The following is a 230,686-nucleotide window of genomic DNA, read 5'->3' as shown; positions in this document are numbered from 1 at the left end:
ACAAAAGGCTGAAGCCGGAAATGTTCGCGACCATTCGGGTGTATTCCGAGCCGGAGCTGAACGTCTTGGTCGTGGCGGAAGCCGCCGTCCAGCGAGATCGGGAAAGAAAATTCGTGTTTGTGCAGCGTGAGCCGAGCGTCTTCGAGGTCCGCGAGGTGAAGCTGGGCGATTCCAACGGCCGTGAGGTCAAGGTGCTGGATGGGCTCCGAGAAGGGGAATCGGTCGTGACGAAGGGCGCATTCGTTCTCAAGTCCGAGCTGCTCGGGGAGCAGGTCTAGCCGGATGCTCGCCTCCATTCTGGAGTTCTCTCTCCGCCAACGGGTTCTTGTCGTGGCGCTGACCTGCCTGTTGGGCGCCGGAGGGTTCTATGCCTTCCGGACGATCGCGATCGATGCCTTTCCCGATGTGACCACTGTGTTGGTGCAAGTGGTCACCAAGGTTCCGGGACTGTCACCCGCCGAAATCGAACGATTCGTGACGTTTCCCATGGAGTTGCAATTGACCGGGGCGCCGGGACTCACCGATATTCGATCGCTCTCCAAGGTGGGCCTATCCATGATTACCGTGACCTTTCGAGACGACATCGATATTTATCTGGCTCGCCAAGTCGTCCTCGAACGCATCCTCGAGGTTCAGGAACTGCTCCCACCGGGGGCCGTCTCACAGCTGGTTCCGAACACGACAGGCCTGGGGGAAGTCTATCAATTTTATCTGGAAGGACCTCAGGACAATCAGCCAGGGTTCGTGATCACGGAAGCGGATCTGATGGAACGGCGCACGCTTGAAGACTGGGTGATCAGGCCCCTGCTCAAGGGGCTACCGGACGTTGTGGACGTCAATTCGATGGGCGGTTTCGTCAAGCAATATCAGGTGCTCGTCGAACCGGGAATGCTCAGGAAATATGGTCTTGCGCTGCACGAAGTGTTTGGTGCCGTCGCCAAGAACAACGCCAATGCAGGAGGAAACATTCTTGAGAAGGACGACGAGAAGTATGTGGTCCGCGGAGTGGGTCTTATTAAGACGCTGGAGGATATTGAGAATATCGTCGTCAAGGAAGCACATGGAACACCGGTCTATGTCCGCGACGTGGCGGAAGTTCGGATCGGTCACGCCGTCCGGCATGGCGCCGTCGTCGTCAACGGTGATCGTGAAGCGGTCGCCGGCATTGTGTTGATGCTCCGAGGCGGCAATGCCAGGGACGTGGTGCAGTCCATCAAGGACAAAGTGGAAGAAATCCAGCAAAAAGGCATTTTGCCCGGAGGCCTGCGCATCGTGCCGTTTTATGACCGCATCGAACTGATCACCGCGGCACTGAACACGGTTTATAAGGCACTCATGGAAGGCATCGTCCTGGTGGTGGCGATCTTATTCTTGTTCCTCGGCAACGTGCGCAGCGCGCTCATCGTGACCGCCACGTTGATCGTGACACCGCTGGTCACCTTTATCATTATGGACCGCGTGGGGCTGACGGCCAATCTCATGTCGCTCGGCGGGCTGGTCATCGCGGTCGGGATGATGGTGGACGGCTCCGTGGTCGTCGTCGAGAACGTGTATCGCCATCTATCCGAACATCGCGAGGCTCAGGGAGACCGAAGCGGCCTCATCATCCGGGCAGTGACCGAAGTGGGGCAGCCCGTCATTTTCGGGATTCTGATCATCATTCTTGTCTTCCTGCCGATTCTCACGTTGCAGGGCATGGAAGGGAAAATGTTCCAGCCCTTGGCCTATACGATCATGATTGCGCTGATCGTGTCGTTGGCCTTCTCGCTGACGTTGTCTCCGGTGCTCTGCGCAATGGCACTGAACAAGGGGAGCGAAGAGGATCCCTGGTTGTTGCGGTCGATCAAACGCGCGTACCTTCCCATGCTGAATTGGGCCATGGCCCATCGCCGCACGGTCTTGACGAGCGCGTTGGTGCTCCTCGGAGCCAGCTTGTCCCTGTTCCCGTTCCTGGGGGGAGAGTTCATCCCGATCCTCAACGAAGCGGCCATCGCTCCCCAAATGATCCGGTATCCGAGTATTGCATTGGAACAATCCATCGAGATCGAAAAGCAAATGCAGCGGGCCGTGCTCGAGCTGCCCGAAGTTCGGATGGTGGTCTCCAAGATCGGGCGCACTGAGTTGGGGAACGATCCCCAGGAACCGAACGCCAGCGATCCGGTGATCAGCCTGGTCCCGATAGATCAATGGACGACCGCCAAAACCAAGCAGGCACTCGATGACGCAGTCCGCAAACGCATCGAGAAGGTACCTGGCGCGAACTTCCTCATCAGCCAGCCGATTCAGCAGCGGGTTGACGAGCTGGTGTCAGGAGTCCGATCTGAGGCGACAGTGAAAATTCTCGGTGACGACCTGAAGACGCTGAGAACTCTTGCGGAACAAGTTCAGGCGATCATGAGCAGCATACGAGGCGTCGGCGATATTCGTGTCGAGCAATTGTTCGGCCAGACCTATCTGACGATCGATATCAATCGCAGCAAGATCGCCCGGTACGGTATCAATGTCATGGATATTCAGGAAATCATCACGACGGCGATCGGCCAAGAAGCGGCCACTCGTGTCTATGAGGGGCAAAAGCGCTTTGACTTGACGTTCCGGTACCCTGAAAAATACCGGGACAGCGTCGAGACGATCAGCGATATTCTCCTGACGACGGCCACCGGGGCTCTGATTCCGCTCGGCGATCTCGCCGCGGTCGAACTACGCGAAGGACCCTCCCTGATCAGCCGGGAAGGGTTGCACCGACGGATCTACGTGGGGTTCAACACGGTCGGGCGCGACATCGAGAGTATCGTTGCGGAAGCCCAAGCCAGGATCGACAAGGAGATCAAACTTCCGTCCAGCTACCAGATCACCTGGGGCGGCTCTTTCGAGAACATGCAGCGAGCCATGGCGAGGCTCAGAGTCATTGTGCCGATCACCATTGGTTTGATTTTTTTGTTGTTATTCGCCTCGTTCAATTCGCTGCGCCATGCGGCGCTGATCATCTTGAATCTGCCGTTCGCGCTGATCGGAGGCATCGTCGCCCTCTGGCTGACAGGGGAATATCTCAGCGTGCCGGCGTCCGTCGGCTTCATCAATCTCTTCGGCGTGGCTGTGTTGAACGGGATTGTGCTCGTTTCCTATATGAACAAACTCCGAGAGGACGGCCACAGTTTGGATGATGCCGTCACCTCGGGCGCTCTACTCCGGCTACGTCCCGTCTTGATGACGGCGTTGGTTGCACTTTTGGGGTTGGTCCCACTTGCTTTTGCCAACGGGATCGGCTCGGAGGTGCAGCGGCCATTGGCGGTCGTCGTCATTGGCGGCCTTGTAAGTTCGACGCTGTTGACCTTGATCATGTTGCCGGTCCTCTATCGGTGGCTGGAAGGCCGCTCGAATCACCCGATGCATCCGGGGGAGTCACAAACCAGATCGACATTTGATGGACACCAAACAACGGGCGAAGCTTCTCATGGTAACGGTGAACCACGCTTGTCTCGCCACCCTGGCGAGATACCTTCGACGTGATGAGTGAACCGTCTAAGAAGGATTGCTTTGATATGGGCAAGGTATTCATCAAGATGGTCATGGGGCTGGCGGTGATCGTAGCGGGAAGTCAGCTCGCGATCGCTGCGCCGAAGGAAGCAGATTCATCGAGTGCCGACCAGACCAAGGGGAAAAGAATTTTTGCCCAGCATTGCGCAGGATGTCATGGGACAGCAGGAAAAGGGGACGGCTACTTGCTGTTGGGCCCTGATCCCGCCAATCTTACAAGGCCGGCGACGAAGACAAAGTCGGATGTGGCCCTGCTTCAAACCATCCACGAGGGAAAGCCTAACATGCCTTCATGGAAAGCTCGCTTGTCGGAAAACGAGAGTCGCGCCGTACTGGCCTATATCCGGACCTTGGCAAAGTAGAGAGATCCGGCCGAATCCGCTCCCAAACCACCTGTCAGCCCCTGTCAAAACCAAGCACACACAGCTCTCATGGCCATTCCTTGCCGGTGGTTGAGCCGGGCGGACGTTACCGGTACTGCTGACATCATCAGGGCAACTGTAGCAGCTGGACTGGAATGTGGTGCCGAGGGACAGAATCCAGAGCATGGGTGTTGTCCTGGTACGTCCAGTACCATGTATGCTTATTTTGTACGGGTTTAGATGGCCTGAGGAATGGCCGGTATTACCACGTGCTGGTCGGTTCGTTAGCTGTGCGTTAGCTACCTTGACGAAAGAAACGTGAACCTCTAGAACACCTGAGGCCCTAAGCAGCGCCTGATCCGCGCTGTGACGCGCCGGCTCCTGCCCGGCGTGGGCCTCTCTTCCACAGCAGGAACCCCTGACAGGAGGGGACCTTGCTTAAGAAGCTGCGCCAGAAGAAATTTCTTTCAGATGCCTACATCCGGTGTAAGTGTATAGAGGGAGATCCACCCTCCATAGCTGAACTCCGCTCGCGACAGACCATCGCGGAATTCCTTCGACGTAAAAAATGGGAACCACCGCCGATGCAGAACGCCAGCGATGATGTGAAAAAAGCCGTGCGACAACAGAGTAAGAAAGAGCTATGGGAAGAGTCTCAAGGAGTGTGTTTTCTCCTTAGGAATGAGCGAGATGGCGCCGATCTGAGAAACAAGAGAAGGCTTATCCGTCTGTACATTCACATCGATGATAGGATGACCAGGAACAAGTATATTGCCAACTGGCCTATTGTCAGCGAGTATGTGCGTCAGCTCAAGCAATCGCAGGGATTCTGGAATGATGGTGCTGGTAGATTCTTTGAAATGCTCGAAGCGAAACGAGTCGCTTCTCGTGGGAAGATAGGGTATGCCAAACTTGCCGAATTGATCAATAGACGAATTGAAAGACAGATTCGCGCAAAGCAACGAAATGAGGTGGTAGCGGCATTGAACGTCTATACCAAGAAAACGGACAAAGAAAATATGGAAGAAGCCATTAGGCGAGGATATGACACAAGCGTCCATCATGAAGACGCACGCGACCTGCTAGGCTACTTCGACTTTTCTGAAGATAAGATAAAGGAAATCACATGCGGAGCGGAAAAGGCCATCACGGAAGGTAAAGCGCCGGACTTCGCAGTCGGAAGACATTCTTATACTGGACCAATTACTACCGCTCAGGTTAGAACAAAGCTCCTCACCTACCGTCGATTACTATCTAGGTAGTTCGCCCCTGTCGAGAAAAGCACCGTTCTGCACATAGCCCAACATATTCTTACTCACGTATAAACTCTCCAGCACTTAACGGTTGTTTTTAATATCTAACAACCCAAGGAAGGAGAGTTATGAAAAGGCATTCGTCCAAACCGCGCAGTTTTAAGTTTGATCATCTTCCGGACTGGATGACGGTCGTAGAAGCTCGCACGTTTCTGCGCCTGAGTCGATCGACAATGTACGACCGGCTCCGGAGCGGAGAGATTCCTGCTCGCAAATTCGGCCGGCAATTCAGAATTCCTAAGGAGTCGCTTCGTCCGACCGGCGTCGATGCGCTATAGAGATGCCCAGTCCAAAGCGGTGGAGTCCGATCTCACAGCTCATCAATAGCGACCCTGAGGTTTGGGAATTTACCGACAAATTTTCAGACCGGGCCTTGAGGACTCTTATCGAGGTCATGATCGTTCTCGATCGTGGGGACAACTTTTTGAAAACCTCCAGCCAATGGCTGGCGGGACTCTCCAGGACCACCCGCCAAAAGTCAGCCAGCATCCAGCGGCAGGTTGACTGGATGGTAGCCAAAGGTTGGCTAGTGGTCAGTGAGACGCTTCCGGATGGTTCGCCAGCCGCTTACAGCGCACGGAACTACTGGAAATATCATAAAAGACAGGAACCAAAAGGGGCTAAACAAGAATCCGATGCGGGATCGGTATCCGGTCCCTCCCTTCCCTATCCTAACCATCCCTTACCTTCCTCTTCGGAGGGGAGGGCTGTGAATCCTGTGAATAGCGGTGAAAGATACGATGGAAGGAAAGCTGTCAGTAGGGAAGAAAATAGCGGCTTCGAGAGTACGGGATCGGTGATTGAAGAATTCAGGAAACGTGGAGGTCTCCAGTGAAGTCGATCGAGGAGGCCGGACGCAGATTTCAGACCGAATTGCTCCATCACTTTCACTGCGATCGATCGGATCTAACCACAGCCCACAGCACGACCCGCGATGATTCAACCCACGCGAAGTCGACCAATCCCGCTGGAGAAGATTTTCTTGATGAACTGCTCAGGCGCTTTCACAACGATCGCTCGTATCTTGTCTTCGACCAACCCGGCGAGGCAGCGGCGTGAAAGCAGTAGGTGTCAGTCTCAAAGAGGCAGCTCGCGCCATTGGAATTAATGTGTCCACGTTGCGACGAGACATTATTGCCGGATGCCCCACTGTGGAACTTGGGGAAGTCGGGCGCGGGCGAGGCAGCCGTGTCGATCTCGAAGAAGTCCGTCGGTGGCGGGCTAGAAAGCGCGGGGATGCGCTGGCCGTGCTGGAGTTTTCGCTAATACAAGTATTTAAATCTGGACTCTCGGAGAAGATCAAGCTCGAACCGGGCAAACTTGCCTACATCCTGCTCAAGACCTACGAGCAAGCACACGAACATGTGAACAACGAACCTCTCATCGACCTTCCAATGGAAATGATGCAGCTGTGCGCGATTATTTTAGACTGGCTCGAAAGTGGAAACTTTCTTAACCAGGAGAAATGAGATGAATGTCTTGGAGAGAACAACGGTCGAGCGGGTTCAGAATTTACTGGAAACAGTGGTGCCACGAATCGGCCTCACGAAAAAAGAAACTCGGCGATGGTCGATGTTTAAGGCCATTTCGGCATTGCGGCCGGGCGCGATGAATAGTGCGTTAGTTCGCGAGCAGGCGGCGTTTGAGATCGAGGCTTCGAATGCTGTCGCCAAGCAGCTCGGTCGCGAGCTGACCACTTCCATTTTCGTCCCTGCTGAAGTTTTGGAGATGCCTTTGGACCTGGCGGCTGCGCGGCGTTCCTTGTCCACGGAGGTGCCAGGCAAAGGCGGGTATCTCGTCAACGTCGAAAATATGGGCTTCATCGACATCCTCCGCAACCGCTCCGTCGCCTTGGCGATGGGCGCGCGGACCATCTCTGGCCTCGTAGGCAATGGTGTGGCGATCAGGCAGACGGGGAAACCTACGGTCACGTGGCAGAGCGGCGAGGGGACAAGCGTGACGGCTGGAGATCAGAATTTGGGCCAGCTCAGTATGACGCCGAAAACGGTCATTGCTGTTACGGATGTCTCTGAGCAACTTCTTCGGCAAGCCTCGCCATCTGCGGAGCAGTTCGTCATGGCCGATTTGGCAGCCGACGTGGCCATCGACGGAGTGGACAATGCTGTGATCCATGGCCTCGGCGGGGCGCAGCCCTTGGGAATCAAAAATGTTCCGGGCATCGCGAGCGGGCAGGATGCCGCCTCGGCCACCTACGCCAAGATCCTGGCGTTTGTGTCCACCGCTGGTGGAGCGAATGCGATTAAGAGTAACCCTGGATTTGTCACCAATACGGCCGGGGCGTCAGTGCTCATGCAGCGGCAGCGGTTCTCCGGTACCGACACGCCACTCTGGACCGGCAACATGATGGATGGGCAGTGCGTCGGGTTAAGATCGATGTCCAGTGAGCAGATTGCTTCCGGTAACTTGATTTTTGGATCGTGGGGAGAAGTCGTGATTGCGGATTGGGGTGTGCTCGAGCTCGCCATGGATCACAGTGGTACTCGGTTCAACCAGGCGCAAGTCGGCATCAGGGCGATGTGGATGGTCGATGTGCTGGTCCGCTATCCGCAAGCCTTTGTCGTGAGCACGAATTTATCATGATGGGCTGGGATGACTCACGCTTTTCGGTTCGTGACTGGGGTGGGACGACCACACACACGCCTCAACCTGTGGTGGTCGTTTCCGCCAAAGAGCTGACGCCGAAGAGGAAGAAATTCCACGTGAAGGAGTGGCGACCATGAAGCGCACAAGACATTGTTCCGAATGCGGGCGATCCATCCATCTCACATTCTCAAAAGCCGGAGGCAACCAGGCGCGACTCCGTAGGCATGGCGCGGAGCGGCCAGCCCATCATGATTTGTGTGATAGGTGCTATCGCTCGCTCAGGTCACGTGTGGTTGCTGCGCGCATGCTACCCATGCCGAATTGGGCGAAACGCCAGCGCTCCACGCTCTTTCGCATGGATATCACAAACACTGAAAGAGGGATGTAATGCCACAAGAGTTAAGAGGTCTATTCACAGTTTTGTGCCCAAAATGCAGGCAGCTCGCGCCAACGTTTGTAAACGGTCGGTTCGAGTGGCATTGCTCACATCGAAAAGCGACGGTGCGCGAGACAGAAGGCAAGCGCATTTATTCCTTGGGCGAAGACAGTGCAGCGCTGGCAGAGATTAGAGGTTAAGGGGGTCCTTCTCTTCAATAAAAAACATTGCGGGTCGCATCTACGCAGAAACAAGCTAGTCGCTGCTTCTGAATATAGCCTTAGTTAACTTAGCTAGTAAAGCTATGGAGCAACGATCGAAACGAGGCGAATGATATCCATCGCGCTTTGATTCGGAACGCTCCTGGGCCAATTGTGGAAAGGAATCTATTTCTAATGTTGCCAGGGAAGCAATCTAGGCCCGGACATCTCACACGATATGCGAAGCACGCCGGCATTTCGGTTGCTTCTGCCTCGCAGGCCCTCCGAAGAGTCGGCATTGAGTACATGGAACCGTTTGATTTTGCCGATGCGGACCGTCGGCGCGAAGCGGCACGCCATGCCGACCGAGTGCCATTTTCCAAGCCCATTTATGGACAATCTGGAGACGACAACGATCCCGATACTCCTCCGAGTGGTGACAATCCGAACGATCCCAAGATTCAATCGTTTTCCGAAGCGCAAACAAAGGAACGGGTTTTTCGAGCTAAACTTAGCGAGCTTGAATTTTTGACGCGCACCGGGCAACTGGTAGGAAAGGAACAGGTGAAGACCGATGCATTCCGCCTGGGCAGGATGATACGTGACGCCATGCTGAACCTTCCGTACCGCCTTGCCGGCGTCATCGCGGCGGAAACTGATCCGGAGAAAATTCACGACTTATTGACGAAAGAAATTCGGCAAGCGTTGGAGGCCTTGGCCGCCAATCCATTAATGAAAGAGTCTGCATGACGGTCTGTGTCGACGATGATCTATTCGAACTCTGTGCGGACAGGGAATGCTACCCGCTGGCGCTGTGCTCAGGCCTGCAACCTGATCCTGAGGAGACCATCGACGAATGGGCCGACGCCAACGTACAACTCCCGAGCACCGTGGCCGAGCCGGGCCGCTGGCGGACCAGCCGCACACCGTTCCTCCGGGAGATCATGCGCTGCCTCTCGCCGTCGCACCCCTGCGACACCGTCGTCTTCATGAAATGCGTACAAATCGGCGGCACGCAGATCGGCGTGAACTGGATGGGCTTCATCATCGAGCGCGCCATCGGCGCTATGCTCGTCTTCGAACCGACCAAAGACCTCGCCAAGAAAATATCAAAAGAAAAAGTGGACCCCATGCTAGAGCTCACGCCCTGCCTCAAGGACAAGGTGAAAGAGGCCCGCTCGCGCGACAGCGGGAACTATACGTTTTCAAAACAGTTCATGGGCGGCTTTCTGAACTTCATCGGTTGCAACAGCGCCATCGGCATGCGGTTCACCAGCGCGCGCCATATCTTGATCGACGAGGTCGACGGCTGCCCGCTTGATGTCAACGGGGAAGGCCATCCGGTCGATCTCGCCGACAATCGCAGGGCCACCTTTTCGCGGTCGAAAAAATACGAAGTCTCGACGCCACTGGAGGCGGCAACCAGCCGGATCGAACCGGATTATTGTAAGGGCAGCCGCGGGCGCTACTACGTGCCCTGTCCTTCGTGCGGACACCGACAGCATTTGCAGTGGGGGCAGCTGGCCTATACCTTCGACGGTGTCCCGCAACCGGACCGGGCCGCCTACCGGTGCGCGTCCTGTCTAGATTTAATCGACGAACACCACAAAACCTGGATGCTGGAGCAAGGCGAATGGGTGCATGAGGATCCCGCCAACCCCGTCCAGTCGTTTCACATTAATGCGCTCTATCAGCCCTACGGCTGGAAACTGTCGTGGTCGAAGCTCGCCATTATGTGGATCGACGCAAATGAAGAAGCCGCGCGCGGAGACACGCGCAAACTCAAGACGTTCATCAACACCATCCTGGCTGAGACGTGGGAGGAGAAAGGCGAAAAGGCCGACGAAGACGCACTCTACAGGCGCCGTGAGACCTATGAAGCCGAGTGTCCTGCCGGCGTGCTCGTGCTGACCGCCGCGATCGATGTCCAGGACAATCGCCTCGAAGTCGAAATCGACGGATGGGGGATCGATGAGGAATGTTGGAGCATCGCCAAGCGGGTGTTTCCCGGCAGTCCAGCGCAACCCATGGTGTGGAAGGATGTCACGGATTGGCTTCAGCGCAAATGGACGCACGCCTGTGGCATCGCGCTGCGCGTCGAGTGCGTCGTGGTCGACACCGGGGGCCATCACACCAAACAGGCCTACTGGTACGTGCGACGGTATCGCGGCCGGTGCTATGCCATCAAGGGAAGCAATCAGCAGGGATCACCGCTCGTGCCTCCACGGCCGACGAGGCCTCGCGGTGCGACCGTGCACCTGTATCACGTGGGCACCGTGGCAGCAAAAGACACCCTGTTTGCTCGCCTCTCCCTGATCGAACCGGGCCCAGGCTACATCCATTTCCCCATGCGTCCGGAATACGACGAGGAACATTTCAAGCAACTGGGCGCCGAAGAAAAACGGAACATCTACGATCGAGGTGTGCAGAAGGGCTACCACTACGTCAAGACGCGGGCTCGAAATGAAGCCCTCGATCTGAAAGTGTACAACCTCGCAGCGATGACGCTTCTCAATCCGAACTTCGAAAAGCTGGCGGCGAAGCAGGCGGCTTACATCCCACAAGTGGAAATTCCAGTCGACGACGAAACAGGCGAAGACATGCAGCCCGTGGCCGTCGTGCAGGAACCAGCACCGGCGAAGCAGGAAGAGACGAGTTTCGTCAAGCACTACAACCAGCCAAAGCGTCGCGGAGTGAACTTTGTCACAGGGTGGAAGTGAAAAATAGGTTGGCTTCTAGCGTCGAAGCAGAGTCAATCGTCCACCGATCACGGTCGATGTTTAGGGATTTGGCCCTTTTTTTCAAGGTCCGCTAGATGGTTTTCAGCCAACTGAAGCAAAAGAGCCTTCACGGTCGTCCGCTGGACGGCGGCGGCAATCTTCATCCGGTCCATGAGGTCTCGGGGTACCTCTCGCAGCATCCATGCCCCCGATTCAGCGTCTTGGGTTTTCCTCTTTCGCATGACGGACCATACCACGGTCAGCTTAGCTAGACAATGCACTTGACTTAGCTAGCTAATCTCATATAGTGTCGTCTGGTGTCATGAAGCATCCATATCAGCGGCTCGCTGTCTCAGAAAGGCGGTCACAGATGGATTCTCACATCAAACAGACGGTTCCTGAGTTATCCATTTCCCTTGTGAAAGATGCACACTCCAGGTTCGCTTCAGCGCCTATTTCATGCTCAGAACAATTCTTTAATGTGTTCCGTGATGGCTTCACCGGACTCGATCGCGAGCATTTTGCGGTCGTGAGTCTCACTGCTAAGAATAAACCTATTGGTTTCCACGTCGTGTCGGTCGGTTCGTTGACACTGAGCGTCGTTCACCCTCGTGAAGTATTCAAGGCGGCCATTCTTCAAAATGCCGCTGCAGTGATCCTTGCGCACAATCATCCGTCTGGTGATCCCACTCCAAGCTCAGAGGATAAGTTTCTCACTGGGCGATTGGTAGAGGCGGGTGACATCCTCGGGATAAGGGTTCTCGACCATATTGTGTTTGGAGATACGACGCATTACTCCTTTGCCGATAACGAAATCTTGAGTCCATGTACGAAGGAATCATTGCATGGCGCGCCGGCCTCTTGCAGAAAAAAAGCTTCTGCAAAAAGGGCCCGTACGATTAGAGGAAGCGTGCGTAGTCGCGGAACAGTGACCAATGGCCAATGGTTCTACGATGTGTGCACCCTTAATTCAGATGGCAGCTGGAATCTACTGGGTAAGAAGCGAGCATCGAAAGTTCTCGCTGCAAAGGATCTAAATTTTTTTCAACGTAGACCAGCGTATCTGAATGCCTTCCTGGCACGTGTGGTGATGACGCGAGTCTGATGATCCCGAGTTCAAACGAGGGAAGAAAAAATGAGAGGTCACCTGGTCAAACGCTATAATGGAAGCTGGAGCATTGTTCTGGACTTGGGCCGCCGAAGAGATCCAGAGACAGGGCTGCTCAAGCGAGTGCAGAAGTGGTTCAGTTGTACTGGCACGAAGAAGGAGGCGGAAAAACATCTGAACGATCTGCTCCATCGGTATCATCGAGGGGACGTCATTGAGCCTTCCAAGATCCTCCTCTGCGATTGGCTAGACCGGTGGCTTGATACCGCCGTGAAACCATCGAATGCTCTTCGGACCTATGAAACGTACCGCAGCATCATTAACAAACATCTGAAGCCACATCTTGGGCACCATGCGATTGGTGCGCTTCGACCGGATCACATTGAGGCGTACTACCAGGGAAGCAAGCTTGCCCAGAAGACCCTAGAAAATCATCAGAACGTGCTCTCTGGCGCGCTGGCTGTCGCCGTTCGTTATAAGCTGATTCGAGACAACGTGGCTCGTTTGGTGATGAATAAGCCGCGCGCGAAGGATGATCCTGAAAAAATCCAGGAGCAATGTTGGGACATCGATGAGGCGCGGGCGTTTCTGGACACGGCTAAGGCTGCAGGGCCGCGACAGGCGGCATTCTATCATCTAGCGCTTGAGACTGGAGCGAGAAAAGGAGAGCTGTGTGGGTTTAAGTGGGCTGATTTGAATTTTGAGACTGGCAAAATCGCGGTGATGAGACAATTGATCAAACGGTGGCCTGTGCCAATCTTTGGCCCTCCAAAAAATAAGAAGCCTCGCACGATCGATCTTTCACAGGAAGCGCTTGTGCTGCTCAGGAAACAGAAGGCGGCTCAGGCTGAGATCAAGCTGCTCGCGGGAAATACCTATCAGGATTATGGGTTGATCTTCGCCTATGATCAACCCCCGTTCGGTATGCCGCTGTCAGCCAATAACCTCGGGCAACGGGAATTCTCCAAACTCGTGAAGGCGGCGAAGGTCCGGCCGATTACGATCCATGGGCTCCGTCATACGGCTGCCACCTTGATGCTGAAAGCAGGGATTCCTATCAAGGTGGTGTCGGAACGGCTCGGCCACAAAAAGGTAAGCATTACGCTCGAGATTTATGCTCATGCGCTGCCTTCTATGCAGCGCGATGCCGCCACGAAACTGGGGGCACTGTTCGGCGCGTAAGCTTTTTATTAGCTACTTCCGGTATGAGCGGTATTCAACTATTTGATTCGCAAAGGAAGAATGGAAAATGGTGCCGAGGGACAGAATCGAACTGTCGACACCAGCCTTTTCAGGGCTGTGCTCTGCCAACTGAGCTACCTCGGCACGGAAGGGACTCGATCTTTCAGCGCTGGATTGATCCCATAATCGTGAGACCAGCCAAGAGCCCGCGCATCTTACCAAGGTCGCGTATCTGACTTCCACATCTTTTGCGCGCACACACGGTTCTTCTATGTGCACGATTTGGTATGAGTTCCCATCCGTTTCGCAAACAGCGCGATGAGACTCAAAGGCGGTTAGACCGGTGTGGATCGGGCATGATGTGCGTGGACCAGAAGTTTCTGTCGATTGGGCACGCCGACCTTATCGAAAATGTTCGTCATGTGGTGTCGGACCGTACTGTCACTAATCGATAATTTGTAGGCGATGTCTTTGTTCGAGAGGCCCTGTCCCACCAAACGGATGATCTCGCGTTCCCGCTCGGTCAAGGCGTCGGGCCAGGCCGGTGGCGGTGGGGCGGGTTCCGCCTGCTTCGTGAAGGAGCGCCCGAGGCCCAGCTTCATCGCGCCCTCCCGTTCCACAGAGGGCTGGGGCTTCACGGCGGCAGACAGCGCTTCAATCACCGCGAGCACGACTTCAGGTGGTTGAACCTTGAGGATGATGCCGTCGACCCCGGCAGCAAACGCCTCGCGCGTGCGGGCCTGGTCCTCCAGTCCGCACAACAACACGATCTTACTGGTCGGGGCGGACTGTCGAATCTGGTGGATGGTGCCAGGGGCGTCGTGCTCGGTCTCCAGATCCAGGATGAACACGTTGGGTCGGCTCTCGGCGCGGAGCAGGTCAGCTGTCCTGCCGGGGTAGCGGTGCACAACCATTTGGGCGGTCGCGCTGGTTTCAAGAATTTTCTGTAAGCCCAACCACACGAGACACTGACTGCTCAGTATCGCGATCGTGAGGGTGGGCATAACCTCGCTGGACATGCTGTCTCCTGGTTCAAGATGGAAGATGGATACTGATGAAACTGTTCTCTATGGAGGGTTGCTTGCTCGTGTCCATGTGGAAAGGATTCCGATTCCTAGACTGCCCGCTGTTCGATAATCTCCCTTCGCACCTGGCTCGCGAATAGGGTATTTTGTCACTTATTGATAGGTCCAGATGATACCCCCTATTAGTAGGGGTGTGCAATTGAACCCGTTGCACGTGTCTAATTTATGGAATTTTCTATCTTATTCTCATTTTTCCTCCAGGTCATATGATTTCCAAACGACGCATCAATGCGGAACCCTCATTGATAGGAGGTGATTGCCAATTCAACACAGCCGATCTCAACGCTATTGGTAATGGAAGTTAGGAGAGTTGCTTCGGAATAAACTAGTTCCAGCTGTCGATGAGACGCGACGGTCCTGAAAGCCAATCGTTCGGACAAAAGTGCTGGCGGCGAGTACACGAAAACTCGACATTTGTCTGATGGCGTAAGGCCAATGTTCCCTGGTACTAGTAGGGCCAATAGGTCCTCCTTCTTGCGGCTGAACAGCCGCATTTTTATGAAAAGAGACTGGGGCTCACGGGGCGAAGCTATGACTACTGCCAGTAAAGAAGAGCGCGCTGCACGGTACACACAGGTAAGGGTACCGGAGATAGAACAAGTAACAGTATCGAAGACCGATCGCCAATGGTATGCCATTCAGACATATTCTCGCCACGAGAAACAGGTGCGGGACCGGCTGCTGGCGGTGGGCATCGAACCCTTGCTTCCATTGGGCAAGCAATGCCGCCAATGGTCCGACCGCAAAGTGTGGACGACGCTTCCACTATTTAGCGGGTATTGCTTTGCCAACTTTGCGATAGCGGGAAGTCTGGCCGTTCTCCAGACACCGGGTGTCGTTCGCATTGTCGGTGCCTTGAAACCCGAACCCATTCCAGCAGAAGAAATTGCCGTTCTGCAGCAAGTGTCGTCGGTCAACCGTATGATGGAACCGTGCGACTATCTGACGGAAGGCGCATGGGTAGAAGTGATACGAGGTCCGCTCGTCGGCCTCCGCGGCCAACTCGTACGACGAGTCAGTCACCAGGGGCTGGTGATCCGTGCCTCCCTCCTGCAACGGGCCGCGCTCATCCACATAGCAACCGACGAGATTGTGTCTGTGCAGTGAACCTTCTCTTTTCCCCTTCACCCATTCTACGGATATGGGATGACGACAGGGGAAATAGCACTCATGCCCAAACTCCGCTTTACTCGAGATCAGATACAACGCATGATCTCGGAACTGGACTCCGGTCACATGGCCGGAGAGATCTCACGTCGGTATGGGATTTCCATAAGCACTCTCTACCGGTGGCGGGCGAAGTTGATCAAGGAACGACAACTGGATAATAAAGAGCGGTTACGCTCACTCGAGGATGAACATCGACAGCTGAAAAAACAGTTTGCGGAGCTCACGCTTGATTATGCGACACTCCGGGCAGCCTTGATCAGAGATGTGAGGGGAGATTGTTAGGAGGCGATTGTCGTCAAAGAATTGAATGGTTATGCCTGTGGGTATCGAGCGAAGCGATGAAATTGGGCGATCAAGTCGTCGTGCCCTCGGAGTCCATGGTGCTCTCGCCATGAACAGGAATGAGATGGGCATGGTCAGAGCGTTCATCGGCGTGCTGATTCTCGCAATAACGATAAGTGCGGTCGGTTGCGCCGGACCATCTGCCGAAGTCATCGCCGAAGCTAACAGCGCAAAGAAGGATTTTGTACTGGGACCTGAGGACGTGCTCGACATCGCAGTGTGGCACAGTGAAGAGCTGACACAGAAAGATGTCGTCGTGCGGCCCGACGGCCATATTTCGATGCCGTTGATCGGAGAAGTCATGGCGAGTGGACGAACAGCCCAGGAGCTAGCCGCACACATTGCTGAACGGCTGAAAGAATATAAGGAGAAGCCGTCCGTGCATGTCAAAGTCAAAGAGGTCAACAGTTACTATGTGTATGTCTTGGGAGACGTTGCGAAGTCGGGTAAGTATCAATTCAAGTCGCGCGCAACGGTCCTGCAAGCGATCGCCATGGCAGGTGGGTTCAATACTTATGCCGCGAAGAACAACATGCAAGTCCGCCGCACGGTGGTTGGGCAAGATGGCCGCTCCAAAGAATTCAAGATTCCTGCTCGGTATGATGATCTGCTGTCTGGAGACGGAGAAATCAAAGATTTTGTGTTGAAGACCGGCGACATGGTCGTAGTGCCTGGTAGAGCATGGTAAAGAGGCATGGGATGGCAAGGCCGTGGGATGAGAATCTGCCTTGTCCTGGTTGCTATGTATGGAATGACGATCCAAATTCCTGATCGGGTGCAGGCGCAATCCTCTACCGAGCCGGATACGCAGATCATCCCGTCGCTTCGGATGGCTGAGCGGTATGACAGCAACGTCTTCTTTGTCGCTGGGTCGAATCTTGAGGACTATGTCACGACGGTTTCGCCGCAGTTGAGAGTGATCCGCAGGAGTCAGTGGGTGAAAGGAGTGGTCAGTGGAGGAGCGACAGGGGAAGTCTATGCCAAGAACCCTGACCTCAGTTACGTGGGGGGCAATGGATCTGTGGATCTGAACCTGGACGGTGCGATGAACCGGCTTGTCCAGGGGCTGGGATTACACGTGACCGACTCCTTCGTCTACACACCTCAACTGGTGGCGTTTGGTCCTCCAACCAGTGGGAGCCAAATTTCAGAAGCGTTTGTACCGGGAATTCAAGCACAGCGAGCGAACTCCTTCCGGAATACCGCCAGGGTGCAGGGTTCCTATTCCCTCACTCCATGGATGAGCGTCACCTCGACCTATACCGACCAACGATTGCGATTTGGAGAGCCAATTGCCGCTCCGGGCGGATCCGCTCAGGCAAGCCTTATCGATACCGATTTTCAATCTGTGGCATCAGGACTGGAGGCCAAACCATCGCCGTCCGACACCGTCTCGCTCGTCCACCAGTATCAACGGGGAACGTTCGGTCCTGGGGGTACCCAAGGCGGATTTTCCTTGCAAGGAGCCACCGCAAACTGGGCCAGATCGATGAGTCCCGCAGTTCAGGGTAGAGTCGCCGGAGGGTTCGTAGCGGTAAGCCCGAACAGCACCGTGCAGCCAGTGGCCGCTGCCTCCCTGGAGTGGAGTGGAGAGTACACGGCCCTTCAGGTGTCCTATTCGCGAAATATCGCACCGAGCTTCCTGGGGGCGGCGACGCCGGTGGTGAGCCAAGTCGTAAGTGCAACGGTGAGGCGTCAGATAACCGATCCCTTGTCTCTGTCGGTGAGCGGGAGTTACGCAGTCAACAACTCCGTGTCGGGTGGTCCGCCCTTACACTTTCAATCTTATGTAGTTTCACCCAGCCTCAATTACGTGATTAGTAAGACCTTCACCACCACCCTGTCCTATACCCGCAGTCAATTCCAGCAGGTCTCGGCGTCCGGAAGCTTCCCGTTTGATCGGAATATCGTCCAACTCAGCTTGGTGGCGGAGTGGAAATGAGTGTGAACAAAACCACGGGATCTGCTGTGCACGAGTCAATGGGAGAGCCGTTGTCGGTGCAGATACGGGAGTATTGGGGCACCATCCTCCGTCGGAAATGGCTCGTGCTCGGCTCTATCGTGGCCGGGATCGCCATCGCGGCAATGCTCTGCGTAGTTCTGCCAAGAAGCTATCGCTCCAACACCCTGATCCTGATTGAAAATCAGAAGATCCCGGAGGATTATGTCAAGGGCATCGGAGGAGCCAACGTCGAACAGCGCCTCACGATGATTCAACAACAGGTGATGAGCCGAACCATCCTGAGTCAGATTTTAGACGAGTACAATCTCTATGAGAGACAGGTCGAGCGTGAAGGCATCGAGTCGGCCATTGAGACATTCCGCAAAATGATCAAAGTGGAGACCGTAGGCACCCTCGGTTCATCAGGCAAGAGCGTCGAGGCGGTCACCCTTTCCTTTGCCCATGAAGATCCGAGGACGGCTATGAAGGTGACGGCAAAACTCGCGTCGTTGTTTATTGAAGAAAATGTCAATGTGCGGGAGCAGCTCGTGACCGGGGTATCCGTGTTTCTCGAGCAAGAATTGTTCGAGGCGAAGAAAGCTCTGGAGGCACAAGAAGAGGCCATCAGCAAGTATAAGTCAAAACACATGGGCCAGTTGCCGGAGCAAATGGAGACGAATCTACGAACGCTGGATCGGCTGCAAATGGAACTGACCTCGACGGATGACCTGCTGCACGGTCAAACCGATCGACTGAGCAGGGTCGAAACGTTGATCAAGGAGTACGAGGTCAGTGGGGGCACCGGTGCGAATTCCGACAATCCCAAGACGGTGAATACGGCGATGGATCCGCTGGCGGTTCGATTGCAGGAATTGGAGCGGCGGCTGATCTCGCTCCGGGCCGAGTGGAAGGAGACCTATCCCGACATCGCCGATACGAAGCAGGAGATTGAAGACGTCAAGGCTCAGCTGGCAGAGAAATACAGCGCGCAGACGACCGACAAGGACGGCGAGAGCGCAAGGACCTATAATCCTTCAAAAACCTTTGATCCTTATTTGAGAGAGCTATTGAAGCAGCAAAATGATTTGCGCGCTGATCTGTCAGCGATCAGGGATCGTAGAACCAGGCTCGTGGAACAAATCAAGGATACGGATCGGCGTGTCGAACTGATACCGTCTCGCGAGCAGGAGTTGATGATCTTGGTGCGCGACTATGAAAACAGGAAAAAGAACTACCAAGCTCTGCTGGACAAACGATTGAATGCCCGCGTAGCGGAAAATCTTGAAAAGCGTCAGCAAGGGGAACAGTTCCGTGTGCTGGACGAAGCGAATCTGCCGCAGAAGCCCGAGAAACCAAATCGGTTAGTGATCATGATTTTAGGTCTGGTAGGAGGATGCGGACTCGGCGTCGGTCTTGCGATCGGCCTGGATCTGTTAAATCCGACCTTTCGACGTCGAGAAGAGGTGGAAATTCTGCCCGGCATCCACGTGTTGGCGACTGTGCCCCAGTTCTTTACCTTGAGCCTTCAAATCAGCGCGCTGTCGAAAGTTGGCCCTCGGGTGACCGGCGACGATAATCCCGCCGTGCCGGCGGTAAAAATAGCGGAGAATGGCATGCATTGGGCTTCATCCGGAAATAGGAATGAGATCACCTCAGCAATCATGGATCTGGTCGCCAAGTGGCAACCTCGTTCGATTGCCGCCGAACAATATCGGATGGCTGCCACGAAACTGGTCCTTTCCACCGAAGGACGCCAGTCTACGGTTGTCGAAATCACCAGCGCGTTGATGGGCGAAGGCAAGACGACCACGGTGGTAAATCTAGGCTACACCATTGCGCGAGACTTCAAAAAAAAGACCCTGCTCATCGATTGCGACTTTCAACGGCCGGCCCTCCATCACTATGCCGGCGTGCCCATGCGAGCAGGGTTGATCGAGTGCTTGGAAGCTCAGGCTTCACTCGAAGACTGTGTGTCGGCGATCGACGACTATCCATGCTTTATCCTGGCGGCCGGCGGAGCGGGTGGCGAATGTAATGAGCTTGAAAGGATTCAACAGCTGAGAGGGATGCTGCCGGAGCTTCGCGCGAAATTTCAGTATCTCATCATCAATACGCCGCCTGTCTTGTCCAGTGCGACCATGGGTATCTTGGCAAGTTTGGCTGATGAGCTTGTGTTGGTCATCCGCGCCGGACATTCGCCCAAACACCTGGTGCAAAAGGCCTTCACGATGCTGGGTCTGACCGAGCAACGGCAAGTGATTCTCAACGGACTCGATGCCCGGAGTATGCCGAACCATTTGTACGGTTATACGATGCCCTACGATCAGGACCGTCCAATCGAAAGCGTGAGGCGGTAATCGTTCTGACGGCTCACGTCGACAGTTACCGCCCGCGATAATTCTCACTTCCTAATTCCGACATCAGCTGCGCCCACTCGTAATACGTAGGGCCTTATGGCGGCTGAACTCATTCTTTTTGGAGGATTCGATGGAACACACGACGGAGCGAGCACCTGGACAGACGGACCTTGGCACCCAGCTTGACAGTGAATTGGCTAGCCATCTTCCGCTTCGCGCCGTGGAATCGGAGATGAGCGCGCCACCGATCAACGGATATCTCTGCATCGCGCCCGATGTCAAGGTTGGGAGCAATGTGAAATTCTCCAAGTTCGTTAATCTCTATGGGTGTGAGGTGGGCGACGACACCAAAATCGGGGCGTTTGTTGAGATTCAGAAGAAGGCCAAGGTCGGCAAACGATGTAAAATCTCAAGCCATACCTTCATCTGCGAGGGCGTGACGATCGAAGACGAAGTCTTTATCGGACATAACGTCACGTTTGTGAATGACACCTTTCCTCGAGCGACCACCGAAGCGGGTTCTCTACAGACTGAGGCGGATTGGAGAGTCGAAACCACATTGGTGAGGCGGGGCGCATCCATCGGGTCCGGCGCGACGATTCTTGCCAATGTGGTGATCGGGGAACAGGCGCTGATCGGGGCCGGTGCGGTCGTGACAAAGGATGTGCCGGCGCATGCCGTCGTCGCGGGAAATCCAGGCAAGGTGGTGCGATATTTCGAACCAAGGGAGCAACAATGACTAACGAAAACATCCCGTTTCTGGATCTGGTCACGGTTCATCGGGAGTTGCAAGATGAATTGGTCGACGTGTTGAAGGCCACTCTGAAGAGCGCTGGATTTATCGGCGGGCCGATGGTGCAGGGATTTGAAGAAGACTTTGCCCGGTTCTGCGAGGCCCGATTCTGTGTCGGTGTCGGCAGCGGCACAGACGCCCTTCGGTTTGCCTTGATTGCCGCCGGTGTGAGGTCCGGCGACATTGTTATCACGGTTCCCAATACGTTTATCGCCACGACCGAGGCGATTTCCCAGGCGGGCGCTCAACCGGATTTCGTCGACATCGATCCACAAACCTATGCGATGGATCCTTGCAAATTGCGTGAGTACCTGGAGCACAAGTGCAGGTGGAATACGAAGACACAACAAATCTTTCACAATGCGACTGGTAAGCCGGTAACGGCCGTCGTTCCCGTCCATCTCTACGGCCAGATGGCGGATATGGATGCCATCCTTGACCTGGCTACTCAATATAATCTCAAGGTGATAGAAGACGCCTGTCAGGCACAGGGGGCAGAGTATTTCTCACAGAAGGACAATCGCTGGCGCAAAGCCGGCTCGATGGGACAGGCGGCCGCGTTCAGCTTTTATCCCGGCAAGAATCTCGGCGCCTGCGGCGAAGCGGGAGCGATTACCACCAATGACGAACAGCTGGCCCATACGTGCCGACTCTTGCGCGACCATGGGCAATCAAAGAAATATTTCCACGATATTGAAGGTTACAACGGTCGCCTTGACGCTATCCAGGCGGGATTCCTGCGCGTGAAACTCCAGCATTTGGCGAAATGGAATGAACAGCGCCGACAGGTGGCGGAGCGTTACAACAAATTATTCGCCGGGGCAGAAGGCATCGTGACGTTGCCGCATCAGCCGAGCTGGGCGCGATCGGTCTACCACCTCTATGTTGTGCAGGTCGAGGACCGTGCTCGGCTTCAGCAGCAGCTAAGCGAGGTGGGCATCGGAACGGGGATTCACTATCCGGTGGCGCTGCACCTGACGAAAGCCTATGAAGAGCTCGGTCTCCGGCTCGGGGACTTTCCGATCGCCGAGAAGTCAGCGGCACATATTTTGTCGCTACCGATGTTCCCTGGACTCACCCCGGACCAGCAGGAGAGAGTGGCGACGGAGGTTCTGAAGTCTCTTTCCGTCAACTCCATCAGTGAATTGAGCTGAGATAGACCAAGCTTCCTGATGATTTGTCGTTCGAAGGATACCTGATTCGAATAGACCTTGTCGTGATAGCTTCGAGGAGCAACCATGCAAATCAAAGGCAATAGGTTTTTGATCACGGGCGGCGCGGGATTGATGGGGTCTCATATCACCGATCGGCTCCTGGCAAAAGGAGCTTCTGAGATCATCTTGCTCGATAATTTCGTCCGGGGAAGCATACACAATATCGAATCTGCGCTGAAGGATCGACGGGTCAGGCTGGTGAAGGGGGACATTCGTGACCTCGATCTGTTGAGAGAACTCGCGACCGGAGTTGACGGAGTCTTTCATATGGCCGCATTGAGGATTACCGCCTGTGCCGACAACCCGCGGGAGGCGATGGAGGTGATGCTGGTCGGCACCCACAATGTGCTCCAAACTGTGGCGGAGCAGAAAGTCGGCAGGCTTGTCTATGCCTCCTCGGCCTCCGTGTATGGATTGGCTGATGTGTTCCCCACCAGCGAAAATCATCATGCTTTCAACAACCGCACGCTGTATGGGACCGCCAAAATGGCTGGTGAAGGAATGGCGCGTTCGTTCGCAGATATGTACGGCCTGCAGTATGTCGCACTACGCTACTTCAACGTGTATGGACCCCGTATGGACATTCACGGCAAGTATACAGAGGTCCTCATTCGATGGCTCGACAAGATTGCTGTCGGTGAGTCTCCCGTGATTTACGGAGACGGCCTTCAAACCATGGATCTCGTGTATATCGATGACGTGACCGACGCCAATATCACCGCAATGGAATCCGAGATCACCGACGAAGTGTTCAACGTCGCGAGTGGGACCGAGACAAGCCTCCTGGGACTCCTTACTGCGGTCCTCAACGTCACGGGGTCTGTCCTGAAGCCGGAGTTTCTCCCCGCGCGTGCGGTCAATCCGGTTCCCCGTCGGCTGGCCGACACCAAGAAAGCAGAAGACCTTCTCGGCTTCAAGGCAAAGGTCAGCGTGGAAGAAGGGGTGAGGCGCCTGATCGCCTGGCGGACAGAGGCCTTAGCAGCCAAGGATAGGGCATAGAAGGTCTCTGTGGGAATGCGAGGAAACTGTAACGTAGAGGCAAGAAACAGATGATTCCAATCGCTAAACCATTCCTTGGAGAGGAAGAAGCTGCTGCGGTAAGAGAGGTTATTCTCTCGGGATGGCTGACCCAGGGGCCAAAGGTAAGGCAATTTGAGGAAGCCTTCGCGTCCTACGTAGGCACGCCGTACGCTTGCGCCGTTTCGAGTTGTACGACCGCCCTGCATCTTGCACTTCTTGCCGTCGGCGTAAAGCCGGGAGATGTGGTGATGACGGTCAGCCACTCCTTTATCGCCACAGCCAATGCAATTCGGTATTGCGGCGCTGAGCCGGTCTTTGTCGACATCGACCCGCGGACCTATAACATGTCTGCGAAATGCCTGGAGCAGTGCTTTCGGGAGGAAAGCGATGTCGTCAACGGAAAACTCTACTATCGCGATGTCGCACGACTCGCCGTCGGCGAGTCGCCTCTATGCCACCTCCTTGCCAAGACATCGGGTGTGCAAAAAGGCGAGATGGGGCGAGTCGCAGCTGTCCTGCCTGTTCATCAAATGGGAATGCCCTGTGATTTACGCGCCATTCTTGCTCTTGCCAAAGAGTTCAACCTTCCCGTGATTGAAGATGCGGCATGTGCGATAGGCAGTGAAATCAACATGGCAGGCGATTGGGAAAGAATCGGGAAGCCCCATGGCGACATCGCCTGTTTCTCATTTCACCCCCGGAAAATCGTCGCTACCGGCGACGGAGGAATGATCACGACTGCCGACAGCGAATATGACAAAAAGTTTCGTCTCTTGCGCCAGCATGCCATGACGGTGCCGGATACCGTAAGACATAGTGCCAGCAAGATCATTTTTGAAGACTATGTCACGACGGGATTTAATTACCGAATGACCGACGTTCAGGCCGCCATAGGGATCGAACAACTCAAGAGGTTGCCCGGATTCCTGGAACAGCGAAAACAGCTTGCCGCCTTGTATCGTGAAAAATTGAAAGATATCTCTTGGCTGGAGCCGCCTCATGAACCCTCCTATTGTAGGAGCAATTGGCAGAGCTATCCAGTCAAGGTATTGGACCACTCACCGGTGCGTCGCGATGAGTTGATGCAGTGCTTGCTCGATGTGGGCATCTCGTCACGCCGCGGGATCATGAATGCCCATCAAGAACCCGCCTACACCTCGAAGTTCTCGCTTCCATACTCGGAGCAGGCGAGAGATTCGGTGCTTCTTCTGCCGCTCTACGCCGGCATGACTCAGACAGAAGTAGAATCCGTTATGAAGGGAATCAAAGATGTCTAAGAAGCTTCTTCTCTTTCCCTTCGGCGGCAACGCAAAGGAAGCCCTCATATCTGTCTTTGCGATCAACAGCATTCGACCAGAATGGGACATTGTGGGCTTTCTCGACGATGATCACTCCGTCCACGGAAGAGACTATTGCGGGATAAAGGTATTGGGTGGCAGGGAATTGCTGAATGCGTATGAGGGTGCGTACGTTCTCGCAGTCCCTGGTAGTCCAAGAGGATACTTGAGGCGTAGGACCATCATCGACGGCCTGTTCCTCGACAAGTCTCGCTTTGCAACCATCCTTCATCCCTCGGTGGTGCGAGCCCCTGACGCGACAATCGGATACAACACGCTGCTGATGGCCCATGTGGTCGTCAGTTGCGGGAGTCGGATTGGCAATCACTGCATCGTTCTCCCGAATACGGTCCTCGCGCATGATAGCGGCATCAGCGATTATGGTTGCATCGGCTCCAATGTATCGATTTCGGGTTCGGTCTGCATTGGCTCCGAGTGCTATATCGGGTCCGGTGTCAAGATACGCGAGAATATTCGGATTGGAGAACGATCACTTGTCGGATTGGGTTCGAACGTGATTTCGGATATTGAAAGAGAGACCGTTGCGGTTGGTAATCCCGCAAGAGCGATTATGAGCTGTTTTTCCAACGATTCGTAGGAATGATTTTGACGCGAGGTATACCTGCCAGGCAGCTTCGGACGATAAGAAGAGTTAAAGCAAAATGGAGAAAAACTTTATCATGAAACAACAGCTTAGCCGAGTAGCTGGGTGGCTGCTAACGATTTCTTCCATCACATTGCTTCTGTCGGTATTTTCTGTCAGAGAGGCATCGAGCTCATGCACGTCACCCCTGAATGCAATCGAAGCAGAGAATTGCCTGACTGGCACGCCAAGCAGCACGTGGGATCTCGACTCCGATATCGGTGACACGACCATTCAGGGGTTCGCGACAGAAATTAGTGTGAATGTAGGAGGCACCGTCCACTTCAAAATCGATGCGAACACCTCCAACTACCAGCTCGACATTTACCGGATGGGCTACTATGGCGGGATGGGGGCTCGAAAAGTTACCACAGTCTTCCCCTCTGCCTTCCCTCAGCAACCACCCTGCATTTATGCTGCATCCACGGGATTGACCGACTGCGGCAACTGGACGGAAACAGCATTATGGGCCGTACCGGCAAATGCAACATCGGGTATTTATTTTGCCAAAGTCATCCGCACTGATACAGGCGGTGCCAGCCACATTTTCTTCATCGTTCGTAACGACGCCAGTCATTCCGATATCCTGTTTAAGACCGCAGACGCCACATGGCAGGCGTACAACACCTATTCGCAGAACTTCTACGGCTGCAATGGGAATTTCGCATCTGATTGCCGAGCCTTCAAGATCAGCTACAACCGCCCCTTTTACACCAGAGCGTTCGAGCCCGAGACCTGGGTCTTCAACGCCGAGTATCCGATGGTGCGTTGGCTGGAAGCGAATGGGTACGACGTCACCTACTTTACCGACGTGGACACAGACCGCAGCGGCTCGTTGATCCTGAATCACAAGTTGTTTCTTGCAAACGGCCACGACGAATACACGTCCGGGAACCAGCGGGCTAAGATGGAGGCTGCACGCGCCGCCGGGGTCCATTTGGCTTTCTTCAGCGGGAATACGGTCTACTGGAAGACGCGATGGGAGAGCAGCATCGATGGTGCCAGCGTCCCCTACCGCACGCTCGTCTGCTACAAGGAAACCTGGGCCAACGCCGTCATCGATCCGAATGATCCACCGACCTGGACCGGCACCTGGCGCGACCCGCGCTTCAGCCCTCCGGCCGATGGCGGACGGCCGGAGAATGCGCTGGTAGGCGCCCTGACCAAAGTCGCTGGCGCCTATACTGGTACCATGACGGTCCCTCAGTCCGACGGCCGGATGCGCTTCTGGCGCAATACGAACATCGCGACGCTGAATCCTGGGCAGACCGCCACCTTAGCTCCCGGGTCCCTTGGAGCAGAGTTGGATGCCGATGAGGACAATGGTTTTCGCCCAGCCGGCCTGTTCCACCTCACCACCAGTGCTGTCGACTCGTCGAACATCCTGTTGGACTACGGGAACACTGTTGGGTCGGGCAGCATGGTTCACCACCTGACATTGTATCGCCACCCGAGCGGATCACTGGTATTCAGCGCGGGCACCTACCGCTGGGCCTGGGGACTGGACAATAACCACGATGTCGACACCTTGGGCCAGACGACTGACATTCGTATGCAGCAGGCCACCGTCAACCTCTTCGCTGATATGGGTGTGCAGCCAGCGACCAGGCAGCCAGGGCTTATAGCTGCTACCGCTTCTACCGATCAGGCTGCTCCAAACTCGAGCATCACTGCTCCATCGGCTGGTTCCTCCGTCACAGTCGACACTATCGTAACCATTACCGGTACGGCTGTGGACAGCGGGGGTGGAGTCGTGGGCGGAGTCGAGATCTCGACGGACGGAGGAACCACATGGCATCCGGCCACAGGCCGTGAGAGCTGGAGTTATAGCTGGCGGCCGTCGACTGTGAGTTCCACAATCATCAAGAGTCGAGCCGTTGACGACAGTGCTAATCTGGAGACCCCTTCGGCGGGCATTGGCGTGACGGTCGTTGGGGCCGCTCCACCATGCCCGACATGTGGATTCTGGTCTGACTCGACGGTCCCTGCCGTGGTGGACGGGGGACCAGACAGCCCGGTGGAACTGGGGCTGCAGTTCCGCCCTACCGTGAACGGGACTATTACCGGCGTCCAATTCTACAAGGCGAGCACCAATACGGGTACCCACGTCGCCAACCTCTGGACGAGCACCGGAACGTTGCTTGCGACAGCCACCTTCACGGCAGAAACCGCTTCCGGCTGGCAGCAGGTGCTCTTCTCGAGTCCAGTGAGTGTCACCGCCAACACAGTCTACACGGTGTCGTACCACGCTTCCAACGGCCACTACAGCTTCGATCAGAACTACTTCCCGACGACGGCCGCGGACAATTCTTCGCTCCAGGCCATCGCCGGCACCTACGCGTATGGGGCTACCAGCACCGCACCGACCCAGACCTATAACGGTACAAACTATTGGGTGGATCCGCTGTTCAATGCTGGCCCAGCGCCGACTCTTTCGTCCATTGCGGTAACACCGACCAATCCCACGATTTCAACGGGGGCCACTCAGTCATTCACCGCCACCGGGACCTACTCCAATGGCAGCACGCAGAACTTGACCAGCCAAGTCGCGTGGGCGTCCTTGAGCACGAGTGTGGCCACGATTAGTAGCGCCGGCCTCGCCACCGCCGTCAATGCCGGTAGCACTACCATCTCGGCTACACTGGGGACTGTCACCGGCAGCACGACCCTTACTGTGCAGGCAACCCCGCTGACGATTACCACGAGCTCCCTGCCCGCTGGCAATCTAAATGTGGCCTACACGACCACGCTAGCAGCCAGCGGCGGAGTCACTCCATATACCTGGTCAATCGACAGCGGGGCACTGCCGACGGGCCTGGCGCTCACCGGCGGCACAGGAGTCATCTCCGGAACGCCCACGGCGACCGGCACATTCAACTTCACGGTACGGGTGACAGCTGCGAATGGGCAATCGGTCACCAAGCCCTTGAGCATCGTTGTGAGTAATGTTGTCACGCTCTGGCCCGGCACGACGGTCCCTGGCGTGGTGGACGGAGGACCCGACAGCTCGGTGGAGCTGGGGGTGAAATTCCGCTCTGACGTGAACGGGAGCATTACCGGCATCCGTTTCTACAAGGCGAGCACCAATACGGGCACCCACGTCGCCAACCTCTGGACGAGCGCCGGCACCAAGCTGGCGACAGCCACGTTCACGGGGGAGACCGCTTCCGGCTGGCAGCAGGTGCTCTTCTCGAGCCCGGTCACTATCACGGCCAACACAGTTTATGTGGCGTCCTACCATGCGAACAATGGCCATTACAGTGAGAACGTGAACTACTTCGCGACAACCGGTGTGGACAGCCCGCCGCTCCATGCTCTGGCCAACGGCGTCTCCGGCGCCAACGGGGTCTATAGGTATGGATCCACAAGCACCTTTCCGAACCAAACATTTAACAGTACAAACTACTGGGTGGATGTCGTGTTCAGTCCTGGCCCAGCGCCGACACTTTCGTCCATTGCGGTAACACCGACCAATCCCACGATTTCAACGGGGGCCACTCAGTCATTCACCGCCACCGGGACCTACTCCAATGGCAGCACGCAGAACTTGACCAGCCAAGTCGCGTGGGCGTCCTTGAGCACGAGTGTGGCCACGATTAGTAGCGCCGGCCTCGCCACCGCCGTCAATGCCGGTAGCACTACCATCTCGGCTACACTGGGGACTGTCACCGGCAGCACGACCCTTACTGTGCAGGCAACCCCGCTGACGATTACCACGAGCTCCCTGCCCGCTGGCAATCTAAATGTGGCCTACACGACCACGCTAGCAGCCAGCGGCGGAGTCACTCCATATACCTGGTCAATCGACAGCGGGGCACTGCCGACGGGCCTGGCGCTCACCGGCGGCACAGGAGTCATCTCCGGAACGCCCACGGCGACCGGCACATTCAACTTCACGGTACGGGTGACAGCTGCGAATGGGCAATCGGTCACCAAGCCCTTGAGCATCGTTGTGAGCAATGTTGTCACGCTCTGGCCCGGCACGATGGTCCCTGGCGTGGTGGACGGAGGACCCGACAGCCCGGTGGAGCTAGGGGTGAAATTCCGCTCTGATGTGAACGGGAGCATTACCGGCATCCGTTTCTACAAGGCGAGCACCAATACGGGCACCCACGTCGCTCACCTCTGGACGAGCAGCGGAACCTTGCTGGCGACAGCCACCTTCACAGGAGAGACGGCCTCCGGCTGGCAGCAGGTACTCTTCTCAAGCCCGGTGTCCATTACCGCCAACACGGTTTATGTGGCGTCCTACCATGCGAACAATGGCCATTACAGTGAGAACGTGAACTACTTCGCGACAACCGGTGTGGACAGCCCGCCGCTCCATGCCCTGGCCAACGGCGTCTCCGGCGGGAACGGGGTCTATGCATATGGATCCTCCAGCCTCTTTCCCACTCAAACGTATGCTACGGCCAACTACTGGGTGGATGTCGTGTTTCAACCATGACCCAGCTCCGGCAATAATCAGGTTATGTCTCCTTCACCACATTGTTTGACAGAAACGACGAAGGTGGCCACGGTCGAGAAAGATAGTTACGGCCAGATTCTAAAGAGTTCGGCAGTGATCGGCGGTGCATCCGCCATCAACATCGCCATCGGAATTATTCGTACCAAGGCGATGGCGGTGCTTCTGGGACCGGATGGTTTCGGATTGATGGGCGTGTATGGATCGATTGCCAATCTTGCGCAGAGCATTGCTGGCATGGGGATCAACAGCAGTGGCGTGCGCCAGATCGCCGAGGCGGTCGGTTCAGGTGAAACAGAGCGGATCGCACGAACCGCTGTTGTGCTGAGACGAACCTCCGTCTTCCTGGGAATATTGGGCGCTGTTGTGCTGGTTGTGTGTTCCAGGCAGATATCTGCCGTAACTTTTGGCGACGACCAACACGCCGTCGCCGTGGCGCTATTGTCTCTCGTTGTGTACTTCAGCTTAGTATCCGGCGCTCAAGGGGCGTTGATCCAGGGTATGCGGTACATCGCTGACCTCGCCAGGATGGGGATTTTGGGTTCCTTTTTCGGCCTGTTGATCAGCATACCTCTGGTGTATTTCCTGCGCGAGAAGGGGGTGGTGCCATCCCTTATCGGCATTGCCGCGGTGACGCTCATTACCTCTTGGTGGTACAGCCGGAAGGTACAGATCGGGTTCCCTGCGATGAGGAGATCACAGGTCAGGCATGAAGCAGCCGCATTATTAAAACTAGGCTTCGCTTTCATGGCAAGCGGAGTTTTTACGCTGGGGGCGGCATACGCCGTCCGCACGATGGTACTCCGCATGGTAGGACTTGAGGCGGCCGGATACTATCACGCTGCATGGACATTAGGTGGCCTCTATGTGGGCTTCATTTTGCAGGCCATGGGAGCGGACTTTTATCCTCGCTTGACCGGCGTGGCTGGGGATAATGCCGAGTGCAACCGGTTGGTGAACGAACAGACGCAGATCAGCCTCCTGCTGGCGGGGCCCGGCGTGATCGCCACGCTTACTTTTGCATCCGTGGTGATCGCTGTGTTCTACAGCACAGAGTTTGGTGCGGCTGTGGAAGTCCTGCGTTGGATATGTCTTGGCACCACCCTCCAGGTGATCACGTGGCCGATGGGGTTTGTTATTGTGGCAAAAGGAGCGAAAAGAATCTTTTTCTTGGTCGAGCTGGCTTGGACTGTCGTTAACATCGGTTTTTCGTGGATCTGCGTGAGCACATTTGGTTTGAACGGAGCAGGCATCGCATTCTTTACATCGTATGTCTTTCACTGGCTTCTGATCTATCCAGTCGTCCGGCGACTCAGCGGGTTTCGCTGGTCAGCTGCGAACAGTAAAATCGGTCTGCTCTTCCTCTCCTTAATCGCGACAGTGTTTTGCGGTTTTTACGTTCTGCCAACACTATTAGCTATCGGCGTGGGGACATCGGCCATGATTTTGTATAGTGTCTACTCTATCCGAGCTCTCGTCAATCTCATTTCTTTGGATCGGATTCCCTCTCCCATACTGAGGCTGTTCGTATGGTTCCGTCTTGCAACTTAGATTTTGCTTAATGTGGATGGCATGATTATTCTCGGCGCAGCTGAGTTTGCAAACTCGTAACGACAACGGACTAAAAGTCGAGTATCCATAGCAAAGAGGAAATGAATGGGCAAAAATGTGAACATAAAAATTGCCCTGGTCTGTACAACCGGTGGGCATTTTGAGCAGATGACCAATCTGTCAGATTTTTATAACCGGTATGATCATTTCTGGATCACCAACAGAAATAAACAAACGGAGGGTCCCCTAAGTCAAGAATCGGCATATTATATAGAAATGGCACACTTTAAAAAGCCTTGGACCTATTTACGCCAGGTCGTACCGGTGTTGAAAATATTTGCTAAAGAAAAGCCGACCCATGTGATCTCGACCGGATCGGGCCGAACCGCGTTCATTCCATTCTTGCTCTCGCGCCTATTAGGGAAAAAGATCATTTGTATTGAAACCTATTCCAGAGTGAATGCGCGTTCCATGTTTGCGACACTTTTGCTCACAACAGGGAGTAAGATCTACACACAATGGGAAGATCGTCGAAACAAAAATGCGATCTATATTGGACCAGTACTGAAGCGCCAAGAGAAAATTACTAAACCCCAAAACTCCAACTACGTATTTGTCGCTGTAGGGACCAGGGAAGAACCCTTTCCGAGATTGCTGCAAGGGGTTGAAGAGTTGGTGAAAAATGGACTCATCAAAGATAGGGTCATCATTCAAGCGGGGCATACGAAATATGAATCAAGTTATGCCGAGGTGTTTGACTTTTGTTCTCCCGGAAAGATTTCCGAGCTCATTTTAAATGCAAAATATGTCATCAACCAGGCGAGTGCGGGTATCGGCACCTTGTGTCTCAGATATCAGACGAGGTTTATCGTGATGCCGAGGGAATACCGATATCGCGAGCTTCCAACTCCGCGCGATATGAATGAAGATTTGCATCATGAGCTTGAAAGGTTGGGTTATACCAAAGTAGTAAAAAATGCTTATGAGCTGGAAAAGGCTGTTCAGCACATAGAAGATTTGAAAGTGGGATTCAGTTTCGACAATAGCCGGGCCATTTCGGCGCTGCATAAGGTTGTGCAGGAAGCATAAGAGGCGCTCTTCGCTATCACTCCGCAATCCTTTTGGACTGAACTCTCGGACTGATCCAGCTACTCGGACACATATGCATGCAGCACGTCCGCCCGGTAGCTGCGATTGAATCACTCGTCCGAAGTCTCCTGCTCCCCATACTTCGCCTTCCACGTGTGGCAGCTCGCGGAACTGATGTCGTACTGCCAAAGCTTTCCGTTCGACTGTCTCTGATGGGGGAAGCTTCCGAGGACAGAAGGCAAATGAAACTCAATACGGGAAAAGTCAGAGTACTGTACAGTTTTCCACATAAGCTGGGGGCCGACAGGATCTGTTATACAGCCTGGCAACAGGTGAATGGTCTTGCCGCAGCAGGAGCTGATCTGTTGGTTTTTCCTGGAGCCCTCAGCAGAGGGGTACCCGCCAATGTCAGAGTTCAACCGACCCTTGCCCGGGGAAGGTTTCGAATTCCCTACAAACTTCTAGGATCTATGCGAGCGTTTGCACTTCACGACTACATTGTGTCACGCAGAATTGAGAAGCTCGCAGGCCAGATCGATATCATCCATGCCTGGCCGCTAGGCTCGTTGCGAACGATAAAAACCGCTTCGAGATTAGGCATCCCGACCGTTCTGGAAAGACCAAATGCACACACCCGATTTGCCTATGAGGTAGTCCAAAAAGAATGTAATCGCTTGGGAGTAAGCTTACCGCCAAACCATGAGCACGCCTATAAGGCCGATGTCCTTGCCAAGGAGGAAATGGAGTATGAATTGACCGATTGTCTCTTGTGTCCGTCTGAGTTTGTAGTGCGAACCTTTCTTGATCAAGGATTTAAACACAAAAAACTCGTCCGGCACATATATGGATATGATGAGAAGTGTTTCTATCCTAACAGCAAGCCGAGGGAACGGGACCGGGGATTGACCATGATTTCTGTAGGAGTATGCGCAGTGAGAAAGGGCCTACACTATGCTCTAGAAGCGTGGTTGAACTCCCCAGCGTCTCAAAACGGCTCGTTCTTAATTGCAGGAGAGTTTGTTCCTGCCTACCGTGACAAATTAGCACCGATGCTGGCTCATCCCAGTGTTCAGGTTCTCGGACACCGGACTGATGTGCCAGAGCTAATGCGAAGCAGCGACATTCTCGTCCTACCAAGCATAGAAGAAGGGTTTGGTTTGGTGTGCACTGAAGCTATGGGAAGTGGATGTGTCCCTTTAGTTTCCGATGCCTGTACAGACATTTGTAAGCATATGGAAAATGCATTGGTGCATCATGTCGGGGATGTTAAGGCCCTTACAGAGCACATTACGATGCTCCATCACGATCGTGCGCTGTTGGACAAGCTTCGCGCCCGAGGATTGAGTATTGGGCCGTCAGTCACGTGGAGTGCCGCCGGCGTAAATCTCCTTCAGGTATATCGTGACGTTATAAGAACAAAGGTAACCTGAGTGCCGTAACCGAAAGGTTCAGGCATTTTGGCACATGTCGGAGGGTCATTCAGGAATGGAGAATAAGATTATCCAGGACAGTAACTCAAGTTACTACAACATGGTCAAAATTGAGTTTCTCCCTCTTATTACGGAAAAGCCAAATTCGATTCTCGATGTAGGTTGCGGCACGGGGCAGTTCGGCAGAAAACTGCGCGAGATGAATAAGGCTTCCGAACTGGTCGGCATAGAACTTTATGCACCTGCAGCGGTGCAGGCGGAAAAGTATTATGACAAAATGTATCACGATGACGTCGAATCACTAGACCTCCCTTACTCAGAATATTTTGACTATGTGATATGTGGGGATATCTTGGAACATCTTAGCGATCCATGGAATACGGTGTCTAGAATTGCAAAAATGTTAAAGAAGGATGGTGCCCTGATCTGTTCGATCCCTAATATACGATATTGGAAAATTATAGCGGATCTAACACTATATGGCCGATGGGATTATACCGATAGTGGGATACTTGATTCGACACACCTGAGGTTTTTTACAAAAAGCACCTTCTTTGAAATGCTGCATAAAGCAAACTATAAAGTTGAGTGGGAAGCGATGGTTGTTCATGGCAGGAAGAAAGTCGTGGATCTGATTACCTTTGGCATGTTTTCCGAGTTTTTGACTACTCAAATCATGGTCATGGCCAAGAAAGGGTAAAGTTTGAGAATCACGCTAGTTCTCCCATTCGCAGGGCTGCAAGGTGGGATACGAGTAATTGCCATTTACGCCGAACGTTTGAAACGCCGCGGGCACGAGGTGGTCCTCATCTCGACGCCGCTACATATCGCATTGCGGAGCAAGATCAAATCATTTCTGCTTGAGCGGGCCTGGCCGACAACACACCAAGTAGTTTCACATATTGATGGAATCGGAGTGGAGCATCGAATACTGGATCGGATTAGGCCAGTGGTGGATGCGGATGTACCGGACGCCGATGTTGTAGTGGCAACTTATTATAGAACTGCCGAGGGAGTACAGCGGTTATCTCCTGCCAAAGGAGCGAAGGCACTATTCCTTCAGGGTTACGAAACGGAAAATATTAAACCTAGCCTGGAATCTGACACATGGCATATGCCGATGCACAAGATCGTGGTGTCCAGGTGGCTGGTCGACCTGGCGCGAGAAGAATTTGGAGATAACATAGTTTCATATGTGCCCAATGGTGTCGATTTGAATCAGTTCCATGCCGCTTCTAGATGGAAAATGCCGGTTCCCACCGTAGGAGTATTGCATCATAATTCCCCCGTGAAGGGGGTTGGTATCAGCATCAAGGTGCTCCAGCTGGTTGCGAGGGAAATACCTTCGCTTCGTGTCGTCTCATTCGGGGCAGAACATCCGAGTTTGCGGCTGCGCCTTCCGCGTTTTGCGGAATTCCATTATCGGCCGCCGCAGGAGAGGCTCAGGGAACTCTATGCGCAATGTGATGTATGGTTGAGCGCGAGTATTCTGGAGGGATTTTGCTTGCCCCTGCTCGAGGCGATGGCATGCCGGTGTCCGGTGGTATCTACGCGCGCTGGAGGGCCGATCGATTTGATTGAGGAGGGTCTAAACGGTTACTTAGTAGATGTAAACGATGTACATGCTCTCGCAGATCGGGTGTTGCGCGTGTTGAGATTGCAGCCAGAGGAATGGCGAAAAATGTCGGATGCAGCCTACAACACTGCAAGAAGTTTCACTTGGGATGATGCAACGGACAGGTTCGAACAAGCATTGGAACTCGCCATAGAGCGTGATATGCGCGGTGAGTTCAAGAGCGCGTTAAGCTGTTCCACAGCATCCTTGTAAATGTAACATACCAGGAGACGGCGGTGAAGACGATATTGCAACGAGGCAGAGAGGCAATCGATATCATTAGAAAGGATGGATGTAGTGCTTTTTTTGAAAGGTTGGAGATGTTTGTTGACTATCGAATGCACAAGATATCGAAAGCGATGCAGCAAATACAATGTCGGTACAAACAACAGGAAGAATGGCCGACTGAGAAGCCACTGATATCCGTTATTATCCCCTGCTACAACTACGGAATATTCATCAAAGGAGCGATTGAGTCCGTTCTCGCCCAAACGTTCCAACGCTTTGAAATACTTGTGATCAATGATGGATCAACGGATGATTTGACGACGGATATATTACAAAACCTTCGTTATGAAAAGACGACGATTATTCATCAGGCAAATCAAGGACTGGCACAGACCAGGAATAATGGGGCAGCCTTGGCTGCCGGAAAATATATCTGTTACCTAGATCCTGATGATTTTTTTGATTCCACCTATTTAGAAAAGACTTTGCCTCTTCTTGAAACCGATGAAAGTTTAGGAAGTTGCTATAGTTGGGTGCGGTGTTTTGGCGATTTTGAATCTATATGGGAAACGGATGACCTAGATCCATTTCTCCTAAGACAGCGCTGTATAGCGCCTTCACAAAGTGTCATTAGAACGGAAGCCTGGAGAAAAGTAAAAGAACGGAATGGATCGGGATTCTTAAGCAGATATAATGGGTATTTTGAAGATTGGGTATTCTGGATCGATATGGTTCAGTGCGGTTATCGAGGGCAAGTGATAAGAGAGCCACTCATTCGTTACCGTGTTCATAAGACCTCACTCGGAGCAACACACAAGCCAGGAAGGAAGAAGATGTTACCGGTTCTTCATGACGATCGAAGAGAATTCTTCTTCGATCGATCATACCAAAAACAATTGGAACAGGTTCTCAATAAAAGGATATATATTGAGAACAATCGCATTAACCTCTCTTCCTCAAGCTTTTCTAGGTCAGGGAACATCCTTTCGTGACTGGGCCTTCCTGGTACCTTGGGCCCCTCCAGTGATGCTTGAGTGGTAGGCCGAATATTGTTCCGCCCCGTGATGACGTCTCGTTCTCTTCAGCGCCGTGCTCCCTAGTTCGCCAGCCTTTGCTGGCCTTTGTGAAACGAATACTAATTCGTACACCTATCTAATTTCCGCGACTCTCAATCGCCGTATCTCTTTCCTTCAGCGGTAGTAACGGTTCAGTAATGCCGACCTTCTGACACGGTTCAAGTATCGCTAGCCCGTGGCTGTTCTGCAGCTCGATCTCCGAAGGTGTTGAGTGAGCAGGTCGAGCGTATACCGTTTTTTTCAGGATGGTATGGAACTCCAACAATTGAGGTTGAGGCAAAGTCGACCTTTCACAGCTTGCCAAATTCGCGTAGGCCGTTCTTAAAGTGCAATTAAATTGCCATGATAACTCCAACCGTTAGTTTCATTGTCCCGTGTTACAAGTTGGCGCATCTCTTACCCGAATGTATCAACACGATCCTTTCTCAAAGTTATGGCGATTTCGAGGTGCTTATCATGGACGATTGTTCCCCTGATAATACGACGGAAGTCGCTCAATCGTTCCATGATAGACGGGTAAAGCACGTGCGTAATAATCAGAACTTGGGACACCTTCGCAATTACAACAAGGGAATCAATTTGGCCCGAGGAAAATACGTGTGGCTCATTTCTGCAGATGATTACCTACGAGCATCCTATGTTTTAGAAAGATACGTTGATCTTTTGGATAGAAACCCGAGGATTGGATATACGTTCTGTGCTGGATTCGGTGTGCAAAATGGAATGGAGTCTCAAGTGATCGGTCGCTATCCCGTCCGCGAGGACCGAGACCATGTTATCCCCGGCCATGTGATGCTCAAAAAGCTTCTTCGATCAAACTTCGTGCTCGCCGCTTCGGGGTTGGTCCGTCGCGAGTGCTACGATAAGCTGAGTGTTTTTCCGTTGAATATGCCGTGGGCCGGTGATTGGTATTTATGGTGTCTCTTCGCACTGTATTATGACGTTGGCTATTTCGCGGAGCCCATGGTCTGTTATCGCGACCATTCACTGAGCATGACGACCAAGCTAACGCACGAAAGTCTTGAAGCCTGCGCCGTCGAGGATGTTGCGATTCCTTGGATCATGAGAAAGAAAGCTCAGGAATCCGGATACGCATACTTAGCAAAGGAGATTCTTCCTGCCATCGCTCACACCTATGCTCGAGTCATCGCGTCAGAACGGTATCGCGAATCGGCTGTTATGACCTTTCAGAAATTCGAGGATGTCCTTTGCCGAAATATCACGGATGAAACAGAACGCAACTTGGTTCGGGCACTCACTTACGCCGACATTGGCAATGAATTCTACTTTGCAGGATGTGCGGTTTTGGCCAAAGAATCCTATAAAGCAGCGCTCAGAATTGATCCTTTGATGGCATTGGTCCACATTAAATATATTCTTCTTTCTCTCGGGAAAGCGGGAGGCTACCTAAGAAGAATATCATCATCGTTCCGTTGACTTGAAGTGCTGCTAATGACCTCTCCCCAGAAAACGACGGCAAGTCAGAACTAGGATCAGGACTCATTAATTGAGGTTGAAGACGACAGTAGCGGCGATACAGCATCTTCAGATCTGGTGCTGCCGGATGGTGGTATTGATCTGCCACATACGTCAGCGGCCTGGGTCAGCAGTTGTGGCTTCCAGTCCGTGATCTGGGTGGGATGCACACGGAACTGTTCGGCCAATTTCGCCAACGTCTTGTCGCCTTTGACGGCAGCCAACGCCACCTGCACCTTGAAGGTGGCTTTGGTGAAGCTAGACTACCACTTTGCATACTGTCCGAATTTCCGGAGCCCCTTCTGGGGTACGCATTGAGGGAATTATCGCCAATGTGCCTCGACTATAAATATGTAATAATTACCCCTATTCGTGATGAAGAAGCTTTTATAGAAAAGACGATAAAAGCCGTTACCTCTCAGACAATCCTTCCTGTGGAGTGGATCATTGTAAATGATGGGTCTACCGACCTCACCAGACATATAGTCGATAACTATGTTGACCAGTATTCGTGGATTCATGCTGTGCATAGAGAGAATCGAGGGTTTCGCAGTGCTGGAGGAGGAGTCATAGAAGCTTTTTACGCGGGCTATGCCACATTGAAGGAGAAGGAGTGGAATTATATTGTAAAACTTGACGGTGATCTGTCTTTTGATGCCGATTATTTCGAGAAGATCTTCAACTATTTCCAGCAATCTCAGGATCTTGGAGTCGGGGGAGGATCAATTTATAACCTGGTAAATGGTGCGCAAGTTATGGAAAAGCATCCTCTCTTTCATGTTCGAGGGGCAACGAAAATTTATAAGAGAGAATGCTGGGATGCTATTGGAGGCCTGTTAGTTGCCCCTGGGTGGGATACCCTCGATGAGGTCAAAGCAAATATGCTGGGCTGGAAATCGCGAACCTTCCAAGATCTCAAAGTTATCCATTATCGGCATACAGGTGCTGCCGATGGGCAATGGCGATCTTACGTCAAATATGGAAGAGCAAATTACATTACAGGCTATCATCCATTGTTCCTAGTCCTGAAGTGCTTGCGACGAGTTTTACATAAGCCCATTCTTCTAGGTGCCATAGGGATCTTTTATGGCTATGTTTCGGCATACCTCAAGGGATTGCCTCGAGTGGATGACAGGGCATTAATCGCGTACCTCAGACGACAGCAACTCAATAAAATATTAATGCGAGAGACGATTTGGGAATAGTGCTATTACTTGAGATCGGCCACAAGTAGAGCATGAAAACTATAGGAATCTTAACTCGTGTAGAATCTTCGGGGCTTCGGAGAATGCTTGACGCCCTGGGTGAAGTTTTCGGCGTTCGCTTTGAGGAGCGCACGTTTGGGGACTCCACTGGGATTGACGCATGGTTTCTCCCCGAAGCGGATCGAGAGATTTATCGTCACATTACCAATTGCGACTGTCCAAGCTATTCAATTGTGCGAAGTAGCCTACGAGTCCCGTGTGGGGGATCATCCACCATCGAATTCTCCCGGAACCCGATGCTTCCGAGCGTTCTAGCCGGGAGGCGGATCAATGCGAATGAAGCAGTTAGCCTGATGGCTTTGCCTCAATTGGTAGACAACATGGAAGTTCTCGCCTCAAAAGGAAGTGCCCCGATCTGGGTGATGCAGGAAATAGCAGGGCGACAGCATCACTATGTAGCTGCATCGGTTCCCGAGTTGAACGAAGGTGAGGCACTATTTCAGTTCTTCCATGGCAACCAATTCTTGTCCTTGTTGCCCCTTGTGATGTTTTTGCGTAGCTTGACCGAAGATCACCGTTGGGAACAGCCACCCGCACAGGCGTGTTTCATGCTTGACGATCCAAACTTGCACTGGCGAACCTATGGCTTCGTTGATTTCGCCAAAGTTGCGAGACACGCGCAAACGCATGGCTACCACGTAAGCTTCGCAACCATTCCACTGGATACGTGGTTTGTCCACAAGCCCACAGCTTTGTTATTTCGGAAGTACCGCGATCAATTATCATTGCTGATCCATGGGAATAACCATATCGCACAGGAATTGGCCAGGCCCTACATGGATGAAGGGATGAGAAGGAATTTACAGCAAGCGCTCAGCCGAATTGACAAATTTGAGCGCCGTTATGGCGTGGAAGTTTCAAGAGTGATGGCTCCTCCACACGGAGCATGCAGTGAGAGAGCTCTTGACCAAATGGCACATTTGGGATTCGAAGCTGCCTGCATTTCAACCGGTTCACTGTACCACTATAACGAAAAATCCCCCTGGCTCCGAACTCTCGGTATGAAGCCTTCCGAGATAGTTGCTGGGCTGGTGGTGTTCCCTAGGTTTCGAATCTCCACGACTTGTCACAATAGCATACTCATAGCTGCCTTACTGAATCATCCAATTATTCCTGTAGGCCATCACCATGATATTGCGGAGGGCCTTCAACTTTTTGCAGATCTGTCGAGATTCATCAATTCACTGGGAACGGTTCATTGGGCCGACATGAAGAGGATCTCCAGATCGCATTATGCCCGAAGGCTGGAAGGAAATATTCTTCGGATAAAGATGTTCACGAGACGTATTGATGTTTGCATTCCCGAAGGGATAAATCAGATATTGGTGGAACGTCCGTCGTGGCAACAGGCCGAATCTATGCCTCTTGTATGGAGAGGCATGAATGATGGTTCAGAATGGAGGCATCAACTTCCGGATGAACCCATTCCTGTGCTATCTGGGGGACAAATCGAAATTGCATCCGGTCCGACGGCATCCCCTCTGTTTAACGCAAAAAAAGGTAAACACTTTCATTTCTGGCCTGTGATGCGAAGACAACTTACAGAGGCAAGAGACAGGCTGGCACCTGTGATAAGGCGAGTACGACTTTTCAATGAGGCCGAACGGAACTAAACCGTAAGATTTTAATGACAGATACGATTTGAGATAGTATGGACCTCTCAATAATTATCATAAACTGGAATTCAGCGGAGCATGTCAGGAAATGCCTCTATTCGTTGACTAAATATGCCCATGGGCTAGATCTTGAAATCATCGTTATTGACAATGGTTCGTTTGATTCTTGCCAGCGAATAATTCTCAATGAATTCCCCAAGGTGCGTTTCTTCCAAAGCGGAGATAACCTTGGTTTTGCAAAAGCCAACAATTTGGGATTCGAAAAATCAACAGGCGAGTATCTGCTCTTTCTGAATCCTGATACTGAAATCATTGATGATGCTATCCGAGGTATGGCATCTCTTATTAAGGGTCTACCGAGTGCTGGAGTCTTGGGATGCAGATTGCTCAATTCTGATGGATCGACTCAAACAAGCTGCGTCCAACCATTTCCTACCATATTAAATCAGGTGTTCGACTCTGAAATGGTCAACCGATGGTTTCCCGTTCTTACTACACGACGAATAAGATACTCGGATAAGGATCCAGCAAGAGTGCAGGTCATTTCGGGAGCATGTATGATGATCAAGAGGAAAGTGTTTGAAGAGGTGGGAAGATTCAGCCCCGAGTATTTCATGTACACCGAGGATCTAGACCTATGCTTTAAAGTGCGTGAGGCCGGATATTCAAATTATTACACTGGTGCCTTTTCAGTTATTCATCACGGTGGGGGGAGTTCAAGTCAGCGAAAGGAAAATTCGTACGCAAATATCCAGATGCGGGAGTCCATATTCAAATTCCTGAAGAAAACGAGAGGTCAACGTTATGCCGACGTATACAAAAAGGCGATGTTGGTAAGTGGTGTCATGAGATTTGGTTTGTTATCGTTGGCGTATGTTGTCTCCCTGTTGACAGGGACGAAATCAGAATGCAGATCCTCGCTTATTAAATGGAAGTGCATAATTCGTTGGACGCTCGGAATTGAAAAATGGGCGAATTGAGCTAGCCCTAGCTTTATGGACTCTGGGTTAAGAGCCACTGCTCCGTCACTCGAACTCCAGGAGGTAGAGATACGCCAGACTTCGATCCAGTCGCTGGAGATTGTAGACTCCCTCGAAACGCAAAGGTCGGCTCTCACTTCTCGCAGGGGCTGACTTGTGTGGCGATGGACAAATTCATACTTCAAGTTGCTGAAGAAGCGCGCCGCGGCGGCATTGTCATAGCAGTTACCCCTCCGGCCCATCTCGCACCTCCTCGGGACTATTGAGGGCCATTTGAGGTGTCCGTCAACCTGGGACCAGTGCACGGTAACCCTTTGTATGCAAAGGTCCGTTTAAGGAACTCCTGGCCATGTGTGGTATTTGTGGGAAAATGCTTCTCATAGAGGAATCGTCAGTGGATTCGTCGCTTATCGAAAGAATGAGTTCGGCCATGATTTATCGAGGCCCCGACGATTGGGGAGTATATACTTCTCGAAAAATAGGTCTTGGTCACAGGCGACTTTCTATCATTGATCTTCAGACGGGCAAGCAACCGCTGTCCAATGAGGATGACACTGTTTGGGTGGTCTTCAATGGAGAGATTTATAACTTTCGCGAGCTCAGGAATGACTTAGTAAGACGGGGGCATACTTTCAAGACCCATACTGATACAGAAGTGATCGTCCACCTTTATGAAGACTATGGCGAAGCGTTTGTGTCAAAACTCCGTGGTATGTTTGCGATCGCTCTATGGGACGAAACGAGTGAGACGTTAATTCTTGCGAGAGACAGGGTAGGGATAAAACCGCTTTATTATTTCATGAATGATGATTGCCTTTTATTCGGATCAGAAATTAAATCCCTTCTCGCGGACAATGTGGTCCCTAGAGAAATCGATCTCAAGGGACTAAGGCTGCTATTGGCGTATCACTACATTCCTGGTGAGGGCACTCTCCTGAAAGGGATAAAGAAGCTCCTTCCGGGTCATTATCTTACTGCGAGAGATGGTAAATGCGTTGATAAAGCATATTGGGACCTTTCATTCTCATCGCCCCAAAGTAACATCACGATGAATGAGGCTGAGGAAAGACTCGTCGAAATCATACAGCAATCCGTGCGTGATCATATGATCAGTGATGTGCCGGTCGGATTTCTCCTCAGTGGTGGTGTTGATTCTACCGCATTGCTTAGCTTTGCTGTAGAAGAGACTGACAGAAAAGTAAGTACGTTTACTCTCGGATTTGAAGGAGAAAGCTTTGCCGATGAAAGATATTATGCGCGAATTGCCGCGAATAGGTTTGGCACGGAGCATTATGACCTTTCTATAACGGCGAATGATTTCAGAGAATTCCTTCCAGGCTACGTTAGACATATGGAAGAGCCGATCTGCGAGCCCCCCGGCATCGCCTTATATTATGTTTCAAAATTGGCTAAGGACCACGTTAAGGTGCTGATTTCAGGGGAGGGTGGGGATGAGGCGTTTGCAGGATATCAGAATTATCGCAACCTTGTGTGGCTGGAAAAGATAAAAAAAGTAGCAGGTTTTTTAAGACACGGCTGCGGACAGATCGCTTCGTACCTAACACAAAGTGAAGCTTTGGAAAGGTTCGATAAGTATAGTCGGCTCATGACAATGGAATTTGAAGAATACTATTATGGCAGAACTTCAAACCCATTCTCATTATTCAACAAGAACGCAAATAACCTCTATGGTCCCCAGTTGAGAGATTCGAATGCCGGTGACGGCGAATTCGATAAATATCGAAAAGCGTTATTCCCCAACATCAAAAATCTGCATCTCTTGAACCAAATGCTCTACATCGATACAAAAACCTGGTTGCCGGACGACTTGCTCGTCAAAGCGGACAAGATGACGATGGCAAACTCAATTGAGTTGCGTGTTCCCCTCCTGGATCATATTGTTCTGGAATATGCTGCATCGCTGCCGCCTGAATTCAAACTTAAAGGATCTACCACAAAATATATCCTCAAAAAGGCCTTTGAAGGACGGATACCGCACGAGATCCTCCATCGCAAGAAGACGGGATTTCCGGTGCCGTATGAGCATTGGTTGGCAAATGACCTTAAAGAATACGTCCATGATCTCCTCTGCGACGAAAGGACCCTAAACAGAGGATATTTTCAGCGCAAGGCAATTGGTAGGCTGCTTGAACCGAACAGCGGAAGACAGACAAACTCGAAGGAAATATTTCTATTGGTGGTGCTTGAACTATGGCATCGATGCTTCATCGACCAATCCTAGCTAATCGTGTGCTTGTGTAGTCGAGACCTTATAGTTCCAGGACATATTTCAGGTTGTGGCGAAGTTGTGACGTGTGCACACTAAACATCATTGTTCGGCGTGTCGTTCTCACTCTCTCAAAATCGCCGTTATGCCCTACGGATTCCTAAATCACCTGCTGCTGACAAGTAGTATGGCCGACCCTATATTCATATACCGTCTCCGTCCCTGTCTGGACAAGGACCGCACTCGCACCGATGATGAGGTACCAAAAGAGAATCATTTGATCAAAATAAGACACTGAAAAGAAAGATACAACATGACCCAGTACGGTACAGCCCATGGACCAGATAAAAAATCGCTCCGGAAAGGAAAATTGCGTTTCATCATGAACCGCCGAACCGGTGGCCTTAAAACATTTGACGATTAGCCAGATAAATAAAACCAACGCGAGAAGGCCGCCGTTCACCCCTTGAGCGACATAGTGGTTCACGATGTCCACCATATCAGGATTGCCTGTAATACCGCTCGGCAACCAGTGTCTTGTGTAAGCTGTCCCACTGAGCCACCACTCGTCAAAATGAACGACGGCTGCATTAATCAAGGCCGAGCGATACCATCCTCCTCCTCCGAGTAGATCACTGATACGCGCTATCACGAACCATACCGGATCCTTCATATAGATATGCAATGCCACGAAGAAAATCGCGATTCCCCACCGGATGGCTCTCACATGAGCCCTGAAGTGCCAACAGGTCAATCCGACGATGCATGCAAGAAAAGCCAGGAAAGGTCCACTCGATGATGAGGCAAAAATGATGACTGTAGCTGCCACAATCGCTCCTGTTGCAAGTGCACGATTGCGGGTACTGCAAACCATCAACCCCACAAAAAGAGGTAAGGCGGTCGCACCAAAAGTTCCTGCGAGGATGGAATGTTTGAACGGGCCCTGACAGCGGATACGTCCATTACGAATCTCTGAGAGTATGGGCACTCCGCCCAAGTATGAAAAATAGTTTGTCCCGGTTATATGCTCTATTATGAAAAGGAAGGCGAGGGGGATAATCATGATTCCGAGCATCTTTACGTTATGCATAACGTCATCTAAGTCGCGTAGTAAAGCTCGTACGATCAGGTAAATCCCGAGTCCATCGTAAACAGTACCAAGGCAACCGGTCAGATTTATAGTTTCGCTATTAAAAATGACAGAAATAAAACTGCTGGCCGTAAGCCAAGCGATGAAAACCTTATCGATCGGATTCAGTTTTATATCGAATATTTCCTTCCTGACAACGATCCTAAGCATACCGAAAGATATTAGGATCCTGATGATGTTGAAATGGAGCCCCGAGATGAGCAGGGCCTGCGCCAGTGACATATAGCAACCAGCTATTAGCATGGGAACAAATGCGTGTCGTCGCGGCAATGCAAACCAGAGAAAACCCATGCTCAACGTGATAAAAAGGCTGATGCCGGTTATGGTGCTTTCTTGTTCCATGTCACTAAAGAAGTCTACTCCATGCGTTCCTAGACCTTAGCGCTTTTCTTTATGTAATAATATTTTGGCAGTCAGAATAGACACTTCTTGATTGTGTAAGCCGATTAATCAGATATCCGAATCCTTCATGCCGAAAAGTGACAAGCATGGTCTATAAAAATTCTATTGTAAAGGACACGCTTCAGTCCTTTCCACCGTTCCTAAGGACGGTTATGAGGTTTCTTATCATTCGTCCACTAAGAGCATGTATTCGCTTCGGGCCGTGGTCTCTGGGGAAAGTGTTTCTCTACAACTCGGTTGCTGATCATCTGTGGTGGCTTGAAGGCAAGGTGTCTGGGACCACAGTATTTGGGAGCACGCTGGAAGTTGATGCGAGCGACATCATCGGGAAGCACATTTACTATCTCGGTGTCTGGGAGCCGATCTTGACGCGTTGGATTGAGCGTCGTTTGCGTCCCGGTGACTTATTTATAGATGTAGGAGCCAATATCGGCTATTTCAGCCTCCTGGCATCAAAACTGGTGGGAGTTTCAGGGAAAGTGGTGGCGATTGAGGCTCTGCCTCAGACCTACCGAAATCTCGAGCGCAATCTTAAGCGGAACGGCGTGTACAATGTGTGTACGGTAAATATGGCCGCCTGGGATAAATCAGAGAAACTAAAGATTTTTTCTCGTCAAGGCAGACCCTCCGGCGCTACAACCCTCATGTTTGAATGGGCTAACCAGTGGCAATTGAGGGAGCAACTGGAAATCGAAGCCAGGCCATTGGCAGTCATTTTGACACCGGAAGAAATCAAAACGGCCCGGTTGATAAAAATAGATGTCGAGGGTGCCGAATCGCGCATCATTTCTGAAATGACATCATGGCTTGCACAGACGGATGAGAAATTGGAAATCGTCATAGAGATATCGAGGAGCATGATGGCGGGCCAAGGGAAGACCCTCGAAGACATCCTGTCCGTTTTCGCAGTGTTTGGCTTTCAAGGCTATCGAATCCGGAACGATTATTTGGCATCCACTTGTATTCTACGAAACATGCAGAGTCCGCCTCAACGGATAACCCAATGGCCTGATGAGCCGGTGGATCAAATCGACCTAATCTTATCGCGGGTGGATGCCGATTCGTTATGATCGATGCTGAGTGAAATGGGAAATTCCCATCTCAATTCGCAGTAGGCAGTTGTCCCATTAAAGTGCCAGTTGGCCGATCTTGGCGTAAAGAGTCTTAAGGCCTGGCGTGTCCGACGCCGACGTCGTCCTGCCAATATGGCACGCGACTTGCCGAAGTTATTGTTGCGTCCCGTCGGTGATCGGGGCGGGATGAATATGAGATTGCGCACCCGCTCTATGTGCTCACTGCACCTTCAAGTTAGTGGGCGCGACAGGCGCCTGTGTGCCGGAGGTGGAGCCAACAAAATAGTTGGCTCCCATGTCCTGTCCGTCATTGCCTGCTTTCGATCCGAGAGAGCTTCCAGCTAATTGATAACCCGCCCATGTCGTGGGCGGGTTGCCGCCAACGAAGGTCGGAGTACCAGAGACGATGTTGGTTCCAGTTGGGGCAATACTGCTTTGTGCATCCACAAGGTTGTAGCGCACGATGCAGTTCGCGCCACAGCCTGGCTGATCCCCCGAGGCAATCAGGTCACTATTCACGAGGACATTGTTTTGTATGATCCATCCAGAATTGGGGGAATTCCCCGCTTTGGACCCGTAGGCCACAATCGTGTTACGGAATGTATTGTGAGCAAGCGTCATGCCCACGACGCCCCCGAGCTGGATATTCTGAGCCACTGTAGCTGGCGGGCCAAACACGTTGTTGGTGATTGTTTCGGAGGATCCTCCGTCGTAGAAGCCGATATTGATGGTGTTGCCAGTGAAGTAGTTGCCGTTGATGCTTGTCGAGCCTTGCCCGTATCCCTGTATGGCATCGACGTGCGCAGAACAACTACCTTGCACCATTCCGGTGAAGACATTTCCAGGGCCTATCATTACGCTCTTCGCACCAATCTGAATACCATCGGAGCACCCGCCAGGGCCAAAGGTATTGTTCGTGACGGTCACGCCGGATGGCGTGGGCCCTGGTGCGCCTGCTCCCCAGGTTATCGTGAGCCGCCCTTCATACCCCGTCGAGTTGTACGCTCCGAACGTATTGTGGTCGATGAGAATGTTATTGTTGTTGAAGTTGGTGGTCACAATCACAAGCTGACTCGTGCCAAATGCACTATTTTTGATCGTGATGTTTTTCGTGGAGCTGTTCGAAATCGTGGCACCGCCACTGCTAAAGTTAATACTGTCAAACGTCACGCCATTGGCCCCATTCTGCGCTGTTAACCCCATCGAGGCGCCCTGGGCTGTGACAGATTGAACAATCACGGGTGGACTTTTGGTAAACGATCCCAGCATCACCGTCCCATAGTTCCCGGAATTCAAGCAGATCGTTGACCCTGCGGCTGCCGATGAAATGGCCGATGCGAGGGCTGCACCAGGGCTGAGGGTTTGAGTACATGCCGCATTGGCCAGTTCAGACGTTCCCAAAAGAATTGCACAGACAATGAATATCTTAATACAGTAGCGTTTCATAGTTTTACCCCTGTCGTTGTGCTAAACAGATCCTATGTTTGAGAAGCCATGTTGCATAGCTGGATGGTAGATAACCCAGTGAAGATTTCTCTGACTGGCTTAGCACCATAACATCTTCCCTTGCAGATACGCAAAACAGATGCCTGTTTTCAATGGAGCATTTAAGATTGCTACCTGCGTTATTAACCTAATGAAAGATAATGTGGTTTCTTAACGGTAGGCAATATATAGCGCTGGTTGAAGGTGATACCATGATCGTTCAATCGTGTAGGGAGACACCTACAATAAAGGGACAGGGAATGGTTCAACGGGTCATAAGTCACCACAATTGAGACACGCCATATTAGCTCAAGGGCGTTGTTTTGACGACATTCGTTGGTATCGTTGTGAAGCTTGGAAGCTGACCTGGTGATGGCTGGTCATATGTCGGGTGGTTCTAGTCGTCAGCATTCCTCATGTACGAATCGACGGCGGCTCAGAACGTCTTCTGTAGCTGTCTATGAAAGGGGCTCCTCATAAGCGGAATAAGCGGACTGATCAAGAAGCATAGGCATATGAATGGTTTGGGCTCCACGTTTCAGAGGGACAAAGCGAGGGGGCGTGCGGTTCGCCATAGTGGACCTGTGGGAAGAAAACGAAGTAAGACCACATCGCGTATGACGAACATATACTATTTTCTGAAGCCGGCTATCCCCTGGGCCATTAGAATACGAGTACGTCGCCTGATTGCGAATCGTTTAGGGAGGCAGTTCAGTGATTCCTGGCCTATTTTGCCGTCTGCAGCTCGGCCGCCGGAGGGCTGGCCCGGGTGGCCGAACGGGAAGAAGTTTGCATTTGTGATCACGCATGATGTCGAAGGTGCGCGGGGATTAGCACGGTGCCGGAAGCTGGCAGAGCTCGACCAGGCCTTGGGCATCCGCGCGTCTTTCAATTTCGTTCCAGAGGGCGAGTACCGTGTGCCGGACTCGCTTCGAGCGGACCTTGAACGGGAGGGCTTTGAAATCGGTGTCCATGATCTGTCTCACGATGGGTCGCTGTATCGCTCGTCGCGGCACTTTGAAAAGCAAGCTCAGAGAATCAATCACTATCTTAAAGTGTGGGGAGCATCAGGTTTCCGGTCTGGCTACATGTTCCATAACCTCGATTGGCTTCACGCGCTCGATCTGCTCTACGATACCTCGACATTTGATACCGATCCATTCGAGCCGCAACCGGATGGAGTCGGGACGATTTTCCCGTTCTGGGTTCAGCGCAACGGCTCGAAGGGCTACGTCGAACTCCCTTATACGCTTCCGCAGGATTCCACGTTGTTCGTGCTCTTGAAGGAAACGACGATCGACCTGTGGACGAAGAAGCTTGATTGGGTGGCTTCGCATGGTGGGATGGTTTTGGCGGTCGTCCATCCGGACTACATTTCTTTTAATGGAAAACCGAGCTCCTCGGAATATCAGGTCGATCTGTATGAACGTCTTCTCAAGTACGTTATCACCCGCTATGGCGATGCCTGTTGGTATGCCCTTCCACGAGAGGTGGCAGCATTTGCCGCGCAGATTAAGCCGCGACTAGTTCACGGTACGCTCACTTTCGATCGCAGGCCCGACGACGAGAGCGTCACATAATTTCTCTGCTGAGTGTCCCCTACCAGGCATTGCCGACCATGCGACCGATGCATCGACGCTCCCTCTCGTTCATTGTCTTATGAGCTGATCTTCGCACTATTGTGATCGCTAGGAAACTAGTCGCCCAAGGGCCTTACTCTAGGGAGGGATCATCCCTTCCGTTTCACAACCTGCTCATGCATTTAGCAATTCGGTGGCGGGATATACGCTCTTACTTGCTTGGCCTGACCAAGAGCAAGAAATCTACTTCTTCCGCAAACGTCTATTCTGAAACGGCATATCGCGACCTCGTCCAGCGAGAATCCAAGCGTTCTGAGCGATCGGGCCATCTGTGCCGGATCTTGCTCGTCTACCGCACCAACGCACAAGGACGAGTCGTGCCTTTCGGATCCGAGCTTGCCGAGAAGACTCTCTCGGTATTGTCCAGCAGTTGCCGTGACACCGATTACATCGGGTGGTATCGACAAGGCCGGATCGTGGGGGTCTTGATGACGGCTCTACGACCGGATTCTTCCAGAGATGGGTACGACAATCTGAGGACCCGTTTGATAGACCGTTTACACGGTGTCCCGAATTTCACGGATGACCACTCTCTTCAGATACGTGTGCTGGAGCAGAGTGATCTCGCAGTATTCAATGCAGCCGACCATTCTGCTCCGTCTCCTCGTTCCACAGACTAGTCCTATAACCTCTTTCAAGGAGTGAATCATGCTAAGACTCGGTGTGATCGGGTATGGCTATTGGGGGCCCAACGTAGTGAGGAATTTTCTCGCACATCACGACTGCAAAGTCGTCACGATCTGCGACAAGTCGCCCGCGGCATTGACTCGTGTGATGGCGGCGTATCCCGGCATCGGTGTGACGACTGAGCCGGAAGCGGTTCTTTTCGCCACGGACATTGATGCTGTGGCGATCATCACGCCGGTGTCGTACCACTACGAACTCGCCAAGAAAGCGCTTGAGAACGGAAAGCATGTGTTCGTGGAGAAACCCTTTACCGCAACCTCTGCCGAAGCCGAGGAGCTGATCGAGCTCGCGGAGCGCCGGGGGCTCCAGATCATGGTGGACCATACCTTCCTCTTTACCGGAGCCGTCCGCAAGATCAAGCAACTCATCGATGACGGCACGTTGGGCCGCCTCTACTACTATGATTCGACACGCGTGAATCTAGGGCTCTTTCAGCACGACGTGAACGTGCTCTGGGATCTCGCGCCGCATGACTTGGCTATTATGGATTATCTGATCGGGGTCGAGCCCGAGTTGGTTGTGGCGACCGGCGGAGCCCACGTGAACAATCTCGAAAATATCGCCTACCTCACCGTGTATTTCCCCGACAATGTCCTGGCGCACATCAACGTCAATTGGCTCTCACCCGTGAAAGTGCGCACGACGCTGGTCGGTGGACAAAAGCGTATGCTGGTCTGGAACGACCTCGATCTGGCGGAAAAACTCCGCATCTACGACAAGGGCGCGGACGTGAAGAATGAATCGGGAATGCATGCGGCATTGGTCAGCTACAGGACCGGCGATATGTATGCACCGAAAATAGAAGAGACCGAGGCGTTGAAGGTGGAAACACGCTATTTCTTGGACTGCGTCACAAACGGGACGAAACCGATCAACGATGGGCTGGCGGGCCTCCGAGTCGTGCGCATACTTGAGGCGGCCGAACAGTCGCTCAACCAACACAAGGATATTGTATTGGCCTAGGCTTCGTGGCCAGGACAGAGAGGAAAGATGATGGGGACCGCCACATACGCGGACATCGACATGATGAGACAACTTTCGATGCTGCTCGACGAGCAGCTCTTCAAACAGGCGGTGACGCAGGAACGAAAGCGGGCAGACCGTTCCGGCTCATCCATGGCCATGTTGTTAGTCAGCCTTCCGAACAGGTCAGGCGAGCAGGGGATGACTGATGGGGCTGTCGTGGCGACTGCCTTGTCGGCGGTCGCATCGGAACTCGATATCCTGGGGTGGTTTGAACCGCCGTGTGTCATGGGTCTCATCGTGCCCGAGATCGATCCCGCCGATCTGACCGCAACCTGCGATCGGCTCGAAAGGGCAGTCCGGAGCGCGATCGCGATTCATGGCGATGAAGAGATTGCGCAACATCTCTCGATAAGAATGCGTGTATATCCAGAGCAGAGTGCCTCAAACGAGAGGCCGGCGTCCTCAATTGATCCACTGCTGTATCCGGAACTCTCGGTGAATAGGCCGGTCCTTCAAAATTTTCAGATCTTCAAGCGAAGCATGGATGTTGTGCTCAGCGCCTTGTTGTTGGTTCTGCTTTTGCCGGCGTTTGCCCTCATTGCCGTCCTTGTCAAGCTTTCCTCGCCCGGGCCGGTCCTGTTCAGGCAGATGCGGGTCGGGTATATGATGAAACCCTTTGCAATGGGCAAGTTCCGTACGATGTATGCGACGGCAGATCACCATGTTCACCATGACTATGTGAGCTGGTTCATCACAGCCAGCGACCAGGCGCAGTCGCAAGAGAAGCCGGCTGTCTTCAAACTCACGAACGATGACAGGATCACTCCCATCGGCCGGTTTCTCCGGAGAACGAGTCTCGATGAGCTGCCCCAATTGTGGAATGTGCTGGTCGGCGACATGTCTTTGGTAGGGCCACGGCCGCCGCTCCCGTATGAATTGGAACAATACAAACCGTGGCACCGAGGTCGCGTGTTGGAGGCCAAGCCTGGCATGACCGGTCTTTGGCAAGTGGTCGGTCGAAGTCGGACCACCTTCGACGAGATGGTACGTCTCGACTTACGGTACGCCAGGACTATGTCCCTGAGGTCCGACATCAAGATCCTACTGGCGACACCAGCCGCGATGATTACCGGAAAGGGGGCATGCTGAGGGGCGGATATCTCCGTGTGGATTAGGTAGGGGTGCAAGGAATCGCATGCAAACGCTCGTGAGGGGGCCGCATTCGGACAAAAGCGGAACCGGTTTGGATGAAGCGGCTTCGTCGGTAGGCCGCACCGGTCTTGGGCTGGTGAACCACGCCCTGCCGTGGCGACCTGGTCGGCGGAACGTCCTTGTTCTTCTATTGTTCGTCGGTGTGTGTGCGTGGTTTTGGGCGCCGCTCGTGAAGCTCGTCGCTCTTGCCTTGGGAAATGAGCATTTTTCCCACGTGTTGTTGATCCCGGCGCTGACTTGCTATCTGCTGTTCTTGAGCCGAACCGTCATACTGACTTCCCACGCATGGAGTCCGATGGTCGGCGCGTTGGTCATGACCGGTGCTGCGGTCTGCTACCGGCTTGCCGATGGACAAGAGGAGACACCGGATCGATTAGCTGTGCTGATTTTAGCCTTTGTCGTGATGTGCTGGGGCCTGTTTCTCTTCAGTTTTGGGGCTGAGTGCTTTCGAACGAACTTGTTTTCGCTGGTGATGCTCCTCTTCATGGTTCCGTTCCCAACTGTTCTTCTGGATGCGGTTATCGGCTTCTTGCAGCATGGCTCGGCGGAAGCAACCGATGTCCTGTTCTCTATACTCGGCGTTCCTGTCTTTCGAGAGGGGTTTGTGTTCAGCCTGTCGGACTTCACGATTTATATAGCAGAAGAATGCAGCGGCATCCGATCTGCTCTCGCGTTATTCATTACCAGTCTCGCGGCTGGCCATCTGATTCTCCGATCGACTTGGGGGAAAATGGGACTTGTGTCGATCGTTATTCCGTTGACGATCGTGAAGAACGCCGTGCGGATCGTCGGATTGTCACTGCTCGCGAATTATGTCGACCCCAGCTTCATTACGGACAGCGCTCTCCACCGGAATGGCGGCATTCCCTTCTTTGTCCTTTCGCTCGCGGTGCTCTTTTCCGTTGTCTGGCTGCTACGCAAGATAGAACAGCGGTTCGGGTATGCCTCATGATGGGTCTTGTGCTCAAGCCTGATCAGCATACCGAGGCCACATGCTTTGGGCCAGCTTCGATCGCGCGAGAGGATGCGATGGGCTTGGCACAGGATGGTGTTTGGACGATAAACCCTCTTCGAGATGATCGGTGGTCCGAATTTGTCGATAGACATCCGAACTCGTCCGTCTTCCATACGATCGGCTGGCTGAGTGCGTTGCGCACTACCTATGGGTATGAGCCGGTCGCTTTTACGACCTCTGCGCCATCTGAGAAGCTGACGAACGCTCTCCTGTTTTGCATCGTGCGAAGTCTGGTGACGCGCGACCGGCTGGTTTCGCTGCCCTTCACGGACCACTGCGAACCGCTTGTCGAAAACAGCGAGCAACTCGGAGCGCTCTGTACTCATCTCGCAACAGTCCGAGGAACAAATCGATGGAAGTATACAGAAATGCGAACCAGCGGCGCCTTCCTCGGCGTCGAGGAGGGCCTTAGAGAATGTCAAGTCTATCGATGGCATCGACTCGACCTTCGGCCCAGCCTTGATGCGTTATATGAGGGATTCCATAAAAATTGTATTAGACGGAGAATCCGTCACGCGGAACGCCAAGCACTGAGGTATGAGGAGGGCCGAAGCGAACCCCTGGTGCGGTCATTCTATGATCTCATCGTGCTGTCGAGATTGCGTAAGCATCTTCCGCCGCAGCCGTTCGAATGGTTCCTGAATCTCGTTGCCTGTATGGGAAAAGATGTTTGTATTCGTGTTGCGTTCAAGGGAAACCAACCCGTCGCAGGAATCTTGACCATGAATCATCGCAAGAAGATGTATTACAAGTACGGCGGCTCCGATGCCCGGTATAACAATCTGGGGGCGACCCCGATGCTTTTCTGGCAGGCCATCCAAGCAGCGAAAGCGGCAGGGATGGAAGAGCTCGATTTGGGTCGGTCGGAACTCGATCACCGAGGACTGATCAGGTTCAAGGAACGTTGGGGAGCACACAGTAGGCGGCTCACTCTGTGGCGCGGTCCTGCCGGTGAGGTGTCTCCCCACTTGGAACGTCTGAAGGTGCATCTAGGGAAAACCATTTGTGCCTGCATTCCTAACAGAATGCTGGTTTCGGTGGGTCGGCTTATGTATCGGCATGTCGGCTGACCGACGTGGCCCAGCGTGGAATTAGAGGATGTGATCTCTTCGAGGGCAGTGAACAAGCTCTCGACAGATTGTGGAGCAGAGCGCTAAGCCATGACAACCTATCCTATCTTACTCCTTGTCGGCGATGATGCCGATCTTCGCAACAAAATCAAATGGGCGCTCGCGCCGGATTACGAGATCCTTGAGGCATCGGATCGCGCGGTTGCACTATCACAGATTCGCCAGGCCATGCCGTCGCTGGTAATGCTGGATTGGGGGCTGCCCCCCCAGGCAGACGAGGTCTCCGAACGGTTGGTAATTCTGCAGGAGACCCTTCGACTGAATCCTGGGGCGAAGGTGATCGTTGTCATAGGCAACAGCGATCGAGCGAAAGCCTTTGTCGCTATGGAAAGTGGCGCGTATGACATTCTTGAGAAGCCGGTACAGCTCGATGTATTGAAGGTGGTGTTGCAGCGGGCGACGTACCTCTTTAACTTGGAGCGGGAGAGTCGAGCCATTCAGGACAGGACCGTCGGCATTGGAATTGACGGTCTTGTGGGGAACAGCAAGCCTATGCAAGACGTGTTCGGCATGATTCGCCGCGTCGGACCGTCCGACGTGCCGGTCCTCATCACCGGCGAGAGCGGGACGGGGAAAGAACTCGTGGCTCGTGCGATTCACCGACTGAGCGGGCGGAAAGAGGCGCCCTTTATCACCATCAACTGCGCAGCGATCCCAGAGACACTATTGGAGAGCGAGCTGTTCGGGTATGAGAAGGGAGCATTTACCGGGGCCGTCCAGCAACGAAAAGGCCGAATCGAATCCGCGCAAGCCGGCACACTTTTCCTGGATGAAATCGGAGATGTTCCGCTCAGCCTGCAGGTCAAGTTGTTGCGGTTTTTGCAAGATCATGAGGTCCATCGGTTGGGAGGAAAGGATGGGGTCTCCGTCAATGTCAGGATTCTTGCTGCGACGAATGTTGATCTGCAAGAAGCTATCAACAGTGGTCGATTCAGGGAAGATTTGTTTTATCGGCTTTGTGTGGTGGCTCTTTCCGTACCTAGCCTGAAGGCACGGGGGTCTGATATTACTCTCCTCGCGAAAACGTTCTTGATGAAGTTTGCGGAAGAACAACAAAAAGTGCTGAGAGGGTTTACACCACAAGCTATCGAAACGTTGCTGGCGCACAATTGGCCTGGCAATGTCCGAGAATTGGAAAATAGGGTCAAACGGGCGGTTGTGATGGCGGAAGGGAAATACGTCAGCCCCGAGAATTTGGAATTGAAAAATCTCCCCCTCATTGACAGTGGTTCCACGACACTCCGAGGCGCCCGTGACCTTCGGGAAAAGGAGCTGGTGCAGTTGGTACTGGAAAAAGCCAATGGCAATCTATCCAAAGCAGCTGTTGACTTGGGGATCAGCCGTCCCACCCTCTACCAGTTGCTCTCTCGGTATGGGTTAAGAGCATCAAAATTTGCCGATAAATTAGAAGAAAGAGGTGCATAAAGTAACCCCTGGTGTGCAAATTTATTTTACAACGTATGTATTTCATGAACCATTGAAAACATTGAAATAAATTTTCATTTCTACGTTGTTGAGAAAAGTAATGTAATGTTTTTTTACAACCTGTGCTTTGTGAATGAAGAAGCCTACAGACAGCCGCAATACTTTCAGTCGCTTATGATGAACATTCAGCTAGCACAAGTTATGCGTAAGCTAAGGCTACAGTGCGAGGATATCGGTGTGTAACTGGGAGGATGGCAATGATGAAGAAAGAGGGTAGGTCGATTCACTCTATTCTCTTGGGAGCCGTCCTAATTATTCTCGGCTTCTCAGGGAATCTTGCGATGGCCCAAACGACCAGTAGCATCAGCATTACAAGTCAAAGCATTAGCGTTACTACTGACAGCACCAACCTTGCTCGACGTAGACCTATACCTGGACCTACACCCATACCTAGCCCTTGCCTAAGGTGCAAGGCCGTTCCTGAACCAGCATCCTTGATCCTGCTGGGCGCTGGGTTAGCTGGGCTTGGAATTTGGAAGCGGACTTCACGGAAAAACTAACCAGACTTTGTCCATAAAGCAAACGGAGTAGAAGGGTCATCTCCCGGTCGGGAGATGACCCTTTGTTTTTAGGGCTGATGTTGATATAGCTAGGTGGGTCATTGGATGGTTTTGCTGGCCTGGGTAGAGAGGGGGCTCTCGCCAGCACTGTTATAGGCCGAGACGGCGAAATAGTACATGCGGCCCACGGTCAAACTGTTCACAGTGTAGGATGTGACGGCGCCTACGTTAATGGATTGGAGTTGGTTGGATATCGTGCCGAACCAGACTTTATAGCCGCTGACCGGTGTGCTGGTGACCGCATTCCATGTGAGGGTCGCCGAGGACGTGGTTGATGGCGGTGGCGTGGTGGACGTGAGAGAGGGGGATAGATACAACGTCACCGGGACTGTCTTCGTGTACCAGGTGCCCACCTTGATCGTGATGGTGGCGTTATAGGTGCCCGCCATTTTGAGCCCACTTGTATTGACACCCACCGTGAGCGTCGCTTTTGTTGTCATGGATGTTGGTGCATTCAACACCGTCAGCCAGGTCGCATTGTCTGAGGTCGTGAGCGTAACTGTACTAGTGCGGGTCCGGGAGACGGATATCGTCTGGTTGGCTGGGTTTGTTCCGTTTTGCACCGCATTATAGGTCAGCGATGTCGGGCTAACAGTCGTTTGCGCCAAGCCCTCAGGAGCGAGGCTCAGGCAGAGGAACGCCGTGATTCCAAGCATCTGCCAGAACCGAGGTGTGGACGTAGGCGTACGATGAGACCGAGCCGTTTGGGTGATGTGTGTCGGTAAGAAGTGTCGCATCAGTGTCATGGCCTTTCTTCGATGATGGACGTTTCACTATGGATGTTCGTCTGTCACAGCCCCTGGACAAGTCGCAGGTCACCTCAGTTGAGATGGCTTGATGGACCACCAACCCTCTGCAGCGGAATGAGGCATCACAGGATTCTGTGTGTGATGGGCTGTGAAAAAGTTCAGTTCCTCGCACGGTTCAATTCTCTTGTCGCAGGAGAAGGGCTCCTGGATCACGTAGTCTCCTTCAGGCAAAAGATGTGTACTCTTAAGATTCAACCGGAGGCGTTACCATCGTGATCTCGTTCGAGCAAATGCTCTCAGAGTCGTTGACCGCGCGGATCGCAAAAAAATATGGTGTGTTGGGTTCAAGCCCGGTGATCGTGACGGGTGGACCCTCGACGGGTTGGCTTTCCCCGCGAGAACATGAAGTTGGTTCTTCTGGGCTTGACTCTTCCGAGCTAGATTCTTCTGAGCTTGGTTCTTCTGAACTTGACTCCTTTGACCGTAGTTCTTCTGGTGAACGTTTTCCATAGTAAATGTAGTAACCAGTCGCTTCGAAGTCAGAGGGGCGATCCCAAGTCACATGCGCGGTCACTCCGGTTGGAGTCGGAGTCATGGTAATCATCGGGTCGTCTTCACCGCCAGAATCTGCCGCTGCGGAATGAGGAGCTTGATCCGAGTCCGATCCTGCCGTAGCGTCCGTTGGCGTAGAAAGGCTAGAAACCATCGGTCCTCCCCCTCCATCATCTGCACAACCAGCCAGTGGCATGAGTAGGAAACTAACAAGTATCAGATGGGCCATCGAGATGTTCGGTCTCCGAGAGACAAAGCGAACCGAATCCTCAATCGTCAACATAGGTACACTCCTCTAAATGAATTGGTATAGAGCTATGATCGTATTAAACTCGTACCTAGTGGTGATCACTACAATACAGAGAGCACCACCATAGTGGTCGTTTCTCTAGGCGAAGAGTGGTACAGCAAAAGCGATGCCAAGAGGAATATAACTGACGGCTTTGATTTTTGAGTGGCTTGAGTGGTTCGTCGAGAATTGAAAGTGTAGACTGTGAAGGGCTTAACCTTCAGAAAGCTCAGGATAAGAAAATGCTCGATGGTTCCTCTTAGTTCTCCTCGCCCTGCACCACGATGACGATCAACAAGATGGTGTAGGTTGCTACTGTAGAGCAGGGTCCCACTCAGCCATGAAGGAGGTATGTCCTCGCTCCCTGGAGATCATTCTGGTGATCAATCGATGCTCTTACTCACCTCGTTAGACTGGGCGCTCTCGCCAGCACTGTTATATGCTGTGACGGCGAAATAGTACGTCCGGCCCACGGTCAAACTATTCACGGTCGAGGAGGTGACGGTGCCCACGTCAATAGTTCGTGTATAGAGGCGGGGGGACTCCCCAACGTAGACTTTGTAGCCGCTGATTGGGGTGCCGGTGACCGCGTCCCACGTGAGGGTGGCCGAGGACGTGGTTGATGGTGGTGGCTGAGTTGCGGGCGATACAATCAACGTCACAGGGGCTGTCATAGTGTACCAGGTGCCCCTCTTGATGGTGATGGTGGCTTGGTAGGTCCCTGCTGCGAGACCATTCGTATTGACAGCGACCGTGAGCGTCGCACTTCTGGTCATGGATGTTGTAGCCGGGGATACCGAAAGCCAGGTTGCGTTGTCTGAGGCCGTGAGCGTCGCTTGTGTAGAACTAGTCCTGGAGACGGATATCGTCTGGTTCGGTGGGTTGGTCGCACCCTGCACAGCATAATAGGTCAACGATGTCGGGCTAATAGTCGTAGCCGCTAAACCCTCAGAGGTGAACCAAAGACAGAAGAACGTCGTGACCCCTAGAACCTGCCAGAACCAAGTTGCGGCCAAAGGGTTTTCGTTACCGCGAAGCCGCCGTGCCGTGTGGTGGGTATGTTCTATAATGAAGTGCCTCATCAGTGTCCTAGCCTTTCCTCGGTGAGAGATGTTGCACTAAGGAGTCTCCCGCTTAAGATTGAGTCGAAGGCGTCACTGCCGTGATCTCGTTCGAGCAGGTACTCTCCGACTCATTGAACGCACGGATCGCGAAAAAATATGGTGTGTTGGGTTCAAGCCCGGTGATCGTGGCAGGTGGAGCCTCGACGGTTTGGCTTTCCCCGTGAGCGCATGAATTTGGCTCCTCTGAACTTAACTCTTCTGAACCTGATTCTTCTGATCGTGGTTCTTCGGATGAGCGTTTCCCATAGTGGATGGAGTAACCAGTTGCTTTGAAGTCAGAGGGACGATCCCAAGTCACATGCGCGGTCACTCCCGTTGGTGTCGGAGTCATCGTAATCGTGGGATCTTCTTCTCCATCAAAATCTGCCGCCTCGGGATTAGTGGCTTGGTCCGAGTCCAATCCTGCTGCATCGTCGGTTGGCTTAGAAAGGCTCGAAATTATCGGTCCTCCCGCTCCATCATTTGTGCAACCAGCCAGTGGCATAAGTAGGGGAATGACAAGTATCAGCTGAGCCATCGAGAAGCTCAGTTTCCGAATGACAACGCTGGCCAACGTCTTCACCGGCGACATAGAGACACTCCTCTAGGTGAATTGGTGATGATCTATGGTGTATTAAATTTGTGCCTGATGGCGATCACTGTACAAAACAGAGAGCGAAACCAAACTATTAGTGTTCCTATACAAATAGTGACGCAGCAAGAGCGATGCCAAGAGGAAATGGTCGATAGGTTTGATTTTTAGGTGCTTTGAGTGGTTGGTCGAGAACTGAAAGTGTACAGTGTGAAGGGTTGAACCTTCGAAAAGATCAAGAATGAACAAGAAGATGCTCGATGGCTCCTCCTGGTTCTTCTCGTCCTTCTTCTGATCCGTCTACTTTTCAGCGAATCGTACAGTCATGAGGCCATCCTGATGCAGGTCGGGATGGTCTCACGTTTTTTGAACGGTGCGCACGGAACAAGCCATTTCGTACTCACGCTCGATCTGATGGCGTAAAAACATTGGGTAGACCGGTGGCCTCCTCTCACACACTTTCCCCTCACTGCCCAGTTGAGAGGGCAGAAAAATCTATTCAGCAAACGCGGTCTCAGCTATGATTTCTACTGTCTAGTTAAATTTCTATCTTTGGGCATTACGACGGAGGTCTCACGTGCCGACTGTTCGTCTTGTGACAGAAGAGGAAACCTCATCCGCCGTTGTCACGAGCACACCAATCGCTCCGGGCAGAGTCTGGAGATATATTGCCGTCGGTGCAGTGCTGCTTGGGATCATCGGTACATGGCTGGTCTGGTTCTCGGCGTTTATTCAGCGGAATCTTCAAGAAGAAAATTTTCGAGCAGCTTGCCGACGTGCCATGCCGGAGACGACTGACCGATGCTTCGATACGGTGGTCATTCAGAGGGGAGAGATACTGCGTTGAGGGAAGCACGGCAGGTACATGCTACGGTACGTTCATCGATTGCTCTTCTGTTGGTGCTTACATCGTCCGTTCCAAGCTGGGGGCAAGACTCTGAACCTCAAGTACGGCCGCGCGTGGAATTATCAGTGGGATCATGGTTGTTCACGACGGGCGAGACTCAATGGAGCCATAATGCATCTGGGCTGGACCCACGACTTGGCAATCCTACCTCTGAACTCACGTATAAGGACAACGATACCCAGCTTGTCGGGCTTGGAGCGAACGTGCATGTGACTCGACGATTGTCTTTACAGGGAGAGTTCGCCTTTTCCGTGGACATGGATCGAGGCTCATTGATCGATGATGATTATCTGGCAGGACAACGATTGTTCTCGCGCACGAGCAGCGACATAACTGGAAAGGGAACCTGGTATGTCCAGGCCAATGCGGGGTATCGCGCAGTCGAATTTCCTGAGGGCCGCGGACATTTCGATGTGCTGGCAGGGTTCCAGTATTGGAGCACGACGTACGAGGCAACCGGGTTTAGCCGAATTGTCTGCGATTCGTCGGTCATTAGTTGCAATCCTCCTACGTCCAGCTTTCCTGTGGTCAAGAATACGACCCATTGGATTACGCCGCTACATGTTGGGGGGCAACTCGAATATCAAGTCATGCGGAGAGTCAGCGCAAATTTAAGGTTTACATTTTCGCCGGTCAGCGTCGTCTTCAACGAGGATATCCATTATCAACGCAGCGATTTGCAACAGGACCCGAGTTTTTCCATGTGGGGCCTCGGATTAGGTGCGAGTGCCGAACCCTCAATAGGCATCAGGCTGACCCGTCATCTTTCGCTTACAGGTGGGTACCGCGTCATGTGGAACAGGACCTATTATGGCAGATGGGAAGGTTATCCCATCGGGAGCGCTCCGGTGACCGCTCCTCTCACCGAGCTTCAAACTCTCCGCCACGGTGTCATTGTTGGACTGACCGGTTCTTTTTAGGCCCTTGAAAAAGTGGGAACCTATCGCCTCGGACGTCCGGTCGGTAGGGTTTCTGCTTCATACTCAAGAAAGAGGTGCTTGGTCTCTGGATGAAGGTGGTTTGGGTGACCGTAGGGGATTCCCAATGTCCTAAACAGCGGCGTCAATTTCCCGTTTGGATGCAGATAACCGGCTCTGAGGGGCACGGTGCGTTTGCTGTGACGCACGAGCCGGCAGACAGTGGATCGGATTGAGGTCAGCCAATCGGCGATGTCCTGCGGATTGCCGATCGAGGCGGAGAGCAACAGTAACCTGGCCTGTGAAGGACAGAAGATAATGGTTTCTTCCCACACGACTCCTCGCTCAGCGTCCGCGAGATATTGGGACTCGTCCAAAATGACAAGCCCCAGCGTGTCCAACCGCACATCGATTTCTCCACCGGCAGCATCATAGAGCAGGTTTCGCAGGATTTCCGTCGTCATGATGAGCAAGGGCGCCTGCCCGTTTTCCTGGCGATCTCCGGTAAGAATGCCGACTGTATCAGGACCGAAGATCCGAGAAAACTCCGTATACTTTGTGTTGGACAAAGCTTTGAGCGGCGACGTGTAAATGACCGTGCGATTGTCCTCCATGGCTCGGCGGGCAGCTTCAACGGCCACATACGTCTTTCCGCTGCCGGTGGGGACGCTGATGACGACGTCGGTCTCATTCAGAGCGGACAAAGCCTCGTTCTGCCATGGGTCCGGAACAAATGGTTGCGGAGAAGGAACGCCGAGGCCTTCCAGCCAGGCCGATAGTGAGATGGCGGTTTCAGCGGAGTCCGGCTCTGTTCCACGTGGCGATGCTTTCTTGGGAGCGATCGCTGAAGGATGATGGATGCGGGGCGATCCGAACTCTAGTTGAGAGTGCCGTTCGCCGATCAAGGTCTGCAGATCGGATTCGAGGCCGGCACGATTCTGGCTTGAATGCTGAAGAAGCAGCTCGATCAGTCGCCGCTTGCCGGCACGAAAGTGCCGATGGACACGGCCCCGGGCAAGGCGATGCAAGAGTGCCACGGGTTGTTGTGCAAGCAGTTGTTCAAGCTCGTCGGTAGTCATGAGTTGAAGTGCTGAGGACTGAGTGCTGAGGACTGAGTCGCAGGCCACCTCAGTCGTGAAGCCTTGGCCCTCAGTCCCACATTGCTCACGGCAATTCCTCCAACACTCCGCGTCGGATCAACGTGATCGCTTGCGAAGCGGATTCAGCGAGACCAGGATGCGTAGATTTTAAGGCCTGCACCTGCGACAGAAACTCCAAGGTTCTAGCCAGTAATCGGTAGATATCGCCTTCCGCCATCGTGGTCAGTCGACAGAGTCCGATCCATGTGAGGGCGGGATCGCTGACCCAGCGCTCAACCAACGCCGCCACATCGGCGCGTAGGAGGGGAGGATCTTCGTAGGGAGATAAACTCTCCGCCAATTTTCGAACTTGTCCGAGAAGGGAACTCAGCCCAGGACTGATGCGTGGAAATGCCCCGGGACGATCATCATCGTGTGCCAAACTGGCCAAGATGCCGGCGAGGAGGGACGGGTCTGCTCCGGTAAAGGCTTCGGCGCGGATCAGTTCGGTAATCAGGAGCGAATGATCGATGCGGATCAGCCTTGCCCATTCTCCGTCGATCGTTAATTGTGTCGCCGGGGTGAGATACCCGAATTTCTGCAGCACTTCTACGCGCTCTTGAAAGCGGTGCCACAAACTGGTCCGCAGCGCTTGTATGGATTTCGTATGGCGCTGTTGTTCCTGACGAAGTCGCGATGCCGTCGAGAAGTCCTTCTGGCAGGCCGGTCGCGAAGGACAAGTTGGGCAGGGGAAGTCACCCAACGATTGGACGATGGCATCAGGCAGTGGTTCGATGCCGAGAGATACGAGTATCGGAAGCACGGGCACCTGCGACGGCAGTTCTTCTAATTGATGGCTGAGTCGATCGAACGTGTCAGTAGAACACCAGGGATAGGTCGGCGTCTCCGCGCAGTCGTACGTGCGATCGTAGACTTCTTTCACGCCGGTGACAGGACATTCGGTGACGGCGCTGTCCGGTCGTAGAAGGGTGAGCATGGAATTCTTTTGGCCCTTACTCCGATATTGCCGGAGCACAATCCCGCGGCCTCTGCCGAGCCCTACGACACGCCCCGGCGTCAGGAACGGCAGCCGGGCCGAAATCTCCGGCGATTCCGATCGGTGCGTCTGATGTCGCGTGTGACGGTGTCTTCGCGCATGGTCGAAGGTGTGCCATTGGGTGATCCAGTCCGTACAGACGCGAGGACCGAACGGTTCCATCTGCACATGGAGTGCGTCTAGTTTTTGCTCGAGGAGTTCAGCGCGCTGATTCAGCTGGAATTGAGCGAAACTCTTGGCCAAGATTCCTTGAATCTGCTCATGCGGATGAGCCTTCAAGAGGTTCAAGACCATCGGGTAGCTGATTGTAAACTGGCTGTTGATGGCTTCCGGCTGTCCGGTCAACCCTTTGGTCAGAACCGCCAGATCGATATAAGGAGAAGGAGTCACGATCGCAAACCCCACGTGATCTTTTCCGCGGCGGCCGGCACGTCCGGCGATTTGCTGGACTTCGCCGATGGTCAGGTCGGTGAAGTCACGGGACTTGCGGATGCTCGATTGGGTAATCACGACCGTGCGGGCTGGAAAATCGACGCCCGCCGCTAAGGTTGTCGTTGCAAATACCGCATCGAGATGACCTTGTCGCATCAGCTCCTCGATCGCGATTTTCCAAGAAGGTAGATGTCCGGCATGATGGGCGGCAATCCCGATCCGTCGCACGATAGGAATCAACGGGTGCTCGGCAATGCTGGGGTGCTGAACCGTGATCCGTTCAAGTGCGGCGGCGATCGCTGCTTGTCGTGCCGGAGGGAGTACGAGATCGGCATGGTCAAAGGTCTCCATGGCCTCGTCGCAGGCCCGGCGTGAGGTGAGAAACACGATGGCCGGCGTGAGATGTTTGTGACGGAGCGCAGTGATGAGATCAACCGGATGGATCGACGGCGGCATGCAGTTTCATTCCCTTTGAGATCACGACGAGCCCCGAGTCGGTGACCGTGAACCGTTGCACATCGGCCTCTGGGTTGTAGCCGATTTCAGTATGAGGAGGGATCGTCACATCCTTATCGATGATGGCGCGCCTGATGCGGCTATGTTCCCCGATCGTCACGTTTTCCATGAGAATGGATTCCCGGACGTCGGCATGATCCTGGACGCGCACGTTCGGGGAAAGCACGGAGTTCTGCACGCGAGCTCCCGAGACGATGCAGCCGCCGCAGACGATCGAGTCGAGAGCGACGCCCATCCGGCCTCCTTGATAGTCCTGCGCGAAGACGAACTTAGCCGGGGGGAACTGGCCTTGGTAGGTGCGAATCGGCCACTCGGAGTCGTAGAAGTTGAATTGTGGGTCAACGGCCACCAGGTCCATATTCGCTTCCCAATAGGCATCGAGCGTCCCGATGTCGCGCCAATACTGGACAGCCTTTCTATTCGCGTCTTGAAATTTGAACGCATAGACACGCCCTTGCTTGATCATCCGCGGGATGATGTTTTTTCCGAAGTCATGAGCACTGTCTTCTCGTGCATCGGCGATCAGATGTTCCCGGATCGCCTTTGTACGGAATAAGTAGATGCCCATCGACCCGAAGGCATGGGCGGGGTCATTGGGTAGTGAAATGGGATGCGCCGGTTTTTCATCGAAGCGAGTAATCCGGTAGTCTTCGTCCACCGCGATGACTCCGAAGCGAGTGGCTTCCTGGACGGGAATGTCGATGGCGCCGACGACCGCATCCGCGCCTTTGGCGATGAGCCAGTGGTACATCTCCGCATAGTTCATCTTGTACACGTGATCGCCGGCGAGGATCAGCAGGAACTCCGACTGTTCGTCGTCGATCAAGAACAGGTTCTGATACACGGCGTCGGCGGTGCCACGATACCAATCTTCGTTGATGCGCTGTTGAGGAGGGACGGAGGCGATATATTCGCCGAGTTCAGCGTTGAGAACATTCCAGCCGCTCCGGATGTGGCGATCGAGGGAGTGCGACTTATATTGGATGAGCACGACGATCCTACGGAGTCCTGAGTTCAGGCAATTGCTCAGGGTAAAATCGATGATACGATACTTCCCGCCGAAGGGAACTGCCGGTTTCGCGCGTTGGTCCGTCAGCGGAAAGAGTCGCTCGCCTTTGCCGCCGGCCAAGACCATGGTGAAAATGTTCTTCACGCGCCGAATTGTAGCAGGACCCGTAGGAAATAGAAAGGAAGCGGAATCGTTGACTTCCCGTTTCATGCGGATAATACTAGGGTCGGATTTGGTCCTGGTCGGCGGGTTGAAAAGAGTCTGAGGTAAAGGAGTCAGCATGAAGCGAGATGTCGTTGTCACCGGGCTACTTCGGAGCACCAACAGGCGAGCGACGAAGCTTCCGGTGAAGCTCTCCGCCAGTCCCTTGAACGACGTGACAGGGCGTCTGGAGAGGTTGGAAGGGCAGATGCAAAAACTGTCCGAACTCGTTCGGGATCATGCTGAGGATATGGACCGGCTGGTCAGGATCGTCGCAGAAAACAGCGACATTATCCGTCGACAGTTGCTCCGTAAACATCACGAGAAAGTTCGGGTGAGGAAACATTTGCGGGAGGTAGACGCTTCCAGAGAACGTTGATTGAAGAACTACGCCCTGCCGGCTACTTCGCTGCTCTACATTCTCAACCTCGTGCAAATCAGGATTTCTGAGAACCTCTTTCCTTGCCCTATCCACGAGCGCATCGAGTATAATTTGCTGCCCTTTTTACGGACGGAGAAGGTACGTCTTTGCATAGACACCGCATTATGCGGTGTAATGGCGTGCTGGGAGAATGCTTCAACGACTGTGTAGTACTTTTTTCTGCCTCGCGATGGCGAGCAGCGGTATCGTTACCGGGGAATCCCTCTCAGCGGCGCAGTCGACGAGTGTCGGTCCAGGTCCGGCTGCACGAGTCTTCCCAGCGTCGGCACCGGCTCTACGATTGAGCCTCGAAGAGGCGATCGGGCTCTTTTTACGTCAGAACCTCGATCTGCTGATCGCGAAATACGGGATTGAGTTCAGCAAGGGACAGCAGATTACCGCCCGATTGTTCCCGAACCCGGTTGCCTCTATGGGGCTGGTCAGTTCCCCGGTTCAGGGACGCACACTGGGTAGCAGCGGACAGATAACTTCGCAAATTCAACAGCTGTTCGAATTGGCGGGCAAACGGGGTTATCGGATCGAAAGCGCCGACTTCGGACTCCACTCTGCCGAGGCCGCTTTCGAAGACGCAGTTCGGCAACTCAGCTTCGCCCTCAAGGACGCCTATTATCGCGTTCAATTAGCGCGGAGACGGCTGGTTTTGGCGGAAGAAAATAGGGACCGGTTTTCGCGTATTCTCGATGTCAATACGATTCGCTTCAAGAAGGGATATATTGCCGAGGTCGACTTGATCCGTATCCGGCTCCAGTTTATCGATTTTCACTCGCAAGTGATTCAGGCCATTCAAGAAGCGCAGTCGGCCCGATCGGACCTTCGGCAATTGTTACGAGTATCCCCGGCGAGTGAGATGGAACTCACAACCGAGCTGAACTACAAACGGTTGGATCCCGACATCGCCAAGCTCCGTGCCGCGGCTATCGACACGCGACCCGATGTTCGTACAAAGCGAATGACGCTCTCACAGCGCGCGGCCGAACTGAAGCTCGCCAAAGCGTACCGGATTCCCGATGTCACCATCGGGGCGGGTTATGGCACCCAAGGCTCGCAAGGACCTGACAACCCTAATCAGATGGCCTTCAGTCTTGGTGTGCCGCTGCCGTTGTTCAATCGCAATCAAGGCGGTATCATGCAGGCGGAAGTCGCGATGCAGGTTGCGGGGGCGGACCTCGACAAGACGCTGAACCAAGTCGAGAATCAAGTGGATGTCGCCTATCGCAACTTAATCGAAAGTCGTCGATTGGTCGAAGCGTTCCTGGAAGGGGTGCTTGATGATGCGCGGTCGGCGATTGCGATCGTGGAGCGAGCCTATGAACGGGGTGGAGTCACTCTGCTTGATTTGCTCGATGCGGCGAGGACGTCGAGGACGATCCAGCAAAACTATATTGAGGCCTTGTTCAATTACCAACGGAATGTGATTCAACTGGAGAGTGCCGTCGGACAGGACATTGCATCCTGAGGTAGCCGACAAGGATCGGGTTGAGGGCTCAGATTCACAGATGAACGTCTTTCAGAGGTATTCCTGCAAGTGTTTCCCCAATCTTTCCTTGGTCCTCACCTTGACCTTGATCCACTTCTTGCTCTCCACATGCGGTCAAAGCGACCAGCCTCCAAGGCTCGATGCGGCGACACACCAGCCTATCAAGAACGAGACTCTGTCGCATGTCGAGACGATGATCGTCGAACTTGGTCCATCTCGGCAAGGCTTAACCCTCTCGGGTAAGATCGCCTATGGCGAGGACCGGTACTCGCGGATTTCCTCCCCTTTACAGGGGCGTGTTGTGGAAGTGCGAGCCCGTCTGGGGGGGAGGGTAAAAGCCGGGGATATTTTACTCATCGTGGATAGTCCGGATATCGCCCAGGCATATTCGGAATATGTAAAGGAAGTCTCTGATCTGCAATATGCCACGAGAGCGTATGAATTAGCCAAGGATCTCTATGAGGACAAGGCGCTTTCGCTGAAAGATTTGAAACTGGCCGAAAATGAATTGGTCAAGGCTCGAGCGGAGTTTCGCCGTGCGAAAGAACGATTGCTTTCGCTGAGGGTTGCGCCGCAAGAGTTGAGTAAGCCGCTGGATCAGCAACGGATCACGTCACGATTCGAGATGAAGAGTCCGTTGACCGGGGTCGTCGTCGAACGTACCGTCACGCCTGGTCAGTCGGTGACCGGAGATGCCGACCATGTGCTGTTCACTATCGCCGATCTCGACGTGCTAGAGGTTGTGGCCGATGTCTACGAGCGGGACCTCGCGCTTGTACGGGAAGGCCAGTCGGCTGTCGTGAAAGTTGAAGCGTACCCTGACGCTGATTTTCCGGCCAAAGTCATAGCGGTGGGAGACGTGGTCGATCCTGTGAGCAGAACGATCAAGGTTCGGGCTCTCGTCAAAAATGAGGCGCACGAACTGAAACCGGAAATGTTTGCTCGGCTGCAACTCGACGTCAGCGGTACCGGACCATTTCTCACCGTGCCGCGTGAAGCGGTACTGGAAATCGACGGCAAGCAGTTTGTCTATGTCGTTGAAGCAGAAAACCGGTACGTAAAGCGGGAAGTGAAGACCGCGAATATCTCGCCGAATCAGACTCGCGTCCTCGAAGGGCTGACGCAGGGAGAGCGGATCGTGACCAAGGGCGCCGTCTTGATAAAAGGGGAACAGGTCAAGGGCACATAATCACCCAGTTTGTCCTACCTCCACAGCTTCGCCGAGTACGATGAATTCATGATCGTTAGAATCGTCGAGATCTCACTGGTACAGCGGTTCTTGGTCTGCACGTTCGGGTTTCTGCTCGTATTCGGTGGTCTCTACGCATTTCATCTCCTCGACATTGTGGCCTATCCTGATCCTTCCCCTCCAATGGTGGAGTTGATCACCCAACTTCCTGGATATTCAGCCGAGGAGGTTGAGCGGCAAATTACCATTCCCATCGAAGTCGCCTTGAACGGGACCCCCGGATTAATCGATATCCGGTCGCTCTCGATTTTCGGTCTCAGCGATGTCAAGGTGTACTTCGACTTCGACACCGACCTCTTTCAAGACCGCCAGGAAGTGTTGAATCGGCTTAACTCCGTTCAACTGCCTCAAGGTGTGCAACCCGTGCTGTCTCCCTGGTGGACCATTGCCGAGATCTATCGGTATGAGTTGATGGGCCGGGACACGAGTGTGACCGATCTCAAGACTATTCAGGACTGGCAGGTCAGGCGGGCGTTCAAACGTGTGCCGGGTGTCATCGACGTGACGACGTTCGGCGGCATCACGAAAGAATATCATGTCGATATTGATCCGGGGAAACTGATCAGCTACGGCGTCAATCTTTCGCAAGTCATGGCCGCTTTGGCGAACAGCAACGCCAATGTCGGGGGCAACTATTTGACGATCGGTGCGCAGAGCTACAACATTAGAGGGCTGGGCCTCATCAATGATCTCGATGACATTGAAAACGTGATGGTGGCTGAAAAAGATGGAACTCCGATCTTCGTCAAGACCTTGGGAACGGTGACCGTAGGGCATCGCGTGCGACTTGGAAAAGTAGGGATCGATGATCGAGATGACGTGGTGGAAGGCGTCGTGCTCCAGCAGCGTGGCTACAAGGCCTTAACGGTCCTCGATAAAGTACGGGCCAAGGTTGAGGAGTTGAATGGGTTGAAACTGCCCTCCGGGGTCAAGATCAAGACGTTCTACGATCGAACAGTTTTGATCAACACGACCGTGAAGACGGTTACCGACATTCTTATCAGCGGTATGGCGCTCGTGTTTATACTCCTGATCGTATTTCTCGGCGACCTCCGTGCGGCGTTTATCGTCGCGCTGACCATCCCGCTCTCGCTGCTGTTTACCTTCACGATGATGGTGTTCGTCGGACAGTCAGCTAACCTGATATCATTGGGCGCGATCGACTTCGGGATCATCGTGGATGCAACGTTGGTGATGGTCGAAAGCATCTTCTTCCAGTTGGCGCATCGGGAGGCACAGGGGCTCACGATTCACCACCATATCATCCGGGCCGCTCGCCAGGTCGGAAGGCCTATTGTCTTTTCCACGGCGATCATCGTGGTGGCTTTCGTGCCGCTCTTTACGATGACCGGAGTGCCTGGAAAGATCTTCGCACCCATGTCCATTACGTATGGGTTTGCTCTGTGTGGCGCACTCTTGATCGCGTTTACACTCGCGCCCGTGCTCTGTTCATTCCTCCTGCGGTCGTCGATCAGAGAAACCGATACGGTCGTGGTCGGCGCCCTACGCAAGGCCAATGCCAGGATTGTCGTATGGGCGTTGGAGCATAGGATCATGGTGGTCGGGTTTGCGACAGGCCTGGTGATGCTCGCGTTTCTTGCGTTGCAATCGTTGGGTGGTGAATTCATGCCGGCTCTGGAGGAAGGGAATCTGTGGGTTCGAGCCACGATGCCGGTGGATATTTCTTTCGATCAGGCCGATCGATTGACGAACGACATCCGTCGCATGTTCAAGGACTCGCCCGAGGTGGAAACGGTCGTTTCACAGCTGGGACGGCCGGATGATGGGACGGACCCTACCAGTTTTTTTAATGGGGAATTCTTGGCGAATCTTAAACCCGAATCGGAATGGCGTCGAGGATTGAGCAAAGATGATCTGATTGAAGAAATCGAGCATCGGCTGAAAACCATACCCGGTGTTATTTTCAATTTCTCTCAGGTCATCGAAGATAACGTGGAAGAGGCGATGTCCGGAGTGAAGGGCGAGAACTCGATCAAATTATTCGGGTCCGATCTCAAAATCATGGATGCGAGCGCCGTCGAGATCGAATCGGTGATGAAAACGGTTTTCGGCGTGAAGGACTTGGGCATCTTCCGGCTGATCGGTCAACCGAATGTGCTGATTCAAGTCGATCGCGAAGCGAGCGCTCGTTATGGGTTGCGGGTCTCCGATGTGAATGCGGTCGTTCAGGCCGCCGTCGGTGGTCAAGCGGTAACCCAAGTGTATGAAGGAGAGAAGCTGTTCGATCTGGTCGTCAGGTTTCTTCCGGAGTATCGTCGGGATATCGATTCCATCGGCAATATTCTGGTGAGCACGCCGGATGGGGCACGCATTCCGCTCAAACAGGTGGCGGCCATCACCATGCAGACCGGAGCCTTCATCATCTACCGCGAAAACAACCACCGGTATATCCCGATCAAGTTCAGTGTGCGGGACCGCGATCTTCAGAGTACGATTGAAGAAGCTCAGGAGAAGTTGGCGCAGCACGTCACCCTATCAGAGGGCTACCACATGGAATGGGCCGGGCAGTACGATCAACTCAAGGAGGAGCAGAAACGGCTGACCACAATCGTTCCCGTGAGCCTCGTCATCATGCTGTTCCTGCTCTATACGACATTTGACTCAGTAAAAAATGCGTTGCTGGTGTTGGCGGCTGTTCCCTTCGCGTTGGTGGGTGGTGTTCTGTCGTTGGTGATCACGCATACCCATTTCAGTATTTCGGCCGCGGTGGGGATGATTTCGACGTTGGGAGTCGCGATATTGGGCGGTGTGTTGTTGATCTCACGCATTGAAGAGTTCAGAAGGACCGGGCTCGACTTGCGGCAGGCCGTGTTACGCGGTGTCGATGTACAGATGCGCCCGATTCTGATGGCCACCTTGGGCGCGGCGATCGGACTCCTACCCGCCTCCCTCGCGACCGGGATCGGTGCTCAGGCGCAACAGCCGTTGGCCCGTGTGGTGGTCGGTGGGATGCTGACGGCGGCATTCTTAATTCTCGTGGTATTGCCGGTTCTCTACGAGATCTTGCACAAACGGGATGTGCGTGAAGAAATTGAATAGAGCCGTCAAGAATTTCCTAGCAGGATGAAAGGAGGCGCCCACATCGTGAACCATTCTTCTTCACTCAGGATCTGGGTTATCCTGGCGATCGCACTGGCTGGTGGAACGGCACCGCATTCCGGATGGGCCGGTCCGTCCCCGGTATGGCCGGTCCAAGTGCCGTATGAGACACCGCCCACGAATCAGGATATTCCTGATGTCTCAATTCCTCCAAATAAGAATCCGCTGAGCCCCGAAGAGCTCAAGCGGGCTGAAGCCTTGCTGCCGTTGCTTGAGGGCAAGCAGGAATTCTGGGCGATGGGAGAGTTCGTGCATCTGGGAGAGCCGGCTGTTCCGGTTCTCGTCAAGGCCTTGACCATGCCGAGCCCACGCATTCGGTACAATGCGATCGAAACGTTACTGATGATGAAAGGAGTTGCGGGGGTTCCCGCACTCGTCTCTACAGCCAAGGAACCGAGCGAAATTTCCCGTGTGCGAGAACACGCCTTACGAGTCGCCATTCGTCTGGATCCGTCGAAGGCACCCGAGGCGATCGAAGTGATGGCAAAAGATCCAAATCCGTCCGTCAGAAAGGCAGCGGCATTCGAGGCGCGGTATGTCCGGCAGAAGGCCGTCATCCCCATCTTGATTCCCATGGTGAGCGACGACGAACGGTTCGTGGCGCTGTCGGCACTGCAATCGCTCTGGATCTTGACCCGCCACGAAACCGAATTCCACGATTGGGATACCTCGACCAAGCAGGATCGGGCGGTGTGGTCGAACGAATGGGTTGAGTGGTGGGACGCCAACAAAGACGTTTTTGAGATTCCGGAGCCGCGGCGTCCGAAACGGAGCTTGTAGCGACAAGCCGGGGAGGTTGCGGGCCGGAAGACTCCTATGTTACGAATATCACGTAATGAAACTGAAGACAGGAACGATGCTGAAAATCGCCAAGCTGGGGAATCCTATTCTTCGCAAGATCGCCGCTCCGGTCGATCCGAGGGAGATCAAGTCCTCCGACCTGCAACGGTTGATCGACGACATGTTTGAAACGATGTACGATGAGCCGGGCATCGGATTGGCCGCGCCCCAGGTTTCGCGCTCGATTCAATTGGTCGTGATGGGGTGCCAGGGCGAGGGCGGATTCCCTGAGACCGTTCTCATCAATCCATCGATCGTCTACTACGGGCCTGAACAAGTGGAAACTTGGGAAGGATGTCTGAGTGTCGACGGCTTGCGAGGGAAAGTCACGAGGCCTTCCCTGGTGCGGGTCAAAGGCCTGGATCGAAAGGGCAAACCTCTGGATTTCGAGGCGACAGAATTGTACGCGGTCTGTATTCAGCACGAACTCGACCATTTGATCGGCAAAGTCTTTCTTGATCGCATGACCGATCTGTCCACCCTCACTCAGCTGCACGAGTTCTCGCAGTATTGGAAAAAAGAACCTACGAAGGTCATCTGACACCTGCCCGGCAGAGCCGACCGTGAAAGCGCTTCTTCGCGTCTTACAATACCTTCGTCCCCATCGCGCCCTTGCGATTGCGACACTTGTCTGTGCCGCTGGTGCGACGGCGATGGAGCTGGTGCCTCCCTGGGTCATCAAAATCATCATCGACGATGTGATTCAGGCGAAGCAGGCGTCATTGCTGTCATGGGTGATCGGTCTTCTGGTGGGCGCCTATGTGCTCAAAAACCTGTTTGCCTCCCTCAGAATCCGGCTGAATAATCAACTGGAGCAGACGGTCGTCCACGATCTTCGCCGGCATGTCTTCTCCGCCCTCCAACGATTGTCCATCACCTATTTTGAGGATCGATCGACTGGGGAGATCATGTCCCGGGTGACCAACGACACGGAGCATGTCGAGCGGATCTTTATCGATGGGCTGGAAGGTATGTTGACGGCGTCGCTCACGCTGATCGGGATCACGGGGCTTTTATTCATGCTCAACTGGAAACTGGCAGCGCTCTCGCTTTTGCCGATCCCATTGCTTGCCTTGTCCGCGAGTTGGTTTACCTCAAAAGTACACGGATATTATCGAGAGACCAGGCAGAGCGCAGCTGAGCTGAATGGCTACTTACAGGATGCCTTGTCCGGTATTAGAGAGACGATGGGATTCGGCCGCCAGGGACATGAACAAGCCAGGTTCGACCGGCTGAGTCAAGCCTATAGCGACAAGAACCTTCAAGCGATGGTGTTGTGGTCGGTGTATTCGCCGGGAATGATTCTGGTGGCCGCCTTTGGAACCATCTTGATCCTCTGGTACGGTGCAGGGGAGGTCATGGAAGGCCGTCTCACGCTCGGCGAGTTGGTGTTGTTTCTGTCCTACTTGGCAATGTTCTACGTGCCTATTAACCAGATTCATTCGGTCAATCATATGTTGCAACATGCGTTGGCGGCGAGTGAGCGGGTCTTTGAGGTGCTGGATACGGTTCCGGAAGTCGCCGATCGTCCTCGTGCAGTCGCTCCGGTCCATCGTGCCCATGGAGCAGTTCATTTCGACCAGGTGCGGTTCCATTATCGAGCCGATGTTCCAGTGCTGAAAGGATTCTCTGCGACTGTACCGGCAGGAGAACGTGTGGCACTGGTCGGGATGAGTGGGGCGGGGAAGAGTACACTGCTGAAGCTGTTGATGCGATTTTATGACGTCACGGACGGGGCAATCCTTATCGATGGAAAGGATATCCGCGATCTGCCGATTGCGTACCTACGGCAGCAAATCGGGTTTGTACAGCAGGAGCCGTTCTTGTTCAACGGAACGGTGAAGGACAATCTGCTGTACGGCGATTTGAATGCGGACCGAGATCGGGTGGAAGCGGCGGCCCGTGCCGCGCGGGCACATGAGTTTATCGCGGCGCTTCCGGAGGGATACGATACATGGATCGGTGAGCGGGGTGTCAAGCTGTCGGTCGGACAAAAGCAGCGAGTGTCAATCGCACGAACGTTGTTGAAAGACCCTCCCATCGTCATTTTTGATGAAGCCACGTCGAACATCGACACCGAGACCGAGGTGAAGATCCGCGAAGCATTGGCCGAACTCACAATGGGTAGAACCACATTCATCATCGCCCATCGGTTATCAACGCTCCATGATGTGGACCGGATCTTGGTCCTCGATAAAGGTCGTTTAGTGGAGAAAGGCCGACATGACGAACTGCTCAGTCGGGGAGGAGTGTACGCAGGTCTGTACGAAGCTCAGTTCCAGGTGTAATGGAAGAGACATTCGTTGATTTCAACTTCAGCACGCGTCGCCTTGGGTAGTTGCGGGTTCGAAGCAGAGCTCGGTATACTCTTTGAAGCGACAATGGGAGTATGGTTAGTCAATGGTCTTGCTGTATGAGAGCGATCCCATGGATGACGAACATGCGCGAGGTCGTTTCTACCACGTCTGCCGGGGACGAATCGATCGTACGCCCTTGAATGTCCCGGAACCAGATCGTCCTTATGAGTGCCGACAGTGCGGAATTGATCTCGAAGCCGACGATTTCTTCGTGGCCCTTCAAAAAGGATCGGTGTAGGACCAATGACCAGGAGCGCGGGGAGAAAAACGGTAGGGGTTTCGCGAGGCCTGATGATGCTGTGCGATACCTGTTATGCTCAAGTCGTCAACGAAAAACTTCCAGACGCGAAGAACTTCGTGGCCGACTTCGAAGCCCTGCTGGATAGGATCTGTCCCGGCTGCACCGACATCAATCGACCCCTCATCGACGACATGGCCGGCAGCGGCGAGTGAGAGTGCTTCGATATCAACCATTTCCTCATCGATGGACATGATGAGGGGTTTGGAATAGCTGATCCTCGCCTGGGTCTACCCGATTGAAAACAACGCGTTATTTCCGAGCAACCAGGACCAGGCCTGATAGAAAGCTCATTAAGGACGAATGGATCGAGTTTGTTGTCCGTTCTCCGGAAAAGGAGTACACACAAACGGATGGTCGAATCAGGCGATGGGCCAGAATCGAAGAAATGGACAACCGATATTTACGAGTCATCTTGCTGCGCGATGGGGAGACCGTTCACAATGCATTTTTTGATAGAAGGTATGCGCCATGAAAATCAGTTATTTTCAAGATACCGACACATTGTATATTGAATTCCGCGCCGGTGACATCGCCGAATCTAAAGATCTGGACGAAAATACCATTCTTGATGTGGATACGAAAGGCAATGTCTGCGCAATTACTTTTGAGCATGCAAGCCAGCGCACGGACGTCAGTCATGTATTAGTCGAAGGCATTGCGGCATAGTTTGCTTTGAGCGGGTCATCATCCAGTTGCACTGACATTAATCGGCTCCTCATCGACGACATGGCCGGTAGCGGCGAGTGAAGTGGCTGTAAAGCCCTCAGTCGTGGTCCTACAAATAGCAGCTTGATTCCAGATACATTTCGATCCCGATGAATGAAAGAGGATATTGTTTGCGGTAGATTCCAACCGTATGACAAGAAACATCGATACTGGACACTTTGGGGATAGGCATTCAGAAAGTACACGATGACTTACGAAATGGACAGATAAGAGATCCGAATGGACCGTACCCTTATCAACCTCCTTTCAATCCTTGTTGGGGGTGCTGGTCTCTTTACGGTGCTCACAGGGTTTAATGTTCCGGAACTCAATATGAGCTTTTGGGGTGAGAACCCTTATGCCGTCAAACGGGATGCAATAGATAACACGATGAAATGGATGTTCACGTTAGTAGCTAGTCTTGGATTGGTATTGCAAATTTGGGCGGAAATCTGGGGAGAGAATTTGCCAGATCGTCTGTATGATTCAAGCTACTACACTGTCTTCAGTGTGATAGGCCTTGTAGTTGTCGGCTCGCTGGTGTGGCTTCTTACCGGCGTCGGGATCAAATTGCAAGATGGCAATGGCAGCCTACTGTTGTCGAGTTGCAACGCGAGCTCTTTGAACGTGCCAAGTTTGTTGTTCTGCATGATGGTTGGACACTTGAGCAGTGGGAGAAACGAGCAACACTTGCTTTGGCCGAGGATTCTGAGGGTTACAAAGCGAAAAACGAGCAGGCAGCTAACCAACACCTAGGTCAGATTGAGAAGCTTCTGGAGGTTGAGTCGAGCGGGGATCTTAAAGAACGAGTCGCGAGATTGGAGCGCATGTTTGAAAAGTAGAACGTTTTATCTCCCATGAGAGTAATTGCCCTATTTGCACTCTTCCCCATTGAAGTACATACAGGTCGATTCGCCTGATTTGACCTTCCAGGTTTTGATCAGCGGACGTTGATCCTCACCCCGCATCTCAACGACGAAATCCACAAGGCCGGAAATGGGAAGTTTTTCCATGTGTGGCTTCGCGGCTTCCGGTACTTCGATGTAGAACACGCGTCCGCTCGTGGAAATTAGAATTTGATCGTTCTCTTTGTCGACGTAAATGACGGGGCTGTAAAAGCTACGGTCTTCGGCAAAGACCGCAGCCGCCATTGAGACGGTCACGTACAGCACGATGGAAAAACCATAACTGAACAATCGTCGTTGAACGCCCACCGCACCGCTCCTCATGCAAGCTGCAAGGGCAGATTAGTATATTCTGACGACGATGTGAACCGTAAAATTTAGCCTAGCGGATGAGCACGTCGGCGGGAGTGACGCGACCGGATTTGATCCAATAGGTCTTTACGTCCGGTTCCGGATTCATGAGCGAGACCAGGAGATAGGCGGGGAGGGGCAGGTTGATCTTGGGCCAAATCTCCTCGTAGTCGGTGGCAATTTTTATGTCGGTGACCGACGGACGGGCTGGATCGTGGGGGTGCGAGTGGTAGACGACTTGGAGTTCGAGTCCTTGGGTGCGCATGTCTTTCTTCGCGGTGGAGAAGTCCTGCATGTCCATCACGAAGGCGATTTCTGCCCGTTCAGCGGGGGAGAGCCGTTCAAGATGTGCAGCTTTGGCCGAATCGAATGACGACAGGTTTTGTGCGCCTTCCATCGCGACAATGTTCTTAATGCGATAGAGACGGCTGACCACCCCATTGGTTCCAGCCAGGAGCCCACAACATTCGTACGGAGTGAGTTCCTTGGCATGGACGATGATGTTGTCGAGAATCTGTCGGGAAATAATGAGGTCGGCCACGATCAGTCGATCCTCATGTAGCTGAAACGATCTTGAGTCAGTGGTGGAGGGGATTGGAGGAATATTGGTTGATGCGTGTGCAGGATGGTCAAAACGGCTGTCCAGCAAGGCCGCAGCGAGCGAAGGGCCGAGGCGTACAGTTCGAGGTACGTTGAGGGCCTGAGCGATGCGAGAACGAAGCTGGCGGTCGTTTTCAACATCCTGTTAAATTGTGCAAGTGACGGTATAGTCCAGACTCAGATCTTTGATCTTGGGATTTGGTCCGCACAGCGGACAGGCCGGATCTTTCGGGCGACCAACTTTTCTGAACTTCATCTCGAGCGCATCGTAGATCAGCAACTTATCGGCGATCGTCTCGCCGATGCCGAGAATTTCTTTGATCGCTTCCGACGCCTGGAGGATTCCCATTGTGCCGGCTAAGACGCCAAGCACACCGGCTTCCTGGCAATTAGGAACCAACCCGGCCGGTGGAGGCTCAGGATACAGACATCGGTAGCAAGGATAGCCTTGGTGTGGCTTGATCGTCGTCAGTTGCCCCTCGAACCGAAACATGCTGGCGGAGATCAATGTTTTCTTGGCAAAGAAACAGGCGTCGTTCACCAGAAATCTTGTCGTGAAGTTGTCTGATCCGTCCAGCACGATGTCATATTGCGAGACGAGGGGGAGGATATTTTCTGCATCGACCAACTGGTGATAGGGCTTGATCGTAATTTCAGGGTTAATGGCCGACAAGGTCTTCCGGCCGGACTCAACCTTTGGTTGCCCAAGCGTCGCGGTCGAGTGCATGATCTGCCGTTGCAAATTCGAGAGGTCAACGACATCCCCATCGACCAGGCCGATTGTCCCAATACCGGCGGCAGCGAGGTACAGCCCAGCCGGAGAGCCTAGTCCACCTGCGCCAATCAGCAGGACCTTGGCCTTGTTCAGTTTTAGCTGGCCTTTTCCTCCGACATCCTGAAGGATGATGTGCCGGCTGTACCGTTCGATTTGTTGTTCGGTCAGTTCCATGTGAAACCGTCGCTCGTCAAACGATAGGTGATTTGCTACTCGACCACGTTCAATTCAATCGGATCGACGACACAGCCTTTGGCTCGCAGCCCAGCGACGGCTCGTTCAATCTCCACCGTGTCACCGGAAAGCTCCACATCCGCCCAGCCTGTGGTGTCACGAACATCAGCTCGTCTGACATCTGTCACGACGTTATACTCGCGCCCGATCTGATAAATAATCGGCTCTCTTATCTTGTCTTCAGGAAAACGAATATGGAAACGCAGATGTGACATGGCTATCCTCCCGCGATTGCCGGGACGATGGAAACCTCATCGCCATCTTTGAGGGAGGTGTCTTTCCCTTTAAGAAAACGAATGTCTTCTTCGTTGACATAAATGTTCACGAAGCGACGGAGCTCTCCCGTTTCATCGCACAGACGATCTTTGATGCCGGGATGTGTGCTATTCAACACCTCGATCATCTCCGTTACGCTGCCGGCTTTGGTCTCGACCTCGCCCTGGCCTTTGGTCAGGGGGCGAAGTGGAGTCGGAATACGAACCTTAATCATGCGTCACCACCATTCTTTCCCATTTTAAACGTCTTTTCGAAGTCCACCAGGCTAGGCTGAATGCGTACTGGGCGACCGACGGAATCGATCACCGCTTCCTGTGTCTTCAATCCATTGCCGGTGACATAGGCCACCGTCACCTCATCTTTTTTGATCACGCCTTGCTTGACGAGCTTCTTGAGTACACCAATCGTGACACCTCCGGCTGTTTCCGCGAAGATGCCTTCGGTTTGGGCCAGCAGCTGAATGCCTTCCACGACTTCCTCATCCGTCACCATGTCCATGGACCCATGACTCTCGGCGGTGGCTTTGAGTGCATAGTAGCCATCGGCCGGATTCCCGATCGCAAGAGATTTAGCGATCGTCTGTGGTTTCACCGGCTTGAAGAAATCCCGTCCCGCCTTGAACGCGGTAGAAATTGGTGAGCAGCCTTCTGCTTGGGCGCCGTTAATCTTTGTGCGAACGTTGTCGATGAGGCCCAAGGCCTTCATCTCATGCAGACCTTTCCAAATCTTGGTCAGGAGTGAGCCGGAGGCCATTGGAATGACGACTTGATCCGGTGTTTTCCATCCCAGTTGTTCCACCGTCTCAAAGGCGAGGGTCTTGGAGCCTTCGGCATAGTAGGGACGAATGTTGATGTTCACGAATGCCCAGCCATGTTCCCCCGCGATCTCGCTGCAGAGGCGGTTGACGTCGTCATAGTTTCCTTCTATCTCGACGACGTGCGGCTTATAAATCAAATTACCGAGCACCTTCGCGGCCTCAAGGTCGCCGGGGATGAACACGTAACAGTGCAGATTGGCGGATGCGGCATGGGCAGCGACCGAGTTCGCCAGGTTGCCGGTCGACGCGCAGGCTACTGTTTCAAAGCCGAGCTCGCGCGCTCGTGTGAGGGCCACGGCCACGACACGGTCCTTAAACGACAGAGTCGGATGATTGACCGTGTCGTTCTTGATGTAAAGCTCATCGAGCCCAAGATACGCGCCAAGGTTCTTCGCCCGTACGAGCGGGGTGAACCCGGCATGCGGCCCCACGAAGTTCGTTCCTTCGACCGGCAGCAGGTCGAGGTAACGCCACATGCTGCGCGGGCCGTCTTCGATTTTCTTGCGGGAAATGGTCTTCTTGATCTCGTCGTAGTTGTACTTCACCTCAAGGGGACCGAAGCACATTTCGCAGACGTGGATCGCCTTCGTCGGGTATTCCTTGCCGCACTCGCGGCAGACCAGCGCTTTCATTTTGTTCATCGTCGCACCACCTTATCAAACCCTATGCTGATGGACGCATGGCGCATCCGGCATAGGGGTCCCCATCGTCGAACAGCTCGGTAATCGTCGGATGGTCCCCGCAGAGCGCACAATTCGGGTTCCGGCGGACCTTGATTTCTCGGAATTGAGTTTTGCGCGCATCGAAGTCGAGCAGACGGTCCGTCAGCGGCCGCCCGATCCCGAGGACAAGCTTTAATGCCTCCGTCGCCTGAATCGTTCCGACAATCCCCGCCAGGACCCCGATAACTCCGGCCTCCTGGCAAGAAGCAACGAAACCAGCCGGCGGAGGCGCCTTGAACACACAACGATAGCAAGCCGATTTCTTCGGGATGATGGTCGTGACACGTCCGTCGAATCGCAGAATGCCGCCATGGACCAGCGGTTTCCCCGCGAAGAAACAGGCGTCGTTGATCAGAAACTTCGCCGTGAAATTATCGACTCCGTCGATCACGACATCGTAATCGCCGAAGATCTTGAGCGCGTTTCCGGCCGTGAGCCGTTCTTCGTACATCGACACGGAGACGTCGGGGTTCAACGCCTGGATCTTTTCCTTGCCCGAAAGGACCTTGGGGCGACCCACGTCGGGAGTATGGTGAAGAATTTGACGTTGGAGGTTAGTCAGATCCACCACATCACTGTCGATCAACCCAATGGTGCCGACTCCTGCTGCAGACAAATATAGTGCGGCAGGGGAGCCGAGACCACCGGCACCGACGAGCAGGATCCTGGACTTGGCGATTTTCTTCTGCCCCTTGCCGCCGACCTCAGGCAACAGGATATGTCGGCTGTACCGGTTGATCTGTTCTTCAGTAAAATCCATGTCAGTCAGGGATGCTGAAAATGACCTCCAGCTCTATTCTCGGCCTCGCTGGCGACCATTTTGATCGTCCCTCCTAATACTGGTGATCATCAGATATTGAAATACTTCTCAATGCTGATGTAGCGCTCGCCTGTGTCGCACAGGATCGTGACGACATTCTTGCCGGGTCCCAGTTCATCGGCGATCCTTTGGGCAGCGAACACATTGGCGCCGGCGGAGATTCCCACCAGCAGGCCTTCCTTCTTCGAGAGCTGTTTCGCGGTCTGATAGGCCTCGTCGTCCGTCACGGTGATCACGCGGTCGAGAATTTTTTGATTGAGAACCTTGGGAATAAAGCCAGCACCGATCCCTTGAATCTTATGCGGTCCTGGATCGCCGCCGGACAAGACTGGTGAGGTCGCCGGTTCGACGGCGATCACCTTGATCTGCGGGTTCTTTTCCTTGAAGACTTCACCGCATCCCGTGATGGTCCCACCGGTTCCGACGGCGGCCACAAAGGCATCGATCTTCCCTTCGAGGGCATCCCAGATCTCCGGTCCCGTCGTCATCCGGTGCGTGGCGGGGTTAGCAGTATTCGAGAATTGATCCGGCATAAAATACGACGGATTTTGGGCCAAGATACTTTCCGCCTCCTTAATGGAGCCTTTCATGCCCTCCCAGGCTGGCGTCAACACGAGCTGTGCTCCATATGAGGACAGCAGGCTGGCCCGTTCCATACTCATGCTTTCCGGCATGACGAGGACCAGCTTGTATCCGCGCACTGCCGCGACCAAGGCCAGTCCGATACCCGTGTTACCGCTGGTCGGCTCGATGATGGTTCCTCCAGGCTTGAGCTTGCCCTGGCGTTCAGCCTCGTTGATCATATTGAGGCAGATCCGATCCTTGACGCTGCCGCCGGGGTTGAAAAACTCGACTTTCCCGTAAATGGTTGCCGAGCCTGGTTTTGAAAGCCGGTTCAACCGAACAAGCGGAGTCTTGCCGATCAGCTCGGTGATATCGTTGTGCCGCGCCGTACTCACCGCCCCCCTCCCATATAGAAGAGGAACTCCACATGGTCTCCTTCATTGAGATGGGTCGTGGCAAGATGGTCCCGATCCAGCACCTTGTCGTTGACCTCGACGGCGACCATCTGCGGCTCGATGGCTTTTGTCTTCAGCAAATCGAGGACGGTTCCGCTCTGGATCTCCTCAGGCTTTCCATTGATCTTGACCTGCACAGCTTCTCCCAAGTTGGCTTAGAGATTAAAGAATTTTGAAACTAGCAAAGGCATGCTCTGCTTGTCAAGGCGATCGTGTGGGCTGTTAGAGTCATGGGCTGAAGATTGGATTCATTCCGCCCGGCATGCAGGGGCGGATCCTGTCACAGAGGATCGGACGTCTACTGAGTGCTTGGCGTAATGGAAAGTCGACGTAGTCGGTACCGGGTTTCTTCTACGGTGACAATCGCACCGGTGGTCAAGGCCTCACGGCATTCAGTGAGCACCTGCAGCAAGCGAGGGATGACAGAAGCAGGCGTTTGGTTTTGGAGTCGGAGAAGGATCACACTGGGCAACGCATAGGCGCCCAGCGCCAGAAGGTCGGCAAAGTCGAGATCGGACGTAATGACCAGACGCTCTTCGCGTCGGGCCTTCTCGAGAATGAGCGGGTCAGATAAACGCTGAAGGCCCTCTTCACTCAAATGTCGAACATCGTGACCATGCTGGCGGAGGGCATGTGCCGTGCTCAATGCAGGGCCCATATCAGCCAAACCCTTACAAGGGAGTTTCCGTGAGCGGATGCAGTTCCTCGTTGGTTAGGGCTGCGGCGTATTGCAGGGCTTGACGGATATCATCCGCCTCAAGGAGGGGGTATTCTTTCAAAATCTCTTCGGCGGACATGCCGTTGGCCACAAGATTTACGAGTAACGAGACGCTCACTCGCATTCCGCGAATACAGGCTCGTCCGCCGAGTATCTGAGGGTCGAAGGTGATCCGGTCGTATGCGGTCATGAGGCACTCCTTGTCAGGAAGTGTAGCCGACGCAAGAAAGGAAATCCAGCTGCGGATTTTGTGACGCCCACGCGTTGACCGAGCAAGGCCCGGCAGGGGGCGCTGTATGGGTTACGCTGGTGGGCCGGAGAGGGGTTGACCACGATTGCGCGGCGGATGGGGGTGAGCTACAGCGCGGTGAGCCGGCTGGTCACGACAGTGGCGCAACGGCTCAGCCCGTGGGGAAAACAACGGGGCTGCCCCGAATGGCACTTACTTAAAGGCTACGTGGCTGATGTGACGTACAAAAAGGCTGCGTTCAGTGATACGGTGGGGTTGCCAAACCATCATCGATCTATCACCCGAAGAGCGAGCCTCAATGCGTCCGAAGCATAGCCTGTGCACCCAGCAACAACGACGGATTCGCCATCATGTCCACAACAGCGATGCATATACGTTCTTCAACCTGCTGACACGCCCAGAGTTGTTAGACGAGGTCGAGTCACTGGTACCGCCGCATCGGAAACGGTTGTTCCCCCCAACCGAGACGCTGTCGATGTTTCTCGCACAGGCACTCAGTGCGGATCGCTCGTGCCAGAAGGTGGTGAACGACACAGCTGTCAAACGCTTGGCCAGAGGTCTGCCGCTGTGCCGTACGCATACTGGGGCGTATGGTCGTGCGCGACAACGCGTACCGATGGAGATGCTCGCTACCTTGGTGCGACACACGGGGCGACAGGCCACCGCGCAGGCTCCTGAGCCATGGCGTTGGCGGGGTCGTCCGGGACGGCTGGTGGACGGCACGACCGTGGTGATGCCGGACACGCCAGCCAATCAGACCGCCTATCCACAACCGCGTAGTCAGAAGCCCGGCTTGGGGGTTCCCTTGTGCCGCATGGTGGGCATTCTGTGTTTCGGGAGTGGGGCGATGCTCAATGCGGCTATCGGCCGATATCAGGGGAAGGGCGGCGATGAACAGACCCTCCTCCGTTCGATACTCGATACGTTGGAGCGTGGGGACCTGCTCGTGGGCGATGCATTTTACGCCACGTATGTTCTACTGTGCACTTTGCGCGAGCTGGGCATTGATGCGGTATTTGAGCAATAGGGGGCCCGCCAGCGCCGGACCGACTTTCGGTGCGGTCAGCGGTTGGGCCCACGCGACCATCTGATCGTGCTACACAAGCCGACCAAGAAACCTGACTGGATGACTCAGGCTGACGACGATCAGGCGCCCGCTACTCTGATGGCACGGGAACTGCGCACCGGCGGCAAGACGCTGGTGACGACGCGGCTTTGCCCCAAGGACACGCACAAGTCTGCCTTGAAGGCCTTGTTTCGAAGCCGATGGCATGTCGAACTGGATCTGCGCAACATCAAAAGCACCTTGGGCATGGAGAAGTTAAGCTGTCAGACCCCGACTATGGCTCTCAAGGAGATGTGGGTCTCTCTATTGGCATACCATCTCATTCGGCTGATGATGGCTGAGGCGGCGCGGCGCACCGACTGGCTGCCGCGCCAGCTCAGTTTCAAACACACCCTGCAACTCTGGAGCGCCTGGGATCATCATGGCTATGACATCGACTGCGATGAGACGTGGTATGGCCTGGTGGTCTTGATCGCTCAACAGCGAGTAGGCGACCGGCCCGGCCGCATCGAACCCAGGGCCATCACGCAACGGCCAAAACCCTCCCCACTGCTCATCAAGCCCCGTGCGATCGCCAGAAAGGACGCCCGAAAATATGGCCACCCCAAGAAGCTTAAGTAAGTGCCATTCCACTCTGACCCCTATTCCTGCTATTCCTGCTAGACTGAGCATGTCATGGCATTTTCAGTTTACGTAGAAACGTTCGTGATTAGCTACTCATGTGGCCAGACCGAGCCGGGATATTGTTACTGCGGCTCGGCAAACCATCACTCAGGAGTGGGGGAATGAGGCGAGAGGGCGCTATGAGATCTACATTTCCGTTCTGGTAGTGGAGGAAGCCAAGCTCCTCGCCGGCTCCTCAACTTGAGCGTTAGGCAGATCTTGGAGACGGTTGGGATCCGACTGAAAGCTACCGTCGAGGAAAATGAAGAGGTGACGATGAAGAACGAATTCACGGCGATCATCGAACGCGAAGGAGAATGGTACATCGCCTACTGCCCAGAAATCCCAGGGGCAAATGGACAGGGCCGGACCAAGGCGGAAGTCCGGAAAAGCCTAGCGGAGGCCATTTCCCTGATCCTTGAGGATAGGCGCAAAGATGGCCTGCGCGGTGCGCCACGGGACGCGGTGCGTGAGAAGGTCACGGTCAGGTGAAACGGGGTGATCTGCTTCGCCATCTCAGGCGATACGGCTGCCAGCTCAAGCGGGAAGGGCGAGCGCATTCGCTATGGATAAACCCAGCGACTGGCGCAGTTGAGGCTGTGCCGCGGCACACCGAGATTCCCAACAAGCTGACTCAGAAAATCTGTCGGGGTTTGTCTATACCTGAGATCGGCGGTGAGCAGTAGCCTGCCTAACACTCGGCTGAACCTGGCGGTAGGAACTGTTCGAAACGTACGCCACAGGTTAGCTGACCGTCAGCAATCCTCCTCTGTTCACAGAGCCCGACGCATGGAGTGGAGGAAGTATTGAGCTTTTGGTGCCGCTTGGGCAGTCGACGCAAGAGGAGCAGCTCCACGCGTTTGCCGGTCCGCAGGGCGATGAGTTCATGATCGAAGAGCGGCTGATCGATTCAGGAGAGCCAGTTGGCCGGAGTCTCGACGGGAGTCGGGACGCAAGAAAAGTAGCCTTGACTTTGATCCGGCCCGCCGCCACTATGCCGCCTGCATGTGGAAAAAGAACTTTCTCTTTCGCGCTGCTGAATCGTCACCGTTGACTGAGTCCGAGAACGAGCTGTTCCATGATACGGAACCGGCGCTGGATAGTGCAGGTCTAGTCCTGGACAAGTTTCTCTCAGTTTGGGTGCAAGGCGAAGGAACGGAAGAAAAGCCGTCGACTTTTACGAACCTCTATGTCCGAACGGCAATGCTGGACGTGGGGAAGCACGTGAGTCTGCTCCAGCCGCTTCAAGGTCGCTCACATCAGATTAAGCAACTGCTCACAAAGGAGCAGAAACAGTTTCTCCGACAATGGCTTCAGGTGCATGCCCCACAGGCCTGGGAATCGTCTGAGGACCACTTTCGCGACCTCTTCGAACTGGAATGATCCGGCCTTCACCGTTTCAATTATCCACGCAGCGCGACCGACGGATCGTCACCTGGCTACTTGCCGCAGTTCTGCTTGGGCGAAGCTTGGAGGTCTCAGCTGCATCGGTAGAAGTCTGGTATGGCCCGGAGGATAGACCGCTCGAACATCTCGTACGGATGTATGATCGTGCCCAACGATACATTTTTGTGGCCGTATATGGCTTAACGTCGCCGCTCACGGTGAAAGCGCTGGTCGAGGCGAAACGGCGTGGTGTGGATGTTCGCATCGTGACGGATCGCGAACGCCTTGAGGATGTGAAGCAGCAGACGGCCCTGTCGACGTTGCGCGAAGCCGGGATTCCGATCAAGATCAACCGGCATGATGCTCTAATGCATTTGAAACAGGCGGTGATCGACGACGAGATCAATACCAACGGGTCCATGAATCAGACGACCAGTGGAAACCGTTACAATGATGAGCGGCTGGATATCATCAGGGACCATGCGATTGCCGCCAAAGCGCGTGAAAAATTTCTTTCGCTCTGGAACGATCACGAGCGATTCCAGGAGTGGAAAAGGTAGGAATGTTGAGGGTAAGGTGGCAACGCACCGCCATGGCTGAGGCAGCCTGAGGAACAATGGTCGAAGAAACCGACATTGCGGTCGTTGGAGCCGGTGGAGGAGGGGCTGTGCTGGCACTTGCACTGGCTCAGAAGGGGATCAAAACAATCCTCTTCGAGCAGGCACCAGGACCACCACAGGGATTGCGCGGCGAGATCTTGCAACCGAACGGGCAACAGGTCCTCGATCGCCTGGGTCTCCTGGGTCGATTGCCGATTGAATCCACGCGGACGGTGCACAAGTTTCATTTTTGCCGTGTCGGTGGCGAGCGGCTGTGCACGGTTGACTATAGCGAACTGCCTCCACCCTACAATCGAGCCGTGGTCACACTGCCGAATGTGGCGCACCATGCCATTCTGAGCGCGATCGAGCGCGAATCCTCGGTCTCATTGCGGTATCGATCGACCTTCACGGGTTTGCTTCGTGAGAATGGGCGAGTCATTGGGTTGACCGCGAAGCAAGGTGAAGACAGCGTGACCGTGAAGGCGAAGGTGGTTGTTGGGGCCGATGGAGCATTTTCAAAAGTTCGAGAGGCATTGCAGATCCCGGCCGATCTTCATCTCTACCCGCAGGGCTATTTGATTGCCATGTTGGAGGCGGCGCTTCCCATGGACGAAGCGAAGTATTTTGTCGGTCAGCGAACGATCCTCGGGATGTTTCCCGCTGCCGGAAACAAAGTCTATGTTTTTTACATGATCAAGGCCGGTTCATATGACCGTGTGAAGGAGAGAGGCATCGCAGCGCTACAAGAATCTTGGATCGCGATCGATCCGACCGATGCGGCCATCTTCCGTACATTGACCGATTGGAAGCAAACCGCCTTCATGCCGACCGGGCGTGTTCGCACCCCAATGTGGGTAGCTGACGGGGCGGTGCTGATCGGGGATGCGGCGCATGCGATGAATCCTCATGCGTCGCAGGGCCGCATGCAGGCGATGGTGGATGCGATGACGTTGGCCGATCTCTTACCTGAATGTCTGGCGACGAACGACTTCTCCGCTGCAAAGCTCAAGAGATACGAAGATTCGCGCCGGCCTCACGTCACAATGCTGCAAAAGTTGGCTGATGAGCAGGTGCTGTTCTGGAACACGGCGAATCCGATCATCGCCTTCCTCCGCGACCGCGTCTTCCGTACGTTGGACGGCAATGCACGGCTCCGGTATCGTGTCTTAACGACGACAGCCGGACTCCGCGAGGAGCCTCCGTTTGGCTTGATGGATCGACTGATGGCGGCCGGATTGTTACCGGATTCTTCAGCCAGCGATCAGGCAGTGAGAGGCATTCAGTAACCCCATGCAGTCGGTAGACTGGACGATAGATGGATTACCTGAGGAGACACAAAAAATATTAAAGTCGTACGTGAAGGATATCACAAAAGTCTATGGAAATGAGCTGGAGGGAGTCATTCTGTATGGCAGTGCTGTGCGGGGAGAATTTTTGCCGGGCCGCTCCAATCTCAATCTGCTGTTGGTGATGTCTTCCTATGACCTTGCGGCACTGAAACAGTACGACAGCATTCACAACCGCTGGAGTAAGGAGCAGGTGGTGGTACCCCTGTTCCTGACGACGGCCGATCTCCAATCCGCTTCGTTCGCCTTTCCTCTGGAATACCAAGACATCCTCGAATGTCACCGGCTGCTGTGGGGGCAAGATCCCTTCGTCGGCCTCAAGATCGATGCCCGGTACTTGGCTGCAGAAGTTCTACAAACGTTGCGAGGGAATCTGCTCCGGCTTCGCCAGCGACTCGTGGAAGGACGAAGTACAGAAGAGGCCATGACCATCCTCTTGTCGCTCTCCATCACCGCGCTTCTGCCGGCGCTTCGCGGTCTGCAACGATTGTTGGATCGCCCCGTGCTGGCTCATGGGGACCAACTTCTGAACGATCTCGAATCTCATCTGGAGATCGACCTTGCCGGGCCTCGCGATGCGCTTTTGCTCAAACGTGGGCGCATCTCTCCGGGGCAGAAGGAGATCCCAAGACTCATGGACCGATATCTTGAAAGCCTGACGAAGCTCGTGACTGCCGCCGAACTGCGGATCACCCGATGATGACTCGAGGAGAGAGGCCCACCATCGGAATTGCCTTCTTCAGCCTGATACTCATACTGTGGACTGCCGACACACAAGCAGCGCTCTATGAGAGGCCCAAAGAACGTATACCGCTTCCCAGTCCGATTGGGTATGTCAGCGATCATGCACAAGTGGTGGAGCAGCAGTGGAAGGACCGTATCCGTTCCGTCTGCATCGACCTGGAGAAGAAAAGTGGCGTAGAGATGGTGATTGTGACGGTACCCAGCATCAAGCCATATCCGTCGGCCAAGCACTATGCAGACGCGTTGTATGAAAAATGGCAAATCGGTTCGACGCAACAGGAACATGGGTTGATGGTCCTCGTAGCAGTGCAGGAACGGCAGGCGGCGATGGCTTTGGGGCGCAAAATGTTTCCGGTCATCACACCGACCGTCAGGAGCGAGGTCAGTCGCGACTATCTTCAGCCTGCGATCGAACGAGGGCATTTCGGGGAAGGGTTGTATCGAACGGCGGTCGCCTTGGCGACACCGGCGCAAGAGGTGAGGCTTGATACCCCCTCACGGCCTCGAATCAAGGGACTCGGAATTTGGATTACACTTGGCACGACCATCGCCGTCGTGTTGTTTTTTTGGTGGATCAGCCGTCCCGATCTGCGACACCCCTATCGACGCATCCAGAAAGGTGAATACTGGGGAACCGGCCAAGGCGGGTTCGGCGGCAACTGGGGCGGCTTCGGCGGCGGAACAAGCGGGGAGGGGTATCGATGAAGATAGAAAACACGCCGGCGCCAGTTGTCCTCGCTACGCTCGTTGTCTTTCTGTCTGGTTGCTCAACCACGGCCAACGAGACCAAGAGCGCGGCGGCCCCCTCTCAAGATCTTACCGATACAGTGATCGAGCGCTACATCCGTGCCCATCCGGAAGTGATCGAACAATCACTGCAGGGATTGCTGGCCAAACGTGAAGCGGAACTGAAGGAGCATCACAAAGCTGCCCTTGCGACGAAGCAAAATGAACTGCTGCACGATCCGGCATCACCGGTCAGCGGCAATCCGAATGGCGAGATCACCTTGGTGGAGTTCTATGACTACCGCTGCGGGTTCTGCAAGAAGGCGGCTTCGGCGGTCACGGAACTCCAGAAAGTTGATTCCCGGGTGCGAGTGGTCTACAAGGACTTTCCCATTCTGGGCGAACCGTCGGAGCTTGCGGCCAAGGCAGCGCTCGCGTCTCAATCTCAAGGCAAGCACCAAGCCTTCCATGAGGCGCTGCTCGCCTCCCGCGCCGATATGAGTAAGGAATCAATCTTGAAGATCGCCGTCGCCGTCGGCCTCGACGCGAAACGCCTGGAAGCTGACATGGCCAATCCGAAGTGGCAGACCGTCATTGACAAGAATCGAGCACTGGCCCGCGAACTCGGCATCACTGGGACACCAGGCTTCATCGTGGGAAAAGAACTGGTTCCTGGGGCGTTGGATTTGAATGGACTGAAGGAGTTAATTGCCAGGGCCGGACAGGGAAAATGACAAATACCGGCCGGCTGAAATCGACACACAGCTCAGAGTGCACTATGCGACGGTGAGTGCAGAAAATGAAAGCGAGCGCCGGATACGCAAAAATCGTTGCATGGTCCGAAGTAGATCAATGTTACGTAGGGAGCGCCCCTGGCTTGGTGCCTGGTGGATGCCATGGCAAGGACAAGAAGACGGTGTTCGACGAGTTATGTCAGATCGTCGAAGAAGCAATCGCTCTCTAGGTGTGATCTCTCCAACGCTTCAGCCAACAGGCCTCCCTCACGTTTATCTTCCGAGAGAAGAACCATCGGGAGTGCTGGGTCCTGAAATGCCGGTATCCATGTTGCTCAGATCCTTCACCTGCGGATCTCCTCCATCTCCAATGCTTGGCAATACGCTGGGGCTTCCTGTATAGCCATTGGCACTGTCCAGCGACTGATCTGGATAACGACCGAGAGGCGTGCTCTGATCCTGCGTCTTCCGGTTGATAGTGTCTTGTAGTCTGTCTTCTCCACTCGGCGCAGGTGATGAAAAACGAGGAACGGATGTCAATCCCTGCTCCTGGAACTGGGCTTCGCTTGAAGCCGTGAACGGCGCGACTAAGCAGACACCCATCAACAGCAAACAAGGACATAGATATTTAAATTTCATCGGATAACTCCTTGCGATTCACTCGAACCGCATTAGAATTTAATTAAAGTGCATCCCTATTCTGTACCTTCCTCGACCTCAAGCTGACTGACGACATCTTTCACCCCCGCTTAGTAAGTATGAACCATGGTGCTCCGGACGGCGAGGTCCTGTCAATAGGTGTGTTAATGGAATCAGGCGGCAACCTCCTGTTGGATGACCTCGGGTATCTGCTTCTTTCCGTCGAGAAATGGGGCCCCGGCATAGACCAGGGGCAATAACTCTGGTGCGTTCAGGCGTCGAAAGGTCTGCTCGGCGACCTGCAGCAGTTTCCAGATCAGGGCCGTGGCGGACTCCACACGTTTGAACCGCTTGCCCGCCGTGGTCCGGAGTCGGACCGCCGCGAACGGCGACTCCACCCCATTGGTGGTGCGCAGATGGCGCCAGTGCTCCTTCGGGAACTGATAAAAGGTGACGAGCCGCTCCCAATCGTGGTGTAACCGGTCGACGGCCTTCGGCGCCAACATCCGCTAACGATGACTGAACTGGTCCAGAGCCGTTCGCACTCGACCTGGGGCTCGGCATACGGCATGGTCTTCACCCAGGTGCGTGCGTCTGTCTGATGTGTTGTGGGGATGGCATCCAGCACATTGACGATCCGATGGTTCCAGCACCGCTGTTCGGCGGCAGTGGGCTGCTGCTCAGCCAGCGCGGCCCAGATCCCCAGATGACCATCGGCGCTGGTGCAGCGCCCGGGCCTGAGCCCCCGTGTCCGCAGATCCCGCAACACGGCGCACCGACTTCGCTCGGCCCAGCCGCAGCGTGACCTCTTCCACTAACAGCCGCTGGACAAACTGCTGAATGTGGTCACGCACAAATATCTCCAGGTGGTCCCACCACTCACGGCTTGACCAGGCCTCAACTGCTGTGATCTGCTTCTGCATGGCGGTGTCTCCTTTCATGGCCGGGATTCCCCCGGCGGGGTTTGGTCACCCGAAAGGTTGCCACCGCCCTCTTCCTATTTCCACATCTGTTGTTTATACCTCTCTTTCGAGACATTGAGAAACATCATGTGCCACACATACATGCCGATTACCAAGGGAAGGTGGCAGTCTATTCGATTCCTGACGGAACACTTTTGGTCGGCGATCTGCCTCCGAATAAGCACAAGCTGGTCGTCGCATGGATCGAGATTCATCAAGAAGATTTACTTGCTGACTGGGACTTGGCTGTCAATGGTAAGAAACTCTTTCCGATCAAAGGATTTGACCAATGAGAATTACGGAACTGCAGGCAAAACCAAACTGGGTACTCTCCATTGTGGCAGATGACGGTCACGTTGGCCGGTTTGATGTGATCCCTTATCTTCGGTATGAGGCGTTCGAGGCGCTTAGAGACCAGAACGAATTTGTCAAGGTGGCTAATGGCGGGTACTTTGTCGAATGGGATGGTGGTGCTGATTTGTCAGCGGACACGATTGAGCCACGGTGGCAGGTTGTTGGGAACGTGGCCCAACAGAGAACTGCCTAACAACTCCCCAGCGGGCTCCATTAATATTCCTTCGCTAAGCTTCAACGATATCACTGTCGGCCTCGATGCCAAACGCATGGAAACCGATATGGCCGATCCCAAGTGGCAGACCGTCATTGACAAGAATCGGGCCCTCGCCCGCGAGCTTGGTATCTCTGGCACGCCCGGCTTCATCGTGGGCAACGAACTGGTGCCTGGGGCGTTGGATTTGAATGTACTCAAGGAGTTAATTGCGCGGGCGGGACAGGGAAAATGACGGGTCGTTGGACAGTGCCGATTGCGGCGCAGTTGGCCTGAGAGCTCAGTACGGCCCCCGACACTGATCACGCCTTCGCTCGCGCCCTGCGTGCCTTCGTTCCCACCGTCAGACCGTCGCCCCAGAGTACCGGGGTCTCCCCCTAACTCACCTCTCCTGGGAACTCCTGGTTAAATACAGCCACAGATCGTCCATGAGCAGAGATTTGGCGGGGTCGGAAGCACGAAAGCAAAAAGAATAGGATGGGAAACAGCGTTGCAAAGACGATGATGTGCTCCATCAGCCTCATGAAGCCGGAGGGTTCCGGATGAGCGACGAGAGTGGTTCGGAACCATGCATTGTGACGAGGAACCTCGCGACAGGTGACGCTGTCACTGAAGCCTGCGCTCGATCAAGCGAGCCTCTGCCTCCAAATGTTTGCTCTCCAACTGGTGTCGCTGTTGACGAAGGTTCTCCATTGCCTTCACATACCGGCTGCGGTGCTGTTGCCACTGAGCGAGGACCTGAGTCTTCTCCTCCCGGTTCATCTGGACCTGTTGAAGGGTATCGCGCGTCAAGACAAGATGGTTGCGCTGCAGTATCCATTGCTGCTGCTGAAGTTGCCAGCCGGACAGGTCCAATGCCCGCAGTTCCTGCAAGGCTGGATCGGTCCCTGCCGGCGACTGCTGAACATCGTTCATGCGCTTCGACACCATATTGATGTTGACGTTCAATTGCGTGATGCCATTGCTCAAGAGGTCGAGGACCGGATCATCGGGAGGGGCAAGCTCACCCTGTATCTGACCGGTGTCGGCACAAGCAGCGACACTGATGGCAAGCACACTTCCGGCAAGTACTCTTAGACCACGTCTGTTCATTTATCCTCCCTTACGAACGACCCATCGCATCCGTCTGCCGGCCAACATGATGTCCTAACGATTCATGTCGAACGTCCAGCTGGTTGCTGCTCCTCACTGTCTCTTCTTCCTCAATGGAGGAGAGGGCCTGTGACCCCGGTTCGTTGGATGTGATGCCGCTCTGCGGGCCGGATCCATCGGTATATCGGATTGCCGTTCCCGTGAGGATTCGCACGGTTTCATGATACTCATACGGAACTGCCATGCTGCCGAATGGAACCCCACCCCAAGGACCCCAGCCTCCGTAAAGACCGCCATACATGCCATATCCCCAGGGGCCTCCGTAGTATGGGCTATTGTAGCCCCACGGGCCATAGATGGGTTGATAGGTCTCCCTGCGTATCGTCCGAGTTTGTGGTTGTGTAAACACCACGGCATCGGCGCCGAGGGTAGCGGCTCGATTCAGGATCTTGTGTTGCATGCTCCCGAAACTGAGCCAGGTGTCGTCGATCCGTAACTCCGCGAGGTCGCGATGCGGCCTCGTCGGGGTCTGTCTCAATACGGCGACCTCCTCCGCAGATCCCTTGGGGGGAAAGGTGTCGTTGGTGAGCAGGATGGTATCCACGCTTGCGCATGCAGAGAAGCATAGACAGAGACCGATGATGACAGGACCGGTGGCGATGTATCGTTCCATGCGAAACTTCGCGTCAGCCTTCAGCTGTCCACCTTCAACGACGACACGGTTGGTTGCGGCAACGCGGCGCAGCTCGCCGGTTCCCCTCCGTCCGATAGAATATAAAGCAACATCCTGCTCCCTCATCCGATCACTCACCATCGGCCTAGATAACGTAATTGGATCGTGTGAAAGCTTCTCTCATTTGAACAAACAAATGCAATCCCGATCCGAAGAGAGGAGGCAAAAGGCCGTGCCTCTTCCTACCGAGACTCTGTTCCAAGGAAGGCATCAACACCTGTAGGTCTCGCCGTCCAGTGCGCATGGGAATTCAACCTGACGCTGGTTGCTTTCCTCGCCGCGAACGGTGTGTAATCTGTGGCGGGGGAAGAGCTTCTGTGGTTCGGTACGTCAGTCAATGGGTTCAACGTAAGGGGGCAGACCTTGCCCTATGCATAATCGTTAGGTAACTTAGCTCCCATGGCCAGGCCACTCCGTATCGAATTTGCTGGGGCCTTCTATCACGTGATCGCCAGGGGCACTGCACGGCAGGACATCTTCCTGGAGGATGAGGACCGACATCGATTCCTCAGGGTGCTGGAGCCTGTCGTCGCCCGCTCTCATCTCATGCTGCACACCTACTGCCTGATGGATGATTCTTCCATCAGCCGCATCGTGAATGTCCCAGCCTCGATAGATGCACATACCAAGAGCTGACCCTGGAAATCTGTTTGACAAGAATCGGGCCCTCGCGAGGGAACTCGGCATCTCGGGGACACCAGGCTTCATCGTGAGCGACGAATTGGTTCCGGATTTGAAGGGGCTGAAGGAGTTAATGTCCCGGGCGGGACAGGGAAAATGACAAATACCGGCTGGCTGAAATTGACACACATCTCAGAGTACACTATGCAACTGTGAATAGCTGGCTCAATCAGTGGGCGGGAGCCCGGATATACAGTGACGAGACCATGGATCGCATATGAGATGGCTTAGTTATCTCGGAGCGGAAAACTAGGTGCCCCCGAAAATTAGGGAGCTGATAGCTGAGCTGGCGAAGGCAGGATTCAGAGATCGGGGAGGTAAAGGAAGTCATCGAAACTTTGTTCATCCACGAGTGACGAAACCGGTTACCTTATCGGGAAAGGCTGGCGACGATGCCAAGCAGTACCAGCTCCGCGCTGTCCGGTCAGCCATAGAGGAGACCAAAAAATGAAAGAGAGTGCCAGGTACGCAAAAATCGTGGAATGGTCTGAAGAAGATCAGTGTTACGTAGGGAGCGCCCCTGGTCTGGTGCTTGGCGGATGTCATGGCAAGGATGAGAAGGCGGTGTTCGACGAGTTGTGTCAGATCGTCGAAGAAGCGATCGTTTTGTATCGGAAAGACGGCAAACCGCTGCCTCCCGCCACCTCAGGGCGGGACTTTGCCAACAAGATGCAATGTGTCGCCTAGCGCTCGCGTGAATTGATGTTAAACGAGTAGAACAGTTGCATTGGCGTGTCCGTCACCTTCAGGTGGCAGCCGTCATTGCCAAGAATTCTGCCCTCGCCCATGAACTCGGCATCTCGGGAACTCCCGGCTTCATCGTCGGCAACGAGCTGGTGGCTGGATGGTTGGATTTGAATGGGCTCAAGGAATTCATTGCCCAGCGGGACAGGGGAAATGACGGATTGTTGGAATTCATAGGTGCCAGCGGGAGACATGAAGATGTGTGATACAGGTTGGAAACCTGCGATCAACTGTCTATGAAGGCATCTACACATTGTTAGGCATCTCAGTTCATGCTACGCATTCATCACATTGCCCTCTCTCCGGAACAACTGAATTTGATCCCGCAATCAGAACGGCGGCTGCTTGCATTGGTAGCCCATGCCGCCAATGAGCTTAGCGTCCTATCGAAACTTTTTCACTTTATGGCAGGTGCTAGTCCTAATGTCGCAATGCTCATGCAAGCGGAAAATATGCAGGCATTGGTCATGGGGCGGCTTCTTACTGGGAAGATCTACGAGTGCTGGAAGCTTTTGACATCCGCCTTTTTCGGGAAAGCGTTGTCGAAGGATTATGAACAGAAATTCGATGCCGAAGGGTCGGCATCGCTCTCCTGGCTGAAGAAGTACTTTGGCCGCGACAACGTCATTGCGACAGTTAGGAACAAGCATGCCTTCCATTACTCGCTCGATCAAGTTGACGGCGGCTTTGCCACTCTTGCAGAAGGGGACGCGCTTGATATCTACCTCGCGAAATCTGTGACCAATACCTTGTACGCTTTTGGTGACACGATTGCCGGGCGTGCAATGCTAGAGAGTATCAAGCCAGGTGCCCATCAAGAAGGGTACGAAGCGCTTCTTCAGGAAACGTTGCTAGCTGTCAATCATATGCAAACAGTAATAGGCACCATAATGGCCCTCTGTTTCGAAAAACACTTCGGCGGAAGCCTATATGACTTGGGCGCCAAGACAATCGAAATTGAAGGTGCACCTGATTCGCAAACTGTCAAGATTCCATATTTTATAGAGATTCATGATGAAAATGACTTTTAACACACGAGTCAAATGGGCTGCTGCGTGATCACTTCTGGACTTATTAACACCGCTCTGTTCTACAATCCTTATCATCGAATAGCCTAATTGACTTATTCTTTGTCGGCTTTCTAGACTCCGACGGTCTTCCACAGAGATCATGGACCAAGAATCACTCGCACAGATCCAGCAACTCATCGCTACCGCGACCGACACCCTTCGAGGAGACATCGCGGACTCCAAACGACACGCTGGTGTGCTGGCGGAAGGGCTTCGTCAGGAAGTTCAGCTCATTGCCGAAGGATTTCAGATGCATCTCGACCGGCGTCATACTGAGGATCGATCCTTCCTTGAAGCGCAATTCCGAGAAACAGGCGCGCTCATCCTGCTCTCATATAACCGAATGATATGAGGCTTCGGGACTGTTCCTTGGTAGGACCTCGGTGAGTCAGTAGCCTGCCGCCATTGTTTGATCATCCCGATCTAATCTATCAGTATTGCACCACGGCTTAGTGGTGCGTATGATCGCACGGTTTAATTCTTGAGGAGGTTCTATGGCGAAGATCACCGAGATCGCTCCGGACCTATTCCGCATTACCACGTTCGTTGCTCCGTTCAATATTCAGTTCAGTCAGTTCTTGATGCGCGACGATCAGCCGCTGCTGTTCCATACCGGCCCGCGGGCACTCTTTCCCGAGGTCAAAGCCGCTGTGGCCTCGCTGATCGATCCACAGGCTTTGCGCTGGATCGGGTTCAGCCATTTTGAGTCCGACGAATGCGCGACGGTGCCGGAGTGGCAACAACTGGCTCCGCATTCGGATGCAGTGTGCAGTGTGGTGGGCAAGATGGTCAGCGTCGATGATTGCCTGGCGCTTCGTCCCGCCAAAGGTATGGCTGATGGTGAGGTAATCGAGACCGGAAGGTACCGCTTCCGCTTTCTATCGACGCCGCATGTGCCCCATTGCTGGGAAGCGGGACTGCTGTTCGAAGAGACGGAACGGACACTCCTGTGTTCGGATCTCTTTCACCAAAACGGGGACGTCGAACCGATGACGGAGTCAGACGTGATCGACCGTTGTCGAAAGACGCTGGTGGACTATCAGCAAGGCCCCTTGGCGAACTATGTGCCATATTGTTCCTGGACGGAGGCGACGCTGCATCGACTGGCGGCACTGCAGCCGAGGCGTCTGGCCACGATGCATGGATCGGTCTATGTCGGCGATGGAAGTAAAGCGCTCCACGACTTGGCTACTGTTTGGCGCGAGGTCCTCGGCTCACCGTCATGATCCAAAACGACCTCCGTCCTTGAACCATTCACAGGAAGGCTGGAGCGGTTCACAGGTCCATCGGATAGAGCAATCTTCCTCACATATCCAAGACTCGGTGTCTTAGGGTTGGCTGATTGCGCGACCTACCATGTCCTTGGTTCTCCTGCTTCTACTCCTTGTGGTGAGCGGTGCCGGCATCGCGATCTGGTTTGGAATTGATACCAGACGTGCATACGCACGAATTACAGGCAACAGTGCGCTCTTTCCCTCGCCGTTGGGAGATGTTGAGTTCAAGCGAGGAGGGACGGGTGTTCCGGTTCTGGTTGTCCATGGAAGTGGAGGAGGCTACGACCAAGGTGAGCTCATTGCAAAGGCAATCCTAGACGAACGTTTCGACTGGATCGCGCCCTCTCGTTTTGGCTATCTCTGCTCGACTTTCCGTCAAGGCGCGACGTTTGATGACCAGGCGGAGGCCTATGCCCATCTTCTTGACCGTCTAGGCCTCTCAAAGGTGGCCGTCGTTGCCTTGTCACACGGCGGCCCATCTGCCCTTCTATTTGCAGCACGCTATCCAGAACGCGTATCCTCGCTGACGCTTGTGTCGTGCGGGGTAGCCACTCCATTAGATGCAAATCAGGCTGAGGCGAACCAAAAGGGCGACGCACTGACGACGATCTTCAAGTTCGAGATTTTCTACTGGGTTGTCAGGAAGTTTCTGCGTAAGTGGCTGATGCGGTTGATGGGTGTTAGCGACAGGGTGATCGAGAACCTCACTGCAGAGCAGCGAACCTTGGTCAATCAGGTGATCGACTACATGGCGCCGGTATTCCATCGGTACGCTGGTGTCGCTCTTGACAACAAGGCCGCGATGCCAAATGAGCGGGTGGCGGCCATTCGAACCCCGACACTCATTGTTCATGCGACGGACGATAGCCTTCAGCTTTTTCACAACGCGGAGTATGCGGCGGCCCACATTTCTGGGTCCCGCTTGATTGCTTTCAATCGGGGTGGGCACCTGCTGCTGGCGGTCGAGCAGTCAGCTATTCAGACAGAAGTCAGGCAGTTCATCTTGGCTCACGCTGACAGATCTGATAGGGATCCCATATAGAATGACGGCCACTTCAGCGGCGCTTGACCGGAGCCTACGAACAGGTTGAGAATGTGCCTCAAGTCGAAGATTCGTAACTGAAGCCGGTCCAGCTTAACGTGGTTAGGCTCTGACATCAAACACAGGGAACATGAAGATCACCGTAATCGGAGCTTCGGCCGGTGTGGGACTCCAAGCCACACAGCTCGCGCTTGAAAAGGGGCACGAGGTTATCAGCCTATCGCGCCGCAGCGTTCCCCTTCCAGGTCACGCTAAGCTCAAAAGGGTGCAGGGTAGTGCGACAAACCCAAGTGATGTGCGGGCCGCAGTGGATGGAGCAGACGCCATTCTTGTGACCCTCGGTGTCAAAAGTCCCTTTGCCACCACACTGTTTTCCGACTCTGCGCGCCTCCTGCTACAGGTGCAACAGGAGACCGGTTCCTCCTCAACGCTCATCGTGCTAACGGGTTTCGGTACAGGCGACAGCTGGAGCTACAATCCATTCCCCATGAAGCTCATGTTCACGCTGCTTCTCAAGAAAGTTTATGCAGACAAAAGTGAACAGGAACGTGTGATAGCCAGTGGGTATCCACGCTGGGAAATCGTGCGCCCAGGCCGGTTAACCAACGGCACCATGACGGGCCATTATCGCGTACTGGACAATCTTGTGGAAGGAATGAGGGTGGGTGCCATTTCCCGTTCTGATGTGGCGCATTTCATGGTGGCACAGGCGGAGCAGCCGACATACCTCGGCAAGTCTGTTGCGATCACCTACTGACAACGATGTGCCGGCTCTCGTTTCGGAACGACCCGCCCTTCCTCCAAGTCTTGCAAATCCGACCAAGCGGTGATGTCGGTTCGTGATGGATCGATGGCGTCACTGTACTTCTCGAATCGTTCCATGCTTTCGGGAGAGATCAGGCCTCGTAGCAAGAGTGTTCGTTTCCAGACCTCCGGCTTCCCTGGCCAAGCGAATTGGCCCTCTGGTTGGAAATAAGTTGAGTATGACACTGCTCGGGCAGCAGGCGTAGAAAGATCAGTGCTTGTCCTGATCAGAAAATAGTACCAATCTGGAGTGCCGATCGTCTCAGAGGCACTTGACGGAGTCCCTGGACTGGCTAAAAATACGCCATAATTCGATAATTCGCAGCCTGCGCGGGTTTTGTCGGAACATTGTTCGGCTTCACCGCCCAAGACGCGTTTATCCATAACTACGGATGGTGCATGAAGCACAAGAAAAGACAGGCTCTCTTTGTCGTAGTTTTAGTCCTTATAGTCGTTGGATTTCTTGAGGCAATTTTGGGGCTATTTGCGTTCGTGTCTCCAAGGGTTAATAGGGTCCTTACATCACCTCAGATTCCCCCCTTTGTTCCTGATGCTCGTCTCGATCGTCGACCTAATCCCGCCTATCCAGGACACGACCGTCAGGGGTTTCGCAACCTGGACATGCCAGCCAAGGCGCATATTGTTGCGCTGGGTGATTCTCAGACATATGGCACGGGTGTGAATCCAGAAGACGCGTGGCCGAAGCAATTGGAATCACTGACAGGAGAAATTGTGTATAGCATGGCCTTCGGTGGTTATGGCCCTACACACAGCCTTGCACTGTGGGATGAGGCTATTGCCTTATCACCAACGATTGTTATCGAGGCTTTTTATTTTGGCAATGATCTCTATGACTCATTCAACTTTGTATACAACAATGGCCAGCTGATTGAGCTCAAAAGTTCTGATCCACAGGTGCAAACGAGTGTACGAGAAGCAGAGCAGTCCGATCCCATTGGACCGCGTGTGTCACGAATGTTCAACATGGGTCATCAACCTGCGGCTCACGATAAGGAAACGACGAAGGCTACGCGCGATGGGTTTTCCCTGCTAGAGGTACTTTCCCAACACTCGAGGCTTTACGGACTTTTCCAGAGAGTTTATGAGAAGACACGTGTGATGAATCAACGCAACACTCATCAAGACAAATGGGCAAAGGCAAAGGCATTTGCAGAAGCAAATCCAGCATACTGCGAGGTGTTTAGCGATGGACCGTTCAAGACCATTTTTACAAGCGCATATCGTCTCGCAGCCCTTGATCTTGGCGATCCCAGAATCGCGGAAGGGCTGCAGATTTCATTGAGGGCCATAGAGAGAATGCAGGAGTTGGCTGCCGCAAGAAGAATCAGGTTCTTTGTTGTGCTGATCCCTACCAAGGAGACAGTATTTCGCCAACTTTGGAAGAATCCCTCGGAGAGTTTTCGCCGCAATATAGAAAATGAGGAGCGTGCTCTGAGCATTACAAAGGACTTTCTTAGACATAACGGCATTGAATATCTGGATGTGTTGCCAGCGTTGCAAGAACAACTCATGACGGGAGTTCAGCCCTATCAGGTTTCGCATGACGGCCACCCAAACGAACATGGACATAGGGCCATCGCCAAACTCCTAGCTCAGCATCTAGAATCCTCAAAGACATCTCAAGCTAAATGAGGCGTTGCAGAGGATGCGAATAAACTGCGCCGCTGAACCTAGTGCTTATCAGTTAGTCTAAGAGGATGGCGGTATGTGTTCACGGTGAGAGTCCGGGATCAGCAACCTTGGTACAGCAATAAGGGGAAGAGTTTCCTATCACTGGTGGATTGAAACGTTCACCCTCGTCTCGGAACGACCCGTCCTTCTTCCAAGTCTTGCAAATCCGACCAAGCGGCGATGTCGGTCCGTGATGGATCGATGGCTGTCAGGTATTTTTTGAACTTGGCCGCGCTTTCAGGAGAACTTGGTTCGCGTGCCAACAGCTTCTGATTCCATTCCTCCACCTCGGCGGGCTGGTGTGGTTTTGCCGTTTGCTCAAGCCACTTCACGACTCCCTCATCGGTCAAGTTGGCCTGAACCGTGGCCGTGAACTGGTCGCTGGTGATGCCCGCAAACGCCATCAGCCGTTCGTCCAGTGGACAGGGATAGATATACTCGCCTTCGGTTCCGGCAAGCACTGCCCGGCATTTGTCGATCATGCGGGCGAGGTGAGCATAGCCCGCCAGCTTGAATCGCATGCTGCGAGGGAAGTCTTTGCGCAAATCCATCGTTAGAGCAACTTGTGGTTCTTGAATGTCAGGCTCTTCACGACGACCTGGCCGCCTTCGTAGGTAATAATCCGCCTGGTCGCAGGAAGGTCCGACGAGCCGACGCGGACATGGGTGTCGGTGAAGCTTTCGACGTTGGTCAGTTTGCCGTCGGTCGGCGAATAGTAATAGACCGTGTACTTGGTCGTGAGATTCTTCTGGTCCTGTGTGATGGCGCTCTCCTCAACGTTGATCGTAAAGGCGAACGGGTTCATGCCGGGATGGGCCATTTTGCGGTTGATCTGTGTGATCCGGTTGTCCTTGATCCGGTAGAAGGAATGAGAACCATGGATGTTCAGTTTCGTGCCGAACGGATGGCCGTCTTCCTCCATCGTCAAGGTGTACTTCCCGTCGGACTCTTCGAAGCTCCGTGGTCCCCGATGGACCGCGATCATGCTCAATTGCTCTTGCGCCCATTTTGAGGTCTCGCCATCGCCGAGCTGAACGGATACTTCGCGGGGGCCCTTGACGATGACGGGGCCGCTGGTTTCTTTCCCATTCACATTTACGGTGAGGTCGGCCGTAAACCCTTTAAAGTCTTTTTGCCACCGTGCGGTCCCTTCGAACGCTCGGCGCAGTAGATCGCGCGCTTGAGGGTCATCGGTGACAGTCGAAGATTCTTGTGTATGCTCCATGATGGATCTCCTCTTATTAAGGAACGTATCGACGTTCTATACTTATACCGGTGCCTGTGGTCGCACTCAATAGTGAAATCCCTTGGACCGGAGGCTGCTTCTGCGAGAGCTTACTCGATAGCTTTCTGATGCATCGCACAGTCGAGCAACATTCGATGTTCCAAAAATCATCATAATTCTGATATACTTCAATGATTTTTTGCTGGGGTGTTGGACCGCATCCGCCCTGGTCAGCCGGTCAGCCTGTGTTGAGGAAGGATGGGCATGGAACGACGAGCCGCTTCGCATACCGAAGAAGAAGAGATGAATCAACGCCGCAAACTTTTGAACGCGGCGAGACGCGGTGACACGAAAGCCATCAGCAAGCTGTTTGAGCTCTATCAAGTACGTGTGCTCAGCGGAGACCAATTGGCCAAGGTCAACCGCACCTCTACCTACATGGTTCCCGTGAAGCAGAGCAGCAAGTCAAAGGCTGCGGAGAAAAGCGAAAAATCGAGCGCTTCGAAGGCAGCGAAGAAAATGGCTGTCAAAAAGGATCCGCCAAGCATCACCAAAAAATCGGCCAAAGGCCCATCCAAACATAAATAAATAGAAAGTGGATTACTGCACGGCCACTCTGAGTCCACCTCCTGCCAGTTTTGCTGCAATATCATCCGCCTGTTCTGTCGATCCGGTGTAGACGATGGCTTCCCCCTCATGATCGATCCGATAGGCCAACTCAAACGCCTTGGTCGAAGTCATCGCGGGAATAAACCGGCAAAATAGCTCGATTACTTGTTGGTAGGTGTGACAGTCGCAGTTGTAGACGACGACACGGGACTCAAACGCGGTTCCCGAACCGATTTGCACCTCTTCTGTGGTTTCGGGAATTGTCTGTGGCGTGGAAGGTGTCGGCATGGAGCGGGGCTTCTAGCAGATCAGGCGAAAAGGGTTCAGCGCTGGGTCGCTGGATGTCATGCAAGGCTTACACTCTATCCATATCAATCACTTCGGTTGCATCCCATAAGTTTTTCGACTCGGCATCAGCCAAATCCTTCTCGCGATCCGCGTCAGTTTCTTCTCCAAACGACTGTTGCGGAGCGGTCGATATGGTATCGGTGTGTCTGTCCTCGGCGGCCGATGCGGTGGTGGTCTGGGGGCGGCGCCGTTTCTTTGACGGATCCATGTTGACCGGCATGAGGTTCCTCCCAAGAACTCTTGTAGTCTTCTCTAATTGTAACCGTCTTGTCAATCGGCGAAATACGCTTGATGGATGGAATCAGGATGAGCGTTACCGCCTTGCTGTCTGTTCGATGTGCCGGTTCTCGTGGCCCACTCAGAAGAGCTGCTCTGCCACCGTATCAGCGTAACGTCGACCCAAGGAAGTCAGTCGTACCAAATCGTGATCGGCATCGAGCAGGCCCTTCGCGATAAGGCCGTCGATCTGATGATCTCGTTCCGCGGCGGTGATGGTATTTCTGGGGACACCACGAAGAAGACGCAAGCCGAACACGAGGGCATCGCGCTGGCGCTCGGATGCCGAGAGCGTGACCTGATCTCGAATAGGTAGACGGGACTCGTTCAGGATTTCCGCCGCATAGGTGGTCAGGTCTGCGACATTCCCAAACCTGGTTCCATCAAGATAGGACTGCGCGCTTGGACCCAATCCAAGATACTCACCACCGGTCCAGTAGAGTGCATTATGGCGACAAACATAGCCGGGTTTGGCATAGTTGGAAATTTCGTAGCGGGAAAATCCAGCGTCTGCAAGGAAGCGTTCCGCCGCTGATTCCATATCGATCTGAAGCATGTCGTCAGGTGGTAGGATAAGATTTCGAGCGATGTCCTGAGCGAGCCTGGTGCCCTCCTCAATAGTCAGCGCATAACAGGAGATATGCGATGGGGTGAGCATGAGGATCGATTCCAAGGTGTGTAACCAATCCTGTAACGACTGGCCCGGCAGCCCGTACATCAGATCGAGGTTGATGTTTCTGAATCCAGCGAGGCGCGCAGCCTGGACGGCGCTCGCCGTATCCTGCACTCGTCCAAATCGACCAATGGAGGCGAAATCCTTGTCCACCATGGACTCCGCTCCAAAGCTGATCCGATTGAATCCGGCATCAGCCAAGACGGTGAGATCTCGTGCGGTGACAGAAGAGGGATGTGCCTCCACTGTGACCTCCGCCGTGCCCTCGGTCGACCAGGTGGCTCGAATCAGCCTCAGAAGCGCGGCCAACTGATCGGCGGGGAGGGAGGTCGGCGTTCCTCCGCCGAAATAGATGCTCTGCAAGGCGCGGCCATCCAGGGACTCTTGCCGACGATGGAGTGAAATTTCTTGGGTGAGGGCCGACTGAAACAGCGCCATCGGATCGGGTTGCGCGATTTCGAGATAGAAGGCGCAAAAGTGACAACGGCGGCGACAAAATGGGACATGAATATACAGACCGAGGTCTTCGTTCGAAGGGCTCATCGTTTCAGCGAGAAGGGAGGAGGTTGTGAGAAATCCTTAGCCATTACGATTTCGATTTCGTCGGCCGGCGAAATGCCTCGGTTGCGGATGTGCGATGCCCATCCGTCATGCCTGCGGAGCGACTCAAAGATGGATTTGAGCAGTTGCGGTTTGATCCGAGCTTCCCACTCGTTCAGCCAATGTCGTTCATCTTCGTCCCCTGTATAGTCGTCCGGAAACGAGGCTTCCAGCGTGAAGCGAATGGTAAACGTTTTGTCTTCCTGGTACATGCAACCCCTGTCGTTGCGATTCACTCGGGGTGATTTTATAATGCTCTCGGCAACCGAAGGAGTCCCCAGCCATGCCTATCTTCGAATATGTGTGCCGTGAATGCAATCACCGTTTTGAGCTGCTGATCCAAGGATCGACGGAGGCGGCTTGTCCGCAGTGCAAGACGACCAAGCTCGATAAACAGTTCTCCGCCTTTGGAGTCGGGGCCACGACCGGCTGGGCGTCCTCAGCCGGTCCTGGCGCGTGCGGCAGTTGCGGTGATCCTCGCGGGCCGGGCGCTTGCTCGATGAATTGAATAGCCGATGGGCACTCAGGATGAACAGGCGGTGCAACGCGCGATCTCGAGCATCGCTCAATCCGATCCGCTGATCAAGCTGCTGCAGCAAGTGCGATTGGGCCGTATGAAGCCGACTGATACGGGCTTGCGCGCTGTGACGGAGTCCTGGCTTGGCACCTACGAGAAGGCCTTGGCCACGGACGGTTTGACTCAATCCCGCCTGCGCCGACTCAATCCCGCCCCTCGGCTAGCGGTCCTTATCGAGACCGAAGTACTCACCGACGATCACTCGGGCGTGACTGCCCTGAGGGCCGTTTACGATGAACTGCTGGCTCGTGCTCCCGCTGGATAGGTTGCTCGCACCCCTCATTTCTCTCTTCTGTCTGTCCGGCGCGATCATCTTGCCGGCCATAATACAGGCGGAGGATGAAGTCGGACTTCGGCCTCTGAGAACGATTCCACCCGCCGAGCTTGGCTCGATTCTTCCCTCTGATACGCATGTCCTGATCGAGCGGAGCGCCATCGAAGCGTTCCTGACGGCGCTGGAAGGGACGCCTCCCGATTGGGCCACCGTCTATGGTCACGGTCATCACGATCCGGGACATGATGAGCGGCTATTCAGCCTGAACCGCGAGCGGGATACTGCACGAGCGGGGAACCCCGTTCTGAACCGGCGTGTGGCCTTCGTCTGGCCTGGAGAATTGTCGCAATTCGATCCCGAAACCAAGAGCTATGCGGTGGCGGTTGGGCCGGAGTTCAATTCAACCCGTTGGGGGATGGTCCGATTCAAGCCCGAGGAGTTCCCAAACAATCTGCGCGTGAGGCCGGACAAGAAACTCGCCGGTCGGATCAGTCGGAGTCTCGCCAAAGGGGAAAAATCACGTCTGTTGGTCGTGATGGCCGGTGTGCTGATTCCCTCCGAGTCGATCATCTATGATTTTTCGCACGAGGAGGAAGGGGTTGGGCTCATCATGCCTGTGGTGAGGGTTGAACAGGTGGAGGTGCTTTTCAAAGGGGCGCAAAGGCCCTGATTCCACTGAAGCGCTGGTCCATTGCGCAGGTATGAGTTGGCGCGGTGCGAGGGGCTAGATTGCTGCCGCTGGTTAATACGCGTCTTTTGCGCAACGAAAGCCGGTGCCGCTCGGACGGCTGTCCATCGTGCCCCAATCGCGATCAGTTGTGCGGAGGCTGGCAGCCGGTTTGAGCCATGACCCGCCACGCATGGCTTTGATCGCACCGCGAATTGGACCCGTGGGATCTGTCAGTGGAGCATGCTTATAGTAATTCGGATCGTACCAATCTTGTACCCATTCTGCGGCATTGCCAGCCATCCCGTAGAGACCGTATGGGCTTATTCCTTGCGGAAAGCTGTCGACCGACATCGTCAGGACTTCTCCCAGTATGCCTTTCTCCTTGGCCAGATGAGCGCCCTCTCCTCTGACCCAGAAGGCATCCCAATCCGCTCCGCTATGGAACTCAATTGTCCGTTGCGCCCAGTAACTGGCGCTATTCGCCATGGTAAAGTCCCAGGTGTTCCCCCAGGGGTACCGCCGGCCATCGGTTCCGCGTGCGGCCTTTTCCCATTCCGCTTCGGTCGGGAGGCGTTTTCCGGCCCAACGGCAGTAGGCGTCGGCATCCTCCCAGCTTACATTGACGACGGGATGTTGTTCGATGCCCGGGATGGGTCGATCGTTCGTCCAGAGAGTTGCGGCTTGGCTTGCATTCGCAGGAGCGCGATGTCCCGTTGCTTGCACGAAGGCGGTATAGGCCTGGTTGGTCACCTCAAAACGGTCAAGAAAGTAGCCACTCAGGTAGACACGTCGTTCCGGACGTTCGTCAGGGAAGCCGTCGCTTCCCTCAGGACTCCCCATCGTGAACTCTCCGGGAGGAATCAGAGCCATGCCTGTCGTAATGTCAGCGCCGATAGCCGAAGGGGAATGGCTGATGGCAAGGAGGAGGACACAGGAGAGGAAGGATCGGGCCATTACGGAGCTTTGATACCACAAGCCCTGGCGACCGCATCGCGATAGTTCAGCCACAGCGACAAGCTCCTCTTTACACATGTGAGAACCGATTGCCGAAGCCCGGGCGCGGTGTAATTGACGACCATGTCATAGGCATCGTGCCGATGGCCTGCTTCGACCAGCTGGTGGGCTCGAATCAAGTCCATTCGGCTCGGCGAAACCCCATGATATCGGACCAAGGGATGAAGGCTGATGATGGATTCGATATCTTCCGGGCGTTTCTTCTCAGGAGGAGCGAGAATTTCCTTGCGATCCTTCACGCTGCCTTCAACGAATATGGTCAAGCTTGCAGCGGCCATCACCCAATGACGGTGGCGCGATATGTGCTCAAGCCAGGTGCGATAGGTTCGGGCGGCAGGCAACAGATGGTCACGTTCGAAATCCCGTCGGCGGAAGCCCAACCCTTCCATCATCGTCAAGAAAAGCTCGGGATGAGATTTTCCCAACGAGAGTCCTCCGGTTTCTTCCTCATAGATATTCTCAGCCAACATATGGCGGACTGAAAGCGGAGGGTTGGTTCCGAGGATCCGTGATAAGAAGACGGGAAAGTCTCGTACGTAGACGGCGTACTCGTGCTGAAAGTGGATTTTGAGCTGGGCTTTGCTGAGTCGGCCGGAAGAAAAATGTTCCCAAGCCCAGTGATGCTTATCGTCCATGATCCGCAGGAGCGCTTCAAGAAACGCGGATTTCTTCATGTGAATGGACACGATACCTTGCCTTCTCGGGTGAACCCTCGCTACAATTCGGAATACAGAGGAACAGCCGATGAATCCAATAACGATTCAGAATCCTGACGAAATCCTCAATATGCTGGCCGACGTGACCCTTCGTGGGGCTGGTTTTACGACCGAATCGTTGCTCGATTACGTGTTGGAAGAGGGATTTACCGAGCCGATTTTCCTCAATGCCAGCGGCGAAGATCCCACTGCGTTCTTCAAAGGCCAACCGAATGCATGGGCCATTTACCAGGTCCGTGAGTGGAAGCGCGTGCTCACCATCTCGGGAGGTCCGGGCCAGGAACGGCGTGCGCGAATTACGGAAACTCCGTAACTCGTATTCGAGTGTAAAGCGAGAGACGGCGAAGTGCAACCGATGGGCGATTTTTACGCGTGAACGATTGACCGGTGGATACCTCATGCGGATGATTCATCTCACCAACGCGCAGGACGTCGGCGAACTCGCGATGATCAAAAGCTTGCTCGATGGCAACCGCATCGCCTACGTCGTCCATGGAGAACATGTCAGCAGCCTCTATCCGGGTGTGCCCTACTTTGTCAGCCGCGTCATGGTCGACGTGTCCGATCAGGTTCGTGCCGAAGTGCTTCTGAGCCGACTCAGGCTCTCGATTCGCGAAGCCTCGGCCTAAATTTTCCGTTCAACGACGACGAGAGCCATCATTGCGGCTGAAGTTTGGGGTGAGGTTTATCCGCAGGGAAGTCGCCGGCGCGGCGCTCGCGTGATCCTTCGTACCATCCTCCCATCAGTATCCCTTCCTCGAAATAGAGATAGCGGTGACGGACAACCGCCGAGCTTTCCCAATCTTCGAAAATCCATTCCTCCTGCCGTATGCCGTCCTTGGTGAACGTGGTGTTGATCGTCTGCGGACCTCCCCAAGATTTCAGAACTTGTTCTTTGGTCATCCCCACCATGACACGGTGTTGTTCGATGTGTTTTTGGAAATCCGGATCGTCAAGCTGAACGACCATCGGCCATACCACCATCATGAGGACAAACAGCGCAAGCCCGGCATAAATGATCATTCTCACCGGGCGGCGACGAATGAACGACGGTTCTTCGGGCTGTGATTCTGGCGAAGCCGGCTGAAGGTCGGTGGTCATGATGTCACGCAGAAGCCGCGCATGCTAACAATGGAGTGTGATGGAGTCAAGGAACGGCCTGTTTTCAGTAATCAATTCCATATAACAGGCATCGCGATATACTTCCACCCATGTCCTATTGCGAATGCCGGACGATCGTTTCACTCTGTTTGATCGTTGCTGTCTTGGCCGCCTGGCAATGGGGCGCCGTCGAGGCCCGCGCCACCACTGTGTATTCCTACATCGACGATCAAGGGAACCCGGTCTTTACCGACTCGCCGGAGACGATTCCTGAAAAGTATCGCGCCAAGGTCAAGACACACGAACGTCCCGATTCGGCGAAAAAGTCGCCCTCGGTGGCGGACAGGGTGCGTGATACAGTCAAAGAACAGGTCAAGAGTCTCGGGTTTCAGGTGCCGTCGCTTCAACTCGACATGAAGAATTTCAGCTCGGCACAGTCACCCATTCTGACCTATGCCGTCATTGCGGCGATTGTCCTGCTGTTGATTATGTATTTCAGCAAGGACAGTCCCATGATCCGGTTGTTGGCCATGGGTCTGCTGATTGTCCTTGCGATCGGGACTCCCGTGCTCATGTATACGAGCGATGGTGGTCCGATGGACAACATGAAGAAAAAAGCCACTGCCTCGGGACAAGCTCAACAGGATCGTCTTCAGCAAGTTCCGCAGTGAGGCTCGCTCCGCACACAGAATTCTCTCGATCACTCCGAATATTTTGGAACTGGAATGGTCCTGGCGCGTGGCTTGGCAGGAGCAAGTTGCCGGTCGAGTTGGTCAGAGTAGGGATTGATGACTGGTTCATGGGTGTGCCGTTGTCGGAGGGTCACCAACTGCAGGCTCTGTGCGCTGATTTCCACGCGGTCTATCAATGCCTCGGTCGTCAATTGATCGGGAAGTCCTTGAAGCGAGAATAATTGGTAGCAAAGACTCCAATCGAGCTGTTCTTTTCCCTTCTCTCGCACGATGAAACGGGCATCAGACGAAGGGGAGCCTTTGAACAACAGCACCCACGTGTTTGATCGAAAGGCGGGGCTGGTCGGATCAGTTGAAGGACGAAATTCCGGAATCAAAGCCGGGAGCCGACTGATCGGCATTGCTTGGGAAAATTCGATGTCTACCAGCCGTACAGTCAGTGGTCGGTTGTCACTTTCATCATTCGGGTCGACCGTGTAGCCGAAGGAATAGCGGACATCGATGCCCTCACGCTTGAAGGTGTACACATCTTCGCCGTTTTCAGGCGACACGAGTTTGCTGAAGTACCTCAGCCAATCGTTGATCGGATAATAGGTGAAGACACGCAGCGCAGATTTTCGGTCCCGCACGGCCCCCGGCATGCCGAGCTTCTCATGGAGTTCTTTCTGAGTAAGTCCTAAAAAACCGTCTTCAAAATAGGGTGCAGCGAAGGCGAGAGAAGGTCTTGGGAAAAATAAGACAACGTAGAGCAGAGGGATCAATGCCGTGATTCGCAAGAGGACCGGAACATGTCTCATGTTTCATCGTAGTCAGAGCCCGAATTTTATGTCAAGGAAGGGTCGCACGCTTGCCCGATCTGAAGGCCTTCCAGTATGATCGCCAAATAGTAAATCGTAACTATCCCGGTGATCGATAGGGTGATTATGACGATATCGCATGAGAGTTCCATTGCGGCGCTTTTGCACGAACGCATCCTTATCCTTGACGGTGCCATGGGGACAATGATCCAGCAGCGAAAGCTGGATGAGGCTGCCTTTCGGGGACAGCAGTTCAAGGACTGGTCGAAGGATCTCAAAGGCCATAACGATCTGTTGAATGTCTCACAGCCGGCTATCATCGAAGAGATTCATCGACAGTATCTTGAAGCCGGTGCGGACATCATTGAAACCAATACGTTCAATTCGCAGGCGATTTCGCTCGCCGATTACAAGATGGAGACCCTGGGCTATGAACTGTCCAAGGCCGGGGCAGAATGTGCCAAGCGAGCGGTGGGGGCGGTACAGAAGGCGCAGCCAGGACGGCGATGTTTTGTCGCCGGGGCGATCGGACCGACGACAAAGACCTCGTCGATTTCCACCGATGTCAACAGCCCCGCAGCTCGCGGGACGACCTATGAAGAGCTGGTCAAGGCCTATGGCGAGCAAGTTCAGGGCTTGCTCGACGGCGGCGTCGATCTTCTGCTGGTGGAGACGATCTTCGACACCTTGAATGCGAAGGCCGCATTCTTTGCGATCCAGCAGACGTTCGCGTCCGGCGCGCGCCAAGTTCCGATCATGGCGTCGGTCACGTTTATTCAAGCCGGCAGCAATCGTGGAGTGACAGGCCAGACAGTCGAAGCGTTTTGGAATTCCATCTCCCATGTGCCGCTGCTAAGCGTAGGGATGAACTGTGCGCTCGGTCCGAAAGAAATGCGTCCGCTGATCGAAGAATTGTCGCAGCTCGCACCGATCTACATCAGCGCCCATCCCAATGCCGGCCTGCCGAATCCGTTGTTGCCGACCGGGTTTCCTGAGACGCCGGAATCCTTAGCGCCTCAACTACGCGAATGGGCGGAACGCGGATGGTTGAACATCGTCGGCGGTTGTTGCGGCACGATGCCGGCACATATCAAGCGCATTGCCGAAGCCGTGAGCGGGGTGAAACCGCATGTCCTGTCGATAGTCGAGCCATACACACGCTTGAGCGGTCTTGAAGCCGTGACCATCCGACCCGACTCGAACTTCGTCAATATCGGCGAACGGACGAACGTGACCGGCTCACCGGCCTTTGCGAAGCTGATTCTGGCCGGCGATTATGAGGCGGCATTGTCGGTGGCGCGGCAACAGGTCGAGGGGGGCGCCCAAATTGTCGATGTGAACATGGACGAGGGGATGCTGGACTCCAAGGCTGCGATGGAGAAGTTTCTTCGCCTTGTTGCGTCGGAGCCGGATATCTGCAAAGTGCCTCTCATGGTGGACAGTTCCAAGTGGGAGGTGCTGGAGACCGGCCTCAGAAATATTCAAGGCAAGGCCGTCGTCAACAGCATCAGTCTCAAGGAGGGCGAACAGAAATTCATCGACCAGGCGGCGCTCGTCCGTCGCTACGGCGCCGCGGTTGTTGTCATGGCCTTCGACGAGAAGGGGCAGGCCGACACGCTGGAACGAAAGAAAGAGATCTGTGCCCGCTCATACAAGATCCTCACAGAGCAAGTCGGCTTTCCCCCGCAAGACATCATCTTCGATCCAAACATTTTGACCGTCGCAACGGGGATTGAGGAGCACAACAATTACGCCGTCAATTTCATCGAAGCGACGCGATGGATCAAACAGAATCTGCCGGGTGCGAAGGTCAGCGGGGGTATCAGCAATATTTCTTTTTCGTTCCGAGGGAACAATGTGGTTCGAGAAGCCATGCACGCGGCCTTCTTGTATCACGCCATCAAGGCCGGTCTCGATATGGGCATTGTGAATGCGGGACAGCTGGCTGTTTACGAGGAAGTGCCCAAAGACTTGCTCGAGCTTGTCGAGGATGTATTGCTCAACCGACGGCCGGACGCCACCGAACGTCTGGTGACGTTCGCGGAAACCGTGAAGGCGAAGGGGAAAGCGGTTGTCAAGGACGATGAATGGCGCAAAGGGACGGTTGAAGAACGGTTGTCCCATGCGCTCATCAAGGGCATCACGGACTACATCGATCAGGATACGGAGGAGGCGCGACAAAAATATTCCAAGCCTTTGGAAGTGATCGAGGGACCGTTGATGGCCGGCATGAATGTCGTCGGTGACCTGTTCGGCTCAGGCAAGATGTTCTTGCCGCAGGTCGTTAAGAGTGCCCGCGTGATGAAGAAGGCTGTGGCCTATCTCATGCCCTTCATGGAAGAAGAGAAGAAGCGGTCCGGCAACTTCCAGGCGCAGGGGAAGGTCTTGCTCGCGACCGTCAAAGGTGATGTCCATGACATCGGAAAAAACATCGTCGGAGTCGTGCTTGGCTGCAACAACTATGAAGTCATCGATCTGGGCGTGATGGTACCCTGCGAGAAGATTCTGGCCGCTGCTCGAGAGAACAAACCGGACATCATCGGCTTGAGCGGGCTCATTACTCCTTCATTGGACGAGATGGTCCATGTGGCCAAGGAAATGACGCGCGAGGGTTTCGACCTGCCGCTCTTGATCGGTGGTGCCACCACCAGCAAGGCTCATACGGCCGTCAAGATCGCACCCTCCTACCAGCCGGGCGTGGTCCACGTATTGGACGCCTCACGTGCAGTGGGTGTCGTGGGAAGTCTGGTCAGCCATACGCAGAAGCAAGGCTTCGTCAAGCAAGTGAGGGACGACTATGAGCGCGTGAGACAGTCGCACCAGGATCGCGGTGCGAAGCCGCTCATCTCGATCACTCAAGCGCGCGCCAATCGGTTCAGACCGGATTGGGAGAGGATTGATATTCCCACACCGGCGTCACTAGGCGCTCGGACGATTTCCGATCAATCGTTGGTCGAACTGATTCCTTATATCGACTGGTCACCCTTCTTCCACACGTGGGAATTGAGAGGACGCTATCCGACGATTTTTGATGATCCAACCGTGGGACCGAAAGCGAAGGAACTGTACGACGATGCACGACGTCTCCTCGATGAGATCGTCCAGAAGCGACAGCTCAAAGCCAAGGGGGTCTATGGATTCTTCCCCGCAGCGACTGTCGGTGACGACATTGAACTCTACTTGGAGCTGTCCAGAAAAACCGTACTCACGACGACCCATCATCTTCGTCAGCAATCAGAGAAGCCGGCGGGCCAGCCCAATCTTTCGCTGGCCGATTATGTTGCGCCGAAAGAATCGGGTCGGCAGGATTACATCGGAGCGTTCGCCGTCACAGCCGGTCTTGGATTGGATGAACTGTGCAAACGATTTGATAAAGACCATGACGACTATAATTCGATCATGGCCAAGGCTCTTGCCGATCGGCTGGCTGAAGCTTTCGCCGAGTTTCTCCATAAACGGGTCAGAGAAGAATGGGGATACGGCAAGAATGAACAGCTCACGAATGACGATCTGATCCGGGAACGATACCGTGGAATCCGTCCAGCGCCGGGATATCCGGCCTGTCCGGACCACACAGAGAAAAAACTGCTGTTTGATCTCCTGGAAGTTGAGAAAAATACCGGTATCACATTGACGGAAAGTTTTGCGATGTTGCCGGCTGCGGCCGTGAGTGGATTCTATTTCGCCCATCCGGACGCCAAGTACTTTGCCGTGGGTAAAATCGGGAAAGATCAGGTCGAAGACTATGCCCGCCGAAAGGGAATGGATCTCCGCACCGTCGAACGCTGGCTCTCGCCCAATTTGAATTACGAGCCTCAATGATGTTTGCTTGAGGCCGGTAACCAGCGCACTTTCGCTTCAGTCCCGTCTTCCACTACAATTACCAGTCACGAATCCTCCCTCAGGGTGTCTGATGCAGGCACGTATCCTCATTGTCGATGATGATCAAGATATTCTCAACGCCCTCAAGAAGCGTTTGACCTGGATGGGGCATGAGGTGCTCACGGCCGAGGATGGCGAACGGGCGCTCAGACTGGCGACGGAGGAGGCTCCTGATCTGATGCTGCTCGACATCGAATTGCCGGATCTCAGCGGACTCGATGTCCTCAAACAGCTTGCTGAGAAACGTTCCGGCATTCCACCTCAGATTGTCCCGGAAGTGATCGTCATCACGGCGTTCGGGACGATCGATCGGGCTGTGGAGGCGATGCGGCTTGGGGCGTGCGATTTTCTGACGAAGCCGTTTGAGCCCGATTACCTCTCCATCGTGATTGAGAAGGCCACGGCACAGATGGCTCTCACGCGTCAGATTGGTCTCCTACAAACGGAAGTGGGAGGACGGTATGAGCATGTGATCGGACAGAGCCCACGCATGATTGAACTACTTGAGACAGCGCGGCGAGTAGCCGACTCTTCCGCCACGGTGCTGTTACTGGGTGAAACAGGGGTGGGCAAAGAGGTGATAGCACGCGCGCTGCATCGGTGGAGCCCACGAGCCTCGAAGCCGTTTGTCGTCGTGCACTGCGGGGCTTTACCCGAGAGCTTATTGGAAAACGAGCTATTCGGACACGAGAAAGGCGCCTACACCGGAGCGGTGAGGCGCGAACCGGGCAAAATCGAATCAGCGGAAGGCGGCACCGTGTTTCTCGATGAGATCGGCGACATGCCGGCGGGACTTCAGACCCGTCTGCTTCGCCTGCTGCAGGATCAGGAATTCTACCGTGTCGGCGGCGTTCAACCCATACGCACCAATGTGCGTTTTGTCGCGGCGACGAACAAGGATCTGAAAGAGGCCATTCAGGAGGGACTGTTCCGGCAGGATTTGTTCTATCGCCTGAATGTCATCTCGCTTACGTTGCCTCCTTTGCGGAAACGACCGGAGGATCTGCCGGGATTGGTGGATCATTTTGTTCGGCGACATGGGGCTACCATGGGTCGTCGTCCTTTCGCGGTGAGCGAAGATGCCCTGGAGCTGATTCGCGAGTATCACTGGCCTGGAAACGTGCGTGAGTTGGAAAACGTTCTGGTGCGGGCCATCGCACTCTGCCCCGATGACTGTATTGAACCGGAACATCTCGGGATCAAGGTCAGGCGAAAGCTGCCGGTGGAAGCGGACTTTGCGGAAGACGATAGTCTGAACTACCATGCGGTGATGGAGCAGTACAGCCGGAAAGTTATTGAGGAAGGGTTGCGCCGAGCGGGATGGAATCAAACCAAGGCAGCCGAACTTCTCGGGCTGCAACGCACCTATCTAACGAGGCTCATCAGGCAGAGAGGTGTATCTGCCAAGCCTCCTTCCATATAACTGCGCAGAGAGCTGCTGAGACCTTTTCTTCTAAAGTCATTTCACCCCCCTATGACCGTGCTTCGACAAGCTCAGCACGAACGAGAAGTAAGATGTTTTTAGCGGCATATCCGATCGCCCTGAGCCGGTCGAAGGGTGAACGGAGGGGTTCTCTGCAACCTGCTAGAATGTGATGTTCTCAAATTGACGGTTATGCAACGCTGAGAATTTAGGCAAGTTGATGGTCTGATGGGAGCTCTGCCGAGGCCAATCGTGGCGGTGTGACCGCGTGCAGCGTAAACGAAAAACAGCTGCCTCGGTTCAGTTTTGTCTCAACCCACAGGCGCCCTTGATGCAGCTCGACCAATAACTTGGCGATGCCCAGTCCAAGCCCTGCTCCCTTGGTCCGCTTGCGTATGGTGGGCGCGCGATAGAACGGCTGGAAAATCTTGTCCGCATCTTCCGGGGCGATGCCGGGCCCGACATCGCACACGGAGACCCGGATTTCATCGGCGAATATTCTCGTGACGGTCAGATCGACGATCGTGTCTACCGGTGCGAATTTGACCGCATTGTGGAGGAGATTGAGGAGGATCTGTCGCAATTTGTCGGGGTCGGCACGGACCAGGGGCAGATCGGACGGGAGCGAGATCGCGAAGCTCACGCGGCGTTCGGAACTGAAGGGGCGAAGCTCTTCGACGGTTTTGGAGATCACGTTCCCGAGCGCCACCGGTTCCAAGCGGACAGTGGTTCGGCCCATCTCGATTTGGGAGAGATCCAGCAGGTCATCGATCAAGGTCCGAAGGCGTGAGAGGTTGGCTTCCACGCGCACAAGCGATCGTCGCTGATCGTCGGTGACGGCTCCATCTATCCCATCCCGCAGATTGGCCAGGTCGACTTTCATCGACGTCAAAGGCGTACGCAATTCGTGTGAGGCCGTGGAGACGAAAATCGACTTGCGTCGGTCGAGCTCCCGCAGTTTGACGTTGGCGGCGGCAAGCTCCATTGTGCGGGTTTCAACGCGGTCTTCCAGGGTGTGAGTCAGTTCGCGCAACTCGTGCTCGCGGGATTGCAACGTCGCGGTCATGGTGTTGAAGACCTGTATCAGGGTTCCGATTTCATCGTGTGTGCGTATGGCCAGAGTCGGTACCGGTTCCCCATCGGCAAGTTTGGTCGCTGCGGCGGTGAGCCCTTGCAATGGAATGGTAATTCGGCGCGCCAGCAGGGCGATGATACCTAATACCCCTGCCAGTGTGCTCAGCCTAATGAGCATCGTTTGCCACAACAACCGACGCAGGACATGCTGAAGGTCTGACGTCGAAAGCCCGATCTGCACAAGTGCGGGAGCCACAGACTGAAGAACGGCGGGGCCTTCCGGCATATCCGACTGCTCCTCCAGCGTGAGGTGCAGGGCAGGATCCCATACGGTTGCGCGAGGGTGACGCGGCATCTGGACCAGCAGGTCGTAAAAGATCGGGAGGTCCGAACCTCCCATGAGGCTCAGCAATTCTCCCGGGGTAAATTCGATGGTCGATCGAAGAACCGGTCCGGTGCCGGCGAGCCAAATCCCGGTGACGAGCGGCTCGTTCATAGCGGCGGCGAGCCGGCGGGGCTGGACCAATTTCGTCACCGAAAACTGGTGCTTGCCTGCCGGTTGAGCGAAAAATTGCTGTTGCCACTCGTCTTTTCCCGAGCCGGCTTGGAGCTCACCGCCCCAAGACACGATCGCCACATACGCCACCGGTCTGACGACGAGAATCTCCTGGATGAGTTGATCCAGCCGATGGGTATCGCCGGCAACGATACTGAATCGCCCCATGCCTGCCAGATGTTGCGCGAGCAGCGTTCCACTTTGCACCAAGTTTTCAGCAGCCGATCGCACTTGTTGTTGGATAAACAACCAGCCTAACAAGAGGCCGGCGGCAACCAGAATGGAGGCCGTACTGAGGGTGAGCTTCGCTCCGAGCGTGATCGAGAATGGTAGGGATGTCTGTGCCGGTTCAACCATAGCCGTATCAACCGTTGGGAAAGCCATGCTGTCTAGGGGATCAAATCGGAATGGCCCTCTTGGCCCGATTCTTGGGCCGGTGCTCCCGGCCCTTCGAACAGGTGACCGGCCATACCTATCACCTCTGGGGGCAGAGCGAGGCCGACGTGCTCTGCGGAGTTCAAGTTCAGCGCCAATTGAGAGCTCTTGGGAGTCTGGAGCACACCGACTAACGCGTGTTGTCCGCTAAGACGAGCGAGCGCAATATGAGCCGCCTGCTGTCCCACTGCTTGGCGCTGAACTGCGACCGCGAGGAGCTCCAACCCCTGTTGTTCGGCTGCCCGATGTGCCTGACGGATAAAGTCACCGTTTCGCTCTTCGTCATAGAGAACCCCGACGCGATTGCGATTCGGTATGACGGCGCGAAGCGCCGCGAGTTGTGTCGCTGCAGGCAGCTGGACAGCAATTCCTATCATGTTAGGGGCAGGGAGCCCATGGGCTTCCGGGTTGAGCACCATGCAGAACACCACCGGCTGATCGAAAATCTCCAGCTTGGCGGCCATCGCAGCCTTCAGACCGACGGGGAAGATCAAATCGGGGGGAGAGGCTCGCAAAGACTTGGCGATTTGCCGTCCTTCTGCAAGTTGGCCGTTGAGGTTATATTCCTTGATCGATGTGGTTGCAGGGAGTCCCGCCTTAAACCCGACCACGGGTTGTTCAGAGTATAGGAGACCGGCCGATTTGAGGACGGCAATTTCTGTGGCGCCCGCGGTGCCGGATAGGCTTGTGAACAAGAAGAGAGAGAGAACGAAGAAAGTTGGCCGCATGAAGGGCCTTCCCCTAGGCAACCGCCGGGCTATGTTAGCCGATTTTCCATGACGATTACGAATATTTTCTAGTGCCCTTTCTTTCTCGCACTCTCTATACACAAGCCTCCTGTCCTGATGACGTGAATCGAATTAGATACTGAATCTATTTAGATACATTTTCTTGATGAGGTGTGTTTACCCTCGTTGGAAGTGACCAGCCCATTGACTACTTAGTGCCTCAGAGAGCTTTTCCCATCGCGTCTACGTTCACTTTTTGCAATTCATGCATTGAGGGAAGGCGCTCCCAGTTCAACTGAAGATTCCTGGAATGAAACTGGCATCGTATCGACGCCGATCAATCAACCTCAGGATCGAATCAGGATAGACAAGCCCCCCATTGGTCATCACTTCAAGCAACAAGGTTTCTGAATGACTTTTGCGCTGACCCATCGTGCGGTTCAGCGTCAGCGATAAGCCGGGTCACTGATTTGATGTGGGCGACGCTTGAGAGCTTAAAGTTTATTTGCAATATCATGCGGATCGTTGGTCATAACACTAGGGAGATGTACTATGGCGCAAGATGTATCGGGCAGTTTTGCGAAAAACGTGATGTGTAGCAGTTGGAAAACATGTCTCGCCGGGGTCTTGGGGATCATGCTGTGCCTGTCCGGCAACGAATCGGCGCAGGCCACAACGGGAGTTGGGCCGTATGAGGTTCCGCAGGTGCTCGACGGTAACCCCGATCCCAACATCGTCGAGACATATATTGTGGCAGACGAGGCAACTGTCAATATTGGCAATGGGGTGACGGCGAACGCGATGGCGTTTAAGAGCTGTTCAAACGCTGGCTTAACCAATTGTACTCAGGCCGCCATACCTGGTCCGGAGTTTCGGCTCAAGGTAGGAAACCGGGTCATCGTGCATTTTGTGAATAACCTCAATAAGTCAGGTTTGACGCCAGAGGCGAATGTGTCAGGTATTCACTGGCATGGCATCGAGTTGAACAATCAAAGCGATGGCACGGAAGTGACACAGCATGCAGTGGCTCCAGGGGGTACGTTCGATTACGATTTCATCGTCAGCCGGCCGGGGATCTTCTGGTACCACCCCCATCACCACTCGTCGACTAACCAAGTGGCCAAAGGGCTCTACGGGTCGATCATTATTGAAGATAATAAGGGATATGAGCAAGGCCTCCGGGGTGGGGTCATCCCATCGGCAGATCAAACCAAGACGCTGGTGCTCAGCGACATCACGGTCTGTAAAGCTGCTGGGTACAACCCGGCCACTTATGCTGACGGTCTGCCGCACGTCAGTGGCATAGACTCGACTGGCTTGAACAAGTGGCAGATCAACTACTCAAATCATGATTTGACTCAATCCCCCAGCATTCTCTGCGAGGACTATCCGCTTAATGCAAATGGAGTGTATACACCGTATTTATACGGTGCCGGAGACGTTCCGAACATTCAATCTCCCAGTTTGACTGGTCGTATGAGTGAAGGGTTTACGGTCCTGACCAACGGCGTCAATGTCGGTGGGAGGAGCCTGACGATTGATGAGTCAGGCGTATGGACCGTAGGTGATCTTGATAGCGACGCGAAGACGCTTGACGTCAAGGCCGGTCAGGGACTGCGGCTGCAGATTGTGAATCCCTCGCCGGTCCGGTACATGCGTCTTCGGTTGACGGCTGGCAGCGGTGCTGGGACGACGCAAATCAATCTGGTTCGAATCGGTGGACAAGGGGGGCTGCTCAACAACGCGATTGTGGAGGGGGGCACTGTGAGTGGTTTCGATACGAAATATGGGCAGGGCGAAATTCTGGTTCCGCCCGCAGGTCGTGCGGATGTGGTGGCGGCAATTCCGCCGGACGCCTCGGGCGTGCTCACCCTCTGGCAGCAGGATTATCAGCGAGTGCTCGACACATGGTCGTGGACTCCGACGGTGCCGGTGATGCATCTGAACGTGATTGATTCTTTGAACCCTGCGTACTCCATTTGGGCCGGTAGGGCTCTGCTTGCGGGCACTGGGGGGGCTGTCCTGCCGCTCGATACATTAACGGGTAATCTTGACCTTAAAGGCAGTGAAAACGGGTCAACGAATCCAGATATCCAGCTGACGTTCTGGGCCAACAGCGGTGCGTTTGAGGGGTCTATTGACGGGGTTCCGATGCCGCGTGACTTCACAGGCCTCGGGAAAGATGGTATGCAAAGCTCCGGCAATCCTTTTTATCTGGCATCAGCCCGTCATGCAGCCCTCGCCAATACGATGGAGCTGATGGTGACCAATACGACGGGGGCGCACCATCCGTTTCATTTGCACGGGTTTTCGTTTCAGCCGAAGAGCCTGACATCCTCAATAGGAGGAGGATCCTACAGCTTCCCGTATAATGAGTTTCTGGACATCCTGGATGTGCCTGCGTTTTCTACCCTCACGTTCCGGGTCTCCTTGGTCGACCGGCCGACGATGAACAAGTCTGCAGGGGGAGGGCTGGGTCGGTGGCTGTTCCATTGCCACATCCTTCCTCATGCCACGTTCGGCATGATGTCGGAGCTTCACGTCCACAAGAAGTAGAATTCATGGAAACGAAGGTCCTGTGTGAACAGCAGCTGTTCACACAGGGCAAAACCGTAAAGGAAGGCGTTATGAACATGCGACTGCTCTTATTGGCGATACTCAGTATGCTGGTGGGATGGGGAACGGCCGGCGTGGCCCAAGCAGCACCGACCATCACATTCGAGGCCGGAGACAGACCGGGAAACTTTTTTACCTGTTCGAACACTGCCAACTCGGCATCAATCGGGTGTGTGCCGCGAGTCGCAGCCCTCAACACACTTGAACAGCGATCCCTCGCCGTCATTGCCCCTGGAGAAACGGTGGGGTTTTCCTCGGTGGGCGGAGAAGCCAGCACGATCCATACGGCGTTGAGCTTGCTGTGGCCCACGGGTGCCACACACGATAAGGACATACCATTTTCACCTTCCCACCCATTCAAGACCGCTATCGATTTTCTCCACCCGGTAACGGATGGGAAAAACGAAGTGCAATTGAATACGCCAGGCCTGTATGTCTTCATCTGTGACATCCATGTCTACATGTTTGCGACCGTCATCGTGGATGATCCCGCTACGACATTGGATGACCCGAATAATGTCTTGCAGCAAATAGGCTTGGGGCCCATAGGATTGGATCTCGGTAAAACGATTACGCTGGTGAACGGCATTGAGATTCCGACAGCCAGCGATTTGGCGCTTCGCCTGGTGAAAACCGACTTCATGATCACGAACCCGGGTAATTGGAAGGATTACAATAGCTCCAACTGGCAACCAAAGTATCCTCCTGTCCCGGTGATTGCGTACGCTGCGAGGCCGAATCCGAATAGTCCTCCACCTAAGGTCCCGGTTCCGAATCTCAATACGCTCCTGCAGTCGGCCCCAGTCAATCCAAAGACTCAATTGCATAACCCAACCACACCAGCGGTGGGTGAAATCTGGGTTAACACCCAGTTTGAATTGACGGCGGGGAAGTCGAAGCCGGGGATGGCGACGGCTGTCAACGGAACGGATTGGACGCTCACGAAGAAGATTGCACTCCCAGCGCGCAATATGAACCATCCTCACAACATGTGGACGGATAAAAATCAAGAAGTCATCTATCAGACCCAATGGTTCGACGAGAGATTGGCGGTGTTTGATAGAACGACCGGCGCGTTCATCCGTGAACTGAACGCGGGGCCCGCTCCCTCACATGTGATGACGAGAACTAACAACGATCTCGTGCATGTGGCACAGAACGGTGGCAATAACGTGCGGGAGTTTGACACGCTCGCAAATAAGAATGTCTTCATTACTGACATCCCGATGAGAAACGACATGTTGGTTCCAGACGGAGACATTGTTCACTCCACGCATCCTCATGGGCATTGGATGAGCGCTGACGGAAACAAAATGGTGACGCCCAATGAAAATGTGGGCACCTCAACGGTGTATAATTTTCCAGGCGGGGCAATCGAGAAAACAATTAATACGGGAGCTGTCCCAATTGCCACGGGCATGATGCCGGATTCGAGCAAATATTATGTGGCCAATTTTCTTGATAACACCATATCGGTTATAGATATGGCCACTAACATGGAGATTAAGAAGATTAATTTGATCGAAAAGTACGATCCAGTTGGAGGTTGCCCTGGCGGCCCATTGTACCAAGCGCCAGGGGTACCGGGTCGTGATTGTTCGTTTGTCGGCGCCCTACCGATTCAGACGCCTGTCAGTCCGGAGGGAACCAATATGGTGACGGCCAATACCTTGACCGCCACCATTACGGTGGTCGATACCCGGCATAAACTGCCGAACGGTAGTGTCAATCAAAAGGAAGACACGGTCGTGAAAACGTTGGATTGTGATCCAGGTTGCCATGGTGTGCAATATGGCGCCAAGGCAGGGGGCGGGTACTACGCCTATGTTGCCAATAAGTTCAGCAACGCGATGATCGTCGTGGATCCGGATCCCAATGGGGACGGCGATCCGAGTGATGCTGTGGTAGTCGGGCGCGTGTTGCTAGCTGGATCGGCGTCGGCTGTCCAGGACGATACGGTAATCGGCAATAAGGGCATGGGCGGGCAGGGTGTCCTGGCGGTTCCGGTTGCCTACAACGGCTGGGTGCAGCAATGGGTGCAAAACTGCAACACCAAGGACTGTAAAACCTGGAAAGGCCAGCTGACTGACGCGCAGAAAAATCCAGGGACGGTCCCTAACCAGAAACCTGGTAAAGGGAACCACTAATAAGTAGAAACGGCAATCTCGTATAGTTGCACAATGAAGGCCCGGTGACGATGGCTAGTCGCCATCGTCACCGGGTTTTGTTTTTCACCACTCGACAGTTGCTGAAACAAGAAGCCATACCTTCAGGTTTCGGGTTTTTGGTTTCGCATGCCGTGAAACTTTGAACATGAAACCTGAGACCCCGGATCACAGCGCTTCACGAACGATGATGTTAGGGTCTGATGGCAATTGAGGAAGATAAGGGTCAGATCTTGTTCTGCGCATCACCAAGGCATGAGGCTACTGACATGATGCACATGTTAAGATGTGACCCACGTCAGCGAGAATTCCAGACAAGCTCAACTCAAAAGCGAGCCTTACGACAGGACTTTGATCGGAAGCATCTGTGTTGGCACTTCCGTCAAGGCAAGCAGTCGCTGATCGTTCGTCAATAGTGCTGTGGCGGCAACGATCGCATCGGGAAGCTTCAGGCCATATCGTTTTCGAAGATCCACTGAGTGATTTTTGATTGCCTGGGTCAATTCCCGCACAGCGATATCCGCAAAGAACGCTCGCACTCGCTGTTCTTCTGATGAAACCAGCCCGGCTAGGCCAAGAGCCCCAACTCAGAGATCACCGAAATGGTATGAGGTCAGGCAGGAAGCGGCTCGGCAAGGCGACCACCGAGAAAATAGAGAATGATATTGGTATCGCGAACAAAGCGGATCACGGTCAGGTCCACTCATCTCGTAATGCGACGCTGGTAGACGACAGGATCTTCCGCCAAGTGGATCACGCCCTCATGGCGCTGAAGCTGCGCGCTCCCATCGGCACCGCTTGTCATTCCTAACTGTTGTTCGATGCGCAACCATTCCTCATAGGGAATCAGAACTCCGACTGGACGCCCTTGTTCATCGGTTCCAAAACCCAACCGTAGCTCTGAAAGCTTAATCCCAATCTTGACCTGGCCTCGGAATCACCGCAGACGACCGTAGACGCCTCCGGCAGACCTCATGGAACAGTCCGGGCTTGGCGATTCGTTCTTGTCCTAGGGGGCGAGCGATGGCTAATACCTTCAAAGCGGGCAAAGATCGGCAACTGGAACAAACTTCAGCAACCACTCGAAGCGAGTCCCGTGACGGCTATCTGAATCTGTCCTTGCGGAATTTTTCAAATATCTCCCCCGCCCTGCAGTTGACTATCAAGCGATTCCAGCCTATACAGAAGGCCTCCGTCGCGGACTGAGTGGTGTTCAAGGCGGCCCGTCGATGCTGCCCCTGTGTACGATGGCGGAGGCTCAGGAAGATCCCGGCACATGCTCGAAGGAGCCGGTCGAATCCGAGAAAAGGAGTTGCGCTATGAGGGGGTGGTTGAACGGAGTGGTGGCCATGTTCGTGGCCTGCACCGTAGGGTGTACTTCGATTGATGTCAAGACCGACTTCGATCCGACAGTCGATTTCAGCCGGTTCAAGACATTCGCCTTTACCGGAATGACGGACCTGAATCAAACCGGGGTTCTGGACAACTCTCTGATGCGTCATCGATTGGAAAGGATGATCGACAGGGAACTTCGGCAGAAAGGATTGACGCAGACCAGCCTCGACCAGCACCCGGATTTATTGGTGCATTACCGGGTGGGTGTGAAAGACAAGGAGCAACTGCAAAGCAGGGCTGGCGACGAGAGGTTCAGCTGGGGAGAAAGATATGGCTGGAGTACCAGCTACAGCGGGGTCTCGGCGTATGAGTATCGAGAAGGGACGTTGATTACGGATTTGGTCGAGCCGGCAAACAATACATTGGTGTGGCGAGCCACAATAGTGGCCGAGCTGAAAGATGGCACGAAAAAGAACATCGAACTGACCGAGAAAGCGATTAAAAAGGCGTTCGAAAATTATCCGCCGTCCAAGGCGAAGTAGTTCGGAACACTGATGACTATCGGCTCAATGGCATCACGGGTAAAGACAAGCTCGAACGTAGGATGATCCATTTACACAGGCCTTGACAGTCCTTCCCACCGTTGGATATTCATGTCAGACCTGCTCAGCACCATCGGGCACAGCGGCAACAGTTAAGCCTAGAATATCCCCCTTACGATTCATCGGGTGATGCAAGACGGCTTGCAGAACGTGAGGAAGCGCAGTGGGACGACCCATGCTGAGGCGGAACTGAAAGAATGTCGGAGCAGATTGATGCTGCGCATTCGGGAGGAAGGAAGGGTTTCGATGCGGACAGGTCCGATGTCACGGAGGGACTCGACCCCCGAGCATAAGAGAGGGGGCGCGGCTCAGTCGAGGCTGCCGAGCAACAAGCGGAGCAGCAGTACGAAACCAGCTCGCCGGCTATAAGCGCGCGTGTTCGGTCTGCATGAGAGGACGAGGGTATACGATCAGCCAAGCCGCAAAGTTTGCGGTTGAACCGTAGACCGGTGGATCAGGAATACGGCGGGAGGGGCAAACCATGGAGCATAGGCATCTGCTGGATCACCTGGCAAAGAACTGGGGTTGGATCGCTCTGCGCGGAGCAGCGGCGGTGATCTTCGGCGTTTTGGCCTTTGCCTGGCCGGGCATCACGCTCGTGATCTTGACGCTGTTCTTCGGCGCCTACGCATTTACCGATGGAGTCTTCGCCCTGGTTGCGGCCTATCGGAGACGTGAGGGTCACAAAGCGGTGTGGCCGCTCGTGCTGGTCGGTGTGCTCGGAGTTGCAGCGGGAGTCGGAACCTTTCTCTGGCCGGAGATGACGGCATTGGCGCTGCTCCTGTTCATGGCGGTATGGGCACTGTCCATCGGGATTTTCCAGATTGCCGCTGCGATCCGGCTCCGCAAGGAGATCGACAAGGAATGGTTGCTGGGAGCATCCGGCGCCCTGTCGGTGCTGTTCGGCCTGTTCATGATCGCGAGCCCAGGCGCCGGGGCGCTCGCGGTCGTGTGGATGATTGCCGCTTACTCGATTGCCTTCGGTCTGTTGCTGATCGCGCTTGGCTTCCGGCTGAAGAAGCTGCTAAACCGTGCTGAGCTTCAAGGCCGCGCAGGCTCATGAGCAATCATGACGATCTGGCGAGGTCTACAAGAGGTCTACAAAAGGATCGGGATACATGACAGCGCGGGACGCGATCGCTGACCTCCAGCGACGAATGGAAGCCTCGATCATCGGGCAGCGTGACGTGATCCGGCAGATGCTTGTCGGCTTGCTTGCGAATGGGCATCTGCTGCTTGAGAGCTTGCCGGGTCTGGCCAAGACTCGAGCGGTGAAGAGCCTGGCCAAGAATTTGGATGCAGGCATGCGCCGCATTCAATTCACGCCGGATCTGCTGCCCTCCGACATCACCGGCACCGAAGTGTTGCACCAGGAAGACGGCAAGAATCTGTTCCAATTCCAGCCTGGACCGATCTTCGGGAACATCATTCTGGCCGACGAGATCAATCGGGCGCCGGCCAAGGTCCAGGCGGCATTGCTTGAAGCCATGGAAGAGCGGCAAATCACGGTTGCTGGGACGACACACAAGATGCCCGACTTGTTCATGGTGCTGGCCACACAAAATCCCATCGAGCAAGAAGGCACCTATCCGCTGCCGGAAGCGCAGCTGGACCGGTTCTTGATGAAGGTGCTGATCACCTATCCCGACGCGGACAGCGAGCGGGGAGTCCTGCAATTGGTCCGCAGCGAGGAAATCGGCAAGACAGAGTCGCAGGTCGGTGCGACTGCGTCACAGCCGGCCAAGGCAGACGACAAGCTGCCGCAGGACAGGGTGTTTCAAGCGAGAAAGGAAATCCACGCGATCTACGTAGCGGAAGCGATCGAGCGGTACATCATCGATTTGATCGATGCGACCCGCATGCCGAAGAAGTACGACGACTCGCTTGGCAAGTGGATTCAATACGGCGCCAGCCCCCGTGGCGGCATCAGTTTGGAACATACCGCCCGCACCAATGCCTGGCTCGAAGGCCGCGATTACGTCACGCCCGATGACGTGCGGGCGATGGTGCACGGCGTCTTGCGTCACCGGCTGATTCTCTCCTACGACGCGAACGCAGACGGCATCAGCGCGGACCAGACGATCGACAAATTGGTCGAAGTCGTGGCCGTGCCAGCGTGAGAAAGGTCTCGTGAAGTAGAAGCGTGATCTGGTGAAGTTACACCAGTTAACCTGTCCATACACCGACCCTCGCTCGGTTGTTTCGATAAGGAGGTGTGGAATGTCTTTTTGCCTAAGGTCATGCGCGATTCTTCTCGTCGGATTGGCCGTTCTGGCTGCATCCCCGGCGCAGGCAGACCAGAAAAAGCCGAATATCCTCGTCATCTTCGGCGACGACATCGGACAGAGCAACATCAGCGCCTATACGCATGGGTTAATGGGCTACAAAACGCCTCACATCGACCGGATCGCCAAAGAAGGCATGATGTTCACAGATTACTATGCGGAACAAAGCTGCACCGCGGGGCGCTCGACATTCATAACCGGACAGGTGACGTTACGAACCGGATTGAGCAAGGTCGGGGTCCCAGCCGCTCCTGTCGGGCTTCAGAAGGAAGACGCGACCATTGCTGAGCTGATCAAACCCCATGGATATGCCACAGGACAGTTCGGAAAAAATCACCTGGGTGACAAAGATGAATTCTTACCGACGGCGCACGGATTCGACGAGTTCTTCGGCAATCTGTATCACCTCAATGCCGAAGAAGAGCCGGAACAGCGGACATATCCTCGCGATCCCCGGTTTAGAAAGGCCTTTGGTCCCCGGGGGGTGATCAGATCGTTCGCGGACGGCAAGATCGAAGATACCGGTCCCTTGACCAAAAAACGCATGGAGTCCATCGACGATGAAACCTCCGCGGCGGCCATCGACTTCATCGAACGGCAGCATAAAGCCGGCAAGCCGTTTTTCTGCTGGTTCAACAGTACACGCATGCACTTCCGTACCCATGTACGAGAAGACCGTCGTAGTCCACCTGGGCTCACGGCGCTCACGGAATACGCCGACGGCATGGTCGAACACGACGGGCATATTGGATTGCTGCTCAAGAAGCTGGATCAACTCGGGATCGCGGACAGTACGATCGTGATTTACACGACCGACAATGGACCACATATGAATTCATGGCCCGATGCTGCGATGACGCCGTTCCGGAGCGAGAAGAACACCAACTGGGAAGGCGCGTTCCGAGTCCCGGCCATGATTCGCTGGCCGGGACACATCAAGCCTGGATCGGTTTCCAATGCAATCGTGAGCGGGCTGGATTGGCTGCCGACGTTAATGGCGGTCGTCGGAGAGGTAGATATCAAAGACAAACTGCTCAAGGGTCATAAAGTAGGGAACACAACCTTCAAAGTTCATCTCGACGGCTACAATCTGCTGGGTTACCTCACGGGCAAAGAGGAGACGAGTCCGAGGAAGGAATTCTTCTACTTCAACGATGACGGCGACCTCGTCGCCATGCGCTATGAAAATTGGAAAGTGGTATTCGAAGAACAGCGTGCTCCGGGGACGATGCGGGTATGGGCCGAGCCTTTCACACCTCTGCGCGTCCCGAAACTGTTCGATCTGCATGCGGATCCCTATGAGCGTGCTGATATCACGTCCAACACGTACTACGACTGGTTCCTTTCTCAGCCGTATCTTATTTTTGCCGCGCAGAGCGAGACAGCAAGGTTCTTGGCGACATTCAAGGATTTTCCGCCCCGACAGCGTGCCGCGTCGTTCAGTATCGATCAGATTGTGGAAAAGATGAAACAGAATATGGGGCAGTAATCGATTGGGTAAGTAATAGGGCATCGGCTTGGAGGATGCCGCCAGCACCAACGCCTGGCTTGAGGGCCGCAGCCATGTCACGCCCGAAGACGTGCGGGCGATGGTGCATGGCGTCATCGGCTGATTCTCTCGTACGACGCGAATGCGGACGGTATCAGCACAGACCAGGCGATCGACAAATTAGTCGAAGCTGTCGCGGTACCGGCCTAGCACAAAGTTTGAATCATGGAAGGACGATCTGTTCCCGGCGTCTATGTGTCGCTCCACGAGCTGATGGCGTTCGAGTTCAAGGCCGCCGGTCTGTCGTTGTTGCCTCGACGGCGGAGCGGGAGCGTCCTTGCCGGACGTCATGCATTCAGAGTGCGCGGCCGTGGGCTCAATTTCGAGGAGATCCGCGACTATTTCCCCGGCGACGACATTCGCACGATCGATTGGAAAGTGACCATGCGATTGGGCACGCCGCACGTGCGGGCCTACAGCGAAGAGCGAGATCGACCGGCCCTGTTCATCGTCGATCAACGACTGTCGATGTTCTTTGGGTCGCGGCGCGCATTGAAATCGGTAACAGCGGCTCACCTGACCGCACTGGGCGCCTGGATGGTCTTCCGCGCCGGCGATCGGGTCGGTGGGATCGTCTTTAACGACGACGAAATTCATAGATTCCGTCCACACCGCAGCCGCAGTCGGATAGAAGCGATCTTCGCCGCTGTGGTCGTCATGAATCAATCGCTTCACGCCGACAGTTCCGTGCAGCCGAACCAGGCCCAGCTCGACCGGGCCCTCGAAGAAGCTCTCGCGCTTGCCGGCCACGATCATTTGATCATGATCGCGAGCGACTTTGCGGGCGCGGGCGAGCGGACGCAACAGTTGCTGCGGCAGCTTGCCGCTCACAATGATGTCATTGCGGCGCTGGTTTTCGATCCGCTGGCCCAAACGGGACATCAGGGTGGACGAATCGTGGTGACTGAAGGCCGGCTTCAGATCGAGTTGAACCTTGGCGAGAGAACAGTCCGGGAACCGATCGAAACCTTTTCGACCGGCCGGCTGCGTCAGGTTGCAGAATTGCTTCGTCGCAGCGGCGTGCCGCTCATGATGGTCAACACGGCGGACGATGTCGTCAATCAGGTGCGGCACCTGCTCGGCCACCGTACGCGGCCTTAAAACTGGGAGAACAGCACACAGGATGTTCAAAAAGGTCTTCCAGCAAGGCCGCAGCTAGCGAGGAGGCGAGGCGTACTCTTTTCTGTACGTCGAGCTTCTGAGCGCCGCGAGAACAAAGCTGAAGGCATTTTTCAACATCCTGTTGGGAATTAGCCGATGAGGACGACTGAACAGGCCTTATCTGGTCTTCTGGAAATCTCCCTTCCTCCCCCGGTTCCTTACACACCCCAGACGGTCGGGTGGGTGTTTCTCGGCCTGTTTCTCGTGACGGCGATCTCTTATGGCGCATGGCGGTGGCGTCGATGGTGGGCCAGCAACCGGTATCGCCGGGCCGCCGCCGCCCAATTGCGGACGTTGGAGGCGTTGCTCGCTGATCCAGCCAGGCGAGGCGATGCGCTTGCGGCCATCCCGCCACTCGTGAAACAGACGGCGCTTTCATTTCTACCGCGACCGGAGATCGCCGGTCTCTCAAACAACGAATGGCTCGTCTTTCTGGACCGGACCTACCCACCCGGTGGCTTCGCACGGGGTCCCGGTCGGCTGCTTCCGCGATTGGCTTACGGCGCACCGGCGGATCTGGCCCTGATTCCGATCTCTGAGGTGACGGATCTCCTCTCCCTGGTGCGGCGCTGGATCACCCATCACCATGCTCGCGTTTGATGTCCCATGGGCCTTTGCCGCGCTCCCGCTGCCGTTGCTCGTGTGGCGGTTGTTACCGCCCTATCGTGAAGTCAGTCACGCCGTCCGTATTCCGTTTTTCGAAGAGGCTGCGCAGGCGGCGGGACTCAAGCCGGCGCCCGGCGCAGTCGTCATCCAGTCAAACTGGGCGCAGAAAATTCTTGCTCCGATCGCCTGGGGGCTCATCGTCACAGCTGCGGCTGACCCGCAGTGGATCGAGCCGCCTCTCGAACGAATTGAATCGGCGCGGGATCTGATGTTGGCCATTGATCTCTCCCAATCGATGGAAGCGCGTGACTTTGTCGATGCGGGCGGGCGCCGCGTGGATCGGCTGAGGGCGGTCAAGCAGGTCGTCGACGATTTCATCCGCCGGAGGAAAGGCGATCGGATCGGATTGATCGTGTTCGGCCAGGCGGCATTCCCGCAGGCGCCGCTCACCATGGACCACGAAAGCGTGCGGTTGTTGCTGAACGAAGTCAGGATCGGCATGGCCGGACCCCAGACCAGCATCGGCGACGCGATCGGTGTCGCGATCAAAATGACGGAGCATTCCAAATCGAAAGAACGGCTGCTGGTACTCCTCACAGACGGGAACGACACCGCCAGCAATCTGCCGCCACACAAGGCGGCGGAAATTGCCAAGCAGCGAGGCATCACCATCCACACGATCGGCATCGGCGACCCGCGAGCCCAAGGTGAACAGCGGGTTGATCTCAACGCGCTCAGGAGTATCGCTGCGGCAACAGGCGGTCGTTCATTCCGAGGAGAAGACCGGCATGGTCTGGAGGGGATTTACCGCACCATCGACGACACTACTCCGGAAAAGGTGACCCGTTCCATCTACAGGCCCAAAAGAGCGCTCTTCTACTATCCATTGGGGGCCGCAATCGCATTGCTGCTTGGCTACCATCTGGTGATGATGTTTTTGACATGGGGGCAAATTCCAAATCACAAGCACCAAGTTCCAACGTGGATGAAAATCTCAAATCACAAAAAACAAGTTCGGATATGATGAAAAACCGGTCTACGATCTGGAAGAGAGAACGTTCCAGTTCGCGAAGGCTGTGAGGATATTCGTCAAGACTTTGCCTAGGAACATTTGGATCATTGAAGACAGTAAACAGCTCATAAGGGCATCCGGTTCCGTCGGAGCCAACTACAGAGAAGCGAACGAAGCGCTGAGCCGGAAGGATTTCTTGATGAGAATCCGGATCAGCCGGAAGGAAGCCAAAGAAAGCGCCTATTGGCTGCGACTCATCCGTGATACGAACGAGTTCGAACGAATAGACGAACTGAATGATCTGATTCGCGAGGCTGAAGAACTAACCAGGATATTGTCCTCGATCGCGTTGAAATCGACCTTGTGATTTGGAAGTTGTGATTTGAGATTTGACACTTTCCATTTTCTGCGTCCCTTGTGGCTGCTCTGTATCCCGGCTGCCTTGTGGCTTGTCTGGATCTGGCAGAGGCATACAGACCAGCGCCGACAATGGGCCGGCATCATCGCGCCGCATCTGCTCGATCATCTCATTATTGGAGCTAAGCAGGGGTTTCGGTTGCGCCCGATGCATATGATCACCGTGGCGGTCATCCTTGCAGGCATCGCGGCAGCCGGGCCTGTTTGGGAGAGAGAACCGCCGCCATTCACCGAGGACAAGGCTCCGATGGTCGTGGCAATCGACCTCTCGCGCACGATGGATGCCGTCGATGTCCCGCCGACGAGGCTTGAACGGGCAAAGCAAAAGGTGCGTGATCTTGCCGCACTGCGATCCGGATCACGGACGGGACTGGTCGTCTATGCGGGGACGGCGCATCTCGTGCTGCCTCCGACCGAAGATCCCGCGCTCCTGGAGATTTTCCTTGCCGCACTCGAAACGGATCTGATGCCGGTAGCGGGAAGAAATGCTGTGGCAGCGTTGGCCCTGGCCGACCGTCTCCTGGAAAAGGAATCGGCTGCCGGAACGGTGCTCTTCATCACAGATGCATTCGACGATGCACAGATCCCGTTACTTTCCGAGCATCAACGGAAATCGCGGGATCAAATACTCGCACTCGCTGTGGGGACATCCCAAGGCGGACCCATTCGAAGCCAGAACGGAAGGGTCGCCCTCGATGCTCGTGGAGTGCCGGTGCAGGCGCGTTTCGACCGCGAGACCTTCACACGAATGAGTTCCGAGGCGGACATGCCGGTGATGAGCGTGACATTGGACGAAGCCGATGTCGAATGGGTCCAGCGCAAGGCCCTGCACTATCTGCAAGTCGTCAACGAGCGCACCGCGGAGGTTCGGTGGAAGGAGTTCGGCTACTACGGCACCTTTCCTCTGGTCCTGCTGGCTGCACTCTGGTTCCGGCGAGGATGGACCGTCCGATGGATGGGAGTCATCGCACTGGCAATATTAATGGGAGTGACAGGTCCAGGGTATGCCAATGCACAGGAAGCATCAAGCACCAAATCCGAAGCACCAAATTTGAATGAAATCCCAAATCATGCGAATGAAATCCCAAATCACAAATCACAAATCTCAAACAGAGGTTTGGAATTTGGTGCTTGGATTTTGGAGCTTGTCGAGAGTTGGTTCTTGACTCTCGACCAACAGGGTCGTTGGTACTTCGACCAAGGCGATTACTCCACGGCCGCGGAGCGATTCAACGATCCGATGTGGAAGGGGCTGGCCTACTATCGAAGCGGCGACTATGCGACGGCGCTGACGCAGTTTGCGCGCCTCGATACGCCGGAGGCGTTCTTTCTCATGGGCAATTGTTACGCTCGCATGAAGGAATTTCCGGCCGCCGTGGGAGCCTATGACCATGCACTCAAGGGACGTCCGGCGTTCCGAGAGGCGATCCAGAATCGCACGCTTGTTGCGTCGCTCATTCCCAAGAAGTCACACGATGATCAAGGGGAAGCGGATCCGAATCTCGATCCCGATGACATCAAGTTCGACAAGAAAGGCAAACGTGGCAAGTATGGAGCCGTGCCACAGGTGAAGGTCAAGCCCGAGCAAATGGCGGAGCTGTGGATGCGTAATCTCAAAGTCTCGCCGGCGGATTTTCTACGAGAGAAATTCCGCGTGCAGGCTGAGGAGTTGAAGCGTCCACAAGACAGGCTGTGATGAAAACACTAGCGACACTGTTGTTCTGTTTGGTGGCCGGCCATGCGATGGCTGAGGAGGGAGCCCGCTCAATGGTGCGAGCGCATCTTGAGCCGGCAGGCCTGGTGGTCGTCGGACAACCGGTGAAGCTGGTCGTCGATGTGTTGGTCACCACCTGGTTCACGAGTGCGCCCGAGTTTCCTATCTTCGACCTGCCCGGCGCGCTGGTGATCCGGTCGGATGAACAGGCTCCCCACCTTACGGAGCAGATCAATGGAGTCACGTGGTTCGGGCTGACGCAGACCTATATCGTCACCCCGATGGAGCCGCACGAATTTGCGATCCCGCGCCTTCAGATCGTACTGCATCCAGGAATGGCTCCCGGTCCGGTGAAGGTCTGGTCTCCTGCGCGAAAGTTCACAGCACGGGTTCCGGCAGGAGCGGAAGGGGTCGCGGTCTTCCTCTCGACCAGTCGTCTGGACATGGTCCAGCGGTTCGACCATAAGCCGATCGGATTGCATGTCGGAGATGCGTTTACCCGCACCATCACATCGACAGCGAAAGGAACGCAGGCGATGTTCTTACCGCCGATTCATTTTGCCGAAGTTGAGGGTCTTGCCGTCTATCCGAATGCACCAAAAGTGGAGAATATTTCGCGAGACCGGGAAGGCTTTATCGGCGGTCGTCGAATCGACTCTGCCACCTATGTGGTCCAGAAGCCTGGGCATTACGAGCTGCCGGCTGTCACGGTGCAGTGGTGGGATCTTCGGCTCGGTAAACTTCGCGAACATACCGTCGCATCGGTCGCGTTTGATGCCGCGCCCAATCCCGATTCCCGGCCGGAGATTGCGCTGCCGGCTGAAATAGATGAATCGGCATTGCCTCGATCCCGCGTCGAAGATATGTGGCGTTGGGCGATAGGGGGAGTCGGAGCTCTGGCTGGTACCATTGCCATTTGGTTGCTCTGGCCAAAGTTCCGTCGGTACGGGAACGCACTGGCGTCTCGACGAGCTGAGCAGCGCCGTCGATACGAGGCCTCGGAGGCGGTTGCGTTCGCGTTGCTTGAAGCTGCCGTCGCTCACGGTGATGAGGTGGGGACTGTCCAGTTTTTATATGAGTGGCTTGACCGGTCCAGGCATGGTGAGCCGCCGGCGCGAGCCGAACAGGCCGCCATCCTTGCACAGGATGATCATTACAAGGAGGGAACCGAGGCATTGCTGGCAAGGCGGTTCGGGTCTGCACAGATTTCGACGACGAACTTTTCCAGCGAGAGCTTTGCACGGTCGTTGCGTTGGGTGCGCAAACAAGTCATTAGCGGCGGCAAGGCAACTGCCGAGCGTGCACCGATCCTCGCACCGCTCAACCCCGAGTGAATCACCGACCTTCTCGTTGTGATCGGACAGCCTTAGCCGATCCCTCTCTCTTACGATGGAGCGTGCTATTGTCAGCGTCCAAGCGCCGGGCCGAATCGAAGAGGTGCTCATATCGAGGTGTAGGTAGAAAACTCTTCCGCGCGAAAGGGATACAACATGAGAAACAAACTCGTTTCTAGTGCCATCGTCTGCGCGTTTGGGTTCATCGCGCTCGGCGATTCCGTCCTGGCGCAGGACTTCTCCGCTGAGGACCTCTCGCGTCGCACGGTCGAGAGACGCGCTGTCGAGGCCGTCATCTGGGGCATGCCGGCGGTCAATTTCGATCTGATGTATCAGGCATTCGTGGGTATCAAGGGCGGACCCAATCAAATTGCCTACTGGTCGCGCCCGCTCGACTGGAAAAACCAGACCCTCACGCCCAATCCCGACACGATCTATTTCATGCCGTTCTACGACACGAAGGCCGGCCCCGTGGTGCTGGACGTTCCGCCAGCCGATGACGGCTCAATCACCGGCAGTGTCGATGACGGATGGCAAAACGCGCTGGAGGATGTCGGCCCCGCCGGTGTGGATCAGGGCAAGGGTGGAAAATACTTGATCCTTCCTCCGGACTATAAGGAAAAGATCCCCGACGGCTACATCCCACTTCAGTCCGATACTTACCAAGGTTATGCGATTCTTCGCTCCAACCTCAAAAGCGGCAGCGATGCCGATTCAGCGCCAAGCACCTGGGTGCAGGGCAATTCTATTTGATGACGATCAAGGACAAGGCAGGGCAAAAACTCGACGGTGCCAAGACCTATCGACTCACGATCCCCGCCAATCCTCCGGTACGACTTTATTGGTCCGTCACTGCTTACGACGGTGCCACGCACGCACTCATCCGTGACACGCGCTGGTCCAGCCGCTCATCGAATACACCAGGACTCCAAAAGAACGCCGATGGCTCAGTCGACCTTCATTTCGGCCCGGCTGCGCCCGCTGGCAAGGAATCGAACTGGATTCCCACGAGCGCCGACGGAAAATTTGAAGTCTTGTTCCGCTTCTACGGTCCAGAAAAGCCGCTCTTCGAGAAGACCTGGGTGCTACCCGACATCGAACAGGTGAAGTGAGAATTCATTTGGTGAAAGGGGACGAATCATGACATCGAAGCTTATAAGCTTTGCGCTCGGTCTGTTGCTGAGCTGCTCAATGCCAGTGCACGCGCAGACCAGTGGATCAAACGCAGTGCCGGTCACCGTCGACAATTTCATCCGCGCCGAGTCCGATTTGTATTTTGGCAATATGGTCAAAGACGGGGCATTCGGAAAGTTTCTTCACCGGCGTGAGCCGGCAGCGATCGACAATCAGACCGTCATCCGCTTGAACCGTGATACTCTGTACTCTGCCGCCGTGTTCGACCTGGATGCCAGTCCGGTGACGATCACGTTGCCGGACGCCGGCCAACGCTTCATGTCCATGCAGATCATCAGCCAGGATCACTATGCGCCTGCTGTGCACTACGGCAAAGGTTCCCATACCCTCGACCAAAGGCTGGTGAGCACCCGTTACGTTGTAACAGCCGTCCGCACGTTCGTCGATCCGACGAATCCTAAGGACGTGCAGCAGGCCCACGCGCTGCAGGATGCCATCAAGGTCGACCAGAAGAGTCCTGGCAAGTTCGAGGTGCCGAATTGGGATCAGGCCAGTCAGAAAAAGGTTCGCGACGCGCTTCTGATTCTCGGATCGACGATCCCCGACTTCAAGAGCGCGTTCGGCCCGAAGGGCCAGGTCGACCCGATTCGTCACCTGATCGGCACGGCGCTCGGGTGGGGTGGTAACCCTGACAGGGACGCCACCTATCTCAACGTTACCCCACCGAAAAACGACGGCGCCACGGCATACAAACTCGTCGTGAAGGACGTGCCCGTCGATGGTTTTTGGTCGATCAGTCTCTACAACGCCGAGGGCTATTACCAGAAAAATCTCTATGGCGCGTATGCGTTGAACAACGTCACTGCCAAGAAAAGCGACAACGGCTCGATCGCGATCCAGTTCGGCGGCTGCGACGGCTCGATCGCGAACTGCCTCCCAATCATGTCCGGCTGGAACTACACCGTGCGCCTCTACCGCCCTCGCGCCGAGATCCTGAGCGGTAAGTGGAAATTTCCCGACGCGCAGCCAGCGGGCCAGGTTCCGTGAACCACACGATCAGCTTGATGTACGTATTTCTCGGCGAATCCGGAGTCGGAGCGCTGGAGTGGCGTTAAGGTACAAGACCGGGAGGACACATATGCATTGTACGATACCACGATCACGAAGGGTCGCAGCGCTGGTCATTGTTCAGGCAGTCATTATGACCGCCTGTGCGGGGGGGCATCGGCAGCAAGGAGAAGAAGCTTGCCTACTTTGACAGTCTCGAACAGGAGACCCTGGCGCGCTTGATCAAGGAGCATCCGAAGGTCCAACAAGAGTTGGCGCAATCGGTCGGATACTTAGTGGCGGAACAGAAAGTCGGGAAGGGTCCCTGGATCGGCGCTGGTGGCGGGGCTGGCGTGGTCGTAGAGAAGGAGACCGGCAAACGATCCTACTTGAGAATCCCGGAACTGCAATTCGGCGTCGGGTGGGGCGGGCGAGCACTAAAGACCGTGCTGATCCATCAGGATGTAGACAAACTTCGCGACCTAGCCGATGGCAAGTGGTACGCAGGGGTCGATGCTGAAGCAGCAGCGAAGGCCGGCGATGTAGGCGCCGCCGGTAGTGGGGGCACAAGCGACCTCATGAAGAAGGGCTACACCTCTTACGTATTAACCGATGCCGGTGTTTCCGCCACTGCGACCATAGCCGTGTTACGGGCCCAGCCCTATTCAATCGAGTAAATCCCAGAACCAATGGCCTGGTAGCGACGGGGCAGCGGGCAGGCAGTGAGAAGCAGGTAGAGCGGGTTGTTTCAGGGGCGAGGACGGCGAATGAGGAAAACTTCTATCGGGTCGCGCTCATGTCTCGACCAGACTGTGTTCAGCGTGCTCCAAAACGTCAACGACCTGTTCGTGCGTGACACCGGGAAACCATTCCAGGAAGTGGTCCAGGCTGGCCCTGCCTTCGAGGTTCTAGAACAAGGCACGCACTGGGACGCGGGTCCGCTTGAACAACCAGGCCCCACTGGCCTCATTAATAGGTGATGCACAGATCAAGATCCGACCCCAATTTCTTTCGCGACCCCAATTTCTTCCTATTCAAGAGAGACGACAATACAAGTGAGGAGATACGACTGTCCCACCGGCGCGAAGGGAACTGTCGATTTTGGCACTTCCCTAAATGGTTACGGGATCGATATAGTAGGGGCTGTCTATTAGTGCGAACTCAAGGAGGTCTAAGTTATGCGAGTCAGGCAATTTATCTGGTTAGCCGTGGCGTTGTTGGCGTGGTTGCCCACAGGAGTCGGCGCTGAGCTGGCCAAGAAACCCAACATCCTCGTGATCTGGGGTGATGACATCGGCGTCCACAATATCAGCGCGTACAACCACGGCATTATGGGCTATCGCACACCGAACATCGATCGCATCGCCAGAGAAGGGGCGCTGTTTACCGACGCCTACGGCGAGCAATCCTGCACTGCTGGGCGGGCCGCCTTCATGCTCGGCCAACACCCGTTCCGCACCGGCCTGTTGACGATCGGAATGCCCGGCTCGCCGCACGGCATCCCGGACTGGACGCCGACCATCGCCGACATCATGAAGGAGCAGGGCTACATGACCGCGCAATTCGGCAAGAATCACTTTGGTGATCGGGACAATCACCTGCCCACCGCTCACGGGTTCGACGAATTCTTCGGCAATCTGTACCACCTGAATGCAGAAGAGGAGCCGGAGGGCTACTACTATCCGAAGGATCCTGAGTTTCGAAAGAAGTACGGACCGCGCGGCGTGCTCAAGATCATGGCGGACGGCAAGGTCCAGGACACCGGCCCGCTCACCCGCAAGCGGATGGAGACGGTGGACGAGGAATTCTTTGCCGGAGCCGTGGACTATTTGGAGCGAGCCAAGAAGGCCGACAAGCCGTTCTTCATGTGGTTCAACACCACGCGCATGCATGTCTGGACGCATCTCAAAAAAGCAAGCGACGGCGTCACGGGAGTGGGCCTCTATCCTGACGGCATGGTCGAGCACGACAAGATGGTCGGCGCCCTCCTCAAGAAACTCGACGACCTCGGCCTCTCGGACACTACCATCGTGATGTATTCGACCGATAACGGCGCGGAAACAGTCACATGGCCAGACGGGGGGATTACGCCGTTCCACGGGGAGAAGGGCACAACCTTCGAAGGCGGCCATCGTGTGCCGCTGCTGGTGAAATGGCCGGGCGTAATCAAGCCTGGCACGATCCACAATGATCCGATCGCGCACAACGATTGGATGCCGACCTTTGCCGCGGCGGCAGGCGCGTCGGGCGTCAAGGAGAAGTTGGCGAACGGCACAAAGCTGCACGGCAAGGACTTCAAGGTGCATCTCGACGGCTATGACTTTCTGCCGTTCTTCAAAGGAGAGTCGAAAAAAGCGCCGCGCGAGGAATACTTCTACTTCGGCCAGGGCGGCGAGTTGAACGCAGTGCGCTGGAATGATTGGAAGGTGAATTTTGCAATGGTCGAAGGCAACATCGCCACCGGCACGCGGAAGGTCACCGGCTGGCCGATCATTGTGAACCTTCGCGCCGATCCCTATGAAAGGATGCCCTTCGAGGCGGCCAATTACCTCCGCTGGTACGCGGACAACATTTGGTTGTTCGTGCCGATCCAGCAGAAGATTAAAGCGTTCTTCACGGACTTCGAGCAGTATCCGTACCAGGCCGGTGCCAGTCTCAACGCTGCCGGCATCAATTATCAGACTCTCAAGGCGATGCAGGCTCTGAAACGACTCGAGCAATTGGAGAGCTTGTCGCCGCCGAGCAATTGAGATGAAGCATGGCACGCGCCTCGGCGCTGTCGCGTTGCGTGTGGCTCTGCGCGCGGGGACCGGTCTGCGGTTCATGGAAGCGGTGATCAAACCCGCGAACAACTGAATTCAGGAGCGTCGGTACGGTTTGCGGTGTAGTGGGTTCTCCCAACGTAGCCTTTTGAACCGATGAAAATCATTGTCCTATGAGACAAAGGGCCGTTCCGACCATCGCACTCAATGAAGATATAGGGTCTTTCGGTGTACGAAGATCGATCAAACGCCCTGCCGGTTCGAGCAGACAGGAGTGCCATCAGTGTTCACCAGGAAAGGAGACTGCACAATGAAAACTTGTGTGCCTGGCCAGCATACGGGCTTTTCAATGTCACACATTGCCTAACGGCCACTCTGCTTATGGGTAAGGAGGTTCGCGGTGCGCGAGGGATTGCGACTATGAACCATATTTTTACGGAACGATGCGATGTTGTCATGGAGCCTGATGCCGACGGGATTGCCGGTCGCCTATTCGCAACCGGCGGTCCCCATAGAACCGGCCCCCAAGGAGCAGCTGCCTACCATGACGCCGACCGAAGCCGAACAGGCCAGGGAAGCTGAGCAGTAACAGAGGCCGAACGAGCGCAATCGGCCGAGCGCAAAGCCAGAATTGAGCGCGAGGAGGGGGGTTCGAGCAAAACGTACGTGGCAGGGTTCGGCGGCTATACATTCGGCGGTGGCATCAGTGAAAGGAAGGCACGGGATTCCCCTCCGAACTCCAGCTCAATGATCGTGATCTTGCGGGTTCGGTCGTCTATGGTGGGAAGATCGGGCATTTCTTCAGCGATGGAATGGATTGGCTGGGCGTGGAGATGGAAGCATTCAATACGACTCCCAACGTGAAACAGGACGGTCAGTTGCCCGGGCTCCATCTTCGAGTGACGACTTTGGCCTTCAATGTGATCGGTCGGCTGAAATTCGGCTGTGAAACGAAAACAGTGCGAACGGAGACTCGATCGGAGCGGGAGGGGACGGCCCAAGACATCCGCTATGAAACTCGATCTCAGCGGGAATTTTGCCCGCTGCAACCCTATGGCGAGGTAGGACTCGGCGTCTTCTTTGCCAACCTGTCGAACAATGGCAACAGCGCCTCCGACAACGGCGTGCCTGGCTTGAATGCCTTGGGTGGTCTGCGCTATTACTTCACCGAGCGCATCGCACTGTTTGGTGAATATAAATACAATTTTGCGGTGTTTGATTTCTCGGCCGATGACCTTTTCGGAGGAGCAGTCGGAGTGAGAGGCAATGACCAGGTTAATCATATAGTCGGAGGGCTATCGGTCCACTTCTAACAGGCTGCGGAAAAACTCGAACAGCGAATGTGTTGGAGCGGTGGAACCATGTCAGGTTGTGGTGCACAACAACTGAGGAGGAATATTCAATGCTGAACAAACTCTCAATGCGAGCTGCAGTGGTCCTCGTGACAGTTCTTCTTTCCGGTTGCGCGGAGCTGCAATCAATGGGTGGCTCGGATGCCTTAATGAAACTCGTGACAAGCCAATTGGGCGTGACAGAGAACCAAGCGATGGGAGGGGTCGGTTCTGAGTTGACCCTGGCGAAAGAAAAGCTGCCGAGCGGGGATTTCAATGCGCTTGCCAAGGCTGTCCCGGGATCAGATTCGTATATGAAAGCGGCGAAAGATCTTGGCGCCGTCACCGGATCGGTCGGCGATAAGGCCGGGTTGCAGGCCGCCTTTCAACGGTTGGGGATGGAATCCGGGATGGTGGACAAGTTTGCCGATCTCCTCTCCGACTTTGCCGGGAAGATGGGGGGAGAGCCGGTCAAGAACGCGTTGGCTGCAGTGTTGAAGTAGACGGCTACTGTTGCATCAACCGGATGTCCCGTTCACGACAACTTGAAAGGGGGTCGCGATGAACAACTTCCGATCGACAGACAAGTCAGTGTCATCGACCATCCTGGGTTTGGTGATCTTGCTTGCGGCTTGTGCGACATCCCCGCCCGGCATCGAGCCGCCGAAGATCTCCATCGCGAACATCGCACCCAAGGACATGGCGCTCTTTGAACAACGCTTCGAGGTCCAGCTCCGGATCCAGAATCCGAATGAGAAGGATCTGGGCTTGAACGGTATGCGATTCGAGATCGACCTGAACGAGAAAGAGTTTGCCACCGGCATGACCGGGGAAAAGGTCGCCGTCCCTCGCTTTGGCTCACAAGTGGTCAACGTCGAAGTGATCACCGGCATCAGCAGTTTTCTTCGTCAGGTCCAAGACCTGAACAAGGCGGGTGTCGAAAAGGTACGCTATCGCATCAAAGGCACCGCCTTTGTGGACAGTCCGGGCACGTTCAAACTACCGTTCGATGAGAAGGGTGAAATCGATCTCGGATTTGCTCAGCAGACCGAACAGCAATAGCTTCCTGCGGGGAGGCATAGACGGACGGAAGCACGCTCAAGTCCGCAGCCGACGCTGGGCTGATGATGAGTGCACGGTCTTAGCTCGTGGCCTGCGATTCGGCGCCAAGTCCAAGCCGCAATCCTTGGGACCACCAATGGATGGCAAATGCGAAGAAATGCATGGCGACGTTGGAAAATGCGCCGCTGACCTGTCCCGCCAACGGTCCACGATTCTGAGAAACGGGAAGATCCTCCAGATAGCCGAACTCATCCCGGATTCCGCAGTAGCAATACAAGGTATGTCGAAATACTAAGATCCGGTCAAATGAATTCCTGCCCAACTAACAAATCCGACGTTCCCACACTCAACCGCGGCACAGTTCGCTATTCTTTCCCATGCGGGAAATCGATGGAGAGGTGTTGTAACATTTGTAAGGACGCAAGCGAGGTGAGGAATGATCAAGAAATTGCAGAAACATGGTAACAGCGCGGCGCTCATTATCGAAAAACCGGTAATGCAGGCGCTGGGGATTACAGAGGAAACTCCTCTCCAGGTAACTGTGAATGGGAACGCCCTTGTTGTCACGCCGGCTAACGTTGGCGTTGGTCCTGAACGGATGAAAACGATCATCAAGGGCCTGCGTAAGCGGTACGGACCGATGCTCAAGCGCCTGGCGCATTGATTCGTGGAAGAGACAATCTTCCTGAGCGTGGATGACGTCCTGTTACTCCATGCAGATACCATTGACATTGATGGAGGTTCCCATGGAGTAAGGGACCATGGCTTACTGGATGCGGCTGTTGCGATGCCGCGTCAATAGTTTGGCGGGCCTATCTCCATGAAGACCTTGCTGCAATGGCGGCGGCCTACCTGTTTCATATCGCTCAGAATCATCCTTTCGTGGACGGGAACAAATGGGCGGCTGTTCTCTCTGTGCTTGTCTTTCTCAATGTGAATGGAATTGAGGAACTTCCTGATCCCAAAGCTCTAGAGTTCGTTACTCTTCAGGTTGCTGCCGGTGAGTTAGGTAAAGATGCGTTGACGAAATGGATGCGAGTTCAAATCGGCAAGTCTAAGTAATCTTTGTTGTCATAAGACGGGCTGTTCGCCAACACCGCCAAACCTACGGACTGGTGTACTCAAACAGGATATGATCGCATAGTTCGACACGAATATTTTTGATCGTCTTGAGCAACGCCGCGAGGTGACGGATTGGGATGTGTATCGGTTACAGCGAGCTGTAAAGCACGAGCAAATGGCAGTAATCCTGAGCTTTTTAAATCTTGAAGAAACTTTATTCGTGGTTGAGTCTCATCCTGAAAAAGCTCGTGCACGGGTGAATCTTATTATCGAAATCTGTAGCAATAAGTTGTTCGCTCGTGGTCAAGATGCAATTATGAATGATGATGTTCGATCTTACGCTCTTTGTACACCTACCGTCTCTCCTTTCTGTGCCTTTGAACCCTTCATGGAGTTAGCTATTAACGAACTGATGCAACCAACAGCGGAGGCGTCGGCTGATTTACGTGACATCATAAGTGAGACGCGAACTGCTAAAGAGAGGTTCCAGAGTTGTCTTGAGGCATGTCGAACTGAAGTGCTTCCTCATGCTAAAGCGATTGGCGGAAAAAACTACAAGTTCGACGTTTACTGGTCAAACAACAGGACATGGCTCCTGGAATTGATAGCTGAGATGGCCGGAGTACTATCAGAGGCAAAAAGCCGAGGCCTTGATGGACTTCTGAAGGTAAAGAGTGTGGGACTTGCAGTTGGTGCCAACCTCTCGCTTACGTATGCGCATCAATTTGAGAACCGTGTCCCCAAATCAGGTGATTCTCGAGATATCTTGCATGCAATTATAGGGAGTAGTGCAGATGTTTTTGTAACGGACGATGGAGAACTACGTCGTGTTTTGAATCGAGTGCCAGTGGATGGATTTCGTGCTATTAGCTTAGAAGAGACCTTAGCTATGCTGCCCAAATAGGTTTAAGGTTCAGAAAACCATCTTCCCCAGTTATTTTATGAAGGGCTATCCAGCAAAGTTGCTCGATCTGTGACGCAGGGCGCGCAACCAAATCTTGGATGGGTGTATCCCTGTCCCGCGATCTGCTACGGCTCCACCGTCACATCCACGAACGCCGGCAGACTGTCGGCTCCTTTCTTATCCGTTACCCGCAATTTGAAGCGGTAGATCCGCGGTTCTGAGACAGCCGGCGCGAGGAAGGAAGTTTCTGAGCCGTTGGCGTCCAGCAGCGAAATCTTGCTGCCGCGCACTTGGCTCCAACTATAGTAGAGAGCTTCGCCTTCCGGGTCACGGCTGTTCAGCCCACTGAGTTTCACACGAGAACCGGCCTTGACGGATTTGTTCAGGCCTGCGTCGGCGATCGGCGGTTCGTTCGGCTCGTCGTTCACGTTCACGTCCACATCGAGAGCACCTTGCTTGTCGCGATTACTTACGGTGATGGTGGTCTTCCCGTTGCCGACGATTTGAAGCAAGCCATCCGCCACGACCTTAATAACCTTCTCATTGGAAGATCTGTAACGAGTCCCGCTGGCCGGTGTGCTGATCCGTCGAGTGACGCCGTCGGTGAAGTCGCCGACGACTGGAAGCTCGAAGACCTTGCCCAGTGAATCGACATGGCCGAAGGCGGACGATTGCCCAGCCCGACCCAGTTGAAGCGGTTTGTCGGTCTCGAAATCGATGATGGCCAGGTCAGCAGAAGGAGCGACATTCACGATCACTTCATCGAACACAGACCTTGTGCTCAATCGTCCACGCGAAATTTCCGCCACCGCCAAGAGCCGCATCGGTCCAATACTGTTCTGAGGCACTTTCAGTGGCCCGCCGAAGGCTGGGTTCTGTTCAGCGAGTCCAATCATCGCGACTGGTGCCACAATCGAACCGGTAGCCGTTGAATCATCCTGTTCGACCAGGGTGTCGTCCTGTTCGCCGTACCAATAATAGCGGACCTTCACGACACCGATGTCCTTTCCAAGGTCTACACCTGCTGGAACCGTGCTTCCGCTCGTGAGTATGGCGCCTGCTGTTGGTTCCGTGATCTTGAATGCCAGTGCTGGCAGCGGGAAGCAAAGGCAGAAGGCAAGAATGAAGGCACCGGTGCTGAGGAGACCGGCGGGACGTGTGAGGAACGGCGGCGGACGTATCATGGTCACCTGGTAAGGTGATAAGGAACGTCGGTGATAATCACTCGGTCCTTGAAGAGCAATTTGCCTTTGAGCATCAGGGCCCGTTGGTTGTGCAAGATGCTTTGCCACCACCTGGCCGGAAGAATTTCCGGGATTACGACCGTGACCCAGGTGTTTGGGTCTTTCTCGAGCACTTCTTCGACGTAATCCAGCAACGATCCCAGGACCGAGCGGTAGGGTGAGGAGAGGGCGATCAAATTGACGCCACCGCCCCATTGGGCCCACTGGATTTTGACCTTGGCGCTTTCTTCGGGATCAACGTCCACGAAAACAGCGCGGACTTCGCCGGGCCGGCTTCTCGCAAAGTCCAGGGCCCGAACCACGGCACGATTCAAGCCGCTGATCGGAATGATCACGATATTGCGGCGAGGCAACGGCGGCCGCTCGCCTCGCCGGTCCAACGCGATCTGTTCGCTCACGGCCTTATAGTGCGAGCGAATCCCTTGAAACATCAAGAGAAGGATCGTGACCAGCAGGAATACGATCCAGGCACCCTGCATGAATTTGGTAGTGGCGATGATGAGCGTCGCAATACCGGTGGTCACAGCGCCAAGCCCATTGAAGATCAGTTTGGTCTGCCAATGCGACCCTTTTTTCACGAGCCATCGCTTCACCATACCGGCTTGCGAGAGGGTGAAAGACACAAACACGCCGATGGCATACAAGGGAATCAGCGCGTGAGTGTCTCCTTCGAACAGGACGAGCAGGAGGCAAGCTAAGAATCCAAGAATGATAATGCCGTTGGAAAAGACCAAGCGATCGCCGAACGTCGCCATTTGATGCGGCATGAATCCGTCCCGAGCCAGGATCGACGCCAGATTCGGGAAGCCTGCAAAGGCGCTGTTGGCCGCCAGGACCAACAAGGCCATGGTGCTGATCTGGACGGCGTAATAGATAGGACCGGTGCCGAACGTCAGGCGAGCGAGCTGCGAAACCACAGTTTCATCCGCCTTGACCAGGATGCCGTAGTGATAGGCCATCCAACTGATGCCCGTGAACAGGGATGCGAGGATAGTAGACATCCACACCATGGTAATTGCCGCATTCTTGGATTCGGGCTGGCGAAAGGCTCTCACTCCGTTTGAGATGACTTCCATGCCGGTGACTGTCGAACAGCCTACGGCAAAGGCTCGGAGAATTAAAAACAGGGTCAACGTTTCTGTCTCTCCAGAACTTGTCAGAAGGGGGGGCGACCCGGAGTCGGACAGAGATCGAACTGTTCCCGCGACGACAAGAAGGCCCAGCGCTCCGATGGCAAAATAGGTTGGGATGGCGAAGAATTTGCCTGATTCACGAACCCCACGGAGGTTCATCACGATCATGAACAGAATGGCGACGAGACCCAGGGCTTCTCGGTGAATGAACAGACTTGGGATAGCCGACGTGAGTGCCGCGATGCCTGCCGCCACGCTGACGGCCACCGTCAAGACATAGTCGATCATCAGCGCTGCAGCCGCTACCAGAGCCGGTCGATCGCCGAGGTTCGTCCGCGCGACGACGTAGGCCCCACCCCCCTCCGGATATTCATAAATGATCTGGCGATACGAGATGGTGAGGACCAAGATCAAGAACAGAATGGCGAGACTGATCGGGATCGACCAGGAGACTGCAGCAGCTCCGGCGAGCGCGAGCACGAACAGGATTTCCTCGGTCCCATAGGCGACAGAAGAAATGGCGTTCGATGAGAAGATGGCAAGGGCTATCGTCTTTGAAAGCCGTTCATGCCTTGCTTGGGCGGTCTTGAGAGGATCGCCGACGAGCCAGCGTTTCAGGATCATGAGAGGATTATCGCATAAACCTTCTGGAGGGTGAACGTTCAGATGGCCTGGGCATAGGGCGAAAGCCCCAGTAACTGACTGCCATGAATCGCTCTGCGTCCGGAACGGAATCAACGAGCGAGTTGACGTGTGAGTAGTGATGCGGTATGGTGATCCTGCATTTCACTCGTGGTGGTCCGGCGAGGAGATGTTCAATCTATATCGGACTTCGCGATCGCATCGCGACCAGGTCCGGTTTGGAGCGGCACCCTGCTCGGTTGTTTCTCCCCTCGGTTCTCTGATCCCGTCATCATGCGATCAAACTGAAAGGATAGTGTAGTGGATACGTCTGTTCATGTGAATTTCCATGCTCTCGGTTTGTCCGAAGCGCTGTTGCAAGACTTGGCTGGTGCCGGATTTGCCGCACCGACTCCCATTCAAGAGCAAGCCATCCCGCCGGCGCTTGCGGGGCGAGATGTCATCGGGTGCGCTCAGACCGGGACGGGGAAGACTGCTGCTTTCGTCATTCCAATCATTGAACGGCTCGCACTGCTTCCCAAAGGACAGCCACAGGCCTTGATCTTGGCGCCGACGCGTGAGCTGGCGTTGCAGACCTTAGCCACAATCGAGAAGTTGGGACGGAGTCGACGGATCTCCGCGACCGTTATCGTAGGGGGCGCTGATATGCAGGCCCAGATACGAGGTTTACGGCAGAGCCCGAGTATCTTGGTCGCGACGCCGGGCCGTCTCCTCGATCATATGTGGAACGGCACGATCTTGTTGTCGTCGATTAAGATGTTGGTGTTGGATGAAGCGGATCGGATGTTGGACATGGGCTTTGCCCCGCAAATCAACCAGATACTCGATGCCTTGCCGGAACAACGACAGACGCTGCTGTTTTCGGCTACCTTGCCGGCTGACTTGGCGCGGCTGGTCCAAGCCAGCGTGAACAATCCGGTGCGTGTGATGGTCGCACGGTCCGCCACAACGGCCGAGGGTATCACGCAGGCGGTGCATTACACATCCCACGCCGACAAAGCCGATCTTCTCTTATCATTACTCGGCGCCGAATCGGACACGGCCCTCGTGTTTACCAGGACGAAGCATCGCGCTGATCGGTTGGGACACCTGCTGGGTCGTGCCGGCCATCGAGTGGCTGTACTGCACGGGGACCGGAGCTTGTCGCAGCGGCGCGCGGCACTGGAAGGGTTTAGGCGCGGATCCTTCCGTGTGCTGGTCGCAACGGATATTGCGGCCAGAGGGATCGATGTCGCAAACATCGGCCACGTGATCAATTTCGATCTGCCGAATTGTCCGGAAGATTACGTGCATCGCATCGGTCGCACAGCCCGGATGAAGACGACCGGTCGCGCCACAAGTTTTGTGACGGGAGAAGACTCTCAGCAACTCCGAGAGATCGAGCGCCTTTTGGGGTGTGCAGTTCCGGTTGCTCCTGGAAGCAAGGCACCTTCGCCCACGATTCCTGTCCCAGGCGGAGGTATTCGTCGGAATGGGCATCCCTCGACGGGTCACGTGAAGCGTTCCCAACCTCACTCCTTCCACAACGCGAGAAAGCCCCGTGTCGAATCATCATCGCATCGTGCTGCGACGACAATCCACACATAAAGTTCAAAAATAGTTCGCGGAATCCACCTTGTGAGATACAGTGTCTCTCACAGGGTGGATTTGCATGCCGACGATTCATGCGCCAGACCTGACACATGACAAAGCTCGACGATACCCCCGAGTGCGCATCCCCATGCCCTTTAGCTGTTCCCTTTCTTCTCTGACAACCAGATGGTGGTGTTGGAAACCGGTCAGTGATGTCGGTGTGGTCTATGATTTGTCGCTGCACGGCGTATGCGTGAGCACCGAGGCGGCCATCAAGCCGGGCGACAAGGTTTCCCTCGCGCTTCGACTGACCAAGGGCACTCCTCCAGCGGAGGTGGCGGTCGCCACCGTTTGCTGGACAAACCATCAGTTCTATGGACTTGCGTTCAGAACGCTCTCGGAATCGTCGTTGAGACAGTTGACTGAGTACATGAATGCCTTCGGCATAATAATGAGGGAGTAATTAATCATGGATGATCAGGACTTCAGAGTCGGCAATGGATGGAGTACCCCACAATTGCGCAAACACCCGCGGGTGCGTGTGTCGGCTCCATTTCCCTGTTCGTTGGCCAGGGTCGGTTTGCTGAGGAAGGGGGCGGTTGAACAAAGTTTGGGGATCGTCTATGACGTGTCGGCAAAAGGCGTACGTATGATGACGGAAGCGGTGATCACACCAGGAGACCGAATCGCCATGAGTTTGCGATTGCCCACTCAGGCGGCATCAATGTTCATCGAAGCCGCCACGGTCCGGTGGGGCAAAGAACATACCTACGGGGTAGAGTTTGAGGGGTTGTCTCCCAACGAGAATAAACATCTGCAAGCCTTCATGAACCATCAGTCCAGCTCGGGCCCACCTCTTGCCGTCTGACCTTCCGGCCTTGCCGGGGGTGATTACCTGAGAAGTCCGAACATCGGGAAGGCGCTCAACGGTCATTGCCTTCACGTGTGGAGGCGAACTGTTTGCGGAAGGTGACGACCTTCACGAGATAATCCCTGGTTTCCTGGTACGGCAGGTTATTACGCAATCTGTCATAGACGGCCGGCGGTTCGAGGCCATTGATGTGATTGAGGGCGGCTACCGAGTCGCCCGCAAATGTCTTGAAGACATTCCGAGTTCCTGTGTTATAGGCCGAGATCACGCAATACTCTCGCGAGACCTCATTGTCGATCTGCTCAAGCAGAGCATACGACAGGACATTGAGGTAGGCACTGCCGAGCTCGATGTTATTCTCCGGATCGAACAGGTAATCGCGCGATGGAATCGTATCTTTCCCCTTGGCTCTTCGATAGGCATCCCGGCCTCCGCTGGTTGGAACCAGCTGCATCAAGCCATAAGCCGGAGCGGAACTCACGGCAAAGGGGTTGAAGTTGCTTTCTGTTCGAATGACGGCAAAAATGAGACTGGGGCTGATCTTGAATTGCTCGGCAAACCGCGTGACGGTCGCCCGATACTTGTCCGCTTGTCGGTTCGAGAAATTTGCGACCATCTTGATTTCGGCGATGAGCGCTTGCTTGGTCGCCTTGTTCTGGTCCACGGTTCTTGTCCTGGCGCTCTGGATCGTTGATGCCGCGAACGCTTCCGCTTGCGCCGGGCTGCGGATCGGCTGACCTTGGTGATCCAGCACCAGCCCCAATAAATACGGAGGCCGGTCGCTGGTCAGCGTGACCGGCTTGTCGGAAAAAAGATCGACGGAGCGCGGATCGTCGGGTGTGAGCAAGGTCGTGACGATCGCATTCTTGAGGCTCTCCTTCGGCGCTTTGTCGTCCAAGGTTTCCACCATGATCGACCCGTTGTCGAAGTCGACGATGGAGCGGCTCATATAGTTCTGGGTGTATTTCACGTACTTCTTTTGTTCCGGAACCCTCACTTCCTTCTCGCCCCAGGTTTGGCGGACCTGGCCTGTCAGCGCGGTCATAAGAGTGTTGAAATCTCGTTGGACTGTCCGCAGATCTCTGAGTACGGCCGCGGGGTCGCGCTGATAGGCATCGACACGCTCTTTGAGGAGTTGTTTGGGGTCTTTGCCTCCGGCAATGTCGAGTACGGTCCTGCCGGTTCGGCTGCCGAGCACTCGCTCAGCGTTCGTCAGTACACGGTCCGTGGATTCACATCCCGCGAGGAGGAGCAGTGAGGCCAGGAAAAGCGATGTGATCCGCATTATAGGTGCTCGGTACTGGGCGGCGCATTGAATATGGTTGTGGGGAGGGGGTGAAAGGGGCAGGCTCCAGAAATCATGTTGCACCGCGGTAAGTTGAAAGACTATTTAATGGCGACCGCTTTGACCTCTTTGTATGTCGTGTGGCCTTGTAGGACTTTTTGAATACCGTCTTGCACGAGCGTCGTCATCCCTTCCGCGATGGCGGTTTTCAGCATTTCCTCAGTGCGAGCCTTTTGTTGCACCATTCGCTTCATCTGATCTGTACCCAAGAGGAGTTCATGTAAGGCGACCCGACCCCTAAAGCCGGACCGGTTGCACGTTTCGCATCCCTTCCCACGGGACAGCCTGAAAGTATTATCCTGTTTAATTCCGAGCTTATCCCAGTAGTCCGGCCCATACCCCAGTCGGAGTTCTTCGTACTCCTCTTTGGTTCCGATGTACTGTTCCTTGCAGTCCTTGCAGATCCGGCGAGCCAACCGTTGTGCGAGCACACCCAGCATGGCATCGGCAAAACTGAACGGATCGCAACCCATGTCGAGCAGACGGGTGACCGTTTCGACAGCGCTGTTGGTGTGCAATGTACTCAAGACCAGATGACCGGTGAGTGATGCTTCAATGCCTGTGTCGGCCGTCTCTTTATCCCGCATTTCTCCGACCATGATGACATCGGGGTCGGCTCTGAGAAATGCGCGCATCGCGTTGGCGAATGTCAGACCGATCTTCGGTTGGACCTGTACCTGACGCAGACCGTATTGCGTAATTTCAACCGGATCTTCGGCCGTCCATATTTTGATGTCTGCCGTGTTGATGTTGCCCAGGACTGAGTGCAGCGTCGTCGTTTTACCGGAACCCGTCGGTCCGACACACAGGATGATGCCGTACGGTTTTTCCGAAATCTCCTTGAGCACTTTGAGATTCCGTTCCGAGAACCCCATCTTGTCGAGAGGCAGCGGCTCACTCGCTGCGAGGATACGCATGACCACGTCTTCATTGTATCCGGCTGTGGGAAGGGTCGCGACGCGGAGCTCGATCTCCTTCGTCTCCGAGAGCTTGAATTTGATCTTTCCATCTTGGGGTTTACGGCGCTCGGCAATGTCCAGGCTGGCCATGATCTTGAGTCGGGAGACGATCGCCCGTCGGTAACTCTGCGGGATTTTCATGTACTCGAAACAGTCACCGTCGACACGGAAACGGACCAAGGTTTCACGTTTTTCTCCGTACGGCTCGATGTGAATGTCCGACGCATTCTGACGATAGGCATCGGCAATGATTTGGTTGGCCAGACGGACGATCGCGCTGTCGTTTTCATCCAATCCTCCGGCGGCGGCAGCGGAGTCCTCCATCGCCTCGGCCTGTGCCTCGGTGACAAGTTCGCCGAGAATGTCGGAAACATTTTCGTCGAGCTTCCGTCCTCCGCTGTCGCTCTGTCCGGTGGCCGAACTCAGAAATTGGGCGATATCGCGGCGGAGACTGACGGCGAACCGAATGTTGAGGCCAGGGAACGTCCTCTTGATGTCTTGAACGCGATCCAGGTCACCCGGATCGTCGGTCAGAATCTCGATCGCCATGCGGTCTCGCTTGAGCGGCATCCAATGGTTCTTTTTCAGGTAGTCGACATTGAGATTCTTCAGCAGCTCCACATCGACAACGGTGCGTTCGCTGTATTCGATGTACGGGCACTTATAGAATTGAGCGAGCGATCGGCCGATATCGAGTTTGGGAACCTTGTGTTTTTCGATCAGAATGCTTTCCAGATCGCTCATCCCTTTTCGGGAGTCGGCGATGACCTGGTCGAGTTCGTTCTGGGTGATTCGATTGGTGCTGACCAAGAGGTCGAACTTCGTGGGAGTTTTTTTGGACGTCTTTCGAAGGTTGAAAAATGCGATTCCCAGCGCTTTGGCGATCTCGTCGACGGCTTCTTCGTCTCTTCGGGTAAACCGACCTCCGCTCTTTTTATTGAGAAGTTGGAGGACTCCCATCAGGTATTTATTGTCGGCGACGATCGGGTAGGTTAAGACTTGTTTGGTCTTGAAGCCGGTGCGTTTATCGTAGGACGTGTCGTGGAGCAAAGATGGATGGATCGCATGAAGTTCAGCGATGTTGTAAGCATCAGCGATATTGACGGGGCGAAGGTATTTGGCGCAGAAACCGGCGAGACTCTGCTCGGTAATAGGGATGCGGACCTCTTCAACGCCGTCGATATGAGGAACTTTGGAGAAAATTTCCTTCTTTTCGGAGTCGAACGCAAAAAGCGTCAGATCTTCCGCATCGAACAGACTTAAGATGTCTTTATGCAGGTCGAGGAGAATGTGGTCGAGATTGCTGGCCGCGTGAATCTGGATCGTAATGCGTTTGACGTGCTCCGTGTGTTCGACCTTTTGCTGCAGCTCGTGGACATTCTGAGTCATCGGCTTGGTGTGCATCCGACTGTAGCTTCTCTGAGATCGAAACGTGAATGAATCAGATTGTATGCCGGATCGGCAGGCGCCGCCATGTATAGGTCACCGATCTCCGAATCGAATTTCAGTCTAACGGAATGACCTGGGAAGGCAAGGAAAAGGCCTTTTTATGTCGGCCATTTCCGAAAAATGTGAGGCGATGCTCAGTCGCAAGCCGACGTGTGGGTCAAGCCACGGACGGATCGGCTTCGATGGAAAGTGTTCTGAGTTGGGCGACAAGGTCGCCGGGTGCGATGCGGGACTTGTTTCCTGTCCGTCGAATCTTGATCTCCACGACTCCGTCTGCGAGGCCTTTGTCGCCGACGACGATCTGAAAGGGAGCGCCTATGAGATCGGCATCGTTGAATTTGACGCCGGCGCGATCGGCCCGGTCGTCCCACAATGTTTCGAGGCCCGCCGCCGTCAAGTCGGAATAGAGATGCGCGGCAGCCTCGATAGTCTTTTCTGATTGGCTGACTGTGAGGAGATGTACATGGAATGGCGCGATGGGAAACGGCCAGATGATCCCTTTTTCATCGTGATGTTGCTCGATTGCCGCAGCGGCCGTCCGACCGACGCCGATGCCGTAGCAACCCATGATGGCGAGGCGCTCCTTGCCTTGATCGTCCAGGATGGTGGCGTTCATTTTGTCGCTGTACTTGGTGCCGAGCAGGAACACCTGCCCGACTTCGATCCCTTTGGCGAGCATGAGTACACCAGGTCCTCGAGGAGAAGGGTCGCCGGCTTGGGCATTGCGAAGATCGGCGAATAGTTCGACCGTGAAATCGCGGTCGAGATTGGCGTTTTGATAGTGGGTGTCGGGTTTGTTGGCACCGATGACGAAGTTTTTCATTCCCCGAATGGCGTGATCCGCCAAGATTCGTACGTGCCGCAAGCCGACTGGTCCGGCAAATCCTGGAGGAGCCCCTGTTACATGTTGGACCGTTTCGGGATCGGCCAGCAGAACATCGGTTACTTTGAGCAGCCGCGCTAATTTGACTTCGTTGACTTCGTGGTCTCCTCGAATCAAGATCGCGACAGTCTCCTCCCCTGACCGGTACAAGAGGGTCTTTACCAGTTGTCGCGGTGTAATCTGCAAACAGGCCGTGACTTCCTCAACCGTCCGTCGTTGGGGCGTTGAGATCGGAGTCAGTGGCAGAAGAGACGCTGCATCAACTTCAACAGCAGGAAGGACTTCCGCCCGTTCAAGATTGGCGGCGTAAGAACCCTGGTCGCTGTACGCCACCGTCGCTTCGCCCGTATCAGCCAGAACCATGAACTCATGCGAGACGTCCCCGCCGATGAGACCCGTGTCGGCTTCAACCGCCCGAAACGTGAGTCCGCATCGCGTGAAGATCCGGGTATAGGCATCGTACATCTTCTGATAGCTGACCTTGGCCCCCACCTCATCGACGTCGAAACTGTAGGCATCCTTCATGATGAATTCCCGCCCTCGCATGAGACCAAATCGTGGGCGGATCTCATCTCGAAATTTGGTTTGGATCTGGTAGAAATTCAGCGGGAGTTGGCGATAGGAACGCACTTCCCGCCGGAACAGATCGGTAATGACTTCCTCATGTGTCGGTCCCAAGCAAAAATCGCGTTCATGACGGTCCTTGAAGCGCAACAACTCCTTTCCGTAGTAGTCCCAGCGGGCTGTTTCTTTCCATAATTCGGCAGGGGACGCGATCGGCATCAACAGTTCCTGCGCGTCGGCGCGGTTCATTTCCTCGCGGATGATCTGCTCGATTTTCCGGATCACACGGAGACCGAGTGGAAGATAGGTATAGATCCCGGCTGCCACTTTTCGGATCAGTCCGGCGCGCAGCATCAATCGATGGCTGACGGTCTCCGCTTCACCGGGATCGTCCCGTAGAGTAGGGATGAGTAACTGCGAGGTTTTCATGAAAGGTTTAGCGGGAGAAGATACGTTCCAGATCGTTCCAGAAGGCGAAGATCATCACACCGACCAGTAATACCAATCCCACTTGCTGGGCAAATTCTCGCTGCCGTTCACCGAGCGGTTTGCGGAGAACGCCCTCAATCAAGAAAAAGAGCAAGTGGCCACCATCGAGGATCGGGATCGGCAATAAATTGAGGACACCCAGGTTGATGCTCAGGATTGCGATCAGGAACACGACGCTGGAGGCGCCCTGGGAAGCAGCCTCACCGGAAATATTGGCGATCGTCAGCGGTCCACCGATATTCTTGCTCGAAATATCGCCCACGATCATTTTGTAGAGGCCAATCGTGGTTAGTTCGGTCCATCCCCATGTGGCCTCGAGTCCTTGATACACAGCCTCTGCGGCGTTGTCGGAATGCATCAACGAACGGCCAGGTCCCGAGATGCCGATTTTCCCCACTTCCAGAGTCTGTCCATTCACGGTCACCTTGTCGCTGGTCGGCGTGACTGTCAGTGCGGTACGATTTCCGTCGCGGAGGACCTCGATCTTCAGCGGTTTCTGCGGGTGTTCCCTTACCCGGGTGGTCATCTGCGCCCACGTATAGATGGCTTCGCCTTCTATCGTCACCACTCGATCGCCTGGCTTGAATCCGGCCAGGGAGGCGGGCGATCCATGCATGACCGAGGTGACGAGCGGAGGCGTTTCCTCAACGCCGATCGTATACAGCGGTTCGTCTCCACCGGCCTCATCTCCAGTAACTGGAATAGGAGTCACGGTCAGTGTTTTCAGCAGGTCAGCTCGTCGGATTTCGAGTGAGACAGACTGGCCCTTACTCTTGGAGACGAGATCGAGCAACTCCGTTTTGGTCGAGATGTCTTTGCCGTTGACCTTGACGATGCGGTCGCCGACTTCCATCCCTGCCATCGCTGCGGGAGAATCGGGAACCAAGGCTTCGACGTCGGCGCTCAGATCGCGGAACGTCGGGACAAACAACGGCGCACCAGTGGACAACCAACCGGCGAAGATCAGATAGGCCAGAATAAAATTGAACCCCGGGCCCGCCGCCACGATAAGGACCTTCCCCCACAGGCCTTGGTGCGAAAACGATCGCCGGCGGTCGTCTGGTGTTGTTGCCTCCGCCTCATCCTCCCCGAACAATTTGACATACCCGCCGAGTGGTACAGCAGAGACGAGATACTCGGTTTCGCCGACCTGGCGGCCGAATATCTTCGGACCGAAACCGATGGAAAACTTGAGAACTTTCACTCCGACCCACCGAGCGGCGAGAAAATGACCGAGCTCATGGAAGGCGACCAGCACGCCAAGCACCACAAGGAACCACCAGGCTTTCTGGAGGAGCAGCCACAATGTATCAGGGGACCAGGCAAGTACGGACGTCATCAGGAGCTCCGTGTCATGGTTGTGTTCTTCTACTCTAACATTCGCGGCGTGAAATGCAAACGATCGTCAGCGAGCGAACGCATGCACCAGCGATCCGGCCTTTTCTCGAGCCCATCGATCAGCCTCCAGTGCATCATCAAGGCAGGTAATCTCCTGCTGGGCATGAGCTTCCATCGTACTGCGAATGACCTGAGGGATTTCACTGAAGCGAAGGCCATGGTTGAGGAACGCGTCGACGGCGATTTCGTTCGCGGCATTCATTGCGGCTGGCAGAGTGCCGCCGATTCGAAGCGACTCGTACCCGAGATTGAGGCAAGGAAAGCGATCATGGTCGGGTTTGCAAAAGGTCAATTGCCCGATCTCCGTCAAATCCAGTGAAGGGAGGTCAAGGGCCATTCTCGCGGGATGGCGCATCGCGTAGGAGATAGGGGTTCGCATATCTGGAAGTCCCAGTTGGGCGATCATGGAGCGATCCTTGTATTCTACCAGAGAGTGGATGATGCTTTCTCGATGTACCAACACGTCGATGTTGGACTCGGGAATATTAAAAAGCCAGCGGGCTTCCACAACTTCCAATCCTTTATTCATCAACGTGGCCGAGTCGATGGTGATTTTGGATCCCATCTTCCAGTTGGGATGCTGCAGGGCTCGTTCCGGTGTCACATTCAGGAGCTGCTCCGGGGTCAGTGTCCAGAGCGCTCCGCCGGATGCTGTGAGAATCAATCGCCGGACATCTTCAATCCGATGCCCTTCCAACGATTGAAAGATGGCACTGTGTTCGCTGTCCACCGGGAAAATCCTGACACCATGTTTTCGGGCCTCATCCTGCATCAGTTTACCGGCCATCACCATCGGCTCCTTATTGGCCAGGGCAATGTGTTTTCCGCTCCGGATGGCCGACAAGGTCGGAACGAGTCCAGCCGCTCCCACGATGGCGGAAATCACCAATTCGGCTTCCAGCACCGATGCCACCTGTGTGATGCCATCTTCTCCTGCCATGACCTCCACCGGGAGATCGGCACAGCGGTTTCGGAGCAAAGCGGCAGAGGACTCAGTGGAGAGCGCCACGGCTTTGGGTTTGAATTGGCGGATCTGCGCTTCAAGCTTGTCAATATTATTGGCGGCCGTCAGTCCGACGACCCGAAATTCCTCAGGAAACCGTCGGACGATATCGAGCGTGTTGGTTCCGATCGATCCGGTCGATCCCAGGATGATAATCGACTTCATATCCTCTCCTCTCAGTTCTCTTATAGAGGCGGCGACAGGCCGCGTACGTAGGCGACATAGTAGTAGAAGGTGGGGGCGGTGAACAAGAGACTATCGAGTCGATCCAACATACCGCCATGGCCGGGCAGGATTCCACCGGAATCTTTGACGCCCGTCCGACGTTTGATCATCGATTCGAACAGGTCGCCGAGAAGGCCCGTTCCTGTCAAAAGCACGCCAAGGATCAACGCATCTGACGGTGAGAGTTGTGAGGCAAACCACCCCTGAGCCAATAATGCGGTACCAACGGCTAGTGCGAGCCCTCCGAGGACTCCTTCGAAAGTCTTCTTGGGACTGACTGACGGCAAGAGGGGGTGTTTACCCCACAGGGTTCCAGCGTAGTAGGCGCCGGTGTCAGAAGCCCATGTGACTACCGCCAGAAACAGGACCAGGAATTCGCCGGTCGGCAAGGAACGGGTCGATACCACTGTGCTGAGGGGAAAGCCGAGATACAGCATACCGGAGAGGGTAATCAGGGTACCTTTCCACCTGTGATCAGTGTGATCGGATGAAATGGAAACAGCGATCGACACAGCGAGGACCGAGGCAGCCAGAAGAGGGGTCAAAGCGAGAGACAAGTGATCGCGCGCTACGACCAGGACAAATGCTGCAAGTCCGACTCCGACCGCGAGGCGGTTGACACGAGGTTGAAAACAGATTTGATAGAACTCTACTAACGCAATGGACCCTACGGCGATCAACAACAGTGTCAAGGCCCATGGAGCGAGGTGCACGATGATGATATAGACCGTCGGAATAAGCGCGGCTGCCGTATAGAGACGCCGGAGATCGAACCCTTGGGTGCGTGCTGGTGGGGTGGTCACGGATATCGAGCTGCGAGGGGGGCCTTCGGTAGTGGGTGGATGTCCCACAAGGGTTACGAAGAGACGGTGCTCAGCACTCGGCCAAAGCGGCGCTCCCGTCGTTGATACTCGATCAGCGCGAGCAGGAACTCTCGACGCCGAAAATCCGGCCACAAGGTCGGCGTGAAGCACAACTCTGTGTAGGCCAGCTGCCACAGGAGAAAGTTGCTGATTCTGGTTTCTCCGCTCGTCCGAATCAGTAAATCCGGGTCCTGGAGCGAGTGTGTGTAAAGGTACTGCTGGATCGTGGTTTCATCGATAAGGCCCGGTTGCACAGTTCCCGTCTGGACGTCCTCCAGCAGCGTTTTCACTGCGTCGACGATTTCTGCTCGTCCTCCGTAGCTGAGGGCGACCGTCAGGATCAGCTTATCGAGGTGACCCGTTTCTTTCTCGGTCATGCGAACCCAGTGTTGGGCCGATGGGGGGAGCAGTTCGTGGCGGCCGATGGCACGGAAGCAAACACCTTGCTCAATCAAGCTGGCCCGTTCCGTAGAAAGGTAATGCTCTAAGAGCCCCATGAGCGCGCTGATTTCTTGTGTCGGGCGGTTCCAATTTTCTTGCGAAAACGCGTAGATGGTCAGAGCATGGATGCCGAGTTCCAGGCAGAGGGTGATCATCTCTCTGACGGAATTGATGCCTTCGCGATGGCCTGCGATGCGAGGGAGACCACGGAGTTCCGCCCACCGACCGTTGCCGTCCATGATGACCGCGACATGTTTCGGAAGCAATTCCGGCTCCAACTTGGCGGTCAATTCGCTCTCTGACAGATGGTCGAAACTTGAAGTCGGGTGGTGTGCCATACGAGCCTAGAGCGCTCTCCTCATGTCCAGCGTTAGTTATTAAGGGAGAGAAGTGGGGAAAGTCTACTGTCGGGGGTAAGGAATGTCAAACGATAACTCGGAAACGGCCTCAACAACCCGCTCTGTGACGAGTCGCATTGCGACGGCGGAAATGAATGGGCTATACTCGCCCATCAGCCGACAGGGACGAGGAGGAAACCATAGTATGCTTGAGCCGGTTCAGCTAGCCAAATTCGGTGTCACCGAACTCGAAGCCCAGCATGCGCTCGATCGGCTGAACGTGAGGGACGTTGATTACGCGGATCTCTATTTCGAATCCCGCACGTCGGAGTCGGTTTCGATGGAGGAAGGTATCGTCAAACGCGCTGCGAAGAGCGTGTCTCAAGGGGTCGGGGTCCGCGCGACCGCCGGCGAAAAAACAGGGTTTGCATACTCGGACGAACTCACGAAGAAGGATCTGGAGATTGCGGCCGATACGGCACGCTACATCGCCAATTCCCCCAGGGGAGATTCACCCGTTCCGGTGCCTACCCAGCGTCGACCAACCAGAGACCTGTATCCGATTGAACGGGCGAAGGCCGAGGTGGCGACGGCCGATCGTGTGACGTTATTGAATGAAATCGATGCCGAAGCCAGGCGGTACGATCCCCGCATTAAGAACGTGATGGCTTCTTTCAACACTGAATACAAGGTGGTGGCTGTTGCGACTTCTGATGGGGCGCTGGTCGGCGACATTCAACCGTTGTCCCGTCTGCAAATCACCTGTATTGCCGAGGATCGTGACAATCGACAGGTCGGGAGCTTCGGTGGAGGAGGCCGGGTTGGGTTCGAGTACTACCGTGAGGACAATCGACACTTGAGCTATGCGCGAGAAGCCGCGAGAGAGGCGATCCTTAATTTGTCCGCAGTGGATGCTCCGGCCGGGGTGATGCCCGTTGTGTTGGCCGGCGGATGGCCTGGTATTCTGTTGCATGAAGCGATCGGACATGGATTGGAAGCCGATTTCAACCGGAAAAAAACATCGGCTTTCTCAAATTTGGTTGGAAAACGCGTGGCATCGGACGTCTGTACGATCGTCGATGATGGAACCCTTCCCTTTCGCCGAGGCTCGTTGAATATGGATGATGAGGGAACGCCGACCAGCTGCACCGCACTGATCGAGAAGGGCATCCTCCGCCGCTATATCACCGATAAGCTCAACGCACGCCTCATGGGGATTCCTCTCACCGGCAACGGTCGGCGTGAGAATTATCAAAGCGTGGTGCTTCCTCGAATGACGAATACCTTCATGTTAGCCGGGGAGTCGGATCCTCAGGACATTATCCGATCGGTGAAAAAGGGGCTGTACGCCATCTCGTTCGGTGGCGGGCAGGTTGATATCACCAATGGGAAGTTCGTGTTCTCCGCCAGCGAGGCCTACCTCATCGAGGACGGACGGATCACGACACCAGTGAAGGGAGCCACGTTGATCGGGAATGGACCGGAGATCCTCACCAAGGTGTCCATGGTCGGACACGATCTGAAGCTCGACAATGGCATCGGCACTTGTGGCAAGGACGGCCAATCTGTGCCGGTCGGCGTGGGCTTGCCGACAATCAAGATCGACGAAATTACGGTCGGCGGTACGCAACGGTAGGAGAGCCGAGAGTCATCAGTCATTCGGGCTTTGAAAGGCCCGCGCAGCGACTCGTGACTAACGGCAAATGACCGGAAAAGAGGATACGTGCTTCAAGAGCAACGAGGAATACAGCCCGTCGCAACCGTCAACGGCTATGCTGAGCTGGCTGCCGATGTCCTGGTTCGTGCGAAAGCCTGCGGCGCAACAGAGGCCGATATCGTGGTGGCCGATGGAGAGACCCTTTCGGTCCAAGTACGGGTCGGCGCGGTCGATCGATTGACGAAGGCGAGGGAGAAGCGGTTAGGACTGCGCGTCTTCATCGGAAAGCGATCGGCGACCACATCCACGTCCGACTTCACGCAAGACTCCCTCGAACGGCTTGTTGCAGATACCTGCACCTTGGCCAGGGCGGTGGTTGAGGATGATGTATCAGGGTTGCCGGATGCGGCTCAGATGGCCACAGAGCAGCCGAGCCTCGATCTCTATGATGAGACGGTGGTCAATACGGAAACGCAGATCGATTGGGCCAAGCGCGGAGAAGCGGCGGCCTTTGCTGCCGACCCACGGGTGACGAACTCTGAAGGTGCGGAATTCGATTCGTCGTCCGGACGAGTGGTGCTGGCGAACAGCCACGGATTCGTCGGGTCCTACAAGAGTTCAAATTTTTCGCTGTCCGTCTCTCCGATTGCGACCGAGTCCGGAACCGGGGCCATGCAGCGAGATGCCTGGTACGAGGTCCAGCGCAAGTTTGCGCGGTTGGCATCCGCAGAGTCGATCGGGCAGGAGGCGGCCAGGCGAGCCATTCGCCGACTGGGGGCGCGCAAGGTGGCGACGAAGCGAGTGCCGGTCGTGTTCGATCAAGAAACGGCCGGGAGTCTGCTCGCAAACCTATGCAGCGCTGTGTCCGGCTACGGTCTCTACAAGCGTGCCTCGTTTCTTCTCGACAAAATGGGCCAGGTGGTTGCATCCGATCTGATGACCGTGTACGACGACGGTCGAATGGTCGGAGGTCTCGGATCTCGCCCGTTCGATGGCGAAGGGTTGGCCACGCGCAAGAACACGATCGTGGAGCGTGGCGTGCTGAAAAGCTATTTGCTCGATACCTATTCCGGAAAGAAGCTGAGCCTGCCGTCGACCGGAAATGCGTCGCGGAGTGTCGGCGAAAGTCCTTCAGTCGGCCCGACGAACTTTTATCTCGTTCCCGGAGTGAAGAGTCCTCAAGAGATTATCGGTTCGGTCAAGGAAGGGCTCTATGTCACCGAGCTGATCGGGTTCGGAATCAATATGGTCACCGGCGATTACTCGCGCGGGGCCAGCGGGTTCTGGATTGAAAACGGCGAAGTAACCTATCCTGTCGAAGAAATCACCATTGCGGGGAATCTCAAGCAGATGTTCAAAGATATCGAAGTGGTCGGGAACGACCTCGTGTTCCGTGGACGCATTGCAAGCCCGACGCTTAAAATTTCCGAGATGATGGTGGCAGGCAATTAGACAAGTGCTGAGAGTTGAGTCCTGAGTGTTGAGTTGAAATTCCTCCTATCCTGTCTCAAGGCTCAGCACTCATAACGTAGCAGGGGTGACTGCGCGGAGGGGACTCATGGCTGAATCCATCCGAGAGGCGACCGTTCAGTATCCGAGTGGGAAAGTGGTGACGATGCGGGCGTTCGTGGCGGCTCCACAGACCAAGGATAAGCGGCCTGCCATCATTATCGTCCAGGAATGGTGGGGGCTCACCGACCATATAAAGGATATCGCGAAGCGGTGTGCGACAGAAGGCTACGTTGCAATCGCTCCGGACCTCTATTCGCGACTGGGGCATCCACTCACCACGGACGCTGGGGAAGCTGGCAAGCTGATGAATACGTTGAAACAGGAAGATGGGCTGACCGATTTGAATGCCACCGTGGCCTATCTGAAATCAGTTCCAGAAGTCGATGCGACAAGGATTGGCGTCACTGGCTTCTGTATGGGCGGCTCCTATGCGCTCATGCTGCCCTGCGTCAATCCAGAGATCAAAGCCGCAGTTCCGTTCTACGGCCAGGTACCCAATCCTGATACCCCGATTCAGAAACTTGCCTGTCCGATGCTGTATTTCTATGGTGAGGACGACGGCTGGATTACCAAGTCGGATGTCCAGCGACTGGCCGCGGCGTTGAAGAAGTATGGGAAAGTCGGCGAGATTAAAACCTATCCTGGTGCTCCCCATGCATTTTTCCGAGACACCGATCCATCCGTGTATCGACCGGAGGCAGCGAAGGACGCCTGGGCCAGAGCGAAGGCCTTCTTCAAGCAACATCTCGGCTAGCTGGGTAGGAAGAGAAAGCAGGGCGCGATGCGAGCACGAGGCCGGAGGATTTTTTCGACATCCTGTGGGAGAGGGGACGAGATATGAGATCGACATGGGGCAGCATCCTGTTTGCGATCGCGCTCCTCCCCGGCATCAGCGCTGCAGCCGATTTTCAACTCACCAGCCCAACCGTCAAGCATAAGGGTACAATCGTCAATGAGCATGTCTTTAACGGATTCGGATGTACTGGCGGCAATGTCTCGCCCGAATTGCGCTGGACCAATGCGCCGAAGAATACGAAGAGCTTTGCGGTGACGGTGTATGACCCCGATGCTCCGACCGGCAGCGGCTGGTGGCACTGGATCATCTTCAATATTCCCCCCGATATTACTGCGCTCGTTGCTGATGCGGGAAAGCCTGACGGCCCTGGCGCTCCGCAATTCAGTATACAAGGCACGACAGATTTTGGTCAGCCTGGGTACGGTGGACCCTGTCCTCCTCCTGGACACAAGCCGCATCGCTACATATTTACGGTGTTTGCATTGAAGGTAGACCAATTGCCTCTCAAGCCTGAGGCATCCGGAGCGATGGTCGGGTACTATCTCAACCAGAACGCCCTCGCAAAGGCCTCGTTCACAGGCCTTTACGGCCGCAAATAACAACGAGTCAGAAAAATACCATGCCGCTTGGTACCGAGTTGGGAAAGAAAATGCTGCAGCTGATCACGTCACGCTACGATGATCGGCACTGGCGAAAGCAAATCGAAAAGACTCTCAGTCTGCCCCAGTCCGGCGTCGCTGATCCGATCCAACAACAGATCTTCATGTACCTCAAGCACGGCTTGAAGGCCTACAAGTCCCGCCGAGCCGATCCGGATTCCTGGATCATCGGTGGCTATGCCACGAAGGAAGTCATCAATCGAGCCAAATACCAACCGCAGCTCGTTGGTTCGTCCATTACGAAAGACAATGTGGCCTTCCTGGGGACCGATCCAGGAGAGGACGTGACAGAAGCCTGGTGGGAAGAGATGTTGGTCCAATGGTTCGACGTGCCGGAAGAAGAGAAACCGGCTGAAGATAAAGAAAGCAGCACAGCAACCGACCAGGATTCCTCATCGACGACCAAGACGAAAGCTTAGAACCAGATCTAGAGTGTTCCAGCGGTGATGCGATAGTCTGTGCTAACCAGCTGCGATTTGCCCCAGTGTTTGACCCTTTCTCAGTGTTTCGCTATTCTGCGCCGCCATGGACATTGCTGCCATTCGAGCATTCATTCGAAAGGGCAACTTCTTTGTCACGGACCACGCGCTGACCGAAGGATTCAAAGACAGGATCAGTGTGGCTGACATGCTTCACGTAATCCGGACAGGGGAGATCATTGAGCGGTATCCAGACAGGGGAAGGTGTTTGATCTATGGATGCAACGCGGATGCGCTTCCCGTTCATGTTGTGGTAGACTTCAGCGCGGGACGGTCGGTGGACATCGTCACCACGTATATTCCCCAACGAGACGAATGGATAAAAAGCCAAATTCGAAAAAAACGAAAACGATAAGCGGCAAGGTGTGTCCGGAGTGCGGGAACACCATGCGCCGTGGACGGACCACATTGCACTTTGAGCGCGGCGGGTTCTACGCCGATGTAGAAAATGTCAACGCGATGCTCTGCGGACGTTGCGGAACGAGAAGCATACCAGGCCAGACGGCCCTCAAGATCAGCGATGCAGTCGACCGGCTGTTTCGTGCCGGCAAAGACCTCGACATGACCGGCATTTCATTTCACAAGCTCGCCAGTTGAGAGTTCTCACGAAGTTCCTCCTCGACGCTCCAAACGAAAATCCAGCTGGCGTTGCTCTGTCAACAACGGCTGAAGGAAGTGCTACATGGCGACCGCTAAAGCCCGCAAGAGCGTGATCGTTCGTACGGTCGAAGAACTTGGGCGAGCCTTGGGACTTTCAGTCGCCGACACTGCTGAAATGGAGTTTCGTTCGGAATTGACCGTGGTACTGGCCAAGATCATTCAGGCGGGCAGGCGGGACGACTGACACACGCTGCGATTGCCAAGCGGGCCGGAACATCAAGGACCCGAGTGACCGCCATTGCGAATGGCAATACGCAGGGTGTCTCGACGGATGTGTTGATCCGAGTCCTTGCCGCAACAGGCTACCGTACCGAACTCCGTCTGAAGAAGACTGCGGCGCAATCCACCGCATCTGGGTGGGCGGAGATGCTAGTTCAGTGGTTCGAGATACCGGAGGAAGAAAATCAAGCAAAAACAACGTCAGAAATCTTCACCTCAAGTCTCCTTCATAGCCCAAAGGTCCGGCAAAGCGGCATATGGGATGCGGTTTGAGATGTTACTTATGACTCGCTTCTCTAGTTCTTCTTGCCATGTTTTCTGCGGATATTACACCCTTTTTATGTCATCTTCTAGGGCGTGTCATCAGTGAGCGGCGGGATAATTTTCCGGCTTCACAAACGAGTCTGCGAGAGATTCACTATCCTCATAGGCCAGGGGAGGGCTTATGGATGGCAAGACGCTAGGCGTTACGTGACGACCAGTGGGAGCGGATCAAGGATTTCCTGCCCGGGCGCGAAGGGCATGTTGGCGGGACGACCAAGGAGAACAGGCGGGTCATCGAAGCGGTGATACACCGGTACCGTGCCGGCATGGCGCGGCGAGACCTGCCGGAGCGGGTCGGGGACTTCCGGGTGATCCATACACGCCACACACGCTGGAGCAAACGCGGCGTCTGGCAAAGGATTTTCAAGCATCTGGCGGAAGACGCCGATAACGAGTACACGAGGATCGATTCCACGATCGTCCGTGCGCATCAGCACAGGGCCGGGGTAAAAAGGGGGACAGGAAACGGCATGCATCGGGCGCTCAAAAGGCGGGCTGACCACCAAAATCCATGCCCGTGGCGATGCGTTGGGCAATCCGACAAGTTTTCCTCTGACGCCGGGCCAAGCGCACGATCGGGAAGGAGCGGATGCCCTGCTGCCCGACATTCTTGAAACGAGTCAGACGTTCCTGGCCGACGAGGCGTATGACGCGCAAGAGCGTGTCCTTAATCGGCTGATAGAATCAGGCGTCAAATCCGTGATCCCACCCAAATCAAACCGCACGGAACAGCGCGAATACGAGAAGGATATGTAGAAGGCCAGACATGTGATCGAGAATTTCTTCGCAACACTCAAGCAATAAATACCGCGTGATTGCCACTCGATACGAGAAACGCGCTGCCAACTTCCTCGGCGCTGTCCATCTCGCCACTTCTGTCATATGGCTCAACTGATGACACACCCTAGACGGTGAGCACGACCTCCACCTCGCCGGTTCGGCGGGCCACTCTCAAGGCCACTTCGTTCTCATGACGATCAAGCACGAGGTCGAGACGCGCGGTTCCGACCGACAGGTTCCGAATCTCGACTCGATCGAGGAACGGCGGCAGCACAGGACGGATGAAACTCACGAGGCGGCGATGAAACCGGACGATCCAACAAGACCGGAGCGCGTTTCTGCACGATCCGCACTGTGCGATATAGCGAACCATTGGAATGTCATGGTAGTCGCCCGATAGAGCACGGTTTTATCCGATGGGCGGTAACGCTCCGTTTGTTCTTCATCATCATCTCCGTTGACACTTCTGCCATCCACCTTGCTGTGAGAGCCACTCGGCAACTTTCCTTCTTGGTTCTCGTCACGTTATGCCGCCGTCCTGTTGAGCTATGTCGATTCGGTATGGTTCATGCCTGTCACATTGCTCGATCCGGATCATGATCAAGGAACCGGCAGTCGAACAACTCTAGCAAGCTACGGGGAATCACAAGTTGAAGGAAATTCCAATGAATGATCATGCCATTACTATAATATCTGCCATCACCAGCCTCTTCGTGACTACGGTGTCGCCAGGAAGTGTTGTTAAACACAATCAGTCCTCGACGTGGATCTTGGCAAGCTTGTTCGCTACGAGAAGACTCATCAACTGTACGGCGAGGCGCCTTCATGTTGCATCATTCGCAGGTACGCTGAGGCCAACCGCATCGGGTCTGACTTCTGAGTTGATGCCTTGTGCCACCAGCCTAGCCCGAGAAGGAAGCCGCATCACATGCCGATACACGCTCAATCCGCTTCATAGGATCGTGTTGGGTGTGATGGTGCTGTTCACTCTTGGCATGACGGCTTCTGTCGAGGCAGCCGTTTTCGATCTCAGTACATCGTGGAGAGAGCGAGACTCGCCAACTGGATACACCTATGTGAAGATCTGTATCGTGTCGGGCAGCAGCGCCTTTCGCCAACCGCCCGAGAATATCGCGGTGCACTCAATCCCATCCCTCGAGACAGTGATAGGCAAAGTTCGCGATTCACTACGGACGAGTTGGGAGCAGCACTCCTCGATTCGTTTCGTCGGATGGGAAAACTGCGGCGACCTAAACCCCGCCCTCAAAAGTGAATACGTGGGGCTTTTTATATACTCCGACATAGGTAACCATAGTGCAATCGGGAAAAAGGCCAAAGGGACAACAGGCTTACCCGGAACAAGCAAGGTGGTAGACAAGAACGGAAAGCCGGTGTTAGACGAGAACGGAAAGGAGAAGACAGAGCTTAACGGTCCTGGTGGACCACAATTTGCGCCGTTTGGAAATGTCAACCCCTGTATCGAATATAATTCGAAGATCGCGGCTTACAGGTATAAATTTGATTGCGCTAGAGAATACGGCATCCACGAGTTTGGTCACGCCATCGGCTTTCTGCACGAATGGCAACATCCCCTGACTCCCTCGACTTGTGCCAAGCCAGCGCCAGATAGTGAAGAACCGCTAGTTGCCGCTGCTGCTGTGACAACCGATGCGGCTGCCAGCCAGGGATACCTCGTTCCGAACAAGGACTTTGATTTCGATTCCGTGATGACCTACGGCGACAATTGTGCGCATGTCACCGGCACTCGCTTCGGCAGCCCCGCGCCGGATGAATACGATCGGAGCGCCGTGAGGCTTGCATACCCCCCAGTGCCGTTAAACGACTTTGATGTAGGCGTGATCCCCGATAGCAATAGCGCTTGCCCTGTTGAGAATAGAGTGACGGTCTATTTGGACAACGAAGACGATCCGACACCCACCGGAGGGAATCAACGCGCCGGCTGGAATGGCGTCATCCGCTCCGACCGGAACACCCGTTTGGAATTTTGTCGCGTGGATGGCAGAAAGTTCGGCAGACATCAGCCCCCGAACGTGGGAGCCCCAACGAACACCGATTATGCCGTGTTGAAACTCGGTACAATGTGCCCCGCGGGGTCTCAGGAAATCGTTCGCGAGTTCGATGACGAGAACGATCTCTACAACGAGGACTGGATGGGCGGCGATTTGGGTCAGAACCAACAGTTCAGCGACACCGAATCCCGCACGCTCTTACATTTTTGCTGGTTTCGACGAGACCGATCGGACGGCGCTGTCATGTCAAGCTTTCCCCAGCTTGGTTTCGACTATGGGGTCATCGGGGTAACGTACAATGCGGTGAGATCAGGATGGATCTATATCGATGACGAAAACGATAAGAACCACGACAGTTTCAGAGATGCTTCAGGGTTTTTTCTAAGCGACAGTGACATCAGGGCGCTATCGCCTCTGATGAATGGTGACATCAATACCACGATCCAACTGGCGCTCGTGAAGCAGGAGCGCGCACCTACCGCGGCCGACCAATCCGTCCTAGCCGACGGCATCGCTCAAGGGAATCTCCTGAACGGCGCGAGTGATCCCGATGGAGACGCCGTAAAACTTGACATGGAGTACGAGGATGCGGACCCTATGACCAAGTATCTAAGGCCCGCACACGGTACGCTTGAGGTAAACGAAACTGGCGGATTCGTGTATACACCAGACGACGGATATACTGGAACAGACACATTCGCATTCCGGGTCACCGATGGCTACATGCGATCCACCCTGGCCACCGTCAGCATCTCGATTCCTCCCGCCCCGATCCTCACCATCGCCTTAGATGCGCAGCCCGCCAGTTCGCTAACCTTCAACGCCAGCAACGGAGAAACCTTTACGCTGGTCAATGGCAAGAGCAGGGACGTTACTTTTAAAGCTAAGCAGGATGCCATAGTGACTGCTCCGGTACCCGCCGGTTGGTACCTGGCGAATATTGCGTGTACGGAAAACTCTGGAGCGATCGTGGACCTTGTAGCCGGTCAGGTGCAAATAGGTGTTCATGCAGCGCAACGCCTCTCGTGTACTTACCAGCTGCGCCAATATGGATCCTTTGATGCGTTCGTGTACCGCGACCGCAATGCCAACGGCCGTTACGACAACACGAAGGATAAGCCTTTGGCGGGTTGGTCTGTACAGCTTTTTGACGAATTTAATATTCTGCTGGACGAAAAGGCCACCAATGCCGAGGGTAAGGTTCACTTCACGTTACTGCAGCAGCGCCAGTACAAGGTTTGCGAGGTATTGAAACCGGGTTGGCGCAATAGCGACCCTGGGTCGACAGCCGGACAAAGTTGCAAGATCATGAACGTTGGAGGCGGCGCGCAACCACCAATCCGATTCGGCAATGTCAAACGCTAGCGTAAAAGGCCCGGAACCCGAACCGGTGTCACCGAGATCCAGGTGCCCCGCCTATCGGACGCCGACGGAAATGCTCAGTGCTCGCCATGGTGTTGCGCTTCGGATTTAAATGCACCGGATATGCGCGGAGAAATGGAACTGGACACAGGCGTCGCTGTCTGTGAAGCTTGCTTGCCAGGGCTCGGACAAGCCATCATAACGGGCTGTTATTGAAGCTAGCATGAGGTGACCTTGCCGCAGGTCGATGAGTTCGTTTCTGTCAGTGAGGCCAAGAATAAGCTATTGGACTTGATCCGACGCATGAAGCACAGGCAGGAGGTTGTCGCCATTCCACGCGATGGCGTTCCTCCTGCTGTACTCTTGAGTATGGATCAGTTTGAGGGACTCACGGAGACGACGAAATTCTGAGTGATCAGAAGTCGATGCGCTCGCTACGTCGGTCCTTGAAACAGGCGGAGAAAGGGCAATGGGTGAACCATCGCGCGGGTGTTTGGTGGAGCGAATTGAAACGGGAAGGCTAGCCGTACAAATCTGTCTGTGCCGGCTGGGGAGATTCAATATTCAAGATTGGCGGGGCCAGAAAGAGCTCAAGGAGCTCCTATAAGGAGAACATTTCCTGTAAGACCGCGAGGACGGCTGTGAGAGTGTGCGGAGCGATTCGCCCAACTCGTCTGACGAAGCGATCGCTGTCGACGGTGCGTAGTTGGTCTATGGCGACAAACCCAACCCGATCGCGGAAGCGACAGCGCACACGCCAGGGATAGGCCTGACCTCCTGTGGTCATTGGAGCCACGATAACAGTCCTCAGATGCTGATTCAGCTCATCCGGTGAAATAACGAGGCAGGGTCGTGTTTTTCTGATTTCACTACCGTGGGTGGGATCGAGTTCAATCAGATACACATCGCCACGGGTAGGACGTGTGGGCACTACCGCCATTTCCACTCTTTCTTATCGAATTGAGTCGGCGTCGGCTGGTCGATGAGGCGATCTTCGCCCTGTTCCCGCATGCGACGGGCAGCGTCGGCCCAACCGGCTCGTGGCTGTGACGGCTTTGATATGAGAATTCGGCCGGGTTCGGCCTGGAGCTCTACTTCATCCTCAAGCTGGGCTTCCTGGAGTAATGTTTTCGGGAGACGGATACCCCTGGAATTGCCGATTCTGACGATGTGCGCTTTCATGTAAGCCTCCTGACGGACCTACATTGTAAGCACATTTCCTGTCAGAAGCAAACGCAGTACATCATCGGTTTCGGAGAAGGATGAAACAATTAGCGAATGACGAGATACGAACGACGATTCTTAGCCGAACAAATCTATCCGTGGTGAGGCCGTTGATTTACAAGCAATGGACAGCTTCAGGCATTCGACGTAGCGGAAGTAATCGTCCGCTCCATCAGGTGAGGGTAGTTGGGCCGACTGCGACTTGCGAGGGGTTGCATAGCCTGTCGTTGCGGTCGCCGAAGGCGGTGGTGAGCACTGTTCGAAGTTCCGTTCGGGTGAAATCCAGAACGGAACGAGTTGCACAGCCAAGCGGCGGCAAGGCTATGCGGTCTAAGCCCTCGCAGGAGCACGCGGCCCAATTACCCGAACAGATCCATCTGCGTCGGCTGGGGGGATTCAATATTCAGGACCGGCGCGGTTGGGGTGGGAGCTGCGGTGGTTGGCTCAGCCGGTTTGGAGTGGCGGTCAAGAAATTCTTTCAGTTTCTTGAAATCCTCTTTGAGCGTTTCAAGAAGGTTGCCCTGATGGAGAGCGGCTGCTGGGTGCAGCAGTGGGAAGATGACGAAATTCTTCATGTAGAAGGCTTGTGCCTTTACCTTGGTGATTCCGACTTTGCGTTCCAATAGTGCCTGAGTGGCCCAGTTCCCCAAGGTGCAGACGAGTTTCGGACGGATCAGTTGTATCTGCTGCATCAAGAACGGCTTGCAGGTTTCCACTTCGTCTTGCTCCGGGTCGCGGTTGTTCGGCGGGCGGCACTTGATGACGTTTGCGATGTAGATTTGATCGCGCGAGAGACCTGCCGAATTCAGAAGGTCGTTCAAGAGTTTCCCAGCTGCCCCCACAAATGGCTCGCCCTTCTGATCTTCATTGAAACCTGGCGCTTCCCCGACAAACATGATACTGGCATGAGGATTCCCGACGCCAAACACGACTTGGCTGCGTCCCAACTTGGCCAGTTTGCAGCGCTCGCAGTTGACGAGGGATTGAGCGAGGTCTTGGAGAGGAGTGAGCTCCATGAGTTGTGAGGGCGACGAAATTAGTAGCGGTATCTTAAAAACGGAAAGCCAGGATGTCAATCGAGATAATGTGGTCATAGAACGAGGGAGGCATCTATGAAGCTCACGAGCATGGGAAGTATGCTCCTGCTGATGTTGCCGGCGTTTTCTGCTGCGGCTTCGGTGGAACTGGCGGCGTTTGCGAATAAACCTTTTTGTGAAAGGGTGGCGGCGTTATTCGGAGCACATCTGGACTTTAACACTGAGCTCTCGAAGACGGTGCAGTGGGAACCGGTTGCGTTGAAGGGACAAGGGCCTACAACTCGACGCTGTTCGAGCTTCGACAGGACGAGAATAGATCTCGACAACGACGGGCGAGAGGATCTTGTGGTGAAAGCCACCTTCTGTATGAAAGGTGTCCCAAGCGACAGTATCTACGTGTTTCCCGCCGACAGTACGGTTCTTGAACAGACAAGTTGGCAGGACACCAGTCCGTTATTGGCAACCCCTGATAAGTTTGAGCGAACCGGCGGCACCTATCCGCTGACAGCGCTCAGGATTGATGGAGGCTCGCCGCCTCCAAGCCTCACAACTGCCTTTTCGCTCCAACCCTTTGTGTTCGATGGGGCAGCCTATGTTGGTCTGACGGATACCAGACGGGAGTGGCTGGTGATCGCAAAGTATCAAGGCGGCGAACGGTTTGAAGATCTGTGCTACTTACACACCCCGTAGCGAATAACTACTTAGCCTGTATCCTTTTGTATCGCCCTGTATCTTTTTGGATCGAGTTAGTTTGCCTGCCATTGCTCATCATTGCCGACATTTCCAGAACACTGTATTGAAGTAAGGCAGCCGTTCGGCGGAACGAGACTCACCTCTGATTTCTCCAAAAGCAGCAACTCAAAAGACTCAAAGGGTTGCAAGCACAGCTCAATTCTTGAATGAAAAGCAGACGGAAAAGGAATGAACAATGCATGTCGAATTGCGCTTGCATCGAACTGGTATCAGGAATATATAGCGGGACAGTTGAGAGGGAACTATCCCATATTTTTTGATCTGTATCCGACCCGCAGACAGGAGAGTTCGAAATGCGGGTGTGGTTTCGCATTTTCAGCGGCGGGCAAGTCGTACATAATTTTCATGATGTATTTCATCGAGCAGGGATTGAACTCTACACCCCTGATCAGCCTTCCTCTGGACCAGGACTCGCGATATTCCAAGACATTGACCATGGTTTGAGAGAGTTTCTGCAGGAGGCGAGGCAAGCCGGTATTGCCAGAATCATTGCGATCAGCCTTCCGGCTGCAGATGTATTGGGTCCAGCCGCATGGAGACTGTTACAGGACGGGGTGTGCGATGTCCTGAGTTGGGATCATCCAGATCGCACCGCATGTGCGGTGGCGGCGCGATTGGCGCGTTGGCAAATCATTGACACACTGGTCACCTCACCGGAAGTGCAAAACACGTTGATTGGACAAAGTCGGGCGGCGTTGTCGGTGCTGCGGCAACTCGTGGAAGCGGCATATTTCACTGATTCGACCATCCTCCTGATGGGAGAAAGCGGCACTGGAAAGGAATTGGCGGCCCGCCTCATTCACTCTCTCGACCAGCGCGCGAACAAAGGCGACCTGGTCGTGCTCGATTGCACCACGGTCGTCCCCGAGCTATCAGGCAGCGAATTTTTTGGTCACGAGCGAGGAGCGTTCACCGGGGCGATCACCGCGCGGGACGGGGCCTTTGCATTGGCCAATGGCGGCACCTTGTTTCTTGACGAAGTAGGCGACCTCCCTCTGGGCTTACAAGGGCAGCTGCTTCGTGTGATTCAAGAACGATGCTATAAACGGGTCGGAGGGAATACCTGGCATCGCACGGACTTTCGCCTGATTTGCGCGACGAACCGAGACTTGAGGCAAGACATAGGGCAAGGTCGCTTTCGCAGCGACCTCTATTATCGAATCGCCGGGGACCTGTTCACCATTCCCCCGCTGCGCCACCGGACCGAGGACATACTTCCTCTGGCTCGGCAGTTCATGAGCGCTTGTATTTCTGACAGTGACCCACCCGAATTTGACGAGGCCGTCAGAGAGTATTTCATGCTCCGGGACTATCCGGGCAATGTACGCGACTTGAAGCAATTGGTCGCGAGGATCATGAGACGATATGTGGGATCCGGCCCAATTACGGCCGGCTGCCTTCCAGAAGAGGAACGACCGGAGTGCGGCGCAGATCCGTTGCAATGGTGCAACGAGGATTTCGAACGATGCATCCGTTGCGCCATTGCCAGGGGAATTGGGCTCAAGGACATCGGACGTACCGCTGAAAATGTCGCTGTGCGTATTGCGGTAGCGGACGAACAGGGAAATCTGCAACGAGCCGCGGCGCGCTTACGGGTGACGGATCGCGCACTCCAACTGCGTCAGGCTGCAGCCCGTCCGTCTGAGGGGCAAACACGATCATGAGAGCCGGCCCGGCGATATGCATCGACAACCACCGAGACAGACATCCATGGATCACATGGATCGGCGTTAAACATGACAAGAGCCGAGGGGCGCAGAAGACCGCGTTATCAGCAGCAGGCGATTTGATCGCTGGCCCATGGATCACGCACTTCCCCGGAGTCGGCCGGCAGGGCAGCCGTTCGACGCGTCCTGCCGGGCGATTGCCCGGACGGTTTCACGGCCTGTCGGCGGACTGAGGAGATGAGCTTGAGAAAATTCCCGCTCAAGATGAGACGTTCCGCAGGCTTGGGCAATTCCAACGCATGGATCTTGACGAGCTCCAAGGCGGGATGGAGCCACGGCCCGTCGGAGCCGAACAGGATCTTTCGCGCTCCCGCTCGTTTCACGGCTTGCTCGAGCAAATCAAACCGCCGCACGCCGGCCGTGTCGGCATAGATGTTGGGGTGCCGGACCAGGTGATCGATCAAGGCGAGCTGGGCGCGCCAGTCGTCGGCGAAGCTGCCAAGATGTGGAATGATGAAATTCACATCCGGATACTCCTGGGCCAGAAGCTCGCAGACAGATACTTCTCCCATCACATCGTAGAGCACGGGAAGCCGGAATGCGCGAGCCGCTTCGCAAATTTCGCGCGTGATCCGTCCGTCATGGCGGTGGACTTTGATCCCCACAAATCCGAACCGATGCACCGCCTCATGGACCATTGAATGGATCTGTCCACGATCCCGCTCCGGATGGACGAATGCGAAGCCGTAATAGCAATCGGGACGGCCGACGACCATGCGAGCCACCTCACGATTCGCTTGCCGGTAGTCGGAATGGAAGGCCGCGAATAGTACGGTGTGGTCGATTCCCGCTCGCGCGGCCCTCCGCATATACTTTTCCAGCGGCGCGCGAGTATCCCACGGACCCATTAAACCGTCACCGGTACCGGCATGACAGTGGGCGTCGATGATCATAACCTTAGGTCACCAAGGACGTTAGCGCGCGTTTTGTGGGTCGGTAACCTGCACCTAAGATGGGGCGATATGCTATACCGTGGATGTGTCGTAAACGGTCAAAACATGCGTCGCAGCTGGCACATGAAAACGACCTGCTTGCAATCTCTGACCGCATTATTTCTACCCCACTTGAGGAACAGGCGACGCCGCCCGATCGCAGGAGAGCTCCTGTATCTCCGCATCTTACTGGCCAGCGTGCCTCTGAACCATGTTCCACAAATCCCTATTTCGCGGGGTCAAGAGCACCCCACAGCACTCGGGCGGTTCGGATGAAACAATGATCCCAAACAACCACCGGCCTCCAAGGGACCTGTCCCGTGTCACCCAGACTGGGCCACCACTGTGTCCCTTCAGGCAACAACCGTTGAAATCCAAAATTGTCGGGGAGGGTGCGCCCGATTGGGTCTGTGCATAACAACTCAGTTGGACACCATCGAGAATTACAGGATAACCGGAATAGTTCACCCGATAATGGCCAGGCCGCCACCCGCTGATTGTACCTAGCTTTGATCCTCGCGAATCGAAACGCGGGCGTGGACTCTGACCCCAAAATCCAGCATCGTTCCCTAGTGGATGCTGGATCTCGATCACCGCGAAATCTCGATCGCTGCAGATGTCGTCGACCAAGCAATCGAAGGCGGGATTGCGAAAAATGTTAGCTGCCCGGCTCTGCCCAAAAGGGGACAGACTGCCAGCCCGACCCGGAGTGACGCGGATCCGATCCGGGTCAGGTAAGGCACATGTACGTGGAGCGGATACAAGGTGCGCAGCAGTTAAAACCCGAGTGGGGCCGATGAGTGTGCCCGAACCAAGAATTACCGGGTCCTGGCTTCTGGGTAATGCTTCAATCGAGCAAATATACCGCCAAGGTGGGCTTTCTACCTCGGCTGGATCAGGTCGTCCTCGGAATTGACAATCCAACCCGGGTGGACATAAGTCATCGATGGAAACCGCATCGTCTTCCCACTCCAAGTTTTCCGAGGCTATGTCTGACGATTCGTACCGCTTTCGATCATCAAGCGCTAATCCTTCATCGCATTGGTATTCCTTCAGGATTTGCTCTAGAAGAGTTTTCATCGTTCCCCTCCGTACTTCGTTGGGCCTCAGGCGGCTCAAATGCCGTCGAGTCCGGTCGATCCGGTGTTGCTCAACTATCTCGCCCTCCTCAATCAAGTAATATGAAATTCACTCCGATCCCCTTCTGCCGCGGTCCCGCAAGGCAAAACGCCCGTCCAGACCATGAAAGAGTGGTTCAAATCCAACCCGGAACTGTTCCATCGTCAGCCTTATGATCGTCCGGGACTTGACATCTGCGCAACAGGACTCGTCTTGCGCTTCTTCTCTTTGCCGGGGACAAGATCTTAAACCGATCTCGACTTCACGTTGTGCATCGCAACTGTGGGGGGCAGAGAAACAGATCAGAAATCAGCTTATCTCCGTCTGACATTTTTGAGCGAACCGCCGAAGCCCTACGATTAAGGCTTTTGAAGAATTTCTGCCTTTCGCGAAAACCCAATGCAGGCAGCCACCAATAGGCAATTTCCTGGATGTGACCAGATACAAATGGCGCAGACGACATGATGTTAATCCCATCGGTTATCTTGATATCTTGCTCCCAAGCTCTACGCGTAGGGCTCTTGGTCCGCAGTCCCATGACGATTGTTCGATTGAACGTGCTCCACTTTTCCGCAGCTCTCGCTTGTAAACATCCCGGCTTGTTAACGCAGCCATCCTTGCTCGCAATATTTGTATATGCCTGCGGCAGGCTGTAATCACATGCTTGTACTAATGGTCCTATTGTTTTCTTAATACCGTCATTACCACGATCCCCTACTATGTGCGTTACACCCAAACAGCATGGGCTATCGCCGAACGCAGCGCAAAAGTATTCTTCGGCAATTTGCTGGCTTTGCTTTTGACTTAATTGAAGTTTTGGCAATTTGCCATACCACGGTTCTTCGGCATCAAACAATAAAGATCTGGCTCCTATCTTCTCGCATAGGGGCAACGTTACGGCGGCGCAGCCTTCAATGTATCGCTTCGTAGGTTTAATCCATGTTACCAGATGAATGCCTATACCCGCTTTCTCGAAGAACTCTCGCGTTGCACGAATTTGTCCGTCGTTACGAAAATGCAAATTATATCTGTAGTTTTCCGTTTCATGTTTTCCCCTGATGTAGTTCTCTGGTTTTCCATTTACGAATATTGCGACATCTGTAAAGCCATGATCCGCAACTCGTTGACGCCACTTGTCCCCAGAACTTCCTCGGGGCATTAGCTGGTTTGCTGTGCCGAAAATCCAAACACGACTGATGTTTTTCAAGGGTGGATCTACCACAGAACCTCTAGTGATCAGAGTGATCTCTACCCGCCGGTTCAGTGCCCGGTCATTCTGCGCCTCCTGGCTTCCACTCGTCGCCGAGTAAGACTTTCCCATCCAGCGTTCAGTGTCAGAGCGTCCAACGGGCGGGGCAACTTCTATCCGATTGGCGAGACCGATCCGCTGCAAACGCAGGATCAGCTGTTTGTAGGCATTGCTTGCGCGCTCGCGAGCGCGCCGTTCAAGGTTGCTACGAGATTCCTCGTGCCAGGTCGAGGAGTGGCCGACAATCGTCACCTTGGTGATTGGTTGCGTAAGGGCGAGGCGATTAGGGGAAAAACTCTGCCTTATCTTCTCGGCGATAATGTCCAGGTGTTTCTGGTGTTCTTTCGTCAGTTCCGTCATGAAGGGCGGAAAGCAGTGCAGCACATATGGATTTCCTGGGGTAACACAGGAGATCCCCGGATAGGCCGAGCTTTCTAGCTTGTCATCGAACTCGTCAACCTCTGCATCTAGTTCTGAGTAAGAGTTAAGCTCTTCTTCGTACTCAAACTCAGGATAAGCCTCAAACGGCTCTGTTTCAAAGGTAAGTGGGTTCCTCATATTTCACTCCCTCAGGTTACTTGAGCTTTTAATCCCCTACCTAGAAGCCCGCCTCTTGCCTTTTCCTTTTGTTGGGAGAAATCGAAGAAACTCAGTACGTGGTAACGCTCGCTGGTTTGAAACGCGTCATCGCTTTCCCATTCCGGCGTCACGGACCAGCGAAAAGGCTCCGGTTCGAAGGCTAACGACTGTTTCATGGCGATTTCTCCGAAAATTCGGCCAGAAGCGTTACGACTCCAGCACGGCGATTTGCCGGTCACGGCGGATCCATCGGCCCTGTTGCGCCACACCGGGCATGCCGGAGCGCTCGGATTTCCTGAGACGAAAATGAGGCAGATGTTTCCGAGCCGCATTCACGATTGCTTCGTTCACCACGATTTCCGCATCGGCGTCTGGTGATGACAAAGCGGCCTGTTGGGTCGCCGTGGCCGCCATCCGAACAAAGCGGCGGGCCATTTCAAGTTCCGTATCCTCCGCGCTTACGCCGCTGAATTCGAGCTCGAGCGCCTTACTGACGGCCTTCCCGATAGCGCCGCCAATCGCGGTGCCGACTCCGGGAATCGGAATGAAGGAGCCCGCCACTTTGCCTGCGATCGGAAGTGCAACCTTCGCGACGGCTCGTAGGCCTTTTCCAAGGGCGGGCAGCACTTTTTTACCGATGAAGCGACCCGCTTTCTTGAGACCGCTGCCTATGCGTTTGAAGAACTTGCCGAGAAACAGATCCAGCTCTTCTTCGCTGGACAGGGATAAGAGTTCTGCCGCCAGTTCGATCTCTTCTGCTTCACTGAGGAGACTTTCGAAGCCAACTTCGCCGTAAACTTCTCCGACGCCTGGCAATTCCGCTTCACCCCATTCCAATTCGTTCGTCATTTGGCACTTTGGGCAAGTACAATTCAACTTGTGCATGACTCCCTCCTCGTTTATGTCGAGAAAAAAATCACTCCGACCCCATTTAGATCGCGGAAAAGGACTTGGAACAGGAGTCCAGGGGTTGGGTTCTTCCGTAGGGCCGCATCGCATCAGGCCGTGAAGATCGATTTCTACGCGACGGTTCAGCTTGCGGTCGCTTTCAGTGCGCTCGGGACGCTTGAGCAAATTCGTTTCGCCGGCACTCGACGCCTCTAATAGGACCGCACCGACTTTAGGGCTCCCATACCACGTTCCTACCGGGAGTCCTTGCGACAGTAGTGCCTTTCGCAGATCGGCTTTGACTTGGCTGGCGCGCGCCTGTCCAAGTTCTTGATTCGATTGCAGAGGGCCTTCACTGCTGGCGTGCCCGATGATGCGAATCACGCCATAGGCATGGAAGCCACGGAGCGCAGCGCCGATGCACATCGCTAGATCCTCAATTGCCATATCGTACTTGGTTTGGTAGCTGGGCTCAGCGACCGCCTTACCTTCGGCGAAGTGATGGATGTTAGTGATGTCCGGGCAAGGCAATGACGCCAGACTCCCACAAGGTAACACCAGGCTGCGTGGGGCAACGCTGGCGCTTACCGGCACGCTGCCCAACGATAGCGTGCCCGTGAGCGCCCTCAAACTGGCTTCTGTATGCGACCCCACGATCCCGTCCACTGCCAGTCCCTTGCGCTGCTGGAAGCTCCGGACCGCGCTACGGGTGGCCGGTCCCATGATGCCGTCTACAGCCAGCCGAAGGCCTAGAACCCGGTTCAAGGAAGACTGCACCCAACGGACGAAGTCGGGATCGGTGCGGCTTACCTCGTCCTCCAATTCCGATTCAGTGAGCCAAGGGAAAGACTCCGGCCCAAATGAAAAATCCCATGTCATGATAAGAACCTCTTTTCTCACCACCATATTCGTACCGCGTTCGAGTACCTGATCGGAGGCGGCACGACTGTTATCCGTCATAGGCGCCTATTAATTACGGGCGGAGGAGGAGGGTTAGCAACGCGATAGTTCCCGGCCTCGATGGAATACGGCGTTTCACCCGGCACATCGTACTGTGGACCATGGCTCATGAGCGTCGTGGCATACTTCATTGCCCCATTGATGATGTACGGCAACAGGGTCCTGTCTAGTTCGGCCTTGATCCTCTCACCTGCAAGGGCGGGGTTTGGACCGCCCTGAAGTACGACATTGAACGTGGCCGGGACTCTGATCGGTCGAAACGCAATAACTGGGCCGGCAAAATCAGCGGGCTGCGTTGTCCTGGTCACCTGATCTTGGGCGCGCGCAGTTAGGCGCAACGTACCGGCCAACATGTTGTTAATAAAGTCGCTCGTCATTATCTGGCGTAAGTATTCCGCGTGATAAATGCGTTCATGCTCCCCGAAAGTCATGCCCAAGAAAACTTGGGTGGTAACCTGCCTTGTATCGGGTTGAACAGTATCAAAAATGATGTCCGAATTCGGATCCCAACGCAGCGTGATCTGTGCCTGGTAGTCCGATCGTTCGATGTGGTTTGCGACAACCTCTATTGTAGGAAGGTGCGGAATGGTCGCAGCGGGAAATTCTGCGAACATATCCTCGCGCACGTTGGGGTGTTCGCGTAGGTATTCCGTGACCGCCGACAAACCTGAATACTCTCTGTCCGCCACGAACGGTGCGACTGCCACGTTCACCAACGGAGCGCCAACAAATGGCGGTGTGGCTTGAAACCGGGCAGCCTGTAGAGCGGTAGGCCTCGAGTCCGGCGGTCCGGCCCCGCTTGGGGGGCTGCTTGCACCAGCGAGTATGAGTGCGTGCTCGGTCATGGGGCCGACAATGCCATCGACCTTCAGCCCATATTGCCGTTGTTGGAACATTCTAATGGCGCTTCGGGTCTTTGGACCGACGATGCCGTCCACGACCAGCCGCAGGCCCAGAATCCTGTTCAGGGAGGATTGTACCCAGCAAATGTAATCTGGGCTGCTGCGGCTGACTTCGCTTTCCCATTCCGGCAAAAGGGGCCAGCGAAAAGGCTCTGGTTCGAAGGCTAACGACGACGACCTCATGGCGATTTCTCCGGGATGATTGGGCTAAGAACGTTACGCCCCCAGCACAACAATTTGCCGGCCATGCCGGATCCATCGGCCCTGTTGCATCGTACCGGGCATGCCGGATCGCTCGGATTTCCTGGGATGGAAATAAGGCAAATGTTTCCGAGCCGCGCTCACGATTGCTTCATTCACAACGATTTCCGCGTCGACGTCGGGGGATGACATGGCGGCCTGTTGAGTCGCCGTGGCCGCCATTCGGACAAAGCGGCGCGCCATTTCAAGTTCCGTATCCTCCGCGCTCACGCCGCTGAATTCGAGCTCGAGCGCCTTACTCACGGCCGTCCCTATGGCGCTGCCGATTGCGGTGCCGACTCCTGGAATCGGAATAAAAGAGCCCAACACTTTGCCCGCGATCGGAAGCGCAGCCTTCGCGAGACCCTTCAACCCCTTGCCCAGTGCTGGCAGCACTTTTTTACCGATGAAGCGCCCCACCTTCTTGAGACCTCTGCCTATTCCCCTGAACATCTTCCCCAGAAATTGGTCCACCTCCTCCTCGCTGGAGACAGACAAGAGCTCGGCTGCCAGTTCAATTTCTTCGGCTTTGCTCAAGGGACTTTCGAAACCCAGGTCGCCGTCAACTTCAGCGAGGCCCGGCAAACTCTCGAAAAAGAAGTCCACGGGACCCTCGCAACGACCAGCCTGGACGCGCTCGCGATACTTGTCCCGGCACTTGTTGGCCGCCCTTCTTGCACTGTGCTGCGCCTCGCGATGCCCTGGATTACCTCCGCCATAACACTCTTGGTTAATCGCCGCTCGCGCCGCAGCGCAAGAAACGGCAGTGCGACCACGGTCACGAAGCTCCTTGCAACCGATCACATCGTCACAACTGTGGGGGATGTTTTTGCAAATTTTATTCACACGATCCTGAAGTTTGAGATGACGTTGGGGTGGGCACATGCTCTCTTCGGTACCGGTGCCGGGTTTACGTCTTTCCTCCCATGCTCGCCGTTTAGCAGCCCGCGCCGCTTTTCGTTTTCTTGGGTCTTTTTCGAAATCCCAGTGGGACATGGCCGCATCGAAGCTCCGATAAGCGTTGAACGGCTCTACTTCAAAGCTGAACTCGCGTTGTCCGTCACAAGCGGCCTTCAACGCCTCCTCGGTATCCGGCCCCACGATCCCGCTCGCGCGCAGTCCCTGCCGCCGCTGAAAGCTCCGCACCGCGCTCCTGGTTTCCCTGCCCATGAGACCTGTCACTGGGAGTTGTAACCCCAAGGCTTGGTTCAAGCAGTCCTGCACCCAGCGAATATGCTCCGAGCCGGTAGGAGGCTCTGGCTCGGCGCCATAGGGCTCGCGATAGAGACCCGAATATTCAACGACCGGCCAAAGTACCGAACCTCGACTGTAAGGAGGACACGGTGGACGTAAGCATGGTGGTTTGGGACGTACGGGAGGCGGTCGCAATGGCCTCTTCGGAGAGCGCAACGGGCGTCTCACGGGTCGCGATCGCGGACCGCCACCGCGCATGGGAAAGCGCCGTCCGCCTCTGAATTCCTCTTCTGACTCGAACTCCTCCATGTCCATATCGAGTTCCAGGGGCTGACATCCGCAGCTGGTGTCGCCTTTCAACGGCTCGGCCTCAAAATTGAATGGATTTCTCATCGCTTCCCTCCGGCGATACGAGTGTCGTTTGCCTAAGTTGCGCAACTCGCCTCACGGCATCCGTTGCTTCGTCGATGTCGTGAAAACGGTGCAGCGCCGTGATGAGGAAACTGATCTGCGCCCTGAACCCATCGCGCGCGCGGTGCAGGACTGTTCTGATACCTCGCTGCAGCAACTCCTCGTGCAGCCTCACTGGATCCAGGCCAGGCACCGGCTTCAGGGTCTGTACCGGGAATTGTCCGCCATGCAAGGACAGCCCAGCTTGAGCCAAGCCCTTGCTGAACCGAGAAACTAGCTCCCACAGTCGTAGCCGTAAGCCATCCCCCTGTTCTTCATTGATAGCCAAGGCATGCTCCGCCGCGTGGATCACCGCATTCGACGGGGGGCTGCAATGCGCCCTTGTCTCACTCGCTTGCTCGAAACGTCCGACCATCGTCTCGCTACCAGCCAACACCGCCACCGGCACACCGAAGCCCTTCGCCAATGAACTGCCAACGATGACGTCCGGGCTGCTCACACGGTGCCAAGGCAGCGAGCCTCCGCCGCCCCACCCGTAAGGTGCATCAGGTTCTGGCCCGTGCCCAAGGATGCCTAGGGCCTGAGTATCGTCCAGCACCAAGAGTCCACCATAGGGACGTACATTTTCGAGATAGGCTGTGATCGGAGCGGAGTCGCCGCAGGCCGGGCAGAGACCATCCGCCACCACTATTGGCCGCATTCCCCGCCGCGCGTCTCGCTTCAAGTGGTTATGCAATGCATCAGGGTCGTGATGCCGAAAAGTCCGTACCGGAGTGCCGCGTGCTGCCGCTCGTTCGACACCCCATCTCACAATTGCGTAGGTTCCGGCGTCCATGTAGATCACTATCCTCTTGCTCGCGAGTATCGTAAACAGATCCCAGAACAGATGCAGTGTCGAGGGCATGAGCGTCGCGCGCTTACGGCCGAGTAACTTTGCGAGCTGCTCGGCTACTACACTCGTATTCGGCGGCGAGGCTAGCGCCGCTGGTCGGCCCATCGTGAGTTGAACCCATGGCCGCAGTGACCAGCTGGGGTGGCGCATGCCTAGGTAAAGCGCCGAGGTATAGTCGATCACGGCCGATCCATCTCACGCCCGTGTCTGCATCGCCAGCCGCTTCTTGAGCAAGACCGACGGCAGGGTGGCATTCACCTGTGTGTCCACCGTTTCGGCTGCGAGGTCCACGCCGGTGACGGCCCGGTACGCATGGATGTAACCCTGGACCTGGGGACGGAAGAACCGCGCCCAATTGAACGCCTGAATCGGCTCTTGTATATCACTCCAGGCTCCCCAACGGATCGACAGCAGAAGCTGCTCGCCGAAGATGCCAAGGTTCCGGAAGTGCAGCACGCTCGTATCGCTCCAGCCCTGCAATTTTTTCATGGCATCAACGCGATCCATCCAGGGCTCGGGATAGGCCACCATGATCCGTGCCGGCAGGTATTCCCGGAACTCGGGCCGAGCGAGCAGCCATTCCTGCATCAACATTTCGACGCGTGCAGTCGAGGGCAGATCCCCGAACTGGTTGTGTGCGCCCTGAGACAAGATCAAGTGGGTTTCCTTGAGTGCGTTGAGTACCGGAAATGCGTCCGCCTTCACGGTCGTGTCATCGTCCTGCTTGTAGAAGACCGTGCAGAGACGTAATAGGTGATGGAAAGACTCCAAGAATTTGGATCGGGTGTCTGCAGGCCTGAATTGTTGTACTGCCTGACCTTCCAAGCGTAGTCCGTAGTGATGATCGTACTCGTAATTCCGTCGCGGCACCGTCAGCCGGTGCTGTTCATCTTGAATATAGCCCCAAAACAGATTGTTGAGCGGGCGGAGAGGATCGATCTCTAGGTTGGAGAGGGGGTCCATGGACAGTCCCCGCACGTTCTGAAATCGCCGGGTGATGGCGTTGACCGTTTGTACGAGCATGCCTTCTTCATGCCAGTAGGACCAAATGAGCTCTAGCAGGCAAGGATTGGCAAGCTTCTCTTGCAGGATCCCGAAGCAGTTGTCTGCCGTAGCTTCAGCCCCATCGATTTCCTCGAACTGCGTAGTCTTGATCGGGATGTCGGGCAGTTTCCTTCGGATGATCGCCAAATAGGGCAGTGTCGACGTCCCATCTACAGTCTCAAGGTAGTCGGCCCCGAGTGCTTGCCGGAGACCATTTCCCGGGACCGGGATGTCTCTACGGTCCAGGTAGTCTTCATCGAGATCTCGATCATTTTGAGCGGTAAAGGGCTGTGGATCGCTGAAGACTCCGCAGTTCACCATGACGAAAGCCTCAGTGGCGGCCTTCACGACACGGTAGGCATCGGTATCGGTAAAAGGTAGGGAGCGCTTGCCCCTTAAATCGCGGTATGCCGCCCGCTTATTGTTGAATCGGCCCAGCTCGAACTCCTTCAAGTTTGCTCGATCGTCCTTCCCGCAGAAGATCCAGTCCATGAAGCGCAGATAGTTGTTGAACGACAGCGCCTCCGTGCTATTGCGGATTACGACCCAAAGGGGCAAATCGTCGGTGGGCTCGGTCTCGGTGCGTGACATGGTAGTCGTAGTGTTGGCTGTGACGCTCTGCACATCCGGCAGCACGACTACGTCGGCGTTAATTACCACTTCTGGGTTGTGTTTCAGGACTGCCTTGAATCGGATGGCACCGCTCACGCCCTTGCTGTCATAGACATATTCGCGCACGATTTGATTGTTCGATTCGTATTCCTCGGATGTGGTCAAGAGAGTGCCACGAGTCACGCTCAGCCTCAGCTCCGATCCTTGCGGCAGATCCTGATTGCGAAGGACCCGCACATACATCGCTTTACCTTGTCGAACCTCTCCGCACGGGATCCTTGTACAGTCGTCTTTCGGTACCACGGTCTCAACCGAGAACCCCAGATCCAGCCGGCAATCGACTGCCGTTGCGCATCCGGCCGTGACCGTAACGTCCTGTGTATCCTGTTTCCCGAATGCCTCGCATACAACACGGTAGCTCCCCGACTTGGTGTTGTAAGAAAAACAACCGCCGGCGTCGGTTTTCCCTTCACGCACCAGCTCAGAAGCGCTCGTGTCCACGTGCTGTGCCGGTTGTCCCTTCTTTCTTCCTTCACCCTCCTCGTAACCCTTTCCTTGTTGCGCCGAGCTCCCTGCCGTGTTGCGTAACACCTTCACGGTAGCGTCTCTGATGGGAGCGTGCATGCCGGATTGGTCTGCTAGACAGATTTTGAGAGTTCCGCTTTGTGCACCGTTTTCCGTACCCATGTCATCCTCCTTGGTCATCAAACTACGTAAGCCTGAAATTGTACAGCTGATCGGCGCACCTGCGCCGGTCTTGTTGCGCAGGCGGCTGAAATATCCAGCGTGGCGCGCAACGCCCAGTGGGTGAGCAACTTCGCCAACAAGGCGCTCTCTGATTCCGGAGTAATCATGCCGTCCGCTCGTGCCTGACCGATGACGGCAAACACGAGCGAAGGCGCAGCCCGATACATCGCTGCCGGCGCTTTGCGCCAGAGCTGAAAGAGTGAGGCGAGGCGAGCCGGCTGCCGTTTCAGTACATCCAGCGCCTCGATCAGCGAGCGGCCTCGTAAGGCCGCCGGCCGATGGTGCACCAGCAGCGACACGAAGCCGGGCATGCTCGCTTGGAGTTTTGTGAGCAGCGCTTTGCGTTCTGGATGGAGCCCCTCGATCGGATAGTAGGATTCCCATAGCGTTGCCAGTCGCTCCCATTGAGGATGCGGGTACAGCGCGTTCCCCATCGCACAGCTCAACTTGACGCGGAGCCAGGGTGCAGGGTGCGGATCGTCCAGGCTCAACCGGAACACGAAGGCGCGCGGGAGGCTGACGACGCCCATCAGGCCCATCGTCGATGCCACTCCCACCCTGGCCACCGACCAAAAGTCGGCGAGGATCTCCGAGATCCAACGATCCCAGATCCGCCACACGATGGGGTCTCCACCGCTCCCACGTTGTAGCCCGCCCAATACCGGCCGCAGCGAATTGACCAGATCGAGCAGCACTGCAGCCTGATGCCCCACTTCATGGACCAGGGACGAGGCAATCCCGCTGCCGACCATGCGCTCGCGCGGCACACGAATGATGGCAACGGGATTGTCCCCTCCGCCGGGCATTCGCGTCCGTGCCCGCCGGATGGCTGCTCCCACTCCGCGATCGAGGTAACAGATCACGGGCGGTGCCTTGTAATAGTCACCGGGCAAGGCCAAGGCATCGGCTGAGGCGATATCGAGGCCCGATAACCAGACTCCGGTTTCGTTTTCGCTGCGCTGCGTGAGCACATCACTGAATAGGTCAAACTGCGTGAGCACGATGTTGAACTTGAGGCGGAGAAACGCGAACCGGCGGTGAGCATCGGCCGGCGCGGCTCGGCGGCCCTGGGGCCCGTGTAGCCATCTCAAAAATCCGTGAACGAGGTCATACAGCTCACGGCGCCCTTTCGCCAGATATGTCTCGATCGCGGTGTGCGCGTCGGGTAAGATGTCCGCTGCCGGCAACATCGGTTCGTACAGTGCGAAAGATTTGACCCGGTCCAACCGGGTGAGCAATGCGCGCGCCTCTTGTTCCAACATCCATGATGCGAGCGGACCGATGGCGATCATGGTTCACACTCCGAACAGGATGATACGGTTGCCTCGACGGATCCACCGTCCGCTACGGCCGCGTCCAGAAAGCAATGCGGCCGATGGGATTGCCGCCCCTGCCGCTCCTGTCAAGAACCCAGGAGCAAATTTCCGCGCGGCTGCTGCCGCCGAGGCATTGGCCACCGCCCTTGGATTGGTGGTGGGTGGGGCGGCGGCGGCGTTCTTCACCGCTTCGCCGGCGAAACGCACAAATTGTTTTGCCCCCTCGAACTCACGGTCCTCCGCGCTCAGAGCCTCGAGTTCGAGACCTAACGCCTTGCCAGCCATGGACGCGAGGCCGCTTCCGATTTTGGCGCCAAGCGGTCCTCCCACCCAACCACCGAGGGCCCCCCCGGCAATGGGCAATGCCTTCTTGGCGGCGCCTTTGAGAATCCCTCCGATGGCCTGGCCCACAGGTGACTTTACGACCTTGCGAATTGCGCCTCCGGCCTTTTTGATGAGGTCACCGAGAAATCGGTCAAGTTCGGCCTCGTCTCTGACCTCAAGCAATTCTGCTGCTATCTCCATTAGCTCGGTTTCGTTAAATACTTCTCCCCATTCAGCTGTTTCACCATACTCAAACTGCTCCGATTCAAACTGCTCCGACTCGAACTGCTCCGATTCAAATCCTGTCTCTGGGTTGTATTCCGTTTGTGTACGATCGATATCGTGCATGGCATTCCTCCTCAAGCTTGTTGATGAACAACAATTCACGATGATGCATCACCGGCGGATCCATCACCCGCTTCTATATTCCCCATTTATTCACGGTCCCCGGTTTTCCATCTGCGTGTGATCGAGATCATGCATGGTGTCCTCCTTCGTTGAATGGACCGGCGGTTGTGACGCATGAGAACGTCGAATACGCACGGGTTATCGCAAATGCGGTGCCATCGCGGTGCCATGTATTTCTTACGTATTTGGGTGGTTCCCCGAAGCGCACTTCGTTTGCCGGCATCAGAAGTCAAATCCGGCGAAAGGATATTCGGATGATCAGATCTATATCGAGAACTGTTCGCCAAGGGAGCGGGCCGCTGTAGAATGCGAGCCCACTTCAAAAGGGGAGGTGAACGATGAAGGGATTGTTCATTGGCACGCCGGATTGGGCATCACGCTGCATATCGATCAATTACGTCTGAGGGAGGCGACGAGATAGATAAGAAGAAGCAGCAGCAGACCCGATGAGTTGCCAGTCTCGCCTTCGTGCCATTCCCTAGTCGCGCAGTCAAGCTCCGCGGCCGGCGATGAGCTCTGCGCAGCGACGGGCGCTGACGAGCGCGCTCTCAAGATTGGCGGGCCATCCGGTGTCGGTCCATGCCCCGCTGACGAGCAAGTTCTGAACGGGACTTTGTTGGAGCGGTCTCAATCGCGCAGCGCCCGGTGCAAGTACAATGGCAGCGTTGGTTTCACGAAAGATTGATCGAACGATCACATCCTTCCTGGCCGTTCCTGAGAACAACTCGCACATCTCGGTCTGGGCTGCTTCGATCAACTGATCGTTGTTCAACTCAGCGAGCGAGTTTCCAACGGCAGACAGTCGATATCCGATCTCGTCGGACTCGAGCGATGCGCTAGTGAGCTGATGGAATGGTCGGCCTGAGAAGAGGAGCAGACGAGGCCTTTGCTCCGTAGCCGGGCAGGTCACTTCAATAACTACTTCGCTCAAGCTTTTGAGCTCGGTGATCTGTGCGAAGTAGGCGTAGCGTGTTAGCAGCCGTTCCGGCAGCAACTTCAATAGATTCTGATAGGACAGCGCAATGACGTACCGGTTGGCCCGCAGCCTGCTGTCGTCCTGAAGACGGATTTCGCTCACACCGTTCTGTCCAAACCGAAGAGTAGGCCGATGGGGCAAGGAGACAATGCGTACATTACCTGGTTGGAACGTCTGTTTCATGGGCTCGATGAACCGGTGGTCGACGGAACCGGACAGGTGTGTGAGCCTCGCGTCCGACGCGTCGCGCAGAAACACGGTTGAAAGTAGATGGACGAAAGTCGCGGCGGAGAGACGGGCCAGTTCGTTGCCGGTCAACCATTGAGCGAGCGGAGCCCAGATGCGCTCTCGCGCTTCGGAACTCTGTCCGATTGCCGTCAGCCATTCGTCCCCAGTCCGATTCTCTAAATCTGCCGGGAGGGTTTGGGCTTGTTCCCATATTTGTTCGACATGGGAGAAGAGTCTCCACCGATCCTGCCAGGAAAGGCCGTGAAAGCTGAAGAGACTCATCATCCACTGAAAGGCGCCGGGGAGGCGGGCCGACTGATAGGGGACGATTTGCCCATCGGGAAGCCGAAATTCCAATGGAATCGTTCGGTCGGATTCAGAAGGTTCTTCTCGATCAAGTGTACGAAGGACCAGCCTGGTCTCATGGTGACATCCCAGAACAATCGGAGCTGGTTGGAATACGCTGGTCCGGAATCCATCGAGCCAGTCGGGATGATCGAGCAGGGTGACCTGGTAGCCCTGTTGACTGAGATGGTACGCAGTTGTCAGACCGGCCAGGCCTGCGCCGAGAATGAGAACGGTTTGTGAGGGCGGCGCGGTCACAAGAATCGAGAGCGAAGCCAAATACGTAGGGCGATAACCACACGTTGGGTGGTGGTGAGGCTAATACGCGGTCCGAAGACCTGATAGTTCGACCGTTCGATCCGTTCCAAAATCCGACTGTAAATACCACGCATGATTTCCGCGACCGTCAACGCGCGGCGCTCTTGAGGCGAGAGTCCCATGAGGGCCGCATCGGCTCGCTTATAATAGTGGTGTGCTTGAGACGCCTCATATTCCATCAACGCGCGGAACTCTGGAGAATAGCTTCGATTGAGTATGGCTTTTTCCGAATGATTCCACTTCCGTAAGTCGTCCAGCGGCAGATAGATACGACTTTCGGCGGCATCCGTTCCGACATCACGGAGGATGTTGGTCAGTTGAAAGGCCATGCCGAGTGCCACCGCATAATCCTGTGCGCGCGCCGATGTAACGCCGAATACATGCAAACAGATGAGCCCTACTACGGAGGCGACGCGATAGCAATAGAGCGACAGCTCATCGAACGTGACATAGCGATTGTTGAACAAATCCATCTCGACGCCCTTGATCAGTTCCTCGAAGTACGCCTTTGGAATACCCAAGGCCTTCACATGGTGAGCGAGGCTCACCATGATGGGACTGGTCGGGGTGCCCGAATACACCGCCTCAAGTTCCTCACGCCAACGCTTGAGTTCATCTTTTGGGCTGCTACCGGCGTTCGGTTCGTCGACGGCGCTGTCGACGGCCTTGCAGAAGGCATAGACCGTGTACATGGCGTCGCGTTTGGCTTTGGGAAGGAAGAGGAACGAATAGTAAAAGTTGCTGCCGCTTTGCTTCGTGTAGTCGGTGCAATAAGTTTGAGCATCAGAGACCGTCATGACGGGCAGCTCTCCGTGAGGGTGGTGGCCTCAAGTTTGATCGCTTTGGCTCGGTCGATAGGATGGTCCGAGGTCGGGTGCAGAATGGCCGCGAGCAGCTCCACCCCGTCGACGAGTCGAGGGCCTGGGCGGCTGAAGAAGGATGCCGCATCGACGACGTAGAGATCCGCCCGCTGTTCACAAGCCCGCCGCCATATGTCACCGGTTGGTCCCATGCGCCTGAGCTCATTGACCGTCCGCTCGACGGAGTACCCGCAGGGCATGACAAGGATCACATCCGGGCGAGCGGCTTCGACGGCCTGCCACGTGGTTTCATGCGATGGGACGTCTTGAGACCCAAGGACATTGCGGCCACCGGCCAGCTCAACCATTTCCGGAACCCAATGGCCTGCGACATAGAGAGGATCCAGCCATTCAAGACATACCACTCGAGGGCGCGATGATGTCCTGCCGACCTCTTCGCGCACCTGGCCCACTCGACGCCGGAGTTCCTGGGTGAGTGCCCGTCCTTTCTCGAGTACGCCTGCCGCTTGGGCGATGCGCTCCATATCATCGATCACGCCGTCCAACGTCGTCGGGCTGAGTGTGAGTACCTCGGGTCGATGCTGAAGGGACTTGATCGCGCGTGTCAGTTGGTCCGGTGTGATCGAGCAGACGTGACATAGGTCTTGTGTCAAAATAAGGTCCGGACAGGCCCGGCAAAGCGCGCCCTCGTTGAGTCGGTAAAGCCGCTGTCCTGATGCCACGAGCTCTTTGACCTGTCTGTCGATTTCCCTACCGGAACTTCCGTCCTTTCCAACCATGGGTTCGATCATGACAGGAATGTGTCGAACCGAGGCAGGGAAGTCGCATTCGTGGCTGATGCCGACCAGTTGGTCGGCCAAGTCGAGAGCGGCGACCACTTCCGTCGCCCCGGGGATGAGTGAGCAGATTCTCATCGTTGTCTCAGGCTTATGTCGGCCATAAGCGGGTGCGCAACTCCTCGAGGCGCGTTTCGCTCAAACTATAGCTGATTGCATCGGCCTCGTGAAGGTCTTGTACGGTATGCGTATTGGCTACCGCCAAGACCTTCATTCTCGCTGATCGTGCGGCCCGGATGCCGGGGAGCGAGTCTTCGATGGCCAAACAGGCATCCGGCGTGATCGGAGCGGCGGAGTGTCGACGGTTCAATCCGGCCAGGGCGTGCAGGAACGGCTCCGGATTTGGTTTGCCGCACGTGACATCCTCCGCGCTGGTAATGCGACGAAACGCTTTTCGGATCCCGATCTGTTCCAGCACCAATTCGATCTCAGCACGCAAGGCACCTGAGGCGATGGCAATGGGGTAGGCGGCTGCGGCTGCTTCGACAAATTCTCTGACACCCGGAAAAATCACGAGGTGATCCTTGATCGAGGTCAAATAAGCGGCAGCTTTTTTCGCCATCAACTCCTCGACGAGTGAGGGAGAGACCGGCCGTCGATTGATTCGTAGTGCTTCAAGAATACATCCACGATCGTCGAAGCCAAGATAGTCAGCGTAATAGTCTGCCTCGGTCAGAGTGATCTGGATGTCTGCGAGCGTCCGGCGCAGACATTCAAAATGAAGCGGCTCGGTGTCGGCGATGACTCCGTCGAAGTCGAAGATCACTGCGCGCATGGATTCCTGAAGCTTGTGATGTTTCACCTACACGATGGAGGCGTGAACGGGCGGCATTATAGCACAGGGGGCGACGATATGACCGCCGCTCCCCTGTGCGTGGCGAGAATGGCGCGATCGGATGATTAGGGTTTCAATTGAAGCTGCTTCTCAGTCAACCAACCTTTCGTGCCGAAGTCGCTGCGCACGGAATAGACCCAGCCGTCGGCCTGCAGGTCGCCGTCGAGAATCGTGAGGGCGGTTCCCGGTGGAATGGACGGTCCCGGTCTGGTTCCTTCTGCATCCTGGTGAAGAACGACTTTTTCACTGGGCGCGGCGGGATTCGGCAGTACACTGACCCGCTGGCCTTCGCTGAACAGCGGAGTCGGTGAAGCGGTGACTGGTACAGCGGGTGATGGTGTCGGTTGCGGCGCGGCTTGTGTCGGAGCCGAGGCTGTCGGCATCGGCTGGGTCGATGGAGGAGCAGGAACGGGAGTCGTCATCGGCGCAGCAGCTTGTGGGACCTCGACTGGTGCTGCAGGGGCCGGAGTCGAAGTAGCGGCTTGAGGCTGAGCAGCCGGGACAGGTGGCACCGGCTTCGGTGGCGCCGGTTTTCGGGCGATAGGCGGCGGTGGTTGCGGAGCCGGCGATTCGCCGAGAAGCGGGCCGACATAGTCCATGATCATCTCCGACTCTATCGCGATATAGGCGCCGGCGCCGATCAAGACTAACAGGACTACCCACAGAAGAGGGCGCCCACTCGATTTCCTGGGCGGCTTCATGGGGGAAGGTGATCGAATCGTGGTTGTCTGTTCCAACTCCTCTTCCGTGAATTCAAGATCCGGTTCCGGCTGACGAGCAAAAAATAGATTCCAATTCAGAGGACTGCCGACGAACGACGGACCTCTAGCGATAGCAAACATCGAGCACCTCCCTCCAGCGGACAGCGTCATAGAATCTGAAACGGTACTTATCACCAAGGCGAGGGACTGTCAATTTTGTAGGAGCTTTTGACAGGTTTGTTGGGTGCGGATGGGCACTCGACAAGATTGAACGTGAGAGCAGGACCGGACCCGATGCTTTCGACTGCCGGAGCGAAAAACGGTCGACGCTTTGCGGCCAAGTTCACCGATCAGTAGGAAGGCGAAGATCGCTTGAGCCTCTTGCATGTCTGGCGATGCGGCAGGCACAATGCTGCGGTCAACGATCATGAAGTCCTACCGTGAAGAACTCTGGTTCGAGACGAAGACCAGACGGGCCTACATCAATATCACGCCTCAGGTGGAGGCAGTGGTAAAGAAGAGCGGAGTACGGGAAGGCTTCGTACTGGTGAACGCCATGCACATCACGGCCAGTGTATACATCAATGACGATGAGTCCGGCCTATTGCAGGACTATGACGATTTCTTGGAGCGGCTCGCTCCTCAGGAGGCGGTGTATCGGCATCACGACACAGGCGAAGACAACGGTGATGCTCATCTGAAGCGACAGGTGATGGGGCGAGAGGTCGTCGTCGCCCTCACGGAGGGAAAACTCGACTTTGGTCCTTGGGAGCGTATTTTTTATGGCGAGTTCGACGGACGTCGTCGTAAGCGGGTTCTGGTGAAGATTATCGGAGAATAGAGACGTGCCTCGATCGGTGCGTGGCGAGTCGCGAGTAATCGTCACGGCGCTTGCATGGGGAGGGAAAGTTTGGCAACATGCTTTCTGAATTATCGAGCCGTGACCATTGGTTCGTACAGTAGGGAGCTTCGATGTTAGGCTGGTCTCGCCCCGATCCACTCACACGGGACCTGATTCATCTCATCAATGCGCGTCGCCACGATCATGGCGACACCGATGATGCGATCGATACCTTGCAGGCGTTTCTCGAGCAAGGACGGGAGCACGATCTACTGACCGTCCTGGCGGCGCTCGACGAAGAGATGGCCGAATGGCTATTCGATCGGGTCGCCGAGGCAAGTTGCACCTTGCTGTTGGACGGACAGAACGATGAAAAGCCAGCTTATGCGACGATGGCTGCTCTTGAGCTTCCACTGCAGGCGAACCTCGCCGCCCCACTCAAGTTGAAGATTGATCCGATCGCCACGGCCGATCTCTTGCACAAGTCCCTCCAGCTCCCTGCTGGAACGGTTGTTCGCGTGGAATCGCGCCTCTTGACCGATGCCACCCTGGAAATGTTGAGTCTTCAATTACTCCATGACCACCTTGTGACGGTCGCAGATTCCAGGCATGTCCAATCCGTGGCGGCGCGCTTGCTTCCTCCGGTCGAAAATACCGCGTTCCTTCTGTTTGAGCTGATCGGCGCACCGGATCCAGGTTTGCCCGATGCGTGGGAGGATCGACAGCGTCGTGAGGTCCTCGACGTGCTGAAGAAGCAATGTCCCGAGCTGGCATGTGCGCCGGACACGATTGAGGCTCCGGTGTATGCCGCCTATGCCATGTTCGACGCGCAGAATGCAGTGCGCCTCCATCACCTTGCCGATGAGACCGCCGCTGTGTGGAGGGAACTGGATCCGCTGGTCAGGTCTCGCACCATCGTGCACCTTCACACACAATGTGGAAATGGGGTCTACATGCCTGTGTGGACCGACCTGTTCGATCCGGAGCTTCCGGACGAACACGGCCCTGCCTGGACTTCTCCCGATGTCTGGGTTTTCACCGCCGATCTGCCGATTGAATGGCCGGGTGAGATGTTGACCAATCGGTTATTGGCAGAAGGTTGTACCAGGTTCGAGAACCACATCGTGGAAACCCCGGACAACTAGTTCCATCCACTCCGCCTTGTCTTTTCCGCGTAGCTTTCGAACTATCTGTTCGGTCGGCGGCATGGTCTTGCACGAAACTCCCGTTTCGATGATTTTCCTGCAACTTTATTCTATCCTCACCGCAATGAAGACTCCTCACACTCAGGAACGATCCGGAAAAGCCGTCACGAACTCCATCTCAGTAGTAGGGCTGATCCTAGTCTGGACCATCATCTGGGCACATTTCCCATCGAAGGAAGAGCTCCTCTCGGCGCAATCGGCTTCATCAATTGATGAAACGCAGCGCGTACCTATGCTCGACCTGACGATCCCAGGCATGGTCAGCCCAGCTACCGAAAGCTCGACGGGAACGACAGACTCGTCATCTGTGACCACGTTTGGTGGATTGTCTGTCCCGCATGACAGGCGTGCCAGGGAAATCGCAGAAGTGAAGTGCGAGGCCGAAGTCCAGCGGTACTGCCCCGATTCTCTGGCGGGTGGAGATCGGCGGCGTTGCGCGATGCAACGCCTCAAGCGGTTGGATGCGCCATGTCAAGAGATCGTCCGGCAACGGCTGGTACGCTGGAGGGAAGCTGAGGGATATAAGCTTGCCTGCGTCGAAGATGTGAAGCGGCTCTGTTTGACAGTGCAGCCGGGTGATGGCCGCATTCTGCAATGTTTGCAGGAACACGAACAGGATCTCTCAGAAGGTTGCTACCAAAGCTTGCCCAAAGGGCACCTTCATCTCCGAAACTGAAGATTCGTACATCAGCACGCCGGCCGCGTGGCGTTGCTTGTGTCGCTTTCGAATGTCGACGCAACGCGATTCCTAGACAGCGATCGGGAAGAGTCGGTTGGAAAGCGAAACTCCCGTGGAGAATCCAGAGACGCAGCACATGTAGTTACGCGGCCAATCCTTCGAGGCAGGACCGAAGTTCCATGGCGAACTCGCCGGCGCGGCGATAGCGGTGGACCGGGTCTTTGTGCAACGCTCGATCCAGGACTTCTTTTATGGCAGGAGGGAGATCGGGCCTGATCGCTTTTACGCTGAGATGCGGTGTGTGAGCGATGGCAAACAGCAGTGCCGAGACGTTATCAGCAATAAAGGGTGGGCGACCGGTCAGGAGTTCGAACATGACGACGGCGAGCGAAAAAATATCGGATCGCCCATCCACTTTCTTTCCGGCGATCTGCTCGGGGGACATGTACATGGGAGTTCCCAGCACGATATTCGTCTGAGTTTTCGACGACGTCGCCATCTTGGCGATGCCGAAGTCCATGATCTTAACGACCCGATCGGTGGTCAGCATGATGTTCGCGGGTTTGATGTCGCGATGTACAACGCCCTGCTGGTGAGCATAGTCCATCGCTTCGGCGACGGTCGCCAGTATCGAGATCACTTTTTCGAGCGCCAGAAGATTCGGTTTCCGTGACCATTGCGTGAGCGTGGTGCCCTGGAGTAGTTCCATGGCGATATAGCCGAGGTCGTGTTCTTCCCCTGCGTCGAAGATCGTGACGATATTGGAGTGAGACAATCGTCCGGTCGATTCGGCCTCACGAAAGAACCGAGCCTTCACTTCCTGCAGTTTATCGCGGTCGTCGATCTCGCCGAGTCGCATAGTTTTGATCGCCACGAATCGTTGGATCGTCGGGTCCTTCCCAAGGTACACCACTCCCATCGAGCCTCGTCCTAACTCCTTTAACACCTTGTATCGGCCGAGTATACCGGGTGGACCATTTTCTGTGGTGAGGATCTGCGCTGCGATCTCGGACGGGCTGCTTTCTTGTGCTGGGTCGATTTCGTCGGCACCTTCGACCGGCGCTGCAGGTTCTTGGCGTCGAGTCGATGGCACAGGTCTCACAAAGAAACGGTGAAGGGCATCGAGGTGCAGGAGCCACGTGACGGTGATCCAGAGCCCGATCAGCGTCAATGACGCAGCGTAGACCTTGGTATACCGTGTGGGTCCGACAGGGTCGAGAAGCGAAAGCCCGGCAACCCGGAGACTCTTATCCATCACGATCACAATGAACAGGGTCGTGACCGGAAGGATCAGTCGGCGCAGAAACGAGCAACCTCGTCCGTTGTCCGGCATCTGTCGGAATGCGCGGAGCGACAGCATGCAAAGAGCGACCAGTCCCACTCCTTCAACGATGAGGCGAATGGTTTGGGAACCTGTCAGACCGAACAACATGAGAGGAAACGACTGCGCCGCCGGCAGTTTGCTCAGTACGGGACCGGCAAAGAGCGCAACCAGTGCGACAAGTACATATTGAACGGCCCAGCTCGACGCGTTGACCATGGGTGACGAGATCTGAAGAAGATAAGCAGAGTCTAGCGGATACCGAAGAGGAGTCAATGGATTGGGAGAAATATACGGAGGATACTGCGCTAGAGTCGCCCGGTGGCTTCCTTCATCTTGGGAAGCAGTGAGGGTGGAATATGCAACGTGCCCTTACCGATACCGACTCCGATGTCGGGTTTCGTGAGACCATGAAAGTCGCTTCCACCGGTGACCAGCAGGCCGAGTTGTTGAGCCAGGTTGAGGTATTCTCGAGTCTGCCGCGCAGCATGTGTGCTGTAGTAGACCTCTACACCGTCGAGCCCGTCGGCTTTGAGCTGTCGAACCAGATCAACCAGAGACTGACCTTCAAGCTTGACCCACGTCGGGTGAGCCAGAACGGCAAGTCCGCGAGCCGCTTTGATCCAGCGAATTGCTTCCGCGGGGCTCGGGAGTTCCCGAGGAACGTAGGCCGGCCTACCCTCGGCAAGGAAACGATCAAAGGCTTCTTTGGCGGAAGCGACGACGTGCTTGTCCATTAAGACACGGGCGATATGCGGTCTGCCGATCGAATCGGTGCCGGCGAGTGCACGGACTTCGTCATACGTAATGTCGATCCCGAGGGTCTGTAATCGTTCGATGATCCGAGGGTTTCGGCGATGGCGACCTTCTCGAAGGGCCTTCAAGCGCTCAAGCAAATCAAAGTCCTGCCAATCAAGAAAATACCCAAGAATGTGCAACTCGGAGTTGCCGGCCAACGAGCTGATTTCCACTCCGGGTATGATTTCGATTCCAGACTGTTGTCCAGCCGCAATGGCTTCGGCGATACCCGTCGTGATGTCGTGATCGGTGATCGCCAAGGCCGTCACCCCCGCGTGGTGTGCCATGTTCACCACCTCAGTGGGCGTGCAACTTCCGTCGGAGTGGGTGGTATGCAGATGAAGGTCCAGACGGCTCATATCGATGCTCCTGGAGCCAAGGGTTTCTGTGCTGCAAATTGGGCCGTGTAGCCGGACTCCAACCCGGTCGTTCCTTCGTGGAGCCCTTCGTCGTAATGGAGAATGCGGAGTCCGGGTGTGAGGCTCAGGAGTTCGCACGGCGCAAGGCAAAACTCTTGACGCTTTGGATGTCGGCGCCGGACGTGGTTATCGACGGTGAAGGTTTCATACAGCAAGACACCGCCGGGTTTCAACGCGTCGATGAGATAGGGGAGGAGCGGCCGGTTCAGGTAAAAGAAGATGAGAATGGCATCGTACGCTTCATGCCCGAGATTCGGCTCCTGCGGCGTCGACGGTTCCAAATCAAGCACTCGCGAGCTGATACCGGAGAGCTGTCGTGTTCGGGCGACGGCAGAAAGTTGTGTGAGGGCCTGTTCATCGCGATCGACGGCTTCGACCTGATAGCCCAGCGACGCGAGGAACAGCGTGTGACGGCCGCTGCCGGACGCCACGTCGAGGACCTTCCCCTTGGGAAGCCGATGAAGTTGTTGGATGAGAAACCGGGCCGGTGGAGGATCAGCGCGGACCACCTGCTGCGCGAGTCTTGTGCGCTCGATGCAGATCCCGACGGAGCGGGTTACGAAGGAAATCGGGGGGTGCAACTTCCGCAGCCACAGTTTGATGCGACTGATCGGGAATTCGTCGAACAGTGTTATCAGGAGTCGTTCCGCCAGCGTTTCCAGCAGCTGAGACTCTCGAACGGTTCCAATGTCGATGACACGCTGAACCACTTTCGCATAGTCGATCGTGTGAACAAGATCGTCGGACAACCCTGCCGCCTCCAGGCGACAGTCCAATTCCAAATCGACGGCAAGGGATTGGGGGCGAGCGCGTTCCTCGGACGTCACACCGCAACGGCCCCGGAACTCCAATTGTTCGATCACGATATGTCCACCCATTGAGGCATTGTCGAGGATCGGATTTCAGGCTGTCAAGCGAGGTAGGAAGCTGGGCTGGGGGTGACAGACGCGCCTGTTACAATGCTAGAGGAAGTAACGGCTGGTATCGAATTTGTGTTCCGTATTGTCGATCAGGCGTATGATGCTGTGACGGTACTCGCCCACCTCGTCTTTCTCGGTCAGGTCCAGCTCAGGACCGTGATCGATGGGAGTCCCCTGCACATCGGTGATGACTTTGACGAGCGGCCGCTCGCTCTCGGCCTTGTCGACGGCAGGCTTGAGCACGACGGCGAATTCGTCGGAGTCGAGGACCACCAGGCTTCCGATCGGGATAATTCCCACGCAATTGACGAAGAGTTTGAGCAAGGTCGCGTCGAAACTTCTGCCGGACTTCGCGAGCATCATGTTGAGCACTTTCGAGGGTGACATCGGTTCCCGGCGGTAGACGCGGGAAGACGTCATGGCATCGTAGCAATCGGCGATCGTGAGAATGCGCCCCGTTAAAGAAAGTGTCCATGGTGTTTTTAATTTGGGATAGCCTGAATAGTCCGAGTTCATGTGGTGCTCAAAGGAGGCTGCGGCCATGCGCGATGGAAGGTTGGTGATACCGCGTAACTGGGTGAGACTCAAAACTCCTTCCGTCGGGTGATTGCGCATTCTCGTCCAATCGTCTTCGGTAAACTCACCCGGTTTATTCAGGACTTCAAGGGGAATGGTCGACTTTCCCATGTCGTGAAACAACGCGGCCAAACCGAGATCGGCCAGCTCGACTTTCGAATAGCCGGCTCTGTTTGCGAGCGCGATGGAGAGCAGTGAGACGTTGACGGAGTGGTTATGCGTGTATTGATCGTGACAGCGAAGCGTGGTGAGGCCCAGCATGATCGGCTCGTCCTGCATCATCAAGTCGACGATATTTTGAATGGCACGTTTCGCCTGCTTAAAGTTCAGCGTTTTGCCGTCACGAGATGATTGAGTCAAATTGCCCACCACATCGCCGGCTTTCCCGTACGCGGCTTTCGAGCGTGCTTTATGCCGAACCTTCGAATTCCCCTCGTCAGGAAGATCTGTTTTCAGGTTGAGGAATCGAGGGTCTTTCAGTTCGATGCCGGCTACGGCTAGGGTCGTCAATTCCTGTCGGAAATCTTCGATCGACTTCGTTGCTGGGTCAAGACTGACGAAGAGGTTGGCGAACTCGCGAAGGTCCTTGGAAGACACCGATGAGGAAAAGGTTAACCCGCCGATCCGCCATTTTTTCAAGGCGTCAAGGATGCTTGAGACGACCAGCATTTGTTGCGCCGTCACTTTCAGATGGTTGTCGCCGAGGAAGAGGAAGTCATCCTGCACCCACAAGGTGACCGGTTGGTCGTGGGCAAGGGTTTCGATGAGGGTCAACATCGTTGCGACGGGTTTGTCGAGAGCAGCGTTGGCCCGGCCATGGATCTTCGACGTCTTAATCAGCGTATTCAACTGGGTGATGAGCTGAAATCCCAGCATCACCAACTGTTGATCGAGAATATCTCCGGCTTCTGATCCTTGGCCGATCTTCTGCGAGAGAGATTTTTCGTGTGTCAGGATCGGCTGCGTATTGTCTTCGCCGAGCGGGTATCGCGGAGACTTTGGCTGGCGTTCCTTCACGATCACTCTTCCTAGTGTGGTGCCCCGGTGGACGGGATGCCGCGTTGTAGCCGTTGAGCTTGCGACAATGCCGCGGCGCACGCCTGACGAACAGCGGCGCTTCCCTTTTTGACTCCCAGTGAGAGAGCCTCGATCGCGGCAGGGGTGGCGAGCTTCCCGAGCGTTTCTGCTCCGAGGACCGCCAACTCTTCTTTTTTCCTCCGATTCATCCAGGCCCATTCGGTCATCAGGTCTTGCCAATAGGGAACTGCTTCGTCGCCGCATGTGGCGCGGACAGCCTGAAAGATCGCTCGGCGTTCACTGATGGGGCGATCCATGAACCCTTCTTCCGACAGAAGAGGAGACCAAAGGGAGAAGGGAACGGTGTACTGGCCGGACATGAGCAGCTTGAGCGAGGCAAAGCGGACCCCTTCGTCTTCATCGGTCGAGAGGGAGACGAGTTTCGTGCCATTGCCGTTGGGTCGGAACAAGCCGAGAGCACGGACCACTTCGCGACGAACCTGCGCATCGGGATACCGGATCAATTTTTCGACCGGATCGGCGAACTTGGGGTTATTCCACTTGATGAGGATCGAAAGCAGACTACGAACATACCCAGGCCTTCGATCCGATAGTCCTCGTAACAACGGATCCGGGTGATCCGTCGCCAAGACCGCGAGGGCCTCCGACACAATGGCTTGGTGGACCGGTGATGTGACGTTCGCAAGAAGCGAACAGAGCGAAGGGACGGCATCCGTTTTCATCAGCAGCAGGATGGTGGACAGTCCTTTCACGTCGGCGTTGGGGCTCCGGTTGAGATAGGTCTCGATCATCTTCACCCGTTCAGAACGGCCGAGTCCATTGAGGAGCGAGGCCAACTGTTGCTTGTGTTCCTCGTCCAGATCAGGCCGCACGGCATCCGTTTCGTGGAGGAGGCTTAAGACGTTCTCCAGCACCGTCCATTTGCCTTCGCGAAGAAGGGAGTCCACGACGTGGCCCCACAGATTGAAGAGTTTCGTCAGCAACGCCGGAGACTGTTCTGATGCGAGGATCGCGGTCAGCATGTCCAGGATGTACATGAGACTATCCTGTTTTCGCTCTGCCTCGATTTCTTGCGCCAGGGCGGCAAGCTCTTCTTCCGTGACCTCATAGCCCGCAAGTCCGGACTGGAAACGGTTCTTGGCGTTCCCGGAACCTCCACCCTCGGAATCGGTTCCCGCTCCGCTGCGCTTTTTGCGTTCCCGTTCTCGATCCAGCAATTCTCTGAGCGTCGAATCCGACGAACTCATGGTTCCGTCGAGGCGGATAAAGGCGTCGTTACCTGTTGAAAAGTTTGAGAGTTCCTCCGCCGTCACGAGAGTGATCGTCGACAGACTCCGAGACCAAAGGCGGGTGACGATATCATCGTCGTCTTCATTCGAGTCGACGTCGCTCCATAAGGAGGTGAGGAAAAGCGACAGATCCTCCTGTGTGAGACCTTGGTGTAGGACAAGTTCTCGGATGCCGTCGGCGTAGAGTTTGAAGGCGATGCTCTCGCTTCCTCCATCCTTTTCCGCTTGGTACACGACATAGTCCTTGCACATCAATTCGGACCGTTGAACGAGGAAAGCCAATTTTGAATGAGCCTCGAGGTGGTGGGTCAATTCTTCGAACAGCTGCTGCGTAAATTTCTGGGCAACGGGATTCGTTGAGCCGTACGTTCGGTTCGATTTGGCCGTCTTATCCAGCAGTTTGAGGACACGTTTGACGGAGACAATCTCCGGGTCTTCAGCGGCGCGAGCGGCGACTGCGGCGGCCATCATTTCTTGAGCCGTTTTGAGGTCCGTCGTCATACGTAAGACCTACCGGCAGATCACCACTTCGTCAAGAATATCGAGGTTCTTTGCAATCGTTCTACCCTGGATATGCGTGATTCGCGGCTTGTTTGTCACGGGAGGCATCGGTAGAATCGATGCCGCAACAATATGAGTAGAACTCCACTCGTCATCTGTTTCGGCGATAGCCTGACGGCGGGATTCCAGTCGCCGACCAGAGACTATCCGACCGGACGAGAGACTCCATACGGGCAATTTCTGCAATCTTTTTTAGGCCCTTCGGGGCAAGTTCGCATCTCTGGGGTCTGCGGTGAGTTGACTGGCGAAATGGTCATGCGATACCGGCGCGATGTGCTCGATCATCGGCCGAGCTATGTGCCGATTCTCGGGGGGACCAACGATCTGGGATGGAATGCGCCTCCGTCGGAAATCATGCGCAATCTGGCCACGATGTACGAGCAAACGCTCGCGATAGGAGCTATGCCCATTCCGGTGACGGTTCCTTCGATCAGGGTAGAGAATGGTTCAGGCGGCACGGTAAGCCAAGAGTGGATCTCCGAGCATCTCGACCGCCGAATCCGATTGAACAGGCTTATCCAAGAGTACGCCTACTCCAATGGCTTTGCCTGCGTCGATCTTTTCGCAGCCACCGTGGATCCTGAGAGCGGCCAGTTGGCGGAGACGTACTCGAACGACGGGATTCACCTGACCACCGCTGGGTATCGGCTATTGGCCGAGCGTGTGGCGCACATCCTGAAGCCGCTGCTGGGGCAAGGCAGGCAACCATGAGTTGCAGGCTCCAACCCGTCACTGACCGGGAGTTTGATGAGGTGGTTTCGGTAAGCACCGTCCCTGTGTTGGTGGAATTTTGGAAACCAAGCTGCAGTCATTGCCGGACCTTGATGGCGGAGCTCGAACGCTTGCAAGCCGACCTGGGATCGAACCTCCTTATTCTCACGATGAACGTGGACGAAAATTTTCAGATTCCTTCTGAACTGGAAGTCTCGTCGCTTCCCGCACTAGCGTTATATCGCAACGGTGAATTTGTAAAATTTATCGGAGGGCTCGGAAAAAAGAATGAGATAGTGAAACAGATTGAGAGCGAGTGAAATCCACTGACGACATCGGGCTCAAGAAACCCCTCATGAGCCTGGTGTCGGCCAAAACAATCCGCACTGTTGCTGGTAATCCGGATGGATACGTAATTATGCCCAATCAGATTCGCGCGACTCCGCACAGACCGCCCGCTGCTCCCGAAACGATATAAAGAAGAACATGTATCTGATGAGATACGTACTGTATCTGATAAGATTCGCCTGAATCCACACAGGCCGCATACTGCTTCGCGAAACCATATGAAAAACCAAGAAGGCCAGTTTGTTGGGACAGAGGCATAACAAATGCCTGCACAGGATGTGTAGCTGAAATGGTTACCTGCAGGAGCCGAGAAGACCAACAGCCCGCAATTATGATCAACTTCACAGTAGGAATGCTTTCATACAAGCAACGGGAACGATACAAGGTCGGCTGTACAACGAGGACAGTTCCTGATGGACCCTTTGAACTTAGTCCAGCTCACTGCGTTGATGGAGCGCACGAGTGGGAGTCCGAATGTACAGATCGGGCTCATCGATGGCCCGGTTCTGACTCACCACCCCGATCTCGCCAGTGACCATCTCCGTGAAGTTGCTGGACATAACGGAGGGACTTGCATTCAGGCCAAGAGCACCGCCTGTCTACATGGCACCTTCATCGCCGGCATTCTCTCTGCCAAGCGGAGTTCCTCAGCCCCCGCCATTTGCCCCGGCTGCACCATCCTGGTCCGTCCCATTTTCACCGAGATGACCTCCGGGCGTGAGCACATGCCCACCGCAACGCCCGGGGAACTTGCGGCGGCGGTGATGGAGTGCATCGACGCCGGCGCGCAAGTCATCAACTTGAGCCTGGCCCTTGCGCAACCTTCCACCAAAGGGGAACAGGCGTTGGAAGAGACGCTTAACCACGCTGCTAGACGTGGGGTCCTCGTCGTTGCCGCTGCAGGCAATCAAAGCACGCTCGGCAGCTCTGCGATCACCCGCCATCCCTGGGTCATCCCAGTGGTTGCATGTGACCAAATCGGTAGACCCATAAGCGAGTCGAATCTTGGTAGCTCCATCGGCAAGCATGGGCTCTCTGCTCCTGGCGATGCCGTGACTAGCCTCGGAAGTGAGGGCCAACCCCTCACACTTGGAGGCACAAGTGTGGCGGTGCCCTTTGTCACCGGAGCCATCGCACTCTTGTGGTCGGAATTTCCTGCTGCGAACGCGGCGCAGATCAAGGTGGCCGTCACGCAAGCCCATCAACCGCGCCGAACATCAGTGGTCCCGCCGCTGCTCGACGCCGCTTCGACCTACCACGCTCTATCTATCACGAATGCACGGAGGTGAATCTCATGACAACGACACACGAACGCCATGATTCTCCAAACCAACGTGAAGAGACTCCGCACCGAGTGCGCCTCCCCGGGTTTATCTCCGACGAGGAGATCGGCTTGGGCGATGTGGTCAAGCGGGCCACGTCGTACATCGGGATCAAGCCCTGTGGCGGTTGCCAGCAACGGGCCGCCGCGCTCAACCGCTGGATGGTCTTTACGAAAGGACGGTCACGATAGGAGATTGCAGATATTCGAAATCTCAGGTCAATCACGTTCACACCTATGAGGAAGGAGACAGCCGATGAACGAATCAACTCACACGACGGCTCAGGCGATCGAACAACCGGACCCACCGATCAAAGCTCATGACGTGCGGCCGGCTGCACCAGCCCCTGAAGTCCGTAATAGCAACAGCGCGATCGCACCGCAAGCGGGCTGCGCCACCTGTGGCGGAGCAGCGGGTATGCCCGGGAAGCCCTCGTATGTCTACGCGATCGGCCGGGTCGAAGCCCGCTTCCCGAACCTCGCGGCAGAGAAGGAATTTGCTCAGGCGACGGGACGTACAGACACGGCTGGGAAGACCGATCAACAGACCTTCCATGCCGTCCTGTCCAAGCGCGAACACCGGTATCTGGTGCGTCAACTCTGCTGGGTTCTGACTGTTCAAGGGTTGGAGACCTATCTGTTGGTGCCTCGCGATCCGGCGGATATTGATTTGCTGGTGGAAGCCATCCGGCCGGCTCCGAGTCCCCACGACATCGATGTCGTCATCGGCATGCGTGGTCCCATCGCGCCGCCGGAAATGTGTAACGGACTGATGGTGCCGATCGTCGCCTTCGACCAGATCTATTCCTTCAATCGTGACGCACTCATCAAGGCCATTCCCAAGCCGGAAAAGACAAAGGCCGAAGAGTTCGCCCCGGCCGCTGAGGAACTGTTCAACCGCGTGATCCAACTGACCGACAACGCCGGCGCGACCGACGAGCACCGAGCCTTGAACTATTTGGCCATGCGGTATCACGCCATCTATGCCAAAGCCGCAGAACAGTTTGCGAAGGACTGTTCACTCAGCGGAGTGGAAGTCCGTCCCTCGCCCCTGAGCGGCACGCGCAACATCGTCGATGTGATCTTTGCCTATACCAACCGCAATACCGATTACACGGAGAAGTGTTGTGTCCGCTGCGACGTGACGGAGGAATTTCCGTTCCTGGTGACGAAAATGGGACCGTACTATGACCGATGAACCTGACTGACGGAAAGGAGATGTCAGATGAGCGCCATGAATATGCCGGGGTTTACTGCGGATCAATCAGTTTATAAGACGAATGGATCTTATCGGCTTTCAGCCGGAAACGCTGACGGTATCGTTTCGCCACCGGGTTTTGTACAGCCCATGCAGCTACAGACGCCCAGCCCCGGTGGAGCGTTTCCGCCCAGGTGCTTTGACTGCTTCCCCAATCCAAGCTCTGTGACCGGGTGCTCCCAGTTGTGTATGAGCCGTTTCCCTTTCCGGATATTTTTGCGTAACTGTGTGGGGTGCGAGGCACAAGTCTGCGGAGGCATCGCGGGAATACCTTGTCCTGATGCCAGCCAATATTGCGATTTCGGAATCGGGAACTGCAGGGTCGCGGATGCGCAAGGCACCTGCAAGACCAGGCCGGAGATTTGCCCATTAATATTCAACCCAGTTTGCGGTTGCGACGGCAAAACTTATGGGAATGCATGTGCGGCGGCGGCGGCCGGTGTTTCCATCGATCACCTGGGCAGATGCAGTGGCGGTGATGGCGTGCTTCAGTGAACTGACTCCCACAGCCCTGTACGTTTTTGTAGTTGAGTTATGCCGTAGTCGAGCATGTCTAGTCACACGGGCAATAGGGGTACGGATAATGGTGCTTACCGTACTCAGGGTTGAGCTTCGTTGGCGGCGACTTAACGAGCACGTCTAGCATGACGAGGTTGTCTCATGGCTACCTATGACGCATCGATCAAAAAAGCTCTAGATCCCGAGCAGGATGATCTCATCAAACGCAAGGAACATTGCTCGGCCGATCGCGAAAAACTCGAGACCGTTGGGCGGCTGCTCGGGCATCAGGTTCGGATCAAACGCAACAACCAGGAGTACGGGCTGTACACGGTTTCCCAGGTCCGCCAGGAGAACCAGGATAGGATCGTTCGCATGGGCGAAGGCGGCCGGGAGCGGCTTGGTATTATTGCCGAGTTTAGCGCGACACTCGACCCGCAAGTGCCACGTCCGACCCTGGACGACTCCGAAGCCGAAGCCCAGGGTGAATTTGTCGAGCGGCTCGACGACAATGGCTGGCACAACGGGCTCATTGCCATCGCACCCCACGGCGGGGATATCGAGCCGAACACCGACCTGCAGGCCGAGCATGTCGCATCGCAGCTGGCGGCCAAGGGTGTCAGCTCGTGGCGGTGCAAGGGCTGGCATCCCAACGGCGCTTTTGAACACTGGCACATCACCTCGACCGATATCCACGAGGCGTGCTTTCCGCTTCTCAACTCAGTCATCTCTCGCGGCTTCAGATATGCCGTCGCCTTTCATGGGTTCGAGGACAGAGATCAAGACGATATCCTCGTCGGCGGCCTCGCACCCGATGCCCTGAAGGAGAAGATCAAGGCAGCCATCGAAGACGTCGTCCGTCCGGATTTCACAGTGAGGATCACGCAGCCGAGTGATCAGGTCGGCGGCGACGACAAGCGGAACATCGTGAACAGGCTCACGGCCGGCGGCGCGAATGGCATACAGATCGAGCAGAAGGAGGCTCCGCGGAGAGGAGAAAAAGGACTGGCCATCGCCGAGGCCGTTGCCAAGGTCTACGCCTCCGAGCTCTAACTACGCATGATAACGAGAGAACCATCAGCCAGCCAGGAGGAGACAAGACGCGATGTCACTCTGATCATACCGACCGCAATACCGATTTCACCGAAAAGGTCTTCGTCCGCGTCGATGTGACGGAAGAGTTTCCGTTTCTGGTCACCAAGGTGGGACCGTACTATGACCGGTAGGCTGAAATAGGAGGTGGGTCATGAGCATGCCAGGATTTACAGCTGACGAATCAGTCTATTCGGTGGCCGATCATTACATAAGCCCCACTGTGAGAATAGCGGAGGGCGAAGTAGTACATCCACAACTGGTTTTGGCGCCCTGGACTCCCTGTTCGTGGCTATTCTTTTGTTGCACTGAATTCGGAGATCAGTCGTGCTGCAAAAGGTGGTGCTTGCAATGTGTTCCAGAATGATTACGAATTCTTAATGAGCGAGCGTAGCTCGGATACGTGTAGCCTGGATGAAGCGCCAGCGAAATACGGGAATTCGGCTCTCCCAGATTCCGCAAATCTCCAAGCTCCATGCGGGCTACTTGATAAGACCGCTAATCCTACAAAGGATGGGAGATACGCATTATGAACATGCCGGGATTTACCGCCAGCGTTTCACTCTATCAAACGGGCAGGCACTATCGGGCTATAGCTACAGGGGGGTACAACGGCGGGGAGCAAAGAGTTGTTTCTCAGCTTTCCATTAATCGGTTTGATGGAACGAGTAGTGCCGGGGTTCTTGGTGATATCGGCGGATGGCTTTGTAGATTTTGGTGCAACAGTGCTTACTCAGTGTGTCTGGACGGTTGCGAAGGTACGTGGGACAATCCAAAACCATCCTTGAACTGTGTGATTTGCGATGAGAAACATAGGGCATGTCTGGAAGCGTGCGGTTGAGTAGGGACCGGCACGTATTTGCCCTTTGTGCACGTCGATGTGAGCGTGATCAAGCTGTCGCCGCACTACGACCGTTGATCCGACTTTTGGGGGTGTACCATGAACATGCCAGGATTTAGCGCAGAGGTTTCAGCGTACCGAGCGAGCAACACCTATTGTGGTGCTTCCGGCGCTACGGGGGACATCCCATGGGCTACGGTTCGGCCGCAGCAAGGTGGTTTTGATTGTATAGGCACGTGCAGTGGTCTCGGATGCGCACCATTCTGCTTCGGTAGATTCGGAGTGGATGACCCTAAGCAAGACACTTGTCTCGCGCTTTGTGCCATACCTCTTATTGGTGTGTTCGCCGGCTGCGCATTCGCTTGCGAGCAGCGCCCGTCTCCCCCTTCACGCCCCCCATCCGGGCCTCCTCGACGTTGCGCTGGGGAGGGGGACTCATGTCCACCAGTTGGAACGTTGCAGTGTTGTGCGGGGCTTATCTGTAAAGATGGAAAGTGTGTCCGTAGACCACGGCCCTCAGGGACAGAGGAGCCGTGAAAGCGCAAGTTCCGCTGTGTCAATGAAGAGTGTGTCCATCAGAATCCGGTGGATGTTTGTACGAATGCGACTGTTTTCGCCGCTGCCGTCTAATTGGCTGTTATGCATAAACCTTGCGAGTTTGTGCTCGCACGAAGAAATGCTGACGGAGTGCTAACGATTGAGCGCTGAATGAACGTTAAAGGAGATATATCACATGAGTATGCCAGGATTTACTGCTGAAGCCTCCCTTTCGAGGACACCTTTGCATTATCATGCTGAGGCAACCGATCGTTTCCAAGAACCCTCAGGCGTGATGCCTCAGCAATTCGAGCACCCATCATTTACAATTTCTTGTTCGCCGTGTCTGCTTCGACACGTACCTGGATCATTCGATCCTTGGCGGTGGCTCGAGAGTTTGAGAACTTGCATCTACAAAGAAAATCCTTTTTCACCAGAGGGTGGATCTTACGTCTGTGGACCATGCGTTGAGCGGCGTTGCTCCCCGTTCCTCGCGGTGGATCGATTCCCTCTTTCCCTGAACCTGTTGCCCTAAACACGATGCTCGAATCAATAGTCGATTCGTGAATTCACTGCGAAGCTCGCCGGCCCGCGCTATCGGACAAACTGTGGGGCAGATAATGGGGTCTGGCATGACTATTGAGTTATCGTTTGCCTCGATGAGGCAGCGTGACACCAAATACTATCGGGAGGTTGTCATGAGCGAGGATTATTGGGATCGGCGGCGAAGACATCTGAATGAGGATCATAAATTTCGGAGAGCGCAATCGAAGAGAGACATTGAGATTGATAAGGGGAAAGCCATTATCGATCGACTTAGTGGCGAGATTAGCCGCCGTGAGCGTTCGGAAAAGTTGAAAGCACTTCTTGACAGGATGCATAAAGAAAAGATGTCTGTTTTAAAGGAGATCTCGGCGTGCTCTTCTTTACGCAAGGATAAATGGCGTGAGCATCTTAACAGCATCGATTTAATGCATCTTGGGGCCGATGCCGAGTTGAAGAATTTGTTGGACGAGGTGGAAAGAGAGAGAAGGCTATGGAGCAGCAAACCCTTCGGGCTTCCTGAATGGTGGAAGGGTCTAACCGAAGCAGAAAACCGGCTGCCAACTAGGCCTGAGTCCACTGACAAGAGAAGACCATCATCCACTCTCAATGCAGTCGAACTGGGATGGGAAAGAAAACAGCGAGCGAAGGCACTTGAAATGGAGCTGAAAGAGATCGCTCTCGCAGGGATCGTATCATCGCTTGGTTTGCTGATAAGCACCAGAAAATTATATGAATCGACTCGTTCAAATTTGTAGATTCTGCCAGGTGTGGGAACGGGCCAATAAATGGGTGTGGCATAGCTGTTGAGTTTACCTGGTGCATGACCATTCGTGGTGAAACGTGCCGTGCTTCGCATCCAAATCTTCTTACCGCGAAGGAGATCAACATATGGATAAGTATGGTTCCATGACGGAGTTGTACGCTGATCAAGACAACGTTGAAGGCACTACCTATGGAAAGCGGTGGCGGCGTCACGAGTGGGGTCAACTGGTGGAGGAACAAGTCACTGATAACACTGAAACACAAACGATCGTTATGGCCGTCCATGGGGGCGGGGTTGAGCCGGGCACGAGTGAGATTGCCCTGGCTGTTGCTGGCTATCACCCAGCCACGCTGCTGCCGATTACGGATGGCCAGGAGTTCCACGACTTTTGGCTTTTTGAAGGCTTGCTCCAAAACGGCAATGTCGCTCTCCATGCGACGGCGTCCAATTTAAGAGGTCCCGGTTCTTGGTTAGCAGGAAGGGAACGGACTAAGACTCATTATCTCTGAAAGGAGACCAAAATGAACACGATCAACATGCCTGGTTTCAGTGCCGAACGATCACTGCAGGCTGCGCAGGGGCGCTATCGCAGCGTCCAGTCAGTCGCTGTTCAGTCGGGCGTAGTCATCCCTGCGATTCCGAGGTGCGAAAACTGCGATTTCATTCTCGAGAATTGCGAGGCAAACGGCTGGAAGCCGCGTGCCGTTTGCAATGCCTGCAATTCGGGAAGATGTTATTCCGGCGAAGAGAATCCCGGCGGTCACTGCCGGTACGACCATGCTTCGGGCGGCATCATCTGCGACTTGTGAGGGCATTGCTTTGGCGGTGACGCATATTGCGGTATGGCAGGAGATTTTTGGTTTATAGGCGAATGCCACATGGATATCCGTGCTGGATGAGATGAACCGAAACAGCCGTATCGATCGGGATCATGAACCGTTGAATCTAGAAATAGGAGGTGTGAAATGACCATGCCAGGATTTAGTGCAGAATCATCACTTGGCCCAACTGAGGGACACTACCGGGTGAAAACCGTTCTCGAAACATTCTCCTCAGATGGCAGCGGACCAATTGCGCCACAATTTCGTTTCTCAGCGACATCGGATCCAGATTTGGGCGCATATTTGAGATGTATAGCAAATGGGGGGAGCGAGCTTGTTTGCCGCTTCTTTGGCGGACTTCCTCCCTTCACTATCGGTGGCCGTCTGATCAATCGCTGAGGAATGAGAAAGAGCAAGAGAGCGCTGCTGTAACGAGGGCGGACGGGGGTGCCGTTAGGGGAGAGCTTTTTACAGCACTCGCCAGGTGCGGCCATCGTTTTGGATCAGCCGATCCGCTTCCACCGGTCCCCAGGTCCCGGCTTGGTATTCGGGAAGCCATCGTTGTCCCGACTTGTCCCAGGCTTCGAGAATCTGGGTGATCCAGGCCCAGGAAGCTTCCACGGCATCGCGCCGCATGAAGCGGGACGCATCTCCGGCCATCACGTCGAGCAGGAGGCGCTCATAGGCCTCCGGAGAAGGTCGACCAAACACTTCCCCGTACTTAAAGTCCATTTCAACCGGATGGGTTTGCTCGCGGGTGCCAGGTACCCGTGAGACGATACGGAGTGTGAGCCCTTCTTCCGGTTGGATTTTCAACGCTAAGACGTTTGGAGCTTGAGGCGTCTGTCCGCCGGCATTGAAGAGGATCTGTGGAATTTCTTTGAATTGCACGGCGACTTCGCTGGCGCGCAGGGGCAACGCTTTCCCGGTCCGCAAGTAGAACGGCACCCCGGACCAGCGCCAGTTTTCCACGAAACATTTCACGGCTACATAAGTTTCGGTGGTGGAGTTCGGCTTGACTCCTTTTTCGCGGCGATAGCCCGGAACCGGCTTGCCATGTGCCGTCCCCTCCGTATATTGGGCTCGCACGGTGAACTTGTCCACATCCTTGGCCGTGATGGGCCGCAGGCAGCGAAGCACTTCCATCTTGGCGTTTCGCACCACGTCGGGATCAAGCGAGTACGGGGGTTCCATAGCGACCAAGCAAAGCAATTGAAGCATATGATTCTGGATCATGTCTCGTAGCGCGCCGGCTTCTTCGTAGTACGTGGCCCTGGTCCCCACGCCTTCGGCTTCGCTGACAGTGATCTGGACGTGGTCCACGTACTTGTAGTTCCAGATCGGCTCGAAGATGCTGTTGGCGAAACGTACGACCATGAGATTTTGGACCGTCTCTTTGCCCAAATAATGATCGATGCGGAAAATCTGTGATTCATCGAAGACGCGGCCCGTCACTTCGTTGATGGCTTGGGCAGAGGCGAGGTCACGCCCAACGGGTTTTTCGACGATGATGCGAGTATAGGGTGCACGAGAGTCGAGAGTACCTGCGAGACCTGACTGGGACAAGCCTTCACAGACGGATGTGAAGGAACTGGGGGGGATACTGAGATAGAAAATGCGATTCCCCGGTAGTTGGAATCTCCGCTCGAGATCCTCGGCTCGTTCCTTCAGTCGGGTATAGGTTTGTGCGTCGTCATTTCCTCCTGCCAGGTAAAACAGGTGCTGAGAAAAGGCGTTCCACGTCTCTTCGATTAAAGCCTGCCGGGAATGTTTGATCACGCCGTCTCGGACGGTGGTTCGAAATTCTTCATCGCTCATAGAGGTGCGGCCCAAGCCGAGCACGACGTAGTTCGACGGCAGCAATCCGTCGAGAAGGAGATTGTAAACGGCGGGGATAAGGCGTCTGCGGGCTAGATCTCCCGAGCCGCCGAAAATGACCAGGGTACAGGGCTCGATGGGTGACAGCGGTTCTTGGGCAGGACTGATGTCGATCCGTTGCGTATTCGTTAGAGCCATAGTAAGGAATATTCCTGAAATTCGGTCGTTATCGTCGGACGGCGTGACCACCGAAGGCGTTCCGCAGGGCCGCCAGCATCTTTTCGGCAAACGATTCTTCCTGCCGCGATCGAAACCGCGTGAAGAGCGCCGTGGTGAGGGTGGGAACCGGCACATCTTTCTCGATGGCATCGGCGATCATCCACCGGCCTTCTCCGGAGTCTTGAACATACCCTTTGAGCTTGTCCAGCTTTTGGTCGTCCTTGAGCGCGCCAGCGGCCAGTTCCAACAACCAGGATCGGACGACGCTCCCGTGCATCCACAAATCAGCCACGCGCGCGAGATCCAGCTTGTACTCGCTCTTCGACATCAACTCAAATCCTTCGGCATAGCCTTGCATCATGCTGTACTCAATGCCGTTGTGGACCATCTTCACATAATGCCCGGCACCGACCGCGCCGACGTGGGCCCAACCATTTTCAGGCGCCAGGGTCTTCAACACCGGCTCAAGCTGTTTGACGACTGCGTCTTCTCCGCCGACCATGAGACAATAGCCGACTTTCAGTCCCCAGATCCCTCCGCTGGTTCCCGCGTCGACATAGTGGATACCGTTTCTCTTCAGCTCGGCAGCACGCCGCACATCGTCGTGAAATCTCGTATTTCCACCGTCCACGATGGTGTCGCCGGATTGCAAAAGCGCAGCCACGGCCCGGATGGTTTCTTCGGTAGGGGCTCCGGACGGAACCATGATCCAGACGGCACGCGGAGCGCTGAGCTTACTGACAAGATCGGCAAGAGACGAGGAACCGATGCACCCCTGGCCTTCTGCCTGTGTGATCAAGTCGTTGGATCGATCATAGACCACGACGCGGTGTTGATCGCGCCGAAGGCGGGTCACCATATTCATCCCCATCTTGCCGAGTCCGATAAATCCCAGTTCCATGAGAGAGCTCCTTCGTTTGTCGCTTGTAACAGTCGATGCAGCCTCCATCGATCGATCTACAGGCTGGTACGGCTTCCTTCACCTTGCATGCGAAATACGTTTCTTACGCGGAGCAGCCGGTTGAAGACTCCGGTCAGTCGATACGAGGAGGATTCGGGACATCCTTAAAAATGAGATCGGCAAATTGCCGACCGAAGTTGAGCCGATCGGTGAGGGTGGCAGCCGTCAGAAATTGTCCGGCCAGGTCGGCGAGCGCCGGCTCGCGCGAAAACATGAACCGGTGGACATCCACCGGGGCGACCAACCAAAACCCTCTCAAACGAAAAAACGCCGAGATGCAATCCTCGTAAAACAGCATCAATAGGTAGTGGGCCGTTCCAGGCTTGTCCAGGAAGTCCTGCGTCTTGCCCAACAGGTGATAGCACTCGGCCTTGAGGCGAATTTGTTCATTGATTGAAGCCGGTGGCGGACCTTGGCGAAAGCGCTGGTGCACCTCTTCGATCAAATTCGCACAGATGCCGTCGTGATCGAAAAGAATTCTGCCTTTTCGAAGCAGCGAGGGGAGCCGAAGCGAGTAGGCGAGGTCTTCCTCGACGGAGTGGTGGCCATGGTAGCGAATATCCGCCATGCGATCGCCGACGCGGATGATTTCCTGGCTGTCGGCTTCTCCCTTGACGAGGGCGATCAGATCGATGTCGCTATGAGAAGTCACGGCCCTCCGAGCTCCCGATCCGACGAGTATGATGCCGACCAGATCACCGCCCCTTCGGCCTTTGATATGCCGCAGTGCGATGTCTAAACTGTCCTCAAACCCCGGGGGAGGCGGTGATTCCGGCTGCTCCGGCGGTTCCGGGACTTCGAGCAGCTCGGCATTCAGCTCTTCACGAGTGGGAGTGCTTGTCGTGGTGGAGTCCATACCTGTCTCTGAGGATGTGAATAGTATTCGGAAACCAGATCGCTCGACCAGATTCTATGGATCGAGGAGTGTCGTGTCAACGCCGAACGATCAACGTGTGAGGACCTTGGCAAAGACGGCCGCGGCTTCGTCGATCTGCTTGTCCGTGATCTGCAGATGTGTCACCGCTCGATAGCTCTGTCCTCCGACGGCGTTGATGAGTACGCCCTGCTCTTTGAGCGCGGCCACCAGTTGGGTCGGAGAGCGCTGCTCGTCGAGGATGTCGAAGATGACGATATTCGTTTCGACGTGCTGCGGCGCAATCTGGATTGCAGGAATTTGCTGCAGCAGGCGAGCAAGTTTTTTCGCATGGTCATGGTCGGTCTTGAGTCGAGCGACATGCCGCTCCAAGGCATAAATGCCGGCTGCGGCCAGAATGCCCGCTTGGCGCATCGCGCCTCCGTACATGCGGCGGAAGCGCCGTGCGCGATCGATGAGTCGCTGGTCGTTGGAGATCAGCAATGATCCGACGGGGGCTCCCAGCCCCTTCGAGAGACAGAGGGAGACGGTTTCGAAGTGCTGGGCATACGCCGTCGGAGGCAAGGTGGTGGCGGCCACGGCGTTGAAGAGCCTGGCCCCGTCGAGGTGCATGGGAATTCCATGTCTCACGGCGAGGGCTCGGATTTTTTCGATCGTAGAGAGCGGATAAATCGTGCCGCCTCCGGCATTGTGCGTGTTCTCGATGCAGATCAAGGCCGTCGTGATGCTGTGCGGATCATTCGGCCTGATGGCGGCTTCCACCTGCTCGGCGGTCATGACCCCACGCTCACCAGCCACCCAATGAAGTTGCACGCCGGCCAGCGCCCCGGCTGCTCCCTGTTCATAGCGAACGACATGACTCTTGCTCTCGACGATGATCTCTTGTCCCGGCTGGGTCTGCGACCGGATCGCCAGCTGATTGGCCATGGTGCCGGAGGGGACGAAGAGGGCAAACCGCTTGCCGAGCATGGTAGCCGTCATTTCTTGGAGGCGATTGACGCTCGGGTCTTCGCCATAGACGTCATCGCCGACCTCGGCGCGCGCCATGGCTTTCCGCATGTCGTCTGTGGGTTTGGTCACGGTGTCGCTACGAAGGTCGATCATGTCTGCCGTCTCCTAAAAATTCCGTACGGTCTGTTGATTCTAACAGATCTGCCACTTGCAGGTGAAAACATACCTGCTACACTGCGCAGGGATGGGCGTATCGAGTCAAACGATAGTGTATCAATGGGTGAACTCCTTAGGCGCGAAACGGGACGAGCTTGTTCCGTTAGCCTGGGCGTTCACGTACTTTTTCTGTCTCCTGTGCGGCTACTCCATTCTCCGCCCGGTGCGCGACGAAATGGCCATCGAAGGAGGATTGAAACATCTCCCCTGGATGATGACCGGGACATTCCTCACCATGCTCGCCGCCACGCCGTTGTTCGGGTGGCTCTCGGCGCGATGCTCGCGCCACCGGCTGCTGCTGACCGTCTATGCCTTCTTCATCACGAATCTGTTGGCCTTCTATGCGTTGATGACGAGCCATCTGTATCCGGAGTGGGTGGCTCGTGGGTTTTTTGTCTGGCTGTCGGTGTTCAATCTGTTCATCGTGTCGGTCTTCTGGAGTTTCATGGACGATCTGTTTACACCGGAGCAGGGGGCACGGCTGTTCGGCGTGATTGCGGCCGGGGGAAGCAGTGGCGCGTTGCTCGGCCCGCTCTTCACCACGGGCCTCACGTTAGTCTTCCCGATTCCGGTGCTGATGGTGGCATCGAGCCTGTTTTTAGGCGCCTGCATCGGATGCGTGTACCGATTGGAGCGATGGGGGCGCGAACGGTCCGAACACCATCGGCCTCAGGAGGGTGAACCTCTCCATGGGAGCTTTCTCGCGGGAGTTCGTCTGACCTTCTCCTCGCCCTATCTGCTTGGGATCTGCGGCTATCTGACTCTCCTGACCATGACCGCCACGTTTCTGTATCTCGAGCAGACCCGCTTGGTCTCAGAATACCTCGACCGACCGGAGGCCCGTACTCGGCTCTTTTCCACCTTGGACTTCACGACAAGCCTCCTGACTTGGCTCACGCAGGTATTCATGACCAGAAGACTCATCGGCCGGTTCGGTCTCGTGGCGGCGTTACTGTCCTTGCCGGCGATCAGTTTGGTGGGATTTCTGGGGATCGCCTTGTGGCCGAGCCTGGCGATCTATGTTGTCTTTTCCGTGTTGCGGAGGGTGGGGGAATACGCGCTGTCCAAACCGGCACGGGAGGTTCTGTTCACGGTCGTCAGCCGAGAAGAAAAATACAAGGCTAAGAACTTCATCGATACGGCCATCTCGCGTGGTGGCGACGCGTCGACCGCCTGGCTCGTGACTGCGGTGAAGGCCTTCGGTGCCACGCCCACGCACATTGCCTGGGCCTTGGTTCCGTTGATGGGGCTGTGGGCTTGGCTGGCCACGGTACTGGCCAGACAAGAAAAGCGCCGGTCGGCAGGTCCGTTACCCTAGCGGTGCGTCTCAAACGTTTTTCTCTGGATCCGTTCGCCCTGAGCTCTTCGGCAAGCTCAGAGCAGGCCTGTCGAAGGACGTGCGACTTCAGGCCGTTCCGTTCATGCAGTTCGACCTGGCTCACCGCAGAGTTCGACAAGTCTGTCCTGAGTCAATCGAAGGACTCGCCACGAACGTATTTCAGCGATACCACACCAGGAGTTTCTGGTTCTTGCCTTTGTCTGGCAAAAGCGTAAAATCCGCAAAGCCTGGGATGTGGGCCATACGAATACATTCGTAGGAGTCCTCCTTTACGGTCCGAGCACCGCTCAAACGAGAGCAGCTAAATGCCCACTGGCGACTTCAATGTATTTCTGAGCTATCACTGGCGTGACCATGCCCAGGTGGAAGCGCTGGCACGACGGTTACGCGAGGAGGAGCTCACCGTCTTTCTCGACCGGTGGTATCTGACGCCGGGGCAGTCCTGGCCGAAAGAATTGGAAGTGACCCTGGCGCGCTGTCGAGCGGTGGCCGTCTGTATCGGGCAAGGCGAGATGGGGCCATGGCAGCAGCGGGAGCAGTATCTTGCGCTGGAGCGCCAGGCAGCGGCTGAGCGGAGTGGCCGAACGTTTCCTGTCATCCCGGTCTTACTGCCAGGCGCGGAACCGCCGCTCGGGTTTTTGAGTCAAAACACCTGGGTTGATTTCCGGACTCGTGTCGACGATCCTGTTCTGCTCGCGACGCTGGTCAGCGCGATCCATGGTCAGCCGCCAGGTCCGGACGCGCAGGAGACAGTCCGCGAGACGCTCGCCACCATTTGTCCTTACCGCGGCCTGCTCTACTTTCGAGAAGAAGATGCGCCGTTCTTCTTTGGGCGTGAGGCGGCCATCACCCAGCTCGTTCATGCTGTTCAGCAGCACAATCTCGTGGCGGTGGTTGGAGCGTCGGGTAGTGGAAAGTCGTCGGTCGTGAGGGCCGGCCTTGTGCCGGAACTACGGAAGGCTCGTGATCGTAACTACGAGATCGTGACGATTGTTCCGACCGATCGTCCACTCCGTGCGCTCGCAGCGGTACTCATGCCGTTTCTTGAACCGGACATGAAAGAAACCGATCGGTTGATTGAAACGAACAAATTGGCCGAGGCCCTGCTCAGTCGAACGCTCGCTCTCCGCGATATCGTCGATCGCGTGCTTGCCAAGCAGCCGGGCACGGATCGCCTGCTCCTCATTGCCGATCAGTGGGAGGAACTGTTCACGCTCTGTAAAGGCGATGCAGCCAGACGGTGCTTCATCGACAACATTCTCGATGCCTCGGCGACCACAAAACTGAGTGCGCTGCTCACCCTGCGTGGAGACTTTTTCGGCCGGGCCATTACCGAATACCGGCCATTGTCCGACCGAGTGCAAGGCGCCCAGGTGAATCTTGCGCCAATGCAGCGGGACGAATTGCGCCGGGCCATCGAGGAGCCTGCGAAGAACGTCGGGCTCACGTTTGAAGCGGGACTCGTCGATCTCATGTTGGAGCAAGCCAGCGACGAACCAGGCCATTTGCCGTTGCTCGAATTCGTGCTGCGCCAGCTGTGGGAACACCAGCGTGGTGGAGAACTCCATCATGAGGCCTATCGTGCGATGGGCCAGCTCGAAGGGGCCATCGCGGCGAAGGCTGAATCGATCTTTGGCAGCTTGAGCGTGCAGGATCAGCAACGGGTGCAACAGATCTTCCTCCGCCTCGTTCGGCCAGGAGAAGGCGAGGCGGATACCAGGCGACGCGCGACGTCGAGTGAACTGGGAAAAGAGGTGCAGAGCCTCGTAAAAAAACTGGCTGATGAGCGACTCGTCGTGACATCGCGTCTCGCCGGTAGTGAGGAGGATACTGTCGAGGTATCGCACGAAGCGCTGGTCCGGCATTGGTCCCACCTCAAAGGCTGGGTCGACGCGGACCGCCAGTTCTTGGGCTGGCAGCAGCGGCTGAACGCGATGAGGAAAGAGTGGGAAGCGAGCCAACGGAGCGCGGACCTGCTCCTCCGCGGACTGCCTCTGCGTGAAGCCGTGGACTGGTTGATGAAAAAGTCAGAGTATTTCTCCCCGGATGAGCGCCAGTTCGTCACGGCCAGCATGAATCGGAGGACGAAGGGCCGCCTGGCCCTTGCCTCCATTGCGGGGTTCGTCCTCATGGCGATTGGTATGACAGTCTGGTTCTGGGGATATAGTCGCGACCAGGCCCTGCTCAAAGTGCAGGCGCTGTTTGTCAGCATTCACCTGGCGCCTGACATGCAGCCGGTCGCCGCCGGAAGCTTTCGGCAAGGGGACACCCAAGGCAGAGGTTCGAAGGATGAAAAGCCTGTGCACAAGGTCGAGATGAAGTCATTCGCCATGGGGAAATTTGAGGTCACGTTCGATGAATACGATCACTTTGCCCTCGCGACGGGTCGGCTGTTCCCTGGAGATCAGGGGTGGGGGCGTGGCAAGAGGCCAGTGATCAATGTGTCGTGGGACGAGGCGAAAGCGTACGCTGCATGGTTGTCCAAAGAGACGGGCAAGCGCTACCGACTTCCCTCAGAATCGGAATGGGAATATGCGGCGCGAAGTGAAGGAAAGGATGATCTCTGGGCAGGGACTTCCAGTGAGGCAGAGTTGAAGGAGTACGCTGTGTACGCCGCGAGTTCTGAAAATCGCACCGCCCCCGTCGGCCCTGACCAAGGAAGGAAACCCAATGCGATCGGACTGTACGACATGAGCGGGAATGTGTATGAATGGGTTGAGGACTGCGTGCACGGCGATTATGAAGGGGCACCGACTGATGGTACAGCCTGGTTAGAAACGGACGGTGGGAATTGCCAAGGGCGGGTGGTCCGTGGTGGTTCCTGGGGCGACGAACCGCTGAACCTCCGTGTATCGAACCGGGGCAGGAACACGACCGGCTCCCGGTACAGCGACATTGGCTTCCGTCTTGTTCAGGACATTCCCTAACCCTGTACCCTTTGTTCTTTGGCCCTTTGCATCCGATTCTGTCTGGCGAATATCGGCTTTCAGAAATCATGGAGTTGAGTGATGTCTCCGACGGTACCCCAAGCGGTGCAGTCGTGCCACGAGCTGCTGCTGTGGTTGATTCCGCAGCTTGATAAGTTTCCCCGTTCCCGTCGCTTCACGTTGGGCGAACGCATCGAAATGCGATCGAGTAGGCTACGGAAAGATTCGTCGTTCGCCCTTCGACCAGCTCAGGGCGAACGGATCATGACAGGAATCTCGGGGGTGAAACACTAGTCCCGAACGACCAGCGAGCCGATCACGTAGGAACTGGCTCGTCCCGACGTGGCTCCTCGTATGCGAACCTCCGACACATCCCGCACATGCGCACGGATATTCCAGGTGCTGTCGGCCTTCAGCTCCGGCCAGAACCACCAGGTTCCATCGCGCTTCCGGAACCAGAGTTGAATCGAGGTGTCCGGCAACACCTGGATCGATTCCATGTCGAAATACGTCGGTGCACGATTCTCGGTATGGCTCACCCAGACTTTGATCCATTGATTCTGATCGTGAGAGGAGAGGACGCGGGGAGTCTTCGCCCAATCGACTTCGGTGCATTTAAAGTTCACGAGTTTACCGAACCCTCGACCGAGGCCGTCTCCCGGATCCCGAAGAGTGTAGCACTCGATCCCCCTTTCCAGGTTCAAATGGAAATGCGTGTGGCCGATGGTGTCGACGTTGATATCGCTTCGTGCACAACGTTGGCGGTAGGTCCAGCAGTCGCCATTCTTGGACGGATCGCACAGCTGCAATTGGCCGGACGGGGATCGGCCGGTTTTGAACGCGAGGGTCGAACGGGCCCGGGCATAGATTTGGCCCAGAGCTCCTTCATCATCGAAGTTCACCAGGCACTGGTGCGGGGTAGGCACGTTCGGACGGACTTGCACGACCTTGGACGGCTGGTTCTCACGGTCTCGTTCGGCCGCTTGTTCCGGCGTGGCTTGCGTCGGGGGACTCAGAGGGGTTACCGGTTTCAGCTGAGCACAGGCTCCCAGTGATGCAACCAAGAACACACAGAGAGCCGGCTTGAGACCATGTCCATTGACCTGAACCCATGAGCGCATCGCCACTCCTTTCGGTTGCGCCAACGCGAGCCGGCAGACCACCTTTTACTCAGTAGTCAGCAATTAAGACAACACCGATGCCAATGAAACCCGCATGGAATAAAGGTAATAAGAATCTTGTGTGGTCAAAATATCCGTCTTCTGAGTAATTCGCCATCCTAAGGTCTAATTGTAGCAGGTTGAGTTCGGAGGCTTTGAGGTGATTTACTCATGCAAAAAACGCGTGGTATAGTCCGGCGCTCTAAATTCGTGCCATTGTCTCAGGGAGATGGATTCATTGCAATGAATCGAGGGAACTCGTATGGCGATTGAAGTTCCGGTCAAGTTATACCTCGATAAGCTATTGAAGGAGTGCAGGAACGTAGCGGTCGGGCTTGCTCTGCTTCCAGGTCCCGTGAAGTCGAGGGCGCTGCATGCCGTTGCCGACCGAGTGGCTGCGGACGAAGCTGTCATTCTCGTGGAAAACGCCAAAGATGTCGAGGCGGTGGGAAAGTCCTTTGAGAAGGCGGACACGAAAGATCGGATGAAGGCCGCCGTCTCTCGCGTGCGCATGACGGCGGACCACATCAAGGAGATCGTGGAACGACTTCACGTCATTGCCGATCTGCCGGACCCTGTCGGCGCTGTGACGTCGCGACGGGAACGTCCGGATGGGTTGCAAGTCTCCCGGGTGAGGGTGCCGATCGGAGTGATCGGCGTGATCTCAGAACGGAGCCCGCTCGTCACAGTGGAAGCGATCGCCCTCTGTCTGAAATCGGGCAACCTCTGCGTGTTTCGCGGGGCTCCGGAATGGAAGTTGACGCATCAGGCGATTGATGCACGATTTCGCGAGTCGACAGCGGAAAGCGGCATACCCACTGGAGCCTGGGTGCTCATCGATCGCCAAGAGAAAGAAGTCGCGCTCGATCTGATTCGCTCGGGAAAACACCTCGACGCGATCATCGTACGTGGCGGAGCTGGCTTACGAAAGACGGTTGCGGAGCAAGCCAGGGTGCCGGTTCTCTGCGATGACGGGGGCCTCACGCTCCTTTACGTCGATGAAGACCCCGACATGTCCGTCGCGCAAAACCTGGTGATCAACTCGAAGGTGCAGCAGGCGGGAGCCTCCAACGCGCTTGATACCCTGCTGGTGCAGCAGGTCGTGGGACGGCAATTCTTGCCGCCGTTGATCAACCGCCTGTTGGACCAATTTAAGGTGGAAGTGCATGCCTGCCCTAAGACGGTCGCGCTCATGGGGCAAATGGCGATGACGGGACATACCGCGATCATTCCGGCGACGGATGCGGATTGGCAGACTCAGTTCTCCGGGCCGATCCTGGCAGTCAAAATGGTCGAAGACCTTGATGAAGCGCTGGCCCATATCAGAATGCATGGTCCCTGCCTCACCGCCGGGATCGCCACCACGCGCTACGAATCCGCCATGCGATTCACCAGGGAAGTCGATGCCGGTGCGGTGCTGGTGAACGCATCCACCAGGCTCCATGCCGGCGATAGTTTCGGGATGGGGAGCGCCGTGGGGCTGAGCGTGGGGAAACTGCATGCGAAGGGTCCGATCGGTCTGGAGCAGCTGACCTGTGAGAAGTACGTGGCGTTCGGGGCAGGGCAGCTTCGGCTCCCGCATCCGGTGCCGGAGACGTACTTTGATGCCATCATGTTGAAGAGGCCGTAGGCGCCCGCTGAAAACGCTCGCCAGCTTCGTTCTCAGTCGTTCGAACCACTCAACGTACCCTCACCACGTACGCCTCGTGGTTCTCTCTCCTTGCGGCCTTGCTGGCAACCGTTTTGAGCGAGCGCATTGAAATGGCCTCAGATTCCCTACAGCAAGCGCTTCGCGAGCATCTCGCATGGTGGGGGCTCAGACACTTCTCGTCGGACCGCGAATATTTCGCATGGCAGCGGCAGCAGTTCTCATCGGAAGATCTTCAGCAGCTCGCACTCCACGTCGAACGAAAACGCACAGGCGATTGTCGCGACGAGATCGCCTTTTACGATCTCTCCGCGCAACCGAAGCTCTATCCCGTCCTCTATAGCCAACGCTATGAATATTACGAAGAGATCGGGTTGCGGACGGCGGCCCACCTCGGCCACGCGAAAGCGGTGCTCGACTTCGGCTGTGGCATCGGAGTGCTGACGGTCTTCTATGCGCGCCTCTTTCCGGAGAAGAATTTTGTAGGTGTCGATCGGTCATTCGCTTCCGTTGCGGTTGCACAAGAAAGGGCCGACAAGCTTGGGTTGCGCAATCTCCGCTTTGCGTGCGTGGATGTGGAAGCTGAGCCGCTCTCAGGTTCGTACGACCTCGTGGTGGCGACCCATGCGCTGGTGCAAGCTGAACAAGACCGCGGTCTTCCGAGCCGCAGTTGGCGGACCTTCGAACGAGGACAGGATTCATCGCAGCAGCTGTCATTCGAACGGCGGACAGGGCTCACAATTCGACTGGACCGGCTGTGCGGGGTCCTGAACCCATCCGGCCGCATGATTGTGAGTGAGAAGACACGGCAGTTGGCCAGAAGAGTGCCGTTTCAGCGCGCGCTGGCGAACAGAGGACTGCAGCCCGTCGAGTGCCCGGCCCCGATCCGGTATCGAACGGTCGAAGAAGTGGTGGACGACGGCCCGTTTTATGTCCTTGATCGGAAAGGCGAGGCGGCTCTGAACTGGGATGAGAAGCCGGAGCCGGATCTGGGATCGCTCTTCAATTCTGACGCCGCTTCGCTGTCGGCGGGCGATGCCGATGTGCCGCTCTATGAGAATCATTGGCCTTCGGCACAAGCGGCTTGGGAACAATTGAAAGATCGCCGGGTAATCAGAGAGGTCACCCGCCAAGCAGCCGATGGCCGACAAGTGCATGCCGAGCGTGGGCGCACTCCCGGGCAGCACTATCTTTACTGCGCCAACACCTTCGACCAACGGCAACTGGTCATCGTCGAGGAGGATCGTTCGGTGATGCTCGATATGTACTACCAAGAGATCCTACGTGGGCTCCCCTAGGAAGGCTACTAGCTGGTAGTGGTCTGCATGGTTCTCCAGACTCCAAAATCCATACGTAGCCGATATTCCCCTTGCAATCGTTTTCTACCCTCGCTAACCTTGGGCTTCTCCCCAACAGGTCGTCGACATTAGGTCGGTTGCTTTCTCGTTTGTGCTCGTTCCAGGCGTGAGTCGGAAGGAGGAATCACCATGAAAGCGGCGCCCACCATTATTGTCGCCCTGAGTCTGGTCTGTATCGGTTGCGCGACTCCGCCGGAAGTCAAACAGGCTTTGATCGATAAGGATCAGGCCTATGCCGAGAACGAACGGCTGATGCAGCAGTATCGTGAGTTGGTGAGCAACGTCACCAAACGACATCAGCAGTGGTATCGCTATCTCCAAGCTCGGCTGAAGCTGAACCTGGCGTTGCAATGGGCCACCACGAATCCCACACTGAGCGACGTGGCCGACGCCGACTTAACCAAAGACGATGCCGACCTGTTAGGTCCCGAGGTGATCTCGCTGATCAACGATATTCGGCTGAAAAATTTGCCGGAACGAAAAGGGCCTACCGGACAGATCGTCTTTCAGGCGGGTATGGGGGATATGAACAATCTCCTGCACAAATTTCCTGAACTGATCGGTCGAGTCGAGCAGCGCGTTGAACAAGATTCGCAGGCGGCGTCGACGGTCGACCTGACGGCGTTCGATCAGTATCGCACCAACGTGGAAGCGCTTCGTCGAATCAATGCCATCATTAAACAATACCTGGATATCGACGTAACCTTGTCGCGAGACGACGTTCAGTCGATCGCGGAGGCCATGCGCGCGTTGCGCCGCTGATACGCCGGGATGAGTGAGCGGAAGGAGACCAGCATGATCGGACGAGCCGTAGTCGGGACGGTCGGGCTCATTCTCATGAGCCTGGTGGGATGCCACTCGATTCACAGCGATGCGGTCCGCGAACTCCTCCAGAAGGAAGGCGCTAAAATTGATGCAGCCCAGACCAACATCGACCTGTTCCAGAAAGAGACCGAGGCGCGCATCAAGTTCTTGGAGCAGGCGCGCAGCTCACTCCATGAGAGTTTCAAGGCGTTGCAAGCGCAGGAAGCCAAGCATCAATTCGTCCTTTCCTCGTACCGGAATATCGCGAGCAAGAAAGACGAGGCGGCATACGCAGCGGCCTATCTGGTCGGTCAAATGTACCTGGCTGAATATCAGGGACTGGAAAAAGCCGTGTGGGATCAGTTTGAAGAAGATTTCTGCGGCCTGCGCGATACGGCCAATGCCTTGAACGATTCGTGGAAACGGACCGCGACGATTCATGCTCAATTGAAGCGGTATGCCGACCAATCGGCTCTGGCGTCCGTCGACCCGGAGTTTGTATCGGCGTTGATCGAGCAGGCTCCGGGACCATCCGAGCGCATCGTCGAGGTGCTGAATCGTTCACGGACCGTCAACGATGCCTTGGAAGAAGTGACGGGCTCGCGCATCATCCGTATAAGGGCTCTGGAACGGACGCACACCTTTACCGCGGACTTGGTCGACCTTCTGGACAAACTGAAGAAAGACGACGGGCAATAGAGGAGGCACCATGGAGCTCAGTATCGGGGGGGTCGTCGGATTTTTGCGAGACAACGATAGTCTGATCAAACAGCTGATGGAAACCGCCGAGAGCGCGAATCAGGAAATCACTGATCTCTCGGCCCAAGTGGACCATGCTCGCGAAGAGGCCGAGGTGCTGGTCGATCAGTTAGGTGCCGTCGAATTCGCAGTGGGAAAGCAGGATGAAACGAAGGTCCGTCAGCAGGCGCTGTTGGAAGCCGTTGCCGCCCTGCGGAAGAAATTCGAAACCTATAAGAACGACCCACTTCGACGCGGCATCTATGCGGCGGAAATCTCCAATCTCTACCTCCAGCTGGCCAACACGTTTAATAACGAGACCGTGGCTCAAATCGTTCCGTTCAGCAACGACGAGATCGAAACCTACAAGGAGTTGATGAAGAAAGCTGTGCTCGACGCGGCCTCTCGGAAAAAGCGGGCTGCCGTCCTCAAGGCTGCTGCGCAGATTTCCAAACTCGCTTTGGGAATTGCCGGAAAGTTGGCGGTGTAAGGCTGTGACATACCGAACGGCGCGACACACTCTCTTCCTATTGACGGTCATCGGCGTCGGCTATGGTTGCAGCCTCGATGCACCCTCCCGAGGTCCGTTCGGTCCGGAAGATCCGGAGACACCCGTGCGGAAAGCCAAGCTGCCCGATGAGCCCCCGTCGACGCACGTACTTCAATTTACCGGTGATGACATCGCCGGTCACCACAAGCCTACAATGGTTGGGACTGTTTCGGATACCGCCGTGAAGCGGTCCACGAATGCCTCGGCTGTTTTGACCGCGAACGAGGTCGCAGCATTACGGAAAGCCGCCGAAAGCGACCGCCGAGTCACAGCGCTTCTGGGAAGCCGATGGGCGTTCATCGACGCTGATCGCATACCACCCGAGGGTAAGCTTTCGTTTGGTTGTTGTCGTCACACGACGAGCCAGACAAGGCTGGTGT

224 protein-coding genes, 1 tRNA gene and 3 pseudogenes (2 of these 228 cut by a window edge) are annotated in these 230,686 nt (G+C 55.2%); 146 read left to right on the top strand and 82 right to left on the bottom strand.

From position 1 onward, the window contains the following. From P0120_02740 to P0120_02685, 12 genes are all read left to right on the top strand, one after another. On the top strand, window positions 1-278 hold the final stretch of the coding sequence (locus P0120_02740; protein MDF0673248.1) for an efflux RND transporter periplasmic adaptor subunit. The gene continues 922 nt to the left of window position 1, outside the view; only the last 278 of its 1,200 coding nucleotides appear in the window; its start codon lies beyond the left edge, outside the window; the stop codon is at window positions 276-278. 4 nt (window positions 279-282) lie between these two features. Beyond that, window positions 283-3,510, top strand: coding sequence for a CusA/CzcA family heavy metal efflux RND transporter (locus tag P0120_02735; GenBank protein MDF0673247.1), 3,228 nt, complete (start codon window positions 283-285; stop codon window positions 3,508-3,510). A 32-nt stretch (window positions 3,511-3,542) separates the two neighbouring features. Further along, window positions 3,543-3,899, top strand: coding sequence for a c-type cytochrome (locus P0120_02730; protein MDF0673246.1), 357 nt, complete (start codon window positions 3,543-3,545; stop codon window positions 3,897-3,899). Window positions 3,900-4,333: 434 nt separating this feature from the next. Continuing rightward, window positions 4,334-5,161, top strand: coding sequence for a hypothetical protein (locus P0120_02725; protein MDF0673245.1), 828 nt, complete (start codon window positions 4,334-4,336; stop codon window positions 5,159-5,161). A 119-nt stretch (window positions 5,162-5,280) separates the two neighbouring features. After that, window positions 5,281-5,490, top strand: coding sequence for a helix-turn-helix domain-containing protein (locus P0120_02720; protein ID MDF0673244.1), 210 nt, complete (start codon window positions 5,281-5,283; stop codon window positions 5,488-5,490). 553 nt (window positions 5,491-6,043) lie between these two features. Further along, window positions 6,044-6,271, top strand: a complete 228-nt coding sequence (locus tag P0120_02715; protein ID MDF0673243.1) for a hypothetical protein — start codon at window positions 6,044-6,046, stop codon at window positions 6,269-6,271. Continuing rightward, window positions 6,268-6,681 carry a hypothetical protein gene (locus P0120_02710; protein ID MDF0673242.1) on the top strand — a complete coding sequence of 138 codons (414 nt, stop codon included), beginning with the start codon at window positions 6,268-6,270 and terminating at the stop codon, window positions 6,679-6,681. The genes P0120_02715 and P0120_02710 overlap by 4 nt, the downstream gene beginning before the upstream one ends. Window position 6,682: 1 nt before the next feature. Continuing rightward, window positions 6,683-7,813 (top strand): phage major capsid protein, encoded by a 1,131-nt coding sequence (locus tag P0120_02705; GenBank protein ID MDF0673241.1) that lies wholly within the window; start codon window positions 6,683-6,685, stop codon window positions 7,811-7,813. Between the two features lie 885 nt (window positions 7,814-8,698). Beyond that, complete coding sequence (locus P0120_02700) at window positions 8,699-9,142, top strand: hypothetical protein (GenBank protein MDF0673240.1); 444 nt, start codon at window positions 8,699-8,701, stop codon at window positions 9,140-9,142. Continuing rightward, window positions 9,139-11,112 carry a phage terminase large subunit family protein gene (locus P0120_02695; GenBank protein ID MDF0673239.1) on the top strand — a complete coding sequence of 658 codons (1,974 nt, stop codon included), beginning with the start codon at window positions 9,139-9,141 and terminating at the stop codon, window positions 11,110-11,112. Before P0120_02700 ends, P0120_02695 begins: the two co-directional genes overlap by 4 nt. Before the next feature lie 370 nt (window positions 11,113-11,482). Further along, window positions 11,483-12,217: a JAB domain-containing protein gene (locus P0120_02690; GenBank protein ID MDF0673238.1), complete on the top strand. Its 735-nt coding sequence runs from the start codon at window positions 11,483-11,485 to the stop codon at window positions 12,215-12,217. Between the two features lie 30 nt (window positions 12,218-12,247). Continuing rightward, window positions 12,248-13,402 (top strand): tyrosine-type recombinase/integrase, encoded by a 1,155-nt coding sequence (locus tag P0120_02685; protein MDF0673237.1) that lies wholly within the window; start codon window positions 12,248-12,250, stop codon window positions 13,400-13,402. 68 nt (window positions 13,403-13,470) lie between these two features. Here P0120_02685 and P0120_02680 read toward each other — a convergent pair. Both P0120_02680 and P0120_02675 read right to left on the bottom strand, forming a co-directional pair. Further along, window positions 13,471-13,546: transfer RNA gene (locus P0120_02680), tRNA-Phe, on the bottom strand. A gap of 191 nt (window positions 13,547-13,737) precedes the next feature. Then, window positions 13,738-14,421, bottom strand: a complete 684-nt coding sequence (locus tag P0120_02675) for a response regulator transcription factor (protein ID MDF0673236.1) — start codon at window positions 14,419-14,421, stop codon at window positions 13,738-13,740. A 597-nt stretch (window positions 14,422-15,018) separates the two neighbouring features. On the opposite strand from P0120_02675, the gene P0120_02670 reads away from it, so the two are divergent. The 18 genes from P0120_02670 (at window position 15,019) to P0120_02585 (ending at window position 38,196) form a co-directional block, all read left to right on the top strand. Then, window positions 15,019-15,594: a transcription termination/antitermination NusG family protein gene (locus tag P0120_02670; protein ID MDF0673235.1), complete on the top strand. Its 576-nt coding sequence runs from the start codon at window positions 15,019-15,021 to the stop codon at window positions 15,592-15,594. A gap of 39 nt (window positions 15,595-15,633) precedes the next feature. Further along, window positions 15,634-15,939 (top strand): transposase, encoded by a 306-nt coding sequence (locus P0120_02665; protein ID MDF0673234.1) that lies wholly within the window; start codon window positions 15,634-15,636, stop codon window positions 15,937-15,939. 130 nt (window positions 15,940-16,069) lie between these two features. Further along, complete coding sequence (locus P0120_02660) at window positions 16,070-16,687, top strand: polysaccharide export protein (GenBank protein ID MDF0673233.1); 618 nt, start codon at window positions 16,070-16,072, stop codon at window positions 16,685-16,687. 27 nt (window positions 16,688-16,714) lie between these two features. Beyond that, window positions 16,715-17,941 carry an outer membrane beta-barrel protein gene (locus tag P0120_02655; GenBank protein ID MDF0673232.1) on the top strand — a complete coding sequence of 409 codons (1,227 nt, stop codon included), beginning with the start codon at window positions 16,715-16,717 and terminating at the stop codon, window positions 17,939-17,941. Continuing rightward, window positions 17,938-20,298 carry an AAA family ATPase gene (locus P0120_02650; protein MDF0673231.1) on the top strand — a complete coding sequence of 787 codons (2,361 nt, stop codon included), beginning with the start codon at window positions 17,938-17,940 and terminating at the stop codon, window positions 20,296-20,298. The genes P0120_02655 and P0120_02650 overlap by 4 nt, the downstream gene beginning before the upstream one ends. Window positions 20,299-20,428: 130 nt before the next feature. Continuing rightward, window positions 20,429-21,037: an acyltransferase gene (locus P0120_02645; protein ID MDF0673230.1), complete on the top strand. Its 609-nt coding sequence runs from the start codon at window positions 20,429-20,431 to the stop codon at window positions 21,035-21,037. Then, window positions 21,034-22,245 carry a DegT/DnrJ/EryC1/StrS family aminotransferase gene (locus tag P0120_02640; GenBank protein MDF0673229.1) on the top strand — a complete coding sequence of 404 codons (1,212 nt, stop codon included), beginning with the start codon at window positions 21,034-21,036 and terminating at the stop codon, window positions 22,243-22,245. The genes P0120_02645 and P0120_02640 overlap by 4 nt, the downstream gene beginning before the upstream one ends. An 84-nt stretch (window positions 22,246-22,329) precedes the next feature. Further along, entirely contained in the window at window positions 22,330-23,304 is a 975-nt protein-coding gene (locus P0120_02635; GenBank protein MDF0673228.1) for an NAD-dependent epimerase/dehydratase family protein, read from the top strand. 50 nt (window positions 23,305-23,354) lie between these two features. Then, window positions 23,355-24,602, top strand: coding sequence for a DegT/DnrJ/EryC1/StrS family aminotransferase (locus P0120_02630; protein MDF0673227.1), 1,248 nt, complete (start codon window positions 23,355-23,357; stop codon window positions 24,600-24,602). Next, window positions 24,595-25,260, top strand: coding sequence for a NeuD/PglB/VioB family sugar acetyltransferase (locus P0120_02625; GenBank protein MDF0673226.1), 666 nt, complete (start codon window positions 24,595-24,597; stop codon window positions 25,258-25,260). The genes P0120_02630 and P0120_02625 overlap by 8 nt, the downstream gene beginning before the upstream one ends. Window positions 25,261-25,342: 82 nt before the next feature. Next, window positions 25,343-29,752: a DUF4082 domain-containing protein gene (locus tag P0120_02620; protein MDF0673225.1), complete on the top strand. Its 4,410-nt coding sequence runs from the start codon at window positions 25,343-25,345 to the stop codon at window positions 29,750-29,752. A gap of 24 nt (window positions 29,753-29,776) precedes the next feature. Further along, the gene (locus tag P0120_02615) at window positions 29,777-31,321 is read left to right on the top strand and encodes an O-antigen translocase (protein ID MDF0673224.1); all 1,545 of its coding nucleotides are present in this window, start codon (window positions 29,777-29,779) and stop codon (window positions 31,319-31,321) included. A 105-nt stretch (window positions 31,322-31,426) separates the two neighbouring features. After that, on the top strand, window positions 31,427-32,410 hold the full coding sequence (locus P0120_02610; GenBank protein MDF0673223.1) for a hypothetical protein: 984 nt from the start codon (window positions 31,427-31,429) through the stop codon (window positions 32,408-32,410). 242 nt (window positions 32,411-32,652) lie between these two features. Further along, window positions 32,653-33,840, top strand: a complete 1,188-nt coding sequence (locus tag P0120_02605; GenBank protein MDF0673222.1) for a glycosyltransferase family 4 protein — start codon at window positions 32,653-32,655, stop codon at window positions 33,838-33,840. Window positions 33,841-33,895: 55 nt separating this feature from the next. Beyond that, window positions 33,896-34,540 carry a class I SAM-dependent methyltransferase gene (locus tag P0120_02600; protein MDF0673221.1) on the top strand — a complete coding sequence of 215 codons (645 nt, stop codon included), beginning with the start codon at window positions 33,896-33,898 and terminating at the stop codon, window positions 34,538-34,540. Window positions 34,541-34,789: 249 nt separating this feature from the next. Next, the gene (locus P0120_02595; GenBank protein MDF0673220.1) at window positions 34,790-35,668 is read left to right on the top strand and encodes a glycosyltransferase family 4 protein; all 879 of its coding nucleotides are present in this window, start codon (window positions 34,790-34,792) and stop codon (window positions 35,666-35,668) included. Between the two features lie 23 nt (window positions 35,669-35,691). Beyond that, the gene (locus tag P0120_02590; protein MDF0673219.1) at window positions 35,692-36,675 is read left to right on the top strand and encodes a glycosyltransferase family A protein; all 984 of its coding nucleotides are present in this window, start codon (window positions 35,692-35,694) and stop codon (window positions 36,673-36,675) included. An 819-nt stretch (window positions 36,676-37,494) separates the two neighbouring features. Further along, window positions 37,495-38,196: a hypothetical protein gene (locus P0120_02585; GenBank protein MDF0673218.1), complete on the top strand. Its 702-nt coding sequence runs from the start codon at window positions 37,495-37,497 to the stop codon at window positions 38,194-38,196. A gap of 143 nt (window positions 38,197-38,339) precedes the next feature. On the opposite strand, the pseudogene P0120_02580 reads toward P0120_02585, so the two are convergent. Continuing rightward, window positions 38,340-38,471: pseudogene (locus P0120_02580) on the bottom strand (IS3 family transposase). Window positions 38,472-38,567: 96 nt separating this feature from the next. Here P0120_02580 and P0120_02575 point away from each other — a divergent pair. The 4 genes from P0120_02575 to asnB all read left to right on the top strand — a co-directional run bounded on the left by P0120_02575 (window position 38,568) and on the right by asnB (window position 44,338). Further along, window positions 38,568-39,440, top strand: a complete 873-nt coding sequence (locus P0120_02575; protein MDF0673217.1) for a glycosyltransferase family 2 protein — start codon at window positions 38,568-38,570, stop codon at window positions 39,438-39,440. A gap of 353 nt (window positions 39,441-39,793) precedes the next feature. After that, window positions 39,794-41,113 (top strand): hypothetical protein, encoded by a 1,320-nt coding sequence (locus P0120_02570; protein MDF0673216.1) that lies wholly within the window; start codon window positions 39,794-39,796, stop codon window positions 41,111-41,113. 38 nt (window positions 41,114-41,151) lie between these two features. Next, window positions 41,152-42,096 carry a glycosyltransferase family 2 protein gene (locus P0120_02565; protein ID MDF0673215.1) on the top strand — a complete coding sequence of 315 codons (945 nt, stop codon included), beginning with the start codon at window positions 41,152-41,154 and terminating at the stop codon, window positions 42,094-42,096. A 349-nt stretch (window positions 42,097-42,445) separates the two neighbouring features. Beyond that, entirely contained in the window at window positions 42,446-44,338 is a 1,893-nt protein-coding gene (asnB, locus tag P0120_02560) for an asparagine synthase (glutamine-hydrolyzing) (protein ID MDF0673214.1), read from the top strand. Between the two features lie 145 nt (window positions 44,339-44,483). Here asnB and P0120_02555 read toward each other — a convergent pair whose 3' ends face one another. Then, window positions 44,484-45,815 carry a hypothetical protein gene (locus tag P0120_02555; protein ID MDF0673213.1) on the bottom strand — a complete coding sequence of 444 codons (1,332 nt, stop codon included), beginning with the start codon at window positions 45,813-45,815 and terminating at the stop codon, window positions 44,484-44,486. 146 nt (window positions 45,816-45,961) lie between these two features. Between P0120_02555 and P0120_02550 the strand changes: the two genes are divergently transcribed. After that, entirely contained in the window at window positions 45,962-46,945 is a 984-nt protein-coding gene (locus P0120_02550; protein ID MDF0673212.1) for an FkbM family methyltransferase, read from the top strand. 222 nt (window positions 46,946-47,167) lie between these two features. Here P0120_02550 and P0120_02545 read toward each other — a convergent pair whose 3' ends face one another. Further along, window positions 47,168-48,217 carry a hypothetical protein gene (locus P0120_02545; protein ID MDF0673211.1) on the bottom strand — a complete coding sequence of 350 codons (1,050 nt, stop codon included), beginning with the start codon at window positions 48,215-48,217 and terminating at the stop codon, window positions 47,168-47,170. Between the two features lie 833 nt (window positions 48,218-49,050). Between P0120_02545 and P0120_02540 the strand changes: the two genes are divergently transcribed. The 7 genes from P0120_02540 (at window position 49,051) to prsR (ending at window position 56,508) form a co-directional block, all read left to right on the top strand. Beyond that, window positions 49,051-50,013: a hypothetical protein gene (locus P0120_02540; GenBank protein MDF0673210.1), complete on the top strand. Its 963-nt coding sequence runs from the start codon at window positions 49,051-49,053 to the stop codon at window positions 50,011-50,013. A 176-nt stretch (window positions 50,014-50,189) separates the two neighbouring features. After that, complete coding sequence (locus P0120_02535) at window positions 50,190-50,693, top strand: hypothetical protein (protein ID MDF0673209.1); 504 nt, start codon at window positions 50,190-50,192, stop codon at window positions 50,691-50,693. A 28-nt stretch (window positions 50,694-50,721) separates the two neighbouring features. Next, complete coding sequence (locus P0120_02530; GenBank protein MDF0673208.1) at window positions 50,722-51,723, top strand: Gfo/Idh/MocA family oxidoreductase; 1,002 nt, start codon at window positions 50,722-50,724, stop codon at window positions 51,721-51,723. Between the two features lie 27 nt (window positions 51,724-51,750). Continuing rightward, window positions 51,751-52,875 carry a sugar transferase gene (locus P0120_02525; protein ID MDF0673207.1) on the top strand — a complete coding sequence of 375 codons (1,125 nt, stop codon included), beginning with the start codon at window positions 51,751-51,753 and terminating at the stop codon, window positions 52,873-52,875. Between the two features lie 46 nt (window positions 52,876-52,921). Further along, window positions 52,922-53,890 (top strand): exosortase/archaeosortase family protein, encoded by a 969-nt coding sequence (locus tag P0120_02520; protein MDF0673206.1) that lies wholly within the window; start codon window positions 52,922-52,924, stop codon window positions 53,888-53,890. 77 nt (window positions 53,891-53,967) lie between these two features. After that, window positions 53,968-55,023 (top strand): GNAT family N-acetyltransferase, encoded by a 1,056-nt coding sequence (locus tag P0120_02515; protein ID MDF0673205.1) that lies wholly within the window; start codon window positions 53,968-53,970, stop codon window positions 55,021-55,023. Window positions 55,024-55,113: 90 nt separating this feature from the next. Then, the gene (gene prsR / locus P0120_02510) at window positions 55,114-56,508 is read left to right on the top strand and encodes a PEP-CTERM-box response regulator transcription factor (protein ID MDF0673204.1); all 1,395 of its coding nucleotides are present in this window, start codon (window positions 55,114-55,116) and stop codon (window positions 56,506-56,508) included. A gap of 658 nt (window positions 56,509-57,166) precedes the next feature. Here the strand turns inward: prsR and P0120_02505 are convergent. The 3 genes from P0120_02505 to P0120_02495 all read right to left on the bottom strand — a co-directional run bounded on the left by P0120_02505 (window position 57,167) and on the right by P0120_02495 (window position 60,413). After that, window positions 57,167-57,874, bottom strand: a complete 708-nt coding sequence (locus tag P0120_02505; GenBank protein MDF0673203.1) for a fibronectin type III domain-containing protein — start codon at window positions 57,872-57,874, stop codon at window positions 57,167-57,169. A gap of 1,227 nt (window positions 57,875-59,101) precedes the next feature. After that, window positions 59,102-59,800, bottom strand: coding sequence for a fibronectin type III domain-containing protein (locus P0120_02500; protein MDF0673202.1), 699 nt, complete (start codon window positions 59,798-59,800; stop codon window positions 59,102-59,104). A 52-nt stretch (window positions 59,801-59,852) separates the two neighbouring features. Then, a complete protein-coding gene (locus tag P0120_02495; GenBank protein MDF0673201.1) occupies window positions 59,853-60,413 on the bottom strand; it encodes a fibronectin type III domain-containing protein in 561 nt (186 codons plus the stop codon). 577 nt (window positions 60,414-60,990) lie between these two features. Here P0120_02495 and P0120_02490 point away from each other — a divergent pair. Beyond that, the gene (locus tag P0120_02490; GenBank protein MDF0673200.1) at window positions 60,991-61,260 is read left to right on the top strand and encodes a hypothetical protein; all 270 of its coding nucleotides are present in this window, start codon (window positions 60,991-60,993) and stop codon (window positions 61,258-61,260) included. Then, a complete protein-coding gene (locus tag P0120_02485; protein MDF0673199.1) occupies window positions 61,215-62,240 on the top strand; it encodes an outer membrane beta-barrel protein in 1,026 nt (341 codons plus the stop codon). The genes P0120_02490 and P0120_02485 overlap by 46 nt, the downstream gene beginning before the upstream one ends. Window positions 62,241-62,260: 20 nt before the next feature. On the opposite strand, the gene P0120_02480 is transcribed toward P0120_02485, so the two are convergent. The 3 genes from P0120_02480 to glgC form a co-directional block, all read right to left on the bottom strand. Further along, entirely contained in the window at window positions 62,261-63,316 is a 1,056-nt protein-coding gene (locus P0120_02480) for a DEAD/DEAH box helicase (GenBank protein MDF0673198.1), read from the bottom strand. A gap of 85 nt (window positions 63,317-63,401) precedes the next feature. Then, complete coding sequence (locus P0120_02475; protein MDF0673197.1) at window positions 63,402-65,261, bottom strand: helicase-related protein; 1,860 nt, start codon at window positions 65,259-65,261, stop codon at window positions 63,402-63,404. After that, window positions 65,236-66,540 (bottom strand): glucose-1-phosphate adenylyltransferase, encoded by a 1,305-nt coding sequence (glgC, locus tag P0120_02470; GenBank protein MDF0673196.1) that lies wholly within the window; start codon window positions 66,538-66,540, stop codon window positions 65,236-65,238. Before glgC ends, P0120_02475 begins: the two co-directional genes overlap by 26 nt. Before the next feature lie 70 nt (window positions 66,541-66,610). Between glgC and P0120_02465 the strand changes: the two genes are divergently transcribed. The 11 genes from P0120_02465 to P0120_02415 all read left to right on the top strand — a co-directional run bounded on the left by P0120_02465 (window position 66,611) and on the right by P0120_02415 (window position 77,778). After that, on the top strand, window positions 66,611-66,910 hold the full coding sequence (locus P0120_02465) for a hypothetical protein (protein MDF0673195.1): 300 nt from the start codon (window positions 66,611-66,613) through the stop codon (window positions 66,908-66,910). A 193-nt stretch (window positions 66,911-67,103) separates the two neighbouring features. Further along, window positions 67,104-68,429 carry a TolC family protein gene (locus P0120_02460; GenBank protein ID MDF0673194.1) on the top strand — a complete coding sequence of 442 codons (1,326 nt, stop codon included), beginning with the start codon at window positions 67,104-67,106 and terminating at the stop codon, window positions 68,427-68,429. A gap of 40 nt (window positions 68,430-68,469) precedes the next feature. Beyond that, complete coding sequence (locus P0120_02455) at window positions 68,470-69,639, top strand: efflux RND transporter periplasmic adaptor subunit (GenBank protein ID MDF0673193.1); 1,170 nt, start codon at window positions 68,470-68,472, stop codon at window positions 69,637-69,639. Window positions 69,640-69,687: 48 nt separating this feature from the next. Next, complete coding sequence (locus tag P0120_02450; GenBank protein MDF0673192.1) at window positions 69,688-72,759, top strand: CusA/CzcA family heavy metal efflux RND transporter; 3,072 nt, start codon at window positions 69,688-69,690, stop codon at window positions 72,757-72,759. Between the two features lie 45 nt (window positions 72,760-72,804). Continuing rightward, window positions 72,805-73,599, top strand: a complete 795-nt coding sequence (locus P0120_02445; GenBank protein MDF0673191.1) for a HEAT repeat domain-containing protein — start codon at window positions 72,805-72,807, stop codon at window positions 73,597-73,599. Between the two features lie 55 nt (window positions 73,600-73,654). Next, window positions 73,655-74,200, top strand: a complete 546-nt coding sequence (gene def / locus P0120_02440; GenBank protein MDF0673190.1) for a peptide deformylase — start codon at window positions 73,655-73,657, stop codon at window positions 74,198-74,200. A 22-nt stretch (window positions 74,201-74,222) separates the two neighbouring features. Further along, a complete protein-coding gene (locus tag P0120_02435; protein MDF0673189.1) occupies window positions 74,223-75,947 on the top strand; it encodes an ABC transporter ATP-binding protein in 1,725 nt (574 codons plus the stop codon). Between the two features lie 139 nt (window positions 75,948-76,086). Next, the gene (locus P0120_02430) at window positions 76,087-76,254 is read left to right on the top strand and encodes a hypothetical protein (GenBank protein MDF0673188.1); all 168 of its coding nucleotides are present in this window, start codon (window positions 76,087-76,089) and stop codon (window positions 76,252-76,254) included. 5 nt (window positions 76,255-76,259) lie between these two features. Beyond that, a complete protein-coding gene (locus tag P0120_02425; protein MDF0673187.1) occupies window positions 76,260-76,469 on the top strand; it encodes a hypothetical protein in 210 nt (69 codons plus the stop codon). 316 nt (window positions 76,470-76,785) lie between these two features. Beyond that, the gene (locus P0120_02420) at window positions 76,786-76,983 is read left to right on the top strand and encodes a DUF2283 domain-containing protein (GenBank protein ID MDF0673186.1); all 198 of its coding nucleotides are present in this window, start codon (window positions 76,786-76,788) and stop codon (window positions 76,981-76,983) included. 279 nt (window positions 76,984-77,262) lie between these two features. Beyond that, window positions 77,263-77,778, top strand: a complete 516-nt coding sequence (locus P0120_02415) for a hypothetical protein (protein MDF0673185.1) — start codon at window positions 77,263-77,265, stop codon at window positions 77,776-77,778. A gap of 116 nt (window positions 77,779-77,894) precedes the next feature. Here the strand turns inward: P0120_02415 and P0120_02410 are convergent, their stop codons facing one another. The 11 genes from P0120_02410 to P0120_02360 form a co-directional block, all read right to left on the bottom strand. Further along, complete coding sequence (locus P0120_02410) at window positions 77,895-78,236, bottom strand: hypothetical protein (protein ID MDF0673184.1); 342 nt, start codon at window positions 78,234-78,236, stop codon at window positions 77,895-77,897. A gap of 73 nt (window positions 78,237-78,309) precedes the next feature. Further along, entirely contained in the window at window positions 78,310-78,819 is a 510-nt protein-coding gene (locus tag P0120_02405; protein ID MDF0673183.1) for a M67 family metallopeptidase, read from the bottom strand. A gap of 204 nt (window positions 78,820-79,023) precedes the next feature. Next, window positions 79,024-79,827, bottom strand: coding sequence for a molybdopterin-synthase adenylyltransferase MoeB (moeB, locus tag P0120_02400; GenBank protein MDF0673182.1), 804 nt, complete (start codon window positions 79,825-79,827; stop codon window positions 79,024-79,026). A gap of 35 nt (window positions 79,828-79,862) precedes the next feature. Further along, entirely contained in the window at window positions 79,863-80,102 is a 240-nt protein-coding gene (locus P0120_02395; GenBank protein ID MDF0673181.1) for an NIL domain-containing protein, read from the bottom strand. A gap of 2 nt (window positions 80,103-80,104) precedes the next feature. Then, entirely contained in the window at window positions 80,105-80,377 is a 273-nt protein-coding gene (locus tag P0120_02390; protein ID MDF0673180.1) for a MoaD/ThiS family protein, read from the bottom strand. After that, window positions 80,374-81,621, bottom strand: coding sequence for a threonine synthase (gene thrC, locus P0120_02385; GenBank protein MDF0673179.1), 1,248 nt, complete (start codon window positions 81,619-81,621; stop codon window positions 80,374-80,376). Before thrC ends, P0120_02390 begins: the two co-directional genes overlap by 4 nt. 22 nt (window positions 81,622-81,643) lie before the next feature. Next, window positions 81,644-82,462, bottom strand: a complete 819-nt coding sequence (moeB, locus tag P0120_02380) for a molybdopterin-synthase adenylyltransferase MoeB (protein ID MDF0673178.1) — start codon at window positions 82,460-82,462, stop codon at window positions 81,644-81,646. A gap of 89 nt (window positions 82,463-82,551) precedes the next feature. Beyond that, on the bottom strand, window positions 82,552-83,481 hold the full coding sequence (gene cysK / locus P0120_02375) for a cysteine synthase A (GenBank protein MDF0673177.1): 930 nt from the start codon (window positions 83,479-83,481) through the stop codon (window positions 82,552-82,554). After that, window positions 83,478-83,678, bottom strand: a complete 201-nt coding sequence (gene thiS / locus P0120_02370; protein MDF0673176.1) for a sulfur carrier protein ThiS — start codon at window positions 83,676-83,678, stop codon at window positions 83,478-83,480. The genes cysK and thiS overlap by 4 nt, the downstream gene beginning before the upstream one ends. A gap of 161 nt (window positions 83,679-83,839) precedes the next feature. Next, window positions 83,840-84,199: a DUF5615 family PIN-like protein gene (locus P0120_02365; protein MDF0673175.1), complete on the bottom strand. Its 360-nt coding sequence runs from the start codon at window positions 84,197-84,199 to the stop codon at window positions 83,840-83,842. A 13-nt stretch (window positions 84,200-84,212) separates the two neighbouring features. Next, the gene (locus P0120_02360; GenBank protein MDF0673174.1) at window positions 84,213-84,449 is read right to left on the bottom strand and encodes a DUF433 domain-containing protein; all 237 of its coding nucleotides are present in this window, start codon (window positions 84,447-84,449) and stop codon (window positions 84,213-84,215) included. Window positions 84,450-84,584: 135 nt separating this feature from the next. On the opposite strand from P0120_02360, the gene P0120_02355 reads away from it, so the two are divergent. The 9 genes and pseudogenes from P0120_02355 (at window position 84,585) to P0120_02315 (ending at window position 91,776) form a co-directional block, all read left to right on the top strand. Then, a complete protein-coding gene (locus P0120_02355; GenBank protein ID MDF0673173.1) occupies window positions 84,585-84,824 on the top strand; it encodes a hypothetical protein in 240 nt (79 codons plus the stop codon). Continuing rightward, window positions 84,808-86,196 (top strand): annotated as a pseudogene (locus P0120_02350) (IS4 family transposase). The gene P0120_02355 and the pseudogene P0120_02350 overlap by 17 nt, the downstream one beginning before the upstream one ends. A gap of 318 nt (window positions 86,197-86,514) precedes the next feature. Then, a complete protein-coding gene (locus P0120_02345; GenBank protein ID MDF0673172.1) occupies window positions 86,515-86,730 on the top strand; it encodes a type II toxin-antitoxin system HicB family antitoxin in 216 nt (71 codons plus the stop codon). Between the two features lie 513 nt (window positions 86,731-87,243). Continuing rightward, window positions 87,244-87,621, top strand: coding sequence for a hypothetical protein (locus P0120_02340; protein MDF0673171.1), 378 nt, complete (start codon window positions 87,244-87,246; stop codon window positions 87,619-87,621). Continuing rightward, window positions 87,618-88,184, top strand: a complete 567-nt coding sequence (locus tag P0120_02335) for a phospholipase D-like domain-containing protein (protein ID MDF0673170.1) — start codon at window positions 87,618-87,620, stop codon at window positions 88,182-88,184. The genes P0120_02340 and P0120_02335 overlap by 4 nt, the downstream gene beginning before the upstream one ends. A 56-nt stretch (window positions 88,185-88,240) precedes the next feature. Next, the gene (locus P0120_02330; GenBank protein MDF0673169.1) at window positions 88,241-89,512 is read left to right on the top strand and encodes an FAD-dependent monooxygenase; all 1,272 of its coding nucleotides are present in this window, start codon (window positions 88,241-88,243) and stop codon (window positions 89,510-89,512) included. 70 nt (window positions 89,513-89,582) lie between these two features. Beyond that, window positions 89,583-90,272, top strand: a complete 690-nt coding sequence (locus P0120_02325; GenBank protein ID MDF0673168.1) for a hypothetical protein — start codon at window positions 89,583-89,585, stop codon at window positions 90,270-90,272. Next, window positions 90,269-91,021 carry a TPM domain-containing protein gene (locus P0120_02320; protein MDF0673167.1) on the top strand — a complete coding sequence of 251 codons (753 nt, stop codon included), beginning with the start codon at window positions 90,269-90,271 and terminating at the stop codon, window positions 91,019-91,021. Before P0120_02325 ends, P0120_02320 begins: the two co-directional genes overlap by 4 nt. Then, window positions 91,018-91,776 carry a DsbA family protein gene (locus tag P0120_02315; GenBank protein ID MDF0673166.1) on the top strand — a complete coding sequence of 253 codons (759 nt, stop codon included), beginning with the start codon at window positions 91,018-91,020 and terminating at the stop codon, window positions 91,774-91,776. Before P0120_02320 ends, P0120_02315 begins: the two co-directional genes overlap by 4 nt. A 273-nt stretch (window positions 91,777-92,049) precedes the next feature. Here the strand turns inward: P0120_02315 and P0120_02310 are convergent, their stop codons facing one another. From P0120_02310 to P0120_02300, 3 genes are all read right to left on the bottom strand, one after another. After that, window positions 92,050-92,415 (bottom strand): hypothetical protein, encoded by a 366-nt coding sequence (locus tag P0120_02310; protein MDF0673165.1) that lies wholly within the window; start codon window positions 92,413-92,415, stop codon window positions 92,050-92,052. 173 nt (window positions 92,416-92,588) lie between these two features. Then, window positions 92,589-92,921 carry a transposase gene (locus tag P0120_02305; GenBank protein MDF0673164.1) on the bottom strand — a complete coding sequence of 111 codons (333 nt, stop codon included), beginning with the start codon at window positions 92,919-92,921 and terminating at the stop codon, window positions 92,589-92,591. A 174-nt stretch (window positions 92,922-93,095) separates the two neighbouring features. After that, on the bottom strand, window positions 93,096-93,338 hold the full coding sequence (locus P0120_02300) for a hypothetical protein (protein MDF0673163.1): 243 nt from the start codon (window positions 93,336-93,338) through the stop codon (window positions 93,096-93,098). Window positions 93,339-93,427: 89 nt separating this feature from the next. Between P0120_02300 and P0120_02295 the strand changes: the two genes are divergently transcribed. The 3 genes from P0120_02295 to P0120_02285 are packed head-to-tail and all read left to right on the top strand — an operon-like array spanning window position 93,428 to window position 94,180. Then, window positions 93,428-93,670, top strand: a complete 243-nt coding sequence (locus tag P0120_02295) for a DUF4160 domain-containing protein (GenBank protein MDF0673162.1) — start codon at window positions 93,428-93,430, stop codon at window positions 93,668-93,670. Next, entirely contained in the window at window positions 93,667-93,924 is a 258-nt protein-coding gene (locus P0120_02290) for a DUF2442 domain-containing protein (protein ID MDF0673161.1), read from the top strand. Before P0120_02295 ends, P0120_02290 begins: the two co-directional genes overlap by 4 nt. Beyond that, on the top strand, window positions 93,842-94,180 hold the full coding sequence (locus P0120_02285) for a DsbA family protein (protein ID MDF0673160.1): 339 nt from the start codon (window positions 93,842-93,844) through the stop codon (window positions 94,178-94,180). Before P0120_02290 ends, P0120_02285 begins: the two co-directional genes overlap by 83 nt. Window positions 94,181-94,551: 371 nt before the next feature. Here the strand turns inward: P0120_02285 and P0120_02280 are convergent, their stop codons facing one another. Together P0120_02280 and P0120_02275 are read right to left on the bottom strand one after the other, a co-directional pair. Beyond that, entirely contained in the window at window positions 94,552-95,037 is a 486-nt protein-coding gene (locus tag P0120_02280; protein MDF0673159.1) for a hypothetical protein, read from the bottom strand. 10 nt (window positions 95,038-95,047) lie between these two features. Next, on the bottom strand, window positions 95,048-95,836 hold the full coding sequence (locus P0120_02275; protein ID MDF0673158.1) for a hypothetical protein: 789 nt from the start codon (window positions 95,834-95,836) through the stop codon (window positions 95,048-95,050). A 333-nt stretch (window positions 95,837-96,169) separates the two neighbouring features. Between P0120_02275 and P0120_02270 the strand changes: the two genes are divergently transcribed. The 4 genes from P0120_02270 to P0120_02255 all read left to right on the top strand — a co-directional run bounded on the left by P0120_02270 (window position 96,170) and on the right by P0120_02255 (window position 98,226). Further along, the gene (locus P0120_02270; protein ID MDF0673157.1) at window positions 96,170-96,406 is read left to right on the top strand and encodes a transposase; all 237 of its coding nucleotides are present in this window, start codon (window positions 96,170-96,172) and stop codon (window positions 96,404-96,406) included. A gap of 492 nt (window positions 96,407-96,898) precedes the next feature. Then, the gene (locus P0120_02265; GenBank protein MDF0673156.1) at window positions 96,899-97,138 is read left to right on the top strand and encodes a hypothetical protein; all 240 of its coding nucleotides are present in this window, start codon (window positions 96,899-96,901) and stop codon (window positions 97,136-97,138) included. 35 nt (window positions 97,139-97,173) lie between these two features. Then, window positions 97,174-97,401, top strand: a complete 228-nt coding sequence (locus P0120_02260; GenBank protein ID MDF0673155.1) for a hypothetical protein — start codon at window positions 97,174-97,176, stop codon at window positions 97,399-97,401. A gap of 66 nt (window positions 97,402-97,467) precedes the next feature. Further along, window positions 97,468-98,226, top strand: coding sequence for a hypothetical protein (locus P0120_02255; protein ID MDF0673154.1), 759 nt, complete (start codon window positions 97,468-97,470; stop codon window positions 98,224-98,226). Window positions 98,227-98,377: 151 nt separating this feature from the next. On the opposite strand, the gene P0120_02250 is transcribed toward P0120_02255, so the two are convergent. After that, window positions 98,378-98,536 carry a hypothetical protein gene (locus P0120_02250; GenBank protein ID MDF0673153.1) on the bottom strand — a complete coding sequence of 53 codons (159 nt, stop codon included), beginning with the start codon at window positions 98,534-98,536 and terminating at the stop codon, window positions 98,378-98,380. A gap of 223 nt (window positions 98,537-98,759) precedes the next feature. Between P0120_02250 and P0120_02245 the strand changes: the two genes are divergently transcribed. From P0120_02245 to P0120_02235, 3 genes are all read left to right on the top strand, one after another. Beyond that, complete coding sequence (locus tag P0120_02245; GenBank protein ID MDF0673152.1) at window positions 98,760-99,491, top strand: MBL fold metallo-hydrolase; 732 nt, start codon at window positions 98,760-98,762, stop codon at window positions 99,489-99,491. 130 nt (window positions 99,492-99,621) lie between these two features. Next, a complete protein-coding gene (locus tag P0120_02240) occupies window positions 99,622-100,581 on the top strand; it encodes an alpha/beta hydrolase (GenBank protein ID MDF0673151.1) in 960 nt (319 codons plus the stop codon). 130 nt (window positions 100,582-100,711) lie between these two features. Further along, window positions 100,712-101,338 carry an NAD(P)H-binding protein gene (locus P0120_02235; protein MDF0673150.1) on the top strand — a complete coding sequence of 209 codons (627 nt, stop codon included), beginning with the start codon at window positions 100,712-100,714 and terminating at the stop codon, window positions 101,336-101,338. Here the strand turns inward: P0120_02235 and P0120_02230 are convergent. Then, window positions 101,332-101,769, bottom strand: coding sequence for a DUF5069 domain-containing protein (locus P0120_02230; protein MDF0673149.1), 438 nt, complete (start codon window positions 101,767-101,769; stop codon window positions 101,332-101,334). The two genes, P0120_02235 and P0120_02230, sit on opposite strands and share 7 nt — an antisense overlap. 15 nt (window positions 101,770-101,784) lie before the next feature. On the opposite strand from P0120_02230, the gene P0120_02225 reads away from it, so the two are divergent. Next, entirely contained in the window at window positions 101,785-103,038 is a 1,254-nt protein-coding gene (locus tag P0120_02225) for a hypothetical protein (protein MDF0673148.1), read from the top strand. 158 nt (window positions 103,039-103,196) lie between these two features. Here P0120_02225 and P0120_02220 read toward each other — a convergent pair whose 3' ends face one another. Next, window positions 103,197-103,628 carry a DUF5069 domain-containing protein gene (locus P0120_02220; GenBank protein ID MDF0673147.1) on the bottom strand — a complete coding sequence of 144 codons (432 nt, stop codon included), beginning with the start codon at window positions 103,626-103,628 and terminating at the stop codon, window positions 103,197-103,199. Window positions 103,629-103,630: 2 nt separating this feature from the next. Further along, entirely contained in the window at window positions 103,631-104,302 is a 672-nt protein-coding gene (locus tag P0120_02215; GenBank protein ID MDF0673146.1) for a DUF3386 family protein, read from the bottom strand. A gap of 264 nt (window positions 104,303-104,566) precedes the next feature. Between P0120_02215 and P0120_02210 the strand changes: the two genes are divergently transcribed. Next, window positions 104,567-104,890 carry a hypothetical protein gene (locus P0120_02210; GenBank protein MDF0673145.1) on the top strand — a complete coding sequence of 108 codons (324 nt, stop codon included), beginning with the start codon at window positions 104,567-104,569 and terminating at the stop codon, window positions 104,888-104,890. A 12-nt stretch (window positions 104,891-104,902) separates the two neighbouring features. Here the strand turns inward: P0120_02210 and P0120_02205 are convergent, their stop codons facing one another. From P0120_02205 to P0120_02190, 4 genes are all read right to left on the bottom strand, one after another. Further along, a complete protein-coding gene (locus P0120_02205) occupies window positions 104,903-105,199 on the bottom strand; it encodes an ATP-dependent Clp protease adaptor ClpS (GenBank protein MDF0673144.1) in 297 nt (98 codons plus the stop codon). Between the two features lie 67 nt (window positions 105,200-105,266). Further along, on the bottom strand, window positions 105,267-105,479 hold the full coding sequence (locus P0120_02200) for a hypothetical protein (GenBank protein MDF0673143.1): 213 nt from the start codon (window positions 105,477-105,479) through the stop codon (window positions 105,267-105,269). Between the two features lie 138 nt (window positions 105,480-105,617). Continuing rightward, window positions 105,618-106,751, bottom strand: coding sequence for a radical SAM family heme chaperone HemW (hemW, locus tag P0120_02195; protein MDF0673142.1), 1,134 nt, complete (start codon window positions 106,749-106,751; stop codon window positions 105,618-105,620). Next, window positions 106,748-107,020: a hypothetical protein gene (locus tag P0120_02190; GenBank protein ID MDF0673141.1), complete on the bottom strand. Its 273-nt coding sequence runs from the start codon at window positions 107,018-107,020 to the stop codon at window positions 106,748-106,750. The genes hemW and P0120_02190 overlap by 4 nt, the downstream gene beginning before the upstream one ends. Before the next feature lie 71 nt (window positions 107,021-107,091). On the opposite strand from P0120_02190, the gene P0120_02185 reads away from it, so the two are divergent. Genes P0120_02185 through P0120_02175 form a run of 3 tightly spaced genes read left to right on the top strand, consistent with a single transcriptional unit; the run spans window position 107,092 to window position 108,329 of the window. After that, entirely contained in the window at window positions 107,092-107,316 is a 225-nt protein-coding gene (locus tag P0120_02185) for a zinc ribbon domain-containing protein (protein ID MDF0673140.1), read from the top strand. A 7-nt stretch (window positions 107,317-107,323) separates the two neighbouring features. Continuing rightward, entirely contained in the window at window positions 107,324-107,650 is a 327-nt protein-coding gene (locus P0120_02180) for a hypothetical protein (protein MDF0673139.1), read from the top strand. Beyond that, window positions 107,619-108,329: a hypothetical protein gene (locus tag P0120_02175; protein MDF0673138.1), complete on the top strand. Its 711-nt coding sequence runs from the start codon at window positions 107,619-107,621 to the stop codon at window positions 108,327-108,329. The genes P0120_02180 and P0120_02175 overlap by 32 nt, the downstream gene beginning before the upstream one ends. Before the next feature lie 72 nt (window positions 108,330-108,401). On the opposite strand, the gene P0120_02170 is transcribed toward P0120_02175, so the two are convergent. Together P0120_02170 and P0120_02165 are read right to left on the bottom strand one after the other, a co-directional pair. Next, window positions 108,402-109,283 carry an SUMF1/EgtB/PvdO family nonheme iron enzyme gene (locus tag P0120_02170; protein ID MDF0673137.1) on the bottom strand — a complete coding sequence of 294 codons (882 nt, stop codon included), beginning with the start codon at window positions 109,281-109,283 and terminating at the stop codon, window positions 108,402-108,404. After that, window positions 109,283-110,029, bottom strand: a complete 747-nt coding sequence (locus tag P0120_02165) for an iron-containing redox enzyme family protein (GenBank protein ID MDF0673136.1) — start codon at window positions 110,027-110,029, stop codon at window positions 109,283-109,285. The genes P0120_02170 and P0120_02165 overlap by 1 nt, the downstream gene beginning before the upstream one ends. Before the next feature lie 58 nt (window positions 110,030-110,087). On the opposite strand from P0120_02165, the gene P0120_02160 reads away from it, so the two are divergent. Together P0120_02160 and P0120_02155 are read left to right on the top strand one after the other, a co-directional pair. Next, on the top strand, window positions 110,088-110,372 hold the full coding sequence (locus tag P0120_02160; GenBank protein MDF0673135.1) for a hypothetical protein: 285 nt from the start codon (window positions 110,088-110,090) through the stop codon (window positions 110,370-110,372). Then, on the top strand, window positions 110,347-110,688 hold the full coding sequence (locus P0120_02155) for a DUF2007 domain-containing protein (protein MDF0673134.1): 342 nt from the start codon (window positions 110,347-110,349) through the stop codon (window positions 110,686-110,688). The genes P0120_02160 and P0120_02155 overlap by 26 nt, the downstream gene beginning before the upstream one ends. Window positions 110,689-110,716: 28 nt before the next feature. On the opposite strand, the gene P0120_02150 is transcribed toward P0120_02155, so the two are convergent. Next, window positions 110,717-111,160, bottom strand: a complete 444-nt coding sequence (locus P0120_02150; GenBank protein ID MDF0673133.1) for a hypothetical protein — start codon at window positions 111,158-111,160, stop codon at window positions 110,717-110,719. A 110-nt stretch (window positions 111,161-111,270) separates the two neighbouring features. On the opposite strand from P0120_02150, the gene P0120_02145 reads away from it, so the two are divergent. Then, window positions 111,271-111,831: a hypothetical protein gene (locus P0120_02145; protein MDF0673132.1), complete on the top strand. Its 561-nt coding sequence runs from the start codon at window positions 111,271-111,273 to the stop codon at window positions 111,829-111,831. A 29-nt stretch (window positions 111,832-111,860) separates the two neighbouring features. Here the strand turns inward: P0120_02145 and P0120_02140 are convergent, their stop codons facing one another. Continuing rightward, window positions 111,861-112,649, bottom strand: coding sequence for a hypothetical protein (locus tag P0120_02140; GenBank protein ID MDF0673131.1), 789 nt, complete (start codon window positions 112,647-112,649; stop codon window positions 111,861-111,863). 126 nt (window positions 112,650-112,775) lie between these two features. Here P0120_02140 and metH point away from each other — a divergent pair, with 126 nt between their 5' ends. Together metH and P0120_02130 are read left to right on the top strand one after the other, a co-directional pair. Next, entirely contained in the window at window positions 112,776-116,471 is a 3,696-nt protein-coding gene (metH, locus tag P0120_02135; GenBank protein MDF0673130.1) for a methionine synthase, read from the top strand. 91 nt (window positions 116,472-116,562) lie between these two features. Next, window positions 116,563-117,954, top strand: a complete 1,392-nt coding sequence (locus P0120_02130) for a sigma-54 dependent transcriptional regulator (GenBank protein MDF0673129.1) — start codon at window positions 116,563-116,565, stop codon at window positions 117,952-117,954. Window positions 117,955-118,162: 208 nt separating this feature from the next. Here P0120_02130 and P0120_02125 read toward each other — a convergent pair whose 3' ends face one another. Further along, complete coding sequence (locus P0120_02125) at window positions 118,163-119,941, bottom strand: HAMP domain-containing sensor histidine kinase (protein ID MDF0673128.1); 1,779 nt, start codon at window positions 119,939-119,941, stop codon at window positions 118,163-118,165. A gap of 32 nt (window positions 119,942-119,973) precedes the next feature. After that, window positions 119,974-120,747, bottom strand: a complete 774-nt coding sequence (locus P0120_02120) for an ABC transporter substrate binding protein (GenBank protein ID MDF0673127.1) — start codon at window positions 120,745-120,747, stop codon at window positions 119,974-119,976. Window positions 120,748-121,299: 552 nt separating this feature from the next. On the opposite strand from P0120_02120, the gene P0120_02115 reads away from it, so the two are divergent. Both P0120_02115 and P0120_02110 read left to right on the top strand, forming a co-directional pair. Then, window positions 121,300-123,303 (top strand): multicopper oxidase domain-containing protein, encoded by a 2,004-nt coding sequence (locus tag P0120_02115; protein ID MDF0673126.1) that lies wholly within the window; start codon window positions 121,300-121,302, stop codon window positions 123,301-123,303. Between the two features lie 5 nt (window positions 123,304-123,308). Next, entirely contained in the window at window positions 123,309-125,510 is a 2,202-nt protein-coding gene (locus P0120_02110) for a hypothetical protein (protein MDF0673125.1), read from the top strand. A 356-nt stretch (window positions 125,511-125,866) separates the two neighbouring features. Here the strand turns inward: P0120_02110 and P0120_02105 are convergent, their stop codons facing one another. Next, the gene (locus tag P0120_02105) at window positions 125,867-126,067 is read right to left on the bottom strand and encodes a hypothetical protein (protein MDF0673124.1); all 201 of its coding nucleotides are present in this window, start codon (window positions 126,065-126,067) and stop codon (window positions 125,867-125,869) included. Between the two features lie 164 nt (window positions 126,068-126,231). Next, window positions 126,232-126,420, bottom strand: coding sequence for a hypothetical protein (locus P0120_02100; protein MDF0673123.1), 189 nt, complete (start codon window positions 126,418-126,420; stop codon window positions 126,232-126,234). A gap of 131 nt (window positions 126,421-126,551) precedes the next feature. On the opposite strand from P0120_02100, the gene P0120_02095 reads away from it, so the two are divergent. From P0120_02095 to P0120_01995, 21 genes are all read left to right on the top strand, one after another. Then, window positions 126,552-126,734, top strand: a complete 183-nt coding sequence (locus tag P0120_02095) for a hypothetical protein (GenBank protein MDF0673122.1) — start codon at window positions 126,552-126,554, stop codon at window positions 126,732-126,734. 113 nt (window positions 126,735-126,847) lie between these two features. Continuing rightward, on the top strand, window positions 126,848-127,405 hold the full coding sequence (locus P0120_02090; protein ID MDF0673121.1) for a DUF4136 domain-containing protein: 558 nt from the start codon (window positions 126,848-126,850) through the stop codon (window positions 127,403-127,405). Window positions 127,406-127,946: 541 nt separating this feature from the next. Next, on the top strand, window positions 127,947-128,528 hold the full coding sequence (locus P0120_02085) for an HdeD family acid-resistance protein (GenBank protein MDF0673120.1): 582 nt from the start codon (window positions 127,947-127,949) through the stop codon (window positions 128,526-128,528). A 55-nt stretch (window positions 128,529-128,583) separates the two neighbouring features. Then, on the top strand, window positions 128,584-129,585 hold the full coding sequence (locus tag P0120_02080; protein ID MDF0673119.1) for a MoxR family ATPase: 1,002 nt from the start codon (window positions 128,584-128,586) through the stop codon (window positions 129,583-129,585). Window positions 129,586-129,685: 100 nt separating this feature from the next. Continuing rightward, complete coding sequence (locus P0120_02075; protein ID MDF0673118.1) at window positions 129,686-131,239, top strand: arylsulfatase; 1,554 nt, start codon at window positions 129,686-129,688, stop codon at window positions 131,237-131,239. A gap of 225 nt (window positions 131,240-131,464) precedes the next feature. Further along, window positions 131,465-132,400 carry a DUF58 domain-containing protein gene (locus P0120_02070; GenBank protein ID MDF0673117.1) on the top strand — a complete coding sequence of 312 codons (936 nt, stop codon included), beginning with the start codon at window positions 131,465-131,467 and terminating at the stop codon, window positions 132,398-132,400. 156 nt (window positions 132,401-132,556) lie between these two features. Continuing rightward, a complete protein-coding gene (locus P0120_02065; protein MDF0673116.1) occupies window positions 132,557-133,060 on the top strand; it encodes a DUF4381 domain-containing protein in 504 nt (167 codons plus the stop codon). Further along, window positions 133,047-134,090, top strand: a complete 1,044-nt coding sequence (locus tag P0120_02060; GenBank protein MDF0673115.1) for a VWA domain-containing protein — start codon at window positions 133,047-133,049, stop codon at window positions 134,088-134,090. The genes P0120_02065 and P0120_02060 overlap by 14 nt, the downstream gene beginning before the upstream one ends. Window positions 134,091-134,109: 19 nt before the next feature. Next, the gene (locus P0120_02055; protein MDF0673114.1) at window positions 134,110-134,445 is read left to right on the top strand and encodes a four helix bundle protein; all 336 of its coding nucleotides are present in this window, start codon (window positions 134,110-134,112) and stop codon (window positions 134,443-134,445) included. 15 nt (window positions 134,446-134,460) lie between these two features. Then, window positions 134,461-136,191 (top strand): VWA domain-containing protein, encoded by a 1,731-nt coding sequence (locus P0120_02050; protein ID MDF0673113.1) that lies wholly within the window; start codon window positions 134,461-134,463, stop codon window positions 136,189-136,191. Continuing rightward, window positions 136,191-137,543, top strand: a complete 1,353-nt coding sequence (locus P0120_02045; protein ID MDF0673112.1) for a hypothetical protein — start codon at window positions 136,191-136,193, stop codon at window positions 137,541-137,543. Before P0120_02050 ends, P0120_02045 begins: the two co-directional genes overlap by 1 nt. Before the next feature lie 156 nt (window positions 137,544-137,699). Further along, window positions 137,700-138,296: a DUF1254 domain-containing protein gene (locus P0120_02040; protein MDF0673111.1), complete on the top strand. Its 597-nt coding sequence runs from the start codon at window positions 137,700-137,702 to the stop codon at window positions 138,294-138,296. After that, window positions 138,296-138,655, top strand: a complete 360-nt coding sequence (locus tag P0120_02035; GenBank protein ID MDF0673110.1) for a DUF1214 domain-containing protein — start codon at window positions 138,296-138,298, stop codon at window positions 138,653-138,655. Before P0120_02040 ends, P0120_02035 begins: the two co-directional genes overlap by 1 nt. Window positions 138,656-138,683: 28 nt before the next feature. After that, on the top strand, window positions 138,684-139,724 hold the full coding sequence (locus tag P0120_02030; GenBank protein MDF0673109.1) for a DUF1254 domain-containing protein: 1,041 nt from the start codon (window positions 138,684-138,686) through the stop codon (window positions 139,722-139,724). Window positions 139,725-139,888: 164 nt separating this feature from the next. Next, window positions 139,889-140,401: a hypothetical protein gene (locus tag P0120_02025; GenBank protein ID MDF0673108.1), complete on the top strand. Its 513-nt coding sequence runs from the start codon at window positions 139,889-139,891 to the stop codon at window positions 140,399-140,401. A 90-nt stretch (window positions 140,402-140,491) separates the two neighbouring features. Then, entirely contained in the window at window positions 140,492-140,704 is a 213-nt protein-coding gene (locus P0120_02020) for a hypothetical protein (GenBank protein MDF0673107.1), read from the top strand. A gap of 228 nt (window positions 140,705-140,932) precedes the next feature. Next, window positions 140,933-142,474: an arylsulfatase gene (locus tag P0120_02015; protein ID MDF0673106.1), complete on the top strand. Its 1,542-nt coding sequence runs from the start codon at window positions 140,933-140,935 to the stop codon at window positions 142,472-142,474. A gap of 478 nt (window positions 142,475-142,952) precedes the next feature. Further along, window positions 142,953-143,075: a hypothetical protein gene (locus P0120_02010; protein MDF0673105.1), complete on the top strand. Its 123-nt coding sequence runs from the start codon at window positions 142,953-142,955 to the stop codon at window positions 143,073-143,075. 223 nt (window positions 143,076-143,298) lie between these two features. Next, entirely contained in the window at window positions 143,299-143,799 is a 501-nt protein-coding gene (locus P0120_02005) for a hypothetical protein (GenBank protein MDF0673104.1), read from the top strand. A gap of 89 nt (window positions 143,800-143,888) precedes the next feature. Beyond that, window positions 143,889-144,320, top strand: coding sequence for a DUF2780 domain-containing protein (locus tag P0120_02000; GenBank protein MDF0673103.1), 432 nt, complete (start codon window positions 143,889-143,891; stop codon window positions 144,318-144,320). A 58-nt stretch (window positions 144,321-144,378) separates the two neighbouring features. Further along, window positions 144,379-144,879, top strand: coding sequence for an LEA type 2 family protein (locus P0120_01995; protein MDF0673102.1), 501 nt, complete (start codon window positions 144,379-144,381; stop codon window positions 144,877-144,879). A gap of 79 nt (window positions 144,880-144,958) precedes the next feature. On the opposite strand, the gene P0120_01990 is transcribed toward P0120_01995, so the two are convergent. Next, the gene (locus P0120_01990; GenBank protein MDF0673101.1) at window positions 144,959-145,201 is read right to left on the bottom strand and encodes a hypothetical protein; all 243 of its coding nucleotides are present in this window, start codon (window positions 145,199-145,201) and stop codon (window positions 144,959-144,961) included. 114 nt (window positions 145,202-145,315) lie between these two features. On the opposite strand from P0120_01990, the gene P0120_01985 reads away from it, so the two are divergent. The 3 genes from P0120_01985 to P0120_01975 all read left to right on the top strand — a co-directional run bounded on the left by P0120_01985 (window position 145,316) and on the right by P0120_01975 (window position 146,845). Next, window positions 145,316-145,543, top strand: a complete 228-nt coding sequence (locus P0120_01985; protein MDF0673100.1) for a hypothetical protein — start codon at window positions 145,316-145,318, stop codon at window positions 145,541-145,543. A gap of 134 nt (window positions 145,544-145,677) precedes the next feature. Beyond that, the gene (locus tag P0120_01980) at window positions 145,678-145,941 is read left to right on the top strand and encodes a type II toxin-antitoxin system death-on-curing family toxin (GenBank protein MDF0673099.1); all 264 of its coding nucleotides are present in this window, start codon (window positions 145,678-145,680) and stop codon (window positions 145,939-145,941) included. Window positions 145,942-146,116: 175 nt separating this feature from the next. Then, window positions 146,117-146,845, top strand: a complete 729-nt coding sequence (locus P0120_01975; GenBank protein MDF0673098.1) for a hypothetical protein — start codon at window positions 146,117-146,119, stop codon at window positions 146,843-146,845. Between the two features lie 125 nt (window positions 146,846-146,970). Here the strand turns inward: P0120_01975 and P0120_01970 are convergent, their stop codons facing one another. Together P0120_01970 and P0120_01965 are read right to left on the bottom strand one after the other, a co-directional pair. Next, a complete protein-coding gene (locus P0120_01970; protein MDF0673097.1) occupies window positions 146,971-148,029 on the bottom strand; it encodes a PKD domain-containing protein in 1,059 nt (352 codons plus the stop codon). 2 nt (window positions 148,030-148,031) lie between these two features. Further along, a complete protein-coding gene (locus P0120_01965) occupies window positions 148,032-149,846 on the bottom strand; it encodes an APC family permease (protein MDF0673096.1) in 1,815 nt (604 codons plus the stop codon). A gap of 318 nt (window positions 149,847-150,164) precedes the next feature. On the opposite strand from P0120_01965, the gene P0120_01960 reads away from it, so the two are divergent. The 3 genes from P0120_01960 to P0120_01950 all read left to right on the top strand — a co-directional run bounded on the left by P0120_01960 (window position 150,165) and on the right by P0120_01950 (window position 152,304). Continuing rightward, window positions 150,165-151,451 carry a DEAD/DEAH box helicase gene (locus P0120_01960; GenBank protein MDF0673095.1) on the top strand — a complete coding sequence of 429 codons (1,287 nt, stop codon included), beginning with the start codon at window positions 150,165-150,167 and terminating at the stop codon, window positions 151,449-151,451. A gap of 64 nt (window positions 151,452-151,515) precedes the next feature. After that, window positions 151,516-151,899 (top strand): PilZ domain-containing protein, encoded by a 384-nt coding sequence (locus tag P0120_01955; GenBank protein ID MDF0673094.1) that lies wholly within the window; start codon window positions 151,516-151,518, stop codon window positions 151,897-151,899. A 6-nt stretch (window positions 151,900-151,905) separates the two neighbouring features. Further along, the gene (locus tag P0120_01950; protein ID MDF0673093.1) at window positions 151,906-152,304 is read left to right on the top strand and encodes a PilZ domain-containing protein; all 399 of its coding nucleotides are present in this window, start codon (window positions 151,906-151,908) and stop codon (window positions 152,302-152,304) included. Window positions 152,305-152,359: 55 nt separating this feature from the next. On the opposite strand, the gene P0120_01945 is transcribed toward P0120_01950, so the two are convergent. The 7 genes from P0120_01945 to P0120_01915 form a co-directional block, all read right to left on the bottom strand. Continuing rightward, window positions 152,360-153,592 (bottom strand): murein transglycosylase domain-containing protein, encoded by a 1,233-nt coding sequence (locus tag P0120_01945; protein MDF0673092.1) that lies wholly within the window; start codon window positions 153,590-153,592, stop codon window positions 152,360-152,362. A gap of 101 nt (window positions 153,593-153,693) precedes the next feature. Then, window positions 153,694-156,000 carry a GspE/PulE family protein gene (locus P0120_01940; GenBank protein MDF0673091.1) on the bottom strand — a complete coding sequence of 769 codons (2,307 nt, stop codon included), beginning with the start codon at window positions 155,998-156,000 and terminating at the stop codon, window positions 153,694-153,696. Window positions 156,001-156,217: 217 nt separating this feature from the next. After that, window positions 156,218-157,936 (bottom strand): proline--tRNA ligase, encoded by a 1,719-nt coding sequence (locus tag P0120_01935; GenBank protein ID MDF0673090.1) that lies wholly within the window; start codon window positions 157,934-157,936, stop codon window positions 156,218-156,220. Between the two features lie 7 nt (window positions 157,937-157,943). Further along, window positions 157,944-159,335, bottom strand: a complete 1,392-nt coding sequence (gene rseP / locus P0120_01930; GenBank protein MDF0673089.1) for an RIP metalloprotease RseP — start codon at window positions 159,333-159,335, stop codon at window positions 157,944-157,946. A 66-nt stretch (window positions 159,336-159,401) separates the two neighbouring features. Then, complete coding sequence (locus P0120_01925) at window positions 159,402-160,562, bottom strand: 1-deoxy-D-xylulose-5-phosphate reductoisomerase (protein ID MDF0673088.1); 1,161 nt, start codon at window positions 160,560-160,562, stop codon at window positions 159,402-159,404. A gap of 20 nt (window positions 160,563-160,582) precedes the next feature. Beyond that, window positions 160,583-161,425, bottom strand: coding sequence for a phosphatidate cytidylyltransferase (locus P0120_01920; protein MDF0673087.1), 843 nt, complete (start codon window positions 161,423-161,425; stop codon window positions 160,583-160,585). A gap of 53 nt (window positions 161,426-161,478) precedes the next feature. Further along, window positions 161,479-162,264, bottom strand: a complete 786-nt coding sequence (locus P0120_01915) for an isoprenyl transferase (GenBank protein ID MDF0673086.1) — start codon at window positions 162,262-162,264, stop codon at window positions 161,479-161,481. A 205-nt stretch (window positions 162,265-162,469) separates the two neighbouring features. On the opposite strand from P0120_01915, the gene tldD reads away from it, so the two are divergent. The 8 genes and pseudogenes from tldD to P0120_01875 all read left to right on the top strand — a co-directional run bounded on the left by tldD (window position 162,470) and on the right by P0120_01875 (window position 169,465). Further along, complete coding sequence (gene tldD, locus P0120_01910) at window positions 162,470-163,900, top strand: metalloprotease TldD (GenBank protein MDF0673085.1); 1,431 nt, start codon at window positions 162,470-162,472, stop codon at window positions 163,898-163,900. An 87-nt stretch (window positions 163,901-163,987) separates the two neighbouring features. Beyond that, on the top strand, window positions 163,988-165,373 hold the full coding sequence (locus P0120_01905) for a metallopeptidase TldD-related protein (protein ID MDF0673084.1): 1,386 nt from the start codon (window positions 163,988-163,990) through the stop codon (window positions 165,371-165,373). Window positions 165,374-165,479: 106 nt separating this feature from the next. Further along, window positions 165,480-166,187 carry a dienelactone hydrolase family protein gene (locus P0120_01900; GenBank protein MDF0673083.1) on the top strand — a complete coding sequence of 236 codons (708 nt, stop codon included), beginning with the start codon at window positions 165,480-165,482 and terminating at the stop codon, window positions 166,185-166,187. A gap of 83 nt (window positions 166,188-166,270) precedes the next feature. Next, the gene (locus tag P0120_01895; protein ID MDF0673082.1) at window positions 166,271-166,828 is read left to right on the top strand and encodes a YbhB/YbcL family Raf kinase inhibitor-like protein; all 558 of its coding nucleotides are present in this window, start codon (window positions 166,271-166,273) and stop codon (window positions 166,826-166,828) included. Between the two features lie 20 nt (window positions 166,829-166,848). After that, on the top strand, window positions 166,849-167,307 hold the full coding sequence (locus P0120_01890; GenBank protein ID MDF0673081.1) for a hypothetical protein: 459 nt from the start codon (window positions 166,849-166,851) through the stop codon (window positions 167,305-167,307). 375 nt (window positions 167,308-167,682) lie between these two features. Further along, window positions 167,683-167,964: a YgiT-type zinc finger protein gene (locus tag P0120_01885; protein ID MDF0673080.1), complete on the top strand. Its 282-nt coding sequence runs from the start codon at window positions 167,683-167,685 to the stop codon at window positions 167,962-167,964. Window positions 167,965-168,049: 85 nt separating this feature from the next. Beyond that, window positions 168,050-168,211 carry a hypothetical protein gene (locus tag P0120_01880; GenBank protein MDF0673079.1) on the top strand — a complete coding sequence of 54 codons (162 nt, stop codon included), beginning with the start codon at window positions 168,050-168,052 and terminating at the stop codon, window positions 168,209-168,211. A gap of 526 nt (window positions 168,212-168,737) precedes the next feature. Next, window positions 168,738-169,465: pseudogene (locus P0120_01875) on the top strand (IS5 family transposase). A 9-nt stretch (window positions 169,466-169,474) separates the two neighbouring features. Here P0120_01875 and P0120_01870 read toward each other — a convergent pair. Then, window positions 169,475-169,723 (bottom strand): hypothetical protein, encoded by a 249-nt coding sequence (locus P0120_01870; protein MDF0673078.1) that lies wholly within the window; start codon window positions 169,721-169,723, stop codon window positions 169,475-169,477. Between the two features lie 601 nt (window positions 169,724-170,324). Here P0120_01870 and P0120_01865 point away from each other — a divergent pair. Then, window positions 170,325-172,745: an Ig-like domain-containing protein gene (locus P0120_01865; GenBank protein ID MDF0673077.1), complete on the top strand. Its 2,421-nt coding sequence runs from the start codon at window positions 170,325-170,327 to the stop codon at window positions 172,743-172,745. A gap of 231 nt (window positions 172,746-172,976) precedes the next feature. Then, the gene (locus tag P0120_01860) at window positions 172,977-173,153 is read left to right on the top strand and encodes a type II toxin-antitoxin system Phd/YefM family antitoxin (protein MDF0673076.1); all 177 of its coding nucleotides are present in this window, start codon (window positions 172,977-172,979) and stop codon (window positions 173,151-173,153) included. Between the two features lie 190 nt (window positions 173,154-173,343). On the opposite strand, the gene P0120_01855 is transcribed toward P0120_01860, so the two are convergent. From P0120_01855 to P0120_01845, 3 genes are all read right to left on the bottom strand, one after another. Next, window positions 173,344-173,682, bottom strand: a complete 339-nt coding sequence (locus P0120_01855; GenBank protein MDF0673075.1) for a type II toxin-antitoxin system PemK/MazF family toxin — start codon at window positions 173,680-173,682, stop codon at window positions 173,344-173,346. Next, complete coding sequence (locus P0120_01850) at window positions 173,673-173,924, bottom strand: AbrB/MazE/SpoVT family DNA-binding domain-containing protein (GenBank protein MDF0673074.1); 252 nt, start codon at window positions 173,922-173,924, stop codon at window positions 173,673-173,675. The genes P0120_01855 and P0120_01850 overlap by 10 nt, the downstream gene beginning before the upstream one ends. A gap of 401 nt (window positions 173,925-174,325) precedes the next feature. Then, window positions 174,326-174,982, bottom strand: a complete 657-nt coding sequence (locus tag P0120_01845; GenBank protein MDF0673073.1) for a uracil-DNA glycosylase — start codon at window positions 174,980-174,982, stop codon at window positions 174,326-174,328. Window positions 174,983-175,078: 96 nt separating this feature from the next. Between P0120_01845 and P0120_01840 the strand changes: the two genes are divergently transcribed. Both P0120_01840 and P0120_01835 read left to right on the top strand, forming a co-directional pair. Then, a complete protein-coding gene (locus P0120_01840; protein ID MDF0673072.1) occupies window positions 175,079-175,693 on the top strand; it encodes a hypothetical protein in 615 nt (204 codons plus the stop codon). A gap of 356 nt (window positions 175,694-176,049) precedes the next feature. Next, the gene (locus P0120_01835; protein MDF0673071.1) at window positions 176,050-177,420 is read left to right on the top strand and encodes a sigma 54-interacting transcriptional regulator; all 1,371 of its coding nucleotides are present in this window, start codon (window positions 176,050-176,052) and stop codon (window positions 177,418-177,420) included. 107 nt (window positions 177,421-177,527) lie between these two features. On the opposite strand, the gene P0120_01830 is transcribed toward P0120_01835, so the two are convergent. The 15 genes from P0120_01830 to P0120_01760 form a co-directional block, all read right to left on the bottom strand. Beyond that, entirely contained in the window at window positions 177,528-178,376 is an 849-nt protein-coding gene (locus P0120_01830) for an amidohydrolase family protein (protein ID MDF0673070.1), read from the bottom strand. A gap of 1,420 nt (window positions 178,377-179,796) precedes the next feature. Next, complete coding sequence (locus tag P0120_01825; GenBank protein MDF0673069.1) at window positions 179,797-181,341, bottom strand: hypothetical protein; 1,545 nt, start codon at window positions 181,339-181,341, stop codon at window positions 179,797-179,799. Between the two features lie 11 nt (window positions 181,342-181,352). Next, entirely contained in the window at window positions 181,353-181,538 is a 186-nt protein-coding gene (locus P0120_01820; GenBank protein MDF0673068.1) for a hypothetical protein, read from the bottom strand. Between the two features lie 31 nt (window positions 181,539-181,569). After that, window positions 181,570-183,210 (bottom strand): peptidoglycan-binding protein, encoded by a 1,641-nt coding sequence (locus P0120_01815; protein ID MDF0673067.1) that lies wholly within the window; start codon window positions 183,208-183,210, stop codon window positions 181,570-181,572. Next, window positions 183,207-184,295, bottom strand: a complete 1,089-nt coding sequence (locus P0120_01810) for a peptidoglycan-binding domain-containing protein (GenBank protein MDF0673066.1) — start codon at window positions 184,293-184,295, stop codon at window positions 183,207-183,209. The genes P0120_01815 and P0120_01810 overlap by 4 nt, the downstream gene beginning before the upstream one ends. Before the next feature lie 33 nt (window positions 184,296-184,328). Beyond that, window positions 184,329-185,804 carry a peptidoglycan-binding protein gene (locus P0120_01805; GenBank protein MDF0673065.1) on the bottom strand — a complete coding sequence of 492 codons (1,476 nt, stop codon included), beginning with the start codon at window positions 185,802-185,804 and terminating at the stop codon, window positions 184,329-184,331. Window positions 185,805-185,916: 112 nt separating this feature from the next. Beyond that, complete coding sequence (locus P0120_01800) at window positions 185,917-187,032, bottom strand: hypothetical protein (protein MDF0673064.1); 1,116 nt, start codon at window positions 187,030-187,032, stop codon at window positions 185,917-185,919. Between the two features lie 12 nt (window positions 187,033-187,044). After that, window positions 187,045-189,192: a hypothetical protein gene (locus P0120_01795; protein MDF0673063.1), complete on the bottom strand. Its 2,148-nt coding sequence runs from the start codon at window positions 189,190-189,192 to the stop codon at window positions 187,045-187,047. Window positions 189,193-189,209: 17 nt separating this feature from the next. After that, window positions 189,210-190,544 (bottom strand): hypothetical protein, encoded by a 1,335-nt coding sequence (locus P0120_01790; protein ID MDF0673062.1) that lies wholly within the window; start codon window positions 190,542-190,544, stop codon window positions 189,210-189,212. 3 nt (window positions 190,545-190,547) lie between these two features. Beyond that, on the bottom strand, window positions 190,548-191,240 hold the full coding sequence (locus tag P0120_01785) for a hypothetical protein (GenBank protein MDF0673061.1): 693 nt from the start codon (window positions 191,238-191,240) through the stop codon (window positions 190,548-190,550). Between the two features lie 550 nt (window positions 191,241-191,790). Then, window positions 191,791-193,128: an FAD-dependent oxidoreductase gene (locus P0120_01780; GenBank protein MDF0673060.1), complete on the bottom strand. Its 1,338-nt coding sequence runs from the start codon at window positions 193,126-193,128 to the stop codon at window positions 191,791-191,793. Beyond that, window positions 193,104-193,964 (bottom strand): presqualene diphosphate synthase HpnD, encoded by an 861-nt coding sequence (gene hpnD / locus P0120_01775; protein MDF0673059.1) that lies wholly within the window; start codon window positions 193,962-193,964, stop codon window positions 193,104-193,106. The genes P0120_01780 and hpnD overlap by 25 nt, the downstream gene beginning before the upstream one ends. Continuing rightward, window positions 193,961-194,902 (bottom strand): cobalamin-binding protein, encoded by a 942-nt coding sequence (locus tag P0120_01770; protein MDF0673058.1) that lies wholly within the window; start codon window positions 194,900-194,902, stop codon window positions 193,961-193,963. The genes hpnD and P0120_01770 overlap by 4 nt, the downstream gene beginning before the upstream one ends. A gap of 13 nt (window positions 194,903-194,915) precedes the next feature. Further along, window positions 194,916-195,599, bottom strand: coding sequence for an HAD family phosphatase (locus P0120_01765; GenBank protein MDF0673057.1), 684 nt, complete (start codon window positions 195,597-195,599; stop codon window positions 194,916-194,918). A 125-nt stretch (window positions 195,600-195,724) separates the two neighbouring features. Beyond that, window positions 195,725-196,501 carry a hypothetical protein gene (locus P0120_01760; protein MDF0673056.1) on the bottom strand — a complete coding sequence of 259 codons (777 nt, stop codon included), beginning with the start codon at window positions 196,499-196,501 and terminating at the stop codon, window positions 195,725-195,727. Window positions 196,502-196,769: 268 nt separating this feature from the next. Between P0120_01760 and P0120_01755 the strand changes: the two genes are divergently transcribed. The 3 genes from P0120_01755 (at window position 196,770) to P0120_01745 (ending at window position 199,082) form a co-directional block, all read left to right on the top strand. Then, window positions 196,770-197,201, top strand: coding sequence for a secondary thiamine-phosphate synthase enzyme YjbQ (locus tag P0120_01755; protein MDF0673055.1), 432 nt, complete (start codon window positions 196,770-196,772; stop codon window positions 197,199-197,201). Window positions 197,202-197,332: 131 nt separating this feature from the next. Continuing rightward, window positions 197,333-198,346: a hypothetical protein gene (locus P0120_01750; protein ID MDF0673054.1), complete on the top strand. Its 1,014-nt coding sequence runs from the start codon at window positions 197,333-197,335 to the stop codon at window positions 198,344-198,346. A gap of 61 nt (window positions 198,347-198,407) precedes the next feature. Continuing rightward, window positions 198,408-199,082 (top strand): cysteine rich repeat-containing protein, encoded by a 675-nt coding sequence (locus P0120_01745; GenBank protein MDF0673053.1) that lies wholly within the window; start codon window positions 198,408-198,410, stop codon window positions 199,080-199,082. 145 nt (window positions 199,083-199,227) lie between these two features. Here the strand turns inward: P0120_01745 and P0120_01740 are convergent, their stop codons facing one another. From P0120_01740 to P0120_01720, 5 genes are all read right to left on the bottom strand, one after another. Next, the gene (locus P0120_01740; protein ID MDF0673052.1) at window positions 199,228-200,625 is read right to left on the bottom strand and encodes a serine/threonine-protein kinase; all 1,398 of its coding nucleotides are present in this window, start codon (window positions 200,623-200,625) and stop codon (window positions 199,228-199,230) included. Between the two features lie 89 nt (window positions 200,626-200,714). After that, window positions 200,715-201,563 carry a PHP domain-containing protein gene (locus P0120_01735; GenBank protein MDF0673051.1) on the bottom strand — a complete coding sequence of 283 codons (849 nt, stop codon included), beginning with the start codon at window positions 201,561-201,563 and terminating at the stop codon, window positions 200,715-200,717. Further along, complete coding sequence (gene folB / locus P0120_01730) at window positions 201,560-202,501, bottom strand: dihydroneopterin aldolase (GenBank protein ID MDF0673050.1); 942 nt, start codon at window positions 202,499-202,501, stop codon at window positions 201,560-201,562. Before folB ends, P0120_01735 begins: the two co-directional genes overlap by 4 nt. Window positions 202,502-202,585: 84 nt before the next feature. Further along, window positions 202,586-204,136, bottom strand: coding sequence for an HD domain-containing protein (locus P0120_01725; GenBank protein MDF0673049.1), 1,551 nt, complete (start codon window positions 204,134-204,136; stop codon window positions 202,586-202,588). Between the two features lie 11 nt (window positions 204,137-204,147). Next, entirely contained in the window at window positions 204,148-205,947 is a 1,800-nt protein-coding gene (locus P0120_01720) for a HEAT repeat domain-containing protein (protein MDF0673048.1), read from the bottom strand. A gap of 132 nt (window positions 205,948-206,079) precedes the next feature. Between P0120_01720 and P0120_01715 the strand changes: the two genes are divergently transcribed. The 9 genes from P0120_01715 to P0120_01675 all read left to right on the top strand — a co-directional run bounded on the left by P0120_01715 (window position 206,080) and on the right by P0120_01675 (window position 214,731). Then, on the top strand, window positions 206,080-206,718 hold the full coding sequence (locus P0120_01715) for a GDSL-type esterase/lipase family protein (GenBank protein MDF0673047.1): 639 nt from the start codon (window positions 206,080-206,082) through the stop codon (window positions 206,716-206,718). Next, a complete protein-coding gene (locus P0120_01710; GenBank protein MDF0673046.1) occupies window positions 206,715-207,038 on the top strand; it encodes a thioredoxin domain-containing protein in 324 nt (107 codons plus the stop codon). Before P0120_01715 ends, P0120_01710 begins: the two co-directional genes overlap by 4 nt. Window positions 207,039-207,479: 441 nt before the next feature. Next, window positions 207,480-208,355 (top strand): S8 family serine peptidase, encoded by an 876-nt coding sequence (locus P0120_01705; protein MDF0673045.1) that lies wholly within the window; start codon window positions 207,480-207,482, stop codon window positions 208,353-208,355. Window positions 208,356-208,360: 5 nt separating this feature from the next. Next, window positions 208,361-208,579 (top strand): hypothetical protein, encoded by a 219-nt coding sequence (locus P0120_01700; GenBank protein ID MDF0673044.1) that lies wholly within the window; start codon window positions 208,361-208,363, stop codon window positions 208,577-208,579. Window positions 208,580-208,643: 64 nt separating this feature from the next. Continuing rightward, entirely contained in the window at window positions 208,644-209,585 is a 942-nt protein-coding gene (locus P0120_01695; protein MDF0673043.1) for a hypothetical protein, read from the top strand. A 720-nt stretch (window positions 209,586-210,305) separates the two neighbouring features. After that, window positions 210,306-211,196: a poly-gamma-glutamate hydrolase family protein gene (locus P0120_01690; GenBank protein MDF0673042.1), complete on the top strand. Its 891-nt coding sequence runs from the start codon at window positions 210,306-210,308 to the stop codon at window positions 211,194-211,196. A gap of 2,115 nt (window positions 211,197-213,311) precedes the next feature. Next, the gene (locus P0120_01685) at window positions 213,312-213,914 is read left to right on the top strand and encodes a hypothetical protein (protein MDF0673041.1); all 603 of its coding nucleotides are present in this window, start codon (window positions 213,312-213,314) and stop codon (window positions 213,912-213,914) included. Window positions 213,915-214,047: 133 nt separating this feature from the next. Beyond that, window positions 214,048-214,431, top strand: a complete 384-nt coding sequence (locus P0120_01680) for a poly-gamma-glutamate hydrolase family protein (GenBank protein ID MDF0673040.1) — start codon at window positions 214,048-214,050, stop codon at window positions 214,429-214,431. A 12-nt stretch (window positions 214,432-214,443) separates the two neighbouring features. Beyond that, on the top strand, window positions 214,444-214,731 hold the full coding sequence (locus P0120_01675) for a hypothetical protein (protein ID MDF0673039.1): 288 nt from the start codon (window positions 214,444-214,446) through the stop codon (window positions 214,729-214,731). Window positions 214,732-215,211: 480 nt separating this feature from the next. On the opposite strand, the gene zwf is transcribed toward P0120_01675, so the two are convergent. From zwf to P0120_01655, 4 genes are all read right to left on the bottom strand, one after another. Further along, window positions 215,212-216,759 (bottom strand): glucose-6-phosphate dehydrogenase, encoded by a 1,548-nt coding sequence (gene zwf / locus P0120_01670; protein ID MDF0673038.1) that lies wholly within the window; start codon window positions 216,757-216,759, stop codon window positions 215,212-215,214. A gap of 28 nt (window positions 216,760-216,787) precedes the next feature. Further along, window positions 216,788-217,681 carry a decarboxylating 6-phosphogluconate dehydrogenase gene (gene gnd / locus P0120_01665; GenBank protein MDF0673037.1) on the bottom strand — a complete coding sequence of 298 codons (894 nt, stop codon included), beginning with the start codon at window positions 217,679-217,681 and terminating at the stop codon, window positions 216,788-216,790. A gap of 133 nt (window positions 217,682-217,814) precedes the next feature. Further along, the gene (locus tag P0120_01660; protein ID MDF0673036.1) at window positions 217,815-218,597 is read right to left on the bottom strand and encodes a hypothetical protein; all 783 of its coding nucleotides are present in this window, start codon (window positions 218,595-218,597) and stop codon (window positions 217,815-217,817) included. A 90-nt stretch (window positions 218,598-218,687) separates the two neighbouring features. Continuing rightward, on the bottom strand, window positions 218,688-219,719 hold the full coding sequence (locus tag P0120_01655; protein ID MDF0673035.1) for a GntG family PLP-dependent aldolase: 1,032 nt from the start codon (window positions 219,717-219,719) through the stop codon (window positions 218,688-218,690). Window positions 219,720-219,780: 61 nt separating this feature from the next. On the opposite strand from P0120_01655, the gene P0120_01650 reads away from it, so the two are divergent. The 3 genes from P0120_01650 to P0120_01640 all read left to right on the top strand — a co-directional run bounded on the left by P0120_01650 (window position 219,781) and on the right by P0120_01640 (window position 224,342). Continuing rightward, complete coding sequence (locus P0120_01650) at window positions 219,781-221,100, top strand: MFS transporter (GenBank protein ID MDF0673034.1); 1,320 nt, start codon at window positions 219,781-219,783, stop codon at window positions 221,098-221,100. Window positions 221,101-221,426: 326 nt separating this feature from the next. Beyond that, window positions 221,427-224,048: an SUMF1/EgtB/PvdO family nonheme iron enzyme gene (locus P0120_01645; GenBank protein MDF0673033.1), complete on the top strand. Its 2,622-nt coding sequence runs from the start codon at window positions 221,427-221,429 to the stop codon at window positions 224,046-224,048. An 81-nt stretch (window positions 224,049-224,129) separates the two neighbouring features. Further along, window positions 224,130-224,342, top strand: a complete 213-nt coding sequence (locus tag P0120_01640; GenBank protein MDF0673032.1) for a hypothetical protein — start codon at window positions 224,130-224,132, stop codon at window positions 224,340-224,342. Here P0120_01640 and P0120_01635 read toward each other — a convergent pair. Continuing rightward, window positions 224,339-225,169: a hypothetical protein gene (locus P0120_01635; protein MDF0673031.1), complete on the bottom strand. Its 831-nt coding sequence runs from the start codon at window positions 225,167-225,169 to the stop codon at window positions 224,339-224,341. The two genes, P0120_01640 and P0120_01635, sit on opposite strands and share 4 nt — an antisense overlap. A 301-nt stretch (window positions 225,170-225,470) precedes the next feature. Here P0120_01635 and P0120_01630 point away from each other — a divergent pair, with 301 nt between their 5' ends. The 6 genes from P0120_01630 to P0120_01605 all read left to right on the top strand — a co-directional run. Continuing rightward, window positions 225,471-226,838: a glutamate-5-semialdehyde dehydrogenase gene (locus P0120_01630; protein MDF0673030.1), complete on the top strand. Its 1,368-nt coding sequence runs from the start codon at window positions 225,471-225,473 to the stop codon at window positions 226,836-226,838. Between the two features lie 131 nt (window positions 226,839-226,969). Continuing rightward, window positions 226,970-228,154 (top strand): methyltransferase domain-containing protein, encoded by a 1,185-nt coding sequence (locus P0120_01625; protein MDF0673029.1) that lies wholly within the window; start codon window positions 226,970-226,972, stop codon window positions 228,152-228,154. Between the two features lie 189 nt (window positions 228,155-228,343). Next, entirely contained in the window at window positions 228,344-228,976 is a 633-nt protein-coding gene (locus tag P0120_01620; GenBank protein ID MDF0673028.1) for a hypothetical protein, read from the top strand. A 33-nt stretch (window positions 228,977-229,009) separates the two neighbouring features. Next, a complete protein-coding gene (locus P0120_01615) occupies window positions 229,010-229,717 on the top strand; it encodes a hypothetical protein (protein ID MDF0673027.1) in 708 nt (235 codons plus the stop codon). Between the two features lie 10 nt (window positions 229,718-229,727). Beyond that, complete coding sequence (locus tag P0120_01610) at window positions 229,728-230,246, top strand: hypothetical protein (protein ID MDF0673026.1); 519 nt, start codon at window positions 229,728-229,730, stop codon at window positions 230,244-230,246. Between the two features lie 4 nt (window positions 230,247-230,250). Then, window positions 230,251-230,686 carry the 5' portion of a hypothetical protein gene (locus P0120_01605; protein ID MDF0673025.1) on the top strand. The gene runs 353 nt beyond the window's last position, so the window shows 436 of its 789 coding nt (coding positions 1-436); it begins with the start codon at window positions 230,251-230,253; the stop codon falls past the right edge of the window.

Origin of the sequence: Nitrospira sp. (genome assembly GCA_029194675.1) — a bacterium.
Taxonomy (GTDB): Bacteria; Nitrospirota; Nitrospiria; order Nitrospirales; family Nitrospiraceae; genus Nitrospira_D.
This window is presented reverse-complemented; position numbering and strand designations above follow the sequence as displayed.

What these genes read in the sequence shown, in the direction of transcription:
- P0120_02735 (MDF0673247.1), top strand. Translation starts at nt 283, where the DNA reads ATGCTCGCCTCCATTCTGGAGTTCTCTCTCCGCCAACGGGTTCTTGTC.
- P0120_02730 (MDF0673246.1), top strand. Translation starts at nt 3,543, where the DNA reads ATGGGCAAGGTATTCATCAAGATGGTCATGGGGCTGGCGGTGATCGTA.
- P0120_02720 (MDF0673244.1), top strand. Translation starts at nt 5,281, where the DNA reads ATGAAAAGGCATTCGTCCAAACCGCGCAGTTTTAAGTTTGATCATCTT.
- P0120_02705 (MDF0673241.1), top strand. Translation starts at nt 6,683, where the DNA reads ATGAATGTCTTGGAGAGAACAACGGTCGAGCGGGTTCAGAATTTACTG.
- P0120_02700 (MDF0673240.1), top strand. Translation starts at nt 8,699, where the DNA reads ATGGAACCGTTTGATTTTGCCGATGCGGACCGTCGGCGCGAAGCGGCA.
- P0120_02695 (MDF0673239.1), top strand. Translation starts at nt 9,139, where the DNA reads ATGACGGTCTGTGTCGACGATGATCTATTCGAACTCTGTGCGGACAGG.
- P0120_02690 (MDF0673238.1), top strand. Translation starts at nt 11,483, where the DNA reads ATGGATTCTCACATCAAACAGACGGTTCCTGAGTTATCCATTTCCCTT.
- P0120_02685 (MDF0673237.1), top strand. Translation starts at nt 12,248, where the DNA reads ATGAGAGGTCACCTGGTCAAACGCTATAATGGAAGCTGGAGCATTGTT.
- P0120_02675 (MDF0673236.1), bottom strand. Translation starts at nt 14,421, where the DNA reads ATGTCCAGCGAGGTTATGCCCACCCTCACGATCGCGATACTGAGCAGT.
- P0120_02670 (MDF0673235.1), top strand. Translation starts at nt 15,019, where the DNA reads ATGACTACTGCCAGTAAAGAAGAGCGCGCTGCACGGTACACACAGGTA.
- P0120_02665 (MDF0673234.1), top strand. Translation starts at nt 15,634, where the DNA reads ATGACGACAGGGGAAATAGCACTCATGCCCAAACTCCGCTTTACTCGA.
- P0120_02660 (MDF0673233.1), top strand. Translation starts at nt 16,070, where the DNA reads ATGGTCAGAGCGTTCATCGGCGTGCTGATTCTCGCAATAACGATAAGT.
- P0120_02655 (MDF0673232.1), top strand. Translation starts at nt 16,715, where the DNA reads ATGAGAATCTGCCTTGTCCTGGTTGCTATGTATGGAATGACGATCCAA.
- P0120_02650 (MDF0673231.1), top strand. Translation starts at nt 17,938, where the DNA reads ATGAGTGTGAACAAAACCACGGGATCTGCTGTGCACGAGTCAATGGGA.
- P0120_02645 (MDF0673230.1), top strand. Translation starts at nt 20,429, where the DNA reads ATGGAACACACGACGGAGCGAGCACCTGGACAGACGGACCTTGGCACC.
- P0120_02640 (MDF0673229.1), top strand. Translation starts at nt 21,034, where the DNA reads ATGACTAACGAAAACATCCCGTTTCTGGATCTGGTCACGGTTCATCGG.
- P0120_02635 (MDF0673228.1), top strand. Translation starts at nt 22,330, where the DNA reads ATGCAAATCAAAGGCAATAGGTTTTTGATCACGGGCGGCGCGGGATTG.
- P0120_02630 (MDF0673227.1), top strand. Translation starts at nt 23,355, where the DNA reads ATGATTCCAATCGCTAAACCATTCCTTGGAGAGGAAGAAGCTGCTGCG.
- P0120_02625 (MDF0673226.1), top strand. Translation starts at nt 24,595, where the DNA reads ATGTCTAAGAAGCTTCTTCTCTTTCCCTTCGGCGGCAACGCAAAGGAA.
- P0120_02620 (MDF0673225.1), top strand. Translation starts at nt 25,343, where the DNA reads ATGAAACAACAGCTTAGCCGAGTAGCTGGGTGGCTGCTAACGATTTCT.
- P0120_02615 (MDF0673224.1), top strand. Translation starts at nt 29,777, where the DNA reads ATGTCTCCTTCACCACATTGTTTGACAGAAACGACGAAGGTGGCCACG.
- P0120_02610 (MDF0673223.1), top strand. Translation starts at nt 31,427, where the DNA reads ATGGGCAAAAATGTGAACATAAAAATTGCCCTGGTCTGTACAACCGGT.
- P0120_02605 (MDF0673222.1), top strand. Translation starts at nt 32,653, where the DNA reads ATGAAACTCAATACGGGAAAAGTCAGAGTACTGTACAGTTTTCCACAT.
- P0120_02600 (MDF0673221.1), top strand. Translation starts at nt 33,896, where the DNA reads ATGGAGAATAAGATTATCCAGGACAGTAACTCAAGTTACTACAACATG.
- P0120_02575 (MDF0673217.1), top strand. Translation starts at nt 38,568, where the DNA reads ATGTGCCTCGACTATAAATATGTAATAATTACCCCTATTCGTGATGAA.
- P0120_02570 (MDF0673216.1), top strand. Translation starts at nt 39,794, where the DNA reads ATGGCTTTGCCTCAATTGGTAGACAACATGGAAGTTCTCGCCTCAAAA.
- P0120_02565 (MDF0673215.1), top strand. Translation starts at nt 41,152, where the DNA reads ATGGACCTCTCAATAATTATCATAAACTGGAATTCAGCGGAGCATGTC.
- asnB (MDF0673214.1), top strand. Translation starts at nt 42,446, where the DNA reads ATGTGTGGTATTTGTGGGAAAATGCTTCTCATAGAGGAATCGTCAGTG.
- P0120_02555 (MDF0673213.1), bottom strand. Translation starts at nt 45,815, where the DNA reads ATGGAACAAGAAAGCACCATAACCGGCATCAGCCTTTTTATCACGTTG.
- P0120_02550 (MDF0673212.1), top strand. Translation starts at nt 45,962, where the DNA reads ATGGTCTATAAAAATTCTATTGTAAAGGACACGCTTCAGTCCTTTCCA.
- P0120_02545 (MDF0673211.1), bottom strand. Translation starts at nt 48,217, where the DNA reads ATGCTGGGATCGTTTACCAAAAGTCCACCCGTGATTGTTCAATCTGTC.
- P0120_02540 (MDF0673210.1), top strand. Translation starts at nt 49,051, where the DNA reads ATGACGAACATATACTATTTTCTGAAGCCGGCTATCCCCTGGGCCATT.
- P0120_02535 (MDF0673209.1), top strand. Translation starts at nt 50,190, where the DNA reads ATGCATTTAGCAATTCGGTGGCGGGATATACGCTCTTACTTGCTTGGC.
- P0120_02530 (MDF0673208.1), top strand. Translation starts at nt 50,722, where the DNA reads ATGCTAAGACTCGGTGTGATCGGGTATGGCTATTGGGGGCCCAACGTA.
- P0120_02525 (MDF0673207.1), top strand. Translation starts at nt 51,751, where the DNA reads ATGATGGGGACCGCCACATACGCGGACATCGACATGATGAGACAACTT.
- P0120_02520 (MDF0673206.1), top strand. Translation starts at nt 52,922, where the DNA reads ATGCAAACGCTCGTGAGGGGGCCGCATTCGGACAAAAGCGGAACCGGT.
- P0120_02515 (MDF0673205.1), top strand. Translation starts at nt 53,968, where the DNA reads ATGGGCTTGGCACAGGATGGTGTTTGGACGATAAACCCTCTTCGAGAT.
- prsR (MDF0673204.1), top strand. Translation starts at nt 55,114, where the DNA reads ATGACAACCTATCCTATCTTACTCCTTGTCGGCGATGATGCCGATCTT.
- P0120_02505 (MDF0673203.1), bottom strand. Translation starts at nt 57,874, where the DNA reads ATGACACTGATGCGACACTTCTTACCGACACACATCACCCAAACGGCT.
- P0120_02500 (MDF0673202.1), bottom strand. Translation starts at nt 59,800, where the DNA reads ATGAGGCACTTCATTATAGAACATACCCACCACACGGCACGGCGGCTT.
- P0120_02495 (MDF0673201.1), bottom strand. Translation starts at nt 60,413, where the DNA reads ATGTCGCCGGTGAAGACGTTGGCCAGCGTTGTCATTCGGAAACTGAGC.
- P0120_02485 (MDF0673199.1), top strand. Translation starts at nt 61,215, where the DNA reads ATGCTTCGATACGGTGGTCATTCAGAGGGGAGAGATACTGCGTTGAGG.
- P0120_02480 (MDF0673198.1), bottom strand. Translation starts at nt 63,316, where the DNA reads ATGACTACCGACGAGCTTGAACAACTGCTTGCACAACAACCCGTGGCA.
- P0120_02475 (MDF0673197.1), bottom strand. Translation starts at nt 65,261, where the DNA reads ATGCCGCCGTCGATCCATCCGGTTGATCTCATCACTGCGCTCCGTCAC.
- glgC (MDF0673196.1), bottom strand. Translation starts at nt 66,540, where the DNA reads ATGAAACGGGAAGTCAACGATTCCGCTTCCTTTCTATTTCCTACGGGT.
- P0120_02465 (MDF0673195.1), top strand. Translation starts at nt 66,611, where the DNA reads ATGAAGCGAGATGTCGTTGTCACCGGGCTACTTCGGAGCACCAACAGG.
- P0120_02460 (MDF0673194.1), top strand. Translation starts at nt 67,104, where the DNA reads ATGCTTCAACGACTGTGTAGTACTTTTTTCTGCCTCGCGATGGCGAGC.
- P0120_02455 (MDF0673193.1), top strand. Translation starts at nt 68,470, where the DNA reads ATGAACGTCTTTCAGAGGTATTCCTGCAAGTGTTTCCCCAATCTTTCC.
- P0120_02450 (MDF0673192.1), top strand. Translation starts at nt 69,688, where the DNA reads ATGATCGTTAGAATCGTCGAGATCTCACTGGTACAGCGGTTCTTGGTC.
- def (MDF0673190.1), top strand. Translation starts at nt 73,655, where the DNA reads ATGAAACTGAAGACAGGAACGATGCTGAAAATCGCCAAGCTGGGGAAT.
- P0120_02430 (MDF0673188.1), top strand. Translation starts at nt 76,087, where the DNA reads ATGGATGACGAACATGCGCGAGGTCGTTTCTACCACGTCTGCCGGGGA.
- P0120_02425 (MDF0673187.1), top strand. Translation starts at nt 76,260, where the DNA reads ATGACCAGGAGCGCGGGGAGAAAAACGGTAGGGGTTTCGCGAGGCCTG.
- P0120_02420 (MDF0673186.1), top strand. Translation starts at nt 76,786, where the DNA reads ATGAAAATCAGTTATTTTCAAGATACCGACACATTGTATATTGAATTC.
- P0120_02415 (MDF0673185.1), top strand. Translation starts at nt 77,263, where the DNA reads ATGGACCGTACCCTTATCAACCTCCTTTCAATCCTTGTTGGGGGTGCT.
- moeB (MDF0673182.1), bottom strand. Translation starts at nt 79,827, where the DNA reads ATGGAACTGACCGAACAACAAATCGAACGGTACAGCCGGCACATCATC.
- P0120_02395 (MDF0673181.1), bottom strand. Translation starts at nt 80,102, where the DNA reads ATGTCACATCTGCGTTTCCATATTCGTTTTCCTGAAGACAAGATAAGA.
- P0120_02390 (MDF0673180.1), bottom strand. Translation starts at nt 80,377, where the DNA reads ATGATTAAGGTTCGTATTCCGACTCCACTTCGCCCCCTGACCAAAGGC.
- thrC (MDF0673179.1), bottom strand. Translation starts at nt 81,621, where the DNA reads ATGAACAAAATGAAAGCGCTGGTCTGCCGCGAGTGCGGCAAGGAATAC.
- moeB (MDF0673178.1), bottom strand. Translation starts at nt 82,462, where the DNA reads ATGGATTTTACTGAAGAACAGATCAACCGGTACAGCCGACATATCCTG.
- P0120_02365 (MDF0673175.1), bottom strand. Translation starts at nt 84,199, where the DNA reads ATGGGCCCTGCATTGAGCACGGCACATGCCCTCCGCCAGCATGGTCAC.
- P0120_02360 (MDF0673174.1), bottom strand. Translation starts at nt 84,449, where the DNA reads ATGACCGCATACGACCGGATCACCTTCGACCCTCAGATACTCGGCGGA.
- P0120_02345 (MDF0673172.1), top strand. Translation starts at nt 86,515, where the DNA reads ATGAAGAACGAATTCACGGCGATCATCGAACGCGAAGGAGAATGGTAC.
- P0120_02340 (MDF0673171.1), top strand. Translation starts at nt 87,244, where the DNA reads ATGTGGAAAAAGAACTTTCTCTTTCGCGCTGCTGAATCGTCACCGTTG.
- P0120_02335 (MDF0673170.1), top strand. Translation starts at nt 87,618, where the DNA reads ATGATCCGGCCTTCACCGTTTCAATTATCCACGCAGCGCGACCGACGG.
- P0120_02330 (MDF0673169.1), top strand. Translation starts at nt 88,241, where the DNA reads ATGGTCGAAGAAACCGACATTGCGGTCGTTGGAGCCGGTGGAGGAGGG.
- P0120_02320 (MDF0673167.1), top strand. Translation starts at nt 90,269, where the DNA reads ATGATGACTCGAGGAGAGAGGCCCACCATCGGAATTGCCTTCTTCAGC.
- P0120_02315 (MDF0673166.1), top strand. Translation starts at nt 91,018, where the DNA reads ATGAAGATAGAAAACACGCCGGCGCCAGTTGTCCTCGCTACGCTCGTT.
- P0120_02310 (MDF0673165.1), bottom strand. Translation starts at nt 92,415, where the DNA reads ATGAAATTTAAATATCTATGTCCTTGTTTGCTGTTGATGGGTGTCTGC.
- P0120_02305 (MDF0673164.1), bottom strand. Translation starts at nt 92,921, where the DNA reads ATGTTGGCGCCGAAGGCCGTCGACCGGTTACACCACGATTGGGAGCGG.
- P0120_02300 (MDF0673163.1), bottom strand. Translation starts at nt 93,338, where the DNA reads ATGCAGAAGCAGATCACAGCAGTTGAGGCCTGGTCAAGCCGTGAGTGG.
- P0120_02290 (MDF0673161.1), top strand. Translation starts at nt 93,667, where the DNA reads ATGAGAATTACGGAACTGCAGGCAAAACCAAACTGGGTACTCTCCATT.
- P0120_02285 (MDF0673160.1), top strand. Translation starts at nt 93,842, where the DNA reads ATGGTGGTGCTGATTTGTCAGCGGACACGATTGAGCCACGGTGGCAGG.
- P0120_02280 (MDF0673159.1), bottom strand. Translation starts at nt 95,037, where the DNA reads ATGAACAGACGTGGTCTAAGAGTACTTGCCGGAAGTGTGCTTGCCATC.
- P0120_02275 (MDF0673158.1), bottom strand. Translation starts at nt 95,836, where the DNA reads ATGAGGGAGCAGGATGTTGCTTTATATTCTATCGGACGGAGGGGAACC.
- P0120_02270 (MDF0673157.1), top strand. Translation starts at nt 96,170, where the DNA reads ATGGCCAGGCCACTCCGTATCGAATTTGCTGGGGCCTTCTATCACGTG.
- P0120_02265 (MDF0673156.1), top strand. Translation starts at nt 96,899, where the DNA reads ATGAAAGAGAGTGCCAGGTACGCAAAAATCGTGGAATGGTCTGAAGAA.
- P0120_02255 (MDF0673154.1), top strand. Translation starts at nt 97,468, where the DNA reads ATGCTACGCATTCATCACATTGCCCTCTCTCCGGAACAACTGAATTTG.
- P0120_02250 (MDF0673153.1), bottom strand. Translation starts at nt 98,536, where the DNA reads ATGACGCCGGTCGAGATGCATCTGAAATCCTTCGGCAATGAGCTGAAC.
- P0120_02245 (MDF0673152.1), top strand. Translation starts at nt 98,760, where the DNA reads ATGGCGAAGATCACCGAGATCGCTCCGGACCTATTCCGCATTACCACG.
- P0120_02240 (MDF0673151.1), top strand. Translation starts at nt 99,622, where the DNA reads ATGTCCTTGGTTCTCCTGCTTCTACTCCTTGTGGTGAGCGGTGCCGGC.
- P0120_02235 (MDF0673150.1), top strand. Translation starts at nt 100,712, where the DNA reads ATGAAGATCACCGTAATCGGAGCTTCGGCCGGTGTGGGACTCCAAGCC.
- P0120_02230 (MDF0673149.1), bottom strand. Translation starts at nt 101,769, where the DNA reads ATGGATAAACGCGTCTTGGGCGGTGAAGCCGAACAATGTTCCGACAAA.
- P0120_02225 (MDF0673148.1), top strand. Translation starts at nt 101,785, where the DNA reads ATGAAGCACAAGAAAAGACAGGCTCTCTTTGTCGTAGTTTTAGTCCTT.
- P0120_02220 (MDF0673147.1), bottom strand. Translation starts at nt 103,628, where the DNA reads ATGGATTTGCGCAAAGACTTCCCTCGCAGCATGCGATTCAAGCTGGCG.
- P0120_02215 (MDF0673146.1), bottom strand. Translation starts at nt 104,302, where the DNA reads ATGGAGCATACACAAGAATCTTCGACTGTCACCGATGACCCTCAAGCG.
- P0120_02210 (MDF0673145.1), top strand. Translation starts at nt 104,567, where the DNA reads ATGGAACGACGAGCCGCTTCGCATACCGAAGAAGAAGAGATGAATCAA.
- P0120_02205 (MDF0673144.1), bottom strand. Translation starts at nt 105,199, where the DNA reads ATGCCGACACCTTCCACGCCACAGACAATTCCCGAAACCACAGAAGAG.
- P0120_02200 (MDF0673143.1), bottom strand. Translation starts at nt 105,479, where the DNA reads ATGCCGGTCAACATGGATCCGTCAAAGAAACGGCGCCGCCCCCAGACC.
- hemW (MDF0673142.1), bottom strand. Translation starts at nt 106,751, where the DNA reads ATGAGCCCTTCGAACGAAGACCTCGGTCTGTATATTCATGTCCCATTT.
- P0120_02190 (MDF0673141.1), bottom strand. Translation starts at nt 107,020, where the DNA reads ATGTACCAGGAAGACAAAACGTTTACCATTCGCTTCACGCTGGAAGCC.
- P0120_02185 (MDF0673140.1), top strand. Translation starts at nt 107,092, where the DNA reads ATGCCTATCTTCGAATATGTGTGCCGTGAATGCAATCACCGTTTTGAG.
- P0120_02180 (MDF0673139.1), top strand. Translation starts at nt 107,324, where the DNA reads ATGGGCACTCAGGATGAACAGGCGGTGCAACGCGCGATCTCGAGCATC.
- P0120_02175 (MDF0673138.1), top strand. Translation starts at nt 107,619, where the DNA reads ATGAACTGCTGGCTCGTGCTCCCGCTGGATAGGTTGCTCGCACCCCTC.
- P0120_02170 (MDF0673137.1), bottom strand. Translation starts at nt 109,283, where the DNA reads ATGGCCCGATCCTTCCTCTCCTGTGTCCTCCTCCTTGCCATCAGCCAT.
- P0120_02160 (MDF0673135.1), top strand. Translation starts at nt 110,088, where the DNA reads ATGAATCCAATAACGATTCAGAATCCTGACGAAATCCTCAATATGCTG.
- P0120_02150 (MDF0673133.1), bottom strand. Translation starts at nt 111,160, where the DNA reads ATGACCACCGACCTTCAGCCGGCTTCGCCAGAATCACAGCCCGAAGAA.
- P0120_02145 (MDF0673132.1), top strand. Translation starts at nt 111,271, where the DNA reads ATGTCCTATTGCGAATGCCGGACGATCGTTTCACTCTGTTTGATCGTT.
- P0120_02140 (MDF0673131.1), bottom strand. Translation starts at nt 112,649, where the DNA reads ATGAGACATGTTCCGGTCCTCTTGCGAATCACGGCATTGATCCCTCTG.
- metH (MDF0673130.1), top strand. Translation starts at nt 112,776, where the DNA reads ATGACGATATCGCATGAGAGTTCCATTGCGGCGCTTTTGCACGAACGC.
- P0120_02130 (MDF0673129.1), top strand. Translation starts at nt 116,563, where the DNA reads ATGCAGGCACGTATCCTCATTGTCGATGATGATCAAGATATTCTCAAC.
- P0120_02125 (MDF0673128.1), bottom strand. Translation starts at nt 119,941, where the DNA reads ATGGTTGAACCGGCACAGACATCCCTACCATTCTCGATCACGCTCGGA.
- P0120_02120 (MDF0673127.1), bottom strand. Translation starts at nt 120,747, where the DNA reads ATGCGGCCAACTTTCTTCGTTCTCTCTCTCTTCTTGTTCACAAGCCTA.
- P0120_02115 (MDF0673126.1), top strand. Translation starts at nt 121,300, where the DNA reads ATGGCGCAAGATGTATCGGGCAGTTTTGCGAAAAACGTGATGTGTAGC.
- P0120_02110 (MDF0673125.1), top strand. Translation starts at nt 123,309, where the DNA reads ATGGAAACGAAGGTCCTGTGTGAACAGCAGCTGTTCACACAGGGCAAA.
- P0120_02095 (MDF0673122.1), top strand. Translation starts at nt 126,552, where the DNA reads ATGGCTAATACCTTCAAAGCGGGCAAAGATCGGCAACTGGAACAAACT.
- P0120_02090 (MDF0673121.1), top strand. Translation starts at nt 126,848, where the DNA reads ATGAGGGGGTGGTTGAACGGAGTGGTGGCCATGTTCGTGGCCTGCACC.
- P0120_02085 (MDF0673120.1), top strand. Translation starts at nt 127,947, where the DNA reads ATGGAGCATAGGCATCTGCTGGATCACCTGGCAAAGAACTGGGGTTGG.
- P0120_02080 (MDF0673119.1), top strand. Translation starts at nt 128,584, where the DNA reads ATGACAGCGCGGGACGCGATCGCTGACCTCCAGCGACGAATGGAAGCC.
- P0120_02075 (MDF0673118.1), top strand. Translation starts at nt 129,686, where the DNA reads ATGTCTTTTTGCCTAAGGTCATGCGCGATTCTTCTCGTCGGATTGGCC.
- P0120_02070 (MDF0673117.1), top strand. Translation starts at nt 131,465, where the DNA reads ATGGAAGGACGATCTGTTCCCGGCGTCTATGTGTCGCTCCACGAGCTG.
- P0120_02065 (MDF0673116.1), top strand. Translation starts at nt 132,557, where the DNA reads ATGAGGACGACTGAACAGGCCTTATCTGGTCTTCTGGAAATCTCCCTT.
- P0120_02060 (MDF0673115.1), top strand. Translation starts at nt 133,047, where the DNA reads ATGCTCGCGTTTGATGTCCCATGGGCCTTTGCCGCGCTCCCGCTGCCG.
- P0120_02045 (MDF0673112.1), top strand. Translation starts at nt 136,191, where the DNA reads ATGAAAACACTAGCGACACTGTTGTTCTGTTTGGTGGCCGGCCATGCG.
- P0120_02040 (MDF0673111.1), top strand. Translation starts at nt 137,700, where the DNA reads ATGAGAAACAAACTCGTTTCTAGTGCCATCGTCTGCGCGTTTGGGTTC.
- P0120_02035 (MDF0673110.1), top strand. Translation starts at nt 138,296, where the DNA reads ATGACGATCAAGGACAAGGCAGGGCAAAAACTCGACGGTGCCAAGACC.
- P0120_02030 (MDF0673109.1), top strand. Translation starts at nt 138,684, where the DNA reads ATGACATCGAAGCTTATAAGCTTTGCGCTCGGTCTGTTGCTGAGCTGC.
- P0120_02020 (MDF0673107.1), top strand. Translation starts at nt 140,492, where the DNA reads ATGAGGAAAACTTCTATCGGGTCGCGCTCATGTCTCGACCAGACTGTG.
- P0120_02010 (MDF0673105.1), top strand. Translation starts at nt 142,953, where the DNA reads ATGCCGACGGGATTGCCGGTCGCCTATTCGCAACCGGCGGTCCCCATA.
- P0120_02005 (MDF0673104.1), top strand. Translation starts at nt 143,299, where the DNA reads ATGGATTGGCTGGGCGTGGAGATGGAAGCATTCAATACGACTCCCAAC.
- P0120_02000 (MDF0673103.1), top strand. Translation starts at nt 143,889, where the DNA reads ATGCTGAACAAACTCTCAATGCGAGCTGCAGTGGTCCTCGTGACAGTT.
- P0120_01995 (MDF0673102.1), top strand. Translation starts at nt 144,379, where the DNA reads ATGAACAACTTCCGATCGACAGACAAGTCAGTGTCATCGACCATCCTG.
- P0120_01985 (MDF0673100.1), top strand. Translation starts at nt 145,316, where the DNA reads ATGATCAAGAAATTGCAGAAACATGGTAACAGCGCGGCGCTCATTATC.
- P0120_01975 (MDF0673098.1), top strand. Translation starts at nt 146,117, where the DNA reads ATGGCAGTAATCCTGAGCTTTTTAAATCTTGAAGAAACTTTATTCGTG.
- P0120_01970 (MDF0673097.1), bottom strand. Translation starts at nt 148,029, where the DNA reads ATGATACGTCCGCCGCCGTTCCTCACACGTCCCGCCGGTCTCCTCAGC.
- P0120_01965 (MDF0673096.1), bottom strand. Translation starts at nt 149,846, where the DNA reads ATGATCCTGAAACGCTGGCTCGTCGGCGATCCTCTCAAGACCGCCCAA.
- P0120_01955 (MDF0673094.1), top strand. Translation starts at nt 151,516, where the DNA reads ATGCCGACGATTCATGCGCCAGACCTGACACATGACAAAGCTCGACGA.
- P0120_01950 (MDF0673093.1), top strand. Translation starts at nt 151,906, where the DNA reads ATGGATGATCAGGACTTCAGAGTCGGCAATGGATGGAGTACCCCACAA.
- P0120_01945 (MDF0673092.1), bottom strand. Translation starts at nt 153,592, where the DNA reads ATGCGGATCACATCGCTTTTCCTGGCCTCACTGCTCCTCCTCGCGGGA.
- P0120_01940 (MDF0673091.1), bottom strand. Translation starts at nt 156,000, where the DNA reads ATGACTCAGAATGTCCACGAGCTGCAGCAAAAGGTCGAACACACGGAG.
- P0120_01935 (MDF0673090.1), bottom strand. Translation starts at nt 157,936, where the DNA reads ATGAAAACCTCGCAGTTACTCATCCCTACTCTACGGGACGATCCCGGT.
- rseP (MDF0673089.1), bottom strand. Translation starts at nt 159,335, where the DNA reads ATGACGTCCGTACTTGCCTGGTCCCCTGATACATTGTGGCTGCTCCTC.
- P0120_01925 (MDF0673088.1), bottom strand. Translation starts at nt 160,562, where the DNA reads ATGAAGTCGATTATCATCCTGGGATCGACCGGATCGATCGGAACCAAC.
- P0120_01915 (MDF0673086.1), bottom strand. Translation starts at nt 162,264, where the DNA reads ATGGCACACCACCCGACTTCAAGTTTCGACCATCTGTCAGAGAGCGAA.
- tldD (MDF0673085.1), top strand. Translation starts at nt 162,470, where the DNA reads ATGCTTGAGCCGGTTCAGCTAGCCAAATTCGGTGTCACCGAACTCGAA.
- P0120_01900 (MDF0673083.1), top strand. Translation starts at nt 165,480, where the DNA reads ATGGCTGAATCCATCCGAGAGGCGACCGTTCAGTATCCGAGTGGGAAA.
- P0120_01895 (MDF0673082.1), top strand. Translation starts at nt 166,271, where the DNA reads ATGAGATCGACATGGGGCAGCATCCTGTTTGCGATCGCGCTCCTCCCC.
- P0120_01890 (MDF0673081.1), top strand. Translation starts at nt 166,849, where the DNA reads ATGCCGCTTGGTACCGAGTTGGGAAAGAAAATGCTGCAGCTGATCACG.
- P0120_01885 (MDF0673080.1), top strand. Translation starts at nt 167,683, where the DNA reads ATGGATAAAAAGCCAAATTCGAAAAAAACGAAAACGATAAGCGGCAAG.
- P0120_01880 (MDF0673079.1), top strand. Translation starts at nt 168,050, where the DNA reads ATGGCGACCGCTAAAGCCCGCAAGAGCGTGATCGTTCGTACGGTCGAA.
- P0120_01870 (MDF0673078.1), bottom strand. Translation starts at nt 169,723, where the DNA reads ATGGTTCGCTATATCGCACAGTGCGGATCGTGCAGAAACGCGCTCCGG.
- P0120_01865 (MDF0673077.1), top strand. Translation starts at nt 170,325, where the DNA reads ATGGTGCTGTTCACTCTTGGCATGACGGCTTCTGTCGAGGCAGCCGTT.
- P0120_01855 (MDF0673075.1), bottom strand. Translation starts at nt 173,682, where the DNA reads ATGGCGGTAGTGCCCACACGTCCTACCCGTGGCGATGTGTATCTGATT.
- P0120_01850 (MDF0673074.1), bottom strand. Translation starts at nt 173,924, where the DNA reads ATGAAAGCGCACATCGTCAGAATCGGCAATTCCAGGGGTATCCGTCTC.
- P0120_01845 (MDF0673073.1), bottom strand. Translation starts at nt 174,982, where the DNA reads ATGGAGCTCACTCCTCTCCAAGACCTCGCTCAATCCCTCGTCAACTGC.
- P0120_01840 (MDF0673072.1), top strand. Translation starts at nt 175,079, where the DNA reads ATGAAGCTCACGAGCATGGGAAGTATGCTCCTGCTGATGTTGCCGGCG.
- P0120_01835 (MDF0673071.1), top strand. Translation starts at nt 176,050, where the DNA reads ATGCGGGTGTGGTTTCGCATTTTCAGCGGCGGGCAAGTCGTACATAAT.
- P0120_01830 (MDF0673070.1), bottom strand. Translation starts at nt 178,376, where the DNA reads ATGATCATCGACGCCCACTGTCATGCCGGTACCGGTGACGGTTTAATG.
- P0120_01825 (MDF0673069.1), bottom strand. Translation starts at nt 181,341, where the DNA reads ATGAGGAACCCACTTACCTTTGAAACAGAGCCGTTTGAGGCTTATCCT.
- P0120_01820 (MDF0673068.1), bottom strand. Translation starts at nt 181,538, where the DNA reads ATGAAACAGTCGTTAGCCTTCGAACCGGAGCCTTTTCGCTGGTCCGTG.
- P0120_01815 (MDF0673067.1), bottom strand. Translation starts at nt 183,210, where the DNA reads ATGACGGATAACAGTCGTGCCGCCTCCGATCAGGTACTCGAACGCGGT.
- P0120_01810 (MDF0673066.1), bottom strand. Translation starts at nt 184,295, where the DNA reads ATGAGGTCGTCGTCGTTAGCCTTCGAACCAGAGCCTTTTCGCTGGCCC.
- P0120_01805 (MDF0673065.1), bottom strand. Translation starts at nt 185,804, where the DNA reads ATGCGCGGTGGCGGTCCGCGATCGCGACCCGTGAGACGCCCGTTGCGC.
- P0120_01795 (MDF0673063.1), bottom strand. Translation starts at nt 189,192, where the DNA reads ATGGGTACGGAAAACGGTGCACAAAGCGGAACTCTCAAAATCTGTCTA.
- P0120_01790 (MDF0673062.1), bottom strand. Translation starts at nt 190,544, where the DNA reads ATGATCGCCATCGGTCCGCTCGCATCATGGATGTTGGAACAAGAGGCG.
- P0120_01785 (MDF0673061.1), bottom strand. Translation starts at nt 191,240, where the DNA reads ATGCACGATATCGATCGTACACAAACGGAATACAACCCAGAGACAGGA.
- hpnD (MDF0673059.1), bottom strand. Translation starts at nt 193,964, where the DNA reads ATGACGGTCTCTGATGCTCAAACTTATTGCACCGACTACACGAAGCAA.
- P0120_01770 (MDF0673058.1), bottom strand. Translation starts at nt 194,902, where the DNA reads ATGAGAATCTGCTCACTCATCCCCGGGGCGACGGAAGTGGTCGCCGCT.
- P0120_01765 (MDF0673057.1), bottom strand. Translation starts at nt 195,599, where the DNA reads ATGCGCGCAGTGATCTTCGACTTCGACGGAGTCATCGCCGACACCGAG.
- P0120_01760 (MDF0673056.1), bottom strand. Translation starts at nt 196,501, where the DNA reads ATGTTTGCTATCGCTAGAGGTCCGTCGTTCGTCGGCAGTCCTCTGAAT.
- P0120_01755 (MDF0673055.1), top strand. Translation starts at nt 196,770, where the DNA reads ATGCTGCGGTCAACGATCATGAAGTCCTACCGTGAAGAACTCTGGTTC.
- P0120_01750 (MDF0673054.1), top strand. Translation starts at nt 197,333, where the DNA reads ATGTTAGGCTGGTCTCGCCCCGATCCACTCACACGGGACCTGATTCAT.
- P0120_01745 (MDF0673053.1), top strand. Translation starts at nt 198,408, where the DNA reads ATGGTCTTGCACGAAACTCCCGTTTCGATGATTTTCCTGCAACTTTAT.
- P0120_01740 (MDF0673052.1), bottom strand. Translation starts at nt 200,625, where the DNA reads ATGGTCAACGCGTCGAGCTGGGCCGTTCAATATGTACTTGTCGCACTG.
- P0120_01735 (MDF0673051.1), bottom strand. Translation starts at nt 201,563, where the DNA reads ATGAGCCGTCTGGACCTTCATCTGCATACCACCCACTCCGACGGAAGT.
- folB (MDF0673050.1), bottom strand. Translation starts at nt 202,501, where the DNA reads ATGGGTGGACATATCGTGATCGAACAATTGGAGTTCCGGGGCCGTTGC.
- P0120_01720 (MDF0673048.1), bottom strand. Translation starts at nt 205,947, where the DNA reads ATGACGACGGACCTCAAAACGGCTCAAGAAATGATGGCCGCCGCAGTC.
- P0120_01715 (MDF0673047.1), top strand. Translation starts at nt 206,080, where the DNA reads ATGAGTAGAACTCCACTCGTCATCTGTTTCGGCGATAGCCTGACGGCG.
- P0120_01710 (MDF0673046.1), top strand. Translation starts at nt 206,715, where the DNA reads ATGAGTTGCAGGCTCCAACCCGTCACTGACCGGGAGTTTGATGAGGTG.
- P0120_01705 (MDF0673045.1), top strand. Translation starts at nt 207,480, where the DNA reads ATGGACCCTTTGAACTTAGTCCAGCTCACTGCGTTGATGGAGCGCACG.
- P0120_01700 (MDF0673044.1), top strand. Translation starts at nt 208,361, where the DNA reads ATGACAACGACACACGAACGCCATGATTCTCCAAACCAACGTGAAGAG.
- P0120_01695 (MDF0673043.1), top strand. Translation starts at nt 208,644, where the DNA reads ATGAACGAATCAACTCACACGACGGCTCAGGCGATCGAACAACCGGAC.
- P0120_01690 (MDF0673042.1), top strand. Translation starts at nt 210,306, where the DNA reads ATGGCTACCTATGACGCATCGATCAAAAAAGCTCTAGATCCCGAGCAG.
- P0120_01685 (MDF0673041.1), top strand. Translation starts at nt 213,312, where the DNA reads ATGAGCGAGGATTATTGGGATCGGCGGCGAAGACATCTGAATGAGGAT.
- P0120_01680 (MDF0673040.1), top strand. Translation starts at nt 214,048, where the DNA reads ATGGATAAGTATGGTTCCATGACGGAGTTGTACGCTGATCAAGACAAC.
- P0120_01675 (MDF0673039.1), top strand. Translation starts at nt 214,444, where the DNA reads ATGAACACGATCAACATGCCTGGTTTCAGTGCCGAACGATCACTGCAG.
- zwf (MDF0673038.1), bottom strand. Translation starts at nt 216,759, where the DNA reads ATGGCTCTAACGAATACGCAACGGATCGACATCAGTCCTGCCCAAGAA.
- gnd (MDF0673037.1), bottom strand. Translation starts at nt 217,681, where the DNA reads ATGGAACTGGGATTTATCGGACTCGGCAAGATGGGGATGAATATGGTG.
- P0120_01660 (MDF0673036.1), bottom strand. Translation starts at nt 218,597, where the DNA reads ATGGACTCCACCACGACAAGCACTCCCACTCGTGAAGAGCTGAATGCC.
- P0120_01655 (MDF0673035.1), bottom strand. Translation starts at nt 219,719, where the DNA reads ATGATCGACCTTCGTAGCGACACCGTGACCAAACCCACAGACGACATG.
- P0120_01645 (MDF0673033.1), top strand. Translation starts at nt 221,427, where the DNA reads ATGCCCACTGGCGACTTCAATGTATTTCTGAGCTATCACTGGCGTGAC.
- P0120_01640 (MDF0673032.1), top strand. Translation starts at nt 224,130, where the DNA reads ATGTCTCCGACGGTACCCCAAGCGGTGCAGTCGTGCCACGAGCTGCTG.
- P0120_01635 (MDF0673031.1), bottom strand. Translation starts at nt 225,169, where the DNA reads ATGCGCTCATGGGTTCAGGTCAATGGACATGGTCTCAAGCCGGCTCTC.
- P0120_01630 (MDF0673030.1), top strand. Translation starts at nt 225,471, where the DNA reads ATGGCGATTGAAGTTCCGGTCAAGTTATACCTCGATAAGCTATTGAAG.
- P0120_01625 (MDF0673029.1), top strand. Translation starts at nt 226,970, where the DNA reads ATGGCCTCAGATTCCCTACAGCAAGCGCTTCGCGAGCATCTCGCATGG.
- P0120_01620 (MDF0673028.1), top strand. Translation starts at nt 228,344, where the DNA reads ATGAAAGCGGCGCCCACCATTATTGTCGCCCTGAGTCTGGTCTGTATC.
- P0120_01615 (MDF0673027.1), top strand. Translation starts at nt 229,010, where the DNA reads ATGATCGGACGAGCCGTAGTCGGGACGGTCGGGCTCATTCTCATGAGC.
- P0120_01610 (MDF0673026.1), top strand. Translation starts at nt 229,728, where the DNA reads ATGGAGCTCAGTATCGGGGGGGTCGTCGGATTTTTGCGAGACAACGAT.